The sequence below is a fragment of the Variovorax sp. W2I14 genome, from assembly GCF_050435205.1.
GTDB lineage: Bacteria > Pseudomonadota > Gammaproteobacteria > Burkholderiales > Burkholderiaceae_C > Variovorax > Variovorax paradoxus_C.
This window is the reverse complement of the sequence record NZ_JBNDJX010000001.1, coordinates 3,887,964-4,111,770: the sequence shown is the minus strand read 5'-3', so window position 1 is coordinate 4,111,770 and position 223,807 is coordinate 3,887,964. Positions and strand designations below refer to the sequence as shown.

The following is a 223,807-nucleotide window of genomic DNA, read 5'->3' as shown; positions in this document are numbered from 1 at the left end:
AGCCGATGAGAACGTCCGGGTCGTTCCGCTCGAACCAGTCGTTGAGCTTCTCGATGATGGCCTTGCGGGTCGGGCAATAGACGAGCGAGAAGTCCATGGGCTCACCCGGCTCATCTGGCTCGCTTGATTCACGCGGCGGTTCGCCCAGCATGAAGACGACGCGGTCCGGCAAACCATCCAGCGCAATGGAATAGAGCGCCTCGTGCTGGCTCGTCTCGATGTCCAGCGACACCACCTTCAGCACCGGCCGGTACTCGGGCGCGGGCTTGAGCCTGCAGTCGACGATGGCGGCGCCGTTTGACTGCCCGCCCTCCACCAGCACGCCGGCGGTGATGAAGCGCTCCATCAGGTAGCGGTCGTGCGGGCGCACATCGGCTTCGAGCAGGGGAATGCTCTGCGCTTGAAGGGCACGCGCCAGCCGACCGAGTTGGCGGAAGTGCTTTGCATAGATGCCGACGACGGCTTCCTGGTGGAAGGTCTTCAGCGCGAGTTCACGTATCTCCATGCCCGGCATGGTCGCGAGGTGCGCTTGCACCTCTGCCCTGTGCCGGGTCGCGACGAATGCGACGGAGGTCTGGGAGGGCAGGACCACTTTGATCGGCCCCGCATCGGTTGCGAGCCAGTACTCGATCTCCGTGCCCGTAGGCGCATCCCGCCAGTGGCGAGTGAGGATGAAGCCGTGGAGGTCGGTGGATGTCACGAGCGCTTTGAGAATCGGGGGCAGCGGGAGTCGGCTTGAACGCGACGGATTTTCGCGCGCTCACCGCCGCGTCACACCGTGGCGTCCCGATAGGCCCTGCTCGAGATGCCGATCGAGTTCTTGTCGAGATCCTTGGCATTGGCGAATGCATAGCCGTTGGCCTCATGCACCGCGCCGAACACCAGGCCCTGAAGGGCTGCCTCCGCGGCGAATGCCCTCACGTCCTTCACATGGAAGCTCAGCTTCACGCCCACCTGCCCGAGCTTCACCGACTTGGCCGCCTGATGAATCAGGATTCCCGCGCCGCCGCCCGGATGCGTCAATTCGATCAATCCTTCGACGACTTCGCCACTGGTCACGAACCCGAAATGCCGGGCGTAGAAGGCTGCGGATTTCTGCATGTCCCTGGCATAGAGGATGAGGGTTCCGAGTGGCGATTCCATGAGGGGTTTCGTTGTGAAGGGGCAGTGGGAGATTTTCCTTCCCCCACCGATTGCGCCCGGATTGTCGGGCCCTCTGCCGACCCGGGGCGAGAACTTCCGTAGCAGAAGCGCGCGCAACGCGTCGCCGCCCGGATTGGCAACCCATCGCGGCCTGGGGCCGTCATGGAACTGCCTTTTGCCCCCGCGAGACTTGGTCAGGGTTTTCCCGCATCCACGGGCCGACTCCCTCCAACAACTCGCATGAAGAACCAACCATGAAGACCTCGCAACTCGCCCTCGCCGCAGCATTCGCGGTGCTCGCCGTCACCACCACCGCCCAAGCCCAGCAATCCGGCGGCCGCAGCCGCGCGGAAGTCGAAGCCGAAGCCGTCGCCGCCGCCCACGCACCGAACCAGAACGTGACCCGCGGTTCGCGCGGCGCCGACCCCTTCGTTTCGTCCGCCGATCCTGAAGCCATGAGCAAGCAAGCCGTGGACACCGCCCGCGCACCGAACCAGAACGTGACCCGCGGCTCGCGCGGCGCCGACCCGTTCACCTCTCAGCGCGACCCGGCCCAGGTCTATCAGGAAGCCATGGCCACCGCCGCCGCTCCCGACCAGAACGTGACCAGCGGCTCGCGCGTGAACAGCAAGGTCATCTCGACGATGCAGAACCCGGTGGTGCAGTCGGCGCAAGGCAAGTAAGCAAGCAGGCCCGGTGGCGCGCCGTGCGTACGGGCGCCGCATGAACCTGCGTGTGAAGCGATGGAGTCACAAGCTCAGGGACTCCCGCAGAGAGCGCCAGCCGGCGGGCTGCGCGCTTGCATCGCTCGTGGAGCGGTGCGGAAGAAAAGGCTCAGTGCCTCAGGCGTAAGCCTTCGAAGATGAAAGCTTCTGCAGCATCGCCGTCTGCCGCACTTCCTCGGAATCGCGCAGGCTCTTGGCGGCGCGGGCCGCCACATAAGCCACGTACAGGGTTTCGATGGCCTTGGCCCAGTCGTGCGCCTTCTGGGAAATACCTTCGGGTTTGATCGCCGACCCGGTCACGGCATTGGTCGAAAGATCGTCGTCCGGACGCGCCGGAACATCGAACCCCACCTTGCGGAGGATGTTGGCTTTCTGAAGGATGGTGAGCATGCGGTTGCCTCTCTGATTTCTTCGCATTAGCAGATTAGTGCTACTCGGTGTCGGGCGCTATCAGCCGTATGACGTATGCGCCTGTCGTCCAACGCCGGGTTCCTTTTGCTGCTTTCAAGTTTCGTGCCATGAACGCGCCGGCCGGCCTTCCGGCGGCGAGCGTTCGTTCCATGGAGTGTCCCTTGCGCATGACCCGTAGATGGGTTGCCGGCCCCGCCGAACGATCAGGACTTACCCTGAATGAATGGCGGATTCAGGCGGCCGTGTCTTGCCACACCAGCGTGGCGGCGGTCAGGTCTTCGAGGGCGCTGCCCACGGCCTTGAACACGGTGCGTTCCGCATCACCAGTTCGGCTGCCGCGGCCCGCGCGCTCGCCGCGGCACAGCTCGGCGAGCGTGCCCTGCACCTCTTGCGCGCGCAGGGTGCCGGCCGCGATTGCATCGAGCAGGTCGCCCGATTTCTGCAGGGCCTCGTTCGTGTCGATGAAGGTGCGTGCGCCTGCGAAGCACTGCACATCGGCCTCGCGCATTGCGGGCGTGAAGCTGCCGATCAGGTCGAGGTGCGACCCCGGCGCGAGCCATTCGCCGCGCACCAGCGGCGCGGTGGCCAGCGTGGCGCAGCTGACGATGTCGGCGCTGCGGACAGCCGTTTCGAGATCGACCGCAGCCCGTGCGTTCCAGCCCTCGGCGCGCAGTTGCGTGGCCAGGGCCTCGGCGCCTTCGGGCCGGTGGTTCCACACCATCACTTCGTCGATGGGCCGCACGCTCGCATGCGCGGCCGGCAGCATGCGCGCGATGCGGCCGGTGCCCAGCACCAGCAGCCGCCGCGCATCGCTCCGCGCGAGGAACGAGGCGCCGAGCGCCGAAGCCGCGGCCGTGCGCCGCGCGGTGATCTCGTTGCCGTCCATCATCGCGAGCGGCACGCCGGTGCGCGCGTCGTACAGCACATAGGTCGCATGCAGGCCGGGCAGCCCGCGCGCGCTGTTGCCGGGGAAGATGTTGATGGTCTTGATGCCGAGAAACCCGGCGTCGCTCCACGCCGGCATGATGAGCACGGTGCCCTTGTCCGCACCTGCCGCAGTCTCGATGCTGTGCACATGACGCGGCGGCACCTGCGCCTCGGCAGCGAAGGCCGCGCGCAATGCGGGCACGAGCTTCTCGAAACCCAATGGCGCGCGGGTGGCGGCTTCGTCGAAGTGCTTCATGGCGTAGGTGAACGCAGCGAGGCGTCGAAGAAATCCGCCAGCGCCTGCTGGTAGGTGGTGCCGAAGCGCGGCGATGACATCGGCTCGAGGTGACCGGCGCCCGGCACTTCGATCAGCCGCTTGGGCTCGCGCGCATCGGCCAGGAGGCGCTGCGAATGCGCATGGGGAATCACGTGGTCGGCCGTGCCGTGGATCAGCAGCAGCGGAATCGGCGAGATGGCCGCGACGTACTTCGACGCCGCGTAGCCGTCGGTCACCAGCAGGCCCGCGCCCGAGAGCTTGTCGTTCGCGATCGACGAATACGAATAGAAAGTCGATTCGATGGCCGCGGCCTTCACGCCGGACCGGTTGCCCGAGCCGACGACCGCGATCGCGTTGGTGCCGCCCAGGCTCTGCCCGAAGACGAAGAGGCGCTGTGGATCGACATCGCCGCGCGAGCGCACGTAGTTCAGCGCGGCGCTCGAATCTTCGAACACGCCCTTGGGCTCCGGTTCGCCCTCGGACTCGCCGTAGCCGCGGTAGTCGAACACGAACACGTTGTAGTCCTGCTTGGGCAGCCACGCCACGAAGCGCCAGTGCGTCGACATGTTCTGCGCATTGCCGTGGAAATGAACCACTGTGCCCTTGGCTTCCTTCGGGTTCTTCTGCCGGCCCACGGCGGGAATGAACCAGCCAGTGAGGCGCGTGCCGTCGGCGCTCTGGAACTGCACGCTCTCGTAGCGCAGGCCGAGCGCATCGGGCGTTTCGTAGCGCACGCGGTCAGGGTAATAGAACATCGACTGCACGCAGCCGCCGAGGAGCAGCGGCACCGCGCACAGCGCGAGCTTCCACCAACGACGGATCGGCGCTGTGGTCATGGAGGGCTTCCGGCCCGGCGGTTTTCCGCGAGCATGTTGCAGAAGAGCGCGCCTTGCTCGATGGCATCGTCCAGCGCGATGTGCGTGTGCGGCAGCTTGTCGAACCAACGCTTGGGCATTGCGCGCTTGGTGCTGTCGCGGTAGTCGAGCTTGAGCATCGCCATCGCGAACGACTTGACGTCGAGCGCCGAATGGCTGAACGGGCTCTCGCCCGCAAAGCGCATCAGGTACCAATAGACGAACAGGAAGTCGAAGCCCGCCGGGTAGGCCACGAACACCGGCCGAGCGGGCAGGCCCTTGAGCCAGGTCACGTAGTTCTTCATGGCGCGCGCCGGGTCCTGCAGGTCGGTGCGGCAGGCGGCCCAGGCCTCGGGCTGGGTTTGCCACCACGCGGCGGTCTTGGGATCGGCCTCGGCGCCGGGCAGGGTTTCGAGGTTGGCGCTGAAGGTGGAGACGAGTTGCTTGTCGGCCGTGTAGGCGGCCGAGCCGAAGCTGAGCATCGAGTTCGGGCCGGGGATGGGGCCGTCGGATTCGACGTCGGTGCTGATGTAGAGCTCTGTCATGGATTCAATCGATGTCGAGGATGGAGCCGACCGAGCGCTGGAGTTCTTCGACAAGATCGGGGTCCATGTATTTGTATTCATCGGGGATGTCGAGCACATGGATCGGCTTGCCTTCCAGCATCCGCGTGAACTCGGCCACGAGCCGCGACTTGTGCTTTTCTTCCATCACGAGGATCACGTCGGCCCATTCGATGTCGTCGAAGGAGACCCTGTGTCGCGCATTCGGGCTGGTGCCGGCCGAGCGCGCAGCGATCTGTGGATGCCGGCGCCAGAGTTGTTCCGCCGTGGGGCTGCGCCATTGGTTGCGGCTGCAGATGAAGAGGACGTTGCGCGCAGGGATGGTCATCGGCGCGGAGGATAGCTCAGGCCTCCGCGAGGCGACTCCATTCGATGCCGTGCTTCGCCAGGTACTTGCGGAGGCGGTCCGCATCGTTCACCACGCTGCGTTGTTCGCGTGATGCCTGGAAGAGCTGGCGCCCCGCATCTGACAAGCTGCGCGCCTGCCTGCACACCCGCACCACCGCTTCGAGCTGCAGCCGGTCGAACAGATCGAGCGCAGCCACTCGCTCTTCGCCCAGCAACGCATCCAGATCCACATCGCCACTGACCGTCGCCGCCGGCCCGCCGCGCTTCCACAACCACCGCAACCGCGCAATCTCAGCCTCGACCAGCGCCACCGGAATGCGCCCACCATCCGCCAGCGTCGCGAGCCGCGTCACGCTCGCCGACAGGTCGCGGAAGTTCCCGCTCCAGATCGCCTCGCCGCTCTGCGCAAAGCGCAGGTACGCCGCTCGCGCTTCGGCGTTGAAGCGCACCACGCGATGGTTCTCGGCCGCGTGAATGGCCAGCAGGTGATCGACATTCGGCTCGATGTCTTCGGGCCGTTGCGCGAGGCCGGGGAGGTCATACGTCCAGAGGTTGATCCGCGCGAACAGGTCTTCGCGGAACCGTCCTTCGGCCACATCGCTGCGCAGGTCGCGGTTGGTGCCGGCGATCAGCTGGAAGTCGCTCTCCACTTCCTTGTCCGCCCCCACGGGGAAGAAGCGCTTCTCTTCGATGGCCTTCAACAGCATGGCCTGCTCGTCGGGTCCGAGCTCGCCGATCTCGTCGAGGAACAGCGCACCCTGGTTCGCAGTGCGCAGCAGGCCGGGGCGATCGCTCGCGGCGCCGGTGAACGATCCCTTCTTGTGGCCGAACAAGGTGGAAGCCGCGCCGTCGCCGCGGAGCGTGGCGCAGTTCACCTCGACGAACGGCCCGGTCATCTGGTGCCGTGCCTGCTTCAGCTCGAACATGCGCCGCGCGAGGAACGACTTGCCCGCGCCGGTCGGCCCGACCAGCAAGATCGGCGCGCGCGAACGCACGGCCACGCGCTCGATCTCGTCGATCAGCGCGTTGAAGCGTGCGTTGCGCGTGGCGATGCCGCTCTTGAGGAATGCGACCGCGTCGCGCTGCTCCGCATCGAAGCGCCGCGCGATCACGTCGTAGCGCGAGAGGTCCAGGTCGATCAGCGTGCACTTGCCGGCCTCGCCCTCGCGCTGCTTCTTCGGCGGCGAGGTCTGCGCAAGCACGCCCGGCACCACGCGAGATTCCGACAGCAGGAACATGCAGATCTGCGCGACGTGCGTGCCGGTGGTGATGTGCGTCCAGTACTGCTCGCGCTCTGTGTCGAAGGGATAGGCGCGTGCCCAGTCGTAAAGGCGCGTGTAGACCTCGCCGAAGTCCCATGGGTCTTCGAGGTCGAGCGGCACGAGGTTGACGGTGGTCTCGGGCGACACGCTGGCGATGTCGGCCTTCACCACCTCCGCCAGCGCCTTGTGGCGCAGCGTGTAGAGCAGCTCCATGCGCGCGACGACCATGTCCTCGTGCTGCGCGAGCGAGACGGTGGGACGCCACTTGTTCCAGCGGCCCGCGCCCTGGCCGGCATCGAGCTGGGTGCCTAGGAAGCCGATGACGACGATAGGTTTCTTCATTGAATTGGATAAAAGGCTATCCAAAATTATAAGAAAACTATATTCAAACCAAGAAAAATCTTGTCGATTGAGGCCATTGATTCGAAAAAATGCTAATCGAATCAATAACTTGAGAGATTTCTCCAGAAAGCTAGTCTGTGTTGGCACACCCGTTGCAATAAGGATCACACATTCAAGAAACGAACGAACAAAAAGAACCCCACAAGGAGAAGTCACATGGCCAACCTTCAACTCTTCCAGACCCAGCGCAGCGCGCTGCTGCCTTCGGCCAATGCGCTCAACGAGGCGGGTGGCGTGGCTTACGCGCTGTCGCCCAAGCACCTGCTGGCGCAACTCGCCGCGACCGGTTGCCTGAACAACACCTTCTACGCACAAGCGCAGGACCAACTCGACGCCGTGCTGGCCCTGGCCCGCGAAGTCGATCCGGTGTTCGTCGCCAGGACGGCCGTGTACGCACGCCGCGCCGGCCACATGAAGGACATGCCCGCGCTGTTGGCCGCGACGCTGGCGGTGCGCGACGTGTCGCTGCTCGCCAAGGTGTTTGGCCGCGTGGTGGACAACGGCAAGATGCTGCGCAACTTCGTGCAGATGCTGCGTTCGGGTGCCGTGGGCCGCAAGTCGCTCGGTACGCGTCCGAAGAAGCTCGTGCAGCAATGGCTGCTCGAAGCGTCCGAGGCGCAACTGCTGAACGCCTCGGTGGGCAACACGCCTTCGCTGGCCGACGTGGTGAAGATGGTCCACCCCAAGCCCGCCGAAGCATGGCGCGCCGCGTGGTTCGCATGGCTGATCGATCGTCCGTATGCGCTGGAGGCGCTGCCTCCGGTGACGCAGGCTTTCGAACGCTTCAAGCGCGATCGTTCGCTCGAGGTGCCTGATGTGCCGTTCCAGATGCTGACCGCGCTGGAGCTGGACGCCCAGGCCTGGGCGCAGATCGCCCAACGTGGATCGTGGCAGATGGTGCGTCAGAACCTGAACACCTTTGCGCGTCACGGCGTGTTCGAACTGCCTGGCCTTGCCGACGCAGTGGCCGCCAAGCTGCGTGACCCGCAGGCCGTGGCCAAGGCGCGTGTGCTGCCGTACCAGCTGATGGCGGCCTTCAACGCCACCGGCGCCGAGGTGCCGCATGTGGTGAAGGAAGCGCTGCAGGACGCGATGGAACTCGCGCTGGCCAATGTGCCGGTGTTCGAGGGCCGCGTGGTGGTGTGCCCCGACGTGTCGGGCTCGATGAGCTCGCCGGTGACGGGTCACCGCGGTACGGCGACCACTTCGGTGCGTTGCATCGACGTGGCTGCGCTGGTCGCTGCCGCCGTGCTCCGCCGCAATGCGGATGCGCGTGTGCTGCCCTTCGAGACGAAGGTGGTGTCGCTCCAGCTGAATCCGCGTGATTCGGTGATGACCAACGCGGCCAAGCTGGCGGCGGTGGGCGGTGGCGGTACCTCGTGCAGCGCGCCGCTGGCATTGCTGAACAAGGAGAAGGCCAAGGCCGATCTGGTGGTGCTGGTGTCGGACAACGAATCGTGGGCCGACCGTGCACGTGGCCGTGGCACTGCAACGATGCAGGAATGGGCGGCGTTCAAGGAGCGCAACCCGAAGGCGCGGCTGGTGTGCATCGACATCCAGCCCTATGCGACCACCCAGGCGCAGGAGCGCGACGATGTGCTGAACATCGGCGGCTTCAGCGACGAAGTGTTCAAGCTGCTGGCGGTGTATGCCGCGGGTGGCCTGGGCGCCGACCACTGGGTGGGTGTGATCGAAGAGACTTCGATCTGAAAGAAATGTGAGAGGGTGTCGTGGGCTTCGGCCTGCGGCACCCGATCCGAAAAAGAAATTGAACGTCGTCGTTCGGCGAATGCAGATGCGAGTACATCCAACCATGTTTCTCCTCGCATCGATTGTTGGTCGCCGAACGGGGATGAAAGTTGTTGTGCGAATGCAGGCAGGACTACATCTGGTTTGACCAGGATTCGAATCCCGGCGCCGGTTCTCCGGCGTGGTCTACGTCTTGCCATCCTGGTCGCACTGTTTTTTGCAGCGAATGCTGACGGAACTACAGCCTCCAACGCTCGTGGTCGCGGGTTCGAATCCCGTCGGTCGAAAGACCGTAGCTCAGTGGTAGAGCACGAACGTTTCGTCGAATTTTGTCGCTGCTTTTTTGTATGGTCAGGGAGGTTGGTGTTTCCCTTGCGAATGTTGATGGAACTACAGGTGTCGCGGGTTCGAATCCCGTCCGCTTCCGAAAAAGGGACGCGGTAGCTCAGCAGGTAGAGCGGTTTCATCTCCTTCTTGTCGCATGGAAAACGCTTTGATGTTTGTGAGGTGAATGCAGGCGGGTTTACAGGTAAGAGCGTCATGGTCCTGGCCATGAAGGTCCCGGGTTCAATCCTCGGTCTGCTTCGGCAGGTAGCTCAGTAAACAACCCGTCGCTCCTCGTCACCTCTTTTTTGCTTTGGGCCGCCGTGTCCGCCAGTCAGTCAGTCAGTCAGATAAAGAACAGAGAGAGAAAAATGGAACAGAACTACAAACTGCATGAAGTAGCCAACGGCGTCCCCGTGAAGATGTGGACGAACGGCGTGCCCGTGGAAGACGAGGCGCAAAAGCAGCTCGAGAACGCCGCGCGCCTGCCCATCGTGTTCAAGCACATCGCGGCCATGCCCGACGTGCACTACGGCATCGGCGCGACCGTGGGTTCGGTGATCCCGACCTTCAAGGCCATCATCCCCGCCGCCGTCGGCGTGGACATCGGCTGCGGAATGATGGCCTGCAAGACCACGCTCAACGCGCGCGACCTGCCCGACAACCTGGGCCCGCTGCGTTCGGCGATCGAGAAGGCCGTGCCGCACGGATCGAACCCCAAGCGCATGGGCCGCGACAAGGGCTCGTGGGAAACGCCGCCCGATGAAACCGACGCCGCCTGGGCCACGCTGGTGGAAGAGTTCGACCTGATCTGCGAGGACTACCCGCGCATCAAGAACACGAACAACCACAAGCACCTGGGAACGCTGGGTACCGGCAACCACTTCATCGAGGTGTGCCTTGATGAAGCGGGCGCCGTGTGGTTCATGCTGCACTCGGGTTCGCGTGGCGTGGGTAACGCCATCGGCACGCACTTCATCGAACTTGCGAAGAAGGATGCCGAGCTGCATCAGCGCAACCTGCCCGACCAGGACCTGGCGTACTTCGAGGAAGGCGCCCAGTACTTCGGTGACTACGTGCGCGCGGTGGGCTGGGCCCAGAAGTTCGCGCGTGCGAATCGCGAAGTGATGATGCAGCGCGTGGTCGCGGCCGCGCGCAAGGTGATCACCAAGCCTTTCGAGGCGCATGTGGAAGCGGTGAACTGCCACCACAACTACGTGAGCCGCGAGACGCACTTCGGCGAAGACGTGCTCGTGACCCGCAAGGGCGCCGTGAGCGCGAAGGCCGGTGAACTCGGGATCATCCCCGGCAGCATGGGAGCCAAGAGCTACATCGTGCGCGGAAAGGGAAACCCCGAGAGCTTCATGAGCTGCAGCCACGGCGCCGGTCGAAAGATGAGCCGTACGAAGGCGAAGAAGCTCTTCACCGTCGCCGACCAGATCGCCGCGACCGAAGGGGTGGAATGCCGCAAGGACGCCGATGTGATCGACGAGATTCCGATGGCCTACAAGGACATCGACGCGGTAATGGAGGCGCAGAAGGACCTGGTAGAGGTGGTTTACACGCTCAAGCAGGTGGTTTGCGTGAAAGGTTAGACAACGGCCGTTGGCGTGTGCCTCGGCCGGTAGTTGGAGAAACAAGGCCATGAAAAGCAACAAGCAACGCCGCGCCGAGATCAAGGCGCATCGCCTCGGACGCGCTGCGCGCCGCGAGGCGCAGATGCGTGCGCCCGACCGGTCGCGCGATCTGCTCCTGCGCTCGACCGGCATGGAGCCGGCCGATCTCGGCGTGCTGGGTCTCTACAACAACACGTACGGGCCGTTGCCCGGTCACTACCTCGACCGCGCCTTCTCCTGCCGCGATTGCGGTGCAGAGGAAGTCTGGACTGCCAAGCAGCAGAAGTGGTGGCACGAGATCGTTCATGGAAGCATCGAGAGCCGCGCGGTGCGCTGCCTCGCGTGCAGGCGTGCACGCCGTGCGGCGCTGGCTCCATCTCGCGAAGGCGAGGGAGCGAATCGGCTCGGCGAAATGTCCGAGCGGCTGCGCGGTCTTGCCGGTTCAGCACCGACAGAGGCATCGCGTGCCGAGGTGGATGCCGCTCTGGAAAGCAAGTGGTGGAGCCTGCGCGTGCTGGCCATTGCTGCGCTGGGTCGCTGGGGTACGGCCGCCGACATCGCGCGCCTGTGCGCTTTCGTCGATGCCCCCCGGTCTCGGTGGGATCTCTGGCGGATCGAAGGTGCTGGCGCGGCGGTGAAGGCGTTGGAGGGATGCTTGCGTCATCCAGAGGACGATGGTTGGGCGATCGAGGTTTGCCTGAGCGGCCACGGAGGTCCGTGGAGCTGGCGAGAGTTCTTCAGCGAGATCCCGGCCAATCGGATAGCAGCGTGCGCCAAGGAAGAGTTCGCGCGCCGCGACGGCGATGCGGATCGCCTGCTGCGTCTCCTGGCGCTGATGCACTGCATCGGCCGGGCGCCACCGCCCACGCAGATGGGCATCGTGCGTGCGCATGCGTCCAAGGATGTGCGGCTGTGGACGCGGCACTTCCCGTCGGAGGTGGCATGAGCACGTCTTCGCATTGGGAAGTGCCGCTTTCGTCGCACGAGGAGGCCGAGGTGGCCGCATTGCGCGAGACGCTGCAGAGCGTCGGCTCGGGCTTCGAGTTCGCTGTATATGGTGTCGCTGCCGATGTCGACAACGTCGGCGAAGCGCACCATCGTGCAGCCCTGCGTCTCTTGTGCGATGACATCGCCGCGTTCGCCGAGCGCTACCGGCAGAGCGTGATCGCGCGCGATCCTTCGCTTGCTGCAAAGCTGACCACGAGCCTTGCGTTCGATGTCGACGCCGCACGCGCCACGCCGCTCGATGCGTCGGCGGTGATCGCCGCCGAAAGCTTCGCGCCGATGCACCGCGTCGTGTACACACGCGATCTCGCAGAGGTCTCGTGGTTCGAATGGTTCTGCCAAGCCTTTGGCGATCCGCCGTACACGCTGCATGTTGCCGATGAAGCCGAGCGGGCCTCACTGTTCCCGCGCTTCTGCCGATGCACGGGGCTGCTGCCAGGCGAGGACATCGTCGTACTCGATTGGGTCGGCGACCCGGAGCGCGAACCCGAACGCAGCTCCTGGAGCGATTACTTCGACGACGGCAAGGAGTGGTGGGGCATCTGGTGCTTTACCGTGTGGAATCCGCGCCGACGCACCTTGGCCGTCGCGATAGCGAGCCAGACAGACTGACCGATTGACTGACCGACTGACCGACTGACCGACTGACAAAACGACAAACAACAACGAGATTTCGAATCATGCAGAAAGAAGAACAAAAGGAATTCCTCCGCTCCGCCCACCCCATCGACCCCGCCATGCGCGAGGAGATCATGGCCAACCTGCGCGACATCGAAGCGCGCCACGACGTCACCGTCCTCTTCGCCTGCGAATCCGGCAGCCGCGGCTGGGGCTTCGCTTCGCCCGACAGCGACTACGACGTGCGCTTCATCTACGTGAACCGTCTGCCGTGGTATCTCACGGTGACGCCGCGGCGCGACGTGATCGAAGTGCCGATCAGCGGCGACCTCGACATCAACGGCTGGGACCTGCGCAAGGCGCTGGGCCTGATGCGCGAGTCGAACCCGACGCTGCTGGAGTGGCTGCGCTCCCCCATCGTGTACCGCGACGACGCGGTGGCGATGCTGCGTTTTCGCGCGCTTTCGGAGGCGGTGTTTTCGAACGCGCGCGCGTGGCATCACTACAGCTCGATGGCGAAGAAGAACTTCCGCGAGCACCTGCAGGCCGACGAGGTGCGCTACAAGAAATACCTCTACGTGCTGCGCCCGCTGCTGGCCGCGCGTTGGATACGCACGCAGCCCGGCGTGCCGCCGATGCGCTTCGCCGATCTGGCGCAGCACACGCTCGACGCGGTGCGCGATGCTGCGCTGATCGACGAGATCAACGCGCTGCTCGAAGTGAAGATGCGCGCCGGCGAAGCCGCGACCAGCCCGCGCTGGCCCGGCATCCATGCGTTCATCGAAGCCGAGCTCGCGGCCAATGCCGCGGAGCCGATCACGCCGCTGCCGCAGGCCGAAGAGGCAGGGCTCGATGCGTTTCTTTGCGAGACGGTGTTGCGCTTCGATGCGCCCGCGCCGTCCATCGCACAGGAAGGAGGCCGCGCATGATCGAACTCGACGGTTCCCAAGGCGAGGGCGGCGGCCAGATCCTGCGCACCAGCCTCGCGCTGTCGGTGGTGACAGGTCAGCCGCTCGCCATCGAGAAGATCCGCGCGGGCCGCGCCAAGCCCGGCCTGATGCGCCAGCACCTTGCGTGCGTGAAAGCTGCGGCCGAGATCAGCGGCGCGCAGGTCGAAGGCGCGGAGCTCGGTTCGCAATCGCTGCGCTTCGTGCCCGGCCCGGTGCGCGCGGGCGACTACCGCTTTGCGATCGCCAGCGCAGGCAGCTGCATGCTGGTGTTGCAGACCGTGCTGCCACCGCTGCTGTTGGCTGGCGCGCCGAGCACGGTGCATCTGAGCGGTGGCACGCACAACCCGATGGCGCCGCCGTTCCATTTTCTGGAGCGCGCCTTCGCGCCGCTGGTGCGGCGTCTCGGTGCCGACTTGCAACTGACACTGCGCCGCTGCGGTTTTTATCCGGCGGGTGGCGGCGAGGTCGAGGCGACCATCGTGCCCGCTGCGGGCGCGCTGCAGCCCTTCGACCTGATGGCGCGCGGCGCGCAGCAGTCGAGCTACGCGGAATGCCTGGCGCCGGGTCTGCCGCGCCATGTGCCGACGCGCGAGCTCGACACGCTGGGTGGCGCGATGGGCTGGTCCGGCGAGCAACTGCGCTTCGGTACCGCGCGGCAGAACGAAGGCCCGGGCAATGCGTTGATCGCCACGCTGGCCTATGAAAACGTCACCGAGGTGTTCACGGCATTCGGCGAGAAGACACTCAGCGCCGAGCAGGTGGCGCATGGCCTGGTGAAGGAACTTCGTTCGTTCCAGAAGAGCGAAGCGGCCGTCGGCCCGCACCTGGCCGACCAGCTCGCGTTGCTGCTGGCGTTGGCGGCGTGGCAGAGCCGCAAGCCCGCCGCATTCACCTGCAGCGAGGTGACGGAGCACACGCGCACCAACTGCGCGGTGATCGAGCGCTTCCTGCCGGTGCGCTTCGCGATCACCGAGAGCCGCGCGGCCTCGACGGTGCAGGTCTCACCGGCCTGATGGAAAAGGAAGACGTCCGCTCGCTCAGGCGAGCGGCGTCGCGTTGGCGTACAGGCGCAGCAGCATCGCGCGAAGCATCTTCACCTCGGCCGCGCTGAAGTCCGAAGTCGCCACCGCTTCGTAGTGCTGCGCGAGCGGGATCAGCTCGCAGGTCAGCGCCAGGCCGCGTTCGGTCAATGCAATACGCACGGCGCGCTTGTCGTTGTCGCATTTCTCGCGCGCCATCAATTCATGTTCCACCAGCCGGTCGACGATGCGCGAGAGCGCCGACAGGTCGGTGGAAGCGTGCGTTGCCAGTTCCGACAACGTCTGCCGCGGCGTGTGCTGCAGCGATGCGCACACGCGCCATTCGCTCAGGCTGAGCCCGTAGGGCTTCAGCGCCTTCGCAAAGGCATTGCCCATGCGGGCCCCGGCGCGCGCCAGCAGGAACGGGATGGCCTTTTCGAGGTCGTGATCTTGTGGAAGGGTTTTCATCTAGACGTGCTTGATTATTCAAGTATATAGTCCGCCGCAATTGCTTGAATAATCAAGCAAAAACGGAGGCGATCATGAATCTGGAACCCACGCGCCGAGGCGCCATCGCGGCGATGCTTTCTATTCTCTCGGTGGCACCGTTGGCCCATGCGCAGGGCGCGGCCGTCAAGTGGCCGACGCAGGCCGTGCGCTTTGTCGTGCCGTTCCCCGCAGGGTCGGCGCCCGACGTGCTGATCCGCCACGTGGGCGCCAAGCTCGGCGAGAAGTGGGGCCAGGGCGTGATCGTCGACAACAAGCCCGGCGGCAGCGGCGTGATCGGCATGAACGCGATCCTCGCGGCGCACAGTGACGGCTACACCTTCGGGTTCGTGCAGGGCTCGGCCATTTCCGTCGCGCCGAGCACGATCAAGGGCGTGACCTACGACTTCAACCGCGACTTCGTGCCGGTCACGCTCGCGGCCGTCGCGCCCTTCATGCTCGCCGTGCCGGCGAACTCTCCCTACAAGACGCTGGCCGACTTCATCGCCGCCGCGCGTGCCAGGCCGCAGGGCATCGAGGTGGCCGACAACGGTCGCGGCACCGCACCGCACTTGGCCTCCGCGCTGCTCGGCTTGCAATCCGGCGCGCAGTTCCTCGAAGTGCACTACCCCGGTGGCGCGCAGGCTATGCAAGCGACGCTCGGAGGGCAGACCCAGATGATGGTCGAGACCTACAACGTGGTTGCGGGCAATGTGCAGGGCGGCCGCATGCGCGTGCTGGCCAGCATGGGCGACCGCGTCGAGGCCGGGCTCGAATCGTTCCCGCTCGCGAGCAAGACGGTGCCCGGCGCGGTGGCGCACGGCTGGTTCGCGGTGATCGCGAAGAAGGGCGTCGACCCGCTGGTGCTCGCCAAGCTCAACAAGGACATGAACGAGGCGCTGCTGCTGCCCGACGTGATCGCCAAGTCGCGCGAGCTCGGAACCTACCCGCGCCCCGGCACCCCCGAACAACTGGCGCGCTACATCGCCGACGACCGCAAGACCTGGCAGGACGTGCTGGACAAGCTCAACATCAAACCGGAGTGATTTGCCCATGACCCATATGGCCCCCATGAAAAACAAGATCGCCCTCGAAGAGCATTTCGCGATCGACCTCACGATCGCCGACTCGCAGGTCTACGCCCGCCCCGAGGTGTGGCAGGGACTCAAGAGCAACCTGCTCGATTTCGAGCAGCAGCGCCTCGCGCAGATGGACGAGTGGGGCACCGAGTTCTCGATCCTCTCGCTCAACTCGCCGGCGGTGCAGGGCATTCCCGATGCGAAGCGCGCCATCGAAGTGGCGCAGCGCGCCAACGACGTGCTGGCCGAGCAGATCAAGCGTCACCCCACGCGCTTCGGCGGATTCGCCGCATTGCCGATGCAGGACCCCGAAGCCGCCGCGCGCGAGCTGGAGCGCTGCGTGAACCAGCTGGGCTTTCACGGCTTCCTGGTCAACGGCTTCTCGCAGGTTGGCGACGAGAACACGGTCGTCTACTACGACGACGCGCGCTTCAACGATTTCTGGACCGCCGCCGCCGCGCTGAAGAAGCCGTTCTACATGCACCCGCGCGATCCGCTGCTGGCGCGCGAACCGATCTACGACGGCGCGCACTGGCTCACCGGCCCGACCTGGGCCTTCGCGATGGAGACGGCCATCCATGCGCTGCGCCTCATGTCCAGCGGCATGTTCGACCGCCATCCGGCGCTGCAGATGATCCTCGGTCATTTCGGCGAAGGCATTCCATTCAACATCTGGCGCGTCGACCACATCCTGCGCAAGGGCCGCCGCGGCATGCCCTGCGACAAGGAGATCGGGGACTATCTGCGCAGCAACGTGCACATCACCACCAGCGGCAACTTCCGCACACCGACGCTGCTCTCGACGATGCTTGAGGTGGGCTCGGACCGCATCATGTACTCGGTCGACTACCCGTTCGAGAAGCACGAGGATGCGGCCCGCTGGTTCGACACCTGCGAGATCAGCGAGAACGATCGCCAGAAGATCGGCCGCGACAACGCCCGCAAGCTCTTTGGCTTGAAGTGACATGAGCACCGTGAAAGACACCCGCCCCGTGCTCGTGGCCGGCGGCGGCATCGGCGGCCTCGCCGCGGCGCTGGCGTTGGTGCGCGAGGGCTATCGCGTGAAGGTGATCGAGCAGGCTGGGCAGATCGGCGAGATCGGCGCGGGCATCCAGCTGAGCCCCAACGCGTTCGCGGCCTGCGATGCGCTCGGCGTGGGCGAGCACCTGCGCGCCAAGGCGGTCTACACCGAAGAGATGGTGATGTTCGACGCCATCGATGCGAAGCGCGTGGCGAGCATTTCTCTCTCGGACCAATTCCGCGCGCGCTTCGGCAATCCGTATGCGGTGATCCACCGCGCCGACATCCACGGCGCGCTGCTCGAAGGCGTGAAGGCGACCACCGATGGCATCGAGTTCCTCACCTCGACCAAGGTCGTGCACATCGAGCAGGACGACCACGGCGTGACGCTCATCGACGCAGCGGGCGGCCGCCACGAAGGCCAGGCCGTGATCGGCTGCGACGGCGTGCGCTCGGCGGTGCGACAACAGTACGTGGGCGACGGCATCCGCGTGTCGGGCCACGTCGTGTTTCGTGCGGTGGTCGACACGGCCGAGTTTCCCGAGGCGCTGCGTTTCACCGCGCCCTGCATCTGGGTCGGGCCCAACTGCCACCTGGTGCACTACCCGCTCAAGGGCGGCGACAAGTTCAACATCGCCGTTACCTTCCACAGCGACCAGCCCGAGGAATGGGGCTCGATGGACGGCGATCCGGCCGAGGTGCGGCGCTACTTTCGCCCGACCTGCGAACAGGTACAGCAACTGCTGCGCATTCCGAAAGCATGGAAGCGCTACTCGACCGCCGACCGGAACCCCATCGAGCAATGGACCTTCGGCCGCGCGACGCTGCTGGGCGATGCCGCGCACCCGATGGTGCAGTACCTCGCGCAGGGCGCCTGCACCGCTTGCGAAGACGCGGTGACGCTGGGCCTCGCGCTGCGCCGCGAAGGTGGCGACTGGCCACGCGCGCTCGCGCTGTACGAGCGTTCGCGTGTCGCACGCACCGCGCGTGTGGTGCTGTCGGCGCGTGAGATGGGGCGCATCTATCACGCCAAGGGCGTTGAACGGTTGGTGCGCAACAGCATGTGGAACGGTCGCCCTCAAGAGCGCTTCTACGACGCGCTCGAATGGCTCTATGGCTGGACGGCTGCCACCTGCCTCGACGAGGCGGCGGTGTGAAGGCGTTCCTCGCCGTGCCGGCGCTGCTGTCTTGCGTGATGGTTCTCTGCATGGGGCGATTGAAATTCACGGGTGCTATCGCGCGCCCAGGAGAAACGACATGACGACAACTTCCTTCCGGGGCTGGACCCTGACCGCCCGCGCGCTGATGGCCGCGATCTTCCTGGTCGCGGGCGTGCGCAAGCTCATGACCTACGGCGCGACGCTCGGCTACTTCGCGAAGCTCGGCATTCCGTTCGGCGACGTGGTGCTGCCGCTGACCATCGCGCTGGAGATCGGCGGCGGCCTGTTGCTGATCGCCGGCTGGCGCCTGCAATGGGTGGCCAGCGCGCTGGCTCTCTTCACGCTGGCCACGGCCTTCACGGCGCATGCGTTCTGGTCCGCCGATGCGGCGCAGTTCTCGGGGCAGCTCAACAACTTCCTGAAGAACGTGGCGATGGCCGGCGGCTTCCTGCTGCTGATCGTGAATGCCACCAGCGGCGAACGGAAGACCGCGGGCACCTGAACCCCGGACGGGTGGAAAACTCCTTTCCACGCGCATGGTTGAACGGCCCGCAAGGCGGGTAGACACTCGCCCGCACCTCCTCAGGAAAGATCGAGCGATGCCTGTCCAATCCTTCGTCTACAACAGCGCGCCCCAGCGCGTGGTCTTCGGCGCGGGTTCGCTGCAGCACCTGGCGCGCGAGATCGATGCGCTCGGCGCTCGGCGCGCGCTGGTGCTCTCCACGCCCGAGCAGCGCCCGCAGGCCGAACGCATCGCCGACATGCTGGGCGCGCATGCGGCCGGCGTGTTCGACCGGGCCGTGATGCACGTGCCCATCGAGACCGCGCGCGAAGCACGGGAGGTGGCCCAGCGCCTGGGCGCCGACTGCGCCGTGGCCATCGGCGGCGGCTCGACCACCGGCCTCGGCAAAGCCATCGCGCTCGACTCAGGCCTGCCGATTCTCGCGATACCGACCACGTACGCGGGCTCCGAGATGACGCCGATCTACGGCATCACCGAAGCCGGCATGAAGAAGACCGGCAAGGACTTCAAGGTGCTGCCGCGCACCGTGATCTACGACCCCGAACTCTCGCTGACCCTGCCCGTGGGCATGAGCGTGACGAGCGGCATCAATGCCATTGCGCATGCGGCCGAAGGGCTCTACGCCACCGATGCGAACCCGATCATGGATCTGATGGCGCAAGAGGGCATCGCCGCGCTGGGCCGTGCGTTGCCCGCGATCCGCGCCTTTGCAGAGGACGCGGCCGCGCGCAGCGATGCGCTCTACGGCGCCTGGCTTTGCGGCACCGTGCTCGGCAACGTCGGCATGGCGCTGCACCACAAGCTGTGCCATACGCTCGGCGGCAGCTTCAACCTGCCGCACGCCGAGACGCACACCATCGTGCTGCCGCATGCGCTGGCCTACAACGCCGCGGCGGCGCCCGAAGCCATGGCGCGTATAGCGAAGGCGCTCGGCGGAAGCAACGCGGCGCAGGCGGTGTTCGATCTTGCGCACGACAACGGCGCGCCGGTCGCGTTGCGCGACATCGGCTTGAAGGAATCCGACCTCGATGTGGCCTGCGCACACGCGTTGCAGAACCAGTATCCCAATCCGCGCCCGCTTGAGCGCGATGCGATTCGTGCCTTGCTGCAGAACGCGTGGGAAGGTGCGCGGCCCTGAGCCGGGCCGCAGGCAAGTTTTTGATTACAGGCCGGCCTGGCGGCTGAACGACACGGCGGGCTTTCTGTAGGCCGAAGGCACCTGGTCGCGGTAGAAGGCACGCTTGTCCAGGCTTTGCAGAGGGTCGTGCGCGGTGGCAACAGCTTCCTCGCGAACGCTGCTGCGGTCGCGCGTCGAGTTGGAGGTTGCCACGCCTTCGGCGGCAGCGTCCGAATAGATGTTGCCGCTGCGCGCGGCCGCCACGGCTTCGGTCTGCACATCGGCGCGGGCGGCGGCCGAGGTGGCAGCGTGCACGCCCTCGTAGGTTTCGGCGTGTGCGGCACCCGCTGCGCCCAGCAGGGCGAATGCGGCGGCGGAAAGAGCGATGAGTTGCTTGGTGTTCATGATGAAAGTCCCTTCGGATGAATGCTGTGTGGACGGCGGACATTCGTCGTTGCCACGGGATGCAGTGTGAAACCGCATCGTGGTTCGCGCTGTGCGTTTGCGCACCGCTTTCGTCAACTACGCGGGAAGAACTTCGGTCTGCGGATACAGCACTTGAAGCGGCTCGGAGCGGCCTCGCACGGTGAGCGTTTCGCACGCGCCCAGCGTGTCCGCGATGCCGGCCTGCTGCGCCGCGAACAGCGAGACGACGAGGCGCGATGCGGCCGTCTTCGAATGGTCCTGCAGGCGGCTCGCGGTGTTCACCACTTCGCCGATGGCGGTGAAGGTGGTGGTCTCCAGGTAGCCGACTTCACCGACCGCCGCACGCCCCGCATGCAGGCCCATGCCGAACGCGAGGCGCTGGCCGAACTGCGCCTCGAAACCCTCGCTCCATGCGTCCATGCGCTGGGCGATGAGCGTCGTCGCGCGCAGCGCCTGCCTGCATGCGGTGGGCAGGTCGCAGTCGAGGCCGAAGATCGCCATCACGCTGTCACCGATGAACTGGTTGGGCACGCCGCCGCTCTCGCGCACGGCCGCGCCGACAGTGGCGAAGTAGCGGTCGAGCACATAGGCGAGGTCGAACGGCCACTGCCGCTCCGAGAGACCCGACCAGCGGCGCAGGTCGACGAAGAGGATCGCCACGTCGCGCTCGCGCCCGAAGCTGCCGACCGGCGCGGGCCGACCTTCGTTGGGCAGCGGTGCAAAGAGCGGCGTGACCTCGATGTCGCCTTGCGGGCGCAACTGGCAGGCCAGGCGCACGTCGGCCGGCGCACGCACGCGCTCGAGCGTGCGTTGTTCGTCGCGGCCCGGCTCGCCGATGTGTTCGGGCGCGCCGACCACGCGCACGCGGCAGGTGGAGCAGCGCGCGCGGCCGCCGCAGATCGACACATGCGCGATGCCGTGCGAACGGCTCGCCTCCAGCACGCTCCAGCCGCGCGGCACCTGCACCGTGCGGTCGGGGTAGCGCAGCGCGATGGACGGCTCGCGCGACAGTCGCCCGAACCAGTTGCGTCCCCAGCGCGCCGAGAGCAACGCGAGCAGCGCCAGCGCATAGAGCCATTTGAGGTCGCGGTCCGCCGCGGCGATCGCCTGGCCTTGTGCGGGTGTCGGCACCGGCACGGTCGGCACGCCGGTCCACTGGAACTCGCGGCCGATGGAGACGAAGCCCATTGCCGCCGTGAGCGGCAGCACCACCGCAAAGGCCAGCAGCAGGTACGAGAAGCGCCGGTAGGTCGGCTTCGCCCGCAGCGCGAAATGCAGGCCGAGGCAGCCGTGCGTCCAGGCCGCGGCCATCATCCCGAGCTGCGCGGCCGCGCCCTGCCAGCTCCACAGGCCCCAGACCACGCGAACGTAGGAGCCATTGACGCCGTAAGCCTCGTAGGCACCGCGTATGGCTGTCAGGTGGGTGGCGATGAGCAGAGGCAGCGCAAAGCCCAGCAGCACGCGCAGTGCTTCCAGCGGCGGCATGCGCAAGGTGCGCCGCTCCCACAGCGCGACCACAGCCAGCGCCAGATGCGTGAAGGCGGCACCGTACAGCAGCACCGTGCCCGGCAGGCTGTGCCAGAACGCCTGTGCTACCCGCAGCACGCTCTCGGCAAGGCTGAAGGAATAGATGCCCAGCGAATGGTTCAGCAGGTGAACCGTCACATAGCCCATCAGCACCAGCCCGCTCGCCCAACGAAGATTGCGCCGTGTCGGCGGTCTCAGCGAAAAAGGGGAATGGGGAGTGGGGGGGGAACGTCTGTCCATGAACGGGTTCGAAGCGGCACCCGAGCATAATGCGCGCGCCTCAGACGCCTCGATCGACCGGCATGGCCACAACCGAACCACCCACCCCCCGCTCCAGCTTCGCGCTGCGCCAGATTGCGCTGCTCGAAGGCCTCTCCGACCAGCGCCTGGACCTGCTCGCCCAGCAGTGCCTGTGGCACAGCGTGGAAGCCGGCAAGCCGCTGCTCCTGCGCGCCGAGCAGCAGGGGGAGGTGTTCCTGCTGGTCTCGGGCCGGGTGCGGGTGACGACCTATTCGGCCAACGGCCGGCAGGTGACCTTCCGCGATGCCGAAGCCGGCCAGTACTTCGGCGACATCGCCGCCATCGACGGCGGCCCGCGTTCCGCCGACGTGGTGACGCTCGAGCCCAGCGTGGTCGCCAGCCTCGACCGCTCCGCCTTCATGGCCCTGCTGCGCGACGAGCCACTGGTGGCCGAGCGTGTGATGCAGCGGCTGGCGTCACTCGTGCGCCAGCTCTCCGAACGCGTGATCGACCTGAGCACGCTCGGTGTGCAGAACCGGCTGCATGCCGAGCTGCTGCGCCTTGCGCGCACCGCAGGCGTCGAAGGCAACGAGGCCCGGCTGGACCCGGCCCCCAAGCATGCGGCGCTGGCCAGCCAGATCAGCACGAACCGCGAGCAGGTCACGCGCGAGCTCAATGTGCTGGTGCGCAGCGGCGTGCTGCGCAAGGACGGCAAGGCGCTGCTGGTGGCCGACGCCGCCCGCCTGGAGTCGATGGTCTCGCAGGTGCGCGGCGACTGAGGACGAGTTTCCGGATCAGTTCCAGCGGCCGTTCGTTCCACCGACGCTGAAGCGGCCCGCGCCCAGCAGCACCACGGTCAGCGCGCCGAACAGATACAGGCCCTGCAGTTCCAGCGCCCAGCCGCCTTGCTTGGTGAGTGCGAACAGGTCGGCCATGTGCACGAGGCCGAGGGCCACGATCATGTTGATGACGATCACGCCGGCGGCGGCGCGGGTCCAGAAGCCGGCCAGCAGCAGCAGCGGCGCGACGATTTCACCGACATACACGAGGTAGGCGATGCTGCCCGGAAGGCCCGCCTTGGCCAGCATGCCGCCGATGAAGCCGACGCCGGCCGAGAGCTTGAAGATGCCATGCAGCAGCACGAGCACGCCGATGGTCACGCGCAGCAGCAGCTTGCCGGCATCGTCCAGCGCGGCGGGAGAGGGCGATGAGAGCGACGACGATGCGAGCGGCGCACGCGAGGTGTTGGCGGTTGTGGTCACGGCAGATCCTTGGAGCTTGAAAAGGAAGGGTCCGCCACGGAGTGCGGCGGTTGTGGCTCCAGTGTGCGGATCTGCCGGAAGGCGGGATGTGCGTAAACGCACATCTTTGGGTGAAAGGCGCCAACCGCATCGACCGCTCGCACTGAGGGCCACAACCGTTCGGGCTGAGCTTGTCGAAGCCTTGCGCGGCGCTTCGACAGGCTCAGCCCGAACGGATGGCTGTTTTCGAGCGCAACGAACCGTCAGTGGGTGCCGAAGTGGCTGGTCCACTTCCGCTCGTAATCCATCTTCTGGAAGTGAGCGGCCATGAAATCGATGAAGCTGCGTACCTTCGCCGACAGGTGCTTGCGGCTCGGGTAGGCCAGGTTGATCGTCAGGTGCGGCAGGTCCCAGTCGTCCAGCGTGGGCACGAGGCGGCCGGCCACGATGTCCTCATAGACGATGTAGGTCGGCTGCACCAGGATGCCCATGCCGTCGAGCGCGGCGGCGCGCAGCACCTGGCCGTCGTTCGATTCGAGCAGGCCGGCGATCGACACCGTGTGCGTCTCGCCCTTGCGCGTGAAGCGCAGCTCGTTGGGGTTGTTGGCGTGCGTGTAGATCAGGAGCTTGTGTTGCTTCAGGTCGTCCAGCGTCTTCGGAAAACCGTGCTGCGCGAAGTAGCGCGGCGAGGCCGCGAGGATGCGCCGCGTCTCGCCCAGCCGGCGGATCGTCACGTTCGAATCGGGCTCGTATTCGCGCGTGCGGATCGCCACGTCGATGTTGTTGTCGATCAGGTCGAAATAGCGGTTGGCCGCTTCCACATGCACCGTCACGCCCGGGTAGCGCTGCGTGTATTCGCGCAAGAGCGGCGCGATGTGGTGGATCGAGAACGAGAGCGAGGCCGTGATGCGCAGCACGCCGGTCGGGTTGAGCGCCGTGGCGTTCACCGTCGATTCGGCATCGGCCAGGTCGGCCAGGATGGTCTTGGCGCGCACGCAGAATTCGCGGCCGGTGTCGGTGAGGTAGAGGCGCCGCGTGTTGCGCTCCACCAGCCGCGCGCCGAGCCGGGCTTCGAGTGCACTCAGGTGCCGGCTCGCGGCGGCGTTCGAGAGGCCCAGCGCCTCGGCCGCTCGGCTCAGGCTGCCGGCATCGGCGATCTGCACGAGCAGGGCGATTTCGGTCCAGCGGTCCATGGCGGTGTGTGTCTCCGGGGGGCTTGGCTTGGAGTGGCTGGCTCCGGCTGTTGCCTTGCCGAGCCACCGAGCCGGTGATTCTAGGAGGCCGCCCGATGCGCCGCGATGGCCGCAACGCGCGCAAAAAAAGAGGGACCGTTGCCGGTCCCTCCTTGCTTCATGCCGCCCGGTTCGGCGCGGCGGCTGGATCAGCCCAGCAGGCCGTGCAGGATGTTCGTCACCGGCGACACCGCGTGATCGACCAGGCTGGTGATCGGGGTCACGACCTCGGTCACCAGTGGGGTGACCGCTTGCCCGACACCTTCGACCACGGTGGTCACGGGCGCGAGCGCCGAGCCTGCGCCGGCCAGGATGTCGGTCACGGGCGCCGTGGCACCGGACGCCGCGTGCGTCACGCTGGCTGCGACCGGCTCGATGGCATCGGTGAGCGAGGAGACCGGCTCCAGGATGTTGGCCGCCGGGCCGTCGCCGCCCAGCAGGCCGCCGAGCAGGTTGCCCACGAGGCCGTCCTGGCCGAGGACGCTGCCGAGCAGACCGCCGTCGCCGCCCAACAGGCCACCGACGATGCCGTCTTCGCCGAGCACGCCGCCGAGGAGACCGCCGTCGCCGCCGAGCAGGCCGCCGACGATGCCGTCTTCGCCGAGCACGCCGCCGAGGAGACCACCTTCGCCGCCGAGCAGGCCACCGACGATGCCGTCTTCGCCGAGCACGCCGCCGAGCAGACCGCCGTCGCCGCCGAGCAGGCCGCCGACGATGCCGTCTTCGCCGAGCACGCCGCCGAGGAGACCACCTTCGCCGCCGAGCAGGCCACCGACGATGCCGTCTTCGCCGAGCACGCCGCCGAGGAGACCGCCTTCACCGCCGAGCAGGCCGCCGACGATGCCGTCTTCGCCGAGCACGCCGCCGAGGAGACCGCCGTCGCCGCCAAGCAGGCCACCGACGATGCCGTTTTCGCCGATTACGACGCCGAGGAGACCGCCTTCGCCGCCGAGCAGGCCACCGACGATGCCGTCTTCGCCGAGCACGCCGCCGAGGAGACCGCCGTCGCCGCCAAGCAGGCCACCGACGATGCCGTCTTCGCCGAGTACGCCGCCGAGGAGACCACCTTCACCTCCGAGCAATCCGCCCAAGAGGCCGTCGTCGCCCAATACGCCGCCGAGCAAGCCGCCGTCGCCGCCGAGGACGCCACCCAAGAGGCCGTCGTCACCGAGGAGGCCGCCAAGGAGGCCGCCCTCGCCACCGAGCACGCCGCCCAGGAGACCACCGTCGCCACCGAGCAGCTCGCCGACTACGCCGTCGGGTCCGAGCAGACCGTCGACGATTCCACCTTCGCCGAGCAGACCGCCGGAGAGGCCTTCGCTGCCCAGGAGGCCGGCAAGCGCGCCGTCTCCGCCGAGCAAGCCGCCAACGAGTCCTTCGTCGCCAAGCAGGCCGCCTACGAGGCCGTCGTCGCCGAGCAAACCACCGAGGAGGCCGCCATCGCCGCCGAGCAGGCCGCCCAGCAGGCCGTCGTCACCCAGCACGCCACCGAGGAGACCGCCTTCACCGCCGAGCAAGCCGCCCAGCAGGCCGTCGTCACCGAGCACGCCGCCGAGGAGCCCGCCTTCGCCGCCGAGCAATCCGCCCAGCAGACCGTCGTCACCGAGGACCCCGCCGAGGAGGCCGTCGTCACCGAGCAACCCGCCCAACAAGCCTTCATCGCCCAGCAGGCCGTCCAGCAAACCGTCGTCGCCCAGCAGGCCTTCCAGCACCTGGCCGACCACGCCGTCGTCGCCGATCAAACCGTCCACCAGGCCGTCGATGCCGAGGCCGGTGGTCACGCCGCCGAGCAGGCCTTCGCTGCCAAGCACGTTCTCCAGGATGTTGCCGAGCGCATCGGTCAGGTAGTCGACCTGGCCGATCAGCGAGTCGATGAGCGCATCCGTCAGGCCGTTGCCCAGCAGGCCGTCGACCACGGGGGTCAGTACGCCGCCGAGGTCCACGAGCACGTTCTCGACCGTGTCGTCCACCGGATCGAATTCGTTCGGATCGTTGGCCGTGAACTCGTTGCCCGCGATCGGCGAGAGCACGTCGTCCACCAGGTCGGTCAGGCCGTCGACGGTGGGCATCAGCGATCCCAGCGTGCCGGACGAACTGGAAACGGCCCGGCCCGCGCCGCTGTTGCCGCCCAGGCCGAGGAGGTCGTCCAGGGCCCCGATCAGATGGCCGGCGGCGCCGTCGCCCGGGTCGAGCAGGTGGTCGGCGTCTGCATCTGCGTCGGCATCTGCATCTGCATCTGCATCGGCATCTGCATCGGCATCGGCATCGGCATCGGCATCGGCGTCCGCGTCCGCGTCAGTATCTGCGTCGGCATCAGCATCCGCATCCGCATCTGCATCAGCGTCTGCATCTCCGTCCGCATCCGCGTCGGCATCTGCATCCGCATCGGCGTCCGCGTCGCCTTCGCCAATGCCCGGAGCGAGGAAGGAAACACCGCCGCCGCCGTCGCCACCGCCGCTCAAGGCGGCGCCGAGGGCAACTGCGCCCAGCGCGCCGAGCGCGAATTCGCCCAGCCCGATGCCGCTGCCGCCCGCGGCCTTCTTGGTCACGGCCACGGCGGCGGCGTCCGCATCGCTGTCGGCCGGCGTGACTTCCAGGTTGCCGGCAGCCACATCGACATTCACCTGTTCCAGGCCGCCAGGCAGCTTGGTCGAGCCGATGGTGGCGTCGGTGCCACCTTCGAAAACGCCCGAAAGCGGCGCCTTGTTGGCGGTCGAGCCGGGGAACAGCACGTTGGCATGGCCGCCATCGGGAACGATCACGCGGTCGCCGGCCATCAGGCTCTGGCTGCCGTCGACCGGAATCCGCACGCCGTCGCGCACGACCACCGTGCCGGGCGTGGCGTTGGACAGCGAGCCCAGGCTCACAGGCCCGGTGGGCGCCGCCGTCGTCGCGGCCGCACCCATGGGCGCGATCGGCGTGACGCTGGCCTGGGCGAGGACCACGGGGGCCGCACCGTTGTCGGCAGCAGCTGCCGGAATCGAGCCGATGGGGGCTTGGGTGGTTGTGATCATGGCGACCTCCTCGAGGAATAAGGAGGCACAAAGCGCAACATGCGTGCCGCCGTCGCGCCAGGTCGGTGCCGGGTCGCCGAAAGCGAGCTATCCCGTTGATTGCAAAGAGTTTTTTCGCGCTGCCTAGTGCGAAGTCCGCAAAGGAAAGTGTGCTGCTTTCGCGCTTCGTTACGTAACGCGAAACACTTTTCGAACGGAACGCCGGCCGCGTTCTGGCGCCGGGATCTGTTCGCTGGAGCAGGGAGGCCGCGCAAGCCTTGTCGGCTAGCGTCCGGTGGACGGCACACCGGCCAGCAAACCAGTCAGCGCTGTCTGCCGTGGAAGGGCGCGGTCTGGTTCGGTATTCCCGATGGACAGAACAGAGAGCCGCTGCATTTTTCGGGGCGGCTGCAGCCGGTCGATCGTGATCGCGTCGTCCTCTCGGCACGCGCCGAAGACGGCTTCGTGCTACGGACGCCGCAGAACTTCGGAATCTACGGCGTTGTGATCGATGAGGCTTGGCTGTGCACCAAGCTCGAGCACCTCGGTCTGCCGCCGCACTTGCCGCTGGCGCGGCAAGGGGCCGCGTCCGCCCATGCTGCGTTCCTGGCGCCACACCTGCACGTGGCGCTGTGCCAGACCATCGAGTCGATGCTATCGCTCGGTGCAAGTGGCGAGGCCACCAGGGGTTGGGGCCGGGCCACACTGTGCGGCCTGACGGATCAGCTCATGGCCTTGCTTGGAGGTACGAGCCACGATCAAGGCTTTGCCGCGCACTTGCAAAGCAGCCAGCGCCGGCTTGCATCGGTTATGACCGCGCGCGCGCTCGTCGCGCATCCACTCAACCATGCCATGTCGCTCGAGGACCTGTGCGAGCAGCTTCATCTGACGCCGCGCACGCTGCTGAATCATTTTCAGAACGCTGTCGGCGAATCGCCCGTCAAATTCCTGCGGGCCGTACGGCTCAATGCATGCCGTCGGGTGCTTCGCGCATGCGATTCGACGGTGCAGGACATCGCCGCGCAATGGGGCTTCTTCCACATGGGCCGCTTCTCCCACGAATACAAATCGATGTTCGGGGAACTGCCGTCGCAGACGCGGCGGGCGCACACGAGCCCATGACACCGAATCTGGGGAATGACGCGGCCTTGGGCACGTCGTGCTTCCGAGTCTCGGAATTTCAAGAGCGTTTCACCTGCTCCAACGCGCCCGGCGCTGTCCATGCATGGCAGGAGGGCGAACCCGGTGCGCTCGCCTTCTTGGAGATCACCAAATCTGCGACCTTTGAATAGGCAACCCAGCCCGCCATCTCCAACGGCGGACTGGATTTGCAGAAGCGAATCGCCCTTCCAAGTTGAAACGCCATTTGAACTGGCCAGCAGACTTGTGCGCGAAAAAATCGCCTCACAAGTGTCACCAGCCGCGATGCACACTGACTATCTGCATTCAGCAAACGGGGAAATCAGCGTATCGGTTGATTCGTGCGGTATGAATTCTCATATCGAGCGCATGTATCTGTGTTCGATCGAAAGCTCGGACGCCCTTGATGGAATGCATCCATTGATGCGGCGAACAGCCCATCGACCGGGCCGTCGCTGCATCGGCAGACGAATCACTGCCTCATCAGTGCCTCCGCGACCGCGTGGAAAGCCGGCAGCGTGAGCGGATCGTTCCCCGCGCTCGCCGCCACCGGGTGCGCGGCGTAGCGCACGATCACCATCTCCGCCTTCGGATCGACGTAGATGCTCTGGCCGTGGATGCCGCGCGCCATGTACGCGCCGTGCGGATTGTTCGACACCCACCACATGTTGCGATACGACCAGCCCGGCAGCAGCGCATAGCCGGCCTTGGCGAACTTGGCGGGGTCGCCGCCGCGCTGGATGTCTTCGACCACCGCCTTCGGAATCACCTGCTGCCCATTGGGCACGCGACCGCCATTGCGCATCGTCTCGCCGAAGCGGCCGAAGTCGCGCAGCACCGCGTTCAACCCAGCGCCGGCCGACTCGGTGCCGATGCGATCGACCATGAAATACGCGTCCTGCTCGGCGCCGATGCGGCGCCAGATCCGCTCGCTCAACAGGTCGGCCAGCGGCTGATTGCTCACGCGGCGCAGGATCCATGCGAGCACCTCGGTATTCACCGTCTTGTAGGAGAAGGTGTCATCGTGCGCGCCTTCCTTCTTCAGCGTCGCGAGGAATTCGTAGAACGATTTCGGGCCCGTGTAGTTCGGGCCTGGGCCCATCATGCCGCCGGCGCGCGCGTAGTCCCAGATTTCGGCCTTCGGATCGCCGTACCTTTCGGAGTAGCGCACGCCCACTGTCATGTCCATCACCTGGCGCACGGTGGCGTCGCCATAGGCCGTGTCCTTGAGCTCTGGCAGGTACTTGGTGACCTGTGCCGACGGGTCGAACTTGCCCTCTTCCGCGAGCATCGCCGCGACTGTGCCAACAAGGGACTTGGTCACCGACATCGCGATGTGCGGGCGCTCGGGCGTGAGCGCGCCGAAGTACTTCTCGTAGACCACCTTGCCGCGGTGCATCACGAGGATGCCGTCGGTGTAGGTGCGCGGGATCATCTGCGCGAAGGTCACTGTCTCTTCGCTGCCCAGAGGCTTGAAGGTGACAGCCTCGATGTCGTTGCGCGGCGCCGAAGGCAAGGAGCTCGCCGCACCGCTGCCGCGCCACACGTTGGCGGTCGGCACAAGCTCACGGATATGGGAGAAGCTCCAGCGCGCGCGCGGATACGCCACGCTGGTCTGGTCGTCGAACGTGATCTGCCTGTCTGGCGGGGGTGGAAAGCCCTTCATCCAGCCGAGCGCGTCGACCGATGTGGCTGCCGGATCGGGCAGCGCCGCGGGTGCCGGCGTCTGGGCGCTGGCGATGTTCACAGCAAGCACAGTGCAGGCGATTGCAAGCGCCGTACGTACATAGTTGGTCATGATGTTTTTTCTGGGGGGTTAACTACAGCCGCCAAGACGCGCAGCACGGCGTTCGGCGGGATGTTCTGGGGGGAGCGCTTTTTCGAATCGGCAGAGCCAGGCGCCGAATCGGTTCCGACGGCGCGGGGGATTCGCCTTCGGGTTGGACCATCCGCCGAGCGGGTCTGCGGATCGGCCGATGCGAGGCCGAGATCGATTTCGCGCGCGCGGAAGCTCTTGAATTGACCGTGGTGTTCATTCCATCCTTCGACAATCGTCACCCTTGCGAAGGCGCGTTTTTTCTTGAGTTTTCGGATGACGGTTGGGATCGTGCAGCGCGCATACAGGACAGATGTCCCGTGCTTTCAACCCAAGAAGCACGGGGCTGCCCCTGTCGCTCAAGCAGACCACTCGCCAAGGCGAACGGTGCGCTTCGGCATGGCTATTTCCGCAACCTGCCAGGACATCAGCTCAGGGCGTCGTTGTGATCCTGGCTTCTGCAAGCGTGGCGTTGTAGTGCAGGGTCGCCGGCCATGGTGCCCATGCAGTGCCGAGTTCGGGCGTGTTCGGATCGCCGTTGCGCATGAAGGCACCGATGCTGGCCATCATTGCTTTCGAAAGCGCAATCCGGCCTTGACGGTTGGCTGTGCTGTTGGTGACGTTGGAGAAAACTGAAGGCCCGAAGTTGCCGAACATGAAGCCCAGGTCGAATCCATGTGCGGCGCCATACACATCGTTCCACGGCGAGGGCTCCTGCGCCCAGTCGAAGCGGTAGTGCCAGACGCTGTTCGGCTGCTGGCGCTTCAGCGTGTCGAGCAAGTTCACGCGGCTGGGATCACCCCCGATTTTCGTCACATACGCGGTCTTCGCATTGAAGCCGGTGTCAGGCGCGGTGACCGGCAGGTAAGACGGGTCGATGATGTCGGCCACCGTCAGTTGCGCGAGCTCGTCGGGCCTGAAGCTCCTCATCATCGAGAAAAGCCCTGCGTTGTTGATGATGAAGCCCGGCTTCGCGCCCTTTGGCAGGGTTGCGAGCAGCGACGCGAAGGACTTGCCCTCGTCACGTGTGAAGCCCAGCAGCAGAGGCACCTTGTTGTAGTTGCCGATGCCGATTTCATGGATGGGGTCGACCGGCAGCACCTTGCCGTCGGGAATCAGCCCCGCGCTGTTGAGGCCGGCGGCTGCAACGATGGTCATCAGCTTGTTCGCGTCATGCCCGCGCAAATATTCGGCGATCTGGGCAGGCGTCTGGGTGGCAATGTAGTCCGCAGCAGTGGCTTTGGATGCTTTCCTGTCGGCCACCACCAATGATTCCAAGATGTTCTGGCCCTGTTTGAGCGCGTCCGATTCGGAGCCCAGCGTGGGCAGTCCGCCGGTCAGATTGCGCTGAAGTGAAATTCCGGCGCTGATCGGCAGCGCCTTGTGAAACAGGCCCTTGGCCATCGGCGACGCGAGCAATGCAAGCAAATTGCAGCCGCCAGCCGAATGACCTGACAGCGTGACGTTGCCCGGATTGCCACCGAAGACGGCGATGTTCTTCTGTATGTAGTGCAGCGCCGCCATGTTGTCGAGCATGGTGAAGTTGCCGGAATCGTCGCCTGCGGTGCTGCCGGTGCGCAACTGCGGCATGGCCAGGAGGCCCAGCATGCCCAGGCGGTAGTTGGCGGTGACGACGATCGCATTGGTGGTCTTCGCAAGTTTGGCGCCGTCGTATACCGGGTCGGCCGTATAGCCGGCTACGTTGCTGCCGCCATACAGGAACAACAACACCGGCAGGTTCTCTTCGGTGCTGGCGGGACGCCAGATGTTGAGTGTCAGGCAGTCTTCGCTGCCGACCGGCGTGCCCAGCGAGGTGCCGATGGTCTCATCGTAGGTGTTGTTGGCGCCGGGGCCGTAGATAGTGCCGATCTGCAGGCAGGCATTGCCGAACCTGTCGGCCTTGCGAATGTCGTCCCATGCAGCGGGTTCGACCGGTGCGCGCCAGCGCAGTTTGCCCACGGGTGCCTGCGCGAATGGCACGCCCTTCCAGAAGTAGCTGCCGGAATTGGCGCTGTCGTCGACGCCTTCGAGCTTGCCGGCCGAGGTCTGGCGAACCATGGAACCGTCCGCAGGCGGCGATGGCGGCGATGGTGTCGACGACGGTGGCTCGGCGACTGCCGGGGAAAGGGGAATGAAACCAGCCTCCGACGAACCCCCACCGCAGGCCGGCAGGGCCATGCAGGCCGTTACGGCCAGGATTGCTGCGATCGCCCTTGCTGCCCTTGTTCCCATTTCCTGGCTTTCAGCCGTTCTCGCACCCTGCATATTTTTCCTCTAGGATTGATCGAATTGCCTCCATGGGTTCTGGCGTTTATGGCCAGCCCGATATACCTGGAAAAGTCTAGGGACAGGATTCGCATTGCTGCTATCACAAGAGAGCCAAACCGGTGACTTTAGGGACGTAAATTTCTTGTGATCAAAAGAAGACGTACAGAGAAGACGCCTAGTTTTTTCATTGAAAAAATGCTCCGCTTAATCTCGAGAGAGAGATGGGTTGAGTACGTCCAAGGACGCTCGGGTGTACGTGATTTCTGGCCAGTTGATTGCGCATGGTTTGTCCGGAACCATTGACTCCTGGCGATGGATTTGTCGCTGGGGCCACAAGGTGGTCGGCCGATGGCCGATGGCCGATGGTGACTTTCTCGCGCCGGCTCAGCTGGTCGAGGGATGCAGTAGGTCGATACTGAACTTGGAGGGCGCGGACTTGGTGCCAACAACCGATGCGCTCACGGGGGGCGTGCCGCTCACAGTACCGAACGCGTTGCGCGAGACCTTGCCGAGCGGCACTGTCAGGTTCTGGCTATTGGGCGAGATCGAGCAAGGTGCGTCGACGATGTCGCCAGTGAAAGTAATGGTGCCGTCGGCGGCGAACGCGCCTTACGACAACATGCCGGCCACGGCCAGCGATGCGAATTTGAGGATCGAGATTTTTTTCATGACATTCCCTGAGAATTGATTACCAGCTTTTTACCGCGCCCATGCGCAGCGGAGCCAAGTCTGGCGAGCCAAAAAATAGAAATGAAATCCTCCAAATGTTTGTTAAATATTAAAAATATTCCAATATGCTGTACCGTGAGAAAGTTCCAGTCTGATGATTAATGCTTTCAAGCTTGAAGTTGAATTAAAACCTTCGAGGCATCGCTAAAATTCAGGCTCGTGCAATTGATTGAATGTTGAATTTTCCGAATGCCAATCGGATTTCTGCGTCATCGGATCAATGGTTTTCGAAAATTCTTCACTTCGCGCATGGTCGTGAACGCGAAAGACGCTAACCTTGCCGAAGCCAGCAAAAACAGGAGATCAAAATGGAGCAACTGGACGCCTTTGCCATATTTGCTAAGGTCGGCGAACTCGGCTCCATGTCGGCGTCGGCGCGCGCTCTGGGACTGCCCAAGGTCAAGGTGAGCCGCACGATTGCTCGCCTGGAATCGATCTATAACGTCAAGCTCGTCGAGCGGACCACGCGCAGCGTCACGCTGACGGAGGTCGGCCGGCTGTTCCACGCACGCTGCCTGCGAATACGAGAAGAGGCGCAGGAGGCGCACAACGAAGTTGCCGCATACCGAGGCGAACCGGCGGGCACGCTGACGATCGGCTGCCCCAGCAACGTCTCGCGTACCTTGCTGTCCCCCTACATCCATGAGTTTCTTGATCGCTACCCGAGGATCAACGTCCGCGTGAAGGTCGGTGAGCGCCTTCTTCCCGAGCCCAACAATCTCGATGTCGTGCTTCATGGGGGCTGGTTGCTGGACTCCCGGCTCACCATGCGCAAGATCGCGGAAGTAAAAATGGTGCTCGTTGCCAGCAAGGAATACGTCCTGGCGCGCGGGCTTCCAATGTCGCCCGATTCCATGGATGGGCATCCCGTCATCGCGAACTTCTTTGCGGATGGGACGGGCAGCGTCGAAACCGGCAGCCTTCCAGCCTATGTGCCGACATTGAAGGTGTTCCGGGGGAGCGAGCAGTTTCAATTGCCCGTCTGGGACAGGTTCACCACGACGGATCATCTCCAGATGATGGATCTCGTCAAACGCGGTCACGCCATCGCGGCCATTCCTGTCGTCAATGTTCTGGATGACCTCCGGTCCGGAAGACTGGTGCGGGTTCTGCCTGGATACCAGATCCACAACCAGCCCACGCTCTACGCCCTCTACACCTCGCGTGCTGCGATCGTGCCCAAGTTGCGGGTTTTCCTGGAGTTCATCGCCTCTGCGGCCGAGCGTGAGTTGCAGGGGCAGTCGCTCGCGGAATTCGAAGGTCCGTCGAGCTAGTAGATTCTTTCTTCGGGAATGCCCGCGCCGTGCGGAGCCGCGCGGGACGACACGACGCCCCTGTCGCCAAAGAGGCAGCGGAGCAATGGCTCTCCCTGAACAATCCGGCCTCCGGCGCATGGCTTGTGCTCGCCCGCTGGTGATGCGCCCGCTTTCGACATTTCCGGCCCGCGAGAGCGTCCGGATCGGACGATAGCAGGCATCGATCGAAAGCCTGCCGCAGCTTTCGATCGATGCCGCGTTCTTCGCACAGGCGGCATCGCATGGATGTGGCCTTCCGTCCCGCGTACCGCCAAGCACGACGGCGCATTGCGTAGCTGCAGCCCAAAAGCCCTCGCGCCCGCGTGCCGGTTTTTCGAGCCCGTGAACAGTAAATTTCTCACGATAAGACGTTCCGATTACGGAACGCCGCGTTCCGGTTCGCCGGTCTAGTCCGCTCCGAGCGGATTGGAAACAATCGCTCCCACCAAAAATGATCTGAACGATTTCCTCCGCGCCAAATGGCTGTGTTGCCCGGGAGCAGGGCAAAACAGAAATCGACGCAGAAATCGATCTGCATCTTTTCTTTCGATCAATCGCTATTCATGTGCTTTTTTGGTCGGAAGAAATAAATCCGTCAGTGGCCCAAAATCCCCGGCACGAATTTGTGCAGGCCGTGCGCTTGCTTGGCTTTTGTATTTTGTTGCGACTTCAAAGCAAGAGCCTCGTGCAATGAAGGACAGTGGCCGCGGCAATGGCGGATTTATCAATTCATTTCAGGCACGTCATTTTTTTTCTGTATTTTTTGGATTGAATTCAGGTGAACAAGTCATATAAGAGTGTTTGGAATGAATCTCTGGGTGCTTGGGTTGCGGTAAGCGAGCTCGAAAAGAGCAGGGGCAAGGCAAGCCGCAGCGGCAATGCCGGGACGGCTTTTCGAATCAGCCTGCTGGCGGCTTCGGTGGCGCTTGGCTTTGGCTGGCACGCTCCGGCAGCCGCCCTGGCATGCACCAGCGGCAGTGCGATCGAGACTTGCATGGGAACCTCAGGGTTTGGTCTAACGCTCGTTGCGAATGGGGATGGAAACGGCAGAAACGAGCCACTCACCTTGCGTGGTGGTGGCGATACGGGATTGGCGGGGGTTAGAGATTATTTCGTCGGCAGTGCTGACATCGCCAATGCTGCGAACGTCATGCTGGGTGACGCGCGCTACACAAATTCGACCACGACGATCCTCGCCAGTCACTTCCAGGTGGGCGACAGCACGACGAGCGCTTCCGGTACCAATAGTGCTGCGATCGGAATCGGTGCCAAAGCCATCAATCTCAACACCGTCGCCATCGGCTCTGAAGCCAACGCAAGTGGTTCTGGAGCTCTGGCCTTTGGATGGAACTCAAAGGCGAGCCAGCAGAATGGTGTCGCCATCGGCACTGGTGCCAACGCGAGCGGTATCGGGGCTCTGGCTTTCGGCTGGGACGCCGCCGCGGCCTATGACGGCAGCGTCGCCATTGGCAAGAGCAGCCGGACCGGTGCCAAGGCACCCACGGGCGCGGGCTTCCTCACCGGCGCGGCCGCTCCCGTATCGGAAGTTTCGGTCGGCTCGTCTAGCCTGCAGCGTCGCATCACGAACGTGGCCGACGGTGCCGACCCTCAGGATGCAGTGACTGTCGTTCAATTGAGGACCGGACTGAGCACCGCGACGAGCAGCATCGGCAGCTTGTCGACTTCGACCTGGTCGGGTTTGAGCACGGCCACCAGCGGCATCTCCAGCCTGTCCACCGGCCTGAGCACCACGAACAGCAGTCTGGGTGCGCTGAGCTCGTCGGTGGGTTCGATTTACGACAAGGGCACGAAATATTTCCACGCCAACAGCACGGGCGCGGACAGCCAGGCGATCGGTGCCGATAGCGTGGCGATCGGAGTCGCTGCCAATGCCACGGGTCAGGATTCGCTGGCGATGGGCGCCAGAGCGAAAGCGTCTGACCTGGGTTCCATCGGCATAGGCGCCGATGCCAACGCAAGCGGCTTGACGGCTATGGCGCTTGGGTGGAACACCAAGGCGGCCGGCCAGAATGCGACAGCCATTGGTCCCTCTGCCAATGCGAGTGGCTTCGGGACTGTTGCTCTCGGGGTGGGTGCAGAGGCGAGTCAACAGCGCGCTGCCGCCCTCGGTGTTGACGCCAATGCGAGCGCCACTGGGGCCCTTGCTCTCGGACCGAATTCAAGGGCGAGTCAACTGAACGCCGTCGCCATCGGCGCTGAAGCCAACGCAAGTGGTTCTGGAGCTCTGGCCTTTGGATGGAACTCACAGGCGAGCCAGCAGAATGGTGTCGCCATCGGCACTGGTGCCAACGCAAGCGGCTTGACGGCTGTGGCGCTTGGGTGGAACACCAAGGCGGCCGGCCAGAATGCGACAGCCATTGGTCCCTCTGCCAATGCGAGTGGCTTGGGGACTGTTGCTCTCGGGGTGGGTGCAAAGGCGAGTCAACAGCACGCTGCCGCCCTCGGTGTTGACGCCAATGCGAGCGCCACTGGGGCCCTTGCTCTCGGACCGAATTCAAGGGCGAGTCAACTGAACGCCGTCGCCATCGGCGCTGAAGCCAACGCAAGTGGTTATGGAGCTCTGGCCTTTGGATGGAACTCACAGGCGAGCCAGCAGAATGCGACAGCCATTGGTCCCTCTGCCAATGCGAGTGGCTATGGAGCTCTGGCTCTTGGGCTGTCGTCAAAGGCGAGCCAGCAGAATGGTGTCGCCATCGGCACTGGTGCCGACGCGAGCGGTATCGGGGCTCTGGCTTTCGGCTGGGACGCCGTCGCGACCTATGAAGGCAGCGTCGCCATTGGCAAGAGCAGCCGGACCGGTGCCAAGGCACCCACGGGCGCGGGCTTCCTCACCGGCGCGGCCGCTCCTGTATCGGAAGTTTCGGTCGGCTCGTCTAGCCTGCAGCGTCGCATCACGAACGTGGCCGACGGTGCCGGCCCTCAGGATGCAGTGACCGTTGTTCAATTGAGTACCGGGTTGAGCACCGTCACGAGCAGCATCGGCAGCCTGTCGACTTCGACCTGGTCGGGTTTGAGCACGGCCACCAGCGGCATCTCCAGGCTGTCCACCGGCCTGAGCACCACGAACAGCAGTCTGGGTGCGCTGAGCTCGTCGGTGGGTTCGATTTACGACAAGGGCGCGAAATATTTCCACGCCAACAGCACGGGCGCGGACAGCCAGGCGATCGGTGCCGATAGCGTGGCGATGGGACAAGCCGCTGTCGCGGCCGGTGCCAACAGCGTGGCGCTCGGAGTCGCCGCGAATGCTTTTGGAGCTTCAAGTGCCGCTATCGGCTCGGGGGCCAATGCCACTGGATCGAGCGCCTTGGCCATGGGCACCGATGCGGCGGCCCGTGGTATGTATGACGTAGCTGTCGGCTACGGGTCGGCCGCTCAAGGAGGCAAGGTCGGTGACCAGATTCAAGCCCCGGCCACAGCTCTTGGTGCCGGTTCCACGGCGTCTGGCACAGGCGCGACGGCTGTCGGTACCAGAGCGCTTGCACAAGGCAACAGGGCCCTCGCAATCGGGGCCAACGCACTCGCTATCGCTGACTACTCGATTTCCATCGGCCACGGGACCGTGGTCGGTACAGCGCACAGCGTGGCGCTGGGCGATGGAGCCTCGACCGCTGCAGCGACTAAAGTTCCCGAAGCAACGGTGGGAGACATCACCTACGGCAATTTCGCGGGTGCGGCCCCTCTCGGCGTCGTCAGCGTTGGCAAGAAGGATGCCGAACGCCAGATCTCCAACGTGGCTGCAGGCCGCGTTACGGCCACATCGACCGATGCGATCAACGGCAGCCAGCTGTTTTCGGGGTTGAGCACCACCAGCAGCGGGATCGGCAGCCTGTCGACTGCGACATCGTCCGGCTTGAGCACGGCCACCAGCGGTATCTCCAGCCTGTCCACCGGCCTTAGTACGACCAACAGCAGCGTCACCAGTCTGTCGACCTCGACGTCGTCGGGTCTGAGCACGGCGACGAGCAGCATCGGCAGCCTGTCGACTTCGACATCGTCCGGCTTGAGCACGGCCACCAGTGGTATCTCCAGCCTGTCCACCGGCCTGAGCTCGACCAACAGCAGTGTCAGCAGCCTGTCGACCTCGACGTCGTCGGGTCTGAGCACGGCCGCCAGTGGTATCTCCAGCCTGTCCACCGGCCTGAGCACGACGAACAGCAGCGTCAGCAGCCTGTCGACTTCGACGTCGTCGGGTCTGAGCACGGCCACCAGTGGTATCTCCAGCCTGTCGACCTCGACTTCGAGTGGCTTGAGCACCGCCGCGAGCAGCATCGATAGCCTGTCGACTTCGACCTCGTCGGGTTTGAGCACTGCGGCCAGCGGCATCTCCAGCCTGTCCACCGGCCTGAGCACGACCAACAGCAGCGTCACCAGTCTGTCGACTTCGACGTCGTCGGGTCTGAGCACGGCGACGAGCAGCATCGGCAGCCTGTCGACTTCGACATCGTCAGGTTTGAGCACGGCCACCAGCAGTATCTCGAGCCTGTCCACCGGCCTGAGTACGACCAACAGCAGTGTCACCAGTCTGTCGACTTCGACGTCGTCGGGGCTGAGCACGGCCACCAGTGGTATCTCCAGCCTGTCGACCTCGACTTCGAGTGGCTTGAGCACCGCCACGAGCAGCATCGATAGCCTGTCGACGTCGACATCGTCCGGCTTGAGCACAGCGACCAGCGGTATCTCCAGCCTGTCCACCGGCCTGAGCACGACGAACAGCAGCGTCAGCAGTCTGTCGACTTCGACGTCGTCGGGTCTGAGCACGGCGACGAGCAGCATCGGCAGCCTGTCGACTTCGACATCGTCAGGTTTGAGCACGGCCACCAGCGGTATCTCGAGCCTGTCCACCGGCCTGAGTACGACCAACAGCAGTGTCACCAGTCTGTCGACCTCGACGTCGTCGGGTTTGAGCACCGCAACGAGCAGCATCGGCAGCCTGTCGACTTCGACGTCGTCGGGTCTGAGCACCGCAACGAGCAGCATCGGCAGCCTGTCGACTTCGACGTCGTCGGGTCTGAGCACGGCCACCAGTGGTATCTCCAGCCTGTCCACCGGCCTGAGCACGACGAACAGCAGCGTCAGCAGTCTGTCGACTTCGACGTCGTCGGGGCTGAGCACGGCCACCAGTGGTATCTCCAGCCTGTCGACCTCGACTTCGAGTGGCTTGAGCACCGCCACGAGCAGCATCGATAGCCTGTCGACTTCGACCTCGTCGGGCTTGAGCACAGCGACCAGCAGTATCTCCAGCCTGTCGACTTCGACTTCTTCGGGTCTGAGTACTGCCACCAGCGGCATCTCCAGCCTGTCCACCGGCCTGAGCACGACCAACAGCAGCGTCACCAGTCTGTCGACCTCGACGTCGTCGGGTCTGAGCACGGCGACGAGCAGCATCGGCAGCCTGTCGACTTCGACATCGTCAGGTTTGAGCACGGCCACCAGCGGTATCTCGAGCCTGTCCACCGGCCTGAGTACGACCAACAGCAGTGTCACCAGTCTGTCGACCTCGACGTCGTCGGGTTTGAGCACCGCAACGAGCAGCATCGGCAGCCTGTCGACTTCGACATCGTCCGGCTTGAGCACCGCCACGAGCAGCATCGATAGCCTGTCGACGTCGACCTCGTCGGGTTTGAGCACGGCGACCAGCAGTATCTCCAGTCTGTCGACTTCGACTTCTTCGGGTCTGAGTACTGCCGCCAGCGGTATCTCCAGCCTGTCCACCGGCCTGAGCACGACGAACAGCAGTGTCAGCAGCCTGTCGACCTCCACGTCTTCGGGCTTGAGCACGGCCACCAGTGGTATCTCGAGCCTTTCCACCGGGCTGAGCACGACCAACAGCAGCGTTAGCAGTCTGTCGACCTCGACGTCTTCCGGTCTGAGCACCGCAACGAGCAGTATCGACAGCCTGTCGACTTCGACCTCGTCAGGTTTGAGCACGGCCACCAGCGGTATCTCCAGCCTGTCCACTGGCCTGAGCACGACCAACAGCAGCGTCAGCAGTCTGTCGACCTCGACCTCGTCGGGTTTGAGCACGGCTACCAGCGGTATCTCCAGCCTGTCCACCGGCCTGAGCACGACCAACAGCAGCGTCACCAGTCTGTCGACCTCGACGTCGTCGGGTTTGAGCACAGCCACCAGCGGTATCTCCAGTCTGTCGACTTCGACTTCTTCGGGTCTGAGCACTGCGACCAGTGGTATCTCCAGTCTGTCCACCGGCCTGAGCACGACGAACAGCAATGTCGGTAGTCTGTCGACCTCGACGTCTTCTGGCCTGAGCACCGCGACGAGCAGCATCGATAGCCTGTCGACTTCGACCTCATCGGGTTTGAGCACTGCGACCAGCGGTATCTCCAGCCTGTCCACCGGCCTGAACACGACCAACAGCAGTGTCAGCAGTCTCTCGACCTCGACTTCTTCGGGTCTGAGCACAGCGACCAGCGGTATCTCCAGCCTGTCCACCGGCCTGAGTACGACGAACAGCAGTGTCAGCAGTCTGTCGACCTCCACGTCGTCGGGTTTGAGCACCGCAACGAGCAGTATCGACAGCCTGTCGACTTCGACCTCGTCGGGTCTGAGCACAGCCACCAGCGGTATCTCGAGCCTGTCCACCGGCCTGAGTTCGACCAACAGCAGCGTCAGCAGTCTGTCGACCTCGACGTCTTCTGGTCTGAGCACGGCCACCAGTGGAATTTCGAGCCTGTCTACCGGCCTGAGCACTGCAACCAGCGGCATCTCCAGCCTGTCCACCGGCCTGAGCACGACCAACAGCAGCGTCACCAGTCTGTCGACCTCCACGTCGTCGGGTCTGAGCACGGCGACCGGCGCTATCTCGAGCCTGTCTACCGGCTTGAGCACGACGAACAGCAGCGTTTCCACCTTGTCGACTGGCCTGAGCACAACCAACACCTACGTGAGCAGCCTGTCCACGGGCTTGAGCTCCACCGCCAGCAGCGTCAGCAGCCTTTCCTCGGGCGTCTCGAACAGTGTCCAGTACGACGACGCGAGCCGTACCAAGATCACGCTGGGCGGTGTCGGGGCAACCTCTCCGGTCATCCTCACGAACGTCGCCGCAGGCGTAAATCCCACGGATGCGGTGAACTTGGGTCAGCTGACTTCGTTGTCCACCACTGTTTTCGAACGCATTGCCAGCCTGTCGACTTCCACTTCGACGGGGCTGAGCACGATCACCAGCAATATCGGCAGCCTGTCCACGGGTGCGAGCACGACGGCCGGCAGCATCGGCAGCCTGTCGACGAGCCTGAGCACGACGGCTGGTGATGTCGGAAGCCTGTCCACGGGTGCGAGCACGACGGCCAGCAATATCGGCAGCCTGTCGACGGGCCTGAGCACGACGACCAGCTTCATCAGCAGCTTGTCGACCGGCCTGGGTACTGCGGGCGGCCAGGGCGCCGTGGCGATCGGCCAGCAGTCGGTGGCTAGCGGCACTCACTCCGTCGCTGCCGGCAGCGGCGCGAAGGCAACCGCGGATGGCGCAGTGGCGATGGGCGCCGGTGCCCAGGCCACCGGTGCGAACGCCATCGCCATGGGGACGGGCGCACTCGCCACCGACTCGTCGCAGGCCATCGGAGCCAACGCCCTCGCCGGCAGCGGCGGTGTGGCATTGGGCCAAGGCGCGGATGCGGGCGGCACGCCGCAGAGCCAGGCGCAGAACGTCTCCAAGGGGACGGCCATCGGCTTCGGTGCGCTGGTGACGCAAAGCGGCGGCGTCGCGCTGGGCTCCGGCTCGGTGGCATCGACAGCCGCGGGTGCGATCGGCTACATCCCGGTCAGCGCGAATGCGCAGCAGGAAGCGTCTATCAGGGCCACGACCAGCACGCAGGCCGCGGTGTCGGTGGGCGATGCAGCCAACGGGCAATTCCGCCAGATCACCGGTGTGGCGGCGGGTTCGGCCGACAGCGATGCGACCAACGTCGCACAGCTGAGAGCCGTCTCGAGCGCAGCCAGGGCCAGCGGCGTTCAGTACGCGACCAACCCCGACGGCTCGGTCAACTACAACCAGGTCACGCTGGGCAATGACCAGGCGGCCGACGGCACCCGGATCTCCAACGTGGCGCCGGGCATCGCACCGACCGATGCGGTCAACCTGGGGCAATTGGGCGCGGTGCAGAACCAACTCCAGGGGCAGATCGCCAGCACACAGCGCATCGCGTATTCGGGTGTGGCCATGGCCACCGCCATGAGCACGCTGCCGCAGGCCACGACGCCAGGCAAGAACCTGATGTCGGTCGGCGTGGGCAACTACGCAGGCTACAGCGCCGTCGCGATTGGCTACTCGGCGCGCTCGAAAGACGGCAAGTGGATCTACAAGATCAACGGCGGCTACAGCAGCACCAGGTTCACCCTCGGCGTGGGTGTCGGCTACGAGTTCGATTGATGACGCGTGCGATCACGGCTCGCGACGCTCGCCCGTCGTTCCGGACCTTCCGCCATGCTCGAAGCTGCGCTTCGAGCATGGCGCAGCGAATGCCGCATGGGCCAGGCAACAGATGTTGGCCCATGGCTGGCAAGAAACCGAAGGACAGCGGATATGAAGAACACATCGTTCATTGCCATCGTGGATGAAGCCAGTGCATGCGCAGCGGCTCTATTGAACAGATTGAGCCTGATGGGACATCAGGCAGCCTTGTTCACGAATGTCTCCGAGGTTCTGACGGCGCTCGGCAACGGACAGCGGTTCGATGCGTTGTTGTTGGCGACCCATGACGAGAAGGCGCGTACAAGCCTTGGCGCTGCGTGCGGGGTGCTGCGTATGCCGGCGCTTCTCCTGAATTCGCAAGGGCGCTGGGAGGCGTGGCTGCCGGAGAGCGGGTTCCCTTCGGAGGGCTGCTTCAGCACCTCTCCCAAGTTGGTAACCACCACCTACGCATCACTGGACCTCCAGATCGGTGTACTTCTTCACCAGAAAGCAAGGCTTCCGATAGAAGGAACTGATTTTCACGACGAGGCGCTCGTCTTTGGAGATTACAGCTTCATGACCGACAACCGCACGGTCATGCATGAGGAGAAAGCCGTCGCTCTCCAGCCCCGCCAGTTCGCGTTTGCGAAGGCACTGTTCCAGAACACGGGCAAGGTGCTCGCGCGAGACTGGCTGTGGCGCACGCTGTGGATAGGCACCCATGCACGCGAAGGCGCCAGGGCACTGGACGTCTGTGCCGCAAACCTGCGTCGGCGCTTGAGCCTCAGGCATGAAAACGGATATGTGCTGCGCGCCATTTACGGGAGGGGCTATCAACTCTTGAACGTCGCCGGCTTTTCCGAAACACGGAAGGACGAACCACGGGGCGATGCCGATCAGGATGCGCTGGCGGCGCTGGCGCCTCCGCCACGCAGCGATCCGGCGCTCGACGCGGCAGCAAGCGATGCAGCAACGGGATTGCCCGGGCCAGACTGAAAAATGATCGAACAACTGCTCAGGGAAAAAGGGAGCTCGATGGTTCGATGCCTCTTTGCACGGCTTCTTCGGAGGCCTCGCGGCGACCACCATGCAGCACGCTGCTGCCGCGTCGCAGGCAGCGGACGCGGGCCCCGAGGATCTGCATCCGCAATGCAACCGCAATCCTTCGGCAGGCCGACGCTGACCAGATCGGTGAATTGTGGGATTCGGGCTCTGGCGTGCTGAAGAGCCACATCGGGAAAGCCGCCTTCATCGAGGCCACCCGAAAGGCGACGCTGCGGATGGGAGCGGTGGCGAGCCGCGAATGGTCGAGCGTCACGCGCCTCAATTACGAAGGAAACAACGCTGCCGGCCTTCCTGCGGGCCGCTACGCCAATGTGGCGTGGCTCACTCGCCTGAGCAGCGGCAAGACTGTCTCCGAAAGGATCAGCTTCGCACGCGAGAACAACAGCTGGCAGTTCGCCGGATATGCCATAGCGCGCGAGGGTGCGGATGCACCCGCGGCGGAAGCACCGTCTTCCCCAGCACCGACCGCCGAAACGGCCGAGGTGGAGGCCGCCGTGCGCGCCTGGGCTGCGGCCTGGTCGGCCCGGGACATGGATCGGTACCTCGCGGCCTACGCGCCGGAGTTCGGGCCTGCCGGGGGTCAAAGCCGCAAGAGCTGGGAAGAGGGACGCCGCGCACGCATTGCCGGCAAGGTAAGCATCAGCGTCACCGTCGAAAACCTGGTGATCCGCACAGTGGGCCAGACTGCGAGCGCTCGGTTCCGGCAGACCTACCTGGGCGACGGTTTGCGGGACGTGAGCCGCAAGACGCTGGAGCTGCAGCGTTCGGGCAACCAGTGGCTGATTCGCAAGGAAAGCACCGGCGGCTGACAAAGAAAGGCCCCGGCCGTGGCGGCCTGACACCGGGTGGTTCGGCGCCAGAGGTCCGCTACCCTGCCTCCGCGTCCGCCTCCATGGCCAAGGCCTTCTTCATCGATCGGGTCCTGTAGGTGCCTCTGACGATGAGGCGCACGATGTCTGGATGGGCTTGAAACTCGTGAGCTATTGCACTCAAAGGCGTCCCCGCACGTGCCGCAACGCGAATTTTCAGCAGTCTCTCTGGCGTCAGTCGCGGAATGCGGGCAGGCCCGGGTGCGGGAATCTTGGGCGGTAGACCGGGCAATGGCCGATTCAATACAACGTGCAAAGCACGCGCAATCCTGGTGTCATAGACACCCCGGACCACCATGCTCAGGGTATGACGAGACATGCCGGTCAGCTCGCTCCACCGTGGCCAGAGCTCGGCGATGGTGGCACCGCTGTCGTAGCGCTTCATCGCATCCTGCATGGCTTCGTATCGGCGCGCAAATCTGTCTCTGCGCCTGGCGCGATCTGCGGCGAGCATTGCGACCCTTGCTGCTGCAGGAGAGGCTGAGTCGGTCGGGGCGTTGGAAGTCTTCGGCATACGTTGCACCGAAAAAATTCAGAAGAACGGCAGTACCGGAGAAGACGCCGGGCGAGTAGTCATGGGCCTGCTTTTATCAAGAAGCTTGTCGACCTGATGGGCTGCATGCCGCTGCGAGCCACGCGAGGTCCTTGGCGCAAGGACGCGTGGCGCGGGGGGCGGCAGGCAGCCGTTGTCATATGGTCTTGGTCGCCAGCACGACCGGGTTGGCCGGAACACCCTCCCAAGCCATCGGCGTGCTCAGGAGCTCGATCTTCGACAGGCCGCCGTTGTCGGCGGGCACGTTGACCGCCCAACTGATGAAGCTGCTGGTTGACAGGGGGTCTGAAGCGGCCGGCAATTCGGCGCCTCGCGGCTGGTTCAATGGCCTGAAGGCGCGCTGCAACGCGACATGACGCACCGTGCCGTTGGAATAGGTCGCACGCACGGTGTAGTCGCAACCGTAATTGCGGCAGTACCAGGGATAGGTGCCGGTGTCCGGGACGATGTCGGCTCTGCCCGCGGCCGTGCTGGGATCGATGGTCCGAAGCAGGTTGCCGGTGTACGTCAAAGGCGGATAGATGAGCGAGCTTTTCGGTGCCGCGTTGTTGAGCGAGATCACGATGGTGTGCACCGGCACGTTCCTGGCGACGGGCAGCCCCATGTCCAGCGAGCGCATTCCATTCGACTCGGTGACAGGCACCACTTCCACCCAACGCAGCGTTGCAGTGTTCCACCGCTTGTACCCGCTCGAAAAAGCGGCATCGCTGAAGATCGCTCCATCCGGTTTGTAGTTGAGGCCGGGGGGACTTCCCTCGAAGTAGCGCTGCATCCGCCCGGTGCTGAAATCCGAGAACATCGTGTAGCGATAGCCGGATGCCTCGTCGCCAGCGCCGCTTTGCATCGGATCCTGCTTGACGCACCGATCAGTGGCATCTATTCGGCGAAGGTAGGAGACAGCGTTGCCGCCTGCATCCTTGCCGCTGAAGACTGTCTCGGTCCTGCAGCCTGCATAGGTTCTTGCCGAAGTCGGAAGATAAGGCGCCAGGAACTGCTGCCTTATTTGATCGTAGCCCCAGGTCGAGCCCAGCAGGCTGCCGGCAATGTACGGATAAAGACCGCGTTCATATTGATCGCCTTGGTGCGCAAGCCCCAAGGCGTGGCCTTGCTCATGGATGAAGAGGCCTTCATAGCGGAAATCGCCCAGACTCGCGCCTCCGCCGACGGTGCCGACGCCGCCTTGGGGATCGTAGTACTTGCCCGCGCTGTCGAGCATCATCAGGGGCGCATAGAACTGGTCGGGTCCCGGGCCGTCACCTCCGGCATTCCGGATCAATGTCAGCAGGATGAGGAGGGTGTCCATCACGGCATAGCCGTCCTGTTGCTGGTCCGCGTTGTTCACGTAATAGGAGGCCTGGACCGTGTTGCTCCTGTCCGCCCGCGGCCCGATCAGGACCTGCAGCCACTCTGCGCGCAGCGCAGGGTGCGCCTGGGCTTCCAGCCTCCCGACGGGCAACTTGGCAAAAGTTTCCGACAGGGCATCCGCTGGCGGCAGGCCGATCTGCGAGAGCGGATAGGTGTTCGCGTCCGTCGCACCGAAAAGGTAGAACGGCAAGATGCGCAGCACGACTTTCGTATCTGCACCAACCTTGATCGCGATCGCTGCGCCGGGATCGAACGCCGCGGTCGGGCTTGCCACGCGCAATTGCAGGCCCGTACGCATCCACGCCGCGGGAATCGCCGCACTGTAGGTGTCCGAGGCATAAGCCTCGCCTCCCGATTCGGTTGCCGGCAGCGCGGAAGGCGCGGCCATCGCCACGACACCCAGGCTGATGCCGTCCTGGAGCCCCTCCAGCCCGACGGGGCCGGAGGGCGGCGTTTCAAAGCGCACGAGTGCGAGCGCCGATCGGCCACCCACGGCATGCAGTTCCTCGCGAGCGCTCTTTGCCGCCATGCTCGATCCTTGAGGCGGGATGACATGAGTCTGGGCGAGTTCGAATTTTGCGACGACCGGAACGAAGGATGTGGGCGGCTCCCCAGGTCCTGGAGGAGGTGCTGGAGGAGGCGCTGTGGGTGGATTCACCGGCGCGGGTGAATCCGGGCTGTCAGGCGCTGGCGTAGGCAAGGGCCAGAACGCAGGAGCGTTGTTTCCCCCTCCGCAGGACGTCAGCAACATCGCAACGGCCAGCCCCAATGGGCCAAGTGCTTTTTTCATTGTTCAACTCCTCTTCTCGATCAACTTCGACATATCTACGCGCTTGCCTGCAAACGATCAAAGGGCTTACCGGTGATCGCGGCTCCGCCGCCATGGCATTTCTTCAAATCCCGGGTCGCCTCGTGTCCGCGTTCCAACCTGCCTCTGCGGCTGGTGTCCTCTGGCTCACGGAAGTGAAGGACGGCTGTTGCTCATGAGTCAACTTGTCTTGGTAACGCCTCGCGGGAAACATGAAACTCGGCATGAGGTTCCCAATTTTCTGGATTTCCTTGAAGGCACGGATTACATCATCGACTTGAGGCGAGGGATCACTATAAACAGGGAGTTTCGTTCGAGTTATGCGCAGCGGCGGTTCGTTTTTTGAATGGTTTTTCAAACTCATTAACAACTTATCAATGAAGCATCTTTTGAAAACAAAGTGCAAGTAGGGCGTTCGGCTTAGTTGTGAAGTGGTCGGACGAGGGGATGTCATGACCAAGGGAGCCCGTTCGATCAGGTACTTCTTTTCAAGGGATAAGCCGACAAGAAATGAATGGAAAAGAACGCACGCTCCTAGCTAGCCGGACTGCGCCCGTAGATGCGGGTAGGCGATCCCGCCTTCTCCTGCTGAGAGGCCGTCCGACGAACTGATTCGGACCGATGGAGATGGAAGGGCGCAACGTGCTTGACCTCAATCCCGCACGCTGTTTCCCGGTCCAGCTGTTGATTCCGGGGACAAGCACCTGGTTTCCCGGAGTCATCGGTTCGGCGGTGAAAGCCTTTGGGCCCCGATCGTTCCGCTGGGCGGAAAAATCATTTGCGCGGCAGCGCTTTCGGGTGCGTGATCGCGGGCCTATAGTCCTTGGCACCGCCTCAAGGCGGGCACGACGGACACGGCCACGGCCGACCATGGAGACAGCCACGATGCGCAACCTCAACCAAGACAACATCACCCAGGCCGTGCTCGCGCGCCTGGCCGATACGCCCGATCCGCGGCTGCACGAAATCCTGACCAGCCTCGTGCAGCACCTGCACGCCTTCGCGCGCGAGGTGAAGCTCACCGAAGCCGAATGGTTCCAGGGCATCCAGTACCTCACGGCCACCGGCCAGATGTGCGACGACAAGCGCCAGGAGTTCATCCTGCTGTCGGACGTGCTGGGCCTCTCGATGCTCACCATCGCGATGAACAACGGCAAGCCGGCCGGCTGCACCGAGGCCACGGTGTTCGGGCCGTTCTATGTCGAAGGCGCGCCCGAGTACGAGCACGGCGACGACGTGGCCAACGGCGCCGCGGGCGTGCCCTGCGACGTGTACGCCACGGTGCGGGGGCTCGACGGAGAGCCGGTGGCCGGCGCGGTCGTCGATGTGTGGCAGGCCGACGAGGGCGGCCACTACGACGTGCAGCACGACGGGCTCGACCATGCCGAGAACCGCGGCCGCCTGCGCACCGGACCCGACGGCGCGCTGCATTTCAGGAGCGTGCTGGCCGAGGCCTATCCGATTCCGGTCGACGGCCCCGTGGGCGACCTGCTGCGCGCGACAAAACGCCATCCCTGGCGGCCCGCGCATCTGCATTTCAAGATCGAGGCGCCCGGTTATGAAAACCTCATCACGCATGTGTTCCGCGAAGGCGACCAGTGGCTCGATTCGGACGCGGTGTTCGCGGTGCGCCAGTCGCTGGTCGCGCCGTGGAAGCAGCAGGCCGACGGCCGCTGGCGCCTGGATTTCGACTTCGTGCTGAATCCTCTGAAGCAAGCCCAGGCCGCCTGAGGAAGCGAAGAGCTACGGCGCGCGCGCCCGAGACCATCCTGCTACGCTCGCCGAGCCTGCCGCCGGTGCAGGCTTTTTTCTGCGCTCGTCGCTTGCGCTCTTCACACCCATGGACTTTCCCCTCATCACCGATCCGCATTTCTATGCGGTCGCCATCCCGGCCGTGCTGCTGCTGGGCATCAGCAAGAGCGGCTTCGGCGCGGGCTTCGGCTCGCTCGCGGTGCCCTTGATGGCGCTTGCGGTCACGGTGCCGCAGGCCGCGGCGATCCTCATGCCGCTGTTGCTGCTGATGGACGTGCTGGGAATCGCCGCGTTCCGGCGCGACTTCGATCGATCGCTGCTCAAGTTCCTGATTCCGTTCGGGCTCGTCGGCACGGTGGTCGGCACGCTGCTGTTCCGCGTGCTGTCGGCGCACACGGTGGCGGGCATCGTCGGCGTGTTCACGCTGCTGTTCCTGGCGCAGCGGCTGGTGTTTCCGCCCAAGCCCGCCGATCCGCTGCCCTCGCGCGGCGTGGGCGCGGCGCTCACCGTGGTGTCGGGCTTCACGAGCTTCATCGCCCACGCGGGCGGGCCGCCGATCAATGCCTACGTGATTCCGCTCCGGCTCAAGCCGGTGGTGTTCACGGCCACGATGGCGTACTTCTTCTTCGTGGTGAATCTCAGCAAGTGGATTCCCTACGCGTGGCTCGGCCTCATCGACTTGCGCACGCTGGCCACCTCGGTGGCGCTGATGCCGCTCGCGCCGCTCGGCGTGTGGGTGGGCATCCGCATCGCCAGGCGCATCGACGCGACGTGGTTCTATCGCTTCGTGTATCTGGGGATGTTGTTGACGGGCCTCAAGCTCGTCTACGACGGATTCTTCGCCTGAGGCCGGCCGGGGGCGAGTCAGAGTTCCACGATGGATTTGAAGCCGCCGAAGATCATCCGCTTCGCATCGAACGGCATGGTCTTCGGGTCCATGGCCGCGATGCGCGGATCGGCCATCACCTTCTTGTTCACCGTGTCGCGGTGCTTGCGCGACTTGTAGACGATCCACGAGAAGGCCACGGTCTCGTCGGCCTTGAGCTTCACGCTCTGCGGAAACGAAGTGAGCTTGCCGGGCTTCACGTCGTCGGCGATGCACTCCACGTATTCGAGCGCGCCGTATTCCATCCAGACCTTGCCGGCCTTGCGTGCGAGCTTGCGATACGCCTCGACGTTCTGGGTGGGAATGGCAACGATGAAACCGTCTACATAGCGAGCCATGGGAGATCTCCTGAAAGAAAGATAGAAACGTTGGAGGAAAAACAGCGGCGGCTGCATGGTGTCGTGCGCATCTTCATCGTCACGACGCCGATTCGCTCGCCGCTCCGCGGGGTGACGCTGCCTCTTCGTTGTTCTGCATTTGCGCCGGCGGTGCGGTGCGAAGCAGCAAGGCCCCGATCAAACCCGCCAGTGCCGCGAACACGGCGCCGACGAGAAATGCAAGGTTGTAGCCACCGGTGAGCGCGAGCGGCAACTGCGCGCCGGCGGCTGCCATGGACCCGGTGCGCGCCGCGGCAGCGCTGGCCAGCACGGCCAGGCCCAGCGCGCCGCCCATCATGAAGGCGGTGTTGACCACGCCCGAGGCGAGGCCCGAATCGGCGGGATCGACTTCGCTCATGGCCGCGAGCAGCACCGGGTTGAAGGCCATGCCCGCGCCGAGACCCAGCAGCATCATCCCGGGCAGCACGTCGACCACGAAGCTGCCGTTGACCGGTGCGCGCGCAAAGAGCGCGAGCCCGATGGCCGCGAGCCACAACCCGATGGCGAGCGGCTTGCGGATGCCGAAGCGCATCACCAGCTTGGCCGAGAGCCCCAGCGAGAACACCGCCATGATGATGTTGGCCGGCAGGAACGCGAGGCCGATCTGCATCGGCGTGTAGTTCAGCACCAGCTGCATGTAGAGCGCCGAGATGAAGAACCACGCGAACATCGCCGCCGCCCAGAGCACGCCCACCACATTGGCGACCGACACGCTGCGAAGGCGAAAGAGCCCGAGCGGCATCAGCGGATGCTCGACGCGCGCTTCGATGGCAATGAAGATGGCCAGCAGCACCACCGCCGCACCGAGCAGGCCCAGCGTCTGCGTGGAGCCCCAGCCGGCCTCGTTGCCGTTGACCACGCCGTACACCGCGAGCATGAGCGACAGCGTGACGGTGACCGCGCCGGCCACGTCGAGCTTCTCGCCATGCGCCTGGCCGCGCGCATTGGGCAGCAGCGCCACGCAGAGCGCATACACCGCCACGCCGATCGGCAGGTTCACGAGAAAGATCCAGTGCCAGCTCAGCGAACTCGTGAGCAGCCCGCCCAGCAGCACGCCGATGCTGCCGCCGCCCGCACACACGAAGCCATAGACGCCCATCGCCTTCGCGCGGTCGGCCGGTTCGGTGAAGAGATTCATGATCAGCGAGAGCGAGACGGCCGAGACCACCGCACCGCCCAGCCCCTGCACCGCACGCGCGGCGACCAGCAGCACCTGCGAGTTGGCAATGCCGCAGGCCAGCGAGGCGACGGTGAAGAGCACGAGGCCGATCAGAAAGAGCTTGCGGTGGCCGTACAGGTCGCCGAGCCTGCCGCCCAGCAGCAGGAAGCCGCCGAAGGTCAGCATGTAGGCATTCACCACCCACACGAGCGAGGTCTCGGTGAAGCCGAGGTCGGTGCGGATCGAGGGCAATGCCACGTTCACGATCGTGGTGTCGAGCACGATCATCAGGACGCCGAGGCAGAGCACCATCAATGCGAGCCAGCGCTTCCGGTTGTCGAGTGTGTCGGTCATGGAATGGATTCCTGAAAAGGCCGCCGAGGCGGCGTTGCGTTTTTTAAACCAGCGGCTTGCCGCCGTTGATGAGCCAGGGCGTTCCGAAGCGGTCGGTCACCATGCCGAAGCCTTCGACCCAGAAGGTCTTCTCGAAGGGCATGGACACGGTGCCGCCTTCGGCGAAGGCATCGAACACGCGGCGCGCTTCGGCGACGGTGTCCAGCGTCAGCGCAACGCCGAAGCCCTTCATGCCTTCGTAGGTCTGGCCGGGCATGGTGTCGGAAGCCATGAGCATGCCTTCGCCATAGGCGAGGGAGGCATGCATGATCCGCTTCTTGACGTCGGCGGGCATCTGCTCGGTGTCGGGCGCTTCGCCGATGGTCATCATCATCTGGATGGTGCCGCCGAGCGTCTTTTCGTAGAAGCGCATGGCTTCCTGTGCGTTGCCGTCGAAGGTGAGGTAGGCGTGGATGGGAGACATGAGATTTCCTTGGAGGTGGTTACTTTTCGGTGGCCGTCTTGAGGTTGGCAAGGCCGGTTTCGAAGTCCTTGCCGATCATCTGGTCCATGTTGAAGAAGAGGCCCATGAGCTTGGCGATGTAGGGACTCGGGCCGTGCATGGCCCAGGTGACCTCTGTGGCGTCGCCCTGCGGCGCGAGCGTGAACTCGGCGATGTTGTGGCCTTCGAAGGGCTTGATGAAGTCGAGCTTGATCGCGACCTTCGATGAAGGCGTTGACTCGGCGATTTCCATCTTGCCCGCGCCGGCCTTGTCGTTGCCCTCCCAGGCGTAGGTGGCGCCCTGTCCGGCCGGCGCGCCGCCGAACGTGCGCTTCATGGCCGGGTCCAGCTTCTCGTAGGGCGACCATTCGCCCCAGCGGTGGAAGTCGTTGATCAGCGGAAAGATCTTCTCGGCCGGCGCGGCGATGCGCGCCGTGCGCTCCACGCGAAAGGTGTCGGGCCGGGTGGCCGCGTAGATGAGCACGATTGCGATCACAGCGAGGATGGCGAGAACGATTTTCTTGAACATGAAGGGACTCCAGAGCGGGGCGGGAAGCGGGCGGCAACGGGTTACTTGGCGGCGTCCACCACCAGCATCCAGGCCACGCTGAAGCGGTCGGCCAGCATGCCGAAGCTGCTGGTGAAGAAGGTCTGCGTGAGTGGCTGCATGACGTGGCCGCCATCGGCCAGCGCATCGAACCACTTGCGCGCATCGGCATCGGTGGATGCGGTGATCGACAGCATGATTCCCTTGAACTCCGCCTTGCCGGAGCACTGGCCGTCGGAGAGCATGAGCTCGGTTTCGCCGACGCGAAGCACCGAATGCATCACCTTGTCGGGGCCGGGGGCGGCGCCTGCGCAACTGGCGTCGGTGTTGCCTTCGAACGCGTCGGCCGGCGCGTCGCTGTAGCGCATGAGCTGGACGACTTCGGCGCCGAGCGCCTTCTTGTAGAAAGCGATCGCTTCATCGCAACGGCCTTCGAAGGACAGGTAAGACTGGACTTTCATGGCATTTCCTTTGGGCTGATAAAGGTTTCAAGAATGCGCAGCGGCTCCTGCGCGAATACGATGGAACTACTTTGTGTACACCGTCCACAAAGAATAGCAGGGATAATGGACAGTGTCCACATGGAAATCGAAATGAAGCTGAACAACGTCCCCGAAAGCCTGCCGCCCGCCCGCAGCACTTACCGCCACGGCGATCTGCGCCGTGCGCTGCTCGAGGCGGGCGTGGAACTGGCGCGCGACGGCGGGCCCGATGCCGTGGTGCTGCGCGAGGCCACGCGCCGTGTGGGCGTGGTGCCGAATGCGGCGTACCGGCATTTCGGCAGCCGGCAGGAATTGCTGCTGGCGGTGCGCGGCGAAGCGCTCTCGGCTGCTGCCAAGGCGATGGAGTCCGAACTGGCCGTGCTGCATTTCGACCAGCCGCCCGCCGATTTCGCCCGCGCGCAGGTGCGCGCCATCGGCACGGCCTACCTGCGGTTCGCGCAGGCCGAGCCGGGTCTCTTCCGCACGGCGTTCGTGGTGACCGAGGAGGGCGAGGGCGAAGTGGGGCCCACGGCCGCGGGAGCGAGCGGCATGGGGCCGTTTCAGTTACTGGGTTCCGCGATCGACCGGCTGGTGGACGCCGGCGTGCTCGATCCGGTGCGCCGCCCGAATGCGGAATTTCTCGCGTGGTCGGCGGTGCACGGGCTGGCGCTGCTCATCATTCACGGGCCGCTCCGCACACTCGATGCGGAGACCACGCAGGCGCTGGGACAGCGGCTGATCGACATGGTGGAGCGGGGGCTCTAGCGGTCGCCCCCGATTTCACGCCAAGTCGAGCTCAGGAAACCGTTCACGCTGAGCCTGTCGAAGCGCCGCGCAAGGCTTCGACATGCTCAGCCCGAACGGTTTTTCTCAGAGATAGATCTTCTGCAGCAGCTTGATTAGCGTCTCGCGCTCGCGCGCCGTGAGCTGGGCGCTGGCGTCGGCCTCCAACTGCACCACCGTCTGCTCGGCGTCCCGCACCAGCGCTTCCCCGGCCGAGGTGAGGTGCAGCCCGACCGCGCGGCCGTCGTGCGGATGCGGCCGGCGCTCGATGAGCCCCCGGCTGTCCAGCGTGGCCACCAGGCTCACGAGATTGGGCGGCAGGATCTCGAGCGTGTTGCACAGCTGCCGCGAGGTGGCGCCCGGGTTGTGCGCCAGCAGCGAGAGCACCGAGAAATCGATCTGCTTGAGCCCGTAGGGCGCCATGCGCTCCGAAAACACGCTGCTGATGATCAGCCAGGCGCGGCGGGCGTTGTAGCCGACCAGGGTTTCGAGCACGCGGGCATCGAGCCGGTCCGAACGGCCCGATGCGGAGGCAGCGGGCTCGTTCTTCGTGGAGGTTTTCTTGGCGGGTGCAGGCATGGCCCCGAGCGTAACCGGCCGAGGCGGCGCCGGGAATCTACCGCGCGACACCTTCCGCTGCTGCTGCTGCGTGCGAAAGGCCGATGCCCTCGCAGGCGCGCTTGACGATGCCCAGCCGCATCTCGAACTCGGGCAGCACCCAGCGGCGAAAAGCCGCAGCCGCTCGCGCTCTGCCGGCGTCTTCGGTGCTGCCGGTAGCCTCGATGCGCGCCCAGGCCCAGGCCATCATCGTGAGCATCACCACCCGCAGGTAATCGTCGGCCACTTCGTACGGCAGCACGGGGTTCGCATGCGCGGACATTGCGATGGTGGTGCCGAGATACCGCAGTTGCGCGAGCCGGCGCTGCACATCGGCGTCGGCCTCGCGCGAGGCGTCGAGCGTGTCGCGCAGTTCGAGCAGCACGGCCGACATCGCGGTGCCGCCGTCCGGCAGCACCTTGCGCACCAGGAGGTCGATGGCCTGGATCTCGTTGGTGCCCTCGTAGATCATCGTCACGCGCGCATCGCGCACGATCTGCTCGACGCCCCACTCGCGCACATAGCCGTGGCCGCCGAACACCTGCAGGCATTCGCTCGCGCCGTGAAAGGCCTGGTGCGTGCAGGCGGCCTTGAGCACCGGTGTGACCAGCGAGCACCAGCGCTGCGCGCGCTCGCGGGCCTTGGGGTCGGCGTCGTGCGCGGCCACATCGAGCATCAGCGCGCTGCGGTAGGCCAGCGTGCGCGCGCCGTCGATCCAGGCGCGCTGCGTGTCGAGGATGCGGCGGATGGCCGGGTGCTCGGCGATCAGGTCGGCCGGCTCCGCGCCGCGGCTTGCTGGCACGGCGCCGGGTGCGCGCATCTGGCGGCGCTCGGCCGCGTAGGTGTCAGCCTTCTGCCAGGCGGCGTCGAGCAGGCCGATGCCTTGCAGCGCTACATGCAGTCGCGCCGAATTCATCATCACGAACATCGCGGCGAGACCACGACTGGGTTCGCCGACCAGCCAGCCGGTGGCATCGTCGAAGCGCATCGAGCAGGTCGGGCTGCCATGCAGGCCCATCTTTTCCTCGATGCGCTCGCAGTGCACCGCGTTGCGCGCGCCATCGGGCAGCAGCTTGGGCACGAGCACCAGCGACAGACCCTTCGGCCCGGCCGGCGCATCCGGCAACCGGCACAGCACCAGATGCACGATGTTCGGCGTCAGGTCGTGCTCCCCGCCCGAAATGAAAATCTTGCTGCCACTCACCCGCAAGCTGCCATCGGCCTGCGGCACGGCGCGCGTACGCACCTGGCCGAGATCGCTGCCCGCGTGCGATTCGGTCAGGCACATGGTGGCGAGCCATTCGCCGGTCGCGATCTTCTGCAGGTAGCTGCTCTTCAGTTCGTCGCTGCCATGGTGCTTGATGCAAGCGTAGGCACCGTGCAGCAAGCCCGGCGCCATCGTGAGGCCGTGGTTCGCGGCGCTGAGCCATTCGTAGAGCACGGCTTCGAGCACCGAGGGCAGGCCCTGGCCGCCGTCTTCCGTCGCGGCGGAGAGCGCGGGCCAGCCACCATCGACGAAGGCTTGGTACGCGCCGCGAAATCCCGGCGGCGAAATGACTTCGCCTTTGTCGAAGCGGCAGCCGACTTCATCGCCTTCGCGGTTGATCGGCGCCACCACCTCGCCGACGAAGCGCGCGGCCTCCTCGAGCACCTGCGATTGCAGCGCATCATCGACTTCGGCGAAGGGCGCGAGCGCCTGCAGCCGCGCAGGCGCATCGAGCACCGCATTCAGGAGAAAGCGAACGTCTTCGGGGCGAGGCCGGTAATCCATCGGCTGCTTCAGGACTCGGCGGTGAAGCCGATCTTCTTGACCAGCGGACCCCAGCGTTCGTACTCCGCCTGCAGCGACTTCTTCATCTCCTCGGGCGAGGAGCCGTGCGCGATCAGCCCGACCGACAGCAGGCCATCGGCCACGGCCTTGTCCTTGAGCGCGGCCTGGATCGCGGTGCTCGCGGCGTTGACGATGGGTGCGGGCGTCTTCGCCGGCGCGAAGAAGCCGAACCATTCGTCGGCCACGATCTCCGGGAAGCCCTGTTCGGTGAAGGTCGGCACATCGGGCAGGTAGGCCGGGCGTTGCGCGCCCGAGGTGGCGAGCACGCGCAGCTTGCCGGCTTTGGCGAAGGGCAGGCAGTCGCCCGCCGGCGTCACGCACGAGGCGATCTGGCCGCCCACCACATCGTTGATGCCGGGCAGCGAGCCGCGGTAGGGCACGTGGCGCAGGTCGGCGCCGGTGCTCAGGCCGAGCAGCGCGCCCAGGAAGTGCGGCGTGGAGCCCGCGCCCGGCGAGCCGTAGCTGGCCTGGCCGGGGTTGGCCTTGGCCCAGGCGATGTAGTCCTTCAGCGTCTTCACGCTGGCCGGCACCATCGGGCCGACGGCCAGGCCGTGCGTCATCACGGCGCCGATGGAAATCGGCGCGAAGTCCGGGATCGCGTAGGCCAGCTTGGTGTAGATGTGCGGATAGATCGACAGCGCCGAGGCCTGTGCGAGGCACAGCACCGAGCCGTCGGCCGGCGAGGTCTTGAGCGTGTCGAGCGCGATGCGTCCACCCGCGCCGGGCTTGTTCTCGACCACCGGGTTCGTCTGGGTAAAGGGCGTGTTGCCCACCTTGTCGGCCACGCGGCGCGCCACGCTGTCGCCGGCGCTTCCGGCCGGGAAGCCGTAGTAGATCTTCACCTGCTGCTGCACCAGTTGGGCGAGTGCGGCGAGGGGGTGCAGGGCGCCGATGGCGGCGGTGCCGCCGAGCATGTTCACGAACTGGCGTCGGGTGGTCATGGTCTTGTCTCCTGGTTTTGCTGCTGGGGCTGGAATCAGCGCGGCGCCATGCGCAGGGCGCCATCGAGGCGAATCACTTCGCCGTTGAGGTGTCCGTTCGTCACGATGTGGCAGGCCAGTTCGGCGAATTCCGAAGGCTTGCCCAGGCGCGGCGGGAACGGGATCGATGCGGCCAGCGAGTGCTGCACGGCTTCGGGCAGCTCCAGCAGCAGCGGCGTGGCGAAGAGTCCTGGCGCCACGGTGCACACGCGGATGGCGTGCTGCGCGAGGTCGCGCGCCATCGGCAGCGTCATGCCGACGAGGCCGCCTTTCGAGGCGCTGTAGGCCTGCTGGCCGACCTGCCCGTCGAAGGCGGCGACGGAGGCGGTGAAGAGCATCACGCCCTTCTCGCCGTTGTCGAGCGCTTCGAGCTTGGCGCAGCGTGCCGCGAAGAGGCGCGCCATGTTGTAGCCGCCGATGAGGTTGATGTTGACCACGCGCACGAAGTCTTCGAGCGGTGCCGGGTTGCCGTCCTTGCCGACGATGCGCTTGGCGCTGCCGATGCCGGCGACGTTCATCAGGATGCGCGCGGGGCCATGCGCCGCGGCAGCCTTGTCGAGCGCGGCGGTGACGCTGTCGGTGTCGGTGATGTCGCAGGCGCAGGCGATGCCGCCGATTTCCGCGGCGACCTTTTCTGCGAGCTCGGCGTTTCGGTCCAGCACGGCGACCTTCGCGCCCAGTCGTGCCAGTTCGCGTGCGGTGGCTTCGCCGAGGCCCGATGCGCCGCCGGTGACGAGGGCGGCTTGTCCTTCGATCTTCATGTGTGTTGTCTCCTGGAAGAAATTAGCGGGGCGTCAGCGTGAAGGGCAGCGTGCCCGCATGCATCGCGTCGGCAAGCGCGGCGCGGTGCTTGAGCACGGCGCGCTGGTTGATCGAGCCCTTGTCGGTCACCTCGCCCTTGTCGATGGAGGGCGGCTCGGCCATCAGGTGCAGCCGCGCGATGCGGTTGGCGCTGCCGGTGCCCATCGCAGCCAGATCGTTCGCCATCTGCTGGAAGTGCGCCTGCACGGGGGCGCTTTCGAGCACCTGCTGCATCGTGGCGTCGGCAGCCAGCCCGGCGAGCTGCCGCACCTTCTGCGTCGGGAAGATCAGCGCGCCGACTTCCTTCAGGTTGATGCCGGTCAGCACCGCGTCCTGCACGTAGGGTGCGCCGGCCGCGATGATCCTCGCGCGCAGCGGACCCACGCTCACGAAGGTGCCGGTGGCGAGCTTGAAGTCTTCGGCGATGCGGCCGTCGAAGCGCAGGCCGCGGTGGATGTTCTCGTCGTCGATCCACTTCACCGCGTCGCCGGTCGAGAAGAAGCCTTCTTCGTCGAAAGCCTCGGCCGTGGCATCGGGCGCGCGCCAGTAGCCCGGCGTGATATTGGGTCCGCGGTAGCGCACCTCGGTCTTGCCGTCGACCTCGATCAGCTTGATCTCGATGCCGGCCGCGGGCAAGCCGATGTCACCCGACTTCACTTCGGGCCCGGTGACGTAGAGCGCGAAGGGGCCCGACTCGGTCATGCCGAGGCCCGTGCCCATCACGATGCGCTCGCCGACCTCGGCCTCCTGCGTCTTGTGCAGGCTGTCCCAGATCGGTTGCGACAGCGCCGCGCCCGAGTAGAAGAACATCTTCACGCGCGACAACAGGTTGCGGCGCAGCACCGCGTCGGTTTCCATCGCGTTCGCGATCGCCTCGAAGCCGGTCGGCACATTGAAGTAGATGGTGGGCGCGATCTCGCGCAGGTTGCGCAGCGTCTCGGCCATGCCCGCGGGCGTGGGCTTGCCATCGTCGATGTAGAGCGTGCCGCCGTTGTCCAGCACGATGCCCACGTTGTGGTTGCCGCCGAAGGTGTGGTTCCAGGGCAGCCAGTCGACCAGCACCGGCGGCTCGTCGCCCAGCGCGGGAATCGACTGGCGCAGCTGCTGCTGGTTGGCGCACCACATGCGGTGCGTGTTGATCACCGCCTTGGGCATCTTGGTCGAGCCCGAGGTGAAGAGGAACTTGGTGATGGTGTCGGGTCCGGTCGCGCGCATCGCGGCGTCGATGGCGGGCGTGGCCGGCGTGGACGCGAGCATGTCGAAGCGCGTGGTGGCGCGGCCCGGGATCTGGCCGCTGGCGAGCACGACCTCGGTGCCGGCCGGCACCGCCGCTTCGATGGCGCGGCCGTAGCGTTCGGCATCGGCGGCGAACACCAGGCCCGGCGTGAGCGTGTCCAGCACGTGGCGCAGCTTCTCGAAGTCCTGGCTCACCAGCGAATAGGGCGGCGACACGGGGCAATAAGGAACGCCCGCGTAGAGGCAGCCGAGCGCGAGCAGCGCGTGCTCGATGCCGTTCTCGCTGAGGATCGCAACCGGGCGGTCGGCGTCCAGGCCGCGGTCGAGCAATGCCTGTCCGATGCTGCGCGCTTCCTGAAGAGCTTGCACGTAGGACACGCGCAGCCAGTCGCCGGTGCTGCCGTCGGCCAGTCGCTCGCGGCGGGCGATGAAGGTGCGGTCGGGTGCGTGTTCGGCCCAGTGCGCGAGGCGGTCGGTCATGCGCTCGCGGTAGGCCTCGAGCTGTGTCTCGGCTTGCAGGTACTGCGTGCCCGGCGCGCCGTCGCGCAGCACCGCGCGGGTCACGCCGAAAGCGAGCGGGCGATAGCGGATGGCGGTCATCCCTTGCTCACTTTCGCGGCACGGCCTTCGAGGAAGTCGCGCACGCGCTCCTTCGCTTCGGGCGCGGCCTGCACGATGCCGGACATCAACGCCTCGGTGAAGAAGCCGTGGTCGGCCGACTGTTCGGCGATGCGCGGCAGCGCGTGCATCAGCGCGTAGTTGGTGAGCGGCGCATTGGTGGCGATGCGCTTGGCGAGTTCGAAGGCCTTGTCGAATGCCGTGCCTTCGTCGACCAGGTACTGCGCGAAGTTGGCGCGCTCGCCGTCTTCGGCGTTGTAGACGCGGCCGGTCATCATCATGTCGGTCATGCGGGCCACGCCGATCAGCTTGGGGATGCGCACCGAGCCGCCGCCGCCCACGAAGATGCCGCGCGAGCCTTCGGGCAGCGCGTAGAAGGTGGAGCGGTCGGCCACGCGGATGTGGCAGGCGCTTGCCAGTTCGAGGCCGCCGCCGACCACCGCGCCGTGCAGCGCCGCGACCACCGGCACCGGGCCGTGCTGGATGAGGTCGAGCGCGGCGTGCCACAGGCGCGAGTGCTGCATGCCCTGGCCGGCGTCGCGCTCTTTCAGTTCAGAGAGGTCGAGGCCGGCGCAGAAGTGCGGGCCCTCGCCATCGAGCACCGCGGCGCGCACGCTGGAGGGCAATTGCTCGAAGGTGTCGCGCAACGCGAGGATCAGGCCGTCCGACAGCGCATTGCGCTTGGCGCCGCGCGCGAGGCGAACGATGGCGACGTCGTCGCGAATGTCGAGTTGGAGGTCGGGATTGGTCATGATCGGGTTTGAGTGTGAATCGAATTATGGTTATGATAAATAATCAACTCAAGGCATTTGAATGCCTCGGATCCTAGGGATTTACCCGCATCGGAGACAACGACATGGACCACCGGAACCTGATCGCCATCGACATCCACACCCACGCCGAAGTGAGCTGCTGGAATCCGTTCGACAACTACGGCGAGGAGTACGACCGCGCCGCCGACAAGTACTTCGGCTCCAGCGGCCGCCCGACCATCGCCGAGAGCGTGGCGTACTACCGTGAAAGAAAGATCGGGCTGGTGATGTTCATGGTCGATGCCGAGTCGAACATGGGCCGCCGCCGCATCCCGAACGAAGAGATCGCGGAGCACGCAAAAAACAACAGCGACATGATGATTGCCTTCGGCAGCGTCGATCCGCACAAGGGAAAGATGGGCGCGCGCGAGGCCCGCCGGCTCATCGAGGAGCACGGCGTGAAGGGCTTCAAGTTCCATCCGACGGTGCAGGGCTACCACCCCTACGACAGGATGGCCTGGCCGATCTACGAGGTGATTGCCGAGTACGGCCTGCCGGCCATCTTCCACACCGGCCACAGCGGCATCGGCTCGGGCATGCGCTGCGGCGGCGGATTGCGGCTGGAGTACAGCAACCCGATGCACCTGGACGACGTGGCCATCGACTTCCCCGACATGCAGATCGTCATGGCCCACCCCAGCTTCCCCTGGCAGGACGAGGCACTGAGCGTGGCGACGCACAAGCCCAACGTGTGGATCGATCTCTCGGGCTGGAGCCCGAAGTACTTTCCGAAGCAGCTCGTGCAGTACGCGAACACGCTGCTGAAGGACCGCATCCTGTTCGGCAGCGACTACCCGCTGATCACGCCCGACCGCTGGATGAAGGACTTCGAAACAGCCGGGTTCAAGCCGGAGGTGATGCCGGGGATATTGAAGGGCAACGCCGTCCGGCTGCTGAAACTCGAAGGCTGACGACAGGAGGGCGGGCTACGAATCCGCCTCTTCCTTTTCGTCGATCCGGTCCCAATCGCGCCCCGAGCGGCGCTGCCGCTCCTCGCGCTCGCGCGCCATCTGCTCCTCGAACTGCTGGCGGCCCGCCTTGTTGGCCGCGATCAGCTTGGCCCGGTCCTTGTAGTGTGGATAGATCTCGTCGCTGAGCTTGATGTTCCGGCGGCGAAACCGCATCGTCGACTCACGTGCCTCGTGCGCCGGCCAGCCCAGCGCCTCGAGCGTGGCGCGGGCGCTGCGCAGCGACGACTCGAACACCTCGCGCTCCACGTCCGTCACGCCACGGTCGCGCAGCTGGAACAGGTGCGTCACGTTGCGGGCCCGCGCAATGATCCGGGCCTGCGGAAAGTTCTCCTTCACGAGGTCGACGATTTCCAGCGATTGCTCGATGTCGTCCACCGCCACCACGATGGCCTTGGCCGATCCCGCGCCGGCGGTGCGCAGCAGGTCGAGCCGCGTCGCGTCGCCGTAGAACACCCGAAAGCCGAACTGGCGCAGGCCCTCGACGGTGTCGGCGTCGTGGTCCAGCACCGTCACGCGCAGGCCCTGCGACATCAGCATGCGCCCGACGATCTGGCCGTAGCGGCCGAAGCCGCAGATCAGCACCTTGGCGTCCTGCTGCTCGGAAATTTCCTCCAGCTGCGGGCCGGTGTTGCGGCTGTAGCGCGGCAGCACGAACTTGTCGAGCAGCACCAGGAGAAGCGGCGACAGCAGCATCGACAGCGCCACCGCGCCAATCAGGAGCGATGTGATCTCGGGTGGCAGCACGTCCGGCCCCGCTGCCTGGAACACCACGAACGCGAACTCGCCGCCCTGCGCGAGCAGCAGCGTGAACACCGGACGCTCCTGGTAGGCCAGGCTCATCGCCTTGGCGAGCGCGTAGATCACGACCAGCTTGATGGCCATGAAGCCGAACACCAGCGCGGCCATCACCCAGGGGCTCGCGATCAGCACGCCGAAGTTGATCGACATGCCCACCGCGATGAAGAACAGGCCGAGCAGCAATCCCTTGAAGGGCTCGATGTCGGTCTCCAGCTCGCGCCGGTATTCGCTCTCGGCCAGCAGCACGCCGGCGAGGAAGGCGCCGAGCGCCATCGACAGGCCCACCAGCTGCATCAACGCCGCGATGGCCACCACGAGCAGCAGCGCCGCGGCGGTGAAGATCTCGGGCGTGTTGCTGCGGGCGATCCAGCGCAGGAGGGGGCGCAGCAAGAGGCGGCCGCCGAGGATGATGCCGGCGATCACGCCGACGATCTTCAGCGCCTCCAGTGCGCGGTCCAGCCCGCTGAGCGAATGCTCGGCGGCGGATGCACCGGCCAGCAGCGGCAGCAGCGCGAGGATCGGGATGGCCGCCACGTCCTGGAACAGAAGGATCGAGAAGCCGGCCTGGCCGCTCGGCGTTTTCAGCAGGTTGCGTTCGCCGAACACCTGCAGCGCGATGGCGGTGGAAGAGAGCGCGAGGCCCAGCGATGCCACCAGCGACACACGCCATTCAGCCCCGAGCGCGCAGCCCACGGCGAACAGCACCGCGGCGCAGCTCAGCACCTGCGCCGCACCCCAGCCGAAGATGGGCCGGCGCAGGTTCCACAGGCGCTTGGGTTCGAGTTCGAGGCCCACGAGGAACAGCATCAGCACCACGCCGAACTCGGCGAAATGCAGCACGTCTTCGACGCTGGACACGAGGCCCAGCCCCCACGGGCCGATCGCGATGCCGGCCACGAGGTAGCCGATGATCGAGCCGAGCCCGAGGAACTTCGACAGCGGCACCACCAGCACGGCGGCGCCCAGGTAGATCAGGCTGCTGGTCAGCCAGGCGGGTGCGTGTTCCATGCTCAGGCCGTGCCTTCCCGGTTGCCGTTGTTGTCGCTGTTCCGGGCTTCGTTGGCGGCGGGTATGGAGGCGATGCTTCGCGTCATCGCGGAGTGGAAGGTGCTGGACACCACCTGGCCCATGTCGTCCGATTCGGCCGGGCGGTCGGCTTCGGGCACGGGGCAGGCGATGCAGGCGTCGATCTCCTCGATCTCGGGCCAGTCGGGGTAGCTGCCGAGCCGCTGGGCGTAGGTTTCGACATGCGCTGTCACCTCGGCCTCGTCGGCGCTGCGCGCGCCGTAGAAGATGAGCGGCGGCAAGAAGCGCATGCCGCAGAGCGCGGCGGTCTGCTCATAGGGCGGCAGGAAGGCGTCGAAGAAATATCGGTGGTAGTTCTGGGGGTGGTAGCTGGCCTCGGGGCTGCCGGTGGTCGCGACCAGCCAGAAGTCCTTGCCCTGCAGCGCGGTGCCGCCGGGGCCGTAGGCCCAGCCGTAGCTGAGCACGTCGTCGACCCAGAGCTTCTGCAGCGCCGGCATCGAATACCACTGGATCGGGTGCACCAGCACGACGAGGCGGGCCTTCGCGAGCCGGGCCTGCTCGGCCTCGACGTCGATGGCGAAGTCGGGGTAGCTGCCGTAGAGGTCGCAGACCTCCACCCCTGGCACTGCGCGTGCGGCGGCGAGCATGCGGCGGTTGACGCGCGAATCGCGCCAGTGCGGATGGGCCGCGATCACGTAGATGCCGCCGGATTCGTCGGCGGGGTTTCCCGGGGATGTTGTTGTCGTCATGCCGCGAACATAGCGCAACCGGAGGCGATTCACCGCCCCCAAAAGGGCGAGGCACTACGATGCGGCCCTGTTCCAGCTCTGGAGGAGATTCCCATGCCGGTGGTTCTGGTCGCCAATCCCAAGGGTGGCGTTGGCAAGTCGACGATCGCGACGAACATCGCGGGTTACTTTGCGAGCCGCGGCCATGCCGTGATGCTGGGCGACGTGGATCGCCAGCAGTCCTCGCGGCTGTGGCTGGGCCTGCGCCCGCCGATGGCCCGGCCGATTTCCACCTGGGAAGCCTCCGGCGACAGCACCGTGGTGCGCCCGCCGCGCGGCACCACGCACGCGGTGCTCGACACGCCCGCCGGCCTGCACGGCTGGCGCTTCAAGGAAGTGCTGGCGCTGGCCGACCGCGTGATCGTGCCGCTGCAGCCGAGCATCTTCGACATCTACGCGACGCGCGATTTCCTCGATCGATTGATGGAACAGCGCCGCGCCGAGAAAACCAAGATCGGCCTCGTGGGCATGCGCGTGAACGCCCGCACCCTGGCGGCCGACCGGCTGAACGAATTCATCGCCGGACTCGGCGTGCCCGTGCTGGGCGAGCTGCGCGACACGCAGAACTATGTGCAGCTCGCAGCGCGCGGGCTCACGCTGTTCGACATCGCACCGGGCCGCGTGCAGCGCGACCTCGAACAGTGGCAGCCGATCTGTGAATGGCTCGAAGCCTGAGGTCAAGGCACCCGGTTTTTTCCTGACCCCGGTTGTCGCGATGCCGACAGCCGCGCCCAACCCCTTGGCACCAGAATGCCCCGCATGACCAAAAAGACATTCCAGACCCTTCAGGATCTCTCCGCCTGCGTCGGCCAGGAAGTCGCCGTGAGCGACTGGATCACCATCACGCAGGAGCAGGTCAACCAGTTCGCCGAGGCGACGGGCGACCACCAGTGGATCCACGTCGACATCGAGCGCGCCAAGGCCGGCCCCTTCGGCGCGCCGATTGCCCACGGCTTCCTGACGCTGTCGCTGCTGCCGAAATTCTTCGAGGCGGCGATCGATGTGGTCGAGTCGCGCATGGGCGTGAACTACGGCATGAACCGGGTGCGCTTCATGTCGCCGGTGCCGGTGGGCAAGCGGCTGCGGGCGCGCATGAAGCTGCTGAGTTCGGAGCCGATTGCCGACGATGGTTTCCAGATGACCTGGGAAACCACCATCGAGCTCGAAGGCGCCGCCAAGCCGGCGTGCGTGGCCGAGTCGGTGGCGCGCCGCTACCGCTGAAATAGCGGCTCGTTGCTTACATCCGGCGGTCGGTCACTTCGCCGTAGGTGGCGGCGCCTTGCCGGGTGATGCCGAGTGCGCTGGCGCGGACTGCTGCGCGGTCGGTGTTACCGTTGGTCTGCTGGGCCACGCCGGTGCCGCCGTTGCCGATCTTCAGCGGCTGGCGAGCCTGGGCCTGCACTTCGGCGCGCGACAGCGTCGACTGGAAGGGCGCCGGCGGCAGCGGGTTCTGTTCACCCTGGAAGGCCTGGGCGCCGGTGCTGAGGGCGAGCGTGGCGAAGGTCGCGAGGGCAATCGACTTGGCATTCATGATGGAACTCCTTGAGGCAAAGCGTTGAGGGACTCGATGCCGGAGCGAGATGCAGTGACTGCTGCTTTTCGCGCCGGCATGTCATCCATACGCTCCGCCGTTCCGACCGGATGCGCCCTTGCTTCCTGAAGGGTCAGTTGAATCCGTTTTGCCGCCAGGCTTCGAACACCGTCACCGCCACTGCATTCGAGAGGTTCAGGCTGCGCTGCCCTTCGCGCATCGGCAGCCGCAGGCGCTGCGGTTCGGCAAAGCCGTCGCGCACCGCGGGCGGCAGGCCGCTGGTTTCGGAGCCGAACACCAGCCAGTCGCCCGGCTGGAAGCGCACGTCGTGCACGGCGCGCATGCCTCGGGTGGTGAGGGCGAACATGCGGTCGGCGGCGGGGCTTTCCGCATCGATCAGCGCTTGCCAGTCGGCGTGGCGCTTCACCTCGGCGTACTCGTGATAGTCGAGCCCGGCGCGGCGCAGCAGGCGGTCGTCCATCGAAAAGCCGAGCGGCTCGACCAGGTGCAGCGTGCAGCCGGTGTTGGCGGCGAGCCGGATCACGTTGCCGGTGTTCGGCGGAATTTCGGGGTGGACCAGGACGATATGGAACATCCGGCGATTGTCGGCGGGCTTGCGCGGAAGGCGGTCAGCGCGGCGGGTCGGTGCGGGCCAGCACCACCGCGGTGATGTGGGCGGCGCCGGACAGCCGGAGCGTTTCGGCGGCGGCGAACAGCGAGGCGCCGCTGGTCATCACGTCGTCGACCAGCACGATGCGTTTTTCCCGCAGCCGGTCCGCGCGCAACGGCTCCACGGCGAAGGCGCCGCGCAGGTTGCGCAGGCGCTCGGCGCGCGAAAGGCCGCTCTGCGCGGGGGTTTCGCGGGTGCGCAGCAACAGCGTCGCGTCGGTCTTGGCCGGCGCCATGCGGCGCGCGAGTTCGAGCGATTGGTTGAAGCCTCGCTCACGCAGGCGGCCGGGCGCGAGCGGCATCGGCAGGACGATGTCGCACTGCTCCAACGCCGGTTCCACCCAGGGCGCACTGCGCAGCAGGGTCGCGAACGGGCCGGCCCAGCCGGCGTCGCCGCGGAACTTGAACCGGGCAATGGCATCGGGCCAGGGCCATGCGTAGGTGCAGGCGGCGAGGCAGGCATCCAGCGGCGGCGGGTGCAGCACGCAGTCGCCGCAGCGCGCCACGCCTTCGGGCACCGGCAGGGCACAGCTGCCACAGCGCATGGCCGGCGGCGCGAAGCGCGAGACGCAGGCGTCGCACACCGGTTGAGAAGGCCAGGCGCGGCAGACCTCGCACTGGCTGGGCAGCCGCGCGAGCAGGGAGGTGAAAGGCCTCAGGGCCCGGTGGCTGAACATGGTCTCAATATACTCACGGCCCCATGGCCACCGACCCCGCAAGAAGACCGCCGACCATCGACCCCACGGCGGCCGCACGCTGGCGTCGGCTCGCGCCCGCCGATGGCTCGCCTTGGTTGCATGAGGAAATCGGCCGGCGCATGGAAGACCGGCTGCAATGGATCAAGGCCCAGCCCCGCACCTGGGCCGACTGGGCGCCGCTCAGAGGCGGCCTCGAGGCGCATGAACTTGTGGCCCGCCGCTACCGCGATGCCGCTTCCTATGTGATCGAACCCGAGCCAGCCCTCGCCGCCAAGACAGGCGAGGCGCTGGCCGCGCCCTGGTGGAGCGCGCGCCGCTGGCAGGGCGGCAAGGCCCGCTTCGATGCGCCGCCCGAAGACGGTGTCGACCTGCTCTGGGCCAACATGTCGCTGCACATGGCGGCCGACCCCGAGGCGCTGATCTCGCAGTGGCACAAGCTGGTCGCGACCGACGGCTTCCTGATGTTCTCGTGCCTCGGCCCTGACACCGTGCGAGAGCTGCGCGCGCTGCATGCCCGGCTTGGCTGGCCTGCTGCCGGCCACGAATACACCGACATGCACGACTGGGGCGACATGCTGGTGCACGCCGGCTTCGCCGAGCCGGTGATGGACATGGAGCGCATCGTGCTGACCTGGGCCACGCCCGAGGCGGCGCTGGCCGAACTGCGCACGTTGGGCCGCAACCTGCACCCGGGGCGTTTCCCGGCGCTGCGCGGCAAGGCCTGGCACAAGGCGCTGAAGGGCGCGCTGCCCGAACTGGCGCCGGCCGAGGGCGGCAACGGCCACATCGCGCTGACCTTCGAGGTCATCTACGGCCATGCCTTCAAGCCGACGCCGCGCGTGTCGCTGTCGGCCGAAAGCGCGGTGTCGCTGCGCGAAATGCGCTCCATGCTGCAACGAGGTCGACCCGGCGCGTGATTGCCTAGTAGTAGTGACCCGTAGGCGTCCCACAGGGCCTGCGAGCGCCGGTATCTACCCGCTACAATCCGCCGTTGCGTGAAACTCGCGGGTATTGTCCCGCGATCGAGGGGCTGTCGGATCCCGTTTGTACGAGGGCGTACGAGGGGTTTGGCGACCGTCGACGCACCGATTTGCTGAACTCGCCCGTGTCGAATTCCGTGTTTCGTTTTGCCACCGTTTCAGGCCAGAGCATCCACTGGTTCCTGAAGCGAAATTGCTCGGTGACCCCGAGCCAGCTGGGCTGGCTCTACGCGTCGCTGTGCGTGGTATCGCTCGGTATCGGCACGGTGTTCTGGCTGCACGGTGCGCCGCTGGTTCTGCCATTCGCCTGGCTCGAACTCGCCGCGGTGGGTTTCGCATTCATGCTGTACGCGCGGCATGCGACCGATGGAGAGCGGATCGCATTGCAGGGCGGCCGGCTGGTCGTGGAGCTCGAGGACGGTGGGCACTACGAACGCACGGAATTTCTTCCGCACCAGGTGCGGATCGAACCGCAGACCAGCGATCGCTCGCTGATCGAGGTCTCGGGGCAGGGGCAATCAGTCAGGGTGGGGCGCTATGTACGCCCGGAGTTGCGTGCAGCACTGGCGCGCGAGATTCGCATGGCGTTGCGTGGCGCTTGAAGCGGCTTGCGCAGCGCTGCACGGTTGGGTTTGTCGAAAAAATTGAAGAAACGTGAACACGATGAAGAGCATTTGGCGCAACAAGTACAGGCCGGCGAATCTGTTGCTGGCGGCCGGCGCGGCTTTCAGCAGCGCGGCGCACGCAGTCAACGATCTGCCCGGCGGCCCTTCGGTTCGCCAGTTGAATCTTCCGGTCGGTGTGACCAAGATCGCGCAGGAGCAGCATCTGCTCCACACGATCATGATGATTCTGTGCACGGTCATCTTCGTCGCCGTGTTCGCGGTCATGTTCTATTCGATCTGGAAGCACCGCAAGTCGGTGGGCCACAAGGCCGCCAACTTCCATGAATCGGTGGTGGTCGAGGTCATCTGGACCATCGTGCCCTTCCTCATCGTGATCGTGATGGCGCTGCCCGCCACCAAGGTGCTGGTGGCCCAGAAGGACACCACCAATGCCGACCTCACCATCAAGACCACGGGCTACCAGTGGAAGTGGGGCTACGACTACCTGAACGGCGAAGGCGAGGGCCTGGCCTTCATCTCCACGCTCGACAGCTCGCAGCGCGCGATGTCCGATGCAGGCGCCAAGGGTGCGATGCCCGACGACTACCTGCTCAAGGTCGACAACCCGCTGGTGGTGCCGGTCAACAAGAAGGTCCGCATCATCACCACCGCCAACGACGTGATCCACGCGTTCGCCGTGCCGCAGCTGGGCGTGAAGCAGGACGCGATTCCCGGCTTCGTGCGCGACACCTGGTTCCGCGCCGAGGCCGTGGGTGACTACTACGGCCAGTGCCAGGAACTGTGCGGCAAGGAACACGCGTACATGCCGATTCACGTGAAGGTGGTCTCGTCGGCCGACTACACGACCTGGGTCGCGGCCAAGCGCAAGGAAGCCGCCGCCAAGCTCGACGACCCCGACCAAGGTCTGGGCGCTGCCCGAGATGCTGGTGCGCGGCGAGAAGGTCTACGCCGCCAACTGCGCAGCCTGCCACCAGGCCAACGGCAAGGGCGCGGGCCCGATCAAGCCGCTGGACGGCTCCGCCAAGGTGGTTGCCGCCGATCACAAGGTGCAGCTGGAAGTGCTGCTCAACGGCCAGAACAACGGTGCGATGCCTTCCTGGAAACAGCTGAGCGACACCGACCTCGCGGCCGTGGCCACCTACACCAAGAACAGCTGGTCGAACAAGACGGGCCAGCTGGTGCAGCCGGCCGAAGTGCTGGCCCTGCGCGGCAAGTGACACGCCAGCAGCAGCGCCCCGCGAAGAAGAAATTGCAAGGAACAACGAAATGAGTGCAGTCCTCGACCCCCACGGTCACGCCCACGGCGACCACGCACACGACGGCCACGACGAGCATCACGCGGCACCCACCGGCTGGCGCCGCTGGGTCTTCGCGACCAACCACAAGGACATCGGCACGCTCTACCTGCTGTTCAGCTTCACGATGCTGATGGTGGGCGGCATCCTGGCCCTGCTGATCCGCGCCGAGCTGTTCCAGCCTGGCCTGCAACTGGTGAACCCCGAGCTCTTCAACCAGTTCACCACCATGCACGGCCTGATCATGGTGTTCGGCGCCATCATGCCGGCCTTCGTGGGCTTCGCGAACTGGATGATCCCGCTGCAGGTGGGCGCCTCCGACATGGCGTTCGCGCGCATGAACAACTTCAGCTTCTGGCTGCTGATTCCCGCGGCGCTGATGCTGGTGGGTTCGTTCTTCATGCCAGGCGGCGCACCCGCTGCGGGCTGGACGCTTTACGCGCCCCTCACGCTGCAGATGGGCCCCTCGATGGACGCCGGCATCTTCGCGATGCACATCATGGGCGCCTCGTCGATCATGGGCTCGATCAACATCATCGTGACCATCCTCAACATGCGCGCCCCCGGCATGACGCTGATGAAGATGCCGATGTTCTGCTGGACCTGGCTCATCACCGCCTACCTGCTGATCGCCGTGATGCCGGTGCTCGCAGGCGCCATCACGATGACGCTGACCGACCGCCACTTCGGCACCAGTTTCTTCAACCCCGCCGGCGGCGGCGACCCGGTGATGTACCAGCACATCTTCTGGTTCTTCGGCCACCCCGAGGTCTACATCATGATCTTGCCGGCCTTCGGGATCATCAGCCAGGTGGTGCCGGCCTTCGCCCGCAAGAAGCTCTTCGGCTACGCCTCGATGGTGTACGCCACCTCGTCGATCGCCATCCTGTCGTTCATCGTGTGGGCACACCACATGTTCACGACCGGCATGCCGCTCACCGGCCAGCTGTTCTTCATGTACGCGACCATGCTGATCGCGGTGCCCACGGCCGTGAAGATCTTCAACTGGATCGCCACGATGTGGCAGGGCTCGATGACCTTCGAGACGCCCATGCTCTTCGCGGTCGGCTTCATCTTCGTGTTCACGATGGGCGGCTTCACCGGCCTGATCCTCGCGGTCGCACCGATCGACACGCAGTTGCAGGACACGTATTACGTGGTGGCCCACTTCCACTACGTGCTGGTGGCCGGCTCGCTGTTCGCCATGTTCTCGGGCTTCTACTACTGGGTGCCCAAGTGGACCGGCGTGATGTACAACGAAACGCGCGGCAAGGTGCACTTCTGGTGGTCGCTGATCTCGTTCAACGTGACCTTCTTCCCGATGCACTTCCTGGGCCTCGCGGGCATGCCGCGTCGCTATGCCGACTACCCGATGCAGTTCGCCGATTTCAACGCGCTCGCGTCGGTCGGTGCCTTCTTCTTCGGTTTCGCCCAGCTGTACTTCTTCCTGTTCGTCGTGCTGCCGACCATGCGCGGCAAGGGCGAGAAGGCTTCGCAGAAGCCGTGGGAAGCGGCTGAAGGCCTCGAGTGGGAAGTGCCGTCGCCGGCCCCGTTCCACACCTTCGAGAACCCGCCCAAGCTCGATCCGACCGCCACCAAGGTGATCGGCTGATCGACCGCACGAAATGACGACGCCTGAGCAAAGAAGGAACAACCGCCGCATGGGGCTCACGCTGGCCTCCATCGCGGTGATCTTCTTCATCGGCTTCATCGTGCGCATGGTCTTCTTCAGCGGTCGCTGACCGCTGGCCAACGAACCGGAGCAGCACGCATGAGTCTCGGCCAACGCATCCGCCGCGCCAATGTCCGCATGGTGGGCAAGCTCGCCGTCGTGACCTGCGGCATGTTCGCCTTCGGCTATGCGCTGGTGCCCATGTACCGCGCGATCTGCGAGATGACCGGCATCAACATCCTCGCGCTCTCCGAGCTCGAGGTGCCGGGCGGCGCGAGTGGCGGCAAGAACGTGCGCGTGCCAGACAACACACAGGTCGACATGACCCGCACGATCAAGGTCGAGTTCGACTCCAACGTGCGTGGCGGCCTCTGGGACTTCAAGCCCGCCGAGCGGACCATCGAGGTGCACCCGGGCCAGCTCAACACGGTGATGTACGAGTTCCAGAACGTGCAGAACCGCCGCATGGCCGCGCAGGCGATTCCGAGCTACGCGCCGCAGCAGGCCGCGCCTTACTTCAACAAGCTCGAGTGCTTCTGCTTCAACCAGTACACGCTCGATCCGGGCGAGAAGAAGCAGTGGCCGGTCGCGTTCGTGATCGACCCGAAGATCTCCAAGGACGTGAAGACCATCACGCTGTCGTACACCTTCTTCGAGGTGGGCGGCAAGACGCCGGCAGCGCCGGTGGCCGCAGTCACAAGCACCGCCAATGAGCCGCGCTCGTGATGACCGTTCCGCCATCGAACAAGCCGAAGGCCACGCTGTGGGACACGGTGAAGGCGGTGGGCTGGTCGTTCTTCGGCGTTCGCAAGAACAGCGCCTACCAGGAAGACCTGGGCAAGCTGAATCCGTTGCACATCATCGCGGTGGCATTCATCGCGGTGATCGTCTTCGTCGTCGGGCTGGTGGTGCTGGTGCGGTATGTGGTTGCCACGGCCTGACGAACCCCACGACAAACAAGAATCCATTGAATCGAGAGAAGAAAGAAAGCCAGGAGCTGATATGAGTTCAACCACCCACGGCACCACGCCCTACTACTTCGTGCCCGGACCCTCGGCCTATCCGGTCATGGCCGCGACCGGTCTGTTCTTCGTGATCCTCGGTGCGGCGCAATGGATCAATGGCCACGAGTGGGGCGCCTGGTCGCTCGCGGCCGGCATGGTCGGCTGGCTCGCCACGCTCTTCGTGTGGTTCCGTGCGGCCATCGGCGAAAGCGAGAGCGGGCAGTACGGCCACAAGATCGACCTCTCGTTCCGCTGGAGCATGAGCTGGTTCATCTTCTCGGAAGTGATGTTCTTCGGTGCCTTCTTCACCGCGCTGTGGTGGGCACGCACCCATGCGCTGCCGACGCTCGGCAGCCTGGACAACGCGATCCTCTGGCCCGACTTCAAGGCCGTCTGGCCGAGCGTGGCCGCCGGTGCGACCGCTTCGCCGGCCGACATCGTCGAGCCGTTCCAGACCGTGGGTCCGTTCTGGCTCCCCACCATCAACACCGCGCTGCTGCTCAGCTCGGGCGTGACGCTCACCATCGCCCACCACGCGCTGCGTGCCGGCCATCGTGCGCAAACCATCCGCTTCATGTGGCTCACCGTGCTGCTGGGCATCGTCTTCCTGGGCGTGCAGGGCTACGAGTACCACCACCTGTACACCGAGCTGAACCTGAAGCTCAGCTCGGGCACCTACGGCTCGACCTTCTTCATGCTGACCGGCTTCCACGGCCTGCACGTGTTCATCGGCATGCTGATGCTGCTGTTCATCACGCTGCGCTTGCAGAAGGGCCACTTCACGCCCGAGCGCCACTTCGGCTTCGAGGGGGCTGCCTGGTATTGGCACTTCGTTGACGTGGTGTGGCTGGGTCTCTACATGCTGGTTTACTGGCTTTGAGCGAAGAGCCTCGCGTCATTCCAGAAAAAAGGCGCCGCAAGGCGCCTTTTTCATGGTTCTCCTGGAACGAGCACCATCTACTTGCCGAGCGGGAGCCCGGTGGGCTGGATGTAGCCGAATTTCCAGGCGAGCAGCATGCAGAGGAACAAAAACACCGACAGGCCGATCCGAAAGGTGAGGGCGCGCGCCATGCCGCCACTCTTGGCGCGCCCGTTGCGCCCGTCCTTCAGCATGAAGTACAGCGCAAATCCGAGGCTCGCGAAGATCCCCAGGAACACCAGGGTGACGAAATATTTCATGACCCGCATTATCGGCCGCACGCCCCGTCCTCTCCAGTGATCCCTGAACCCCTGAACGCCGAAGCACCGCGACGCCGCGGCCGTTTCTGGCTCGTCACCATCGCGGCCATCCTGACGCTGGCCGCCACCGTCTCGCTGGGCCGCTGGCAACTCTCGCGGGCCGCGCAGAAAGAGGCGCTGCAGGCCAGCATCGATGCCGAAAAGCAGAAGCCCGCGCTCGACCAGGCCGCGTTCCTCGCGCTGCCGCAGGCGAGCGATGCGCTGCACCGCCCGGTGCGCCTGCGCGGCCTCTGGCTCACGCCGCAGACGGTCTACCTGGACAACCGCCAGATGCACGGCGTGCCCGGCTTCTATGTACTGACGCCGTTCGCGCTCGAAGGCACCGAGCAGACGGTGATGATCCAGCGCGGCTGGGTGCAGCGCAATTTCGTCGACCGCACGAAGCTCGGGGCGGTCGAAACGCCGGCCGGCATCGTCGAGGTCACGGGCCTGATCGAGCCGCCGCCGAGCCATCTGCTCGAGCTGGGCACATCGTCGACAGCGGCCGCCCCGGCACCCGCCTCGGCGGCTTCCGCGCCCGTGCCGCCACCGGCCGCCGAGGGGTCTTCGGCCATCCGGCAAAATCTCGACCTGGAGGCGTTCCGTGCCGAAACCAAGCTGCCGCTGCGCACTGACGTGTCGCTGCAGCAGACCGGCCCGGCCTCCGAGGGCCTGCAGCGGGACTGGCCGGCCCCGGCATTGGGGCTGGAGAGGCACTACGGTTACGCATTCCAGTGGTTCGGCCTTTCGGCCCTCGTCGTCATCCTCTATGTCTGGTTCCAATTCATCACCCCCTTCCGCCGCTCGCGGCGCCGCGCACGCGATGAGCGCCGCCTCTGACGAGCCGCTGGGCCTGACGGTGCACTCGATGCCGTCGCCCAACCAGGCGCTCGACGGCGCCGAGGGCCGGCGCACGGTCGTCGGGCGCTGGAAGATGATCGCGGTGCTGCTGATGTGCGCCGCACCCGTCATCGCGTCGTACTTCACCTATTACGTGATCCGCCCCGAGGGCCGCAGCGTCTACGGCGAGCTGATCAACCCGCAGCGCGAATTGCCCCGGCTGACCGCCACCGACCGCAACGGCGCGCCGGTCGACGTCGCCACGCTCAAGGGACAGTGGCTGCTGGTGGCGGTGGCGGATGCGGCCTGCGATGCGCTGTGCGAACAGCAGCTCTACCTGCAGCGGCAGCTTCGTGAGAGCCTGGGCCGCGAGAAGGACCGCATGGACCGCGTCTGGCTCGTGAGCGATGCGGCGCCGATCCCCGAGCGCCTGAACAATGGCCTGCATGGCGCGACGGTGCTGCGCGTGCCGGCCGACCAGTTGGCCAAGTGGCTTGCGCCCGTGTCGGGCCACTCCCTCGCCGAGCACCTCTATGTTGTCGACCCGATGGGCAACTGGATGATGCGTTTCCCCGCGCGCATGGATGCCGCCGGCGCGAGCCGCGCCAAGCGCGACATCGATCGCCTGCTGCGCGCCTCGTCCTCGTGGGACGAACCCGGCCGCTGATTTGCCCATGACCGACACGAGCTCCCTGTACGACCTCGCACCGATCGCCTGGCTGATGGCGGCCGGCGTGCTGATCGCGCTCGGGCCGCTCGTCTGGGTGTGGCGCCGCAACGCGGGGCATGGCCCGGCGCGGCGGCTGCATGCGCTGACGGTGCTCACGCTGTTCCTCACCTTCGACCTCACGCTGTTCGGTGCCTTCACGCGCCTGACCGATTCGGGCCTCGGCTGTCCCGACTGGCCCGGTTGCTACGGCAACGCCAGCCCGGTCGGCGCGCGGCACGAGATCGCGATGGCGCAGTCGGCCCAGCCAACGGGGCCGGTGACGCACAGCAAGGCGTGGGTGGAGATGGTCCATCGCTATCTGGCGACCGGTGTGGGCGTGCTGATCCTCACGCTGGCCGGTGCGACGTGGATCGTGCGGCGCCGCCAATTCCGAAAGCCGGTCGAGCCGGGCGACGGCGACCACGCCACGCTCAGTGCGTGGTGGCCGGCAGCGACATTGGTCTGGGTCTGCCTGCAAGGTGCTTTCGGTGCAATGACCGTCACCTGGAAACTCTTCCCCGCGATCGTCACGCTGCATTTGCTCGGTGCGATCGCCCTGCTCGCGCTGCTGTGCATCCAGGCGGTCCGTTATCGGCAGGTTGCCGCAGACCGTTTGCCGACCCCGGTGTCGCCGGCCCTGCGTAACGGCCTGATCGCGACCACCGTCTTGCTCGTCCTGCAGATCGCGCTCGGCGGTTGGGTCAGCACCAACTACGCGGTGCTCGCCTGCACCCAGTTCCCGACTTGCCAGGGCAGTTGGTGGCCGCCGATGAATTTCGCGCAGGGGTTCGAGATCTGGCGCCACCTCGGCGTGACCGGCGACGGCCAGCCGCTCGATTTCTCGGCGCTCACCGCCATCCACTACGCGCACCGGTTGATGGCGTACGCCGTCTTCGTCGCACTCGGCGTGCTCGCCTGGCGCCTGCGCCGCATCGACGCGCTGCGCCCGCAGGCCCATTGGCTGGCGGGCCTCGCTTTGCTCCAACTCGCCACGGGTCTCGGCAACGTGCTGCTCGGCTGGCCGCTGGCCGCCGCCGTGCTTCACACCGGTGGTGCCGCAGCGCTCGCCGTGGTGCTGACTTGGGCCCTGTGCGAGAGCCGCCGCGAAGCCGTCGAAACCGCCACAACGCGTGCCGACGACAATGCACGCGGTACGTCCACGACCCCCACCTCGAAGAAAGCCCCCGCGTGAGCACCCCGATCCCCGTTCAGCACACCAGCACCGCGAACGTGCTGCGCCAGTTCTACGCGCTGACCAAGCCGCGCGTGGTGCAGCTGATCGTGTTCTGCGCGCTGATCGGCATGGTGCTCGCCGTGCCCGGCTTGCCCTCGTGGTTCGACGTGCAGCGCGCCGTGCTCGCCTGCATCGGCATCTGGCTGGTGGCCGGCGCGGCGGCGGCGTTCAACTGCCTGGTCGAGAAGGGCATCGACGCCAAGATGAAGCGCACGGCGTGGCGTCCCACGGCACGCGGGCAGCTCAGCGACCTGCAGGCGCTGGTGTTCTCGGCGCTCCTGTGCGCGGCGGGTTCGGCGCTGCTGTGGTTCACCGTCAACCCGCTCACCATGTGGCTCACCTTCGCCACCTTCGTCGGCTATGCGGTGATCTACACCGTGATCCTCAAGCCGCTGACGCCGCAGAACATCGTGATCGGCGGTGCCTCGGGCGCGATGCCACCAGTGCTGGGCTGGGCCGCCATGACCGGCGACGTGGGTCCGGAGGCGCTGATCCTCTTTCTCATCATCTTCCTGTGGACGCCGCCCCACTTCTGGGCGCTCGCGCTCTACCGTGTCGAGGACTATCGCAAGGCGGGCCTCCCGATGCTGCCGGTCACGCACGGCAACGAGTTCACGCGGCTGCAGGTGCTGCTCTACACCTTCATTCTTTTCGCGGCCTGCCTCATGCCCTTCATCTACGGCATGAGCGGCTGGCTGTACCTGGCGGTCGCCGTGGCCGTGAGCATCGGTTTCACGGGCTATGCGTTCGCGCTCTGGCGCAACTACTCGGACACGCTCGCGCGCAAGACCTTCCGCTTTTCGCTGATCCATTTGAGCGTGCTGTTCCTGGCGCTGCTCGTCGATCACTACCTCCATTGAATCGAACACTCCTCGTCCCATGAACAAGCGCAACGCTCTCCAACTGATCGCCGGCAGCATGGCCGTGGCGGCACTGGGCGTGGGGCTTTCGGCCTGCAGCGAGACCAAGCAGAGCTTCAATGCGGTCGACATCACCGGTGCCGACTACGCCAAGGACTTCTCGCTGAAGGACGCCGACGGCAAGGTCCGCACCATGGCCGACTTCAAGGGCAAGGCGGTCGTGCTGTTCTTCGGCTACGCGCAATGCCCCGACGTCTGCCCCACCACGATGACCGAGATGGCGCAGGTCAAGCAGCAACTGGGCAAGGACGGCGACAAGTTGCAGGTGCTGTTCGTCACCGTCGACCCGGCGCGCGACACGCCCGAGGTGATGAAGGCCTACATGGGCGCATTCGATCCGAACTTCGTCGCGCTGATCCCGACGCCCGACGAGCTCGTCGCGACCGCCAAGGACTTCAAGGTCTACTACAAGAAGGTCGACGGCAAGACGCCCACCAGCTACTCGATGGACCACTCGGCCGCGAGCTTCATCTACGACCCGCAGGGCCGGCTGCGTCTCTACGCGCGCTATGGTGCGGGCGTGCCGTCGATGGTGTCGGACCTGAAGACGCTGCTGGGTTCCTGAGGAGGACCGGCCCGTGGACGCTGTAGCCGTCGTCACGTCGGTCGATCACCTGAAGACGCGCAAAGGCGCCTTTCGCATCGCGCTCATTCCGCCCGAGGTACTGCGCGCTCTCAACGACGGACTGCTCGAGACCGTCAACCTCAACGAATTCCTGGCGCTTGAACTGCCGCAGTTGGCGCGCAGCGTGGCAGGGCACGTCGGGCTCGATGCAACAAGCGAACGTCTGGTGGACACCATTGCCATGCTCGGCGCCTTCAAACCGATGCAGCGCCATACGCACATTGCCCGTGCGCTCTACGACCTGACGGCGCTTCACGCCGAGCGCGATGCCGTCGCACACCGGTTGGCCACGCACGCGAGCGACGTGGCGCGCTGCTGGGCCGCGCAGTGGGTCGCGCTTTCCGGATTGCCTTTGCCGGCGCAACTCGAAGCGGTGCGCCGCTTCGCCGCCGACTCGCATTTCGGCGTGCGCGAGATCGCCTGGATGGCGGTGCGGGACGCGGTCATCGTCTCGCTGGAGGAAGCGCTTGCGCTGCTGCAGCCGTGGGTGTTCGACGCCGATCCGAACATCCGCCGTTTCGCCAGCGAACTCACGCGTCCGCGCGGCGTGTGGTGCGCGCAAATCGAGGCGCTCAAGGCGGAACCTTGGCGCGCATTGCCGCTGATCGAGCCGCTGCGGGCGGATGGCAGCCGCTACGTGCAGAACTCGGTCGCGAATTGGCTCAACGATGCGAGCAAGACGCAAGGGGAATGGGTCGACAAGTTGTGCAAACGATGGGTCGCGGAATCGGACACCGATGCGACGCGCTACATCGCGAAACGGGCGCTGCGGACGCTCTCCAAAGGCCCATGAAAAAGCCCGGCATTGCCGGGCTTTTTGCTGAAAGAGGGCGGCGGCTTACGCGTAGTCCGCCAGTGCCTTCTTCATCTTCTTCATCGCCGCGACTTCGATCTGGCGGATGCGCTCGGCGCTCACGCCGTACACCGCAGCCAGGTCGTGCAGCGTCATGCCGCCCGAGCCGTCGTCGTTGACCTTGAGCCACCGCTCTTCGACGATGCGGCGGCTGCGGTCGTCCAGCGCTTCGAGCGCGGTGGCGATGCCGTCGCTCGACAGGCGGTCGCGCTGCTGCGATTCGAGCAGAGCGGTCGGCTCCTGTGTGGCGTCGGCCAGGTAGACGATCGGGCCGAAGGCTTCGTCGCCGTCGTCCGACGGACCCGGATCGAGCAGCACGTCGCCGCCCGACAGGCGGGTTTCCATCTCGAGCACTTCCTCGGGCTTGACGTTGAGCCGGGTCGCCATCTGCGACACCTCGTCGGGGCTCAGCGTTTCGCGGTGCGTGCCGTTGTCGGACGCGGCCGAGTCGGCCTTGAAGCCCTGCTTCATCGAGCGCAGGTTGAAGAACAGCTTGCGCTGGGCCTTGGTCGTCGCGACCTTGACCATGCGCCAGTTCTTCAGGATGTACTCGTGAATCTCGGCCTTGATCCAGTGCATGGCGTAGCTCACCAGCCGCACACCTTGGTCAGGGTCGAAGCGCTTCACGGCCTTCATCAGGCCGACATTGCCTTCCTGGATCAGGTCGCCGTGCGGCAGCCCGTAGCCCAGGTATTGGCGGGAAATGGAAACCACGAGGCGCAGGTGCGACAGGATCAGCGCGCCGGCGGCGTCAAGGTCGTTCTGGTCGCGCAGCTTGCGAGCGAAGCCCTGCTCTTCTTCGAGCGTGAGCAGCGGCAGGCGGTTCGCGGCCGAAATATAAGCATCCAGGTTGCCCAGCGGGGGGACCATCGACCATGGATTGGCGACGGCCAGCTGGTTGGCAGAGACTCCAGACAGCGTTGTCATCAGGGGAAACTCCTTTGTATTGGCCATATTAGCACTCGGTTAGAGGGAGTGCTAAACCAAGGGTTCCCTTGAGTTTTTATCGCGTTGATAGGCAAAAGCTACTACCAACGAATCCCCATCTTCAGGAACAGCTTCGACAAAACGAACAGCGGGCCGACCCAGAGATATTGGATGTCTTCAAAGAACGAAGGTTTCTTGCCTTCGATCTTGTGGCCCACGAACTGGAATATCCAGGCCATAACAAAGATTGCGGCTGAAATCGGCAAAACAAGCCCGCCCATCGCATGCACCAGCGCCAGGGCCAGCGCGGTGAGCACCAGCATCGTTACCAGGAAGGCCGCTGAGCGCAGCAACGCGTAATAGACGAGGCTCGCAGCCACGAAAACATAGGCCACCCATGGGTGAACCGCGAAAAGCAGCCCGACGATGCTCAGCATGATGGCCGGGATGGCGATGTAGTGGATCAGCTCGTTGGTCGGATTGCGGTGGCTTTCCTCGTAGTGCGCGAGCAGCCGGTCGACCTTGCGGTCGCTCGATGCCAGCGGGGCGGCAGCGGTGTGCATCATGGTGAGTCTCCTGAAGAAGCGCCGTTCGATGCGGCGAGAGTTCGATGGTGCCCACGGCACTCGCGGATGGCAAGTGCGGGCAAGCGCTGCGAATGCTACTGAAAAAGTAGCAATTCCGGCCCAGTGGGCGCACCGCGCCATGACTTAGGGCACTGTCGCGGGCCCTTTGCCCCGCTAAGATCAAACGCGTGACTCCCTTCGATTCTTCTTCCACGCCTCCGCCAGAGACAGCGGGGGCGGGTCTTCCGGTTCGCGCACCGACTGCGATCCTGGTCGTGGACGACCACGATCTGCTCCGCCTGGGGGTCTGTGCGCTGGTGCAGGCCCAAGCCAGCTCTTCGGGCGGGCGCATCGAGGTCTTCGAGGCCGGCAACGTCACCGACGCCCTCGCGCTGTACGAAGCCCATCAATCCGCCATCGGCCTCGTGCTGCTCGACCTGGCGCTGCCCGACACCCACGGACTGAGCGGCCTGGCGGAATTTCGGCTGCGCTTTCCGGCGGCGCGCATCGTGGTGCTGTCCGGCACCGGCAACAGCACGCTGGCGCAGGGCGTGCTCGCACTGGGTGCCAGCGCTTTCCTCCCCAAGTCGGCCGACTTGAAAGAGGTGGTGAGCTTCATCCGCGCCTGCGGCCTCTTGGACCCCGATGCCGCCGACAACCCGCCGCCCACCGTTCCGAAGGCGCTCACCGGCTATGCCGAGTTCGCCCACGCCAGCGCATGGCAGGAGCTCACGCCGCGCCAGATGCAGGTGCTGCAGTGGGTGCTCGAGGGCAAGGCCAACAAGGAAATCGCCCAGCTCGCCAACCTGAGCGAGGGCACGGTGAAGAACCACGTCTCGACCATCCTGCTGCTGTTCGGCATGCGCTCGCGCGCCCAGTTGATCAGCACGCTGCATTGACGAGCTTCTGAGCTTGCCGGCCGTGGCGTCCAGCGACCCGTCCGCCGACCACACCCTCGGCCAGCGGGTGCTGCGCGAGCACGTCGCTTCTGTCTACGACACCTACATCGTCTCGACGCTGACCCACATGGCTTTCGTGGTGGTGTTCGGCTGCATCATCTATTCGCAGCTGCGCAACCTGAGCCTGTTGTTCTGGATCGGCGGCCTGGTGATTGCCGACATCTACGTCTTCTTCACGCCGCGCTGGACCCCGCTGCGCCCTGCGCGGGAAAGCGCGTACTGGGCGCGCAAGATCTCCCGCATGGTCACGCTGGTCAGCATGATCACGGCGGTGGTGCCCTGGCTCATCGTGCCCTACGACAACCTGCCGATGACCTCGCTGCTGATGGCGGTGATCGTGGGCAGCTGCGCGCGCGCGGCGCAATCGCTCTGGCCGCTGAAGTCGGCGCTGTTCGGCTACACGCTCCCCATGTCGCTGGGCCTGATCACCGCGTTGGCATGGCAGGGCGACGGCCTCCATCTCTTTCTGGCGGCGGCCGGCGCGGCCTACCTGCTGCTGACGCTGCGCGCGGGCATCGGCCAGCACAGGCTCCTGACCGAGTCGCTCATGCTGCGCTTCGAGAACGAGGCTCTGGCCGCGCGCCTGGGCGAGCAGATCGCCGCCACCGAGCGCGCCAGCGAAGAGAAAACCCGCTTCCTCGGCACCGCCAGCCACGACCTGCGCCAGCCGCTGCACGCCATTGCGCTTTTTGGCGCCGCGCTCGAGAACGAGCTGCGCGACCGCCCCGAGGGTCGCAATGCCGAGCGCCTGATGCGCGCGGTGAATGCGCTCGGCGCCTCGCTGGACACCATGCTCGACGTCTCGCGGCTCGATGCGGGCGTGATCACGCCGGTGCCGCAGCCGGTGCAGCTGGACGCGCTCTTCCTGCCGCTCAACCACACCTTCTCGGCGCGCGCCGAGCAGAAGCAGCTGCAATTGCGGGTGCGTGCCAGCGGCCTGTGGGTGCACAGCGATCCGCAACTGCTGCACCGCATGCTGTCCAACCTGATGGACAACGCGCTCAAGTACACGGCCCACGGCGGCGTGACGGTGATGGCGCGCGAGCGCGGCGATTCGGTGTGGGTCGAGGTGCGCGACACCGGCATCGGCATCGCGCCCGAGCAGTCGGGCCGCATCTTCGAAGAGTTCTATCAGATCAACAATCCGGGCCGCGACCGCTCCCGGGGCCTGGGCATCGGGCTGTCGATCGTGCAGCGGCTGTCGCGGCTGCTCGGCCATCCGGTGCAGATGCATTCGCGTCCGGGGCGCGGCACGCACTTTCGCGTCGTGCTGCCGCTCGCCCGTGCGCAGGCCAGCGGGCTGCAGCCGGCCTTTCCCTCCGAGACGGGAGACCTGGCGCAGGCGCCGCAACGCAGGATCGCGCCGCCGCTGCCGGGGCGCGTGCTGCTGCTGGACGACGAACTCGAGATCCGCGAGGCCATGGTGGGCCTGCTGCGCTCGCACGCGGTCGATGCGCACGCCGTGGCCGACGAGGCCGGCGCTGCCGCCGCCCTGCAAAAGGCGCACGGCGAAGGGCGCCCGTTCGATCTGCTGCTGTGCGACTACCGCCTGGCCGATGGCGTCGACGGCCTCGATGCCGGCCTGCGCCTCTGCCAGGGGCCGAGCGAGGGCCGTGCCGAAATCCCGCTGCTGCTGATCACCGGCGAGACCTCGCCCGCCCGCCTGCAGCGTGTGCGGGAGTCGCAGGTGCCGGTGCTGTTCAAGCCCGTCGTGGCGGCTGCGTTGCTCCAGGCAATGGCCGAGCTTGCCGGGTCGAAGGTGGCGACCCGGCCCTCAATGGTCGATGCCTGAACACATTGGTAGTAATTGCAATCCGATCGCCGAAGTAAGGATCGAATGGCATGACTTTCGGCACTGGTGAGCATTCGCTCCGCCGAATATCTTCACTGCATTCCGACGCCGCCCAGGGGGCCGTACGGCACAAGAACCAGGGGGAAGGGAGAGAAGAAGAAAAGTGAAGAGCGGCCCCGGCGCAAGCGGGGGCCGCTTTTTTTTATTCCCGGATCGGCCCGAAGTCAGCCCAGAAGTGCCTGCGCGAATTCGCGCGCGTTGAAGGTCTCCAGGTCCTCGAGCTTCTCCCCCACGCCGATGAAGTAAACCGGGATCGGCCGTTCGCGCGCAATGGCGCACAGCACGCCGCCCTTGGCCGTGCCGTCGAGCTTGGTCACGATCAGGCCGGTGAGGCCCAGCGTCTCGTCGAATGCTTTCACCTGCGCGAGCGCGTTCTGCCCGGTGTTGCCGTCGATCACCAGCAGCACTTCATGCGGCGCGCTGGCGTCGGCCTTGGTGACCACGCGCTTGATCTTCTTGAGCTCGTCCATCAGGTGCAGCTGCGTCGGCAGGCGTCCGGCGGTGTCGACCAGCACCACGTCCTTGCCGCGCGCCTTGCCGGCGTTCACCGCGTCGAAGCTCACGGCCGAGGGGTCGCCACCCTCGTTGCTCACGATCTCGACCGTGTTGCGGTCGGCCCAGACCAGCAGTTGCTCGCGCGCCGCCGCCCGGAAGGTGTCGGCCGCCGCCAGCAGCACCGAGGCGCCTTCGGTGGCGAGGTGCTTGGTGAGCTTGCCGATGGAGGTCGTCTTGCCCGCGCCGTTGACGCCGGCCACCATGATCACGGTGGGCGTGAACTGGCCGATGAACAGCGGTTTCTCGAGCGGGCGCAGCAGATCGGCGATGGCTTCGGCCAGCAGCACTTTGACCTGCGCCGCATCGGTGGCCATCTGGCGCTTGACGCGGACCTTCAGGTCGTCGAGCAGGTATTCGGTGGCCTTGACGCCGGTGTCGGCCATCAGCAGGGCGGATTCGAGCTCTTCATACAGCGCGTCGTCGATCTGCGCGTTGACGAACACCGCCTGGATGCCGGTTCCCGTTTTGCGCAGGCCCGTCTTGAGCTTGTCGAACCAGCCCTTGCGCTCGGTCGCGACAGCGGTTGTCGCGACGGGCGCAGGGGCCGGAGCGGGCGCGGGTGGCGGAGGCGGTGGAACGAAGACGGGCGCGGGTGCTGGCGCCGGAGAGGGTGCCGGCACGACTGGGGCCGGCACTGGTGTGGGCGCCACAACGGGGGCCGGGGCGGGCGAGACAACCGGTGCAGGTGCCGCGACAGGTGTGGGCGCTGGCGCTGGCGGGGGCACGGGTGCCGGAGCTGGCACCGGCGCAGGCGTCACAGGGGCTTCTTCGGCCGCCGGCTTCGCGCCGAACCAGCTCGAAGGCGAGAACACCGAGCGTGCGGGCGCGGGCTCCAGGGCAGGGGCCGGCGCGGCCGGCGGTGTGGGCGCCGGCGTGTCGGGGGTTTCGGCAGGCGGTTTTTTCTTGAAGAAACTGAACATCAGGAGCTTTTTACAATCCGACCCATTCTATGAAACACCTCTCGCCACGCAGTGCTGCGTCTGGTGCGGTGCTGGCGGTGGCGCTGATGGCGTCCGGGGCCATGCCTGCGCTGGCCCAGTCCACACCGGCCCCCGTTGCATCTTCCGCCGCCACCGCGGCCGCACCGGGTCCCCAGCAATTCACCCTCGCGAACGGCATGACGCTGATCGTCCAGCCCGACCGGCGCGCGCCGACCGCGGTGCAGATGGTCTGGGTCCGCGTCGGCTCGATGGACGAGGTCGACGGCACCTCCGGCGTGGCACATGCGCTCGAACACATGATGTTCAAGGGCACGAAGGACATCAAGCCCGGCGAGTTCTCGCGCCGCGTGGCGCAGCTCGGCGGCCAGGAAAACGCCTTCACCACGCGCGACTACACCGGCTACTACCAGCAGATCCCGGTCGGCAGCCTCGAGCAGGTGATGAAGCTCGAATCCGACCGCTTCGCCAACAACCAGTGGCCCGACGACGAGTTCAAGCGCGAGATCGAGGTCGTCAAGGAAGAGCGGCGCCTGCGCACCGAAGACCAGCCCCGCGCGTTGCTCGGCGAACAGCAGAACGCCGCCGTCTTCATCGCCTCGCCCTACCACCGTCCGGTGGTCGGATGGATGAGCGACCTGGACGCGATGACGCCCGACGACGCGCGCGAATTCCACAAGCGCTGGTACGTGCCCGCGAACGCGGTGCTCGTGGTGGCCGGCGACGTGGACGTCGCCAAGGTCCGCGCGCTCGCCGAGAAGTACTACGGCGTCATCCCGGCGCGTGCCGTGCCCACGCGCAAGCCGCGCGTCGAGCCGGTGCAGCGCGGCATCCGCCGCCTTGAATTCAAGGCGCCCGCCGAGCAGGCGTACGTGTCGCTCGCCTACCGCGTGCCGCAACTGGCGAACATCGACGACACGAACAGCGATTCGTGGGCGCTCGTGGTGCTCTCGGCCGTGCTCGATGGCTACGCCGGTGCGCGCCTGGACCGCTCGCTCACCCAGGGCCCCGACCGCGTGGCCGATTCCGCCGGTGCCTATTCGGGCTTCATCGGCCGCGGCCCGCAGCTCTTCGTGCTCGACGGCGTGCCTGCCCACGGCAAGAGCGCCGAAGTGGTCGAAGCCGCGCTGCGCGCCCAGATTGCGCGCATCGCCAAGGACGGCGTGGGCGAGGCCGAACTGGCCCGCGTCAAGACCCAGTGGGTTGCGAGCGAAACCTACAAGCGCGACTCGGTGATGGCGCAGGCGCGCGAACTCGGCAGCAACTGGGTCCAGGGCCTGCCGCTCGACGCGAGCGAACGCATCGTCGCCCGGCTGCAGGCCGTCACCGCCGCCCAGGTGCAGGCCGTGGCCGCCAAGTACTTCGGCGACGACCAGCTCACGGTGGCCACGCTGCGTCCCTTGCCGCTCGAAGCCAAACCCCGCGGTCGCGGCTTCGCGGCACCCGCGGGCGAGATGCGCTGAAAGACCGGAACACATGATGACTCTCAAGAAACTGGCGCTGCGCGCCGTGTTTGCCGGCACTGCCGTTCTCGGCCTCGGTCTTGGCACTGCGCAGGCCGTGCTCCCCATCCAGCACTGGACGCTCGCTAACGGCGCCAAGATCTACCTCGTGGCGACCAACGCGCTGCCGATCGTCGATGTGCAGGTCGACTTCGACGCCGGCAGCCGGCGCGATCCGGCACCGCAGGCGGGACTGGCCAGCGTGACCTCGGCGATGGTCGAGAAGGGCGTGCGCGCAGGCAAGAACGGCGAGCCCGCGCTCGACCAGAACGCCCTCGGCGAAGCCTGGGCCGACCTGGGCGCGAGCTTCGACGTGAGCGCGGGCACCGACCGCATGAGCTATTCGCTGCGTACGCTCTCCGACCCGGCGCTGCTCGGCAAGGCCGTGGCGCTGGCCTCGCGCGAGATCGGCGAGCCGTCGTTTCCCGACGACGTGTGGCTGCGCGAGCGGGAACGCATCAACGCTTCCATCAGGGAGTCCAACACCAAGCCCGCGACCATCGCCGGCCGCGCGTTCGCACAGGCCGTCTATGGCGTGCATCCGTACGGGCAAGAGGTCACCGAGGAAACGTTGGCGCGCATCGACACCGCCGCCATGCGCCAGCGCTACCAGCAGCTCATCGTGCCGTGCCGCGCCAAGCTCAGCATCGTGGGCGCGGTCACGCGTGCCGAGGCGGAATCGGTGGCGACCACGTTGCTGTCGCGCCTGCCAGCCACCGACAGTTGTGCGCCGCTGCCCGCGATCGCACCGGTGGCCGCACTGACCGGCCCGAAGGACGAGCGCATCCCGTTCGATTCGGCCCAGGCCCACGTCTTCATCGGCCAGCCCGGCTACCCGCGCAAGGACCCCGACCACTTCGCGCTCACCCTCGGCAACTACGTGTTGGGCGGCGGCGGTTTCGTCTCGCGCCTGACCAACGAGGTGCGCGAGAAGCGCGGCCTCACCTACAGCATCTACAGCGGCTTCGCGCCGGGGCTCGATGCGGGCGCGTTCCGCGTCGGTTTCCAGACCCGGCCCGACCAGGCCGAAGAGGCAGTGAAGATGTCGCGCGAAGTGCTGGCGAAGTTCGTGGCCGAAGGCCCGACCGAGAGCGAGCTCAAGGCCGCGAAGGACAACCTGATCGGCGGCTTCCCGCTGCTGCTGGACAGCAACCGCAAGCTCATCGGCAACGTCGCCAACATCGCCTGGCACGACCTGCCGCTGGACTATCTCGATACCTGGACCACGCGCATGAACGCGGTCACGGCGGCCGATATCAAGGCGGCGTTTGCACGCAAGCTGCAGCCGCAGCGGATGGTGACAGTGGTGGTCGGCGGAAAGTAACCGTCAGGCCAGCGCGTGCGGACCGCCGGTGGCGGCCGCACGCACCGTTGCGCCGAGCCGCTTGAGCAACTGCGGCGCGGCGCGCGCCTGCTGCCAATAGAGCGGTACCGGCAGCGTCGAACCCGGCACCAATTCCACCAGCGCGCCCTCGCGCATCGCATCGGCCACCATGCTGGCCGGATGCATGCCCCAGCCCATCCCCGCGCATGCGGCCTCGACGAACGCGTGTGCCGATGGAATCCAATGCCGCGGCGTCTCGACGTTGCGGTGGCAGACGCGGCGCACCCATCGCGCCTGCAAACGGTCCTTGCGGTCGAACACCAGGCTCGGCGCGCTTGCCAGTGTTCGGGCGCCCACGCCCTTGGCGAAATGCCGCTTCACGAACTCGGGGCTCGCGGCGGCCACGTAGTGCATCGTGCCCAGCGCCTCGCTGTTGCAGCCGGCCACCGGCTCGGCCAGCGCGGTCACCGCCGCGAGCACGGCGCCGCTGCGCAAGCGCTCGGCCGTGTGGTCCTGGTCATCGACCGAGAGATCGAGCAGCGCGGCTTCTTCCTGCGTGGCGAAGGCCGCGGCCGCGGCCATGAACCAGGTCGCCAGGCTGTCGGCGTTGACGGCCACGCGCACCGTGACGCGTTCGTGCGCCTCGCCGCCCATCCCGAGCGCGGGAAGGGCGTCGCGCAATTCGTGCTCCAGCATGCCCACGCGCTCCACATGCCGGCACAACTGCAGGCCCGCTTCCGTGGCGACACAGGGCTGGCCGCGCACCAGCAGCGCCCCGCCGATGCGCTCTTCGAGCAGCTTCACGCGCTGCGAGACGGCCGAGGGCGTGACGTTCAACGCGCGCGCGGCGCGCTCGAAGCTGCCTTCGCGCACGACGGCGGCCAAGGCGTTGAGGGCGGCGTAGTCGAGCATCGTTGTGGATTAAGTAAAATTGAATTGAAGTTAGAAGGTTTAGTTTGAATTAATCCGCGGTGCGCGGCAAGCTAGCACCATGTCTGCCGAACTCGCCACCCCTGCTTTCCTCAACGGGCTCTTCATGAGCCTGGTGCTCATCGTCGCCATCGGCGCCCAGAACGCCTATGTGCTGCGCCAGGGATTGCGGCGCGAGCATGTGAGCGCCGTGGTGCTGTTCTGCGCGGCCAGCGACGCGGTGTTGATCGGCGCTGGCGTGGCCGGCATGGCGCAAGCGCTGAAGGGCCGGCCGATGCTGGCGACGGTGCTCGCGGGGCTCGGCGCGGCGTTCCTGTGTGCCTACGGCTTGCGCGCACTGTGGCGTTCGCGCCAGCCCGGCGCCCTGCAGGCGTCGGCGCAGGGCGTGTCGCTTTCGCGCGCGGCCGTGGTGGCGCAGGCGGCGGGCTTCACGCTGCTGAATCCGCATGTCTACCTGGACACCGTGCTGCTCGTGGGCAGCGCGGGTGCGCAGTACGCGGGCTCGCTCAAGGTCTGGTTCGTCGCGGGCGCCGCGATGGCGAGCGCCCTGTGGTTCACCGCGCTCGGCTTCGGCGCGCGGCTGCTCGCGCCTGTGTTCGCGCGTCCGCGCGCGTGGCAGATGCTGGATGCGCTGATCGGCGGCACCATGCTCGTGCTGGCCGCGATGCTGGCGCGGCGTGCGTTGACGGGCGCCTGACCGGCCGGCCGCCGATGCCGCGGCGTTAAGCTCGCCGCATGCCCCAAAAGAAAGCCACCGCAGCCCCTCGTCCACCCGCAGCCAAGCGCCCCGCGCGCCCTGTGCGACCCAACGAGGTCCGCATCATCGGCGGCCGATGGAAACGCACCCGCCTCGCGGTGGCCGACAAGCCCGGCCTGCGCCCCACGCCCGACCGCGTGCGCGAGACGCTCTTCAACTGGCTCGCAAGCCTGGCCGGCGCGGGTGGCGGCGAACTGCCGGGTTGGCATTGCGTTGACGCCTTCGCGGGCACCGGCGCACTGGGCCTGGAAGCCGCATCGCGCGGTGCCGCCAACGTGCTGCTGTGCGAGCAGGACGCTGGGCTGATCACGCAACTGCAGGCCGCGAAGGCCAAGCTGTCGGCCGAGGCCGTGCGCATAGAGCGCGGCAACGGCGTCACGGCGCTCGAGCGCACGACGGCGGGCAGCCTGCACGCCGTCTTCCTCGACCCGCCCTTCGAAAGCATCGCGCTCTACGAACCGGCCTTGCGCGCCGCAGCCCGCACGCTGCGCCCCGGCGGCGTCGTTTATCTCGAAGCCCCGCGCCAATGGAACGACGAGGAACTGACAGCCGTCGGCCTCGCAAGCTTTCGTTACCTGAAAGCCGGCGCGGTGCATGCCCACCTGTTGCGGCTGGCCTCGGAGGGGACTGCATAATCCGCCGAACAAGCCGCACCGGCTGCATGAGGAAGAAGCAACCATGGCCAGCAACGTCATCGCGGTTTATCCGGGCACATTCGATCCCATCACCCTCGGCCACGAGGACGTGGTGCGGCGTGCAACCCAACTCTTCTCCAAGGTGATCGTCGCCGTCGCGGCGGGCCATCACAAGAAGGCGCTGTTCACCCTGCAGGAACGCATGGACATGGCGCGCGAAGCCGTCAAGCCCTACAGCGACCAGGTCACCGTCGAGAGCTTCTCGGGTCTTTTGCGCGACTTCGTGGTGGCGCGCGGCGGCAAGGCCATGGTGCGGGGCCTTCGCGCCGTGACCGACTTCGACTACGAGTTCCAGCTCGCCGGCATGAACCGCTCGCTGATGCCCGATGTCGAGACCGTGTTCCTCACGCCCAGCGACAAGTACCAGTTCATCTCCAGCACCTTCGTGCGCGAGATCGCCATGCTCGGCGGCGAGGTCAACAAGTTCGTCTCGCCGAATGTCGAGCACATGCTGGCCGCCAAGGTGCGCAGCCTCGGCCGTGAATAAGCCGCGATGAGCGGCTTGCCGCCACCCCGCCTGCATCTGCTCGGGGATGCAGCGCTCCTGTGCGAGTTGCCGGCACCGGCCACGCTGGTTCAGCAGCAGCGCATCTGGGCGCTGGCTGCCGAGGCCCGCGAATGGCCCGGCGTCGGCGAAGTGCTGCCGGGCATGAACAACCTCACGCTGACCTTCGACCCGACCGCGATCGAGCTCGATGCGCTCACCGCGCAGGTGCTCGAAGCCTGGCCGAAGCTTTCCGCCAAGGCCGTCGAAGGCCGGTTGGTCGAGATCCCCGTGGCCTATGGCGGCGAACACGGCCCCGACCTCGGCGACGTAGCGGCCCACACCGGCTTCACGCCCGCGGAAGTCGTGCGGCGCCACAGCGCGGGCGAGTACGTGGTGTACCTGCTCGGTTTCCTGCCAGGTTTCGCCTTCATGGGCGGCCTCCCACCCGAACTCGCCACGCCTCGCCGCGCGGAGCCGCGCACCGCCGTGCCCGCGCGCTCGGTCGGCATCGGCGGCGAGCAGACCGGCATCTACCCACTGGTGTCGCCGGGCGGCTGGCAGCTCATCGGCCGCACGTCGCTCGAGATGTTCGACCCGACCGCCGCGTCGCCCACCCTGATGCGCCCGGGCGACCGCGTGCGCTTCGTCGTCGAGAGCGTGCAGACATGATCGTCGTCCAGAAGCCCGGCCTGCTGGCGTCGGTGCAAGACCTCGGACGGCACGGCCACCGCCAGTTGGGCATCTGTCCCGGCGGCGCGCTCGACGTGCTGGCGCTCACGCTCGCGAACCGGCTGGTCGGCAACGTGGATGGCGCCGCGGGCCTCGAACTCACGATGGGCGGCTGCGAAGTGCGCTTCGAAACCGACACGCGCATCGCGCTTGCCGGCGACGACTTCGGCGCGCTGCTCGACGGCCTGCCGCTCTGGCCCTGCTGGAGCGTGCCGGTGGCCGCGGGCCAGGTGCTCAAGCTCTCGGGTGCCAATGCAGCCGGCGCTAAGAAGGCGGGCCTGCGCAGCTGGCTCGCCATCGCGGGCGGCATCGATGTGGTGCCCGTGCTCGGCTCGCGCAGCACCGACCTCAAGGCCGGCTTCGGCGGCCACGAAGGCCGCGCGCTGCGCAAGGGCGACAAGCTGCGGCTGGGCGCATCGCGGCTCGATGCCGCGCAGCGCGCGCGCAAGCCCTTCGGCCTGCGCGGGCCCGACTGGGGTCCCGAAGAAGCCGATGGCGCCATCGCCCTGCGCGTGCTGCCCGGTCCCGAATTCGAACAATTCACGCTCGCCGCGCGCGAGGTGCTGTGGGGCGAACGCTGGCGCATCACCTCGCAGAGCAACCGCATGGGCAGTCGGCTCGCCGGCACCGAACTCAAGCGCAAGCGTGCGGGCGACATGCTTTCGTCGGGCGTGATTCCCGGCACGATCCAGGTGCCGCCCTCGGGCCAGCCGATCATCCTGATGGGCGATGCGCAGACGACGGGCGGCTATCCGCGCATCGGCGTGGTGATCCGCGCCGACCTCTGGAAGCTCGCGCAGGCGCCGCTCAACGGCAAGCTGCGTTTGGTGCAGGTCGACATCGCGGAGGCGCTCGCCGCCTGGGCCGGCCAGCAGCGCTACCTCGCACAGGTGGCACAAGGGCTTGCCGTGGCAGGCTGGCCAGGCACGGCATAGACTGTGCGAGCACCCGCCAGCGGGCCGCGCCGGTGCCGGCCCGCTGAAGAAGAAGGAACCTTCCCCATGCACATCGACCTCAATGCCGACCTCGGCGAAGGCGCAGGCAGCGACGAAGCACTGCTCGCCCTCGTGAGCTCCGCCAACATCGCCTGCGGCTGGCACGCGGGCGACGCCAAGACCATGCGCCAGTGCGTGCGCTGGGCCATCGAACATGGCGTGGCCATCGGCGCGCATCCGAGCTTTCCCGACCGCGAGAACTTCGGCCGCAGCACCATGCATCTGCCGCCCGACGAGATCGTCTCCAATGTGCTCTACCAGGTCGGCGCGCTCGCCGCGATCGTCAAGGCCGAGGGCGGCCAGCTTGCGCATGTGAAGGCGCATGGCCAGCTCTACAACCAGGCGGTGAAGGAGCCCGAGCTCGCCGATGCGCTCTGCGAGGCGGTGCGCCGCTTCGACCCCACGCTCAAGTTCTTCGGCCTCGCCGGCAGCAACATGATCGACGCCGCGCGCCGCGCCGGCCTCACGCCTGTCGAGGAAGTGTTCGCCGACCGCGGCTACATGCCCGACGGCAGCCTCGTGCCGCGCAGCCAGCCCGGCGCGCTGATCGAAAGCGAAGAGCAGTCGATCGCGCAGACCCTCGCGTTCGTGCGCGACCACCGGGTGACCGCCATCGATGGCAGCACGGTCGCAGTCAACGCGCAGACCGTGTGCCTGCACGGCGACGGCGCGCACGCGCTGGCGTTTGCGCGCCGCATTCGCGAGCGGCTGCAGGCAGAGGGCATCGCGGTTCGCGCGATGGCTTGAACAGCATGAGCAAGACCGAAGCGAAACGCACGAGCGTGCTGCTGACCGGCTTCGACCCGTTCGACCGCGAAGCGATCAACCCGTCATGGGAGGCCGTGCGCGCACTCGACGGCGCGAAGATCGGCCGCGCCACGGTGCATGCCCGCCAGATGCCGTGCGTCTTCGGCGATGCCCTTGAAGCGCTGGCGAATGCCATGGACGAACTGAAGCCGCAACTGGTGCTCTGCGTCGGCCAGGCCGGCGGACGCTCGGAGATCACGCCCGAGCGCATCGCGATCAACATCGACGACGGGCGCATCGCAGACAACGCGGGCCATCAGCCGATCGACCTGCCGGTGGTGCCGGGCGCGCTGGCTGCGTATTTCTCGACGTTGCCGATCAAGGCCATCGTGCGCGACCTGCGCGCGGCCGGCATTCCGTCTTCGGTGTCGAACAGCGCGGGCACCTTCGTCTGCAATCACATCTTCTACGGGCTGATGCACCGCATCGCGACGCATCCGGTATCCGGTTTGCCGGGCGTGCGCGGTGGCTTCATCCACATTCCGTACCTGCCCGAGCAGGCAGCGCGCTTTCCGGGTGCGCCGAGCATGTCGCTCGCCATGATGACCGAGGCGCTGCGCATCGCGGTCGCCACCGCGCTCGCGGTGAAGCAGGACGTGGCCGAGACCGGCGGCCAACTGCACTGAGCCTCTTCAGGCCGACGGGAAGGTCTCCGCGAGCCAGGCGTTCAACGCCGCATTGACGAAGCCGGGCTTCTCCATCGTCAGCATGTGGCCGCACTGCGGCACCCACACCATCTCGGCCTGCGGCAGAAGCGCCGCCATTTCTCGGGTGTGCTCGGGCGGGGCGAGCTTGTCGTCGTCGCCGCACATCAGCAGCACCGGAGCGCGCAGCGAGGCCAGGTGCTGGCGCGCGTCAGGGCGCCGCATCACCGCGCGGTTCTGGGCGATGAGCTGGGCGGTGCCGGCATCCAGAACGATGTCGAGGTAGCGCTGCACCAGCACCGGGTCATTTGCTTGCGTCGGGTGGAAGGCGAAATAGACATTTGCCTCGATCACGTCGCGCGCCTCGCCGCGCTCGAACAGTTCGATGGCGGCTTCGCGCAGCGTGAACATCTCGGGCGTCTCGGGCCGCGCGCTCGTGCCCAGCAGTGCGAGCCCGGCGATGCGTTCGGGCGCTTGGCGGGCCGCTTCCATCGCGACCATGCCACCCATGGAAGCACCGCAGAGCACCAGCGGCCCCGCGTGCTCGCGCAGCACGGCGGCGGCCATGGCTTCGATGGTGGCGTTGCGCGTCTGGACGTCGCTCACGCGGGCGTCGAAGGCGGGGGAAAGGGCAGGCCGCTGGGCCTCCCAGAGGCGCTCGTCGCAAGCGAGGCCGGGCAGTAGAACGAGGTGAGGCATGGAGGGATTCTGCGCGATCGAGGCAAGCGGCGTAACGGCATAGGTCGCGGCATAGGACACGGCATAGGCTTCATGGCCAGCAGCCATTGCGGGTCTTGATCGACATACTTTCCGGCGCTGCGTGACGCACCCGCGCGCGCATTCGCGCTTCAAGTCGAGGACAACAAATGAACCTGGTTCAACGCGTGCAGGACATCCTGCTCAAGCCCAAGGCCACCTGGCCCGTGATCGATGCGGAGCCGGCCGATGCCGCTTCGCTCTACAAGAACTACGTGATGATCCTCGCGCTGATTCCAGCGGTGGCGAGCTTCATCGGCCTCTCGGTCGTCGGCCTCGGCATGTTCGGCGTCAACTTCCGCGTGCCGATCGTCGCGGGGCTCGCCAACATGGTCGTGGGCTACGTGCTGTCGCTGGTGATGGTGTTCGTGCTCGCGCTCATCATCGATGCGATGGCACCGACCTTCGAAGGCACCAAGAGCCAGATCAGCGCGCTCAAGCTGTCGGCCTATGCAAGCACGGCCGGCTTCATCGGCGGCATCTTCAGCCTGCTGCCTTCGCTGTCGGTGCTGGGCGCAGTAGCGGCGCTCTACGGCATCTACCTGATCTACCTGGGCCTGCCGGTGCTGATGAAGTGCCCGCCCGACAAGGCCATCGCGTACACCGCGGTGGTGGTGATCTGCGCCATCGTCGGCGGCTTCGTCATCGCGTGGGTGCTCGCGCTGCTCACGCCGTCGCCCGCGCGCGTCGGCATGGGCACGGGCATGGGTTTCGTGGTCGAGGCGGTGGCGGCCGTGCAACAGCTCGCCACCACAAAGGCCTGAGCGTCACGCGCCCGGTGGAAAATGGGCGGCAATGCCAACGCCCAAACCCGACACCACCACCGACATCATCCTGATCCGTCACGGCGAAACCGCCTGGAACCGCGAGCTGCGCTTCCAGGGGCATGCGGATGTGCCGCTGAACGACATCGGCCATGAACAGGCGCGCCGCATCGGTCTGCGCCTGGCGAGCGAGACGGCGCAGCACCTGATCAGCAGTGACCTCATGCGTGCCCAGCAGACGGCGGCGCCGGCGGCGCTGCAGCTGTCGCTGCCGGTGGTCACTTCGGCGGGGTTGCGGGAGCAGTACTTCGGCATCGTCGAGGGCATGCGCTCCGACGAGATCCAGAGCCTGCACCCGCGCGCGTGGGAAGAATGGCTGGAGTTCCGCGAAGACCACGCGATGCCCGAAGGCGAGACGGCACGCGAGTTCCACGCGCGCATCGTCGCGGCGCTCGGCACCATCGCCACCGCCCACAAGGGGCAGCACCTGATCGTCGTCACCCACGGCGGCGTGCTCGACATGGTGTGGCGCACCGCCAAGGGGCTGAGCCTCAGCGGGCCGCGCCGGAGCGACATTCCCAATGCGGGCTTCAACCGCATCCGCATCGCCGACCCGGCCGCGCCGGATGCGATCGAGATCGTCGAGTGGGCCGACACCCGCCACCTCGCCGACCTGCCGCCGCAGCCGACCTACGACCAGACGCGGCACTTGAAGGACAAGGGCTAAGCGCCCGCGCGCTCAGGCGATTCCTGCGGCGAGTTGCCCGAGGCCGAGGCGCGCATAGACGGCCCCCGCCTGCCGCTGCAGCCGCAGTGATTCGGGCTGGCTGTTGAGCTGCTGCTGCAGGATGCCTTGCGCCGCAGCGAGCGTCGATTCGCTGCCCGTGCGCACCAGCGCATCGAGGTACACCTGCTCGAAGAGGTCGCGCTGCGCGTGGCTGCCGCCGATCTCGATCATGCGCGGCAGCGCGACGCCCAGCCCTTCGATGGCGCCTGCGAAATCGCCACGCGCATGGGCCACGAGCCCGTTCGCGGCAGGCACGCAGACGCGCTGCCATGCGGCGCGCGTCGAAGGCGGTGCGTCGGGCGCGAAGGCCTCGATGTTGTGCAGCAACGCATCGGCCTCGGGGCGTCCAGCGCGTGCGAGTCCGTAGAGGTATTGCAGGTCGAGAAAGGGCAGCACATGGTCAGCCTGCCGTTGCAGCAGGTAGCCGGCGACGTCGTTCCAGCGCGCACCCACGTCGATGCCCGCGAGTTCGAGGCGCGCGAGCAGCGACACGGCGCCGATCTGGTCCTGCGAGTAGTCCTTCACCACGCCCCACGCGTGCTCGTCGTACACAGCGAGCGCCTCGGCATCGCGGCCCAGGTCGATGAGGAAGAGCGCCACGTGCCACCAGTTGTGCGTGACCATGAAGGAATTGAGCCCGATCCAGGTGTCGCTCACGCTTTCCATGAACGCGAGTCCTTCGGCAAGCCGGCCTTCGGTGAGCATCACGTGCGCGAGCGCGTGGTGCGCCCACGGCTCCTTGCGACACATGGCGATGGCCAGGCGCGCGCTGGCCTCGGCCTCGCGCATCAGGTGGCACTGCTCATAGCCGAAAGCCGCCATGCCGTGCACATAAGGCACGTCGGCGGCCGAGGGCAGAACCGCGAGCGCGAGCCGCAGCATGCCGGGGCAGTCACCGGTGTTGAAACAGTGGTACTGGCCCAGCTTGACCGACACGAGATCGCGCGGATGTTCGCGCGCCTGCTCCGCGTGCAGTGCGATGGCGCGGGCGATGTCGCCATCGGCCCACGCCTCGACGGCCGCGATGTAGCGCTGCTCGCGCGGCGTGGCGCGCGCGGCGCCGGCACGGGCCTTCGCGAGATACGGCCTTGCATTCGCCACGGCATCGCGCGATTCGGCAAAGAGGTGCAGCGTCGCGCAGTACGCCTGCACGATGGGGCTCGCATCGGTATCGGCCAATGCGATGAGGTTGACGGCGCGCGACTCGGTCGAGATGAAGCCCATGACGAAGTCGTCGACCAGCGCGAGGCTGGCGGGGTCGTCCAGGGTGAGCGGATTGCCGAGGCTGTCGGCGGCGTGCGGGTTTCCGGAGGGCATGGCGGCATGGTGCCATGCCCCCGTGGATGGTTCAAACCCCGGCCTGCTGGTGGCGGTACTCCTGGGTCTTTCCGCCATAGCCATAGGCCGCGCCGCGCGCATCGATCACGTGGATGTACGAGACCTCGTGCAGGTTCGGCCGGATCTTCGCCATGGCCGCATGCACCTCGCGCAGGTAGCGCGCCTTTTCGGCCTTGGTGTTGGTCTCGTCGGTGACGCTGATGTCCAGGTGAAAGGCCGACTTGCCCAGCGACGCCAGCGTCTGGCCACCGATGAACCAGGTGTCGGCGGCGATGTACTGCACCGTGATGGCAATCACCGGCAACTGCTTGCCGAGCACGCTTTGCGTGAGTTCGGCGACGGTATCGACGGTCTTGCGGGTGAGGGCGGCATCGGGTTCGCCGGAGAGGTGGACAACGATGTGGGGCATGGTGGACTCCTGTGGAATGAATGAACGATGGGGTGATTGTGGGATTCCGATGGTCATCGGAAAAGCGGGAAGATATGATGGATTCCATCGGTTAAACGGATGGATAGCGCCATGCAGTCCTTCGACCTCGAACAACTTCGCACCCTCGCCGCGGTGATCGACGCGGGCAGCCTCACGGCTGCCGCGCCCCGCGTGTTCCTCTCGCAGTCGTCCGTGAGCGAGCAGATGCGCAAGCTCGAGGAGCGCGCGGGCCAGTCGCTGCTCACGCGCAGCAAGGCAGGGGTCGCGCCCACCGAGGCGGGCACGCGGCTGCTGGCGTACGCGCGGCGCATCCTCGCGCTCAGCGACGAGGCGTTTCGCGACCTGCACGGCGAAACGCTGCAAGGCGAGCTGCGGCTGGCGGTGACCGACTACTTCCGTCCCGGCGATCTCACGCAGTTGCTCGGCCGTCTGGGCGAAAGCTATCCGCAGGTGCGGCTGAACGTGAGCATCCTGAAGAGCGATGCGCTGCGGGCCGCCTATGCACACGGCGACTTCGATGTGGGCTTGGCGATGGACATCGCGGGTGCGTCGTCGTCTTCAGCTTCGGCGCAGGCCGCGAAGGGTTCCCTGGTCCGGCGCGAATCGCTCGCCTGGCTGGGCGCCATCGGCCTGCGGGTGGCGCGGGGCGAGCCGGTGCGGCTGCTGGCGCTGCCGGACACCTGCTCGCTGCACCAGTTCACCGTGGCGCTGCTCCGGCGGCGGCGCGTGCCGTATGTGCTCGCGCATGTGGCGTCGGGCGTGGCGGGGTTGCAGTCGGCGGTGGCTGCGGGGCTGGGCGTCGCGTGCCTGAACGAATCGGCTGTCTGCGAAGGCGTGACCCGGCTGGCGCCGCCGCACGGCCTGCCCGCATTGCCCAAGGTCGCGTTCCAGCTTCTGCCCGGTCGCCGGGGCGAGACGGCGTTCGTGACCCGCGCCCGCGAGATGCTGGCCACCCATCTGGTGTGAAGCCAGAGCCAAACGGGGGTGGCGCGGGATTTGCGTCGCTCCCGCCATGGACGCGCCACAACCCACCAACTTGCCGGATTTGCTGCGCCATTCCCGCTTCGATGACGCTCAGGCCATCTTTTCGGGCACCTTGTTCGTCGCGATCGCCATGATGCTGTTCGGCCAGGCGGGCCTGCTCACGGGCGGCACCGCGGGCGTCGCCTTCCTGCTGCACTACGCCACCGGTGTGAGCTTCGGCAAGCTGTTCTTCCTGGTGAACCTGCCGTTCTACTGGTTCGCCTGGCGCCACATGGGGCGCGCCTTCACCCTCAAGACCTTCTCGGCGATCGTGCTGCTCTCGGTGATGACCGACTGGGCGCCGCGCTATCTGTCGATCGATTCACTGCACCCGGCGTTTGCCGCGGTGCTCGGCGGCCTGCTGTTGGGAACCGGTTGCCTGTTCCTCGCACGCCATCGCGCCAGCCTCGGCGGCGCGACGGTGCTGACGCTGTACCTGCAGGAAAAGCGCGGCTGGCCGGCCGGCAAGGTGCAGATCGGCATCGACTGCACGGTGGTGCTGCTCGCACTGTTCGTGATTCCGCCGCAGCGCGTGGGATGGTCGGTGCTGGCTGCGGTCGTGATGGGGCTCTTCTTGTGGATCAACCACAAGCCGGGGCGCTACGCGGCGACTTGAGTTCGGGGGAGCGTGCGCAGGCCACCGGGTACTCCCCTCCGCGAATGTCCCCCGCCTTCGGCTCCTCCTTTATTTCGCTGCGTGGAGCACCCGATGCCCTGCGCACTTGGGCACGCTGCTGGTGTTTCGCTGATCAACGACTGCTCTGAAAACGAGCACGCCGATGGGGTGCCTTGCGCAGCGAAATAAAGGAGGAGCGAAGCGGGGGACATTCGCGGAGCAAGGTACCCCGTCGGCGTGATCGCCGCCCTGAACGACCCGCCCTCTAGCGTTCAGGCGCCACAGGCCAAGGCCGTTGCGTCTCGCGAATCTGCTCGAACGCGCGCGACACGCGCAACACGCCGAGATCATCGAACCGGTGCCCCGCGATCTGCAGACCTATCGGCAATCCGCTCGCCGCATACCCGCAGTTCACCGACGACGCCGGCTGCTCAGACATGTTGAACGGCACCGTGAAGCCGATGTGCTCCAGCGGCCGCAGCGGATCGTTGGTCGGCGAAGGCGCTTCGGCCGCCGCAGGCATGTTCGGCGACACGGGCGAGATCACGTAGTCGAAGCGCGCGCAGGCCTGCACCGCCGCCACGCGCGTCGCATGGAACTGGCTGAAGCTGCGGAACACATGCTCGCCGCTGAACTCGGCCGCGCTCTCGGCCCACTCGCGGATGTAGGGCAGCACCTTGGCGCGCTGGTCGGCGCGCAGGGCCTTCATGTCCACCAGCGAGCGCATGCGCCACAGGTGGTCCATGCCGTCGAGCATGGCCTGCGACATGAAGGGCTGCATCGGTTCGACGATGGCGCCGGCTTTCTCGAACAGGCGCGCGGCGTGTTCGACCGCCGTCTGGATCTCCGGCTCGACCGCGAGGCCGCAGCCCGCGTCGAGCAGCAGCCCGATGCGCAGGCCCCGCAGATGGTCGGGCGACACGTCGAACGCGGCCCAGTCGATGTCTTGCGCCGGCAGGCTCATGCTGTCGCGCGCGTCGGGCCTGGAGAGCGCCTGCATCATCAGCGCTGCATCGCCGACGGTGCGGGTCATCGGCCCCGCGGCGCGGCCCATGTAGGGCGGATCGATCGGAATGCGGCCCAGGCTCGGCTTGAGCGTGAAGATGCCGCACCAGCTTGCGGGCAACCGCAGCGATCCGCCGATGTCGGTGCCCAAATGCAGCGGGCCGTAGCCTGCCGCAGTGGCGGCGCCCGCACCGGCGCTGGAGCCGCCCGGCGTCTTGCCGAGGTCCCACGGGTTGCGTGCCAGCTTGTGGAAGCTCGAGAGGCCCGAGGACAACATGCCGTAGTCCGGCATGGTCGTCTTGCTCACGATCACCGCGCCGGCTTCCTTCAGGCGCGCGGCCGGCGGTGCGTCGGAAGTTGTGGGCTTCAGGTCGACGGCAGCCGTGCCGGCGGGCATCGGGTCGCCGCGCGTGGCGATGTTTTCCTTGATGGTGGCCGGCACGCCGTCGAGCGGACCGAGCGCATCGCCGCGCTGCCAGCGCGCTTCCGACGCGCGCGCCTGTTCGAGCGCGGCCTCTGGGCGGAAGAGCCAGGTCGCCTGCAGGTGCGGCTCCCAGTGCTCGATGTGCGCGATCACGGCCTGCGTCACCTCGACCGGCGACAGGCGCTTGTCGCGGTAGGCGGCCGAGAGTTCCTGCGCGGAGAGTTCGTTCAAAGGAGCGGAGGAAGACACGTCTTTCTTAGCCCCAAGAAAGCGCCGACAGGTCGTTCACGAAGATCGGATTTTCTTTCCAAAGACCCTTCACGTTCTTCTTGGCGATCGTCGGGAACTGCGGCTGGTACAGGAAACCGTTGGCCGCGTCGGTGGCCAGCATCTTCTGCGCGTCGCCCAGGAGCTTGTTGCGCTCGGCGGCGTTGGGGGTGGACTTGATCTTGTCGAACAGCGTGTTGAAGGCCTTCGACTGGTAGCCCCAGTAGTAGTCCGACTTGGCGTAGTTGCCCAGGTCGAAGGGCTCGACGTGCGAAATGATCGACAGGTCGTAGTCCTTGTTGCCGTAGGTGCCGCTGAGCCACTGCGCCCACTCGACGTTCTGCACCTTCACCACGATGCCGATCTTGGCGAGCTGGGCCACGATCACTTCGCCGCCCTGTCGCGCGTAGGGCGGGGGCGGCAGCGTCATCTTGAGCTCGAGCGGCGTCTTCACGCCGGCCTCGGCGAGCAGCTTCTTGGCCTTCTCGATGTCGAAGGGGTTGACGCCCGTGGTGTCGACGAAGCCTGCCGCGCCCGGCACGTAATGGCTGCCGATCGGCACGCCCAGGCCATCGGCCGCGCCTTCGATCACGGCCTTGCGGTCGATCGCCGCGAGGATGGCGCGGCGCACGCGCACGTCGTCCAGTGGCTTCTTCTGGTTGTTGATCGACAGGATGGTCTTGGCGCGCGAACCGGCCAGGATCACCTGGAACTGCGGGTTCATCTTGAACTGCGGCACCACCCGCGTGCCGATGCGGGTGAACACGTCGACGTCGCCCGCCATCAGCGCGGCCGCCTGCGCGGCGGTGTCGGCGATGAAGCGGAAGGTCACCTTGTTGATCTTGGCGGTGGCGGGGCTGCGGAAGCCATCCCACTTGCTCAGCGTGAGCGACGAGCCCTTGGCCCACGCATCCAGCTTGTAGGGGCCGGTGCCGACGGGCTTGGTGGCGTTGGCGTCGGCGCTCTTGGGCTCGACGATCACCGCCGTGGCCTGGCCCAGAACGAAGGGCAGGTCGGGATCGATTTCCTTGTTGATGACCACCACGGTGTAGTCGTCCACCACCTGCGTCGCGAGGTTGGCGAAGGTGCGCTTGTCCTTGTTGGTGCTCTTCTCGCCGCCCGCGCGGTCGAACGAGAACTTGACGGTGGCCGCGTTGAAGGGTTCGCCGTTCTGGAACTTCACGCCGCGCTTGAGCTTGAAGGTGTAGGTCTTGAGATCAGGCGAGATCTCCCAGCTCTCGGCGAGCAATGGCGTGACGCTGCCGTCGGCGTTGATCTTGGTGAGCGTCTCCAGGATGTTGTACTGCACGATCTCGGCGATCGCGGCGGCGGCGCCGGCCGTCGGATCGAGGCCCGGCGGTTCGAGCGCCATGCCGATCACGATGGCGTCCTTCCGCCCTTGGGCCATGCCGGCCAGCGGGGTGGCCAGCGCGACAGTGGCGCCGGCGGTGGTGAGGAGGGTGCGACGGTTCAACATAGGTGGGTATCTCCGGAAAACGGCCAGGGTCGAATGACTGCTTCGGCGCCGACCGTGCCCCGAAGGGAGGCGCGGCGCCACGAAAGACAAGGCACGCAGCACGAAAGATGCCACGTGCGCAGCGGATCATTCTCTCGCAGCGAGTGGCCCGGCGCCTTGCTCCCGGAGCGGTTTTTCCTCGGGACGTACCCGGATGCCGGGGCCTGGCGCAGACCCTTCACCCAACCGTCTCGCTAGGCCCAGTACAGCGCGGCGATGTCGTTCACGAAGATCGGCGTGTCCTTCCAGAGACCGCGCAAGTTGCGCCCCGCCACGGTGATGAACTGCGGCTGGAACAGGAACACGTTGGCCGCGTCCTCGGCCAACACGCGCTGCGCATCGCCGAGGTAGCGCGCCCGGTCGGCCGCGCGCGGCGCATTGCGCGCCTTGTCGAAGGCCTCGTTGAACTTGGTCGACTGATAGCCCCAGTAGTACTCGGGCTTGGTGTAGTTCACGAGGTCGAAGGGCTCGACGTGCAGGATCAGCGAGAGGTCGTAGTTCTTGTTGCCATAGGTGCCGCTCATCCACTGCGCCCACTCGACGTTCTGGATCTTCGCGACGATGCCCACCTTGGCAAGCTGCGCGGCAATGAGTTCGCCGCCCTGCCGCGCATAGGGCGGGGGCGGCAGCACGAGCTCCAGTTCGAGCGGCGTCTTCACGCCAGCTTCGGCCAGGAGCCTCTTCGCCTTCTCCACGTCGTAGGCGTTGATGCCCGTGGTGTCGACGTAGCCCGGCGCGCCCGGCACGTAGTGGCTGCCGATGGGGACGCCGCGTCCGTCCATCGCAGCCTCGATCACCGCCTTGCGGTCGATGGCCGCTGAGATGGCGCGGCGCACGCGCACGTCGTCCAGGGGCTTGCGCTTGTTGTTGATGGCCAGGATGGCTTTTCCGCGCGAGGCGTTGAACACCACCTGGAAGCGCTTGTCGTTCTGGAACTGCGCAAGGCTGCGCGACACCGAGGCATGCGGGAACAGATCGACGTCGCCCGAGAGCAGGGCGGTGGTCTGCGCGGCCGGCTCGGAGATGAAGCGGAAGCTCACCTTGCGGATCTGCACGGCATCGGCGAGGCGCCAGCCGTCCCACTTGGCCAGCACGATGGCCGAGCCCTTGGCCCAGTTGTCGAGCCGATAGGGGCCGGTGCCGATGGGCTTGGTGGCGTTGGTCTCCACCGTCCTGGGCTCCACCACGATGGCTGACGCCTGGCCGAGCAGGAACAAGAGGTCGGGTTCGATCTCCTTGTTGATCAGCACCACGGTGTGCTCGTCGAGCACCTGCGTCGCGATGTTGGCGAAGGTGCGCTTGTCCTTGTTGGTGCTGTTGGCCGCGGCCGCGCGGTCGAACGAGAACTTCACGCTCTGCGCATTGAAGGGCTCGCCGTTCTGGAACTTCACGCCGCGCTTGAGCTTGAAGGTGTAGGTCTTGAGGTCGGGCGAGACTTCCCAGCTCTCGGCGAGCAGCGGCGTGACGCCGCCGTCGGAGTTGATTTTGGTGAGCGTCTCGAAGACGTTGTAGAGCACCACTTCTGAGATTTCGGCGCCGGCCTTGGCGGTGGGGTCGAGGCCGGTGGGCTCGAGCGTGAGGCCGATCACCAGCGTGTCTTTCTTCTTTTGCGCGAAGGCGTCGAGCGGCAGTGCGAGCGGTGCCAGGGCGGCGGCGCTGGTGGCGAGCAGGGAGCGTCGGTTGAGCATGAGGCGGTGTCCTTGGTGTCCTCGGGAAAGGGCAAGCATCATCCGCGAGACGAGGGCGTTCGCGCAACCAGATGCTTATGACCCACTCATCCTACGAAGGGCGGGCGACGCTTCGGTGTCAAGCCGCGAGCAGCGTGCCGCCGGTGGGCGTGCGTGGCACCGCGTCGAGCAGCGTGCGCGTATACGGATGCTGCGCGTTGCGGAACAGCTCGCCGGGCGGACCCTGCTCGACGATCAGGCCCTTCCACACCACGCACACGTCGTCGCACAGGTGGTTGACCACCGCGAGGTCGTGGCTGATGAGCAGATAGCTCACGCCGAACTGCTGCTGCAGGTCCTGCATGAGGTTAAGCACCTGTGCCTGCACCGACACGTCGAGCGCGCTGACGGGCTCGTCGGCAACGATGAGCTTGGGCCGCGTGATGAGCGCGCGTGCGATGGCGATGCGCTGGCGCTGTCCGCCCGAGAACTCGTGCGGGTACTTGTCCATGTCGGTCGTGCGCAGGCCGACTGCGGCGAGCGATTCGGCGGCGCGTTCGCGCTGTTCTTTTCGCGACGCCTCGGCCAATGCTTCGAGCGGTTCCGCAACGATGCGCGCAACTGTCTGGCGCGGATCGAGCGAACCGTAGGGATCTTGAAAGACCATCTGGAAATCGCGTCGCGCATTGCGCAGTTCGCTTTTGGGCAGCGTGTGCAGATCGCGCCCGAGCAGCTTCACGCTGCCCGAGGTCGGCGTGTCGAGCGCCATCACGAGGCGCGCGATGGTCGACTTGCCCGAGCCCGATTCACCGACGATGCCGACGCTGCGGCCTGCCTCGACCTTGAAGCTCACGCCGTTGAGTGCCTTGACGGTGGGAGGTGGTCCGAAGAGTTTTTCGCGCGGCAGGTCGTAGTGCCGCACGAGGTCGGTCACTTCCAGCAGCGGCGAGGCGAGGGTGGATTCACTCATGGTGCAACTACGGTCTCCGCCGCGATGTCGTCCAACCGGATGCATCGCGACGCATGGTTGTGCAGCAGCATCACCGGCGGCGGCCGCGTGATATGGCAGGCATCGATGGTGTAGCCGCAGCGCCCGGCGAACGGGCAACCCTTCGGCAGGTCGACCAGTTCGGGCACGCTGCCGCGGATGGTGGCCAGGCGCACGCCGCGCGGTGCACCGAGCGCCGGGCGGGCTGCGAACAGGCCCTGCGTGTAGGGATGCGCGCGGCGCGCGAACACGGCCTCGGTCGGGCCGCTCTCGACCACGCTGCCGCCGTACATCACCAGCATCTTCGAGACGGTCTGCGCGATCACGCCGAGGTCGTGCGAGATCAGGATCAGCGCCATGCCGCGCTCTTCAACCAGACTCTGGATGAGTTCGAGGATCTGCTTCTGGATCGTGACGTCGAGTGCGGTGGTGGGCTCGTCGGCGATCAAGAGGTCAGGACCGCAGGCCAGCGCCATCGCGATGCCGATGCGCTGGCGCTGTCCACCGGAGAACTGGTGCGGATACGCGTCGAGCCGCGAAGCCGCATCGGGAATGCCCACGCGCTCGAGCAGCGCCAGCACTTCCTTGCGCGTCTCGGCCTTCGAAAGACCGCGGTGCAGTCGCAGCGGCTCGCCGACCTGGCGCACGATGGTGTGCACCGGGTTCAACGCCGTCATCGGCTCCTGGAAGATCATGCCGATGCGGTTGCCGCGGATCTGGCACATGTCCTTTTCGTTGCGGCCGACGAGCTCGGTGTCGTCGAAGCGGATGCTGCCGGTGACCTTGGCGTTCGATGGCAGCAGGCCCATGAGCGACATCACGGTGATCGACTTGCCGCAGCCCGATTCGCCGACGATGCCCAGCGTTTCGCCGCGCTCCAGCGTGAAGTCGATGCCGCGCACGGCCTCGGCGGGGCCGCGCTGCGTCTGCAGTTCGATGTGCAGGTCCTTGACTTGGAGAAGGGGCATGTCGCTTACCTTGCTCTCGCCAGGCGAGGGTCCAACAGATCGCGCAGGCCGTCGCCGAGCAGGTTGAGGCCCAGCACCGCCATCGCGATGGCCATGCCGGGAAACACGGCCAGCAGCGGCGACTGGAACATCATCGTCTGGGCTTCGCTCAGCATGCGGCCCCATGAAGGCTGCGGCGGTTGCGTGCCGAGGCCGAGGTAGGAGAGGGCAGCTTCGGCGAGGATCGCGATGGCGAAGCGGATGGTGATCTGCACGATCAGCACCGCCGAGATGTTTGGCAGCACATGCTGCATCGTGATGGAGAACGAGCCCTTGCCGCAGGCGCGCGCGGCGGCGATGTACTCGCGCGACCAGATCGCGTTGGCCGAGGCGCGCGTGATGCGCGCGAAAGTCGGGATGTTGTAGATGCCGATCGCGACGATGGCGTTGACGATGCCGGCGCCGAACACGGCCGTCATCATGATCGCCGACAGGATCGCTGGGAACGCGAGCGAGAAGTCGGTGAGCCGCATGATGGCTTCCTCGACCCAGCCGCGCTTCGCGGCGGCGAGCAGTCCCAGCGCCGTGCCAACCACAAGGCCGATGCCGACCGCGATCACGCCCACCAGGATGGACGCGCGCGCACCCACCAGCAGCAGCGAGGCCACGTCGCGGCCGTAGGTGTCGGTGCCCAGCCAGTGCGAGCCGGTGGGGGGCTTGAGCTTGTTGGCCATGTCCATCTCGTAGGGCGACCAGGGCGTCCAGACGAGCGAGAGGGCGGCAGCCAGCAGGAGCAGCAGCGTGAGCACGCCGCCGATGACGAAGCTGCGGTGATGCAGCGCGCGGCGCCAGAAGCCCGGCACCTTGAGCGCGGCGGCGCTGGGAGCGACGACGGTGCTCATATGTCGCTCGCCTTGATGCGCGGATCGATCACGGCATAGAGCACATCGACCACGAAGTTGACGATGACCACGAGCGCCGCGAGCAGCATCACGCAGTTGCGCACCACGATCAGGTCGCGGTTGCTGATGGCCTGGAAGATGAGGCGGCCGAGACCCGGCAGGTAGAACACGTTCTCCACCACGATGGTGCCGGCGAGAAGCTCGGAAAACTGCATGCCCATCACCGTGATGACCGGGATCATCGCGTTGCGCAGCACATGGGTCCACAGCACCATGCGCTGCGACACGCCCTTGGCGCGCGCGGTGCGAACGAAATCTTCGCGCATCACTTCGAGCACGGCCGAGCGCGTGATGCGCGCCAGGATCGCGGCCTGCACCACCGCCAGCGACAGCGCCGGCAGCAGCAGCGACTTGAGGCCCGCGAAGATGCCTTCGCCCCAGCCCTCGAAGCCGCCGGCCGAGAACCACTGCAGCTGCACCGAGAACACCAGGATCAGCATGATCGCGAACCAGAAATTCGGGATCGCGATGCCGACCTGCGCCAGGCCCATCAAGCCCACGTCGCCGAGCTTGTTGTGGCGCGCAGCGGCGGTCACGCCCACCAGCAGCGCGATGACCACGGTGAAGGCCATCGCCAGCAACGCGAGCGGCACGGTGAGGGCGAGGCGTTCGAGGATGAGGTCGAGCACCGGCGAGCTGTAGGCGTAGCTGTCGCCGAGGTTGCCGGTGAGGAGGCCGCCGATCCAGTGCCAGTAGCGGGTCCACGCGGGCTGGTCGAGGCCCAGCTTGGTGGCCAGCGCCGCGACGGCGTCGGGCGATGCGTCGGGGCCCATGAGCATCTGCGCGGCGTTGCCGGGCAGGATCTCCAGAACGAGGAAGACGATGACCGAAGCGCCGATCAACGTGCCGATCAACGTGGCGAGGCGCTTGAATAGAAACAGGCTCATGGGGCGGGGCGCAGCATAACTGACTAGTGCAACAAGTGTGCCGTGAATGTGGCCTTTGTCATTCACGGGCGGGGGCCCTGGCGGGTCCGCCGATAATCAGGGGATGGCCCTCATGATCACCGACGAATGCATCAACTGCGATGTCTGCGAGCCCGAGTGCCCGAACGATGCGATCTACATGGGCGCGGAGTACTACGAGATCGATCCGCACAAGTGCACCGAATGCGTCGGCCACTTCGATGAGCCGCAGTGCGTGCAGATCTGCCCGGTGGCGTGCATTCCCCTGAACCCCGAGCATGTGGAAAGCCGCGAGACGCTGATGCAGAAATACCAGCGCCTCACGGCCATCAAGGTGACGGCGGTTACTTCACCGCCTTCTTCTTCAACCGGCGTCTGAGTCGCGGGACTTCCGCTTCTTTTTCTTCGCCGGAGCATCGCCGGCCGGTTTGCCGCTCGATCCGCCGCTGCTGAAACTCATGGTCGATTTGCGCGGGTCGCCCGCCGCCTTGGTGGCGCGCTCGCGGGCTTGCTGCTCGGACAGGGCCATGCGCCGTTCGGCCATCTCGGCGCTTCTGGCCTCCCGCGCCGCCTGGCGATCGCGGTCGTAGGCCGCTTTCTCCAGAGACAGGCGGGAGCGCTCCAGGTTGTCGGCCTGTGCACCGTTGCTCTTGGCGCCGGCTTCGGCTGCCCTGCGGTCCGCATCGCTGCGGTGATCGTCGACCTTCACCGTCTTGCCGCCTTCGCAGGGGCGGTCCGAGTAGGTGCTGCCGCATCGCCAGGTCTTTGCGGAAACCTGGGCGGCCACGCTGCTGGAATAGGCGCAGGCTGCTATTAAAAATACAGCCAACCCGAATTTCCCGACCCTTTTTTCTCTTCTTTTTCTCGTCTTCATTTTTATTTCTCTCTCCCTCCTGCGCTCCGGTTGCCGGCTAGGTGGCGGCAGGCGTGCCCCCGTCGCCGGGCTCCCGCCGCGGCGGTTTGGGCCGGGGCGGTTTGCTCGTGTGGATGAGCATGGTCGCTTTCTCCATCTCGCCGGCCACGAGCGCGGGCGCGGCATGCAGCGTGCGGATGATGGTGTCGTCGATCAGCTCACGCTGTTCCTTCAGTGGCTTCTTGAGCACCCAGTTGACGACCTCCGACTTCACGCCGGGATGCCCGATGCCCAGGCGCAGCCGCCAGTAGTCGCCGGTACCCAGTTGCGCGTGGATGTCGCGCAGGCCGTTGTGGCCGGCGTGGCTGCCGCCGAACTTGAGCTTGGCCTGGCCGGGCACCACGTCGAGTTCGTCGTGCACGACGAGGATTTCTTCCGGCGCGATCTTGAAGAATCGTGCGAGCGCAGCCACCGACTTGCCCGAGAGGTTCATGAAGGTCTGCGGCTCCAGCAGCCAGACGCTCTGGCCGCCGATGTTGGCGCGCGCCGCGAGGCCGTGGTAGCCGCGCTCGGGCACGAGGTTGAGTTTCCAGTCGCGCGCGAGGGCGTCGATCCACCAGAAGCCCGCGTTGTGGCGCGTGGCTTCGTACTCAGGGCCCGGGTTTCCGAGGCCGACGAACAGCTTGATCATGGCGGGAATTATCTCGCCGCCCCCAAAGCAAAAGGCCCGCACGAGGCGGGCCTTTTGCAGGGGACGGGAAGAATTGCTTACTTCTTCGCGGCGGGCTTGGCCGTCTTGGCGGCAGCCTTGCCACCGGCAGCGGGTGCGGCGCCTTCAGCAGCTGCGCCTTCGGCGGCAGGTGCCGGCTCTTCGGCGACCAGCGGCGGCACGGCCGACACGATGACGGGGTTCTGCTTGCCGTGGCTCACGTACTTCACGCCCTTGGGCAGCTTGATGTCGTTGACGTGCAGCGTGGCGTTCTTCGTGAGACCGGAGAGGTCCACTTCGATGAACTCGGGCAGGTCGGACGGCAGGCAGCTGATTTCCAGCTCGGTGATCACGTGGTTCACCAGGTTGTGCGCGGTCTTGACGGCTTCGGACTCTTCTTCACCCTTGAAGTGGAGCGGCACCTTCATGTGCAGGCGGGTCTTGGCATCGACGCGCTGGAAGTCGATGTGTTGCACCAGCTGGCGGAACGGGTGGTACTGCACGTCGCGCAGCAGCACTTTGCTGGTGGCGCCGCCGAGTTCCATTTCCAGGATCGACGAGTGGAAGGCTTCCTTCTTCAGGGCATGCCACAGCGCGTTGTGATCGATTTCGATCAGTTGCGGCTGCAGGCCTTCACCACCGTAGACGATACCGGGCGTCTTGCCCGAAATGCGGAGACGGCGGCTCGCACCCGTGCCCTGCTTGGCGCGCTCAAAAGCGACGAATTTCATAACTAGCTCCTGTGAGAGTCCACCGCGACCAGTGCGACTCCGATTCAAAAAGGCTTCTTCGAAAAAAGAAGCCCGCTCTTTGGTTCTCAGGTCAGAACAGGTTGTCCTGGTCCGAGAACAAACTCATCACCGACTCGCCCTTGGCAATGCGCTGGATCGTCTCGGCGATCAGCGGTGCCACGGAGAGCTGGCGGATCTTTCCGCATGCGAGGGCCGCATCGGAAAGGGGAATGGTGTTGGTCACGACCACTTCGTCGAGGGCCGTGCCCTTGGTGATGCGCTCGATGGCCGGGCCCGAGAAGATCGGGTGCGTGCAGTAGGCGTAGACGCTCTTGGCGCCGCGCTCTTTCAGCACTTCGGCCGCTTTGACCAGCGTGCCGGCCGTGTCGATCATGTCGTCCATGATCACGCAGTTGCGGCCGTCGATCTCGCCGATCACGTTCATGACTTCGCTGACGTTGGCCTTCGGACGGCGCTTGTCGATGATGGCGAGGTCGCAGTTCAGTTGCTTGGCCAGTGCACGGGCACGAACCACGCCGCCGACGTCCGGCGAGACCACGATCAGGTCTTCGTAGTTCTTGGCGCGCAGGTCGCCCAGCAGAACCGGCGAGGCGTAGATGTTGTCGACCGGGATGTCGAAGAAACCCTGGATCTGGTCTGCGTGCAGGTCCATCGTGAGCACGCGCTCGACGCCGACGGTCTCCAGCAGGTTGGCCACGACCTTGGCCGAGATCGGCACGCGGCTTGAACGCGGGCGGCGGTCCTGGCGCGCATAGCCGAAGTAGGGAATCACGGCGCTGATCCGCTCGGCCGATGCGCGCTTGAGCGCGTCGACCATGATCAGCAGTTCCATCAGGTTTTCGTTGGTCGGTGCGCAGGTCGACTGCACCACGAACACGTCGCGTGCGCGGACGTTCTGATTGATCTCGACGGTGACTTCGCCATCGGAGAAGCGACCGACGCGTGCGGCGCCCAGCGAAGTGCCGAGGTTGTGCGCGATTTCTGCGGCGAGGCCAGGATTGGCGTTGCCGGTGAAAACCATGAAATCAGGGTGATTAGCCTGCATGAGCGCGTCCCGGCAGTGCGAAATTGGCTTGGAGGAAGCCGCCAAAAGGTTTTGAGTCGTGGCGGCCCGTGGGCTGCCGATTATTGCAGTGGGTGTGCTGCAGAAGAAACACTGCGGCCATCAGGCCGCAGTTTTCAAAAAGCACTGCGGCGGGTTAGACCGCAGTTTCAATAGATTTGGCAGGGGAGAAAGGATTCGAACCTTTGCATGCTGGAATCAAAATCCAGTGCCTTAACCAGCTTGGCGACTCCCCTACACGGGTCGATGGTTTGCACCATCAACCGATATATGTCGCGTCGGACCGCAAAAGCGATTCGACCATTTCAGGTTGCCCAACCTACCAGAGGATGAACAGCCAGATTGCTGCATTGACGAACCTGCCAGCCCGCGGGGGCTTCGACCAGTTCCGCTTCATGCGGCCCTTGCGGCAATTTTGCGAACACCGAACTTCCGGAGCCGGTCATCCGGGCCTTCAATCCTTGGGCGCCGAGCCATTCGATGGCATCGGTGACCGCGGGGCAAAGTCGCTGGGCAACCGGCTGCAGGTCGTTGTGGCCGAAGTCGAAAACCTGGTTGCCTAGGTTCTTGGCTTCAAGCTGTTCGCTATCTGCAGCAAAGCCCGAGATTATAGCAACAGGAGTTGAGCGTTCAAGGTCATCTGCAGAAAAAATTAAGCGGGTATCCAAACCTTCGGTGGGCTTGACCACGGCGAAGCGTGCCGGCGGCAGCGTGACGGGCGTGATTTCCTCGCCGATTCCCTCGACCCATGCGTGGTGTCCACCAAGGAAGAAGGGCACGTCTGCGCCCAATTTCAGTCCGATCTGTGCGAGCCGTGACAAGGGCAGGTTCAGGTTCCACAGGCGGTTGAGCGCCAGCAGGCAAGTGGCCGCATCCGAAGACCCTCCGCCCATCCCCGCCTGAGCCGGCACATGCTTCGCCACGCCAATGTGTACGCCCTGGCCGGGCGCGGCATGCATTTGCAGCGCACGGGCAGCACGCAGGATCAGGTCGTCGGCGGGCAGTTCCGTCGTGAGGTCTTCGCGGGTCAGTTGGCCGTCGCGCCGCAGCTCGACGTGCAGCGTGTCGCACCAGTCGATCAGCATGAAGACCGACTGCAGCAGGTGGTAGCCGTCGTCGCGCCGGCCGGTGATGTGCAGGAACAGGTTGAGCTTGGCCGGTGCGGGAAGGTCGTAGAAGGCCTTCATGACCGTTCGAACACGATGCGCAGGTCCGCCCGAGGGCTCGGGGATTCGCGCGTGGCCTGCAGGCGCCCGTTCGCGAGTTGGCCCAGATCCGGACGCCAGCCGGGCACGCTTTCATTACGTCCCGCCAGCCAGCCGAACAGCGCGCCGACCGGGATCGCCGCGCCGGTGGCGGCTTCGATCAGCGCATCGACGGATTCATAGCGGCGGGTGTCGCTGCCGTTCTTCAGCAGGGCCTCGCCCGGCGACCAGTGCAACTGCGCCAGCGTGTTGCCGATCGGCGTCGTCAGCGTGAGTTCGCCGGTATCGGCCGAGCCGCGCAGTTCGAAGAGCGCGGAAAAGGTCTGGACGGGCTCGCTGTCGATGCGCAGCGACATCCGGCCGCTCCAGCTGTCCGCGCCGCGCGGTGCCGAGGAGCCGCCCGTCAACTGGGCGCAGCCTGCTATCAAAAGAAGAGTCGCCCCGCCCGTCGCCAGAAAACCGCGGCGACCGGCCTGCAGCTCGGAGGCGAGCATGGTCACGGCTTGACGCGCAGGCGCTTCAGCGTTTCCTGCAGGGTTTCATTCTCGGCATCGCTGAGCAGCGCTTCCTTCCAGATCGTCACTGCGCGATCTTTCTGGCCGATGCTCCACAGCACTTCACCGAAGTGCGCGCCGATCTCGGGATCGGGCCGGGTCTTGTAGGCAGCCTCGAGGATGCGGATCGCCTCGGCCGTGTTGCCGAGCCGGAATTCGACCCAGCCCAGGCTGTCGGCGATGAACGGGTCTTCCGGCGCCAGTTGCACCGCCTTCTGGATCAGCGTGCGGGCCTCGTCCAGTCGGATCTTGCGATCGGCGAACGAGTAGCCGAGTGCGTTGTAGGCATTCTGGCTTTCGGGCTTCAGCTGGATCAGCCGGCGAAGCAGCCGCTCCATGTCGTCCAGCCGGTTCAGCTTCTCGGCCACCATGGCCTGGTCGTAGACCAGGTCGCCGTCGTCGGGCGCAGCCGCGGAAGCCTGGGCCAGCATGTCGTAGGCGGCCTGGTATTGCTTGGCGTCGCGCAGCAACTGCACTTCGGCAAGGAATTTCTGCTTCTTGTCGTCGGCCGTGCGCTCGGGCAGGGCGCGGATGATTTCGCGTGCCTGCGGCAGCTTGCCCTGGCGCGCCAACAGGCCCGCGCGACGGGTCTGGGCGATGGTCAGGTCCTCAGTGCTGTCGATGCGCGAGAGCCAGCGCTCCGCACCCGCAAGGTCCTTGCGCCGTTCCGCCAGTTGCGACAGAGCAAGGTAGGCCTGCGTCACGCCGCGTTTGCGATCGGCCGCGTCGGTGTCCTTGTTGCTCTGGCTGGAGGAGAGGTCGATGTAGCGCTTGAGCGATGTTTCCGCCGCGCCGTCCTGCCTGGCCTGCATCTGCAGGCTGCCGAGCAGCAACCAGGGCTCCGCCAGTTCGGGGCGCGCCGTGGTGAGTGCCTGCAGCTGCGTCTGGGCGTCGTTGTAGCGACGGTTCTCGACCAGCACGCGCGCATACGCGATGCGCAGGTCGGGCGTGGCCTTGGTGTTGCTTGCGAGATAGCGCGTCACGATCGGCTCGGCCAGCGGCTGGCTGGGATCGATCAGTTCAAGCGCCAATGCTGGAGGGGCGTCGGAGGCCGGATCGACTTCCTGGCCCTTGCGCGCAGCCTCCAGGGCGCCGGAGTTGTCTCCGGCATTGAGGCGCAGCCGCCCCACGGTGGCCCAGGCCAGGCCGCCGGTGGTCGGGCTCTTGAGCTCGTCGACCAGTGCCCGCTCGACCACCGAGGCGGCCAGTTTCTTGTCGGAGGCGCGCGAGTAGTTGCGTGCGATCACCGCCATCAGGAGCGGGCGCTCGATCTGCGAGGTGGCCGCCACTTCGGCGCGCAGGGGCTCGACCGTTTCGCCGATGCGGTTGAGCGCAATCAGGATCTGCAATTCGATGCGCCGCGCATCGCGCGACGTGGGCAGCGCCTCTTGCCAAGCGCGGGCTGCAGCCAGCGCGGCATCGCCCGAACGCGATTGCAGCGCGATCTCGACTGCCCGCTGGAACAGCTTGCCGTCCCGCAGCCGGCGTGCCGCGTCGAGCACCAGCGCATAGCCGGAGCCGGGGTCGCCGGAACGGGCGGTCATCTCGCCCATCAGGATTTCGTAGAACAGGTCGGCGGTCAGCGCCGAGGGTTGCGCGGCAGGCTCGCTGGCGGGCTTCGGGGCTGTGACCCGGGGCCGGACCGCCGGCCTCGGCGGTGCGTTCCGCTCGATGATGGGCGCCGGGCTGTTGGGGGCGGCGGGATCGGAGGTTTGCGCATGCACCGCGCAAGCCAACAACACGAGAGATGCGGCCGCCGCAAGGCGGTGTCGGCGGGGCGATGGAATCATCGAATCATGATAATCGAGGCTTTTGAACGAGCGTCGCGTGGGGCTTCGTCTTCGCCGGAGTTTTACTTTCATGCCTGAGTTACCCGAAGTCGAAGTCACCCGCCGCGGTTTTGCCGATCGCATCGCAGGCGCGCGCATCGAATCCGTGCGCATCGGAAAACCATTGCGATGGGCGCTGATGGTCGTGCCCGAAGCGCTGATTGGCCGGCATGTGCGCGAGGTGCGGCGGCGCGGCAAGTACCTGCTGATCGACCTGGACCAGGGCCTGCTGCTGTTGCACCTGGGCATGTCGGGCAGCCTGCGCTTCGATACCGCGTTGCCGCCGCTCGGCACGCACGATCACTTCGATCTCGTTACCGACCGCGGCACTTTGCGCCTCAACGATCCGCGTCGCTTCGGCGCCGTGGTCTACGTCGACGACGAGGCTGCGCCCTGGGCCATCAAGCTGCTCGGCGGGCTGGGCATGGAGCCGCTGGGCGATGCCTTCGACCTCGATGCCTTCCATGCAGGCCTTCGCAAGCGCAAGACGGCGGTCAAGCAGGTGCTGCTGGCGGGCGACGTGGTGGTGGGGGTCGGCAACATCTATGCGTCCGAAGCGCTGTTCCAGGCCGGCATCCGCCCGACGCTGTCGGCGGCGCGCATCAGCCGGCCGCGGGCCGCCAGGCTTCATGCGGCGGTGCGCGAAATCCTGGCCAGGGCGGTGGAAAAGGGCGGCAGCACGCTGCGCGACTTCTCCAACGTGGACGGCCAGAACGGTTATTTCCAGCTCGAAGCCACCGTTTATGGCCGCGCCGGCGAGCCATGTCGGGTCTGCGCAACGCCGATCAAGCAGCTCCGCCAGGGGCAGCGCTCCACTTATTTTTGTCCTAATTGTCAAAAGTAGCGCGTCGCGCCTGCGATTGAATTCCCATAAACGGGCGCTGCCCGGTTTGCGATGCTATATTTGTAAGCTCTTTCTTACATATTTCCCTTGAGCCGCTCTTTCAACCAACAACTCGATCAGCACGGTGCGTGGCGGAGCAATTTCGCCCATCGGCTGCAGTGGCTGTCCCGCTGGCTGACCGAGAACGAGCTGCTCGACCAAGCCGTGGCCGAGCGCCTCCGGGGCCTCGAACAGCAGATCCGCACCAGCAAGGTGATGGTCGCGTTCGTGGCCGAGTTCTCACGCGGCAAGTCGGAGTTGATCAATGCGATCTTCTTTGCCGACTACGGGCGCCGCATCATGCCCGCGAGCGCGGGGCGGACCACGATGTGCCCGACCGAACTGGGCTACGACCCGGCGATCGCGCCCAAGCTGCGGCTGCTGCCGATCGAAACCCGCCTGGAGCCGCATTCGCTGACCCATTGGCGCGAGAAGTCGACCCGCTGGACCGAGATCCCGATCGAGGTGGGCAACGCCGAGCAACTGGCCCAGGCCATGGGCAAGGTGGCCGAAGTGCGCTGGGTGAGCAAGGACGAGGCCCGCGCACTGGGCTTCTGGAACCCCGAGACGCCCGACGACAACCCGGTGCAGGACGCCGAAGGCCGCGTCGAAATCCCGCGCTGGCGCCACGCCGTGCTCAACATGCCGCACCCCTTGCTGGAGCAGGGGCTGGTGATTCTCGACACCCCGGGCCTGAACGCGATCGGCGCCGAGCCCGAACTGACGGTGAGCCTGATCCCGCAGGCGCACGCCGTGGTTTTCATCCTGGGCGCTGAAACAGGCGTGACCCGCTCCGACCTGTCGATCTGGCGCGAACACCTCATCACCGAGGACGAGGGCGGCGACACGCGCTTCGTGGTGCTCAACAAGATCGACACGATGTGGGACTCGCTGAGCACCCACGCGCAGATCGAGGCGCAGATCGAGCGCCAGCGCGACAGCGCGGCCCGGCTGCTGGAAGTGCCTCTCGCTCAGGTGCTGCCGGTGTCCGCCCAAAAGGGCCTGCAAGCCAAGATCCAGCACGACCCACGGCTGCTCGAAGCCAGCCGTCTGCCGGCGCTCGAAGCCCTGCTGGGCGAAGGCGTGCTCGGCAAGCGCGAGACCATGCTGCGCCTGGCCGTGGATGCCGGCATGACCGCGCTGCGCACCGAGGCAGAACGCATCCTGAAGGTGCGCCAGCGCGATTTGTCCGAGCAGGCGCTCGAATTGCAGGGCCTTCGCGGCAAGAACGTCTCGGTGATCCGTCACATGCGCTCGCGCATCGACCAGGAGCACGCCGAGTTCGAGGGCAGCAATACCCGCATCCTGGCGTTGCGCTCGGTGCAGGGCAAGCTGCTGCGCGAGGTGTATGCCGTGCTCGGGCGCACCGCGCTCAAGGCCGACATGGTGCGGCTGTCGGCCGCGCTCAAGCGCCCCGGCATCAAGCTCAACGTACGCAAGGTGTACGGCGAGACCTTCGATTCGCTGCGCAACAACCTGCGCGAAGTGCAGGCGACGACGGCCGAGATCCAGTCGATGCTGCACGCTACCTTCCGCCAGCTCAATGCCGAACAGGGCTTCACCCTGCAGGCGCCCGCTGAACCCGACCTCACCGGCTTCGAGCAGGAGTTGAGCCAGATCGAACGCAGCCACATCCATTACCTGGGCGTGGGCAACCTGCTGAAGCTCGCGCAGGCCGATTTCTGCGACAAGTTGGTCCGTGCGCTGGCCAGCCGCCTGCGACTGGTCAACGAGGCCGCGATGACCGAGGTGGAGCGCTGGAGCAAGGGCGCCAGTGCGCAGATCGATGCGCAGCTCAAGGAGCGCCGCCGCAATTTCAGCAAGCGTATCGAGGCAATCGAGCGCATCCAGAATGCCGCCGGCAACCTCGACGAACGGCTGCTCGAACTGGCCGCGCAGGAAACCAATTTGGCCGAACTGCACGCCCGCTTGCGTGAATTCACATCGCTGATCACGCAGCAAGGCAAGTCGCAGGCTGCTGCAGCAACGCCGCCCTTCAGCGAGTTGCGTGCGGCCTGAGCGTTCCGCCCCCGCGGCGGCAGCCGGTTCGCAGATGCCACCGGACTTCGCCAAGCAGATCGTCAGCTGGCAGCGCAGCCACGGACGCAGCGAGCTGCCGTGGCAAAACACGCGCGATCCCTACCGTGTCTGGCTGTCGGAGGTGATGCTGCAGCAGACGCAGGTCACGACAGTGCTCGGCTACTTCGCGCGCTTTCTCGAACGCTTCCCCGATGTGAAGGCCCTGGCCGCAGGCACTGAGGACGAAGTGTTCGGCCTGTGGAGCGGCCTGGGCTACTACAGCCGCGCGCGCAACATGCATCGCTGCGCGCAGGAGGTGGTCGAGCGATTCGGCGGCGAGTTTCCGCGTACCGCGGCGGAGCTCGTGACCTTGCCCGGCATCGGCCGCTCCACCTCGGCGGCGATCGCGGCGTTCTGCTTCGGCGAGCGCGTGGCGATCCTCGATGGCAATGTGAAGCGCGTGCTGACGCGGGTGCTCGGTTTCGGCGGCGACATGTCTTCGTCCGCGCAGGAGCGTGCGCTGTGGGACCTGGCAACGCAACTCCTTCCGCCCGCCGAAGAGCGCGAGGCGATCGCGAGCTACACGCAAGGTGTGATGGACCTCGGCGCCACCGTCTGCCTGCCGCGCAAGCCCAGTTGCATGATCTGCCCGGTCAACAAGATTTGCGTGGGCCTGCATGAAGGCGCGCCGGAGCGCTATCCCGTCAAGACCCGCAAGCTCAAGCGCAGCGCTCAGTCGCTCTGGGTGTTGCTGGCGCGTGATGCGGAGGGGCGCGTCTGGCTGGAAAAGCGACCATCGAAGGGCATCTGGGCCGGACTTCATTGCCTGCCGGTGTTCGACAGCCGCGACGACTTGCTTGCTGTGCTGCCATCGGCCGCACAGCGTGGCGCGCAAGACCTCCCGCCCTTCGTCCATGTGCTGACCCACAAGGACCTGCACATGCACCCGGTGCTGCTGGAAGGCGCGCAGCCGCTGGGTGAGGTTGCGCGTTGGGTCGAAGCGGAAGAATGGGCTCGCCTGGGACTGCCCGCGCCGGTGCGCAAGCTGCTGGAGAGCCTTGGCGCCGTCTAGGGCTTAGTTCGCGTCGAGCTCGCGGTGCCGCATGAGCGCACCCCAGCGGGCGCCGAAGGTGTGCGCCAGCTGCTCGACAAGAAACACCGAGCGGTGCTGCCCGCCCGTGCAGCCGATGGCCACCGTGACATAGCTGCGATGGTCGCGCGCCAGCGCATCGATCCAGTGCGAAAGAAATTGCTCGATGTCGTCGTACATGCGCGCCACGTCGTCATGCTCGCGCAGCCACTCGATCACCGGCGTGTCGCGGCCTGTGAGCTGGCGCAGCGCTGGCACGTAGTGCGGGTTGGGCAGCATGCGCACGTCGAACACGTAATCCGCATCGAGCGGCACGCCGCGCTTGAAGGCGAACGATTCGAACACCAGCGTGAGCGCGTTCTGCGGCGCGGAGATCAGCGCCTTGATGTAGCTCTGCAGTTGCGCGGGGCGGATGAGGCTGGTGTCGATCACGTCGGCACCGTCGCGCAGGTCGGCCAGCAGTTCGCGTTCGAGTTCGATGGCCTGCACCAGAACGCGGTGCTGTTCAGGGACGTCGGTGCGGCTTTCCTGGCGCGAGAGCGGGTGGCGCCGGCGAGTTTCCGAATAGCGGCGCAGCAGCGCGTCGGTGGTTGCGTCGAGGAACAGCGAGCGAAGCGACACGCCGTCGCGGCGCAGCGCTTCGAGTTGCTGCGGAACGATCGGCAGCGACACGCCGCTGCGCACATCCATCGCGATGGCCACGCGCGTGGCCTGCTGCTCATGCTGCAGCGCGATGAACGAGGTGAGGAGTTCGGGCGGCAGGTTGTCGACGCAGTAGTAACCGGCGTCTTCCAGCGCATGCAGCGCCACGGACTTGCCCGAGCCCGACATGCCGGTGATGAGCACCAGGTCGAGGTTCATGGCGTGGCCGCCGAGGTCGTATGCCCGAGCATCTCGCGGGCGTGCGCAAGCGAGGTCTGCGAGACTTTCTCGCCGCCGAGCATGCGGGCGATTTCCTTGGCGCGGTCGCCGTCGTCGAGCCGCGACACGCCGCTCTCGGTGCGCGGACCGTCCTTGCCGGCACCCGCCGTCTGGCGCTTGGCCACGACGAGGTGATGGTCGGCGCAGGCGGCCACTTGCGGCAGGTGGGTCACGGCCAGCACCTGGCGGTCGCGGCCGAGTTGCTTCATGAGGCGGCCGACGGTTTCGGCGACCGCACCGCCGACGCCGGCATCGACCTCGTCGAAGATCAGCGTCTGCGCGGCGCCGAGTTGGCTGGTCGTCACGGCAATCGCCAGCGCGATGCGAGAGAGCTCGCCGCCCGAAGCCACCTTGCCGATGGGGCGCGGGGTGCTGCCGGTGTGGCCGGCCACGAGGAAGGCGATGTCTTCGAGGCCCGCGCGGCTGGGTTGCGCCAGCGGCTGCAGCTCGACCTCGAAGCGCCCGCCCTGCATGCCGAGGCCCTGCATCGCTTGGGTGACGGCTTGAGCCAAGCGCGGTGCGGCTTGCTTGCGGGCCTTGCCGAGCGCCTTGGCTTCTTTCAGGTAGGCCTGCTGCGCGTTCTGCTCGGCACGCTCCAGGCCGTCGAGATCGCTTTGCGCATCGAGCGCCTGCAATTCTGCTTGCCAGCCGGCCAGCAGCGCGGGCAACTCGCTCGGCGTGCGCTTGTAACGGCGCGCGAGCGACATCCAGAGGCCCATGCGTTCGTCCAGTTCGGCCAGGCTTTGCGGATCGGCCTCCGCGTCGCGCAGGTAGCCGTGCAGCGTGTGGGCTGCGTCCGAAGCCTGCGCCACGCAGGAGGCCAGCACCTCGCCCAGCGCGCGGAATTCGGGCTCGATGTGCTCGCAGTTCTGCAGCAGCGTGGCCGCGCGCGTGAGCGCGGAGAGGGCGCCGTTGTCGTCGTCTTCGAGCGACTGGCTCGCGCCCTGCGCCGCGTCGATCAGCGCCTGGGCGTTGGAGATGCGCGAGTGGTTGGTCGAGAGCTCTTCCCACTCGTCGGCGCCGGGTGCGAGCTTGGCGACCTCGGAGATCTGCCACTGCAGCCGCTCGCGTTCGCGCTGCAGCGAGTCTTGCGCCGAGCGCGCATGTTCGAGGGCGGAGAGGGCCTGGCGCCAGCCTTGCCACGCGGCGTCGAGCGCGTCGGTGCGCACGCCCGCGTAGGCGTCGAGCAGGCCGCGCACAGCCTCGGGGCGCGTGAGGCTTTGCCAGGCGTGCTGGCCGTGGATGTCGAGCAGGCGGTCGCCGAGTTCGCGCAGTTGCGTGGCGGTGGCCGGGCTGCCGTTGATCCAGCCGCGGCTGCGGCCCTGCAGGTCGACGGTGCGGCGCAGCAGCAGCGCGTCGCCGGCCTCGAAGCCGCCTTCGTCGAGCCAGCTGTCCAAGGCTGGATCGGCGTCGAATTCGGCGCTCACGTCGAGGCGCTCGGCACCTTCGCGCACGGCACCGGCATCGGCCCGGTTGCCCAGCGCCAGCTGCAGCGCGTCTATCAATATGGATTTGCCCGCGCCGGTTTCGCCGGTCAACACCGTGAAGCCGCCGGACAGGTCGAGTTCGAGTGATCGCACGATCACGAAGTCGCGCAGTGCGATGCGTCGCAGCGCCATGTCAGGAGCCCCCTTCGTTCCAATGAAGTTTCTTGCGCAACGTGTCGAAATAGCTCCAGCCCCGCGGGTGCAGAAAGCGCACCCTGAAGTCGGAGCGGCGCACCACCACGCGATCGCCGATCGCGAGCGAGGCCAGTGACTGCATGTCGAAATTGGCGCTGGCGTCGCGCCCGCCGACCAGCTCGATCACGATCTCGTCGGCGTCGGGCAGCAGCACCGGGCGGTTCGAGAGCGTGTGCGGCGCGATCGGCACCAGCACCCATCCCGGCACCGCCGGATGAAGCAAGGGCCCGCCGGCCGACAGCGCATAGGCGGTCGATCCGGTGGGCGTGGCGATGATCAGGCCGTCGGCGCGTTGGTTGGCCACGAAATGGCGGCCCACCGACACGCGCAGCTCGACCATGCCCGAGGTGGCGCCGCGATTGACCACCACGTCGTTCATGGCGAGCGCATCGAACACCGAGACGCCGTCGCGCATGACCTGCGCGTGCATCAGGCTGCGGTGGTCTTCCTCGTATTCGCCGGCCAGCATCGGAATGAGGGTGGCCTGGAAGTTGTCGAGCGGGATGTCGGTGATGAAGCCGAGCCGTCCGCGGTTGATGCCGATCAGCGGAATGCCGTAGCTGGCGAGCTGCCGGCCGATGCCCAGCATGGTGCCGTCGCCGCCGACCACGAGGCCGAGGTCGCAGCGCTGGCCGATTTCCTCGACCGCCAGGGCTTCGTAGCGTGGATGCGCGGGTGCGTCGGCATCCACCTCATCGCAGGTCGAACGCTCGACGAAGACCTTGCAACCCTGCGATTCCAGGAAGGTGCCGATGGTCTCCATGACGCCGTCGCGCGCATCCGCCTGCGCTCTGGCGCCGGAAGCCTGGTATTTGCCGATCAGGGCGACGTGACGGAAGCGGGAGGTCATATCTCACAAATTACAACACTAAAATCTTGCAATGCTGGACGACCGTGCCAAGTTGCTGCTCAAGACGCTCGTCGAGCGCTACATCGCCGACGGGCAACCCGTCGGGTCACGCACGTTGTCGCGTTCCTCGGGGCTGGATCTGTCGCCCGCGACCATCCGCAACGTCATGTCCGACCTCGAGGCGCTGGGGCTGATTGCCAGCCCGCATACCTCGGCCGGCCGCATCCCGACCCATCGCGGCTACCGGTTGTTCGTGGACACCATGCTGACTGCGCAGCGCGAGCAGATGAGCACCCCGAGCCTCGCGCCCGACCAGCCGCAGAAGGTGATCGCCAACGCGGCGAACATCCTGTCGAACCTATCGCAGTTCGTGGGCGTCGTGATGGCGCCGCGCCGTGCGTCGGTGTTCAAGCAGATCGAATTCCTGCGGCTGTCCGAGAACCGGCTGCTCGTGATCATCGTCTCGCCGGATGGCGATGTGCAGAACCGGGTGATCTTTCCAGAGGCCGACTATTCGCAGTCGCAGTTGGTCGAGGCCTCCAACTACATCAACGCGCACTACGCGGGTCTCACGATCGAACAGGTGCGCGATCGCCTGCAGTCCGAGGTCGAGAAGCTGCGCGGCGAAATTGCCGCGCTCATGCAGGCGGCGGTCCAGGTGAGCTCCGAAGTGCTGACCGAGGCGCAGGAAGACGACGTCGTGATCTCCGGCGAACGCAACCTGCTCGCTGTGACTGACTTCTCCAGCGACATGGGGCAGTTGCGCCGCGCGTTCGAGCTCTTCGAGCAGAAAGCGCAGTTGATGCGCCTGCTCGACGTGTCGAGCAAGGCCGAAGGCGTGCGCATCTTCATCGGCGGTGAAAGTCAGGTGGTGCCGTTCGAGGAGCTCTCCATCGTCAGCGCCAACTATGAGGTCGACGGCCAGGTGGTGGGCACGCTGGGCGTGATCGGACCGACGCGCATGCCCTACGAGCGGATGATCCAGATCGTCGACATCACGTCGCGGCTGGTGAGCAATGCGCTGAGCCATCGCAAGTAGGCTGCGGCGGCGAATAGAATCGTGGCCCAGTGGGCCGTTAGCTCAGTTGGTTAGAGCAGCGGACTCATAATCCGTTGGTCGATGGTTCAAGCCCATCACGGCCTACCAACATGCTTTTTCAACTTTCGATCATGCAAGTCCAGAAGGTCAAAAAACGCATGCTATAATTGCAAGCTGTGCGGCTGTAGCTCAGTTGGATAGAGTACTTGGCTACGAACCAAGGGGTCGTGGGTTCAATTCCTGCCAGCCGCACCACTCTCTTGATGGCCTAGAAGGTTTACCTTCTAGGCCATTTTCTTTTGGGTGGCGTGAATCACAGAAAAGCCGCCGATCAAACGGCTGCTGCCGTCTTGCCGTGCGGGACGCTAAAGTCCCGTTCAAGTCAAAACGGATCAGGGCGACCATGAACATTCGAACGGCGCGATGCGCATGCCAACTGCTGTTGCTGCTTTCGGCGGCAGATTCGGCGTTCGCGGGAACCATCGCATGTGTGCCGAGCCCGAGCAACGCGGCTGGCGCCTTCAACTGGATTCGCAGGATATCGATCGACGAGCACTCACGCACCGTCAACATGGACATCGTGCGCTCCAGAACGAAGGACACGGAAACCATGGGCAAGATGCGCGCCGAGCTGGTGAGCATGGACGGCACGTCCTCCGGCGAGCCTGTCTATCTCTTCAATGCCATCCCTGCTGCCGGGGAAGAGGTCACGAGCCTCTTCAAGTTGTTCAAGTCCGGCGAATGGCAATTGGCGAGGGCAGGGGTGGTCTTCGTCAACAAAGTGCCCGCCTTGCGAAGTGTCGAGCCGAACTTGACCTTCGACTGCAAACGCTCGGATCTGGGCTGATGCGACACGGATCACTCGTATTTCCTGATCAGTAAAAAGGTTCTTCGTTGAACAAGGCATTCACCAAGGAAACCGACAACGACGCGGATGACGACGGCGCCGACGGCGCTGCGCCTCCACTGCCGGCCGGCACCAAGAACTACATCACGCCATCGGGCTATGCGCGCCTGCGCGACGAGTTGCTTCAACTGATGGACGAGGAGCGCCCGAAGGTCGTCGAGGCTGTGCATTGGGCCGCCAAGAACGGCGACCGCTCGGAAAACGGCGACTATCTCTACGGCAAGAAGCGCCTGCGCGAGATCGACCGGCGCATTCGTTTTCTCACCAAGCGTCTCGAGATCGCGGAAGTCACGGACCCGTCGGTGCACCACGGCAGTGATCAGATCTTCTTCGGTGCCACAGTTCGCTACGTCGACGAGACGGGCGAGGACGAGCGCACCATCACCATTCTCGGCATCGACGAGGCGGACAGCGCGCAGTCGCAAGTCAGCTGGATCTCCCCGATCGCGCGGGCCTTGCTCAAGTCACGCGAAGGCGACGTGGTGAAGCTCGTGACCCCGGGCGGGGCGCATGAGGTGGAGATCCTGTCGGTGAGCTACCCGGCACCGCGCCTGGCAGCAGGCTGACGCGCCGAGCCGCCTGCTGTTCTTCAGGGCGCTGGAACCGTTCGCGCCGCGGTCAGCACAGAGGCGGTTCGTCGGGCGGCGCGCAGCACGGCATCGAGATGCGCCCGATCGCGCACCGCGATCACGAAGCGAAGGTCTGTCGAGTCCTGCGGCGTCTCATCGGCCATTTCCACATGCGTGATGTCCGCTTCCGCGTCCGCCAATGTGGCGGCTACGCGCGCCAGCACGCCCTTGTCGTTGCGCACGGTGATCACGACGCCGGTTTCGAACGCACGCGTTGGCTCGTCCGCCCATTCGACCGCGAAGAACCGCTCGCTGTCCTTGTGACGCAGCCGTTGACCGACGCCGCAATCCTCGGTGTGCACCACGAGGCCTTCGCCATGTCCAAGGTACCCGACGATCTGGTCGCCCGGAATGGGGCGGCAGCACAGCGCAAAGCGCACCGACGAATTTTCACTGCCGTCGAGCGTGACCGCGCCCTGCGATACGGCTTCGTGCGGGATGAGGCGCTCACGACTCAGCAACAGGGCGTCGGGGCGTTCGCCCAACTCGGCCAGCAGCGCCATGAGCCGCTTGGCGACGATGCTCGCGATGCGTTTGCCGAGGCCGATGTCGGTCAGCAATTCCGAGCGGGTGCGGTTGCCGGTGAAGCGAAGCAGCTTTTCCCATAGGGCTTGGTGCTCGTCGTCCTCTTCGGGCAGCTTGCCGAGACCTTCGGCGCGCAGCGCCTGTGCGAGCAGCTTTTCGCCGAGGCCTTCGGATTCGGCATGTGCCAGCGTCTTCAGGTAATGGCGGATCTTGGAGCGCGCCCGGCCGGTCCGGACGAAGCCGAGCCAGGCGGGATTTGGGGTCGACACAGGCGCCGTGATCACCTCGACCACGTCGCCGTTCTTGAGTTCGGTGCGCAGCGGCACCTGGTCGCCGTTGATGCGAGCGGCCGAGGTGTGGTCGCCGATGTTGCTGTGGATGGCGTAGGCGAAGTCGACCACCGTCGCGCCGCGCGGCAGCGCCATGATCTGGCTCTTCGGCGTGAAGACGTAGACGGCGTCGGGGAAGAGGTCGACCTTGACGTGGTCCCAGAACTCGGCGGCGTCGCGCGTCTCGTCCTGGATGTCGAGCAGCGACTGCAGCCACTTGGTGCCCAGCCGGTCGTTGCTCGCCCCGTTCGGCTCGGCAGCCTTGTAGAGCCAGTGCGCGGCCACGCCGGATTCGGCGACGACGTGCATCGCTTCGGTACGCAGCTGGAACTCGACGCTTACGCCGGCTGGACCGACCAGCGTGGTGTGCAGCGACTGGTAGCCGTTGAGCTTGGCGATCGCGATGTGGTCCTTGAACTTGCCGGGCAGCGGCTTGTACATCTGGTGAAGGATGCCGAGGCCCGTGTAGCAAGCGATGACGTTCGGCACGATCAGGCGGAAGCCGTAGATGTCGGTCACCTGGGCAAAGCTCAGGTGCTTTTCTTCCATCTTGCGGTAGATGGAATAGAGCGTTTTCTCGCGCCCGGCGATCCGCAGCGTCATGCCGGCGGCAGAGAAAGCGGTCTCGACTTCTTTCTGCACCTTCTGAATCAAGTCCCGTCGTCGCCCGCGCGCCTTGGCCACCGCCTTGGACAGCGTGGCGTAACGCCACGGCTTGAGGTGCCGGAACGACAACTCCTGCAGTTCGCGGTAGGTCTGATTCAGCCCGAGGCGGTGCGCGATGGGCGCGTAGATCTCGAGCGTTTCGCGCGAGATGCGGGCCCATTTTTCACGTGGCGCGTCGGCCAGCGTGCGCATGTTGTGCGTGCGGTCCGCCAGCTTGACAAGGATGACGCGCACGTCGCGCGCCATGGCCAGCAACATCTTGCGGAAAGACTCGGCCTGGTTCTCTTCGCGCGTGTTGAACTGCAGCTTGTCGAGTTTGGTGAGCCCGTCGACCAGTTCGGCGACCGGGGCGCCGAAGCGCTCGATCAGCTCGGGCTTGGTGACTCCGCAGTCTTCGATGGCGTCATGCAGCAGTGCGGCCATCAGCGCCTGGGCATCGAGCTTCCACTCGGCGCATTGCGCGGCCACGGCGATGGGGTGGGTGATGTACGGCTCGCCGCTGTTGCGCAGTTGACCCAGATGGGCCTCGTCGGCGAAGCGGTAGGCGCGGCGTACCAGCTCGGTGTCTTCGGTACCCAGGTAGTCGAGGCGCGCGGTCAATGCGGCAAAGCTTGCGGCGGCAGCATTCAGCGCCGCCGGACTCGGCTTCGGCGTGCCCGATGGGGCATGGGACTGATGTTTGGCGACCGCGCTCATGGCTACCACTTTAGCGTGACCGTTCCATGGGCGCGTCCAGACATAAAAAAAGCACCGCTTTGCGGTGCCTTTTCGTTGCAGGGCTGCGTCAGATCAGCCCGGCACCTTCTTGAGCATTTCGATGCCGATCTTGCCTTCGGCGATCTCGCGCAGGGCGGTCACGGCGGGCTTGTTCTTGCTCTCGATCTTGGGCGCGTGGCCTTGGCTCAGCATGCGCGCACGGTACGTGGCGGCCAGGACGAGCTGGAAGCGGTTCGGAATCTGAACCAGACAATCTTCGACGGTGATGCGGGCCATGATGGGTATCTTTCGGTCGGTGAGCAGGAGATCAGGGAATGTTCAGTGCGGCAAAGGTGTCGGCACGTGCGCGGCGCTGTGCGGAATACCGGAGCCGTTGAGCGTGGACAATCGCCTTGAGATCAAAAAGCGCCCGCTCAAATAACTCGTTGATTATAACGAAGTCGAATTCCCCGGCCCGGGCCATCTCTTCTGCGGCGTTTTTCAGCCGCAATTCGATGACCGAGGCGCTGTCCTCGCCGCGTCGCTCGAGCCTGGAGCGAAGTTCTTCCCAACTGGGCGGCAGGATGAAGATCATCACCGCGTTGGCGAAGGTCTTGCGGATCTGCAAGGCGCCCTGGAAGTCGATCTCGAGGATCACGTCGGCCCCTTGGGCGATCCGCTCCTCGATGGCCTTCTTGGAGGTGCCGTACCGGTGGCCGTGCACATGGGCCCATTCCACGAAACCGTCGGCCGCGATCAGGGCGTCGAATTCGGGAGGCGAGGCAAAAAAGTACTCGCGGCCGTGCTTTTCCTGCCCGCGCGGCGGCCGCGTGGTGTGCGACACCGACGGCTGAACCGCCGAGTCGAGCTCCATGAGCGCCTTGACCAGGCTCGATTTGCCGGCCCCGCTGGGCGCGGCGACCACGAAGATGTTGCCGGGGTAGTCCATTCTTTCGCTCGTCGTCGTCATTCGATGTTCTGGACTTGTTCGCGCATCTGCTCGATCAGGACCTTCATGTCCACGCCGATGCGCGTGAGTTCCAGGGCTGCCGACTTGGAGCCCAGGGTGTTGGCCTCGCGGTGCAGTTCCTGGATCAGGAAGTCCAGGCGCTTGCCGATCTCGCCGCCCTTCTTGAGCAGCCGCTCGATTTCGTCGAGGTGCGAGTTCAGCCGGGTGAGCTCTTCCGCCACATCGATGCGGATGGCAAAGGCAGTGGCCTCGGTCAGCGCGCGGTCTTGAGCGGCTTCGGGCAGCGTGCCGCCCGTGCCGGCGGTCAGGCCCATGGCCTCTTGCCAGCGCTCAAGGAAGCGGTTGCGCTGCTGCTCGACCAACTGGGGCACCAGTGGACCAGCCTGCTGCACCAGAACGCGCAATTGGGCCAGGTGCGCCTCGAGCATCTTGGCGAGCCGGGCGCCTTCGCGCTGGCGGGCCGACATCAGCGCTTCGAGCGCCTTGCCGGCCACGTCGAGCAGGTCGGGGCCCCAGTCGCCGCGGGTGGCGCCGTCGCCGCCAGCAAGGCGGATCACGTCGGCCACGCTCAGTTCGCGCGCTCCTGGGAGCCAGGCCTTGATGCCGTCCTGCACCCCGTTGAGCCGCTGGAGCAGCTTGACGGAAGGCTCGACGACGCCCGCCTGGGCAGTGTTCTCTATCGCTGCGCGAACCTCGACCTTGCCGCGCTTGAGCTTGCCCGTGAGCAACTCGCGCAGCGCCGTCTCATGCTGGCGCAATTCCTCCGGCAACTTGAAGGTGAGGTCGAGAAAAGCGGCTGTTGACCGAGCGGATTTCTACCCCGAGCCGGCCTGCGGCGGAAGGCCGTGCATCGGCTTCGGAGTGGCTGCCTGCGGACCCGTTCTGGCCGCTGGCGTAGCCGGTCATGCTGTAAACTGGCATTGCGCCTCACTGTGGTTTTTGCTTGCATGCACCGAGGCGTCGGTACAGCGTTCGCTTGCCGCACCATCGCCTTCGGGCGAAACTCCCGGATTATGTCAAAGGTCAAGCCTTCGCCCCTGTTGCCCGATACGGTCATTGGCGGTTACCGCGTTGTTCGCCGGCTTTCCGCAGGTGGTTTTGGCGTCGTCTACCTCGCCATCGACCCCAGCGGGCAGCAGGTGGCCATCAAGGAATATCTGCCGTCTTCGCTGGCCACCCGCGGGCCCGGCGAGCTGCATCCGCAGGTGCCGCCCGAAAAACTGTCCCTCTACCGGCTGGGGCTCAAGAGCTTCTTCGAAGAAGGCCGCTCGCTCGCGCAGATCTCGCATGCCTCGGTCGTCAGCGTGCTCAATTTCTTCCGCGAGAACGAGACCGTCTACATGGTCATGAACTACCTGGAGGGCGCGACCCTGCAGGACTTCGTGGTCACCGCGCGCGACCTGAAGCGCCAGAAGGTGTTCCGCGAATCGACCATCCGCTCGCTCTTCGACGAGATCCTGCGCGGCCTGCGCATCGTGCACCAGTACAAGATGCTGCACCTGGACATCAAGCCGGCCAACATCTTCGTCACCGACGACGACCGCGCCGTGCTGATCGACTTCGGCGCCGCGCGCGAAGTGCTCAGCAAGGAAGGCATCTTCATCCGCCCCATGTACACGCCGGGCTTCGCCGCCCCCGAGATGTACCGGCGCGATTCGTCGATGGGTCCCTGGACCGACATCTATGCCATCGGCGCCTGCATCTACGCCTGCATGCAGGGCTACCCGCCCAACGATGCACCCAAGCGCATCGAGAAGGACCGCCTGAGCCTGTCGCTGTCGCGCCTTCGCGGGCGTGTACTCCGACAACCTCATCGAGGTGGTCGAGTGGTGCATGTCGCTCGATCCGCTCTCGCGCCCCCAGTCGGTCTTTGCGCTGCAAAAGGAATTGAGCCGCGAGGGCGAGCGCCGCTACACCAAGCTCACCGTCGGCGAGAAGGTGCGGCTGTCGTTCGACAACATCCGCTCCTTCGACAAGAAGAGTCTGCCCCGGGCTGCGGCCCCCACAACGCGCCCCGCATGACGCCATGAAATTCTCTGTCTTCCAGGTCAGCCGCAAGGGCGGGCGTCTCAAGAACGAAGACCGCATGGGCTATTGCTACACGCGGGAGTCGGGGCTGTTCGTGCTGGCCGACGGCATGGGCGGCCACCCCGAAGGCGAAGTGGCGGCCCAGCTGGCCCTGCAGACCATCGCCGCGCTCTACCAGCGCGAGGCGCGGCCGACCGTGAAAGACGTGAAGGGTTTCCTCGCCGAATCGGCCATGGCCGCGCACCAGCAGATCATGCGGTACGCGAGCCACAAGGCGATGCTCGACACGCCCCGCACCACCGTCGTCGCGGCCGTGCTGCAAGGCACGAGCGCCACCTGGATGCACTGCGGCGATTCGCGCCTCTACGTCGTACGCGACGGCCGCCTGCTGACCCGCACGCGCGACCATTCGCACGCCGAGCGCCCCAAGCCCCATGGTTCGGACATGCCGGTCAACAGGAACCTGCTGCTGACCTGCCTCGGTTCCCCGACCACGCCGCTGTTCGACATCTCGCCGCCGCTGCAGCTGCAGCGCGGCGACCGCATCATGCTGTGCTCCGACGGCGTGTGGGGCGTGCTCGACGATGCGCTCATCGTCCACACGCTTTCCTCCGGCAAGCCCGTGTCCGATGCAGCCCCCGACCTCGCCGAGATGGCGCTGCGCAAGGGCGGCGCGCACAGCGACAACGTGACCCTCATCGCGCTCGAGTGGGAGATGTCCGAGACGCCCGGCGAAGACCGCGGCATTTCCACCGAAACCATCGACGACGGCGTGTTCGCCTCGACCATCCAGGCCGGCATGCCCTCGGACGGCGAGATCGAGGACATGGACGAAGACGCCATCGAGCGCTCCATCGCCGAGATCAACGAAGCCATCCGCCGTTCGGCTGCACGCAAGACCTGAGTTCCGGGTCGCGCGCCTTTCCCTTTTTTCCTTTTCGAGCTTCCAACAATGACTGCTTTCACCCGAAGCGGCGGCCGTGCCGCCGACCAGCTGCGCCCCGTTCGCATCACCCGCGGTTTCACCATCCACGCCGAGGGCTCGGTGCTCATCGAGTTCGGCCAGACCCGCGTGCTCTGCACCGCCTCGGTCGAAGAGCGCGTGCCCCCGCACAAGAAGGGCAGCGGCGAAGGCTGGGTGACGGCCGAATACGGCATGCTGCCGCGCGCCACCCACACCCGCAGCAGCCGCGAGGCCGCCAAGGGCAAGCAGACCGGCCGCACGCAGGAAATCCAGCGCCTCATCGGCCGCTCGATGCGCGCCGTGTTCGACCTTGCCGCCTTGGGCGAGCGCACCATCCACCTCGACTGCGACGTGCTGCAGGCCGATGGCGGCACTCGCACCGCGGCCATCACCGGTGCCTTCGTCGCCGCGCAGGACGCGGTCAACAAGCTGATCGCCGCTGGCACCCTGGCCGCATCGCCGATCAAGGGCCACGTGGCCGCCATCTCGGTGGGCATCGTCGGCGGCACGCCGCTGCTGGACCTCGAATACACCGAAGACTCGAGCTGCGACACCGACATGAACGTCGTCATGACCGGCGCCGGCCACTTCGTCGAAGTGCAGGGCACGGCCGAAGGCGTGGCGTTTACGCGGGAAGAAATGAACCTCCTGCTCGGCCTGGCCGAAAAGGGCATCGGCGAACTCGTCACCCTGCAGAAGCAGGCATTGCAGTCGAACTGAAATCCTCCCAGCTACTGACGTCCGCCAGCCGGGCGTCACAGCCACTTTGATCGATCCATGAAACTGGTCCTGGCCTCCAACAACCAAGGCAAGCTCGCCGAACTCCAGCAACTGTTCGCGGCGTTGTCCGTCACTCTCGTGCCGCAGTCGGCGCTGGGCGTGGGCGAGGCTGAAGAACCCTTCCGCACCTTCGTCGAAAACGCGCTCACCAAGGCGCGCCACGCGAGCGCCGCGACTGGCCTGCCGGCCATCGCCGACGACGCGGGTCTCTGCGTCGATGCCTTCGGCGGCCTGCCGGGCGTCGACACCGCGTACTACGCCACGCAATTCGGCTACGCCAAGGGCGATGCCAACAACGTGAAGGCGCTGCTGGAACAGCTCGACGGCGTCGTCAATCGTCGCGCCGCGCTCGTCAGCACGCTGGTCGCGCTGCGCAGCCATGACGATCCCGAGCCGCTCATCGCCGTCGGCCGCGTGGTCGGCGAGATCGCGCTGGCGCCCATCGGCGACAACGGCTTCGGCTTCGATCCGGTGATGTTCCTGCCCGCCTTCGGCAAGACCTTTGCGCAGCTCACGCCCGAGGTCAAGAACGCCAACAGCCACCGCGGCCGCGCGGCAGAGGCGATGCTCGCGTTGATGCGCGAGCGCTGGCTGTAGGCGAGACATGGCCACCGTTTTCCCGATTAAACCGGCGCAGCCCACCGGCGCGCCGCAAGCCAACGACGTGCTGCATTGGATGCGGCCCGGCCCGCTGCAGCTCTCGGCGCTGCCGCCGCTGTCGCTCTACATCCACCTGCCGTGGTGCCTGCGCAAATGCCCGTACTGCGACTTCAACTCGCACGAGTGGCGCGCGACTAGCGCAGCCGATGCGGAGGGAATTCCCGAGGCGGCGTACATCGATGCGCTCGTGGCCGATCTCGATGCTGCATTGCCGCTGATCTGGGGCCGCACCGTCCACACCATCTTCATCGGCGGCGGCACGCCCAGCCTCTTCTCGCCCCAGGCCATCGACCGCCTGCTCGGCGACGTGCGCGCGCGCCTGAAGCTCGCGCCCGATTGCGAGATCACGCTCGAGGCGAACCCCGGCACCTTCGAGCGCAACCGCTTCCGCGCGTACCGCTCGGCGGGCGTCACGCGCCTGTCGGTGGGCGTGCAGAGCTTCAACGACGAGCACCTGACCGCGCTGGGCCGCGTGCACGACCGCGCCCAGGCCATCGCCGCGGTGGAGGAGGCCGCGAGCGCCTTCGACACCTTCAATCTCGACCTGATGTATGCGCTCCCCGGCCAGACGCTCGAGCACCTCGAGGCCGACCTGTCGCAAGCGCTGGCGCTCGCGCCGCCGCACATTTCGGTCTATCACCTCACCATCGAGCCCAACACCTGGTTCGCGAAGTTTCCACCGACGCTGCCCGAGGACGACATCGCCTACGCGATGCTCGACCGCATCACCGAGCGGACCGGCGAGCAGGGCATGTCGCGCTACGAGGTGTCGGCCTATGCGCGCGAAGGGCACCAGTGCGCGCACAACCTCAACTACTGGCAGTTCGGCGATTACCTGGGCATTGGCGCCGGCGCGCACAGCAAGCTGAGCTTTGCGCACCGCATCGTGCGGCAGGTGCGCTATCGCGAACCGCGGCTGTACATGGAGAACGCGCGCGCGGGCGCGGCCGTGTCGCAGAGCGACGAGGTGTCGCTGGCCGATTTGCCGTTCGAGTTCATGCTCAATGCGCTGCGATTGAAGGCGGGGTTCACGCTGCCGCAGTTCAGCGAACGCACCGGGCTTGCGATGACGTCGATCCAGCGCGGGCTTGAAGAGGCGGAGCGCAAGGGGCTCGTGGCGCGCGACCTGTTTCGCGTGTGGCCAACCGAGCGCGGGCTGGACTTTCTGAGCGATCTGCAGACGCTGTTCTTGCCGGATGGAGATTGAGGCATCGCCGTCGGCATAAAATCCGCGGTTCCGGAGAGTTGGGTGAGTGGTTTAAACCAGCAGTCTTGAAAACTGCCGACGAGAAATCGTCCGTGAGTTCGAATCTCACACTCTCCGCCAGATTCAATCCCTGGCAGTTTTTGAAAGTCCCGCGCAGCCCTTGCGACGGGACTTTTTCATTGGGGGAACTGTCCTTATGAGGCTAGCGCGATCTGCCCCGGACCGTCCCTAACCAAGCGCCAAACATGGCATCAGTCATGGTATTTTCTAGCCGATACCATGACCCTTACTGCTAAAGCTGTTGACGCCACCAAACCCCGCGAAAAGGCCTACAAACTTGCCGACGCGCACGGCCTGTACTTATTCGTCTCCCCTACTGGCGCGAAGAGCTGGCGAGCGAACTACACCGCTGGTGGAAAGCAAAAGACAAAGACCTACGGGCTCTATCCTGCAGTGAGCCTAGCTGACGCCCGAAAGGCGCATGCGTCTGCTCGTGACGGGCTACCGGCTGCGGCTGCAGCGCCGACCTTTGAGGCGGTGGCGCGCGATTGGCTAAAAGCGAAGCTGCCGACCCTTTCCAATGGGAAGCATCAGATTCAGGTGGAGAACACCTTGGAGCGCTATGCATTCCCCGCGCTCGGGTCGCGGCCTATCAATGCAATACCGCGTGCTGAGTTGGTCACCGTGGTGCGGGCTGCGCAGGCTGGCGGGAAGATCGAAACCGGCCACCGGGTGGCGAGTCGCATCTCCGCGGTCTTCGACTTTGCACAAGACACGGGAATACTGCAGCAGCATGGCGCGGCCGGGCTTACGCGCGTGCTCATCGCGCGAAAAACGAAGAAGCCGATGGCGAGCATTCCGGCAGAAGAAGCCGGGGAGTTGATGCGTGCCATTGGCGGCTATGAGGACTCGGTGACTCGGCTTGGCCTACAGCTTCTAGCTCACACTTTCGTTCGGGTCGGCGAGCTGCGGGGCATGCTGTGGGGAGAGCTGAAGGAAAAGGGGGCCGTGTGGGTTGTGCCCGAGGTTCGCATGAAGATGCGCATTCCGCATGTGGTACCCCTGTCGCGGCAGGCACAAGCAATCCTTGCGACGCTGCGCAAGATGAGCGGGGACGGCCTGCTCGTGCTGGATTCGCCGATTCGTCCCGGCCATCCACTCTCTGAAAATACTTTCCTGTTTGCCTTGTACCGGCTGGGCTATCGTGGTCGCATGACGGCACACGGCTTTCGGGCGTTGGCATCGACGGTGTTAAATGAGCAATCGGGTTTTCCGCATGATGTGATCGAGCGGCAGCTCGCGCACAAGGAGACCGATTCAGTCCGCGCGGCATACAACCGCGCGGAATATCTCACGCAGCGGCGCGAGCTAATGCAATGGTGGTCGGATTGGCTAGAAGCGGCTGCCTTAAATAAGCTGTCGAGCGCAATTAGTCGAAAACTCTAAGGAACTTCGCCCGTGCCAATTCCCAACGAAATGCAGCAAAGTATGGCTGCGGCGTACCGCTCGAATAACTTGCTCTACAAGGAATATGCAAACTTGGTGAGCGGGTTGGTCGGGACATTTCTCGAATCACGGGGTATATCCATTCACTCAGTTGTGTTTCGATCAAAAACCCCCGAGAGCTTGGTCGAAAAAATTGCTCGGCCCGAAAAAACATACACCTCACTGAAGATATTACAGATTTGGCTGGAGTTCGGATTACTACGTATTTTGCAGATGATGTAGACCGGGTGGCGGAAACTTTGCAGTCTGAATTTGAAATAGATCAACGTTCATCGATTGATAAAAGACAGTACTCAGATCCGGATAGGTTTGGTTATCAATCTCTTCATTATGTTCTGAGCTTGCAACCAAAGCGTGCCGAGCTCGCGGAATATGCAAAGTACAGAAATTTGAAATGCGAAGTGCAGGTGCGCTCAATACTTCAGCATGCATGGGCTGAAATTGAGCATGATCTTGGGTATAAGTCAACCGGCGGCGTGCCTTTCTCACTTAGGAGGAGATTTGCCAGGATCGCCGGACTTTTTGAGCTGGCGGATGACGAGTTTCAGGCCATCAGAGATTCCCTTAAAGGGTATGAAAAATCTCTGCCGGAAAAGATAAGAGTTTCTCCTGCTTCGGTTGATCTTGACCTTCTTTCATTGAAAACTCTTTTCAGTTTGCCCTCAACTTTGACGGGGTTGGATGATGCCGTGGTTCGAGGGGCCGGCGCCACGCTCGTAAACAGTGGGCACCTCGCGCTCGACTCGTTCGTGGAGCGATTGCAAGATCTGGAAATCAAATCGATCGAACAGTTAGAGAGAGTTGCTGTTGCTGAAATGGCGAACGTCGAGGCATTTTCGAGATATTGGGTAAAAGCCCCTTTGGGTACGGTACTTCCCGGGATCGGATTGTTTTATTTGATCTATGTGTTGTATTGGCGGAGCAAAGACAGGCAAAAGATAATGCATTATTTGAACAAGCATGCAGTTGGAGGTTCGGTTGCTGATCGGAAGGGAATGGCAGATCGGATCTTGAATTTCCAGCCAGCGAAAAATTAAAACCACGAAAATTTGCAGCAACCGGCTTCGATTTTCGCGGCTACCTACATTGAGATGTTTTTTACAAAGTCTCGAAGATCAGCGACTCGCCAGCGAGTCACGCCCGCAATTTTTACCGGCTGGGGTAACTGTTTGAGTTTGACCTTATTCCAAAAAGTCGAGCGTCCAAGCGAAAGCATTTTTGCGGCTTCTAAAGCGGGGATGAGAAGTTTTTGCTCGTTTTGAGATTCGGTCTTCATTGCGGAAGTTGCGGTTTTGGAATTTAGGCATTGGCCATCGGCCGCGACTGCGGGTGCCGCCGTGCCAGTGAAATGGGGGCGCGAGTTGCTGCGACTCACGCGGCTCTCCGCAAGCCGAGCTTCGCTGCGAGGTTGAGGGCGAATTGAGGCGTCAGCATGTTTCGGGCTCCATGCTGAAGGTCATTCGGTCCCGATCAAGGCCGAGTTCGCGAGCAATGAAGTGCGACAGCACTTCGACCTGAAGCTGCCGCGCGTCGTGGGCGTTGGTGACTATCGCCTCGGGGTTGAAGCGACTTCCGTCGGTTGCACTGATGTGATCGCCTTCCAGGGCGCCGTCGTGTCCTGGGCGGATGACTTGCCAGAGCACGGCACCAGCCATGCGCAGCGCGTGGGCCTCGTTGTCGAAACGCACATCGGTGACCACGAAGCGGGTTTCGCCATCGCGGCGGTAATCGGCGAGTCGCTTGATGAGCTGCGAGGTCCAATAGCGCGGCGACTGCGCTCGACGGTACTCGGTACCCCACCATTGCAGGATCTGCCGTGGGCTGCGCGGCTCGTCGAGCCATTGGTCGCTGAGTGGTGTCCGGTGGTCGGGTGCAGCGGCACTCAGGGCCAAGATCACGGCCGCGAGGAAATCGTGTGGTGCGCGGCGCATGCGGAGCGCGACGGTCGGAACGTTCTTTAGATGAGGGTTGCTGAGGTCGGAAAGCGAGAGATTGAATGCATTGGCGACCTCGCCGCGCAGCGCGTCGGCGAAGGCGAGTTTGCGAAAGCGCGCATGTGCGACGAGCAAGTCGGCTGTGGTGTCCTTGCCGACGCCGGCGTGACCGGTGAGCGCGATGAGATGGTGAAGGGCGGGCCGCTTCACAGGCGGTGAATTGGTGTTCATGTGTCCGGGTCGTAGGGATGGGCTACTCGGTTTGAGCGGCAGCAGGGGTGCGTGCGGGCAGCAGCTCGCACGAAGAGATGGCGGCGTGCGTTTCCGGCGACATGGCACCGGGCATCGCGCGCGGATTGCTGAGCACCAGGCGCAGCGCATCGCCGGCCTTGAGGTCTCTGTGCTGCGCACGCCAAGTCGCGGCGGCCGGGCCAACCCAGCGCGTCACGTAGACCTCGACCGCGCGCGGCCCTTGGTTGTCGATGAGGCGCATCTTCAAAACGAACTCGCCCTGATCGGACGTGTGTTCGCTCACGGCAGGACGCCCAGGCCGGTCCTTGCCGACGAAGAAGACACCGGTTGTGGTGGTCGTCATGGTGTGCTCCAGCCGTAGACGCACATCGCGGCCAGCACGATGAGCAGGACGATGAAGACCGCGAGCACGGCAGCGGTCGCGAGGAGGCCCGGAGCGGGCGCGACAGGCGATGTCCTCATGAGGCCAACGCCGGTTTCTTGGAACGAGGTCGAGCGCATGGCCGGCCTTTCAGAAGGGGCAGCGCAGGGCAGGGCGCCCGCGCGTGGTCAGGACGATTTCGAGCGCAATGTCGATCACCTCTTCGTCAGAGGCGCCGTGTCGGCTCGCGAGCAGTGCCGCGCTCATGGCGTTGCGTTTGCAGAAGGGCGAACCCGGGCGATGCTCGTAGTGGTAGCCGCCGCACCGGCACAGGCGATGACCGGTTTCGCGCAGGTGCTGCGTGAACAGGCCATGGCTGCGCCGCCGCGTGCGGCACTCGGGGCAGCGGAAAAGGAAGGCCATCAAGCAGCGCTCCCCGCAGCCCTCAGGGCGTCAGTGCGCGCGCGTTCGAAGGCTTCGATTTCCTCCGACAGCGAGGGGTGCTCGCTCGACAGGAAGCCGACCACGTAGTGCCAGTTCAGATGCCCGCATTCCTTGCCCGATTTCATCGCGCGAATGAGGGCCTGAGCTGCGGTCGTGCGCCGCACTCGCGCCGTCTTCATGCGTCGCCTCGCGCGGAGAGGTTGAGCGCGTCAATCTCCCCGTTGAGGGCACGCGCACGCTCGGTGAACGCGACAGCCATTGGGTGCGCCGGTGCGTCTTCGGTGTAGGCCTCGACGGTCGCGTCGGAGATGCCGGGCAGGCTGATGCTGCCGAGCTTCAGCGCCTTGTCGGCGAGCGGCACACCCATGGCCTGCCACGTCGAGACGCCCACGGCGGGGCAGCGGTAGAACGCTTGGCGGCGGCGGCCAGTCGTGCGAATCCAGATGTCCACGCGCGCCGAGCGGGTCGCGGCGTAGCCCGGCGCTACGCGGCTGCTCGTGGCGTGGTGAGCTTGAACGCGGGCCACGTCTTCAGCCCTCGATGCGGGTCGCGTCGATCACCGGGCAACCGGTGACTTGCTGCGCGATGTCGAGGGCCTGTTCGGCGTTAGCCGCGAGGAACTGCACGTACGGCGCCGCGCCGGTCTCGGACGGGTTCAAGTGGCCGAGCGAGTCTCGGGGCGTGTACGTGCAGCGGTAGCGTCGGCTATGTGCCTCTGTGGGCGAGACGCGCGGGAGACGTCCTGTAGCTCTTGCCGAGTGGGTCTTTCCAGAATGGTCCATGTCCATCTCCAAGTTGGGATGGATGAATTCTCACGAACGTGACTTCTTGTGTCAACACGAACGTGACAAATTATTCTGTTCGTGACTTCCGGCAGTTATCGCGGGTTGATCGACAGGGTGGGGAGCGGCGACGGCCCGCTAGGCGCCTCGGAACATGTGCTCGCGATGAAAGCCCATGAAGGCCTCGTGCTTTGGCGCGAGCTTGATCTTCATGTCAGGAGTGATCCCGAGCTTGTATGGTTGAGTAAGCAGCACTGAAAAAACAATCCCCCCGTCCTTGGAAAAGGTCACCAATCCGCCATCGAACGCCCGGTCCAGATTTGGGGTGAGTAGAAGGCCATTGAAAGGATCTAGCCGCTCTGCGTTCGTGCACGCGCGCCAGGGCTTGATATGTGAGGCCAGCAGAACACGCGTGTCGGTGTAGCCCGTCACTGAGCAAGATTTCCAGTAAGTCACCACCCGTTGTCGGAAGGTGCCCTGACCGATCCTGCATTTCACCAAGTCTGTCCGCTCCGTCCGAGTCAGCGAGGAGTCTTCGAGAATTTGCTCAATATCAGCTTCTACATCGCTTGCGAAGCTATCGCCGAGGTATTCGCCGAACTTGACGAGTGCACTGCTGTACATGTGGTGGCCCCGTGCGTTTCGCTCTTGAAATACGGACAGACCTCGAACCAGCGCGTCAACCCGGTCGAACGCGACTTTGCTTGTAAGCGCAGCGAGGGGGGTCGATGTCAGGCCGGCTTCGGTGGCCCACGTTGAAAGAGCGCCCTCGATGGCGCCGACATATTTACTCGCGGATGAAGGACTCAGGCCGCGATGCCGCAGCCACGCGTAAAAATTCATAGGGGTTTGGCGGTAGCGAGGTCGCTGAGGAAGGTGAAACGCAGAGGCGGGTCAGCCGAGTCAAAGGCGCAGCCCGTGCTCGCATTCGCGCCGGCGTTTGGTTAGCCCTCTTCCCACTTCCCAATCACCGTGCCGAGGGTACGAAAGGCTTCCCGGATTGGCTCATGCGACGGGTTAAGGGGCTGCAACCATTGGCGGCCATCTTCGTTTTTGTAGACCTTGAACGTCACCTCGTTCTCGCCTTCCAATTTCGCAACGATGCGGTCGCCATTGAGAGGCGACCGCTTCTCCGGATCCACAAATATCAAGCACCCCTCGGGGTAGGTGCGAGTATTGCCGTGGGGCGCGGTCATGCTGTCGCCCTTGACGCGCAACACGTACGTGCTTGTGCTGTGTGGCGAGGGGCATGCAAGCCATTGCTCGGCGTCGCCAGGCTGCAGTGGGTCGCTGGCTTCGTCCCAGTACCCTGCGCGGATCCACGAAATTAGTGGCACCAGGCCACGGACCTCTGGGCCTTCTTCGACATTCGGGTCGTTGGCCCATACCCCTTTCCCCGATTCAAGCCACGAACTCGATGCGCGCAATGCGCGCGCCATCGAGTTCAACTCGCGGGGCTTTCCCCGCAAGCCTGATTCGAGATTGCCGATGGTGCTCGTTGAGACGCCGGCCGCGGTCGCGAGCTGTTGCTGCGTCATGCCTCGCTGTTGACGTGCCCATTTGATTCGTTCGCCGATGGTATTCACGTTTGTGATTAAGCCGGCGACTTGCATCACGTTGGTGTCAAATGCATAATCACGAACGTGACAAATTGGAGCGAGCATGGAGCCATTGCCTGAGGGGATCATTGCGTTGAATGAGGCCGTCGCGATTGCGGGGGGCGAGCGCCGCCTAGCGCAGCGCGTAGGCGCATCGCACAGCGGCCCGTACATGTGGCGGAAAAGAATGCGGGTGCCCGCTGAATACTGCCCCGGCATCGAGCGTGAGACCGGCGTGCAGTGCGAGCGGCTGAGAAGCGACGTTCCCTGGGGCGTTCTGCGTCAAACCGGGGCCACGCCGGACGTGAGAAGGCCGCGGCATGCCTAACCGCTCCCGACCAAGCTCGAAGCGGCACGTTGTGCCGCTCAATACTTTCCTGTCGCTCACGAAAGCCATCCCGACGACGGCCGTAGCACGTCTACGGCGGGCGCAAGCACGCGCTCGCACAGTTGCGCCATCGCTGCGCGCTGACGCAGTGCAGCCAGCTCTTGGGCGCCTGCGCTTGCCGTCGTTATCTCGATCCACGCCGCAATGCTCTCCCGGTTCAGGTCTGGTTCGACCTCCAGCAGTAGCACGAGCTGCTGCAGGAATTGCTCGATGGCGTCGATGCGCTCCGCCAGCGTCGGAGCAGGACTCGCGTCTGCGTGTGTATTTGCGAGGCATTGGCTGTTTTTCTCTGAGGTCTGCATGAGAACGAATATCTCAATTGACGAGGCGCACGGCTATGGCGCCGATGAACCCGTGCCCGCCATCCGGCGCGGCCACGATGCCGCGGTAGCGGCCTATGACACCGCGCACGGCTACGAGGGCGGCATCTCGGCCCTTGCCAAGCGCATGGGCCAGAACGCCAACACGTTGACCCACAAGGTCAATCTGCAGAACACGACCCATCACCTCACGCTGCGCGACTCCATCGAGATGCAGTGGCAGAGCCGGGACTACCGCGTTCTGCACGCCATGGCCGACGAGCTGGGGCATGTCTGCATCCGCTCGACACCGGCGCATTCCGAGGGCGACCCACTCGACACCTTGATGCGGCTGCAGATGGAGTTCGCCGACTACGTGCAAGCGCTCGGCGAGGCATTGACCCGCCGCGCTGGTGGTGTGTCGCGCAACCAGATGCGCAAGGCTGAGCATCACGCAGCCGAGACGGTCGCCAGCGTGGGGCATGCGCTGGCGATGGTGCGCGGCCTGATGCGGGAGGAACCGAAGGCATGAGCACGGCGGTTCGACCTGGGCGGGGAGGGCGCGCGACCCCATGAGCATCAAAGTCATGTCGATGGTCTTTGACCGCTATCCATCGGGCGGCATGGAGCGGTTGCTCGCGCTTGCGATGGCCGACCATGCCAGCGACGACGGCCGGCGCATTTGGCCCTCGGTGGACGAACTGGCCCGCAAGACCATGCAGAGCCGCAGCAGCGTGCAGCGGCAGATCCGCCGGATGATCGCCATCGGATGGTTGATTCAGGTCCGCTCCGCGACCGGGCGGCCGGGCATCACCAACGAGTACCGCATCTGTCCCGAATGGATCGAAGGCGGCGAAGTGCCAACACCAAAGAGGGGTGTCAATTTGACACCCCTCGACGATGAATCCCCAGCTGAAGTTATCCACACGGGTGTCAATCTGACACCCGTCCCAAGACCCGAGAGGGGTGTCACCACAGCCGCGAGGGGTGTCACCAGAGACGAGAGGGGTGTCACAGCTATGACACCCGAATCTTCAGAACCATCATTGAACCAATCCCCCCTACCCCCCGGCGGGGGGGCGAGCGGGTTCGATGAGCTTTTTGCGATTTACCCGAACCACGACAACCGGGCGAAGGCAGAACGCCGTTACCGCCGACTTGCGCCCAACGCCGCGCTGCAGCAGACGATGCGCTCGGCCATCGAGGCCCAAAGGCTTGGCAAAAGGTGGACCAAGGACGATGGCGAGTTCGTGCCCGAGTTCGCGACCTGGCTACGTAACGAGCGGTGGCGCGACGAGCCTCGTGCGACTGGCGCCAATGCCGGCACCAGCGCAAACACCAGCGACGACGCATGGCGGGAAACGCGCAGCGGCATCGATGCCAAGGCGCGTGCCCTCGGCCTCACCGCTTGGGACGAAGCGGCCTTCTCGGTGGGCCGCGGCGAGAACTACATGGCGTTCACCGCACGGGTGAAGCGTGCCGCAGAGAAGGCAGGGGAGGCCGTATGCGCGTGACTGTGGGCTTCAATGGCAGCGGCCTCGCGAGCGTGCAGTCGCAGCTCGCCAAGCTGTCGGGGCAACAGGCCAAGCAGGCCTATGCCGATGGCCTGAGCGATGGCGGCTTCCGTGCGCGGCGGGAGTGGCAGCGCGAGATGCGCGAACAGTTCGACCGACCCACCGCCTACATTCTCCGAAGCGTGTCCGTGCGCAAGGCCACGCCCGAGCGGCTGAGCGTGGAGATCGAGCCGACCTACTTCGGCGGCAAGGGCGTGGACCCGCAGAAGATCCTACAGGCGCAAGAGTTCGGCGGCGCACGTCGAGACAAGCGCAGCGAGGCAGCGCTGCGCCGCATCGGCATCCTGCCTGCTGGCTATCAGACGGCCATCCCTGCCACGTCATTCCCTGGCAGCGACGACGGGCGAGGCAACGTGCGCGGCGGCTTCCTCGTGCGCCTGCTGTCGTACTTCCAGGCGATGGGAGAGCAGGGCTACAAGGCCAACATGACGGACAAGCGCAAGGCCCGTCTGCACAAGGGCACCAAGGACCGCGAGGGCGTGCGCTTCTTCATTGCGTACGGTCGCCTGCGCAGTGGCCCGACCCAGCACCTCGCGCCCGGCATCTGGGCAGCAACAGGCCAAGACGGCTTCATCGTGCGACCCGTGCTGATGTTCGTGCGTGATGGCACCTACGAATCGCGGATCAACCGCGAGCGCGTGGCAGAACGTGCCGACCTTGAGCCCTACATCGAGCGGCGCATCCGCTACCGCATCCGAAAGATGGTGGGCGAATGAGCTTCAACGCACCGTCACGCCTGCTGTCCCATGCGATTCATCGCTTCTGCCCGGATGCGGCTCAGGCCGCTTTGCACGATGTCGTATTTGACGCCTTCGGCCCCTCGCGCATGGCTCGCCCACTTGCGCGCGCTGAAGTACCTGTCGGCCGCGGCCTCGATCTTGTTGAGCCGGTCGTTGATGTAGTTCGAGGACCCGCGCATGCGTGCGCACAGGCTGCGCACCTGAGCAATACCCGAGGGATTCACGCCCGGGCTGTGCCCATTCATCAATGCGGCGAGTTCATCGCACAGAGAGAGAACCCGCTGCCACTCGGAGCTGTCCATGTCTACGCCTACATCCGTTGAGATTGTGGAGGTGATCTTTGTGAGCACGTCGCGCGGCGATGGCACGTCCTCCAATCCATTGCGATCCGTGTATCAGTACTGGTCGAAGGACGGGCGATTGCTCGCTGACACCGACGCGCTGTTTCATTGCCCTGAGTCGGCATCGTACATGGCGGCCGAGCGCCTTATGCAACTGCGGCAAGCGGGGGCGTCCGACGCAACCGAAGCGGGGGAGGTCGCATCCGATGCCGCATAAGAAATCGGATGGTGAACGCTCGCGCGCGATGCCCCGTCGAGGTGCGGCGACGAGGGGCACGGGTCCTTCCGCAGAGGTATGCGTTACGGGTAATTCGAACCCCGACTTCGGACTGTTCGGCGGAGTCGCCAAGGGGGTTAAGTGAAGGCCATCGAAGCGATGCGGCAGGCGATTTCTCAAGCCGAGTTCGGCGCGTGGGTCGGCATCAGCGAAGCGCGCGTGAGCCAGCTCATGGCCGAGGGCGTGCTCACGCGCGGCGAGACCGGCCACGAATGGCTGATTGCCTACTGCGAACGGATGCGCGATATCGCCGCCGGCCGCGCGTCCTCGGAGACGGGCGGTCTCGACCTTGTGCAAGAGCGCGCGGCGCTCGCGCGCGAGCAGCGCCTCGGGATCGCGATCAAGAATGCCGTCGCCCGCGGCGAGTACGCGCCGATCACGCTCCTGGCCGAAGTGCTCGCGACCGCGAGCCAAGCCGTCTCCGAGCGCTTCGAGCAACTGCCCGGCCTGATGCGCAAGGTGTGCCCCGAGCTGCCCGACACCGCGCGCGACAAGCTGATGTCGGCCTTCGCCGATGCGCGCAACCAATGGGTGCGCTTGACGAGTCGCCTTGTCGCCAAGGCCATCGTCCAGGTTGAGAGCGATGGCGACGATGACTACGGCGACGACGAAGAAGAGGACGTGTCGGAATGAGCTTGGCGCCCACCGAAACGCAACGCGCCATTGTCCAGGCCGTGAGGTTGGGCCTCGTGCCACTCAAGATGGAGCGGCCGCAGCCGCTGAGCACCTGGGCCGAAGACAATTTCTACTTGTCGCCCGAGGCCAGCCACACGCAGGGCGAATGGAAGGCCTACCCGTTCCAGAAGGGCTGGATGGATGCCTTCAGCAATGACGACATCGAAGAGGTGACGGTGCGCAAGGCCAAGCGTGTCGGCTACACGAAGACGCTGCTGGCCTTCATCGCCTACAACGCAGCGCACCGCCGGCGCAAGCAGGCGCTGTGGATGCCCACCGACGACGACCGCGACAGCTTCGTGAAGTCGGAAGTCGAGCCGATGCTGCGCGACGTGGACGCCTTGAAGGCGGTCATCGTGCCGGGCAAGGAAGACACGATGAAGCTCAAGAGCTTCTTTGGCTCCGTGCTGCATCTGCTCGGTGGCAAAGCCGCGCGTGCCTACCGCCGTATCACGGTGGCGGTCGCGGTGCTCGACGAAGCCTCGGCTTTCGACCAGAAGATCGAGAAGTCGTCGGACCCGATCACGCTCGCGCGCGGCCGGCTCGAAGGCGCGCCGTTCCCGAAGCTAGTCGCCGGCAGCACCGTGCGCATCAAGGACTTCGACCACATCGAGACGCGCGAGAAGAACGCCGATGCGCGCATGCGCTATCACATCGTCTGCCCGCACTGCGATGCCGAGCACCCGCTCATTTGGGGCAGCAAGAAGGTGCGGCACGGCTTCAAGTGGGACGGCCACGACTACAACACGGTGCGGCATGTCTGCCCGCATTGCCACGAGTCGATCACGCAAGCCGACTACCTGCGCATCTGGGACACCCGGGCGATGTGGGTCAGCGAGTGCGGCCGGTATCGCTACGACCACGATCTGCACGTCTGGACCGATGCGCAAGGCGTCGTCATCCGCGCGCCGCGACATGTGGCCTTCGTCGAGATGTGGAGCGGCTACAGCCCGCAGCGCGCATGGTCCGACATCGTGCGCGAATTCCTCGAAGCCACGATCAAGGCCAAGGCAGGGGACACGGCGCCGCTCGAAGGCTTCGTGAACGAGACCCTTGCGCAGTATTGGGAGGCCGTGGTCGAGCGCGCCGACGAGCACGCGCTCTCGCGTCGGGCCGAAGGCTACCGCCGCTTCACCGTGCCGTATGGCGGCCTCGTGCTGGTCACCGGCGTGGACGTGCAAGACAACCGCTTCGAACTGGTGACCTGGGCCATTGGTCGCGGCGAGGAAATGTGGTGCATCGATTACAGCGTGATCTATGCGAACCCGGCCGACGAGCGCGATTGGTCGCACCTCGATGCCTACCGCAAGACGATCTTCCAGCACGACAGCGGGCAGGCGATGAAGATCGAAGCGATGGCCGTGGACACCGGCGGTCACTTCACGCACCAGGCCTACAACTACTGCCGTCAGCGCGAGCGCGAACGGGTCTTCGCGGTGCGCGGCGATCCGCAGCCGAGCAAGATGGTCAAGAGCAAAGCCACCGTTCAAGACGTGAACTGGGGCGGCAAGATCATCAAGCGCGGCGTTCGCCTTTGGTATGTCGGCACCGACACGGCGAAGGATCTGATGTATGGGCGGCTGTGCGTAGAGAAGAGGGGCGCCGGCTTCGTCCACTTCAGCAAGGATCTGCCGCCCGAGTTCTACACGCAGTTGACCTCCGAGGCACGCGTGCCGCAGCGCGTGGCCGGGGGCGAGGCCTATCGCTGGATGAAGTCGCCCGGTGCGCGCAATGAAGCGTTGGACTGCACCATCTACGCGATCTTCTGCACGCACATGCTCGGGCTGCACCTGTACACCGGAAAGATGTGGGAGCGGCTGGAGTCCATCGTGCAGCCGCCGAACGGCGATCTGTTCGGCGGTGGGCAGCAGGAAGAGGCGGCGCCCCCAGATGTTTCACGCGAAACGCAGTCGCCCGAGAGCGGGTCGGCGAATGTTCCACGCGAAACGCAATCAGGCGAGCAGCCCTCCAAGCACGCAAGCGCCGAGCCGAGCGCGACGGCTTCAAGCCCGCCAGCGCCGGCCCCCGCACCGCCACCGCCGGCGCTGCCGCCCGTCGCACCTCCTAAGCCGGCGCCGCCGCGCCGCACCGTTCAACGTCCCTCCCGTCAATCCTTCCCCGCTAGATCATGGTGAACAAGAGCAATCCAAACGACATCGTTCTCGACATCCTCGGCCGAATTCAAGAGGCGGTCGCCGAGGCCAAAGGCGAACTAACGCCCGAGGTCGTGAAGAGCGTGGAGGCCGGCATCCGCGCGGACTGGGGCGGCGACCGGGTGAAGATCGCGAAGCGAACGGGCGAGGGACACAGCAGCCGGAACAGTCGCATCTACCGGGACTACCTGGCGGGGGAGCGCGTCAAGCTGCTGTCGCGTCGATACGAGCTTTCCGAGCGTCAGGTTCTGCGCATCATCAGAACCCCGAGCAGGTGACATCCTGGGCCTCCTCGATGTCACCTGAGCGCATCGATAGTTCGGTCAACACTGACCAAAGGTCCGACCGTGGCTATCGACACTTCCAACACCGAACCCATCTCCATCATTCCGGGCGATACCGTCAAATGGGCACGACGGCTCGCTGACTATCCGGCCTCTGCCGGTTGGGCATTGAGCTATGAACTGCTCAACGCGATGCATCGCTACGAGATTCACGCGAGCGCTGACGGCGATTCGTTTCGCGTCGTAGTCGCCGCACAAACCACGCAGGCCTATGCGCCTGGCTCCTACGACTGGCGAGCGCGTGTGACGAATGCCGATGAGGTTTACACGGTCGCCACCGGCCGGCTGACTGTCGCGCCATCGTTCGGCGCCGCGGGCGATGTCCGCTCCCATGCGCGGCGCACGCTTGATGCCATCGAGGCGGTGCTCGAAGGCCGGGCCACCAGCGCGACGGCCGAATACGAAATCAACGGCCGGCGCCTGAAGTACATCCCGCTCAACGAGCTGCACGCGATGCGCACGAAGTATCAGCGGGAGGTGGCGGCGGAAGAGGGCAAGAGCGGGCCGCGGGGCGTGTCGGGCCGCATCATGGTGAGGTTCGGCGCATGAAGGCGCCCGCATTCCTTCGCAATCTCTTTCGTGGCAAGTCCATCGCGAAGAAGACGCAGGTTCGGCGCTTTCAGGCTGCGCGCATCGACCGTCTCTCGGCCGACTGGATCGCGACCTATTCGAGCATCAACGAAGAGCTGCGCGGCGACCTCGACCGGCTTCGCGCGCGCGGGCGGGAGCTGCGCAACAACAACGACTATGCGCGCAAGTTCTGCGGCATGGTCGAGACCAACATGGTGGGGCCGGCCGGCTTCGTCATGCAGGCGCGCGTCGAGAACGCGCCGGGCAAGGCCGACAAGCTCGCGAACGATGCCATCGAAGCGGCGTTCGTGCGTTGGCAGGCTGTGTGCGATGTCACCGGCCGGCAGTCGCTGCGCGACATGTGCGAGACGCTGGTCGGTGGCCTGCCGAGCGACGGCGAGTTTCTAGTGCGGCTGGTGCGCGGCCCCGACGCGCGCAACGAATTCAACTTCGCGCTGCAGCTCATCGACGTAGACCGGATCGATACCACGTTCAACGGCGTGGAGCATTCGACGGGTAACACCGTCATCATGGGCGTGGAAGTGGACGCCTATCGGCGTACGGTTGCGGTACACATCTTCGAGGCGCATCCGAATGATGGCCCGCGCACGTCGCGCCAGCGCGTGCGCCTGGCGGCTGAAGACATCATCCACGGGTTCAAGGTCGAGCGCGCCGAGCAGGTGCGCGGCATCCCGTGGATGGCGCCGGGCATGTTGAGCCTGCATCACCTGGGCGGCTTCATGCTGGCCGCGGTGCTGGCCGCCGAGCACGGTGCGAATCACTTCGGCTTCTTCACGCAGAACCAAGATGCGGCGCCGGGCACATTGCCTATTGGCGAGCGCGACGATGACGGCGACGCGATCACGACGAGTCAGCCCGGCGTCTACGACACGTTGCCACCTGGCTACGACTTCAAGCCGCACGAGAGCAAGTATCCGAACGAGGTCTTCGGTCCGTTCGTGAAGACCGCGCTGCAGCGCGTGGCTAGTGGTTGGCGTGTGTCGTATCACGCGCTCGCGAATGACCTCGAAGGCGTCAACTTCTCCAGCATCCGCAGCGGCACGCTCGACGAGCGCGACCGGTGGTCGTCGGATCAACAGTGGTTCATCGACATCCTGCTCAAGCGCGTGCGCGCCGAGTGGATGGTGATGTCCATGCTGTCGAATGCCATCACGATGCCAAACGGGAGCCCGCTGCCCGCGGCCAAGATCACGAAGTTCGCCCCGCACGATTGGCTCGGCCGTCGTTGGGAATGGGTGGACCCGCTCAAGGACATGAACGCTCGTATCGCTGGTGTGGGGGCCGGGCTGGTTGCCCCTCAGGATCTGAGCGCGCAAATGGGCCGCGACTTCTACGACACGATGGTGAAGATCAAGGAAGCGCAAGACCTCGCGCAACAGCTCGGAATCGTATTGCCCGCATATGCCGCGAAGGGTGCAAGTCCCCACGCAGCTCCTGCTTCGAAAAACGAGGCTGGTCGCGAACCGCTGGATGATGCTGAAGACTAGATTCAACGCACCTGTGAACTGCGCACTTACGACCTGGCTCGCTGGTCGGTCCTGATGTTGGCTCTCCCTCCGGCATAGCGGTCCGCATCGGGCGTCAACGCATCCATGTACGTCCTCCAAAGATCCCGTTCATGCGTCAGTAGTGCCGTCATCAACGGGGCCAAACCTGTGTAGCAGCGGTCGCCGCTTTGACGCAGATTTTCAATTGCCAGACGCTGTACGGCTGATGCAGCGGAAGTAGCCGCCCTTGCGGCTGCTCGCATTTGTGCCAGACGCTCAAGTTTGCTTGGTGTCATCGAGCGCATTGGAGCAAATGGGTAGCGATTGAGACATCCTGTTTTGCCCGACTGTGCGCAAGAGTTCGCCTACATCGCGTTGTGTGGAGACGACGCCGGGCGAGCATTAAGTAGCGACATGGTGACATCGCGGGCCTCCAAAATGTCAGTGCATCGCCGTTGCAATAGCGGCATGACTTCAAGTCTTCCTCAAGCTCTTCGCGAGCATCTGCCCACCGGTCAACTCAAGCGCGCTTTCGTTGTGGAGCGTGCCTCCATCGACGAAGAAGCGCGCACCGTGAAGCTCGCCTTTGCGAGCGAGACGCCCGTCAATCGCGGCTGGTTCATCGAGGTGTTGGACCTCAGTCGCAAGTCAATGCGCACCGGCCGCCTCATGGCCGGCGCGAACCTCCTTTGTGACCACGACACACGAGATGTTGTCGCGGTCGTCGAGTCTGTGGAAATCGGTTCGGACAAGGTAGCCCGTGCCGTGGTGCGCTTCGGTCGAAGCGTGCGCGCAGAGGAAGTCTTCCGAGACGTGATCGACGGCATCCGCGTCAACGTTTCGGTGGGCTACATCATCCACGAAGCCATTCTGGAAGGCACGAAGGACGGTTCTGACACCTACCGCGTGACCGACTGGGAGCCCTTCGAGTTGTCTCTGGTCAGCGTGCCGGCGGACGCGACTGTCGGTGTCGGCCGCAGTCTCCCCGCCGAGCTGCCGGCCGTTCCTTCCCTTCCTTCCATTTCCCCATCTTCTACGGAGAACCGCGCCATGACGACGCCTGCAACCACGCCCGCCGCTACCCCGGCACCCATCATCGAAGTTCCCGCGCAGCGCAACCACGCCAGCGAGATCAGCAAGATCGCATCGGCCATGCCTGGCGGTGCCGAGCTGGCGATGCGTTCGATTCAAGCCGGCCACACGGTCGAGCAATTCCAGGCCGAGGCCCTTCGCTCGCTCGCATCCAAGCCCGTGCCCACGGCCGACATCGGCCTGACGCCGAAGGAAACGCGCCGCTTCAGCATGGTGCGCGCACTTCATGCGCTCGCGAACCCGGGCGATGTCGCTGCCCGCAATGCCGCGGCCTTCGAATTCGAATGCTCGGCTGCGACTTCGCAAAAACTCGGCAAGGCCTCGCGCGGCATCCTGATTCCGTTCGATGTGCAAAAGCGCGACATGGTTGTCGGCACCCCCACTGCCGGCGGCAACCTCGTGGCCACCGACCTGATGTCGGGCGACTTCATCACCATCCTGCGCGATGCAATGGTGCTTAACACCTTGGGCGTTCGCTTCCTGTCGGGCCTGGTGGGCAACATCGCGATTCCGAAACAAACCGGCTCGGGTAGCGCCTACTGGGTGGCGGAGGGTCAACCGCCGGACGAAAGCAGCGCTGCCATCGGTCAGGTGGCGATGTCGCCGAAAACGGTCGGTGCCTTCACCGACATCAGCCGCAAGCTGCTGCTGCAGTCGAGCATCGATGTGGAGAGCTTCGTGTCGGCCGACTTGGCAATGGTGCTGGGCCTGGCGATCCAGCGCGCGGCCATCGCTGGCGGCAGTGTCGCGAACGAGCCAAGCGGCATCCTCGCGAAGATTGCGGCAAGCGTGATCGGTGGCGCCAACGGCGGCGCGCGCCGACCTGGGACAGCGTGGTCGATCTGGAAACGGCTGTGTCGGTCGCGAATGCCGATGTGGGCACGCTGGCCTACCTCACCAACGCCAAAGTGCGCGGCAAGCTCAAGAAGACCTTTGTCGATGGTCCCGGCACCGGCGAGCGCGTATGGCAGAAGGGCAGCGAGCCGTTGAACGGCTACCGCGCTGCCGTCACCAACGCTGTGCCGTCCAACATCGCTAAGGGCACTGGCACCGACCTGTCGGCGCTCATCTTTGGCAACTTCGCCGACCTCGTGATCGGCATGTGGGGCGGCCTCGACCTGATGGTCGATCCGTACACGCACAGCACCACGGGCACGGTGCGCGTCACCGCACTGCAAGACGTGGATGTCGGCGTGCGCAACGTCGAGAGCTTCGCCACGATGGAAGACGCGCAGACCGCGTAAGCCCATGTTCGCCGAAGACCTGTCTGTTTTCTTCAGCGACTTCGCGGTGAACGCCTCGTTCACCGTCGAAGGCGTGCAGAAGACCGCGCGCGTCCTCTTCGATCACCCGTATGCGGCGCCATTTGGCGTGCAGGTCGATGCGGATGCGCCGGCGTGCCAAGGCGCGACGGCGGATCTCGTCGGCCTGCAGCGCGATGACGCGATCACCGTAGACGGGCGAGCGTTCGAAGTGGTGCGCGCCGAGGCGGACGGCACCGGCGTGACCAACCTCGTTCTGCGGAGCGTCTGACATGTTCCTGCTCGAAATCAACATCGCTGAGCGCTTGCGCGAGTCCCTGCCTGCTTGGGAAGTCTTGGGCTTCTCCACGGGCAAAGGCAATCGCGATGCCGCGGCGCTGGTGTCCGTCATGTTCGCCGCCGGTGCCCTGGCGGATGTGAAGGAAGGCGCTGTAGCGCTTGCGCCTGGCTGGAGCGTCCTGCTGTCGGTCAAGCGAGGGCCGGCTGCGGCGGCACTGCTCGACACCGCAATCGCAAAGGTCGTCGAGCGGCTTCACAACTGGGTGCCGGGCGAGGCGGGCGGGCGCAAGTGGGGCGCGCTGAAGTTGGCGCGCTTCTCGCCGCCCGAGTTCGCAGACGGCGGGCTCATCGGCATCGAACTTCTCTTCTCCACGACGGGCCGTTACTTCGGCCAAGAGTGAAACCAATCAACGGAGCCACCATGGCAAACATCTACGAAAAGAGTCAATACATCATCCCGCGCGGTCGCGTCTTCTTCGACGTGCTCGACGCTGCCGACCAGCTCACGGGCGAGCGCCACCTCGGCAACTGCCCCACCGTCACGCTCAACATCGCGACGGAGAAGGCGCCTCACTACAGCGCCGAATCTGGGCCGGGCGTCAAGGACGCGAATCGCGTCGTGCGCATCGATCGCACCGGAAAGATCACCTGCGACAACATGAGTGTGGACAACCGCGCGATGTTCATCTCGGGCGAAAAGTCCACCGTCTCTCAAGCGACCGGCGCTGTGGCCGCGGAAGAGATCACCGTGATTCCCGGCCTCTTCTATCAGTTGGGCCGCACCGATGCGAATCCTGCGGGAGCGCGCAAGGTCACGCAGGTAGTGGTCACGCCCGATGCTGGCGGCGAGCCCTTCGTGCTGGGCGATGACTACACCGTGGACGCCGCGCTCGGCCGTCTGCAGATCCTCGCCGGCGGCGCCATCGAAGCCGGAAAGATCAAGGTCGCCTATTCGAAGCCGGCCACCACCTGGCTGCGCATCAAGTCCGGCGAAACGATCGATCTGCGCGGCGCGCTGCGTGTTCTGTCGAACGTGGCCGAAGGCGAGCAGAGCGATACCTATTGCCCGCTCGTGACGCTCTCGCCCACCGGCGATATATCGCTCATTACCAGCGATGACGCCTATGTGCAGATGGAGTTCGACATCGAGGTGCTGACGCCGCCGAACGGCGCCGCGATCTTCGTCGATGGCCGTCCACTGGAGGTCTAACCCCGCACCTCGCTGCCGCTCTCGCTGAGCGGCGGCGACGCCTGGCGCTTCCCTAGAGGCGCCAACCGTCGCCGTACCAGTTCCCGTTCGCCACTCTCTCAAAGGTTCCCCAGTGGGCTTCAAGCCGATTCAGATCGTTATCAATGCCAAGGACGATGCGTCCAAGGTATTCGACAAGCTGCAGACACGCCTTGCCGCGTTTGTGGCCGTCGTGCTCGGCTACTTCGGCATTCAAGCGTTCGCCGGCTGGATCAAGGGCGGTGCGGACTTCGAGCAGGCACTGTCCCGCGTGCAAGCCGCCACCGGCGCGACCGCATCCGAGATGCGCGCGCTGCGCAAGGCGGCGCAGGAAGCTGCGGCGGATGCGCGCTACGGCTTCACCGAACTGGAGGCCGCCGGCGCGCTGGAGAACCTGGCTAAAGCCGGCCTCGGCGTGCGCGACGCCATCGCCACGCTGCCCGCCGCAATGCAGCTCGCTCGCGCTGGCGATATTGAACTGGCAACCTCGGCCGAGTTCCTGACGAAGATCGTTAATGGGCTGGGCCTGGCCTTCACGGACTCGGGCCGCGTGGCCGACGTGCTCGCCAAGGGCGCGAACGCCACGAACACCAGCGTTACGGGGCTGGCGCAGGCGCTGAGCTATGCGGCGCCGCTCGCGAACACGCTCGGGCTGGGTCTCGAAAGCACGGTCGCGATCATTGGCAAGTTCGCCGACGCCGGTATCGATGCGAGTCGCGCCGGCACGGCGTTGAACAGCATCCTCGCGCAGTTCTCGGACCCGGCCAGCAAATTCCGCACGGAGCTGGCTGCGGCCGGGATCACGACGGGCAACTTCGAGAAGATGCTGCACGAGCTGGCTGCGGCCGGCCCGGCGGGGCAGCGGGCCATTGCGGCCGTGGGTCAGGAAGCCGGCCCGGCACTGCGCGCGCTGCTGAATCAGGGTGTCGACAAACTCGATGAGCTGAAGAAGGCGCTGCAGGGCGCGACGGGCAGCGCCGCGGAGACGGCCGCCATCATGCAGTCGAATCTCAATGGCGCACTCAATGGGCTGCGCACCGCATGGGATTCGACGGTCAACGCGCTGACGACACCCATCCTGCCGGTGCTGAAAGAGGGCGTCGAGCAACTATCTGGCGCGCTGCGTGCTGCGGTCGCCGATGGCTCGGTGGGGCGCTTCGGGGCTGCGCTGGCGTCGGCCTTTCAGAACGGCATCAAGTGGGTGCAGGCGTTCGTAGCGAGCGTCGATGTGCCTGCGCTGGTTGCGAAGGCGCAGGCACTGGCCGACCGCGTGGGCGCGCTGCTCGACAGCTTCGGGCAGAAGGCGCAGACCACGGGAAGCATCGTTCAGACGGTGTGGGGCGTCATGTCGGCCGGCGCGAACATGGTCATCGCGGCCATCTTCAAGATTGCCGAGACCATGGCGAATGTGGTCAGTGCGGTGCAGTCCGGGCTTGCCACCATCATCTCCGGCCTGGCGAAGATCACGTTCGGCGACCTCTCGGCAGCGTTCAAGGCGGCGGCCGAAGAGGTGCGCATCTCGGCCGAGGCCACCGGTGCGGTGGCGGATGCGTTCGGCGAGAAGGCCAGCGAGGCTTTCGACCGTGCGGCCGAGGGCGCCGAGCAGGCGCGCGCCGGATGGGCCGGCCTGACCGACAGCGCCGCAGAGACGACGGCGGCGGCCACGAGCAGCGCCGCGGCGTTCACCAACATGGCGGCCGAAATGAAGGCGGCCGGTGACAGTGCGCAGGAAGCCGGCCAGAAGGCCGCCAGCGCGGCCGAAACGCAGCGGGCAAAGGCGGAGGAGGTCCGAGAGTCGGTCAAGCGCCTGCACGCCGAATACGACCAAGCCATCGCGACCGGCAATCTTGAACTGGCGGTGCAGAAGCTCGACGAGCTGAAGAAGGCTAATCTCGCCGCCGCCGATGCGGCCGGGGCCAACAAGCGGGCGCAGGCCGAAGCCGCGGCCGAGCTGGCCGCAGCCTTCACGCGCGCAGGCATCGAGACGAAGGAGCAGCTTGAGACCACGGCGAAGACTGCGCTGCGCGACTTCGAACTGATTCGCGACAGCGGCAAGGCGACCGCCATCGGCCTGGGCGAAGCATGGAAGCGCGCCGCAGAGGCGGCCATCGCTGCCGGCAATGGCGTAGCCCCCGGCTGGGTGGAGGCGCAGGCCGCGATGCGCGGCTTCGAGGTCGTTCTCGACAGCGCGGGCCGCTCCACCCTCAGGCTGCGCGATGCGCAGAACGACGCAATGCAGTCGGCCCACGGCTTGGCCGGCGCGCTGCGCGAGGTCACGAACGCACGCGAGCGCGACATCGAAACGCGTGAGAAGGCCAACGCGCTCAAAGAGCGCGAGAACGCGCTCGAAAACAAGCGCCTCGGCCGCGACGCGAGCGGCTTCTCGACCGACAAGGACGGAAAGACCGTCAATGCCGGAAGCGACCTCGGCACTCTGACCGGCATCGCCGCTTTCCTGAAGGCTGCAGGCGTGGCCGACGAGAAGAGGGCGCGTGCCATCGCAATGGAGTTCGCCGACGCGAAGGGTGACATCCCGTTCTTCAACAACCCCGGACAGAAGAAGTACGGCGGGGACGGCGGCACGCTGAGCATGGCGCTGCTGAAGGCTGCCGAGAAGGAAACGTTCTTCGGCAAGGGGCAGACGCCGACCACGATCCCAGTGCCCGAATCGAATCGCACCGTAAACCTGCATCTCAACCTCAACGGCCGGGACTACGGCACGGTCAACACCGATGCCGCCGGCGCCGATGCCATCGAGGGGCTGCTGGCGCAGCTCGGCGCCGCGGCCGGCACGTCTTCCAACCGCCCGAGCCGATAGACATGGTCACTTCAAAGTTTCACACGCTCGCCGGCCTGCAGATCCCGCGCGGCATGGTTTGGTCCGACGAGTTCGGCTGGACCCGCGTCGAGAAGAGTCTCGAGTATTCGCTCACGGGCGCAGCGTTGATCGATGCCGGCGTTCGCCTGGCCGGCCGTCCGATCACCTTGCAGGGCGAGGTCGAGGCCGGATGGATTCAGCGCGGCGCGCTCACCGCACTGCAGACCCTGGCCGATGCGGATGCCACCGGCGAGCACTCCCTCGTGCTGGCCGATGGCCGCATCTTCTCCGTGCAGTTCGCCCCCGGGCTTGCCGTCGAGGGCAAGCCGCTCGCGCGCCCCGAGCTGCCCGTCGAGGACTACCCCTACATCGCCACCGTGCGGCTCATCACTGTTTGACCATGACCATTCTCGAATCCGATATCAAGATCGTTGCCACGCAAGTGATGGACGACGTAGACAACGGGGGCGGCGCACCGACCTCGAAGGTCATCGAAGACGGCAAGAGCAATTCCATCTTCAAAGACATCTCGGCCGTGGATCGCGCGCAGGGCGACGTGTCGATCATGAAGATTGCGGCGGTCATCCAGACCATGAACACCGACACGGCGCTCGGGGGTGTCGTCATCATCTCGCGCCCGCCGGCCGACCCGAAGGTGAGCGCGACGCTTTTCGCGACCGGCGACTTCTTCGACCGCCGCGCGAGCATCCAGAACCGGATCGAGGCCTACACCTCGCCGGGCGAAGAGTTCAATGGTTACCTGCTGTCGAACCATGTGCAGGGGCAGCGTTCGCTTCAGATCTTCCAGCGACCCGGCGCGACACCGCCGAACACGAACGGCACGCTGCAGATCAGCGGCGGCGGGAAGACGGAATACGTTCGCGTGGCGGATGTGTCCGTGGAACAGCGCACGTACAGCTACAACGCGGGAAATTCCTTCGTTGACTATCAGGCGCAGGTTTGCATTTGCGAGCTGGTGGACGGGCTGAAGAACGACTACGCGGGCACGCCGGCAAGCCGTCTCTTCGAACGCACGCCAACCTCGGCGGCCATCAGCAAGATGTTGGTCGCGAACGCCTCGCGGTTCTACGGCATCTCCAAGCTCGCGCAGAACGTCACGACGGGCGACCTGTCGGCCGTTGTCGATCGGATCGACACGCAGCTCGTGCCGAGCGCGACGACAGAAATCCCCATCGTGGACACCAGCGCAGCGGGTTCGGCGACTTCCATCGTCGCCTCCGGTTCGGGCACGGTGTCGCTCACCACCGGCGTGGCATTCGGCCCGAACTCGATCATCGTCTTCGGCAATCCCGCCTATCCGGGCTCGCTGTCCGTCTCGACCTCGGCCGGCACGCTGACCGACGACGGCGGTCGGCTCAAGCTCGGCGCGTTGACCATCGGCAGCGTGAACTACGCCGGCGGGTCCATGACCTTCGCCAGCGACGCGCCAGCCATCGCCGGAAACAAGACCATCACTTTCCGGCCGGCGGGTGCGCCCATCGAGCTGGCTGATTCGGCATCCATCGTGGTGACCGTCGAGAGCCGGCGCATCAACTACCCGTTGACCATCCTCCCGCCGCCGGCACCTGGCTCGTTGCGCGTGGCATACCGCGCCGGTGGCAATTGGTACGAGCTGGCCGACGACGGCGGCGGCCGGCTCTCGGGCAGCAGCTCCAGCATCGGCAGCGGCACGGTGGACTATGCAACCGGCACCACGTTGCCGACGCTCGGCTCGCTGCCCGACGTGGGAAGCGAGGTCATCTACACCTGGGCTGCGAAGGTCAACTACAAGGACCGCAGCGGCACGCTCACGGCGGCGCTGTCGATCATGCTCGCACTCGACAACCAGGCGGCGGAATCCGGCTCGGTGTCGGTGGACTGGAACGACGGAACCGCCCGCCATGCCAGCGACAACGGCAGCGGCGCGCTCACGGGCGACGCCACCGGCCCGGTGTCGTATGCGAGCAGCACCATCGAGGTGAGGCCCAAGGTGCTGCCGGCCTCTGCGGTCGCCTTCACCGTGGGCTACAGCCACGGCGAGCCATCCTCGAAGGCCTTCCCGGCACCCGCCCGAAACGGCGATGGCTCGATCACGCTCAATCTCGGGAAGACCAACATCGCGCCGCGCTCGCTCGCGCTCGATTGGAACCTTATCCTGCAGTCCACCGGCGGCGTGCCGGCCGATCAGTGGGTGCCGCAGAATTTCGCGGCCACCAAGACGGTGACCGATGACGGCGCGGGCAATCTCAGAGACGGCCTCGGTGTGGTCTTCGGATCGCTCGACTACGCCGCCGGCGTGGCGACCCTGTTCCCCGAGGCCGTCGTCACGGTGGCCGTGCCGCAATGGTCCGTGAATCAGCTCGGCATTCTCGGCACCGTGTTGTCGCCGAACTTGCCCGGCGCCTACCGGAACACACTCACCGGCTACAGCTATGTCGCGTTGCCTGCGTCGCTGCCTACCGACGCAACGGCGCTCGTGTCGGCGAATTTCCGGGTGGTGGGTGCCGGCACGACGAAGAGTCAGGTCTTCAATCAGCCGAAGCTCTCCATCAAGCTGCTGCCCAACTTCAGCGAGGCGGCGGTGCCGGGCACCGTGAATTTCACGCTCGGCGGGAAGACCTACTTCGACCGCGCCGGAAGCCTCTACACCGACCTCGATCCGTCGAACGGTTCGGCGACGCTGGCCGGCACTTACGACTACGCGACGAACCTCGCATCGCTCAACACCTGGCCGGCGTCGGCGTCGAGCACGGTCGTGGTGAACAGCCTGCTCACGAGCCTCGACGGTCAGCCCGTCGAGTACGTCGTGTTTCGCACGCCCGTGGCCCCGGTCCTGCCGGGCTCGCTGCAGCTCCTGGCGACCAAGCTCAACGGCGGCACGGTCAACGTGACGGCCGACGCCTCGGGCTTCATCAACGGCACGAACGTGCATGGCACTTTCGACGCGGCGACCGGCGTCGGCAAGGTGCGCTTCGGCGACTGGGTGACGGCCGCAGGCAACGAAGGCGCGATCTGGTATTCGCCCGATGCGGTGGGCAGTGACGGCAAGATCTGGAAGCCGGTCCCGGTGTTTGCCAGCACCATCCGCTACAACGCGGTCGCCTTCACCACGTTGCCCGTGGATGCCACGCTGTTGGGTCTTGATCCGGTGCGCTTGCCGGCGGACGGCCGCGTGCCGATCTTTCGCAAGGGCGAACTCGCCGTAATCCACAACACCAAGCGCCTGCCTGCTGCGGTCGTGGCGAATGGGCAGACGCTCAACGCGGGGCGCGTGCGGTTGTCGCGCGTGCGGATCGTTGGCGCCGACGGCCTGACCATCGAGGGCGGCTACACGCGCAACCTCGACGCTGGAACGGTCACGTTCACCGACGTGTCGGGCTATGCGCAGCCGGTCGTCTTCGAGCACCGCATCGAGGACATGCTCACGGTTTCCGATGTGGGCATCGATGGCCGCCTCGCTTTCGCAGGCCGGGTGTCGCACGACTATCCCGCCGCCGACAGCTACGTCAGCAGCGGCCTTCGCATGGGCGACGTGAAAGCGCGCGTGTCGCTGCTGTTCGATCAGCAAACGTGGAGCGGCGCTTGGTCGGACAGCCTCATCGGCAACGCCGCCGACCCGACGTTCAACGACATCGACTATCCGATCACCGTCACGAACAAGGGCGCGGTCACGGAGCGCTGGCGCATCCAGATCAACAGCAGCGGCACGGCCTACAACTTGATCGGCGAGCACGTCGGCCAGATCGTCACCGGTCAGAGCATGACGGCCGACTGCTCGCCGCTCGGCCCGTCGGGCGTGCCCTACATGACGATTCCCGCGGCGGGCTTTGGCTCGGGCGGCTGGCCTGCCGGCTCGCTCATCCGCTTCAACACCATCGCCGCGACGTTTCCCTTCGTGCCCATCCGCACGGTGCAGATGGGCGCCGAGACCGTGCTCGATGACAGCTTCGAAATTCTGGTCCTGATTGGCGTGGACCGCCCCTAACGAAAGAGCAAGAGAAAGAACATGACTTCAGTTGTCGACACCAGCGTCAAGTATTTCAGCAGCCAGATGTCGGGTGCCCCTGTGCTGTCCGGCACAGCAGGCTCCATCATTGCGCTGTTGGATGCGTGCCTGAAGGACGGCTTCGACATCAAGACGCTTGCCTCGCTCACCGTGGCGGGCGGCGTGGCGACGGCGACCTATACGGGTTCGCACTCTGCAGTGGTCGAGAGCGTCGTGCAAATTGCTGGGGTGACGGGCGAGCTCGATGTGCTCAACGGCGAGCAGAAGATCACGGCCAAGCCTGGCGCGGGGTCGGTGCGGTTTGCTACCTCGGCGCCCGATGGGACGGCCGCGGGCACGGTCACGATGAAGATGGCGCCGCTCGGCTGGCTGAAGCCCTTCAGCGGCCCCAATCTCGGCGCGTACAAAAGCGGCGACCCCGCGAGCACAGGAATGTTTCTGCGCGTGGACGACACCAACGCCGCGACAACGCGCGTCGTCGGCTACGAGTCCATGACCGACATCTCCAGCGGCGTGGGGGCATTCCCGCGCAACGAAGTGGTGGTCAATGGCGGGGCCTGGGGCAAGTCGCCCGTTGCCAATTCGAACCCAGTGGGATGGGTGCTGATCGGCGACGGCCGGATGTTCTATTTGCACATCTCTGCCTACATGGGCAGCGCCGTGGGAACCTATGACCGCTACACCGTGGGCGCGGTGCGCGGGTTCGGCGACATGATCGCGCTCAAGCCTTCGGGGGACGCCTTCGCCTGCGCACTCTCGGCGTTCTTCAACGACCCGGCCCCTCAATGGCTGAGCTATCCCCAGTACAGCACCTTCGACAACGCCTCCCAGAGTGTCTACACGGCGCGCAACCACTCGGGGCTGGGCACGGCCTATGCGATGGCCTCCTACCCCTACACCGGGCAGCCCTCCACCGTGTCGGGGATGGATGGCACTTTCGGGGCGTTCCCGAGCCGGATCGACGGCAAGCTGCGGCTGTCTCCGCGCTACTTGCGTTCGTTCGATACCTTGCAGCCTGAGCCACGCTGCGAAGTGCCGGGTTTGCTCACCATCCCGCAGAACTTCGTCTACGGCCAGATCAGCCACCGCGACATCGTGCCGGCGACGGGCGAATATGCAGGGCGCAAGCTCTTGGCTCTGACAGTCGGGAACGGCTACAGCAGTGATCCGACCACATCCAATAACACGGGCGTGACGTTGATCGACATCACCGGGCCGTGGCGATGAGCTTCGTTGTCGATTTCGGGAGCCTGCGCTTCACCATTGACGTGGCCGACTCGGCCGCGCCGGGATTGCGCTATGCCGCTTGGGCGCAGGCGCTGGGGGTGTCCGAGACACAGACCCTGCAGGCGTTGGAGGGCGAAGACAACTCCTTTGCGGTGACGCTGGGCGCCTCGCCCTACGCGGGTGGTTCGACAACAGCCATGTTTTCGAGCGAGGGTGGTTTCGCACCCTACAAGGTGGCGCCAGTCAGTACCGTCAGTACGAGCTACATCCTGCAGACCGTCAGTCGGATGTTCGGGTTCGCGAGCCGACCTGATGCACTGCTCACGTTTCACCCGAATACCGATTGCCGTTCGGTGGGTGTGCTGTTTCAGCGCGCCGGTGCGGTGTCGATCTTCAAAGGGCGAATCAAGAATCTGAGCACCGAAACCTATCGTCTGGATTTCGCGCTGCGCGTCGATGCTGCCGGTTGGGAGCTGGTGGTGCAGCCGCTGGATCTTCCGCAGCCCGTCAAGCTGCTGGCTAATAGGTTCTCGCTGGTCGAGTTGTACTCGGTGGATGTGGCCGTGGGTACGAGTCAGGCCTTCACCTTCACGCCCTCGGACATTGTTCCCGCGCCCTTGCAGACCGCAGCGCGCCGGTTGGTCCATGTCGCAAGTCTCGGCGCGACGCCGCCCTATGCGGGCACCCGAAGCCGCCCTGTCGTGCTGGGGCGCAAGGACTACCTGACGGGCGTGCTAGGGCAGGGCAATGGCCGTCTGCGCGGCAAGACCGTCGAGTATTTCAATCCCACGAACAAGCCCTACCGCTGCCGCGTGCGATTGGTCCGGGATGTGGATGGCCTGCAGGTCCGCGAGCTGTGGACCGCTGCAGATGGCAGCTACGACTTCCAATGGATCGACGAGCTGCAGAGCTATTCCGTGTGGGCGCTGTACCTCGACCACGCGAAGCGCGCCGTTGTTTCGGACGGCCTGACCCTTGCGAATGGCAAGGTGGAGCTGATGCCATGAACGTGCTCGCCATCAACGCGATGTTGGGCGGGCCTGGCCTTGTGGCCTACCTCGGTGCGGGCGCGCGCTTTCTGGTGTGCGGCGGTGTGCAACCGGCGGAGGGCGGAAACATTGCCACCCTGTTGGCCGCTGCGGTGCTGGCCCTGCCGGCCGGCGCGGTGGCGGGCGGCAAGCTCACGCTCGCGCAAGCGGACATTGCGGGCGACCTGGCGCTCGCGACCGGGATCGCGACGTGGGGTCGCGTCGAGTTGGCTGATGGCACATGGGTGGCCGACTTCAGCATGAGCGGCCCGTCTGGATCAGGGCAGATCAAGCTCGTGGTGCAGAACCCGCCCGAAGGCGACCCGGAGGCAAAGCTCTATCAGGGCGGAACCTTCTTCATCGGTGAGGTCGTCATCGGTGGCTGAAGACCTCGTTTTCAGGAAGCTGCCGCTCGACGGGCCACCGAACGTTCTCGTTTTCGGAGAGCCGGATGAACCCGTGAGCAGCGGGGCCTACGCGCTGGGCAGGATCGCGCTGCCGGTGTTCATGGTGTTCGGCGTTGCCGTGGCCACGATGCCGCCTCTTGCGACGGCCGTCGGCAACGTTCCTCTGCCTGCCTTCATGACGCGCGGAACTGCGACGTACACCAGCGCGGTATCGCGCCCCCTCACGAGCACGATATCGGCGAGCTGGCAAGTGGCTGCGCAGATCGAGGGCGGGATCGCAGTGAAGCACCAAGGCGCAGCGCGCGCGCTGGTCGGGCGGATCGACGCCTGGCAGAAGGCCGAGCCGTTGGCCGCTGGCGTCTCGCCTGCATGGCAAGACGTGCTTCGCGCACGCGCCAGCGTCGCGGTGCGCCATCAGGTTGCAAGTGAGTTGGCGTCCGAGGTGGGGCTGCGCTATCAGTCGGTCGTGCGGGCGCGAGCTGGTGTTGCCGCTCGCTGGCAGGAAGCGGTTCGCCTGGCGACGGCGCCGCTCGGCGCGCGCCATCAGGAAGCCGAGCGGATGCGCCGCGGCTTGCATGTGCGCTGGCAAGACGCGGTGCGCGCACAGGCGCGTCACGCAGAGGGCTTCGGTGCCGCGGCGCAGCTCGACGTCGGTCGGTTTTCGAAGTGGCAGGCAGCCATGCATCCGCTGCCGGGCCGGGCGGTGGTCGTGCCGCCGACCTTGGACCCTTGCTATGAGCCATCGACAACGCTCGTCTTCAGCAAACCGCAGAAGTACAGCACCACGCTCATTTTCGTTTGCGAGCGGCATGGGCCGCCACCTGGCACCGGCGCAACCGTCGTCGTGCCAATCTTGGAGGCCTACACCGTGCAGAACAGTATCAGCCTCGTGCGCCTAGACAGTGGCGAGGTTCTTGAGGCGTTGGCCTTTTCGATGAGTCTCGATGCGGACTCGTGGACATGGCGATGGAGCGCGACGCTGCCGGGCGCGGCGTGGCCTGTCATTCGGCGCGGCATCCATGCGGCGCCCGTTGACATCCTGGCGACCGTCAACGGGGTGCCGTATCGCCTGAGCGCGACCGACTGCAACCGCGACCGTCGCTTCGGGCAGTCGCGAGTGCAGGTGCAAGGCAAGGGCCGCGGGGCGCTGCTCGACGATCCCTATTCGCTGAAGCTCAACCATGCGTCGCCGACGCTGCGCAGTGTCGAGCAGTTGCTCAACCTTGCGTTGACCTACAACGGGGTGAGCATCGGATGGGGCATCGACTTCGGTCTGACGGATTGGGCGGTGCCTGGCGGGACGTGGGCCTTTCAGGGGAGCCACATCGGCGCAGTGCTCGACATCGCAAGCGCCGCGGGCGCCATCGTGCAGCCGCACGCGACCGAGCCGACGCTGCGCGTGCTGCCGCGCTATCCCGCAGCGCCGTGGCACTGGGACACGCTGACGCCTGATTTCGTGCTGCCGTCCGCCGCTGTCGCCGTTGAGGGCATCCAGCCACTGACGAAGCCGGACTACAACCGCATCTTCGTGGCCGGCACCAACGGCGCCGGCGTGCTCGGGCAGGTGACCCGCAGCGGCACGGCCGGTGACCTCGTGGCGCAGATGGTGACCCATCCGCTCATCACGCACAGCGATGCGGTGGCGCAGCGCGGCCTCTCGGTGCTCTCGGACACCGGCGCGCAGGCAAACGTCAGCCTGCGGCTTCAGGTGCTGCCCGAAACGGGCGTCATCCAGCCGGGGGCATTGGTTCGCTACGAAGACGGCGCCGAGACGCATCTCGGGCTCGTGCGCAGCACCTCGGTGGACTGGCAGCGGCCAGTGCTTCGCCAGTCGATCACGCTCGAAACGCATGTGGAGGCCTGAGCGTGGCAACGAACGTCTATTCCGCTTTCCTTGCGCTGCTGCCGAGCTATCCGCTGCAGATCGCAACCATCACGGCCATCGATGGCGAGGTGGCTCTTCTTGAGCTGCCCGGCGGTGGTGTGCTCACGGCGCGCGGTGTCGGCGCGGTGGGCGATCAGGTCTTTGTGCGCGATGGCGTGATCGAGGCGACGACGCCCGAGATGCCGTTCGTGCAGGTCGAAATCTAAGAGAAAGAGTAGAGGCACCTCATGGACATGGGCGACATCGCCGGCAATCCGATCGCGCAGCTTGCGGCGCTGATTCTTTCCGTTGCCGGCGGCTACAGGGTATGGCGCGCACAGCAGCCGACCGAAGCAAAGGAGCGCGCCGACAGCGAGGGGCAGATCGCCGCACTCGCGACCTGGCAGGCATTGCTTGAAGGCGAGCGCGCCGCGCGTGTGAAGGCCGAGGAGCGCGCCGACAAGTTCGCGGCCGAGCGCAACCAAGCGATGCAAGAGCTGTGGGAGATGAAGGGCCAGCTCAAGGTCATGAACGAAACGCTCACCGCGCAGACCCTCGAACTGGGCTCGCTGCGCGACCTCGTTCGCCAACTGAAGGACCAACGAAATGCACAGTGAATCGCACATCGACGCCGACCGTGCGCCGAACGAAGAGCAGCCGCGCATGCGTGTGCCGCGCCAGTGGCGCCGCCTCTTCGAGACCGTGGGCGTCGTCGGGAGCCTGTTCCTCGGTGGCTTCGGCTCGGGCTATTTCTGGGCTACGCGCAATGCCGAGGTGCAGATGGCGCGCCAGCGCGAAGACCACCTCGCGGAAATCGATCGACTGCGCGAGGCATTCGGCAACGGCCTCAAGTCCCTAGCCGGCCGCGTGAACCAGGCGGCCGGCACCGCGGCGAGTGCTGCGCAGACAGCGGGTGAAGCCGCGAGCACTGCGCAGACCGCCGCACAGACCGCCAACCAGGCCGCGAAGACCGCGGCAAAGGAGTTCAAGAAACCATGATCGACACACAGACCCTTATCGACTGCACCGGCGCCACGCGCGCCAACGCCGAGCGCTACGTGCTGCACCTGGCGGACGGCATGAACCGCTTTGGCATCCATTCCGATAGCGCGGTGGCCGCGTTCCTCGGGCAGCTCGTGATCGAGTCCGAAACGTTGGAGAAGGTCGAAGAAGGCCTCAACTACAAGACGCCAGCGCGCTTGCGCGAGATCTTCCCGAGCATGTTCGTGCAGGGCGGGTATCGGGCTGAGGACTACGTGCGCAACCCGCAAGGGCTGAGCATGCTGCGCTACAAGGGCTTCCATGGCCGCGGCCTGATTCAGTTGACCTGGGAAGACGCATACATCGCCGCTGGGCGGGCAATGGGTGTGAACTACCGCGCCAACCCCGAGCTGCTGCTGCAGCCGCAGCATGCGGCGATGTCCGCGTGCTGGTTCTTTGCCGACTTTAAGGACTGTCTGCCCGCGGCCGAGCGTGGCGATGTCTACGACATCACCGGTCGCGTGAACGGCCCGAAGCGGCTCAAGCTGGCCGAGCGCAAGGCGGCTACCGCGCGCGCGTACAAGGTGCTGAGCAAATGAGCTTGCTGCAAGCCTTGTTGGTGGCGCTGGGGCTGAGCGTGGCGGGCAATGCTGCGCTCGGATGGGCGTGGGTTAGTGCGCGCGAGAAGGCTGCGACGACGGTCCTCGAGCGCGACAGCGCGCGGTCGGCGGCGTCGGCCTGCAGCGACGCGACCGAAGACCTCCGCGACTTGGCCGACAAGCGCGGCGCCGAAGCGAAGAAGGCGCAGGCCGCGGCACGCAGTGCGGCGACTGAGCGACAGCAAACGGCGAACACGATTTTGAGCACGCCGGCGGCCGTGCCGGGCAACGCCTGTGCGAGCGCGCAGGTGCGCGTCGATGCGTGGCTGAGGGGTAGGGAGCAGCCATGAGGCGTTACACGTTCCTGACGGCCCTCGTAGGCCTTGCCGGCTCGCTCTCTGCGTGCGGGGTGGCTCCGATTCAGACGGTGAAGGTGCCGGTTCCGGTGGAATGCAGGGTGGAGACGCCTGCGCGGCCGGCGATGCCGACCGAATCGCTTTCGCCTGGCGTGGATCTCGACCGATTCAGCGCATCGGCACTCGCTGAGATTGAGTTGCGCGAAGGCTACGAAGGCGAGCTACGGGCCGCGCTCGCCGAGTGCGTCAAGCCCATCAACGCCGAGAGCCTTGTGTCGAGGCGAAGGGGCGGCCGATAGCCGGCTCTTCCGTGGCGACAGGAATGCACCACCAAACCTGCCGCCAATACTCTCTGTAGCCGTGTTGCTGTTGGCCTTCGATGCGTAGGCCGCCGCGCTTGATCTTCTTTACCCGCGCGTAGTCCACGAAGGCGACTACCTCGGTCGGGTCTGTCCTGCTTCGGTACAGGTGCGCTTCCTCGTGTGGGTAGCTCCGGCCCGCATCCCCGAAGCACAGCCAGCCGCGAACGGGGTGGGCTTTCACCTCGCCTTCAGGGAGCAGTTCGCCGGACTGGTAGAGGATGTAAACGTCACATAACACTGTATGAATATACAGTAATATGTGCGCATGGAAAACGTGCCCGCATCCCTCTGGATTGCCGCCTGCGCGCACCGGTTGCAGCAGCAATGGCATACCGTTGATCCTCTCCAACTGGAGGAAGTCGCCCACGATCTTTGGCGCGACGAACGTCTTCGAGCGCTGCCGCCAGATCAAGCTGCCGTGGATTGGCTCAGGCCGATCACGGACGAGTAAAGAAGGTGTTCCGGCCTGCAAGTAAGGGGGCTAGACATTGATTCAATAATTCGACTATTATTGAATCATGGAAGAAAAGAACGTCATTCAAGCCTTAGCCGCACTCGCCCAGCCTGTGCGTCTGCAGGTCTTTCGTGCGCTGGTAGTCGCGGGGCCTGCCGGGCTCACGCCAAGCGTGCTTGCCGAACGGCTGAGCGTGCCATCGACCAGCCTCTCGTTCCACCTGAAAGAGCTGACGCACGCCAACCTGGTAAGTCAAGAGCGTGACGGCCGAAACCTGATCTACCGCGCGGTGTTCGAGCAGATGAATGCGCTGCTCGGCTACCTGACGGAGAACTGCTGTCAAGGCGAGGCGTGCCTCACCGACAGCGCCACTGCCTGTGAATGCTGAAGGAGAAACCCATGAAGCGCTTCCACGTCCACCTGCATGTCGATGACCTCACAAAGAGCATCGCCTTCTACTCAAACCTGTTTGATTCGGCGCCAACGCGCGTGGAATCAGACTATGCGAAATGGATGCTCGACGATCCGCGCGTCAACTTCGCGATATCGACAGTTGGGCACGCAAAGGGCATCGACCACCTCGGCTTTCAAGCAGAAAGTTCGGACGAGTTGATCGAGCTGAAGCGCCGCGCCGACGCGGCCGACCGCACTGTGTTCGATGAAGGCGCGACGACTTGCTGCTACGCGAAAAGCGAAAAGCACTGGGTCACCGATCCTCAAGGTATCGCTTGGGAACACTACCAAACCTTCGAGGACAACCAGAGCTTCGGACAGCGGCGTGACCTGGTCAGTCAGCAGGTGCAAGGTTGGTGCGAGAAAGCCGCTGATCGCGTCGGCCTCACCAAGAGCAGGAACGCCTGCTGCTGACGGCTGCGCCATGTCCCAAGAAACTGCCGCTACGCCACCGGAGTCGGTGCTCAAGTCCCTCTTTGTGCGTGCTGAAGCTGAGTCGCTCGCATCCGTGCGAACGCTGCTTCGGGAGGCCGGCCTGCCCGAATCCGATCTGCAGGAACAGCACATGGAGGCCTTCTTCGTGAGCCGCGCCGGCGACGAAGGAATCCTTGCCTGTGTCGGTTTGGAGCGCTTCGGTGAAGCCGCCTTGCTTCGCTCTCTCGCGGTTCGCGCCGATGCACGCAGTCATGGTGTGGGCGACAAGGCTCTGCAAACCATGGAAGCCTTCGCCGTGTCGAAAGGCGTGAATCGACTGTGCATCCTCACCACCACGGCAGAGCCATTCTTCGAGGCCCGAGGCTTCGAGCGCTGCGACCGCACGGCGCTGCCGGCGTCCGTGCAGGCGAGCAGCGAATTCAAGAGCCTGTGTCCGGCCTCGGCTGTCTGCATGTTCAAAGAGATCACCCCGACTTCCCCCACCGAGAAACATCGTCATGGCTGATAAGACCTATAACGTGCTCTTCATCTGCACCGGCAACTCCGCTCGCTCCATCCTGGCCGAGGGTTTGCTCAACCACTTGGGCAAAGGGCGATTCAAGGCGTACTCCGCTGGCAGTCATCCTGTCGGCAAGGTCAACGCCCACGCATTGCTCACTTTGGACAAGATGCACCTCCCGGCCACCGGCTATCGCAGTAAGAACTGGGACGAGTTCGCGAAGCCCGATGCGCCGGCGATGGATTTCGTCCTCACCGTCTGCGACAAGGCCGCGGGTGAGATGTGCCCGGTGTGGCCGGGCCAGCCGATGACCGCTCATTGGGGCGTGGCTGATCCTGCAACCTTCGCAGGATCGGAAGAGGCAGCCGAGCGTCAGTTCATGGATACGGCGCTCACGCTCAAGCGTCGGATCGAACTGATGCTGGCTCTACCTCTGGCGCGGCTCGATTCAATGGCGATCCAGCGCGAGATCCGCGACATCGGCAAGGTTCAGAAGGCTGCGCAATGACGCTCAACGTACTCATTCTCTGCACCCACAACTCGGCCCGCAGCGTGCTGGCCGAGGGCATGCTCAACCACTGGGCACAGAAGCTCGGCAAGGACGTGAAGGCATTCAGCGCCGGCAGTGCACCGAGTGGAAGAATCAATCCGTTCGCCATCGACGTGCTGCAAGCCGCTGGCGTGAACACTGAAGGCTTTCGGAGCAAGAGCTGGGACGAGTTCTCCACGCCGGCTATGCAGGTGGTCATCACCGTCTGTGACAGCGCGGCGCAGGAGACTTGCCCCTACTGGCCGGGTACTCGCGTCAAGGTTCATTGGGGTTATCCGGACCCGTCGAACACCGAGGGCGGCGAGGCCGCCAAGCGGCAGGCCTTCGAGCTGACCCGACAGGCGATTTCCTACCGCATGTTGCAGTTGCTCGCGTTGGACAACCCAGAGGCGATGAGCGACGCCGAGCTGCAAGAGCGGTTGCGACACATTTCTGTGAGCTGATCCATGAGCGCAGTCATTGATAGCCCGCGTGCCAACGCGGCCCCCATGAGCGTTTTCGAACGCTACCTGACGGTATGGGTGTTCTTGTGCATCGTCGTCGGTATCGCACTGGGGCAATTGTTCCCGGCGGCATTTCAGGCCGTAGGCCGCTTGGAGATCGCGAAGGTCAACATCCCCGTGGGCGTGCTGATATGGGTGATGATCATCCCGATGTTGCTGCGAGTCGATTTCGCAGCCCTTGCGCAGGTGAAAAATCATTGGCGCGGCATCGGGGTAACTTTGTTCATCAACTGGGCAGTAAAGCCGTTCTCCATGGCCTTCCTGGCGTGGCTTTTCGTGCGTCAGGTCTTCGCCGGCTCACTGCCGGCCGACCAGCTCGACAGCTATGTCGCCGGCTTGGTCTTGCTGGCCGCGGCGCCCTGCACGGCAATGGTCTTCGTCTGGAGTCGACTGACTGGTGGCGATCCAGTCTTCACGCTGTCGCAGGTAGCATTGAACGACGCCATCATGGTGTTCGCCTTTGCTCCCATCGTCGGCCTGTTGCTGGGCCTGTCGGCCATCACGGTGCCGTGGGACACGCTCATCACATCGGTGGCGCTCTACATCGTCCTGCCGGTGATCTTTGCGCAAGTGCTGCGAAAGCAATTGCTGAAGAGCGGACCTGCCGCTTTTGAACGAGCGATGCATCGCATTGGGCCTTGGTCGATTGCCGCGCTGCTGCTGACGCTCGTGCTCCTGTTCGCGTTCCAGGGCGAAGCCATCATCAAGCAGCCGCTGGTGATAGCGATGCTTGCGGTGCCGATCCTGATACAGGTGGTGCTCAACTCCGGCCTTGCCTACTGGCTCAACCGAAAGCTCGGTGAGAAGCACAACATTGCGTGTCCTTCCGCGTTGATCGGCGCTTCTAACTTCTTCGAGCTGGCGGTGGCCGCCGCCATCAGCCTCTTCGGCTTCCACTCGGGCGCGGCGCTCGCTACGGTGGTCGGCGTGCTGATCGAGGTGCCGATCATGTTGGCCGTGGTCAAGGTCGTGAATTCGTCGCGAGGTTGGTATGAGTCGTGAGTCTCCGACCATCAACCGGTACAGCGGGCGGCGCGCGAGCGCGAAGGCGCTTTCAAAGCAGTTCAACCTGCGAAGCATCTGAGCGAGGCCGGAACCGAAGTGCAAGGTAGAACCACGACAACGGTGATTCTGGGTGTGACTCAGACATTAGCTTGGGCCTCGTCTTACTACCTGCCAGCGATGCTGGCCGCTCCCATTGCGCGTGATTTGGCGATCACCACCCCAACGGTGTTTGCGGCCTTTTCATTTGCATTGGTGGTCTCTGCGTTTTTGGGGCCGTATGCAGGTCGCATGATCGATCGTTGGGGTGGTCGCCCTGTCTTGATGACCACGAATGTTGTTTTTGCAGCTGGCCTTGTGCTGCTCGGGATTGCCGACAGCATGGCCGGGCTCTTCGTGGCATGGGCGGTGCTGGGTGTCGGGATGGGGAGTGGCCTCTACGAAGCCGCGTTTGCAGGATTGGTGCGTCTGTACGGGCGAGACTCCCGCGGCGCGATCACTGGTATCACGCTGTTTGCTGGCTTCGCGAGCACGGTTGGATGGCCGCTTTCGACCCTTCTTGAAGCGAATGTCGGGTGGAGGGGAGCGTGTTTCGGTTGGGCGGTGCTACACATCGCAATCGCACTTCCTTTGAACTGGCTGTTGCCGTCCGTCGAAGGGCAAATCCCCACTGCAACGCAGAACGCCGAAATTCAACAATCCACGCCGACGGATGGACGCGGCCGTTGGGTCGCCTCGTTGATGCTTGCAACTGTGTTCGCCGTCACTTGGTTCATCAGCACTGCCATGGCGGCCCATCTACCTCAATTGTTGGTGGCCGCTGGTGCCACGCTTGGAGCGGCCGTTGCGATGGGCGCTCTTATTGGCCCTGCGCAAGTGGGAGCGCGAATTCTCGAGTTCAGTGTTCTAAGGCAGGTGCATCCGCTGCTATCCGCGCGCCTGGCAGCGCTAATGCATCCGCTGGGGGCTGCGATCCTCGCGCTACTCGGGGCACCCTTGGCCGCAGCTTTCGTGGTCCTTCATGGTGCGGGAAACGGCGTGCTGACGATTGCGAAGGGCACATTGCCGCTGGTGCTTTTTGGGCCAGACGGTTACGGGCATCGGCAAGGATGGCTGATGGTTCCGGCGCGCATTGCGCAGGCCCTGGCGCCTTGGCTTTTCGGCATCTCTATTGAACGATGGGGAATCGGCGCGCTTTGGGTATCCGGCGGCCTTGGCATCATTGCATTCGCGGCGCTGATGATCCTACGGACCGGGGAGGCGCCGGAAGATCGTCATGCGGTAGAACACGGGTGAGAAGTCATGCCGCCCGAGCAGGAGATAGAGTTCTCTTGTTTGTGGCATCGGGCATGGTATCTGAAGCGTAAATGATTGATTCGAAAGAGCTTTTCGCTTCCACACTCTCCGCCAGAATCAATCCCTGGCAGTTTTTGAAAGTCCCGCGCAGCCCTTGCGACGGGACTTTTTCATTGGAGGCAAGTCCTCCGCGCCGGACAGCAGCCGATGCCCGCTCAACCTCGCGCTCGGCCTACCGCCATTCCACCGGGAAGCCGCTTCGCAGCGTACGCGCCCGATGCGCTTCGGTGGTCGTGCGGCACCACCAGCACGTCGCTCGCGCAGTCCCGTAGCACGCTCTCCGCCACGCTCCCGAAAAAGAAGTCGATGGCTGCCGATGAGGGGTGCTTGCTGAGGGCAAGCAAGGAATGAGGAGTCAAGGCGATGTGCTTTCAGAACGGCTTGCGCCGTGCCATGCAGGGCGCTGGCGACGACACCGCGTGCGCGGTGCAAATGGGAGGTGGCGAGACGAGGGGAGAGGGCCGCGGCACGGCCCAGCTACTTCTGGTAGTCCCCTGCGGCCTCGGGCTGGAACAGGACGGTGGCGACTTCGGCCGCGCAATCGGCGCCATTCGGCGTGTGCCACCTCGCGATGTCTCCGACCCTCAGGCCCAGAAGGCTGCTTCCCACCGGCGAAAGCACGGAGATGAAGCCGGCCGCGGGTTCCGCATCCTTGGGAAAGCAGACGGTCAGCGTCTGGCGTCGGCCGGTGTGCACATCGACGAGTTCTGCGCGCGAATTCATCGTCACGACGTTGCATGGCACGGCGCGCGAACTCATCACCTCCGCGCTTGCAAGCAGGTCGGCCAGATGGGCTGGAAGAAGGGCGCGCCCGGGCAGCAGTTTGCTCAGGCGGGCGAAGTCAAGGTCGGTGAGCGTGCGCTCGCCGTGGATCGTTGCATGCATTGGACGCACTCCATCGATGCGGGCGCCGTCCCGGACCGAGGGACGGCGGCCGCTGCCGCGCAAGAGCTGGTGCCCGGCGGTGGATGGTTGCGCTGAAAGAGGAGAGGAGCGGACCGCCGGGCTTAGGAATGTGCTGGCGTCAGCTGACGCCGCGCGCGCTTGGCGACTGCACGCGCAAAGGTCGCTGCGAGAAGCAGCGCGGCCAGTGCGGCATGGGTGCAAACGAGGGCGGTGGTCATGCGGAGAGTCTAGGCCGCGATCGCCGCCGTGCTGCCAATGGCCTCACGCTTCTTGCCAGATTGAGGCCCCGGTGCACCGGAGTCCTGAACCTGTGATCGCAGCGTTGCCGCCGCGGTCATTCGTCAATACGTGCTCGGCATGCACACTCAGGTCTGCACGATCGCAGTACCGATGTCGGCACCAGCATGCCTCGAAAATCCTTGAGCATCGCCGCCATTGCCCCCGGTACTCCTTGCTCAGCACCAACTCGTCTCTTCCATACCCATGAGTTGCCTTCCTGGTCTGGACCTGCTTCGCGCCATCCGCGGCGCCATCGTTTGAAGGCCATGCGGATCAACGGCCAGCCGTGCATGCCTGCCAAGAGGTGAATCTGGCATCTCAGAACGCATAGCACTCGGCGTCACTGGCAATTGCTTCGAAAAATGCGCGGCTGAATCCCATTTTTCATGGCTATCGGAAAGCAGACGTTTCAGCAAACAATCGGCGCGCAAGGTTCCCGAATGACACATGGGGTCCGCATCGCTCGCAAGAGCCGAATCTCTTGCGAGCGATGCCGGGCATGGATGCGAACGCCACTCCCCAAGGATTGGCGAAGCAGCAACGGCGTGTGATCGACATCGAAATTCAAACCGCCGTTGGCGTCGTACCCCCATGCTCCCTTTTCCCGCGCGGCTGCCGCGTGCCGCAATGATTCCCCCTGGTGCTCGGCCATTCGATCCGAGACGAATCTCCTGCCAGTGAAAGGCCTCGGCGCACGGGGCGCGCTCCGGTTCCGATTGCTCCTTCAGGCCGCGTGCCTGGGCCTGCTTGCGGCCGGCGCGGTCGGCACGGCCTGTGCGCAGAACGCGATCAAGGCGGTCGCAAGCGCCATGCAACAGGGTGCGGAAGTGATCCAGATCGACCTGGCACGACCGCTCGCCGCACCGCCCGGCAGTTTTTCGGTCGCGAGCCCCGCGCGCATCGCACTGGACTTCGTTGGCGCCACCAACGATGTCGGACGCGCAGCGATCGAAGTGAATCAACCCAACCTGCGCTCGATCAACGTGGTGCAGGCCGGCGAGCGCAGCCGGGTGGTGTTGAACCTGCGGCAGCCGGTGCCGTACACGGCAGAGCTGCAAGGCAATTCGGTGCGGGTCACGCTTCAGGCGGTTGCCGTTGCCGAGCCACGGATGGTGGAGACGCCCGGGCCAACCGATGTCGCGGCAGCGCCCGTTGTTCGCAGCAGTCCGATCACGCTCAATTTCTCCAACGCCGACATCGAGGCCGTAGCCCGCACCATGGCGGTGGTCACCGGGCGCAACGTGGTGGTCGATCCGCGCGTGAAGGGCACGATGGACCTCGTGACCGACCGCCCCGTGCAGCCGGCTGCTGCCTTCAACCAGTTCGCCGCGGCGCTGCGGCTGCAGGGCTTTGCGGTGGTGGAGACCGATGGCCTCTACAAGGTGGTGCTCGAATCCAATGCCAAGCTGCAGAGCGTTGCCGTGAACACCTCCATCGGCGCCGTGCCTTCGTCGGCCAGCAACCAGGTCGTCACCCAGATATTCAGGCTCAACCACGAGTCGCCCAACGCCCTGCTGCCGGTGCTGCGCCCGCTGATTCCGCCGAACAACACCATCAACGTGAACCCGGGCAACAACTCGCTCGTGATCACCGACTACGCCGACAACATGCGCCGGCTCGCGCGCATCATCGCGGCGCTCGATGTGCCGAATGCCTCCGATGTCGAGGTCATCCAGCTCAAGCACTCGATCGCCACCGACCTCATTCCGCTGGTGCAGCGGCTCATCGATGGCGGTGCATCGGGCGCGCCGAACGTCAGCGAAGCACCGGGCGGCGCCGACGCGTCGTTCCGCACCACGCTGCTGGCCGATGCGCGCAGCAACTCGGTGCTCATGCGCGCAGCCAATCCGGCGCGCGCGCAGCTCGTGCGCACGCTGATCGAGAAACTCGACCGCCCGCCCGCGGAGAGCAGCAATGGCGTGGCCGGCAACATCTACGTGGTCTATCTGAAGAACGCCGATGCGGTGCGCCTCGCGGCCACGCTGCGCGCCGCGATGGCGGCGAACCGGCCATCGGGCACCACGGGCGCGGGTGCGGCCGACGGCAGCAGTGCCGTGCCGCAGCAGGCCATGCAGAACAGCACGGGCGGCCAAAGCGGCTCGCCGGCGGCCAACGCACCGCTCAACAACGCCAATCAGCCCTCCACCGGCGGACAGATCCAGGCCGACCCGTCGACCAACTCGCTGATCATCACGGCCCCCGAGCCGCAGTACCGCCAGATGCGCGCGGTGATCGACAAGCTCGACGGCCGCCGCGCGCAGGTGATGATCGAAGCGCTGATCGTCGAGGTCAGCGCCAACAAGGCGGCGAACTTCGGCGTCCAGTGGCAGAGCGCGCTGGGCAACAACGCGGTCATCGGCACCAACTCCAGCCTCAACAGGAACAACATCCTGGCCCTGACGCAGGCCTTGGCCACCCGCAACGCCGCGGGTCTGGCCTCCTCGATCCAGCCGGGGCTGAACCTGGGCATTGCGGGCAAGATTGGCGGCCAGTACATCCTGGGTGCCATCGCCAACTTCTTCAACAGCGATGGCGATGCCAACGTGCTCTCCACGCCCAACCTGCTGACGCTGGACAACGAAGAGGCCAAGATCATCATCGGCCAGAACGTGCCCTTTCCCACCGGCTCGTACGCGAGCACCTCGGGCTCGGTGGGCGTGAACCCGTTCACCACCGTGGAGCGCAAGGACGTGGGCCTCACCCTGCGCGTGCGCCCGACGATCAACGAGAACGGCACGGTGCGCATGACGATCTTCCAGGAGACCTCCACCGTCGACCAGAACTCGCTGGCCAACCCCAACGGCCCGACCACCAACAAGCGCTCGATCGAATCGAGCGTGCTGGTGGAAGACGGCGGACTGGTGATGCTGGGCGGGCTGCTGTCGGACACCTACAACAACAACATCGAGAAGATCCCGCTGGCCGGCGACATCCCGGTGCTGGGCAACCTGTTCAAGAACGAGAACCGCACGCGCAACAAGAGCAACCTCATGATGTTCCTGCGCCCGGCGGTGATGCGCGACGGCGCCTCGACCGAGGCCTTCGCCTACGACCGCTACGACGAGATCCGCGGCCAGCAGCTGCAGGTGCAGCCCAACACCGACAACGTGATGCTGCGCGGCGTGAACGCCGCCCCGGTGTTGCCCGAAGCGGCGCTGCAACGCTCGAACAACCGCGGCAACGGCAGCACCCGCATGGAGGGCACGCAGCTGATTCCGCCGCCGCAGCCTTTGGCCGACACGCGCAAGCTCGCACCGAGCCCCCTGCGCGGCGCGCTGCCGCCGACGGCCGACCCGGTCAGTGCACGGGAAATGCCATAGGAGGGTCGATGCGCCATCCATCGCGCATCGGGTTCGCTACGGCTTGGAAACGAACAGCCCCAGTTCGGCGAGATCCGTGAGGGTGCCGTCGCCGTTGTTGGCTGTGATGTTGAGCCGGTAGTAGCGATAGGCGGCCGGATTCGCGATCGTGTAGGTCTTCAGCCCCAGGCGGATGTCGAACGCCTGGTCGTTTTGCGTGTCGAGCGTGGTCCAGGTGGTGCCGTCGTTGGAGGCTTGGAACTGCCAGTCCTTCGGATCGCGCGGGACCGGGTTGGTGGTGCTGGTGACCGAATAGCGCTGGACGCGCTCCGGATGGCCGAGGTCGTACTGCAGCCAGCCGGCCGTGCCCACGTAGAGCCATTGCGACAGCGAGTTCCGGTCGAAGGCGCGTTTTGCCTGGGTCGCATTGCCCGCGCTGTCGGTTGCGGTGCCGCCGGTGGCCACGTTCACCATCGTACGGACCGGCGTGGCGCTGTCCATGGGAGAACGGCCGCTCGTTCCGGCGGAGTTGCTCGCCGTGACGGTGTAGTAGTAGGTGGTGCCATTGGTCACGGACGTGTCCGTGTAGCTGCTGCCGGTGACGCCCGATGCGATGGCCTCGTAGGGCCCGCCGCTGAACTCGGAACGGCCGACCGTGTAGCCGGTGGCCCCGAAGGACGCCTGCCAGCGCAGCGGGACGGCGCCGTCGCCCGGCGAGGCCAGCAGCATGGCGGGCGCTGCCGGGATGACGGCCGGCGCACCACCGTCGCCGCCGGTGATCTGGACATTGCTGAAGACGCTGTTGTTCAGCTTGCTTGTGACCGACGAGACCACCATCCCGACATAGATCGTGTCGGGAACGGGAGCGACGATGCGGCCGACATCGGTAGCGGCCCAATTGGTGCCATCGGGAGAAACGTAGCCGGTGATGATGTTCCCGATGCGCTCGAGCTTCACCCAGTGAGTGGGCCCGGCGCTCACACCCTTGTTCGCGTAGTTCGCGCCGCCATACACCGCCAGTTTCGTCATGTTCTGCACGACTTCACTCTTGTAGTTCATCGCCATCCAGGCGCGCGGAGCGCCTGGTTCCAGGCTTGTGCGCATCATCACGCCCGCCACTGCGGACGGGTGGGTGTTCTCGAGCGACTCGACTTTCGCGATGATGGTGCTGTTGCCGGTGAGGGCCTTGTAGACGAAGTGGGAACTGTCGAGTGCGTCCCAGATACCCCAGCCTGCCCCAGCCACGTTCCATTTGCCGTCGGCGTAGGTGGCCGAGCCGGCCGGGCTGGCGCCTCCGATGTCGACACTGCTGAATCCCAATGTGATCGAGGTCGCCGAAGGAATGGGCAGTGCCGGCGGCGGCGTCGCCCTGGAGGTGTCGGCCTCCCTGAGGAACATGAAGCTGCCGCCGTCCACCGGCATCCGCAGGCGCCTCTGCGCGATGAAGGGTGCCTGGAGACCCTTGCGCAGGACGTAGGCGTTGTAGATCTGGGTCAGCGCCACGGCCCCGCCATTGGCGCCGTCCCAGCCGTGCCCGGTGACGTCGGTGAGGTAGTAGCGATCGGTGGTGCCGAAAGGAAGCGCTGTCGTGGGCACGCGCTCGTTCACCCGCGCGAAATATTCACCCGCGGCCAGCAGGCGGTTGTCAAGATCGGAATAGATGTCAATGCCTTGGCTCCAGAGCGCCTCGGCGAGCACGGTCAGTGACTTGAGCTGTCCATAGGCGTGCCCCTGATCGCGGAGGTAGTCGCCAAGCATGCCGATGTCGTTGGAATTTCTCAGCCCGATGTGGGCGAGCGTGCGCGTTTGGTAGACGACCCTGTCCAATGTCTCGATGTCGTCGTTGTAGATCGCCATCAGCCCCAGCGCGGCGACGGACAGTGCGCCCTTGTTGGCGGCGCCGAACATGCTTTCGCCATAGGGGTTCGCCGCCGGCATCAGCACGTCCTTGAAGTACTTCTTGACGGTCGCCGTGTCGGCCTCCTTCCAGCCCGGCCAGGTGGTGCGCAGGATTTCCGCTCCGCCCACGAACTGCAGCGCGTAGTCGCCCAGGTCGAGCATCGACTCGCGGCCCGAGAACTCCGTGTGGGTGTTGGCCCACCCCAGCAGGAACTTGCTCGCGTTCTCCGCGTATCGCTCGTCACGGGTGAAGTACCACATCAGCGAGAGGTTCGAGATCGCGACCATGTCGTTGCGCCAGGCCCAGAGGTTCTCGTCGGGGGCGCGGCTCACTTTCGCGAACGGGCCATACCCTCCGTAGCTGAGCCTGGACTGGGGACTGCCCGCCACTTGCGCGAAGCCGGACGTCCATGGCTCCCTGCCCTGGTCGATGTATGTCTTGAGCGTCGCGAGATCCGAGAGGCTGACCCCAACGCCCGGGTGCTTGATGACGCGGGCCACCGGGGTGCTGTCTCCCGGGGCAGCGGGGACTTCGGGGGTGCCTCCTGTGGCGGCGGGAGTCTCCGGCGTGCCTCCCGCGACAGCGGGGACTTCCGGGGTGGTCCCCGCGACAGCAGGGACCGTGGCGGCTGCCTGGAAACTCCCCGAATCTCCGCCCCCGCAACCCGGGAGCACGACCGCGATCAGCACGAGCAACGCAGCAGCAAATCTGGTTCTGTCAAACATGGGAACCTTCTTGGTCAATGAACGGAAAAGTCGCGGAAACCACTGCCTTGGTTGCCGCCACCTCTACTGCCACAGCCAGAAAGGAGCACCGAACACATCAGGGCGAGAACCCATCCTCGAGGAAACATCATCATGGGAGAAATTCTTTTACGGTTGAAGAAACCAGCCGGCGCACACGTCGCGTACTTCGCATGCAGGAATTGCTGTCGTGGTGCATGGCCAGCGGCGTGCCGCAGGCCGGGCCCGGATCCACTCGCCGGCCGCGCCATGAGGCGCACGATTCATGCCTCGGTTACCTGCCGGGAAGAACACGTCAATCGAGCCGGAATGTGACGCGGAGCGTCGCTTCGGATTCACCGTGCGACAAGTTATGGCCAGCTCTTAAGTGACGTCCGACAAAAATGGAAGTACCGGCGCATCAGGCCAAACCTGAACTAACACTTGCGCCTGACAAGACACTCCATTCCTGATGCGGCGATCGACGGATTAGAGCAGCCGAGAGCTCGTCCCTTGCTTTTCGACTGCATCGAAAATCGAGATGCACTCACTCATTTTTCAGGGGAATGGCGTTGCCCTCTCACGCCGTGCGCACAGCCTCTGAACGGCATGCACCGGAGGCCGGCGCTCAATCCTGGCTTGCGGCGCCAAACCGCAGCCAGAGAGAGCGTTGGAGCAAAGGAATTCAATCCGGCCTGGCTTCTGTCCATTGCGCCCCTTCGGTTCCGCCTTCTCCAAAACCAATGCTCGTTCGGCGCGGACTCTTGTTGACCATGAGGCGTACGACATCGCCGCGAGCGTAGTGACCTGATGGGTCATAAGCGGCTTTGGCAACAGCGATGTTGGCGAGGTCGATCTCCGCGTAGAGCAGGCCTTCCTGGTCCTGAGGCATGTGTGCCACCAGAGGCTGTCCGTCCGGGCCGAAGATCATCGAGTAGCCGCCACCAGGCTTGCCTCCGTCGGCATTGAGCAGCTCCGCTCGCTCGGGGGTATCGCACAACACGTCGAACATGTCTTGCCCGGTGACGGCGCAGGAATGAAGCACGTAGCAGCCCCCTTCGAGCGCGTAGATCTGGCTGGCGGCCAGGTTGACCTCGTGCCCGAGGGCAAAGGCCTTGCCGCGGTACAGCGTGAACGACGGCCAGGACGCGACGTGCACTTGCTCGTGCATCGAGTACATCGCGTACTTGGAAAGCGGTTGGATGTGCTCCGCGCAACACAACGCACCCAGCCGGCCGACGCTGCTGTCGGCGACCTGGAAGTCCGATCCATCGCCCTCGCCGAACAACGTGCGCTCGACGTGCGTAGGTTTCAGCTTTCGGCGCTTGAACACCATCTCGCCCTTGTCGCTGATGAGCGCCTGGCTGATGTACAGGGAGCCACCTTCGATCTCGGAAAAACCGATCACGACATTGATGTCCGATGCCTTGGCGGCGGCAGCGATTGCAGCCAGCTCGGGCCCGTTCGCCCTTAACGAATTCGCGTGATATCTGGAGACGAACCGCATCCCCCATGCAGGCGTGCCGAGCCACAGCCACCACGGGTAGCCCGGAATGAAGACCTCGGGAAAGGCCACGAGCTTGGCGCCGTTCGCACCCGCTTCGGCGATCAAGCCGATGGCTTTTTCCGTGGACGCCTTCGCGTCGAGAAAGACCGGGAAAGCCTGGACGACGGCGACCTTGAATGTTGTTTCGGACATCTGGATTTCCTTGACCGGAAGTGAACTGAAGTAAGGGGAGACGAGGTCAGCGGCGAGGCATGTCGCGCCGCACGCCAAAAGGATCGATGGCCCATCGCCGGGTGACGAGGCTCCAGGCGCCGCCAGGGGCGAACACCATGGTGGCGATGGCCAGCGAGCCGAGGCCGATGAAGTACCAGGAGCCGTAGCTGGCGAAAGACTCGCGCAAGAGAAAGTAGAGGATCGTTCCCAGGATCGGGCCTTCCAGTGTTCCGATACCGCCCAGGACTGCAATGAAGATGGCTGCAGCGGACCAGTTCAACGAGAAGCTCGCATCCGGCGTCACCTGCAGCGTGTTCATGTAGGCCACGGCTCCCGCGAGCCCCGTGATGGATCCCGCGATGACCCAGAGCGCAAGCTTGGCTCGCTGGATCGAAACGCCGGATGCGGCCGCCGCGGCCTCCGAATCCCTCACGCTCATCAGCGCCAGGCCCAGCTTGCCCCTGAGCATCAGGCGGGCGACAAAGAGTGCGCCAACGCCAGTGACCAGCGCCGACCAATAGACACCCGCGTTGCGTGTCCAGCGATCGAAGCTTGCGAGTGCCTCGAGCGGCATGCCGCCGCCGGCTCCGAGCCATTCGCTGTTGAGCGTCAGGATTCGCAGCATCTCCGCGAGCACCCACGTTCCCACCGCAAAGTGGGCGCCGCTGAGCCGGAACATCGGCAGTGCGCTCAGCAGTGCGAAAAGCGCGGTCGCCGCCGCTGCCAGCGGCAGCATCAACCACGGGTTGATTCCCAGCCTGTTGGAAAGGGCGAACAAAGCGTAGGCCCCCACGCCGACGAACATCTGGTGCCCCACGACGATGAGCCCGCCGTAGCCTGCGAGCAGATTCCAGGCAAGGGCCATCGCAAAGACGGTGAAGATTTCTACAAGGAGACGCTGCGTTGCGAAGCTCGTGAACCACGGCGCCAAAGCCAAGGCACCCACCACGACGAGCAAGGCGACGCCAACTACCGCACGCCGCGCTTTACCGGACCGTGCCCCGTCCATCCATGCGACCGAGTTCATCGGGAACCCTTTCCAAAAAGCCCTTGTGGACGCGCCAGCAGCGCAATCAAGAAGACCAGGTGTCCAAAGAAGGGGCCAAGGCCCGACGACACCTTGGCACCAAGAAGCTGCGCCACGCCGATGATCAAGCCACCAACGAACGTGCCCCAGACATTGCCGAGGCCGCCGAGCACGACGGCCTCGAACGAGTAAAGAAGCCGCTCAGGGCCCGCCGTCGGGGAAAACGGCGTCCTGATGCCGTACATCACAGAGGCCAGCGCGATCACGGCGAGGACAAAGCCGGTGACCAGCGCGAAGAAGTTGCGGTCATTGACGCCAACGAGACGCGCGGTGCCGGGATCGTCCGCCACGGCACGCGCCTGCCGACCCAGATGCGAGTGACCTATCAGCCAACTGGTGCCCGCAAAGATGGCTACGCTGATCAATGTCGAGGCGAGCGGCAGCAGGCCTATCGACACGCCACCCAGATCGAAGCCCCGCAAGGCAAACTCGCCGGCCTGGAGACTGCGCGTATCGGCCGTATAGACCTCCTGCAGGACGTTCTGCACGACGATCGAGAGGCCGAACGTCAGCAGCAGCGGCGAAAGCGCGCCCCTGCCGACCACGCGGTTGAGCAACACCCGTTGCAGCACATAGCCGATGACGAACATCATGGGAACCACGGCGAGCAACGAGAGAAACGGACCGACGCCCAAGAGCTGCATCGCGGTGCTGCACAAATAAGCCCCCAGGACGATCAGATCGCCGTGCGCGATGTTGATCATCTTCATGACGCCGAGGCTCAGGCTGAGGCCCAGTCCGAAAAGGGCGTAGAGCGCACCGAGCATCAGCCCACCTGCGATGGTCTCGATAAATGCTTGCATGTCAGATTCCAAAGTAGGCTTGGGCAACTTGCGCATGGTCCGCGTGCTCGGACGTTCCTTCCAGCACCACGCGCCCCTTCTGGATGCAATAGAAGCGATCGGATTCGGAAAGCGCGCGCTTGACGTTCTGCTCCACCAGCACGACGGCCAGGCCATCGCTTCGGGCCCGTCCCAGGAGTTCGTAAACCTCGTTGACGGCAACCGGAGAGAGGCCCAGCGAGATCTCGTCGCACAGCAGATAGCCGGGGTTGCAGACCAGCGCGCGCGAGAGCGCCACGAGTTGCTGCTGACCACCCGACAAGGCTGTCGCCGGGCGGTGCTGAAACGCTTCCATCACCGGAAACTCCTTCATCAGGCGCTCGATGGTCCATGGCCCCTTGCGTCCGTTGCGCATGGCCAACTGAAGGTTTTCGCGAACCGTCAGGCTGGGAAACAACCGTCGGCCTTCCGGCACCAGTGCGATGCCGCGATCGAGCTGCTTGCGCTCCGGGTCGCCGCCCACGGGCCGGCCGTCGAGCAGAACCCCGTCGGGGCGTGCGCGGACCGAGCCGACGATCGAACGAAGCAGCGTCGATTTGCCCGCACCGTTCGATCCGATCAAGGACACTGTCTCTCCCGGCTTGACCTCGAAGGTGAGACCGAACAACGCCTGGAAGAGGCCGTAGTACGCATCGAGCCGTTCAGTGCGCAGCACGGTCCACCTCCTCGCCGATGTCGGAGCCCAGGTATGTGTCCCGCACGGTCTGGTCGTCCATGACCGACCGGGGATCGCCATCGCAGATGACGGCACCGCTTGCAAGCACCACAAGACGATCCGCCGCCGAAACCAGGGCGTGCACCAGATGCTCGATCCACAGAACGGTGACACCGCTCTGATGAATCGTGACGATCAGCTGCAGCAGCTGCTGCATCTCGCCGTCGGTCAGCCCTCCGGCCACCTCGTCGAGCAGCAACAGGCGTGGCTGCGTGGCGATCGCACGCGCAAGCTCGAGGCGTTTTCTCTGAAGCAGCGTGAGCGTGCCTGCCAGCTTGTTCGCCACGGGAGCGAGGCCGCAGCGTTCGATCGCGTCCACCGCCAATGCCTGTGCGGCACTCCCGTTCCCGCTGCTGCCGAAGGTCGCGGCGACCAACGCGTTTTCGTAGGCCGTCATGCCTTCGAACGGCTGCGGAATCTGGAAGGTGCGCCCGATGCCCGCGCGGCACCGCTGCGCCGCGTCCAGCGTGGTGACGTCCAGGCCGTCGAGAAGCACGCTGCCGCTGTCGCAGCGCGTGCTTCCGGAAATGAGCCCGAACATGGTGCTCTTGCCTGCGCCGTTGGGACCGATCACGCCGATGAATTCGCCCTCCGCGACGGAAAGCGAGAGCTTCGGGATGACGACCATGTCGCCGTAGCGCTTGGTCGCGTCGCGCAGTTCAAGCAGCATGGCAGTTCCTCAGGCGAGCTTCAGGAGTTCGAACTTGCGCTGCACGGGAATCTCCGGCGCCGTCCTGTTGTTCGTGATGAAGAGCTCCGGCTTGCCTGCGGCGTTCACTCGCCATTGCCCCCCGACGACGCGTATCTTGGAGACGTTCTTGATGCCGCTCGATGCGAAGTCGAGCTTGCCGATGATGGTGTCGTGTTTCATCACGCGCACGGCGTTGGCCACCTTGACCGGGTCCTTGGGGTCGCCGCTGGCCCTGAGCACCTGGATTCCTGCTTCGAACAGCGCGTGAACGACACCCAATGGCTGCGTCCACTCGCGCTTCGTAGCGGCGGTATAGGCATCGGCAAACTGCCTGGCCGTCTGGCCGGTGAGGCTCGACTTGAACGGGTAGGCAGGCGTCCACCAGATCTCGGTCGACATGCCGTCGGCACGCGGACCGAGTGCAGCGACCCCGCCGGGGAAGAGCAAGGCCTTGGCCACGGTCGCGACCTTCGGCTTGAAATTCATCTGCGCGGACTGCTTGACGAACGAAGCCCACTCGGGCGGATTGAACAGGCCGGTGACGATCTCTACGTTGTCTTTCTTGAAGGCCTGGATGTAGGAGGAAAAGTCGTCGGCACCGGCGGGGAACCGGCCGATGTCCACGATCTTGTAGCCGGCCTTGGCGAAGGCCCCGGGCATGCCGAGCTTCATGTCGCCCATGGCATTGCCCGGCACGTCGTTGCTGAAGACCGATCCGACGACCTTGTTCGACGGCACGCCGGACCAGATGTCCAGGTACACGTCGGCGATGTCTTCAAGGCCCCAGAAGAAGTGGAAGACGCTCTTGAAGCCCTTGGCCGGATCGCCCTTCAGCGGGAACAGCCACGCCTGCCACGGACCTACCGTCGAGATGCAGGGAACGCCGTTGAGCTCGCATTGCTGCGATGCGTTGGGACCGATCGACACCTGCGCCAGCATGAGGTCGATGTTCTCCTTGTTGATGAGTTCGGCCGCCAGGTTGGACTGCCGGTCCGGGCTGCTCTGGTCGTCGCGCGCCAGGATCTCGACCTTGTATTTCTTGCCGCCGACGGTCAGCCCGTCCGCAAGCGACTTGCGCACCTGATCGAGGATGAAGTCATCGGCCTCGGCGAACGGCGAGAAGGGACCCGTCTTCGGGCTGATGTAGCCGATCTTGATCGTGTCCTTGTCGGCCGCCCAAGCCGAACTGGCCTGGCCAAGGGCCGCTACCGCGCCGAGCGCCGCCGCGCCGCGAAGCAATTGGCGGCGGTTGCCAGCAAGGCCTGTGTCGCCGGCGTTCGGCATGTGAGTCGATGTCTTCAAGGTGCGCTCCGTTGCGGTTACAGCCCTCCGCGAAGGCCTGCCCAACTTTCCTTTTTTCCGGCACGCGCGACTTTGTTGGCCCGGCCGGAAAAGTTGACTGGAACGGCCCTTCGCAGGGGCTGCAGATGCGCTCCGCCGAGGAGTGACCTAGGGTTTTCTTGGCATCAACCTTGCATGATTTCAATCAGACTCCGGACATCCGGATCAATGCACCAGGCCTGCGTTGCCCGGGCACCGAGCAAGTGCAACGTCAGCCCCAGGCGGGCCGCCATGTCCACCTCAACTGCCACCTCGATCCTCGCTTCCACTGCCGACTTCGATCACCACGACAAATTCGGCTATTGGCAGGACGTCGTGTGCCGTGCATTGGTCGATCTCGAGTGCAGGCCGATGGACGGAATGGCCTTCGAGGCGTCCGTCAGGGGATCGCATCTCGAAGGGTTGAGCGTTGCCCAGATCGAAGCTTCAGCGCACCGCGTCGCCCGCCGGCCTTCGGCCATATCGCGTTCCGGAGAAGAGTCGCTGATCTTCAACTTCGTGCTCTCGGGCACAGCCTTGGCGGAGCAGGACGGAAGAAGCGTTGTGTTGAGGGCCGGCGATGGCGCCGTCTGCGACGCTCAGCGTCCTTATTCGCTCAGATTCGACGACGCGTTCAAGCTCATCACGATCAAGCTTGCGCGATCGGCCATCGCACACCGGGCCGCGAGCATTCATCGCATCACAGCGAGAAGCCTGGCGGAATCGAGCCAGATGTGCCCGATCCTCTTCGGGTACCTGGTCAGCTTCAACAAGCAGGCCTCGCTTCTCGAACCGGCCGCGTCGGAAAAGGTGGTCAGGAACTTCACCGAACTGCTGGCTGCCGCCCTGGACGAGGTCATCCTGGCTTCACCACTTCCGCTCTCGGAATACCGGGCCACCGCATTGATGCGCGTGAGGGATTTCGTGGAGCGCCATCTCGACGTGTGCGAACTTGGCACATCGATGGTGAGCACTGCGCTGAATCTGTCGCCGCGCTATATCAACAAGTTGTTCGAAGCCGAGAACACTTCCTTGACGCGGTATATCTGGCGCCGGCGTCTGGAACGTGCAGCATCCGATCTGCAGGATCCGACGCGCGCCGGTCTCGGTATCTCCGCGATCGCGATGGCACACGGCTTCAACGATCTGAGCCACTTCAGCCGGGCATTCCGGCAACGGTTCGACCTGTCGCCCCGCGCGTACCGCGCAAGCGGCGCCGCCTCGACCGCCTGAGGCCTCAACGCCCGCCCAGCGAGCCGGGCAGATCGCGCACTGTTGTCGCGCCGAGCAGGGTCATGCTGCGGACAAGTTCGTCGGCCAGGATTTTCAGGACGGCTGCCGCGCCCTGTTGCCCGCCCACCGCCAAGCCGTAAAGCGTGGGCCGGCCCACGAACACAGCCGTCGCACCCAGGGCCAAGGCCTTTGCGACGTCGCCACCACGACGAATTCCGCCGTCCATGAACACGGGGAGGCGTCCGTCGACGGCACGCACGACACGCGGCAGCGCCGAGATCGCCGAAGGAGATGCATCGTTCTGGCGACCACCATGGTTCGACACGATCAGGCCGTCGATGCCGTGGTCGAGCGCCATGCGTGCGTCGTCCGCATGGAGCACACCCTTGAGAAGGAGAGGCCCCTTCCACAGTCCACGAAGCCACGCCAGGGATTCCCAGACGAGCGACCGGTCCATGGCGCGGGCCAGCAACGCTGCCTGCATGCTGGTCGAACCCGCGCCGCTTCCGGACGGCGTCAGATTGGCGAAGTTCGGTGCGCCCCGCCGGGCCATCCGGAGCGACCAACTGGGGTGACTCACCAGGTCCCAGGCCAGGCGGGGCGTGGGCCGGAACGGCATGCGGAATCCGTTGCGCAGGTCGCGCTCGCGGTTGCCGCTGACGGGAACGTCCACGGTCAGCACCAGCGCCTGGTAATCGTCCTTCTGGGCACGCTCGACGATCTGGCTCGCCATCTCGCGGTGCATGACGTACAGCTGCATCCACTGCATGCCGCCCGGAGCGGCTGCGCGCACATCCTCCAGGCGCATGTTGGAGGCGGTCGACAGTGAAAAAGGAATGCCTGCAGCGGCGGCCGCGCCCGCCAGCAGGCGGTCGCCCTTGGGCCGAACCAGGCCGTTGAGCCCGGTAGGCGCAATGCCGAAAGGCAATGCCCATTTCCGGCCGAAGACCTCGACCGACGTATCGACCTGCGTGGTGTCGCGCAACACGCGCGGCGTGAGTTCGATCGACGACAGATCGCCTGCGTTTCGCCGCATGCAATGTCCATCGTCGGCAGATCCTTCGATGTAGTCATAGACGAATCGCGGCAGCACCGAGCGGGCTCGGCGCCGATAGTCTTCGATGTTCAACAGCATGAGAGTTACCCAAGGGTCCAGTGAGCGTGTCTTGTATCGATGCGGCGTCAGGCGTTGGCGCGCATTTCCGCGAGGCGCACGAGCGACAGCAATGTCTCCGTGACAGGCAGTTTGATGCGCAGGCGATCGGCTGCTGCCACGACCGCGCCGTTGATGCTCTCGACCTCGGTGCGGCGGCCTGCCAGGATGTCCTGCAGCATGGATGGCTTGTGGCCGATGTGTTGCGCGATGGCGCTCGCCACGTTGGCTTGGCATCTGGCAGGGTCCACGTCGATGCCCATCCGCAATGCGACGGACAGCACTTCCGTGACGACGTCGTTTGCAAGGCGACTGCCGTCGGGTACCTTGCCGAGTTCATCGACCGTGCATCCGGATACAGCGCAGATGCTGTTCAGTGCGGCGTTGAACGCGACCTTCTCCCAGATCGCCGCCCACACGGTGCCGTCCGAGGTGCAATCGAGCCCGGCTCTCGTGAGCATTTCGGACACTTGGGCAACGAAGGGTCGATCGATTCCATCGGACGCCATGAGCCGCACGACGCCCTTGCCGTGCGAATGCACGTGGCCGGGGCCGACCATGTCCGCCGGCCACGTGGTGACACCGATCAGGATGCGCTCCGGTGACGCGAACCCGGCGATCTTCTCGACATTGCCCAAGCCGTTCTGCAGCGACAGCACATGCACGCCCGGTCCGATCAGATGCCGCACCCCCGACAGGGCCGCACTGGTGTGCAGCGTCTTGGTGAACACCAGGAGCAGATCAGGAAGATCGGCGGCTTCTTCCGGCCTTAGAGCCTTGAGCGCCGTGACCTGCCGGTCTCCGCTGTCGGTGGCCAGCCGAAGCCCCTTGGCGCGGATGGCTCCGATGTGCGCGTCGTTCACGTCGATCAGCGTGACTTCGTTGCCTGATTCGGCGAGCAAGCCACCGAACAGGGACCCCATGGCGCCTGCGCCGACGATCGAGATTTTCACGATGGCTTCATCTGTGAGGTGGTTGGCGGTGGCAACACACCGAGCAAGGTTTCCATGGACATCCCGATCCCGACCAGCTTGCGGTCGCTGCCAAGGGGCCCATCGATCGCCAATCCGACCGGCAGACCCGCGGGGGTCAGACCTGCCGGCAAGGTAATGCCGGGGATCCCGGTCGTGCTGCCAGGGTCGGTGTTGCGGATCGTGGTGCCGAACGTGTCGACGAGCGCGCCGCCATTGACCGAAATCTTCGAAGATCCGTTCACCGGATCGATCACGGGAGCCGGCACGATCGTGGTCGGGAAAATCATTCCATCCAACCGGTTGTCCGCGAAATAGCGGGCATAGAGCGCTTGCATGCGCGGGCGATGGATCCTGATTGCAGCGTCGTATTCGGCGCCGGCGGCATCGCTCAGCACGGCGCCCATGGCGCCCTTGACATCGGGACTTGCGACTTTGGCGCCGACGTCTGCCAGCGTGATTCCTTTTGCGCCGGTTGCGGCAAGGTACTTCGGGATGTCTTCGTGCGCTTCATGCAAAGCAATCGGGAACGCCGCCTTGCTGTTGAGCTCGGCCAGACCCACCGTGTCGACATCGACCAGGACGATGCCGGCCGAGAGCAATCGCGCCTTCGCGCGCTCCATGACTGCGGCCACCTGCAGGTCCATGCCCGACCAGAAGCTTGCCGGGACACCCAGACGCAAGCCAGACAGAGGCACCGGTGTCGCAACGGGCGACCCGCTCATGACGGCGTCGAGCAGCGCGACGTCTTGCATCGTCCGGGCTATCGGCCCGATCGTGTCGCGCGTGTGGCTGATCGGGAGAACACCGGTACCGTCGTAGCGCCGGTCCGGACCCCCGTTTCCTACCGAAGGACGCAGGCCGGCCAGTCCACAGAACGATGCCGGGATTCGCACCGAGCCACCGGTGTCGGTGCCCAGGCCGGCCGGCGCGATCCGCGCGGCGACCGCGGCTCCCGTGCCACCTGAAGAGCCGCCAGGTACGCGCGCGGTGTCGTAGGGGTTGCGCGCAATGCCCGCGAACGCGGAGAGGTTCGTGTTGGTGGCGCCGAATGCAAGCTCGTGCATGTTCGCCTTGCCGAGCACGATGACGCCCGCATCCAGGAGCTTCTGGAGGGTCGGTGCATTGGCGGTGGGGCGAAGCTCGCGCAGCGCGAGTGTTCCCCCCGTGGTCGGCAGGTCGCTTGTGTTGATGTTGTCCTTGACCACGATCGGCAAGCCCGCCAGCGGCGGCAGCTTCTCGCCACGGGCGCGCTTGGCATCCACGGCCTTCGCCGCCGCGAGGGCCCCGGCCTTGTTCAGCGTGATGAGGCTGTTGAGATGGGAGAACTCTTCGGCTTGGGCAACAAGCGTTGTCACATACGCCTCGGCTGAAAGTCGACCGGTGCTGATGGCCTCCACCGCCTGCGACGCTGTCAAACCAAGTTGATCGGCCTTGGACAGACCGCCGAGCGATGTGGAAGCGCAACCACTCATAACGCCGCCCAGCAACGAGGAGGCTGTGACGGCGCTGGAAACTTTCAGAAAGCCTCGACGTGAAGATTCAATGGACATGGGACACCTATGGAAGTTGATGGACGGAAACCTGGAAGTACTCACGAGCGCTCGGCATTGCCTGGCGCTCAGGGTGTGCAGCGCCAACGATTGGCTGCCGCCGAAAAGCCAGCGTTCCGGGAGAGGTGCTCTCCGGGGCCTTCCCCGACCTTCGATTGCTTCCGCCTCTTGATGGCGGTCGTGCACGAATCAGTCGACGGGTTCGTCGAAGGGCAGCCCGACGTAGTTCTCCGCCAAGGCGGTCGATGCAGCGCGCGAGCCCGTGACGTAGTCGAGTTCCGCGATCTGCACCTTGTGCTGGAAGTCATCGGCACCCGGGAAGCGATGCAGCATCGAGGTCATCCACCAGGAGAAGCGCTGTGCCTTCCAGATGCGTCGCAGCGCGGTGTCGCTGTAGCGTTCGAGAAGGTCTTCCCGGCCTGACTTGTAGAACTCCGCGAAAGCACGAGCAAGAACCCGCACGTCGGCTACCGCCAGGTTCAACCCTTTTGCGCCCGTTGGAGGGACCACATGCGCGGCATCCCCCGCCAGGAAAAGACGGCCGTACTGCATCGGCTCGGTCACGAAGCTGCGCATCCCGACAACGGTCTTGCTGAAGATCTCTCCTTCCATGGGAGCCCAGCCGTCGCGAGTTGCCAGGCGCGCGCGGAGCTCGCTCCAGATGCGGTCGTCCGACCAGTTCTCGATCTTGTCCGTCGGCTCGCATTGAAGGTACATGCGCTGCACTTCGGGCGAACGGGTGCTGACGAGCGCAAAGCCGCGGTCGCTCAGTGCGTAGATCAGCTCGTCGGACGAGGGCGGCGCCTTGCAGAGGATGCCAAGCCAGCCGAACGGATAGAGGCGCTCGAAGCCCTTCAACACGCCTTGTGGAATCGAGGGCCGGCTGACGCCTTGCGTGCCGTCGCAGCCGGCAACGAAATCGGCCTCTATGGTTTGCAGTTCGCCACCGGGCTGCCGAGAGCGAACGCTCGGCGACGTGGATTCCAGTCCATGCAGGCTCACATCCGAGACTTCGAACCGGATGTCGCCGCCCGAAGCCAGGCGCGCTTCCACCAGATCCTTGATGACCTCGTGCTGTGCGTAGACCATCACGGCCTTGCCGCCGGTCAGCTCCGGAAAATCGATGCGGCGATCAATGCCGTCGAAACGCAGGATCGTTCCTTCATGCCGAAAGCCCTCGCGTTCCATGCGAGCGCCCACACCGATCTGTTTCATGAGATCGACGGTGCCCTGCTCCAGCACGCCCGCGCGGATCGTGGCCTCGATCGCCTCGCGGCTGCGCGTCTCCAGGACGATCGACTCGATGCCCTGGAGGTGGAGGATGTGGGAGAGCATTAGCCCTGCAGGGCCTGCTCCGATGATTGCGACTTGCGTTTTCATGACCTGGGCCTTCAGTCGAGGCGGATCTGGTTCTTGCGGATCACCGCGCCCCATCGGTCGCGCTCCGCACGCACGTAAGAAGTCATCTGCTCCGGCGTACCCGGCAATGCTTCGAGCGACAACGTTTCCAGCCGCGCCTTCACCGGCGTGGAGGCGAGCGCGGCCTGCAGCGTTTTGCTGAGGGCGGCGATGGTCTCGGGCGGGGTTCCCTTGGGAACGACCAGGCCCTGCCAGGCAGACGCATCGAAACCGGTCAGCCCCTGCTCGGAGAGCGTCGGAATGTCGGGGAAGTTCTTCAGGCGGTCCTTGCTGGCCACGCCAAGCGCCTTGAGCTTGCCCGACATCACGTACTGCTGGACCGTGGCGCTGTCCATGAGCGCGAAGGGAACCTGGCCGCCCACGAGGTCGATGACCGCCGGTGCGCCGCCGCGATAGGCCACATGCTGCAGCGCGAGACCGGTGCGTTCCTTGAACAGCTCAGCGGCCAGGTGCTGGGGACTGCCGGCACCCGCCGATGCGAAGTTCGCACCGTTCGGGTTGGCTTTGGCCCACGCGATGAACTCTTTCAGGTTGTTGGCCGGGTTGCTCGGATGAACGACAAGCAAGAGCGGAAAGCGTGCAAGCATGCCGACCGGCATGAAGTCCCTCTCCGCGTCGTAGGGCAGCTTGGCGAACAGCGCGGGATTGGCCGCCAGCGTGGCGAAGTCGGCGGTGAACATGATGTTCCCGTAGTCCCTGGATTTCGCAACGTAGTCAGCGGCGATGTTGGTTGCGGCGCCAGGCTTGTTGTTAACGATGATCGTGCGCTTCAACGACTTGCCCATCTCCTCGGCAATCGTTCGTGCCACGGTGTCGGAGCCGCCGCCAGCGGCATAGCCGACAACCCATTCGATCGGCTTTTGATCTTGTGCAAGTGCGACGAAAGGCGCGGCGCCCAGGCCGATCAGGGTGCAGGCGAGAAGCCGGCGGCTCATTGAGCAAAACTTCATTTCTTGTCTCCAGTTTTAAAAAATCGGGATGCAGCGGCTCGTTCACCTCGGCGCATCGCCGAAGTGACATGGCGTCCGACAAGGACGCTTGTGCGTTTGTGCGTTGCCTAGAAGGGGTATTGGCGCGGCGTGGTCTGCACGGTCAGCCAACGCAGTTCGGTGAAGGCGTCCACGCCGGCCTTTCCGCCGAAGCGGCCGATACCGCTGCCCTTGACGCCACCGAACGGCATCTGTGCTTCGTCGTGGACCGTGGGTCCATTCACATGGCAGATGCCTGACTCGATGCGCCCTGCCACCTGAATGGCTCGCGCCACATCCCGACCGAACACCGCGGCCGCAAGGCCGTACTCGTTGTCGTTGGCGCAGGCAATGGCCGCTTCGACACCTCTGACGCGAACGATGCCTTTCACGGGGCCAAAAGCTTCCTCCCGGAAGATGCGCATTTCCGACGTGACGTGATCGAGCAGCGTCGCGGGCATCAGCGTGTCTTTCGCCCTTCCGCCGGTGACGAGCGTGGCGCCCTTGGAAAGCGCATCGTCGATCAGCGCGTTGCAGCGGTTGACCGTGCCCATGTCCACCACCGAACCAAGCACGACGGGTCCCAGCCGCGGGTCACCCAGCGGAAGACTCGCGGCCCTTGCACCGAGCTTGGCGACGAATTCATCGGCGATGCTTTCGTCGACCACGACGCGTTCGGTCGACATGCAGATCTGCCCGGAATTGGCGAATGCACCGAACACCGCTGCGTTGACGGCGGCGTCGACGTCGGCATCGTCCAGGATGACCAGGGGGGCCTTGCCGCCGAGTTCGAGCACAACGGGCTTGAGGTACTTGGCACAGGTGGCGGCGATGAGCTTGCCGACGTGGGTCGAACCCGTGAAATTGACGCGTCGGACGGCAGGGTGCGCCACCATCGCTTCGACGACCGCAGCGGCGTCGGCAGGCGCGTTGGTCACGAAGTTCACCACGCCCTTGGGGAAGCCGGCCTCTTGCAGCGCCTCGACGATCAGCCCATGCGTGGCTGGGCAGATTTCGCTGCCCTTGAGAACGACGGTATTGCCGCAAGCCAGGGGCGTCGCGATGGCACGCACGGCCAGGATCACGGGCGCGTTCCAGGGCGCAATGCCCAGAACGACGCCGGCCGGCTGCCGCACGGCCATCGCCAGATTGCCCGGTACGTCCGAAGGGATGACTTCGCCGCTGATCTGGGTCGTGAGCGACGCGGCCTCCAGCAGCATGCCTGCCGCCAGGTGGACGTTGAAGCCTGCCCAGATTGCCGATGCGCCCGTCTCGGCCGCGACGACTGCGGCGAAGGCCTCTGCCTTGGCTTCCAGCGCGTGCGAAGCCTTCATGAGCAGCGCGCGGCGTTCGCCGGGCCCGGTGGTCGACCAGGTCTTGAAGGCCTCGGCCGCGGCATCCACTGCGGCAACGGCGTCTTCCGTCGTGGCGGCGGGTGCGGTCGTTGCCACGCTGCCGTCCAGGGGGTTGCGCCGCTCAAAGGTTGCGCCGTTGCGAGCGTTCGTGGGCTCGCCATTGATCAACATCGAAATCTTCATCGGCTTGTCTCCGTAGGGTGGTTTGAAAGAATGCGTCGGCCGTTGGAACCGGAGCGATTGGCTGGGGTCAGGCGACCCGGACCTCCACGACGCATGGCGTGTCACTGGACAAGCCCTGGTCGAGTGCCTTGCGCAGATCGGCCGGATCGGTCACGCGCAATGCCGCGCATCCCATCCCTTTGGCCAGCGACTGGAAGTCGAGGTCGGGGAGTTCGGTGCCCTGCACGACATCGGTGGGCGAAAAGCCAAATACCGGTGCGAAGTCCTGGAGTGCGGCGTAGCGCCGGTTGTTCAGGATCACGAAGGTGATCGGCAGCTTGTTCTGCGCCGCGCTCCAAAGCGCCTGGATGGAGTACATGCTGGATCCGTCACCGATCAGGCAGATGACCCGGCTTCCCGGTTTGCCCAAGGCAACGCCCACGGACGCGGGCATGCCGTAGCCAAGGCCGCCGCTGTCCATCGTGTAGAAGGTTTCGCTGCGCGTGAAGGGCAGACAGGCCTGCATCACCGGCCTTGCGCTCGGCGCCTCTTCGACCACAATGTCTTCCGGCCTTCTTGCTTCGGCGAGCGTCTGGAGCACATAGGCCACCGACATCAAAGGCGTCGGCTCTGCGCGCGGCGCGGCCTTTCTCGCGAGGGGAAGCGGACGGGTCTTCTTCGGCGGCAGGGCCAGCAGGTCGAGCACGCCCAACCGGATGCTGCCGACTGCCGAGATGCCGACAGGCGCCCAGGCGGCCGTATCGGGATCCTCGGTCAACTGGCAGAGGGCTGCGCCGGCAGGCACATGGGGTCCCGCGCCTTCGACGTGATAAGCGAAGGCCGGCGCGCCGATGGCCAGGATGAGATCGTGGCCGTCGAGTAATTCGACGATCCGCTCGCGCATTGCCGGAAGGAAGCCGGCGAACAAGCGATGGTCTTCCGGAAAGCTGCAGCGCCCGGACATCGGAGCGACCCACACGCGTGCGTTGTGGGCCTCTGCCAGTGCGACGACTTCGTTCCACGCGCCGTCCCGGTCGGCTGCAGCGCCCACCACGAATGCCGGGCGCTCGCTTGCTTCCAGCGCGGCCGAAATCCGGGCAATCAGTTCGGGCTCCGCACGCATTCGGGTGCTCACGACCCGGGTCGGAACCAACTCTGCGCGTTGGTCCCAGTCGTCGACGGGCACCGAAACCAGGACCGGACCGCAAGGCGGCATCATGGCCAGGTAGTAGGCCCGGGCGATCGCAAGCGGCACGTCTTCTGCACGGGCGGGCTCGATGCTCCATTTGACATAGGGCTTCGGCAGTTCGGTCGCCTGGGCCGAAGACAGGAACGGGTCGAAGGGAAGGATCGAACGCGCCTGCTGCCCGGCCGTGATCACCATGGGCGTGCGGTTCTTGTAGGCGGTGAAGATGTTGCCCATGGCGTTGCCCACGCCGGCCGCCGAGTGAAGGTTCACGAACGCAGCGTTTCGAGTCGCCTGCGCGTAGCCGTCTGCCATGCCGACCACGCAGGCTTCCTGCAGACCGAGGATGTAGCGGAAGTCGCTCGGGAAGTCGCGGAACATCGGAAGCTCGGTCGACCCCGGATTCGCGAACACGGAGGTCATCCCCAAGCGGCGCATCAAGTCGAACACGGCCTCGCGGACGGTGATGGTGTTTGTTGCGGGCGGCGTGGCCTTTGCGACGACGGCGTGCGGTACGGGTGCGGTCATTTCGTGCTCTCCTGCTGTGCACCGCGAACTCGCAATGCTGTCTCGATGGCGGGAGTGTGAAACCGCACACCCATCTTGAAAATTGCCTTTTCGAGAGAAAGTCATTACCGTTGTGCATGACTTTCGATCTGCAACAGCTCGTCGCTTTCAACGCCATCGTGTCGTCGGGCAGCCTTGGGCGAGCGGCCGATGCGCTGAACATCACTCAGCCTGCGCTGAGCCGCACGATTCGCAGATTGGAGGAGCAAGCCGGTGCACCGCTGTTCGAGCGCCATTCGAAGGGGATGCAGCTCACCGATGTGGGCCGCGCGCTGCAGCCGCATGCACTGCTGCTGCAGCGTGAATCGGAGCACGCGAGCGAGAACATCAAGGCCATGCTCGGGCTGGCGAAGGGCACCATCCGCGTCGGTGCAGTCGGGAGCATCGCTTGCCTTGTGCTTCCCTTGGCCATCGGCCGGACTTGCAAGAAGTGGCCGAACCTTCAGGTTCAGATCATCGAAGGCGTGTGGGATCGGCTGGCGGACGCGCTCGTCTCGCACGAGATCGACCTGGCGCTCGGGGTCGACACCGAGGACACGGGCGAGATCGTCGCCGTCAAGGACTGCCGATGGGAAGACACCAGCTACGTCGTCGCGGGCCGCCACCACCCCCTGCGCAAGAAACCGAAGCTGAAGCTGTCAGACACGCTGGCCGAGCGCTGGGCGATCCTTCCAAAGGGAACCGGACCCTTCGAGCACATGAAGAGCGTGTTTGCGCGGCAGAACCTTGCGCTGCCCAACGTGGTCGTCGAGACCCGTTCGGTGATGGCGCTCAAGAGCTTGATCGGCCACTCGGGTTTTCTTGGGTGGATGCCGGCACCGATGTACGACGCGGAGCGAAAGGCCGGGCTGATCGATGCCTTGAACATCCCCGGCGCAAGCGACAAGAGAATCCTGACGGCTTTCAGGAGGCGGGCGGGCATGCTGCCGGAGCCCTCGACCAAGCTTCTCGAGGAGCTTCGTAGGCTGACATCGGCATGATGAAGCGTCATCAACACGCAGTGCGAACACTCGCACAAACGCCAAAGGCGATGCCGACTGCCGCTGTCTTCGACCCGCCGCCACTATCGGCTGCGCTCTTCTTCTTCTTCTTCTTCTTCTTCGTGGCGGGGCGCATCAGCTGGATTCTTGAGGGCTTATCTCGCGTCGCTCAAGTTCTGAAGGAATACCGCCGCGATCATGGCGGCCGCTCGAGCGTCTTCGGCGATGTCCTCCAGGCGCAATCGAGACCCGTTTTCCCGGCGAAGTTCGATCGTGTATCGCAGAACAAGATCTCGGTCGGTCCTGAAAGAAGGGCTGCTTTCCAATAGCCAGTGATTCACTTCCGAGCGAGATGCGAGACAGAACAATGCACTTACCGGACAGGCCGCGCGATATTCTTCGCCTGTCTGAAAGTGCAGGTTGAATCGACAAGGGATCGTGTCGTGATCTGACGGGCGTGACGACCAGGCGGCTTCATAGTCGGTCGATACACCCACTGACCGGCCTTGCGGTCTCGAGTTGCTTATCTGCATGGAAGTGATCTGGATGCGTTTTGACGCAATGAAACACAATGCATAAGAACCTGACTATAAATTTCGAAGGCGGCACCCGGGTTGGGCATTGCGTTGTTTCTCAATGCACTTGTGATGCAGGACACACATCCGGGTGGTTGCGGTGACGCCTGTCGGGAAATTCGAAGAACGGATGAGACTTCTTGAAATTGGGCTTCCGACGATCCGGGCTTGCGCATCTAACCAGAGGCTGTTCGATGTCGATTCGTTGGATGGCAGTTGCGATCTGAGGTCTCGCAAGTTGCATGGAAGGCCTGATCCTCTCGCGTTGAACTGCTTCGACGCTGACGCCTTGTCCTAGGCATCGTCGGGCAGCGTGGAGGGAGGCGCATTTCTGGGATCCATTCGAAGATATACAGCGTGATCGTCTTTCCACAGCAAGCCACGTAGCTCCAGGCTGCGCATGGTCTTATTGACGATTTCGCGCGAAAGTGCTGCGTACGAGGCAATCACTTCCTGCGAGATTCTCTTGTCGTAGCCTCCTTGGCGAGCCGGTGCCAAAGAGGTGAGTTCATGAAGAACGCGGGTGATCAGCGGTTCCGACGAAAGTGACGAGACGCGGTGCAGATGGAGGCGAAGGTTCGAGATGCGGTTGGTGATGAGTGCGAGAAATTCGAAGGCCACCGAGGGATGTCTTCTGCAAATTTCCCAGATGTCCTCCGCCGGAATGAAATAGACGGAAGCGGGCAAGGCTGCGACGAGCGCCGCAGTGGTGTGCGGTCCCGCGTCGCTCGTCTCGAGGGCCAGGCAGAAATCTCCTTCGCGAATGAAGTCGGTTGTGACATCGTCGTCCACCACCACCCGAAGCAGGCCGGCGGCTACCAGACAGATCTGCCCAGTCCGCTCACCCCTTACGGCGACGGTTTCGCCACGCCGATATGTTTTTCGTTCGCTGCGGCTTATCAGTAGCTCTCGTTCGGACGCCGGAAGGTCTTTGAGGAGGCTGTGTAGATACATGAGGGTTAAAAAATCGTTGCGGAACGCGTGCTTGATCAGCTGCCAGGGGTTCCAAGGGCATCGCCGGCTGGAACTGCGGATGTGGTGTCTGCACGGATTGCTCGTGAGTGCGCAAGGCGATCTGTCATCGGGATGCGCTCGCCGCGGGAGGCCGCAGGCGCTTTGAATGAGAGATCGATCGGCGTTGATGGCGAGCCGGCAGTTCATGGCACTTGCAGCCGCAGCAGCAGCGCCGAGGCCGCGCACACGATCAGGAACGGAATGCTGATGCGGTGGAACTCGCGCAGCCCGTTCGGCAGCTTGGCGAGCCGCAGTGCGATCAGGTTGGCGAGCGATCCCAGCACGCAGCCGAAGCCACCCACGCTCACCCCGGCCGCCAGCGCGGGCAGGTCGCGCACGTGGCCGTCCAGCAGGATGGCGGCCGGCACGTTGCTGATGAACTGCGAAGTGACGATGGCCGCGAGGTAGGCGCGCCATCCCTCGGTGATCGGCCAGTGGCCCAGCAGCGCGGTGATGGCGGGCAGCTCGGCGAGTTGGCGCAGGTCCACGAACATCAACGCGATGATCGCGAGCAATGCCCAGTCGATGCCGCGCAGCACGCGCGGATACGTCACCAGGAACACACCGAACACCACGCCAAGGCCCGCCAGCAGCCAGTCCCGGTCGAGCGCGATCACGAAGCCGATGAACAGCACGCCCGCCAGCGCCAGCAGGCGCGGCTGCACCGGTGCCGCCTCGGCCGCGGGCTTGAGCGCGATGGGCGTGCGCGGCACCAGCAGCCACACGGCCACGAAGAGCCAGAACAGCATCACCGCCACCGTCGGCCCCATCATCCCCATGAAGGCGAAGAAGCTCTCGCCCGAGCGATGCCAGAGATAGAGGTTCTGCGGATTGCCGATCGGCGTGAGGGCGGAGCCCGCATTCACCGCCAGCGCCTCCAGCACCACGAGCCGCGCGAGCGGCAGGTGCGCCTGATTGGCGAGCACGCGCGTCAGCGGCACCAGGAGGAACAGGCTCACGTCGTTGGTCACCAGCGCCGAGAGCAAAGCCGCGCTCGCGGTCAGCAGCATTGCGAGGCTGCGCTGGTTGTGGGTGCGCGCGAGCAGGCGCTGCGCGGCCGCCTGCAGCATGCCGCTCTTCTCCACGCCCTGCGTGATGGCCAGCAGCCCGGCGAGCGCGCCCACCGTCTGCCAGTCGACCAGTTGCAGCCAGTCCATCGGCGCGCGCGGGCGCAGGAACGCAAACAGCACCGCGACCGCGACCAGCACCCACAAAAGGCCGTTGCCGCCGCCCTGTTCTTCGGACGGCGCCGTTTCGCTGCCGGCAGGAGCGAATGAAGAGGAAGGCATTGATGCCGGCGCGGTGTCCTTGGTCATGGCACCACAGCGTTCAATGCACCGGCCGATGCCGCGCCCGCCACCGCATGGCGGCGGTCGCGCGTCTCCGGCATCGCGAATGCGAACAGCATGAGCGCACAGGCCGCAATGCCAGCCAGCAGCACGAAGGCCGTGCCGTAGCCCGCCATGTGCGCAACCGTACCGCCCACGAGATTGCTCAGCGCCGCGCCCAGCCCCACGCAGGCTGCGCCGATGCCCAGCGCGAAATTGAAGTGGCCGCTGCCGCGGGTAAGGTCGCCGATCATCAGCGTCAGCATCACGCCGAAGATGCCCGCGCCCAGGCCGTCGAGCACCTGTAGCGACAGAAGCGCGGTCGGGCTGTCGGCCAGCAGGTACAGCAGCCCGCGCACCGGCAGCACAGCGAAACCCACCAGGAAGATCGGCTTGCGCGCCAGCCGCGGCGCCCAGCGCCCGACCGCCAGTGCGATCGGAATGGTGACCAGCTGCGTGACGATGACACCGCCCGACAGCCACAGCGCGGACGACGTGCCGGCCTGCGTGCCCACCTTCTGCGCCACGAGCGTGAGCATCGCCGCGTTGGCCAGATGGAAGAGGAAGGCGCAGCCCAGCAGCACCATGAGGCGGTGGTCGTACCAGCGGCCGGGAGAGGGCGCCAAGACGACCGCCGTGTCGGCATCCACACCGGCATCGGTGTCGGCACCGCGCGCCAGCCGCTGATCGACGTCGCGGTTGCGGATCAGCATCGCCGCGGCCATGGTCGGCAGCGCCATCGTCACCGCATAGAAAAACATCGCATGCGGACCGAACGCATGACCGACCCAGCCGGTGCCCAGCGCCCACAGCACCGTGCCGGCCGCGGTGATCGCGGCATTGCGCCCGATCCGCGCGTCCAGCCCGGCGCGGCCCACCATGCCCAGGCTGGTGGCCGCGATGGCGGGCGCCACCAGCGTGCCCGCCGCGCCGATGAGCGACTGGCCCGCCAGGATCACGCCATAGCCCGGCCAGTTCGCCATGGCCACGAGGCATGCCGCGATGAGCGCGATGGCGCCCGCGATCCAGCGCGGCTTGTGTCGCACGCTGTCGATCAGCGCGCCGGCGGGCGCCTGCACCACGAGTCCCACCAGCGCCGAGACGAACATCACGGTGCCGATGCGCTGCGGGTCCCACGCCAGCGTGCCGGCCATGAAAACGATCAGGAAAGGTCCGACGCCGCCCTGTATGTCCGGTGCGAAGAAGGCCAGCGCGTCGAGGGCGCGCAGGCTGCGGCGCGACGGTGCAGGGGCAGCGGTGTGCATGGTGGAGCGGTCCGGCGGATCAGGAGGCCGGCAGCGGGGGCGGCGGCGCCATCAGCGGCGTGGGCGGCGCAGGCGGCACGCGCGACGCGAGGCCGGCACCCCTCGGGCCCCGCGGTGCGCCGGGACCGCGCGGTCCGGGCTCCAGCCCCGGTCCGCTGAACACGTCGTGCAGCGAGTCCGCGGTCTGGCCGAGGCTGCTGGCTTCGAGCGCCGTGCCCTGTGCGCCGCGCGTTCCCCAGCCGCGCGCCTGGAACTGCGCGCCCGGTTGCAGCTGCGCGCCGTACATCGCGCCGATGTGCGGCGGAAAGCGAACGATGGTCTTGTCCGCAAGCACCACGCCGTGTACGTCGCCGCGGTCGGTGTACAGCAGGCGCTCGATGCGTCCGCCCGCCGACATGGCGCTCAGTGCGCCTGGCTCGCGCAGGGCCGGGGCCATGCCGGGCGCCGGCGGCTGGTCGGTCAGGCTGCGGCCGTTGGCGACCAGCGCCTGCATGCGCATCACCGGCACGTCGAGCGCACGCCAGCCGCTGACCTGCACCGTGTCGCCAGGCTTGAGCATCTGCATTGCCGCTGCCGAGAGGTGAGGCGGAAAAGCGACTTGCGTGCCGTCGGCCAGCAGCAGGCCGTCGGCGTCGCCGTTCGGGTTGAGGAGCCATTGCTGCACAGGGCCGGTGGCCACCGTGCCGGCCTGGGGTGCGCCGATGGACGCGGCACCGCGAACGCCGGGCGGCGCTGGAGGCAGCGGCCCGTCCGGCGGTGGCGGCACCTGGGCGAAGGCGAGGGTGGTGCTGCCCGCCAGCAAGCAGGCAGTGGCGAAGAAAGTGAGGCGGGATGTCATGGACGGCTCCTTGGTGATGGATGTCCAAAGACATCTCACACAACGTGCCAGCGCATGAATCCTTTGATATCAACGACTTGCGCGCGCCCGCCCCTGCGCGGCTGGATGATCCCGGGACGGCGGGTGTCCGGTTTGCGGACACGTCGTGGCGCACGAACAGGGGTCAGTCGAGCCCGTACTGCGTCAGCTTGCGATACAGCAACTGCCGGTGAATGCCCAGGCGCCGCGCCGCCTCCGCGCGGTTGCCCTGTGCCTGTGCGAGGGCGCGGGCGAGCATGAGGCGCTCGAGCTTCTCGACAGCGGCGGGCAGTTCGCCGTCGAGCCAGTCCGCGGGCGGCGCGTCGGCGGCTTCGTCGCGTGGCGCGGCACCGAGTGCAATGGCAAGGTCGGCACCGCCGATCACGCGGTGCCGCACCAGCGCATGGCAGCGCTCCATCACATTGCGTAACTCGCGCACGTTGCCCGGCCACGCATGGCTCAGCAGCCGCTGCGCCGCATCGGCCGACAGCGCCTTCGGCGGTTCGCCGCCGTCGGGCGCGGCGGCGCGGCGCAGGAAGTGCTCCGCCAGCGGAATGATGTCGGCCAGCCGCTCGCGCAGCGGCGGCATGCGGATCGACAGCACGTCGAGCCGGTACAGCAGGTCTTCCCGGAAGTGCCCCTCGCGCACGGCGGCCGACAGGTCGCGGTGGGTGGCGGCGATCACCCGCACATCGACCTTCACCGTCCGGTGGCTGCCCAGCGGCGTGACCTCGCCCTCCTGCAGCGTGCGCAGGATCTTGGCCTGCACATCCAGGGCCATGTCGCCGATCTCGTCGAGCAGCAGCACGCCGCCGTCGGCCGCGCGAAAGCATCCCGGGCGCTCGCCCGTGGCACCCGTGAACGCGCCGCGCACATGGCCGAAGAGTTCGCTTTCGAGCAACTCCTTCGGAATGGCCGAGCAGTTGACGGCCACGAAGGGCCGGTCGGCGCGTGCCGAGTGGCGGTGCAGCGCGCGCGCCACCATTTCCTTGCCGGTGCCCGTTTCGCCGAGTACCAGCACCGGCATCGAATTCGCGGCGGCCAGGCCGATGCGCTTGTGCACCTCGCGCATCGCGTGGCTCGGGCCGATCAGGTCGCCGTCGTCGTCGCCATCGGCCGCACCGGAAGGCGAGACCGCCGTGCTTTGCTGCAGTGCGCGTTCCAGCACCTCGCGCACCGCGTCGCGGCTGATCGGCTTGGCCAGGTGGTCGAAGGCGCCCAGGCGCATCGCCTCGATGGTGTTGCCGGCGCTCGAGAACGCGGTGAGCACGATCACCGGCGGCAGCCGCGCCAGCCGCGCCTGCAGGGCGGCGAGCGTTTGCAGCCCGTCCATGCCGGGCATGCGGTGGTCGAGGAACACGGCGTCGAAGCGTTCGCGCGAGGCTGTCTCGACGCCCTCGGCGCCGCTCGCGACCGCGACCGTCTCGTGGCCGAGGCCCTGCAGCGTCTCGGCCAGCGTGTCGCGAAAGGCGTGGTCGTCGTCGACGATCAGGAGATGCGCCATGGAAGCTCCAGTTCGAAGCGGGTGCCCGGTGTGAGCGGCACGTGATGCAACTCGCCGCCGTGCGCCAGTGCCACCTCGCGTGCCAGCGCCAGACCCAGGCCGGTGCCGTCGGCGCGGCCGGTGGCGAAAGGCTCGAAGAGGCTCGCCCGCAGCGGCGCGGGCACGCCGGGGCCGTCGTCGTCCACGCGGATGGCCAGCGTGCGCGCTTCGCGCAGCGAGGCCGAGAGCACCACATGGCCGCCGCGCGGCGCATGGCGAACCGCGTTGTCGAGCAGGTTGTCGACCGCGCGCGCGAGGTGGACCGGATCGAACGAGGCGCTGGCGGGCATGTCGTGCTGCAGCGTGACCTGCACGCCTGCCGCGTCCGCCTTGGACGCCACGGCAGAGATCCGCTCCTCGAGCCAGTGATGCAGCACCACGTCTACCGGCGCGAGCGTCAGCGGCTGCACCAGCGCCAGCAGGCTGCGCACCAAGCCGTCGAGCCGGTCGATCTGGCCGACGATGACCTGCAGCGCGGCGCCCTGGCGTTCGGGGTCGGCGGCCAGCGCGTTTTCGGCCCTCAGCCGCATGGTGGCGATGGGATTGCGGATCTCGTGCGCGATGCCGCCCGTCATGCGCCCGAGCGCCGCCAGCCGCTGGTCGCGGCCGCGCTGCTGAGCGGCGGTGCGCAGATGCGCCTGGGCCTCTTCGAAGCGCAGGCGGTAGCGGTTGAAGCCGTCCACGATGCGATCGAGCTCGCGCACGCCGGTGCGCGGCAGCTCGGGCATGGCGCTGCCGTCGGCATCGGCCTCGGCCAGCCGGTTTTCCAGGCGTTGCACATGGCGCAGGCCCCGCAGCAGGATGAACCCGAGCCACAGGCCCGAGGCCAGCACCAGCAACAGCAGCACGCCCAGGCCGGCGCGCAGGCTGCCTTGCGCGGCGAGCGCGCCGCCGTTGGTGCGCGTCATGGTCCAGGCGGCCAGGTCGTGGCCCGGCGCGGCCAGCGGGCAGGCCGAGACGATGAGCGCTTCGCGGCTGCCGCGCACCACGTCGGTCTGCGGCTGCTGCGTGCGTGCGGCGAGCTGCGCCATCTCGACGATGAGCGGCTGCTCGGCCGCGGGCACGTCGCGCTTGACGCCGCTGCCTTCATACGTGGGGTAGGCGTAGGCCAGGTGGCCGCCGGCGCCCTGCCACACGCCGCCTTCGACGTGCGGCGTCTCGATCAGCACCAGTTGCAGCAGCACCTGGAGCAGGTCGACCTGGGGCTGGACGGGCGCGGGTGCGGCGGTCGACTTCGCGTAGCGCGCCGCGATGGCCCGGCACGACTGTTCGGTCGCGCCGCGCCCCGCCGCCACCTGCGCGCCCGCGCTGCTGCGGTACAGGGTGAGCATCACCACGGCCAGTGCGATGCACATGCCGAACAGCAGCACCCAGAAGAAGATCAGTTGAGCGCGCAGCGATTTCATGGGGCGCGATTCTGCCCGTGGCGTTTGGCGCCTTCGTGGATGAAGCGCCGTGCCGGCGCCATGAGGCAGGTGCGGCGACTGCCTCGTCACGCAGCGGGAACCGGAGGTTCATCGCCTCCAGTTGTGAGCTGGGACACATTCAAGAAACAAAAGTGAATGCGAAAGCCTACTGAAATCCGTAGTATCAATTTGTTTGTTGGTTGCCTGCGGAGTTCGCGGCGTGGAGGTCCTTGGAGCCAGCTTTCATCGACAACACGGGCAGCAGGGGCTCGCTGCGAGGATGTTCCGCCGATCGGCTGTACTGCCTGTCTGGAGGGCAGTGCGACGGCGCCCTTCTGAATTCGGATCTCGTGCAGGCAGAACCCTCCGTCGATTGCGCATGTGCCTCTCTCGACCGTTTCGGCCTCAACAGATGTGCGGGTGCGAGGGGCAGGAGGGTACTCCCGCGTCTGATCGCGCCGCGAGCTCCGTTCGCCCAATTGGGCGGGCGGAGAACCATCAACTGAAGTTCGCGTTCTCCAGCTGTGAAGAATTCTTCCATTGAGGATCCTATGTCCGCTCTCCCGCAGATCGCCGATGTGCCCCTTCGGGCGGCCATGCCGGCCGTGCCGGCCCAGGCACCAAAGAATTGCTCCTTGCGGAAGGTCGCGCAGCCTCGACCCCGCGCGCCCATCCGGAGAGCTTGCGCCTTCGTTCTTATAGAGAATCTTCCGCAACTCGCCGAAGCATATGACCTGGACTTCGCGAGCCGCGTGAGTCGCGAAATCAGGCAGCGCCTTTGCGCTCGCTTCTCGACGTCGGTCAAAGCCGACCTTGCGTGTCTACGCGATGACTGCTTCTTGTTGTGGAGCAATGATTTCTTCATGAAAGACGATTGCTCCGCGCCCGAGCAGTCCACCAGTGAGCAGCTTGAATCACTGCTTTCGGCCCTCGGGAGTGAGCCCATATGTGCCCGAGGGTTCACGGCGCTGGCGCGATTGCATGTGAACTGGATCGATGTGCAAGCGCCGGACCAGATGGGCGATTCGGAGAGAGAGCTCACGCTGTGGACCGCCCAGCCCTTCCCCGATCTCCATGAAAAACCCACCGATGGTTGGCGGCAACGCTATCGCGCCGACATGGATGTGGCCGTACGGCTGAGTGAAGCACTGCATGCCGGGCGTCTCACATTCGCATGGCGACCCGTCGTCAACGCCTACGCGTCGGCATCGATGCTTTACCGGGAAGCACGCCCGGAGGTCTTGCCTTGCCCAGGTCAGCAGACATCGCTCGCACCGGAGGTGTTCCTGCCGTGCTTGCAGCGCCTCGGCCTGACTCGCGCGTTCGACAGGCTGGTGGTACGCGAGGTCATCGACGCATTGCGGCATCAGCCCTTGGCCAAGCTCGGGGTGAGTCTCTTCGCGCAAAGCGCGCGGATCGATCACTGGTGGGGATCCGTCCTGGCAACTTTGAAGTCTTCCCCCGAACTGGCATCCCGTCTGACCGTGGAGATTTCCGACTCGATGGCGTTCTCGAGTCTGCAGCCCGTACGAGACTTCTGCGCCAGGCTCCGGTCGCTTGGCTGCCGGATCGCCATCAAGGATTTCGGTGCCGGACGCGGCAACCTTGCCGCAGCTCAAGCCTGCCGTCCTGACATCATCAAACTCGATGCATCGTTCGTTCGTCGGGCACGGGAGAGCGAATGGGGCGGCGAGTGTCTGCGTGACATGCTGACGCTCTGCGGCCACCTGGCAGCGTACGTCGTCGTTGACGGGGTCGAACGCGAAGATGACCTGGGCGTCGCACTCGACGCCGGTGTGCAATGGGTCCAGGGCTATCACATGCGCGGTACCGAAGGCCCCGCAAGACCCGCTGCGCCACTGAATTCGATGCAGCGCAGCCTGGCATGACCACATCGCTGGACCTGCACATGGGCTTGCTTCGGCTGCGTGCGGAACCGAGCAATCTGCAGCGCATGTTCGATGAGGTTCCGAGCGCCAGCGGCGTCGCGCGGCAAGGCGACGGATGACACTCGTTGTGCGCGCTGCGTGGGAAGCTATCGTCCGGAACGTCGAAGGAGTAGATGGTCGACGGCCTCGATCCCTCGGAACGAGGTCGACGGCCATCTGCATCTTCATTTGCGCCAGATCAGCAGACGAGCGTGTCATCGCGACAGCCGCCCTCACGGTGATCCGGGCCCACAACTGCGATGCCGCGGCGCATCGACCGAAATGAAGTGCCGATCGATCCAGGCCTGGCTTCACCAGAGAGCGCGGAGCGGTGATGTTGTATTCGATGCGCTGCAAGCGCTTGGCGGTGAGCAGGCGCAAGCGGCCGAGCAATCCGGCAGTCGAGCCGTATCCCTCTTCTGTCATGTATCTGCACCCACTTCTTAGCAGCTTGAGTACAACAGACCGGACGGCATTGATCCAGCGCAGTGAGTTTCGGTCTTACCGGCGCAATGACCTGGTGCTTGAGTCCGACGAATGGACGGATCGCATGTACTGCGTCACCGGCGGGTTGCTGCGGGTCGTGGCACGCGGCAGTGCCGGCAACGCTGACGTCACGACCGACTTCATCCGGCGGGGAGACATTTTCCACGGCCCTTTGCTCAGCGAAGACGGCTATCAAGCCGCGTCTACGCTCATCGCCGCGCTGCCTTCGTCGGTGTACCTTGTCCCGGTAGCAGCGGTGCGCGAGCTTTGCGCGAAGCATCCCGAAATGGCGCTCGGCCTGGTCGATCTCACGCTGCGGCGCACGGGCCTGCTGCGCAGGCAACTGCGACGCGTCTCTTCGCTGTCCGCGGAGGCATTGGTTGGCCGTGTGCTTCATGAGTTGACCCAGCTTGCACCTGTCGGTTCAGGCGGGTACGACAAGCGCATCACGCAGGCGGTGATTGCCTCCTACTCCGGGCTCTCGCGTGAAGTGGTCAACAAGACCATGCGCGATATGGAAAGTCGCGGCCTCGTCCGACGGGACGGGGAGGGCATTCATGTGCCACCCGATTTCGCGTCGACGGACGTTGGCAACTTGCCGTCCGCAAAGAACGAACCGTCCAACGGCGATTCGCGATAGCGGGTGCCTCGCCTTGTGCGGCTTCGTGTGAATCGGGCGACCGAGATGCCTCTTCGCTTGCAGTGATGACCTCATGTGTCGTTGCGTATTCAATGAATCGATCTCCGATGAATAGTGATGCTCGTCACTTCCGATGCGCGATATCCGCCTGACCTCAAACAGACGAAAGCAAAATCTTTTTTCGGAGATTGCGCACGTGCGCGCCCTTCCGTAAATCCGGTACCGGATCAATTCATTCCTGTTAGCCGATTCCAACAAAGAACCAATGCCTCTCATGCTTCACCTGTTTTTCCGTTGCGGGTGTGATGCTAGGAAGCTGACGCGCATACATCGAAAGATGTGGATGCGTCTGCTGCCCGGAATGCGCTTCTATCTCTGTGCCAGCTGCCGAAGATCTCAACTTCTTTTCAGGCGCCTCGCCGACAGGGCACGTGTGATTCGGGCTGACGCCAATGCGCCTCGAGGGAACTGATATGGCCGGCGACTTCGAAGTCGATGCGATTGCGATGGACCGCGGCTTCTCAGAACGCTTGAAAAATCTCGTGGCTGCCGAAGGCAGAGGATGCAAAGCTGAACTGGCACGTCATTGCGGCGTTACACGGCCTGCGATTACGCATTGGCTCTCGGGGCGGAACAAGGGCGTCGAAGCGACTTGCCTGTTTGCCATTGCGGATTACTTCAATGTCGATCCCCGCTGGCTGGCCGTGGGCACGGGCTCCGAATGGCCCGTTCCTCCGATGGAACGGAAAGTACATCCCCCTATCGGTGAGGTGCTGTCCAAGATCGAGGAAGTAGCTTCTCGGTGCAGACACATAACCCATGAGGAACGCGTCGGAATCTATATGTGGCTGACCGGCGAAAGCTGCTGCTGCGCTTCATCTTCGGAATCCGCTTGAGTCCCTGAGGACCGGGCTTTCGGAAGGTGGACCGTTCGTGCAGGCGCGTGGAAAAAATCGGCTCAGCTGAGCTTCAAGGACTTATCGAGTTCGACTGAGTAGATCGTCTCTGTCGCCACCGATGGTGGATTACTTGGAAACCTGAAGCAAACCAACTTCCTGGAAGAGCTCATGTCGCCCGGCCTGGGATCAGGGATCGCGGGAATTCAACTTCCAAGCGCCGCAACCAGCACGTCGGCCAACCCACGCCCGGCCTCGCCATCCTCATCAAGGCGCGGGTTGTAGATGGTGATCTCGAGCCCGACCGCCTTGCCGCTCGCCAAGGCAATCCTTAGCGCGGTCCCCAGTTCGTCCCACGACAACCCGTCCGGCACGCGGAAATCGACGGCCGGCATGAGCGCGTCGTCCAGGCAATCGGCGTCCAGGTGGATGAAGAAGCCATCCAGCCCTTCTCGCGTCAGGTGGTCGATCGCCTTGCGCGCGGAGGCCTCGACGCCCATCGCGCGTACGGCGGGGAGGTCGATCGCCTTGAGCTCTTTGGGAAGCGGCTGGCTTCCGTACTCCTGCTGATCCTTGTGATCGCGATACGCGAACGCGACAGCGTCTTCGGGGCGGACCAGAGGACCGCGACCTTCGATGTCGGTCACGAGCGACGGGCCGCAGCCGGTGACGAGCGCAAGGTCCATCGATGCGCCCTCGCCATTGGGTTCCGCTTCGGGCTGGAAGAAATCGGCGTTGCCGTCGATGAAGAACAGGCCGTAGCGGCCGCGCCGTCGCAACGCGAGCATCGAGCCCAGCACGATGGTGCAGTCGCCGCCCAGCACGATCGGGAATTCGCGCGCGTCGAGCACCGCTTCCATCGCGTCGGCGAGTCGGGGTGACCATGCCGCAATGGCACTGGCATTCAGGATGCCGGTGTCGGGGTCGGGCACGGGGTTCCTCGGCGGCACTGCCAGCCGCCCGGCGCGTCGTGCATGGATGCGCTCTGCAAGACCGAGCTCCAGGAGCCGGTCGGGCAAGCGCTCCACGCCGTCCGTTGCCAAGCCCAGCGTGGAAGGGGCTTCGAGAATTGCATAGGGAAGTGTCGGCATGGCGCCTCCGTAAGCGACTGCTTTTTGCGGAGAAGGTCACTGTCTCGATGCTGTGACCTCTAGTCCGCGGACGAACGCCCATGCTAGTCGGCATCGCAATTCGGCCGCAACCCTGGAGCGCCATCGTCGGCGCGTGCACCGCCAGAAAAAACGGCAGCGGGTGCCCGACATCTTTCTCACGCGACTTCGCTGGCCTCCGACCACAGCTTGTTGAAAAAGGACTCCCGCGTCCTCTCGAAGACAAGCCTCGAATGCAGTCCGATGGCCGATTCGATCTGCGTCGTCTTGCCGAAGTCGGTACTGGAAACCCAGACCGTGTCCGGCGCCACGAGCACCGCCTTGGCATTGGTGTTGCGATGCAGGGCGATGCGTACATCGGGGAAGCGGCGCTTGAGCATGCTCGCCTCCTTGTGCGCATCGGCGTTGGCAATGATGAAGATGTCCCGTGGGCGCTTTCCCAATATCTGCGAGATGTAGTCCGGCTCCGGAAGTGAGCCGGTCATGATCAGGATGGGCCCGACGATGCGCGCGATGTGGGAGAGGCGCCTGCTCCAGCTGTTGGCGCTGATGGACATCTTCGCGTCTTCACAGGAGAACGCGAATCCAGAACTATCGTCACTGAAAACCATGGGTGTTGCTTCGGCTCCTTGTCCTTGAATGGCCTGCTTTCTCCAATCCGCCGCGTGTCTTCAGACGACGGACACAGCAGCACTGGCAGCAGATGCAGCAGACCTGCCGCCGCCCGGAAACACCGGCGGCGTCTTGACGATCGAGGTCAGCGCGGGATCGGCCGCGCGCAGCGCAGCCAGGTCGGGCCGCGGGCGGCGCAGTTGCGCATGGGCCGAGAAGGCTTCTTCCATTGCCCGCGCCGCGCCCAGCACCTGGTGGTCGGCCCTAAAGCCGCCCACGATCTGCAGGCCGAACGGCATGCCGGCGTGGTCGAGCCCGCAGGGCAGTGAAATGGCCGGGTGCGTCGTCAGCGTGACCACATAGGTGAGCGCGAGCCAGCGGTAGTAGTTGGCTTGCTGCTCGCCATTGATGTGGCCGGCGTACAGCTGCGTCCATGGAAAGGGCGACACCGGCGTGGTGGGCGACAGCACCAGGTCGTAGTCGGCGAAGGTCGCCTGAAAACGCTTGATGAGCCGCGTCTGCTCGGCCTGCGCCCAGGCGCTGTCGAGCAGGCTCATGCGCGCGCCCATCTCGTAGTTCGCGCGCGGGTTGGGCCCCAGGCTGTCGGGGTCGCGTTCGTAGGCCGTCTGCATGCCAGCCACGAAGGCTTCCGCGCGCAGCACGTCGAAGCAGCGGTGCGCCTCGCCCATGTCGAAATCGACCTTGTCGCAGCGGCGAAAGAGGTGCTGCATGGCGCTGATCTTTTGCCGGAAGGTGGCGCGGATGCCGTCGTCCACGGCGCAGGTGCCGAAGTCTTCGGTCCACGCGACGCGCAGGCCGGCGAGGTCGACCTGCGCGGGCGCGAGGAAGGACATCGGATCGAGCGGATAGCTCAGCGGATCGCCCGCATGCATGCCGGCGGAGGCGGCCATCTGCAGGCACGCGTCTTCCACGGTACGGCCCATGGGCCCGACGACCGAGATGGGCGTCCAGCCCAGGGGCTTGCGCACGCTGGGCACGATGCCCGGCGAGGGCCGGAAACCCACCACGCCGCACTTGGCCGCCGGAATGCGGAGCGACCCGCCGGTGTCGGAGCCGGTGCACACCGGCAGCATGTCGCAGGCCAGCGCGGCCGCCGAGCCGCCGGAGGAGCCGCCGGCATTGAGGTTGGGATTGAAGGGGTTGCCCGTGGCGCCCCACACGTCGTTTCGCGAGTTGGCGCCCGCGCCCATCTCGGGCACGTTGGTCTTGCCCGCCACGATGGCGCCCGCGCGGCGCAGGCGCGCCACCAGTTCGATGTCCTCCGTGGGCACGTGGTCGCGGTAGATGGGCGAACCCCAGGTTGTCAACAGGCCTTCGGTGGGCTCGAGGTCCTTGACGCCCAGCGGCAGGCCGTGCAGCAGGCCGAGCGTGTCGCCGCGCATCACGGCGCTTTCCGCCGCCGCGGCTTCGGTGCGCGCGCGCTCGAAACAGGTGGCGGTCACCGCGTTGACGAACGGGTTCACGCGCTCGATCCGCGCGATGCACGCTTCCAGCAGATCGACGGGCGAGATGACTTTGCTGCCGATGAGCCGGCGCAGTTCGACGGCGGATTTCTCGACGAGCTCCGAGCCGGCGGTTGGGGATGTGTTGTTCAGGTTCATCAGTCGGCGGTGATGTTCGCGCGCGCCGCAACGGCGCGCATCAGGGGCAGTTCCCGGTTGATGAGTTCGCTCGACGCAGCGGCGTCGCTGAAGGCCGGCTCCAGCCCCTGGCCCATGAGCTTGGCGCGCGTGTCGGGGTCGGCAATGGTCGCGGCCAGCGCCTTCTCGAGCTTGGCCTTCACATCGGCGGGCAGGCCTTTCGGGGCTGCCAGGAGCAGCCATGAATCCATGTCGACGCCGGGATAGCCGCTCTCGGCGAACGTCGGCACATCGGGCAGCAGCGCCGAGCGCTTTGCCGTGGTCAGCGCAATGGCCTTGATCTTGCCGTTCTTGAGTTGCGGGATCGCGGCACTCACCGTGTCGATGCTGAACGGAATCTGGCCGCCCATCAGGTCGGTCATCGCGGGGGCGCTGCCCTTGTAGGGCACGTGCGTCATCTTCAGGCCCGTCGCATGCAGCATGGTCTCGCCGGCGAACTGCGCGGTGGTGCCGGTGCCGTAGGAGCCGTACGCATACTTGCCCGGCGACGCCTTCACGTAGTCCACGAACTGCTTGACCGTCTGCACCGGCACCTCGCTGTTCGCCAGCAGGATCAGCGCGACGCGCCCCGCAATGCCGATCGGCTCGAAGCTCTTCACCGGGTCGTAGGGCAGGTTGGGGCGGATCGCCGGGTTGACGGTGAATGTGGAGCCCGAACTGAGCAGCAGCGTGTAGCCATCGGGCGCGGCCTTCGACACATAGCTGGCCCCAACCACCGTGCCGGCACCCGCGCGGTTCTCGATGACGACGGGCTGCCCGAGTTCCTTGCCAAGGCGCTGCGCGATCACCCGTCCGTTGACGTCTGTCGCACCACCCGGCGGAAAGGGAATGACCAGCGTGACCGGGTGCGTGGGAAACCCTGCGGCGGTGGCCAGTGCGGCCAGCGGCAGGGCGCCTAGGCCGAGGCCGCACAGCAGTGCCATGCGGGTCATGAACGGGAGATGCTTCATCGTGAACTCCTGGAGATTTCGGCGGGTATTCAGGGGCGGTCGGATTGATCCTAGGAGCGTCATGCGGGTGTCACAAGCGCAATGTTTAGAATTCTTCGTTGCCGAATCGGCAATCGACGCCACCTGCCTGGCCCTGTGCCCGAGGAGAGATTCATGCAGCTTCGTGCCTTGCAAGAGACCGCCGTGCGCTACTTTCTCGAGGTCGTGAAAACCGGCTCGGTGAAGGAGGCCGCACTCAAGCTCAACGTGGCGCCCTCGGCGGTGAGCCGGCAGGTGGCGCGGCTGGAACGCGAACTGGACACCCTGCTCTTCGAGCGCCATGCGCGCGGCATGGAGCCCAATGCCGCGGGCGAGTTGCTGGCGGCGCATGCCAAGCGGGCGCAGCAGGAGATCGAGCGGGTCGCGAACGACATTGCCAGCCTGCGCGGCCTGCGCAGCGGGCATGTGCGCGTGGCGAGCACCGAGGGCTTTGCCTTCGACTTCATTCCCACGCTGATCGCGCACTTCCGCCGCAAGCACGAGGGCATCCGGTTTCACCTGGAGGTCTGCTCGCTCGCCGATATTTCCAGGCGGGTGCGCGACGGCGAAGCCGACGTGGGCGTCACCCTGAGCGCCGTGCCGGAAGCCGGCATCGAGATCGAACTGCGGCACCCGAGTCCTGTGCTGGCCTTGATGGCAAGGGGCCATCCGCTGGCCGCGCAGCGGCAGCTGTCGCTGCGCCAGGTGGTGGCGTATCCGCTGGGATTGCCGCAGGAAGACAGCTCGATCCGCCGCTTGCTCGACGCCAGCTGTACGCGGCAAGGCCTGCGCTATGCACAGGCCATGTCGAGCAACCATGCGAATGCGTTGCTGAGCTTTGCGGCGGCCGGTGGCGGCATCGCGTTCTATGGCGCGCTGTCGATACGCACCTTGCTGCAGAGCAAGGCGCTGGTGGCCATCCCTTTGAAAGACCGCGAGATGAACGAGCGGCACCTGCAGATCGAGACCATGGCGGGCCGCTCGCTGCCCGATGCCTCAAAGGCCTTCGTGCGGTACCTGGTGGAGGCGGTCGAGGCCAGCGGGTGATGCCCGCGCGGCCTTGAACCGAGACAAGAGAGCCGGCCGCGCCGAATGTCAGGTCAACCGGCCTTGCGCGCCGTCAGCCATTGCGCCGGCGCGAGCGCCCCCGCCACCACGCGCACTTCGCCGATATTGCCGAAGAAGCCATCGGCGCGCTTACCCTCCCACGAGCCGCCGCCCACCACCCACTGCGAAGTGGCCGAGAGCGTGGCAAGCCCCGGAGCGGCTGCGGCGTTGCGCAACACCGGCGCGCCTTCGACGTACATCGTGGTGTCGTGCGACACCGGATCGTTCACGATCGCGATGTGCACCCAGCTGTCTGCCATCACCTCGCCCGACCAGTTGGTCTTGAACGTGTGGGGAGCGCCCGGACTCGGCACCGGCACCACTTCCCACTGCACCTCGCGCAAGCTCGAGATGGCGAACAGCATCGGCGGTGATTCGACGTCATCCTCTTTCGGAAAGCCCGCGAGATCGCCGCGTTGACCATCGCGGGTCATGATGTTCATCCATGCCTGTTTGTCGCTGGTCCAGCTCTTGTCGATCTTGACGAAGGCCTCGATGGTGTAGCCGCTCTCCAGCGTCTGCGCATTGATCGGCGCCGCCGCGTCGGTCAGGAAGTAGCTCAGGCGCGGCGTGTTCTTGTTGGTGTTGAGAAAGCGCACCGAACCCGGCGCGGCCGAGAGGTGGTGGCGGTCGTCGGTCCACACGATGTCGCCATCCGCCGCGCCCAGCACGCCACCCTGGTTCAGCGCATCGCGATGCAGCGGGTTGGTCCCCGTGACGTCCGCGATCACGGTGCCCGGCAGCACCGGCTGGTTGACCACGCCGCCGAAGAAGCGCCAATGCGCCAGCGTGTTCGCCACCTTCGGATAGTCGTCCGGGCCCGTGGCGGGGCGCTGCGCCACCGTAGCCGGGTCCGTGTAATTGGCGAGAATCATCGCGCGCGCCTGGTCGACCAGCGAGCTGTCGATGGTGGCGCTGCCCGTGCCGAAGCTCTTGTTGAAGCCGGCGAAGCGCTGCGCGAAATCCATGTCGATGACGAAGGCCTCGTTGGGCGTGGTGAGCACGGCCTGGTCGAAGCTGTTGAGCGTGGCGGCCGGCTTCTGCGGCACCCACGGCGAGAACGACAGCACCTTGATCTGCTTGTTCGTCAGGTCGAACTCATAGAGGCGCATGAGGCCGTTGCCGCCCTGGTAGGCCATCTGGTAGTCCACCACCATCTCCTCGACCTTGTGGCCGAAGTCGTTGGTCTTCGTGAGGTGCGCGGCGCCGTGGTGATGGCCGTTGAGCGTCATGAAGATCTGGTCGTTGCCGCGGATGAGCTTCTCCCAGATCATCTTGCCGTACTCGGTCTCCAGCAGGCTGGTGCCGTCGGCATCGATGTTGAGCAACTGGTGGTTCACCAGGATCACGGGCAGCGTCGGATTCTTCGCGATCACCTGGCGGGCCCAGGCGATGCCCGCGTCGGAGATGCGCCACGACAGCGACAGCACCATGAACTTCTGGCCCTGCGCCTCGAACACGTGGTACTCGTGGAAGCCGCTCGCATCGCGCGCACCGAAGGTGGCCTGCTTCTTCGCACGCTCGGCGCCGAACCACTGCAGATACGGCTCCTTGGCAGGATCGCGGCCGGCATCGGTGCCGTCGGTGGGGTTGAGGGCGTAGTCGACATCCCACAGCACGTCATGGTTGCCGGCGAGCACGCTGTAGGGCAGCTTCGCGTCTTCGAGCACCTTCATGGCGGCATCGGCCACCTTCCACTGATCGGGCTTGCCGACCTGGTCGACCACGTCGCCCAGGTGAATGGTGAAGGGGATGTTCAGGGCTTTCGCGTTGGCCGCGATCCATTTCGTCTGCGCCGCGAAGGGCGCGCTGCCGAAGCGCTTGTCGTACTGGTCGCTCTCGTCGGTCGTGGCGTAGCGGGCATAGAACTGCGTGTCGGGCATCACGGCCAGCGCGAAGCTGGAGATCTTTGCCGCGGCCGGCGGCGCGGTGGCGGGCGCCGGAGGTGCGGGTGCAGGCGCGGGGACCGGCAAGGGCCCGAGCACAGGCAGGCCTGCGCTGCCACCGCTACCGCCCCCACCGCACGCCGCCAGCAAGGCGCTGCTGCCACCGACGGTCAAGAGAGACGCACCGAGCTTGAGCACATGACGGCGCGGGGACGCGTGCAATTCCAGGTTGGGTTCGGTGTTCGACGCAGCGGGTGCGGCAATGCGCGGCGCGCGAGGGCCGCGCGAATTGTTGGAAGCAGACATGGAAGTAGGGCCAGACGTTGCGAAGCGCGCAAGCGTAGAAAGCGTCGATGACGTTTCCGTGTAGGACCGATGACAGGTTGCTGGCCGCCCGCTGCTTCGGAGGTTTGGCCGATCGATCCGGTGCAATGGCGAAGCTTTGAAGACGTCGACTTTTCGACGCTGGCCTTGGCGTTCCATTCGACCGTCGTCCCCTCTGATGCGAGCGCTCCACGGACCCGGTAAGAAGTCACCGCCGGTGCGCAACGAGGTAGCTGAAGGGCGGACGTCGTTTCATCGATTGCATGGATAAGTGAGAGGCTTGATCTCATTCTTCAATGCAATGAAGAAAGCACCCTGCGAAGGGGCCGATTTCCATCGCGGCGAGAGGGGTGCGGGTGGCGAAAGACGATGATGAATTAGGTCAACGATCTATCGCAAACATATAAAAGCACGACAGCTCCTCCTGGCGCTGGAACAGGAGAGATCGTGCGACTTAATGTTTCCCAGCTTCCTTTCGAGACCGCCTTGAGCGGCTCCTTTCTCGGCGCCGGCCATGCGCGCGCTGTCCAGATCGATGACGAGATCGATCCCCTGCGCATCCTGCTCATCGACCACCAGTCGACCCAGTGCAGATCGTTCAGCGAGGGGTTGGAGAGCAACGGGTTTGCCATCGACATCGCGACCGGCGACAACGCCACCGCGAACGCGGCGCTCGCGGAAGACTACGCGCTCATCCTCCTGAATTCGATGCGAACCGGACATGCAGGATTCAGTGCCGTCCAGGCGATCCGGCGCAAGACCGATGCGCCGCTTCTGGTCTTGACCGAACGCGACAGCGTTGCCGCCCGCATCGCAGGCCTGGAACTGGGCGCGAGCGACTACCTGGTCAAGCCCTTCTCGCTCTCCGACCTGCTCGGCCGTGTCACGGCGTTGGCCCGTCGCCCGCGCGTGGTGCGCCAGCCGGTGCTGCGCCTGGGCGATCTGGAACTCGACGAGCGCACCACGAGGTGCACCCGCGAGGGCGTGGAGCTCGATCTGACCCGGATGGAATTTGCGCTGCTGCTGGTGCTGCTTCGCAGCCAGGGCGAAGTGCTCTCCCGGCAGCAGCTCTCGCAGCGCGTGTGGAACAGGGAATTCGACGGCAAGAACAACGCCGTCGATGTGGCCGTGCTGCGCCTGCGCAGCAAGCTCGACGCACCGTTCGAGAAGAGACTGTTGCATTCCGTGCGGGGCGAGGGGTATGTGCTTGAAGAGCGTCCCGGCGCTTGATCGCGCATGTCGCGCGTTGCTCGAATTTTTCGAGAGCGCCAGCTTTCAGCCAGTCTTGAATGCAATGAATGAGTGAGCGGAAAAACCTGTTCATCGCGCTGTATGACAGCGATGGCGTGCGCAGTGCCGCGCTCGAGCGCCGGCTGAATTCGATGGGCCACCATGCCGTCGTATTCACCCATGAGGACAACCTGCTGGAATTTCTGGAAGAGCACCAACGCTTCGATCTGCTTCTGGCGCCTTTGCAGAACGGCCTTCCCAGAAGGGTTCTTTCCGGCGGCAGTCATGCGCAGGGAATGCCCGCGCTGCTTCTTGTCGAGGGAACGCAGTGGAGGGATCTGCTGCTTCGCAATGAAGACGCCGAGGCGGTCGATGCCATCGAGTTCGACGCCTTGCGAACGACCAACGACGAATTGGAGTGGCGCATTCGCTCGCTGCTCGCGCGAGCGAAGGGAACTTCGGGGCGATCGGCCCGGGTTCCGGAACTCGCCTGGGGCGATTACCGGTTCGTCGTGCACCACCGCATCGTTCTGCATCGGGGGCGCGAGATCTTTCTCCAGCCGCGCCAGTTCGACTTCGCGCTGGAACTGTTCCGCAACATGGACCGCGTGGTGACGCGCGACTGGCTCTGGAACGCGCTGTGGAGGCCCACGACCCGCCGCAGCTCGCGGGGCTTCGATGTCTGCGCCACCAACGTGCGGCGGAAGCTCGCGCTGCACGAAAAGAACGGCTTCGTGCTGAAGGCCGTGTACGGGCAGGGCTATCTGCTGTCGAAGTGCGTTGACGTGCACGACGAGGTTCGCGAGTCCGGCTCCTGAAGACCGTGCCCTTCACTCCATGCGTATCGATGCGCATCGCTGCGCATCGCTGCGCATCGACGTGCAGCAAGCGCCTCAGCGCGGACCGCGCTCGTCCATGCGCTCCAGCAGTTCGGAGAGCAGCGCGCGTTCCGCGAGGCTCATGGGCGCCGGTCGTCCGGTGTCCATGCTGGCTGCGACCGCTTCGGTCTTGTGCACGAGTTCGCGGCCCTTGCGGGTGAGATGGATGCAACCGGACTCGCTGTCCGCTGCATCGAGATCGCGGCGCAGAAGGCCGCGCGCTTCGAGCCGATCGGCGCTGAAATCCAGGCGGGGCATCGAGATGCCGAGTGCCTTGGCCAGCGAGGCGGGCGTGACCTCCTGGCCGGCATTCACCAGCACCAGCATCAGCAGCGAGTATTCGATGGTGGCCGGCTGAAGCGGGCTCTTCGGCGGTCCGGCCTGGCTGCGAAATCGGAATTCGCTCGGCATGGTTTGAAGAGGAAGCGGGGATGCAGCAGATTGCATGGGTTCTCCAGGTCAGCGCCCGACGGCGCCGTCATCCCCTTTTTTATTCACGAGGCCGGTTGTTGACCTAATTCATCAGTTCGCGCCGAGGGGAACGCTGCTTCCCTGCTTCTCTGCCTTGGCGCAAGCGGCGTTTGTTCATGCCGTATTCATCTTTCGCTCAGCACCGGTTAATGCGTGCTTCATGCCGGGTGCATCTGGCGCTGATGCAATCGAGTTCTCGGTTCAGGTATCTCCTGTATCGATGGGAGGTATCGAGGAGAACGGCTTTGCGTATACAGGCCGTGCTCCTATATTTGCCACCCGATTGCATTAACCCGATTACTCCAACCACTCCAAACGGAATTGAAAATGAAGAAGTTCACGCAAGTCGCCATCGCCAGCCTTTTGATCGGGGGCGCAGTCCTGCCGGCCGCAGCCAGGCAGAAGCACATCGACCACAGCATCACCGAGACCGAAGTCCTGGTGGCTCAGAAGGCCTGGTGCAAGGCGTTGGTCGACATCAGCGCCGCGAACGCAAGCGGTGGCCAGGAAGCGGCCAAGGCGCTCGCCGAGAAGGTCATCGACAGCGCGTATGCCTACCAGTCGGGCGCGGTGCTGTTCAAGCCCACGCTGGCAGCGTCGCCGCAGACCTTCCGCACCGCCCGCGATGGCGCACTGGCGTACTTCGTCGGCGGCAACCCGGCGTTTCCGAACGACACGGGCTTTGCGCTGAAGGGCTGGACCAAGTGCGAGATCGAGAACAGCGCGGTGCTCATCCACCGCGACACGGCCAGCACGATGGGCAATGTGCTGTTCACCGGCCCCGACGGCAAGGTCACCACAGTCGACAAGACCTGGAGCTTCGTGAAGGACGATGCGGGCAAGCTGCGCATCGTCGTGCACCACTCGTCGCTGCCGTACGCCAGCCGCTGATCGGCGCGGTCAACCGGGCAGGTTCTGGTCCGGTTCGGTATCCATGCGCACAACGGCTTCGTGCATCAGCCCGCGCAGCCAGATCAGGCCCGGGTCCCGGCTGCGGTGCTTGTGCCATTGCTGCATCTGCTGCATGCGGGGCATCGGCATCGATGTCGGCAGCGGAAACAGCGTGAGCGGCAGCGACTTGCGCAGGAGGCGGGCGAGCCTGACATGCATGGTGGCAATGCGATCGGTGCCCACCACAAGGTACGGAGCGCCCGCGAAGCTGAAGGTCGTGGCCTCGATGCGCTTTGCCTTGAGGTACCGCTGCTTGAACCAGCTGTCCAGGGTCGGCTTGTCCATCGCCGGAGGCTGTACCGCGACATGGCCGGCGGCGCCGTATTGCTGGAGCGTCAGTTCGCCGGACCGCGCGAAGCGGCTGCGGTTGCACACCACGCAGCAAAAATCTTCCTCGAACAGCAGCTCGGTGGGATGGTCCGGCAAGGCATAGGTGCGAGGAATCACCATGAGGTCGGCATCGCCGCTCTCCAGCGCGCGCTGGGGCCGGTCCAGCAACGGAATCAGGTCGAAGCGCACGGAGCGGGATTGCCTTGCGGCCAGCGCGAGTACGTGCGGCATCAGGGCGATCACCGTGTAGTCGGAGACGATCAGCTGGAACTTGCGGTCCGACGCCGAGGGGTCGAACGCCGGCGGCGTTGCGATGGCGGTGTCCACGCGCATGAGGACATCGCGCACGGCTTCCTTCAGCACCTCGGCCCGGCTGGTGAGTTCGAGCTTGCGGCCCACGGCGACCAGCAACTCGTCGCCGAAATAAGTCCGCAGCCGCGCGAGCGCGCTGCTCATTGCAGGCTGGCTCAGGTGCAGCTGTTTCGCTGCCCGGCTGATGCTGCGTTCCCGCAGGAGCGCATCGAGGGCCACCAGCAGGTTCAGGTCCAGATTTTGAAATCGCATGATCGTTCTTTCTCCTCCTCCTCGCGCATCGGACGATGCCGGCCGCCGGGCGGTGCGTTCAGGCCGTCGGGCCCTGGTCGGGTTCGGCATCCATGCGCAGGACGGCTTCGTGCAGCAGCCCGCGCACCCAGATCAGCCCGGGATCACGGGTGCGGTGCCTGTGCCATTGCTGCACCTGCTCCAGGTGGGGCGTCGGTGTCGGCAGCGCAAACAGCGTGACCGGCAGCGACTTCCGCGCGAGTTGCGCGAGCCTGGCATGCATGATGGCAATGCGTTCGGTGCCCATCACAAGATAGGGCGCGCTCACGAAGCTGAAGGTCGTGACTTCGATGTGCCTTGCCTTGACGTAGCGTTCCTTGAACCAGTTCTCCAGGCTCGGCCTGTCCATGGCCGGAGGCTGCACCGCGACATGGCCGGCTGCTTCGTATTGCTCGAGTGTCAGCTCGCCGGCCCGCGCAAAGCGGCTGTCGCTGCACACCACGCAGCAGACTTCTTCCTGATAGAGCGTCTCGGTGGGATGGTCCGGCAAGGCATAGGGGCGCGAGATGACCATGAGGTCCGCATCGCCGCTCTCCAGGGCGCGCTGCGGCCGGCCCGGTACCGGGATCAGGTCGAAGCGCACGGCGCGGGATTGCTTCTCGGCCAGCGCGAGCAAGTGAGGTATGAGCGTGGCCGCGGTGTAGTCGGAGACGGCGAGCTGGAACTTGCGGTCCGACTCCGACGGATCGAACTCCGGCGCGGTGGCAATGCTGGTGTCCACACGCATGAGGACGTCGCGCACGGCCTCCTTCAGCACCTCGGCCCGGCTGGTGAGTTCGAGCTTGCGACCTACGGAAATCAGCAGGTCGTCGTCGAAATAAGCCCGCAGCCGCGCCAGCGCACTGCTCATCGCGGACTGGCTCAGGTGCATGTGTTCCGCTGCCCTGCTGATGCTGCGCTCCCGCAAAAGTGCATCCAGCGCCACCAGCAGATTCAGGTCCAGCTTTTGAAATCGCATGGTTTTTCTCCTAGTGGATCGATACACCTTGCCCGTTATGCGGGTTTGGCTGCACGACGTCTCCAAATCGATTCTGGTGTATCTCCAGAATCGATACGAGGTATCGATCGAAACAATTTTGCGTATGCATCCCGGCCTCCTATGCTTCGCCACTTTGTTGCATTACCGTTTGTTTCACATTTTCTCGCATGCTGTCTTTCCCTCAGGTCGCTCTCTTCGCGAATCGATGGTCGACATAGCAGGCGGTACCGGCTCTTCTGAACCAGAGCCCCTGTTTCCCGGCTGAGGCCGGCGCGCGCCCCGGTTGCGCTCGCTCCGATGGCCGCTGCGTCGTGCGATACCGCCGGCGCCTGGAAGCCATCCGGAAATCATTTCATTGCACAACGAAGAACAACAAGTGATCGCCAGCCCCATGCATTTCGAAGGCAACAGATGCCCAGGTTGAGGCTTGGCCTGTTCAGGTTGCCGGCCGTCGAAATCGTCGTCGTCCAGACGATCGTTCGGCTGTCCGCGCAGAACGGCTCGTTCCCGTGGAAGCTGGTCGACGAGCCGCCGTTCGACGCATTGCTCGTCGATGGCACCCTGATCGAAGACCATCTGGCGGAGGTCGAACAGATGGCGCCCGCGGTGCTGACCGTGACGCGCCTGC

General features: G+C 65.4%; 220 protein-coding genes, 4 tRNA genes and 4 pseudogenes (2 of these 228 only partly in view). 119 read left to right on the top strand and 109 right to left on the bottom strand.

Annotation, left to right across the window (positions count from 1 at the left end; all coding sequences use genetic code 11):
• Together QF040_RS19385 and QF040_RS19380 are read right to left on the bottom strand one after the other, a co-directional pair.
• Positions 1 to 700 carry the 5' portion of a DNA polymerase II gene (locus tag QF040_RS19385; protein ID WP_429612413.1) on the bottom strand. The gene continues 1,691 nt to the left of window position 1, outside the view, so only the first 700 of its 2,391 coding nucleotides appear in the window; its start codon is at positions 698 to 700; the stop codon falls past the left edge of the window.
• Positions 701 to 771: 71 nt separating this feature from the next.
• Entirely contained in the window at positions 772 to 1,143 is a 372-nt protein-coding gene (locus QF040_RS19380; protein WP_429612412.1) for a VOC family protein, read from the bottom strand.
• Between the two features lie 254 nt (positions 1,144 to 1,397).
• On the opposite strand from QF040_RS19380, the gene QF040_RS19375 reads away from it, so the two are divergent.
• The gene (locus tag QF040_RS19375; protein ID WP_429612411.1) at positions 1,398 to 1,826 is read left to right on the top strand and encodes a hypothetical protein; all 429 of its coding nucleotides are present in this window, start codon (positions 1,398 to 1,400) and stop codon (positions 1,824 to 1,826) included.
• Positions 1,827 to 1,985: 159 nt separating this feature from the next.
• Here the strand turns inward: QF040_RS19375 and QF040_RS19370 are convergent, their stop codons facing one another.
• The 6 genes from QF040_RS19370 to rtcR all read right to left on the bottom strand — a co-directional run bounded on the left by QF040_RS19370 (position 1,986) and on the right by rtcR (position 6,852).
• Complete coding sequence (locus QF040_RS19370; protein WP_429612410.1) at positions 1,986 to 2,258, bottom strand: hypothetical protein; 273 nt, start codon at positions 2,256 to 2,258, stop codon at positions 1,986 to 1,988.
• Positions 2,259 to 2,511: 253 nt separating this feature from the next.
• Positions 2,512 to 3,462 carry an ornithine cyclodeaminase family protein gene (locus QF040_RS19365; protein WP_429612409.1) on the bottom strand — a complete coding sequence of 317 codons (951 nt, stop codon included), beginning with the start codon at positions 3,460 to 3,462 and terminating at the stop codon, positions 2,512 to 2,514.
• On the bottom strand, positions 3,459 to 4,319 hold the full coding sequence (locus QF040_RS19360; protein ID WP_429612408.1) for an alpha/beta hydrolase: 861 nt from the start codon (positions 4,317 to 4,319) through the stop codon (positions 3,459 to 3,461). Before QF040_RS19360 ends, QF040_RS19365 begins: the two co-directional genes overlap by 4 nt.
• Complete coding sequence (locus QF040_RS19355) at positions 4,316 to 4,882, bottom strand: exonuclease (protein WP_429612407.1); 567 nt, start codon at positions 4,880 to 4,882, stop codon at positions 4,316 to 4,318. The genes QF040_RS19360 and QF040_RS19355 overlap by 4 nt, the downstream gene beginning before the upstream one ends.
• Before the next feature lie 4 nt (positions 4,883 to 4,886).
• Positions 4,887 to 5,228: a low molecular weight protein tyrosine phosphatase family protein gene (locus QF040_RS19350; RefSeq protein ID WP_429612406.1), complete on the bottom strand. Its 342-nt coding sequence runs from the start codon at positions 5,226 to 5,228 to the stop codon at positions 4,887 to 4,889.
• Positions 5,229 to 5,244: 16 nt separating this feature from the next.
• Complete coding sequence (rtcR, locus tag QF040_RS19345; protein WP_429612405.1) at positions 5,245 to 6,852, bottom strand: RNA repair transcriptional activator RtcR; 1,608 nt, start codon at positions 6,850 to 6,852, stop codon at positions 5,245 to 5,247.
• Between the two features lie 216 nt (positions 6,853 to 7,068).
• Here rtcR and QF040_RS19340 point away from each other — a divergent pair, with 216 nt between their 5' ends.
• The 6 genes from QF040_RS19340 to rtcA all read left to right on the top strand — a co-directional run bounded on the left by QF040_RS19340 (position 7,069) and on the right by rtcA (position 14,187).
• Positions 7,069 to 8,622: a vWA domain-containing protein gene (locus QF040_RS19340; RefSeq protein ID WP_429612404.1), complete on the top strand. Its 1,554-nt coding sequence runs from the start codon at positions 7,069 to 7,071 to the stop codon at positions 8,620 to 8,622.
• Between the two features lie 734 nt (positions 8,623 to 9,356).
• A complete protein-coding gene (locus QF040_RS19335; RefSeq protein WP_429612403.1) occupies positions 9,357 to 10,580 on the top strand; it encodes an RtcB family protein in 1,224 nt (407 codons plus the stop codon).
• 49 nt (positions 10,581 to 10,629) lie between these two features.
• Entirely contained in the window at positions 10,630 to 11,547 is a 918-nt protein-coding gene (locus QF040_RS19330; RefSeq protein WP_429612402.1) for a zinc-ribbon domain containing protein, read from the top strand.
• Positions 11,544 to 12,218 carry a hypothetical protein gene (locus QF040_RS19325; protein ID WP_429612401.1) on the top strand — a complete coding sequence of 225 codons (675 nt, stop codon included), beginning with the start codon at positions 11,544 to 11,546 and terminating at the stop codon, positions 12,216 to 12,218. Before QF040_RS19330 ends, QF040_RS19325 begins: the two co-directional genes overlap by 4 nt.
• Before the next feature lie 68 nt (positions 12,219 to 12,286).
• Positions 12,287 to 13,153, top strand: coding sequence for a nucleotidyltransferase domain-containing protein (locus tag QF040_RS19320; protein WP_429612400.1), 867 nt, complete (start codon positions 12,287 to 12,289; stop codon positions 13,151 to 13,153).
• Positions 13,150 to 14,187, top strand: a complete 1,038-nt coding sequence (rtcA, locus tag QF040_RS19315; protein ID WP_429612399.1) for an RNA 3'-terminal phosphate cyclase — start codon at positions 13,150 to 13,152, stop codon at positions 14,185 to 14,187. The genes QF040_RS19320 and rtcA overlap by 4 nt, the downstream gene beginning before the upstream one ends.
• 24 nt (positions 14,188 to 14,211) lie before the next feature.
• Here rtcA and QF040_RS19310 read toward each other — a convergent pair whose 3' ends face one another.
• Positions 14,212 to 14,661 (bottom strand): MarR family winged helix-turn-helix transcriptional regulator, encoded by a 450-nt coding sequence (locus QF040_RS19310; RefSeq protein ID WP_306882706.1) that lies wholly within the window; start codon positions 14,659 to 14,661, stop codon positions 14,212 to 14,214.
• A 74-nt stretch (positions 14,662 to 14,735) separates the two neighbouring features.
• Here QF040_RS19310 and QF040_RS19305 point away from each other — a divergent pair, with 74 nt between their 5' ends.
• From QF040_RS19305 to QF040_RS19285, 5 genes are all read left to right on the top strand, one after another.
• Entirely contained in the window at positions 14,736 to 15,725 is a 990-nt protein-coding gene (locus QF040_RS19305; RefSeq protein WP_429612398.1) for a Bug family tripartite tricarboxylate transporter substrate binding protein, read from the top strand.
• A gap of 25 nt (positions 15,726 to 15,750) precedes the next feature.
• Positions 15,751 to 16,722, top strand: coding sequence for an amidohydrolase family protein (locus QF040_RS19300; RefSeq protein ID WP_429612397.1), 972 nt, complete (start codon positions 15,751 to 15,753; stop codon positions 16,720 to 16,722).
• A 1-nt stretch (position 16,723) separates the two neighbouring features.
• Positions 16,724 to 17,935: a 3-hydroxybenzoate 6-monooxygenase gene (locus QF040_RS19295; RefSeq protein ID WP_429612396.1), complete on the top strand. Its 1,212-nt coding sequence runs from the start codon at positions 16,724 to 16,726 to the stop codon at positions 17,933 to 17,935.
• A gap of 100 nt (positions 17,936 to 18,035) precedes the next feature.
• Positions 18,036 to 18,440 carry a DoxX family protein gene (locus QF040_RS19290; RefSeq protein WP_429612395.1) on the top strand — a complete coding sequence of 135 codons (405 nt, stop codon included), beginning with the start codon at positions 18,036 to 18,038 and terminating at the stop codon, positions 18,438 to 18,440.
• A 97-nt stretch (positions 18,441 to 18,537) separates the two neighbouring features.
• Positions 18,538 to 19,599 carry a maleylacetate reductase gene (locus tag QF040_RS19285; RefSeq protein WP_429612394.1) on the top strand — a complete coding sequence of 354 codons (1,062 nt, stop codon included), beginning with the start codon at positions 18,538 to 18,540 and terminating at the stop codon, positions 19,597 to 19,599.
• Between the two features lie 24 nt (positions 19,600 to 19,623).
• Here QF040_RS19285 and QF040_RS19280 read toward each other — a convergent pair whose 3' ends face one another.
• Both QF040_RS19280 and QF040_RS19275 read right to left on the bottom strand, forming a co-directional pair.
• Positions 19,624 to 19,983 (bottom strand): alpha/beta hydrolase, encoded by a 360-nt coding sequence (locus QF040_RS19280; protein WP_429612393.1) that lies wholly within the window; start codon positions 19,981 to 19,983, stop codon positions 19,624 to 19,626.
• A gap of 117 nt (positions 19,984 to 20,100) precedes the next feature.
• Positions 20,101 to 21,771 (bottom strand): adenylate/guanylate cyclase domain-containing protein, encoded by a 1,671-nt coding sequence (locus tag QF040_RS19275; RefSeq protein ID WP_429612392.1) that lies wholly within the window; start codon positions 21,769 to 21,771, stop codon positions 20,101 to 20,103.
• Between the two features lie 62 nt (positions 21,772 to 21,833).
• Between QF040_RS19275 and QF040_RS19270 the strand changes: the two genes are divergently transcribed.
• Positions 21,834 to 22,550 carry a Crp/Fnr family transcriptional regulator gene (locus QF040_RS19270; protein WP_373424239.1) on the top strand — a complete coding sequence of 239 codons (717 nt, stop codon included), beginning with the start codon at positions 21,834 to 21,836 and terminating at the stop codon, positions 22,548 to 22,550.
• Between the two features lie 15 nt (positions 22,551 to 22,565).
• Here the strand turns inward: QF040_RS19270 and QF040_RS19265 are convergent, their stop codons facing one another.
• From QF040_RS19265 to QF040_RS19255, 3 genes are all read right to left on the bottom strand, one after another.
• On the bottom strand, positions 22,566 to 23,033 hold the full coding sequence (locus QF040_RS19265; protein ID WP_013543461.1) for a DoxX family protein: 468 nt from the start codon (positions 23,031 to 23,033) through the stop codon (positions 22,566 to 22,568).
• A 242-nt stretch (positions 23,034 to 23,275) separates the two neighbouring features.
• Positions 23,276 to 24,205, bottom strand: a complete 930-nt coding sequence (locus QF040_RS19260) for a LysR family transcriptional regulator (protein WP_307645289.1) — start codon at positions 24,203 to 24,205, stop codon at positions 23,276 to 23,278.
• A 188-nt stretch (positions 24,206 to 24,393) separates the two neighbouring features.
• Positions 24,394 to 27,258, bottom strand: a complete 2,865-nt coding sequence (locus QF040_RS19255; RefSeq protein WP_429612391.1) for a hypothetical protein — start codon at positions 27,256 to 27,258, stop codon at positions 24,394 to 24,396.
• A 147-nt stretch (positions 27,259 to 27,405) separates the two neighbouring features.
• Between QF040_RS19255 and QF040_RS19250 the strand changes: the two genes are divergently transcribed.
• Positions 27,406 to 28,359 carry a helix-turn-helix domain-containing protein gene (locus QF040_RS19250; RefSeq protein WP_429612390.1) on the top strand — a complete coding sequence of 318 codons (954 nt, stop codon included), beginning with the start codon at positions 27,406 to 27,408 and terminating at the stop codon, positions 28,357 to 28,359.
• Positions 28,360 to 28,849: 490 nt separating this feature from the next.
• Here the strand turns inward: QF040_RS19250 and QF040_RS19245 are convergent, their stop codons facing one another.
• The 3 genes from QF040_RS19245 to QF040_RS19235 form a co-directional block, all read right to left on the bottom strand.
• On the bottom strand, positions 28,850 to 30,175 hold the full coding sequence (locus QF040_RS19245; RefSeq protein ID WP_429612389.1) for a serine hydrolase domain-containing protein: 1,326 nt from the start codon (positions 30,173 to 30,175) through the stop codon (positions 28,850 to 28,852).
• Positions 30,172 to 30,435, bottom strand: coding sequence for a hypothetical protein (locus QF040_RS19240; RefSeq protein ID WP_429612388.1), 264 nt, complete (start codon positions 30,433 to 30,435; stop codon positions 30,172 to 30,174). Before QF040_RS19240 ends, QF040_RS19245 begins: the two co-directional genes overlap by 4 nt.
• Positions 30,436 to 30,625: 190 nt before the next feature.
• On the bottom strand, positions 30,626 to 32,251 hold the full coding sequence (locus QF040_RS19235; RefSeq protein ID WP_429612387.1) for a carboxylesterase/lipase family protein: 1,626 nt from the start codon (positions 32,249 to 32,251) through the stop codon (positions 30,626 to 30,628).
• A 436-nt stretch (positions 32,252 to 32,687) separates the two neighbouring features.
• Here QF040_RS19235 and QF040_RS19230 point away from each other — a divergent pair, with 436 nt between their 5' ends.
• From QF040_RS19230 to QF040_RS19220, 3 genes and pseudogenes are all read left to right on the top strand, one after another.
• Positions 32,688 to 33,149 (top strand): hypothetical protein, encoded by a 462-nt coding sequence (locus QF040_RS19230; protein WP_429612386.1) that lies wholly within the window; start codon positions 32,688 to 32,690, stop codon positions 33,147 to 33,149.
• Positions 33,150 to 33,498: 349 nt separating this feature from the next.
• On the top strand, positions 33,499 to 34,464 hold the full coding sequence (locus QF040_RS19225; protein ID WP_429612385.1) for a LysR substrate-binding domain-containing protein: 966 nt from the start codon (positions 33,499 to 33,501) through the stop codon (positions 34,462 to 34,464).
• Positions 34,465 to 35,263: 799 nt separating this feature from the next.
• Positions 35,264 to 38,296, top strand: a pseudogene (locus QF040_RS19220) (ESPR-type extended signal peptide-containing protein); the annotation flags it as partial.
• A gap of 3,107 nt (positions 38,297 to 41,403) precedes the next feature.
• On the opposite strand, the gene QF040_RS19215 reads toward QF040_RS19220, so the two are convergent.
• Together QF040_RS19215 and QF040_RS19210 are read right to left on the bottom strand one after the other, a co-directional pair.
• Positions 41,404 to 41,550 carry a hypothetical protein gene (locus tag QF040_RS19215; RefSeq protein WP_429612384.1) on the bottom strand — a complete coding sequence of 49 codons (147 nt, stop codon included), beginning with the start codon at positions 41,548 to 41,550 and terminating at the stop codon, positions 41,404 to 41,406.
• Positions 41,551 to 41,601: 51 nt separating this feature from the next.
• Positions 41,602 to 41,943: a hypothetical protein gene (locus tag QF040_RS19210; protein ID WP_429612383.1), complete on the bottom strand. Its 342-nt coding sequence runs from the start codon at positions 41,941 to 41,943 to the stop codon at positions 41,602 to 41,604.
• On the opposite strand from QF040_RS19210, the gene QF040_RS19205 reads away from it, so the two are divergent.
• The 3 genes from QF040_RS19205 to QF040_RS19195 all read left to right on the top strand — a co-directional run bounded on the left by QF040_RS19205 (position 41,870) and on the right by QF040_RS19195 (position 44,787).
• Complete coding sequence (locus QF040_RS19205; protein WP_429614675.1) at positions 41,870 to 42,892, top strand: YadA family autotransporter adhesin; 1,023 nt, start codon at positions 41,870 to 41,872, stop codon at positions 42,890 to 42,892. The genes QF040_RS19210 and QF040_RS19205 overlap by 74 nt on opposite strands.
• Before the next feature lie 153 nt (positions 42,893 to 43,045).
• Complete coding sequence (locus QF040_RS19200; protein ID WP_429612382.1) at positions 43,046 to 43,909, top strand: winged helix-turn-helix domain-containing protein; 864 nt, start codon at positions 43,046 to 43,048, stop codon at positions 43,907 to 43,909.
• Between the two features lie 47 nt (positions 43,910 to 43,956).
• On the top strand, positions 43,957 to 44,787 hold the full coding sequence (locus QF040_RS19195; protein WP_429612381.1) for a DUF4019 domain-containing protein: 831 nt from the start codon (positions 43,957 to 43,959) through the stop codon (positions 44,785 to 44,787).
• A 58-nt stretch (positions 44,788 to 44,845) separates the two neighbouring features.
• Here the strand turns inward: QF040_RS19195 and QF040_RS19190 are convergent, their stop codons facing one another.
• Complete coding sequence (locus tag QF040_RS19190) at positions 44,846 to 45,232, bottom strand: hypothetical protein (RefSeq protein ID WP_429612380.1); 387 nt, start codon at positions 45,230 to 45,232, stop codon at positions 44,846 to 44,848.
• Positions 45,233 to 45,536: 304 nt separating this feature from the next.
• Positions 45,537 to 47,294 carry a M66 family metalloprotease gene (locus tag QF040_RS19185; RefSeq protein ID WP_429612379.1) on the bottom strand — a complete coding sequence of 586 codons (1,758 nt, stop codon included), beginning with the start codon at positions 47,292 to 47,294 and terminating at the stop codon, positions 45,537 to 45,539.
• A gap of 1,164 nt (positions 47,295 to 48,458) precedes the next feature.
• Here QF040_RS19185 and QF040_RS19180 point away from each other — a divergent pair.
• Both QF040_RS19180 and QF040_RS19175 read left to right on the top strand, forming a co-directional pair.
• Positions 48,459 to 49,304 carry an intradiol ring-cleavage dioxygenase gene (locus QF040_RS19180; RefSeq protein ID WP_306882718.1) on the top strand — a complete coding sequence of 282 codons (846 nt, stop codon included), beginning with the start codon at positions 48,459 to 48,461 and terminating at the stop codon, positions 49,302 to 49,304.
• Positions 49,305 to 49,413: 109 nt separating this feature from the next.
• Positions 49,414 to 50,172 carry a sulfite exporter TauE/SafE family protein gene (locus QF040_RS19175; protein WP_429612378.1) on the top strand — a complete coding sequence of 253 codons (759 nt, stop codon included), beginning with the start codon at positions 49,414 to 49,416 and terminating at the stop codon, positions 50,170 to 50,172.
• Positions 50,173 to 50,189: 17 nt separating this feature from the next.
• Here QF040_RS19175 and QF040_RS19170 read toward each other — a convergent pair whose 3' ends face one another.
• From QF040_RS19170 to QF040_RS19150, 5 genes are all read right to left on the bottom strand, one after another.
• Positions 50,190 to 50,549: a DUF1428 domain-containing protein gene (locus QF040_RS19170; protein WP_013543443.1), complete on the bottom strand. Its 360-nt coding sequence runs from the start codon at positions 50,547 to 50,549 to the stop codon at positions 50,190 to 50,192.
• Between the two features lie 79 nt (positions 50,550 to 50,628).
• The gene (locus tag QF040_RS19165; protein ID WP_429612377.1) at positions 50,629 to 52,101 is read right to left on the bottom strand and encodes a DHA2 family efflux MFS transporter permease subunit; all 1,473 of its coding nucleotides are present in this window, start codon (positions 52,099 to 52,101) and stop codon (positions 50,629 to 50,631) included.
• A gap of 43 nt (positions 52,102 to 52,144) precedes the next feature.
• On the bottom strand, positions 52,145 to 52,564 hold the full coding sequence (locus QF040_RS19160) for a VOC family protein (RefSeq protein WP_429612376.1): 420 nt from the start codon (positions 52,562 to 52,564) through the stop codon (positions 52,145 to 52,147).
• 19 nt (positions 52,565 to 52,583) lie between these two features.
• Positions 52,584 to 53,111 (bottom strand): SRPBCC family protein, encoded by a 528-nt coding sequence (locus tag QF040_RS19155; RefSeq protein WP_429612375.1) that lies wholly within the window; start codon positions 53,109 to 53,111, stop codon positions 52,584 to 52,586.
• Between the two features lie 41 nt (positions 53,112 to 53,152).
• Positions 53,153 to 53,590 (bottom strand): VOC family protein, encoded by a 438-nt coding sequence (locus QF040_RS19150; protein ID WP_429612374.1) that lies wholly within the window; start codon positions 53,588 to 53,590, stop codon positions 53,153 to 53,155.
• A 132-nt stretch (positions 53,591 to 53,722) separates the two neighbouring features.
• Here QF040_RS19150 and QF040_RS19145 point away from each other — a divergent pair, with 132 nt between their 5' ends.
• Positions 53,723 to 54,376: a TetR/AcrR family transcriptional regulator gene (locus tag QF040_RS19145; protein ID WP_307597585.1), complete on the top strand. Its 654-nt coding sequence runs from the start codon at positions 53,723 to 53,725 to the stop codon at positions 54,374 to 54,376.
• Positions 54,377 to 54,481: 105 nt separating this feature from the next.
• Here the strand turns inward: QF040_RS19145 and QF040_RS19140 are convergent, their stop codons facing one another.
• Genes QF040_RS19140 through QF040_RS19115 form a run of 6 tightly spaced genes read right to left on the bottom strand, consistent with a single transcriptional unit; the run spans position 54,482 to position 61,209 of the window.
• Entirely contained in the window at positions 54,482 to 54,973 is a 492-nt protein-coding gene (locus tag QF040_RS19140) for a MarR family winged helix-turn-helix transcriptional regulator (protein WP_429612373.1), read from the bottom strand.
• 37 nt (positions 54,974 to 55,010) lie between these two features.
• Positions 55,011 to 56,762 (bottom strand): acyl-CoA dehydrogenase family protein, encoded by a 1,752-nt coding sequence (locus QF040_RS19135; protein WP_429612372.1) that lies wholly within the window; start codon positions 56,760 to 56,762, stop codon positions 55,011 to 55,013.
• Between the two features lie 8 nt (positions 56,763 to 56,770).
• Positions 56,771 to 57,763: a Bug family tripartite tricarboxylate transporter substrate binding protein gene (locus QF040_RS19130; RefSeq protein ID WP_429612371.1), complete on the bottom strand. Its 993-nt coding sequence runs from the start codon at positions 57,761 to 57,763 to the stop codon at positions 56,771 to 56,773.
• 35 nt (positions 57,764 to 57,798) lie between these two features.
• Positions 57,799 to 58,563 (bottom strand): SDR family NAD(P)-dependent oxidoreductase, encoded by a 765-nt coding sequence (locus tag QF040_RS19125; RefSeq protein ID WP_306882725.1) that lies wholly within the window; start codon positions 58,561 to 58,563, stop codon positions 57,799 to 57,801.
• A 22-nt stretch (positions 58,564 to 58,585) separates the two neighbouring features.
• Complete coding sequence (locus QF040_RS19120; RefSeq protein ID WP_429612370.1) at positions 58,586 to 60,439, bottom strand: feruloyl-CoA synthase; 1,854 nt, start codon at positions 60,437 to 60,439, stop codon at positions 58,586 to 58,588.
• On the bottom strand, positions 60,436 to 61,209 hold the full coding sequence (locus QF040_RS19115) for a crotonase/enoyl-CoA hydratase family protein (protein WP_307501961.1): 774 nt from the start codon (positions 61,207 to 61,209) through the stop codon (positions 60,436 to 60,438). The genes QF040_RS19120 and QF040_RS19115 overlap by 4 nt, the downstream gene beginning before the upstream one ends.
• Positions 61,210 to 61,313: 104 nt before the next feature.
• Here QF040_RS19115 and QF040_RS19110 point away from each other — a divergent pair, with 104 nt between their 5' ends.
• Complete coding sequence (locus QF040_RS19110) at positions 61,314 to 62,180, top strand: amidohydrolase family protein (protein WP_429612369.1); 867 nt, start codon at positions 61,314 to 61,316, stop codon at positions 62,178 to 62,180.
• Positions 62,181 to 62,195: 15 nt separating this feature from the next.
• On the opposite strand, the gene kefC is transcribed toward QF040_RS19110, so the two are convergent.
• Both kefC and QF040_RS19100 read right to left on the bottom strand, forming a co-directional pair.
• On the bottom strand, positions 62,196 to 64,046 hold the full coding sequence (gene kefC / locus QF040_RS19105) for a glutathione-regulated potassium-efflux system protein KefC (RefSeq protein WP_429612368.1): 1,851 nt from the start codon (positions 64,044 to 64,046) through the stop codon (positions 62,196 to 62,198).
• A 2-nt stretch (positions 64,047 to 64,048) separates the two neighbouring features.
• A complete protein-coding gene (locus tag QF040_RS19100; RefSeq protein ID WP_429612367.1) occupies positions 64,049 to 64,813 on the bottom strand; it encodes an NAD(P)H-dependent oxidoreductase in 765 nt (254 codons plus the stop codon).
• 93 nt (positions 64,814 to 64,906) lie between these two features.
• Here QF040_RS19100 and QF040_RS19095 point away from each other — a divergent pair, with 93 nt between their 5' ends.
• Entirely contained in the window at positions 64,907 to 65,527 is a 621-nt protein-coding gene (locus QF040_RS19095; protein WP_307645276.1) for a ParA family protein, read from the top strand.
• A 75-nt stretch (positions 65,528 to 65,602) separates the two neighbouring features.
• Complete coding sequence (locus QF040_RS19090; protein WP_307597599.1) at positions 65,603 to 66,073, top strand: MaoC family dehydratase; 471 nt, start codon at positions 65,603 to 65,605, stop codon at positions 66,071 to 66,073.
• A 16-nt stretch (positions 66,074 to 66,089) separates the two neighbouring features.
• On the opposite strand, the gene QF040_RS19085 is transcribed toward QF040_RS19090, so the two are convergent.
• The 3 genes from QF040_RS19085 to QF040_RS19075 form a co-directional block, all read right to left on the bottom strand.
• Entirely contained in the window at positions 66,090 to 66,383 is a 294-nt protein-coding gene (locus QF040_RS19085; protein ID WP_013543427.1) for a hypothetical protein, read from the bottom strand.
• Between the two features lie 133 nt (positions 66,384 to 66,516).
• The gene (trmL, locus tag QF040_RS19080) at positions 66,517 to 66,978 is read right to left on the bottom strand and encodes a tRNA (uridine(34)/cytosine(34)/5-carboxymethylaminomethyluridine(34)-2'-O)-methyltransferase TrmL (RefSeq protein WP_429612366.1); all 462 of its coding nucleotides are present in this window, start codon (positions 66,976 to 66,978) and stop codon (positions 66,517 to 66,519) included.
• A 34-nt stretch (positions 66,979 to 67,012) separates the two neighbouring features.
• Positions 67,013 to 67,729, bottom strand: coding sequence for a ComF family protein (locus tag QF040_RS19075; protein ID WP_429612365.1), 717 nt, complete (start codon positions 67,727 to 67,729; stop codon positions 67,013 to 67,015).
• A gap of 23 nt (positions 67,730 to 67,752) precedes the next feature.
• Between QF040_RS19075 and QF040_RS19070 the strand changes: the two genes are divergently transcribed.
• The 8 genes and pseudogenes from QF040_RS19070 (at position 67,753) to QF040_RS19035 (ending at position 74,207) form a co-directional block, all read left to right on the top strand.
• Positions 67,753 to 68,667 (top strand): biotin synthase, encoded by a 915-nt coding sequence (locus QF040_RS19070; RefSeq protein WP_429612364.1) that lies wholly within the window; start codon positions 67,753 to 67,755, stop codon positions 68,665 to 68,667.
• Positions 68,668 to 68,855: 188 nt separating this feature from the next.
• Positions 68,856 to 69,332: a DUF2244 domain-containing protein gene (locus QF040_RS19065; RefSeq protein WP_307597605.1), complete on the top strand. Its 477-nt coding sequence runs from the start codon at positions 68,856 to 68,858 to the stop codon at positions 69,330 to 69,332.
• Between the two features lie 61 nt (positions 69,333 to 69,393).
• Positions 69,394 to 70,573, top strand: a pseudogene (gene coxB / locus QF040_RS19060) (cytochrome c oxidase subunit II).
• 49 nt (positions 70,574 to 70,622) lie between these two features.
• Positions 70,623 to 72,263, top strand: coding sequence for a cytochrome c oxidase subunit I (ctaD, locus tag QF040_RS19055; protein WP_429612363.1), 1,641 nt, complete (start codon positions 70,623 to 70,625; stop codon positions 72,261 to 72,263).
• A 13-nt stretch (positions 72,264 to 72,276) separates the two neighbouring features.
• Positions 72,277 to 72,393, top strand: a complete 117-nt coding sequence (locus QF040_RS19050) for a cytochrome oxidase small assembly protein (protein WP_013543420.1) — start codon at positions 72,277 to 72,279, stop codon at positions 72,391 to 72,393.
• A 29-nt stretch (positions 72,394 to 72,422) separates the two neighbouring features.
• On the top strand, positions 72,423 to 73,049 hold the full coding sequence (locus QF040_RS19045) for a cytochrome c oxidase assembly protein (protein WP_198784941.1): 627 nt from the start codon (positions 72,423 to 72,425) through the stop codon (positions 73,047 to 73,049).
• Positions 73,049 to 73,264, top strand: a complete 216-nt coding sequence (locus QF040_RS19040; protein WP_429612362.1) for a DUF2970 domain-containing protein — start codon at positions 73,049 to 73,051, stop codon at positions 73,262 to 73,264. Before QF040_RS19045 ends, QF040_RS19040 begins: the two co-directional genes overlap by 1 nt.
• 61 nt (positions 73,265 to 73,325) lie before the next feature.
• The gene (locus QF040_RS19035; protein ID WP_306882738.1) at positions 73,326 to 74,207 is read left to right on the top strand and encodes a cytochrome c oxidase subunit 3; all 882 of its coding nucleotides are present in this window, start codon (positions 73,326 to 73,328) and stop codon (positions 74,205 to 74,207) included.
• Positions 74,208 to 74,284: 77 nt separating this feature from the next.
• On the opposite strand, the gene QF040_RS19030 is transcribed toward QF040_RS19035, so the two are convergent.
• Positions 74,285 to 74,515: a twin transmembrane helix small protein gene (locus tag QF040_RS19030; protein WP_429614674.1), complete on the bottom strand. Its 231-nt coding sequence runs from the start codon at positions 74,513 to 74,515 to the stop codon at positions 74,285 to 74,287.
• Positions 74,516 to 74,542: 27 nt separating this feature from the next.
• Here QF040_RS19030 and QF040_RS19025 point away from each other — a divergent pair, with 27 nt between their 5' ends.
• From QF040_RS19025 to QF040_RS19000, 6 genes are read left to right on the top strand one after another with little or no spacing between them, the layout of a single operon-like run.
• The gene (locus tag QF040_RS19025; protein ID WP_429612361.1) at positions 74,543 to 75,385 is read left to right on the top strand and encodes an SURF1 family protein; all 843 of its coding nucleotides are present in this window, start codon (positions 74,543 to 74,545) and stop codon (positions 75,383 to 75,385) included.
• On the top strand, positions 75,369 to 76,052 hold the full coding sequence (locus QF040_RS19020; protein ID WP_429612360.1) for a hypothetical protein: 684 nt from the start codon (positions 75,369 to 75,371) through the stop codon (positions 76,050 to 76,052). Before QF040_RS19025 ends, QF040_RS19020 begins: the two co-directional genes overlap by 17 nt.
• A 7-nt stretch (positions 76,053 to 76,059) precedes the next feature.
• Positions 76,060 to 77,286 (top strand): COX15/CtaA family protein, encoded by a 1,227-nt coding sequence (locus tag QF040_RS19015; RefSeq protein ID WP_429612359.1) that lies wholly within the window; start codon positions 76,060 to 76,062, stop codon positions 77,284 to 77,286.
• Positions 77,283 to 78,188 (top strand): heme o synthase, encoded by a 906-nt coding sequence (gene cyoE / locus QF040_RS19010; RefSeq protein WP_306882742.1) that lies wholly within the window; start codon positions 77,283 to 77,285, stop codon positions 78,186 to 78,188. The genes QF040_RS19015 and cyoE overlap by 4 nt, the downstream gene beginning before the upstream one ends.
• Positions 78,189 to 78,207: 19 nt before the next feature.
• Positions 78,208 to 78,813 (top strand): SCO family protein, encoded by a 606-nt coding sequence (locus QF040_RS19005; RefSeq protein ID WP_429612358.1) that lies wholly within the window; start codon positions 78,208 to 78,210, stop codon positions 78,811 to 78,813.
• A gap of 13 nt (positions 78,814 to 78,826) precedes the next feature.
• Entirely contained in the window at positions 78,827 to 79,666 is an 840-nt protein-coding gene (locus QF040_RS19000; RefSeq protein WP_429612357.1) for a DNA alkylation repair protein, read from the top strand.
• Positions 79,667 to 79,711: 45 nt separating this feature from the next.
• Here QF040_RS19000 and rpoH read toward each other — a convergent pair whose 3' ends face one another.
• Both rpoH and QF040_RS18990 read right to left on the bottom strand, forming a co-directional pair.
• Complete coding sequence (gene rpoH, locus QF040_RS18995) at positions 79,712 to 80,653, bottom strand: RNA polymerase sigma factor RpoH (protein WP_429612356.1); 942 nt, start codon at positions 80,651 to 80,653, stop codon at positions 79,712 to 79,714.
• Between the two features lie 101 nt (positions 80,654 to 80,754).
• On the bottom strand, positions 80,755 to 81,219 hold the full coding sequence (locus QF040_RS18990; protein WP_429612355.1) for a DUF962 domain-containing protein: 465 nt from the start codon (positions 81,217 to 81,219) through the stop codon (positions 80,755 to 80,757).
• 188 nt (positions 81,220 to 81,407) lie between these two features.
• Here QF040_RS18990 and QF040_RS18985 point away from each other — a divergent pair, with 188 nt between their 5' ends.
• Together QF040_RS18985 and QF040_RS18980 are read left to right on the top strand one after the other, a co-directional pair.
• The gene (locus QF040_RS18985; protein ID WP_307645263.1) at positions 81,408 to 82,118 is read left to right on the top strand and encodes a response regulator transcription factor; all 711 of its coding nucleotides are present in this window, start codon (positions 81,408 to 81,410) and stop codon (positions 82,116 to 82,118) included.
• Between the two features lie 22 nt (positions 82,119 to 82,140).
• Positions 82,141 to 83,970, top strand: a complete 1,830-nt coding sequence (locus QF040_RS18980) for an ATP-binding response regulator (RefSeq protein WP_429612354.1) — start codon at positions 82,141 to 82,143, stop codon at positions 83,968 to 83,970.
• 224 nt (positions 83,971 to 84,194) lie between these two features.
• On the opposite strand, the gene ftsY is transcribed toward QF040_RS18980, so the two are convergent.
• A complete protein-coding gene (gene ftsY / locus QF040_RS18975) occupies positions 84,195 to 85,505 on the bottom strand; it encodes a signal recognition particle-docking protein FtsY (protein ID WP_429612353.1) in 1,311 nt (436 codons plus the stop codon).
• Positions 85,506 to 85,534: 29 nt separating this feature from the next.
• On the opposite strand from ftsY, the gene QF040_RS18970 reads away from it, so the two are divergent.
• Both QF040_RS18970 and QF040_RS18965 read left to right on the top strand, forming a co-directional pair.
• Positions 85,535 to 86,986, top strand: a complete 1,452-nt coding sequence (locus tag QF040_RS18970; protein ID WP_429612352.1) for a M16 family metallopeptidase — start codon at positions 85,535 to 85,537, stop codon at positions 86,984 to 86,986.
• Between the two features lie 13 nt (positions 86,987 to 86,999).
• Positions 87,000 to 88,349 carry a M16 family metallopeptidase gene (locus QF040_RS18965; RefSeq protein ID WP_429612351.1) on the top strand — a complete coding sequence of 450 codons (1,350 nt, stop codon included), beginning with the start codon at positions 87,000 to 87,002 and terminating at the stop codon, positions 88,347 to 88,349.
• Positions 88,350 to 88,352: 3 nt separating this feature from the next.
• Here QF040_RS18965 and QF040_RS18960 read toward each other — a convergent pair whose 3' ends face one another.
• On the bottom strand, positions 88,353 to 89,261 hold the full coding sequence (locus QF040_RS18960) for a LysR family transcriptional regulator ArgP (RefSeq protein WP_429612350.1): 909 nt from the start codon (positions 89,259 to 89,261) through the stop codon (positions 88,353 to 88,355).
• 79 nt (positions 89,262 to 89,340) lie between these two features.
• Here QF040_RS18960 and QF040_RS18955 point away from each other — a divergent pair, with 79 nt between their 5' ends.
• From QF040_RS18955 to pcp, 7 genes are all read left to right on the top strand, one after another.
• Entirely contained in the window at positions 89,341 to 89,976 is a 636-nt protein-coding gene (locus QF040_RS18955; protein ID WP_429612349.1) for a LysE/ArgO family amino acid transporter, read from the top strand.
• 38 nt (positions 89,977 to 90,014) lie between these two features.
• Entirely contained in the window at positions 90,015 to 90,671 is a 657-nt protein-coding gene (locus tag QF040_RS18950) for an RsmD family RNA methyltransferase (RefSeq protein WP_429612348.1), read from the top strand.
• A gap of 43 nt (positions 90,672 to 90,714) precedes the next feature.
• Positions 90,715 to 91,218, top strand: coding sequence for a pantetheine-phosphate adenylyltransferase (coaD, locus tag QF040_RS18945; protein ID WP_042582798.1), 504 nt, complete (start codon positions 90,715 to 90,717; stop codon positions 91,216 to 91,218).
• Between the two features lie 6 nt (positions 91,219 to 91,224).
• Positions 91,225 to 91,887, top strand: a complete 663-nt coding sequence (gene pxpB, locus QF040_RS18940; protein ID WP_429612347.1) for a 5-oxoprolinase subunit PxpB — start codon at positions 91,225 to 91,227, stop codon at positions 91,885 to 91,887.
• Positions 91,884 to 92,882: a biotin-dependent carboxyltransferase family protein gene (locus QF040_RS18935; protein WP_429612346.1), complete on the top strand. Its 999-nt coding sequence runs from the start codon at positions 91,884 to 91,886 to the stop codon at positions 92,880 to 92,882. Before pxpB ends, QF040_RS18935 begins: the two co-directional genes overlap by 4 nt.
• Positions 92,883 to 92,948: 66 nt before the next feature.
• Complete coding sequence (gene pxpA, locus QF040_RS18930; protein ID WP_429612345.1) at positions 92,949 to 93,689, top strand: 5-oxoprolinase subunit PxpA; 741 nt, start codon at positions 92,949 to 92,951, stop codon at positions 93,687 to 93,689.
• Between the two features lie 5 nt (positions 93,690 to 93,694).
• Positions 93,695 to 94,375: a pyroglutamyl-peptidase I gene (gene pcp / locus QF040_RS18925; RefSeq protein ID WP_429612344.1), complete on the top strand. Its 681-nt coding sequence runs from the start codon at positions 93,695 to 93,697 to the stop codon at positions 94,373 to 94,375.
• A gap of 6 nt (positions 94,376 to 94,381) precedes the next feature.
• Here the strand turns inward: pcp and QF040_RS18920 are convergent, their stop codons facing one another.
• Complete coding sequence (locus tag QF040_RS18920) at positions 94,382 to 95,092, bottom strand: alpha/beta fold hydrolase (RefSeq protein ID WP_429612343.1); 711 nt, start codon at positions 95,090 to 95,092, stop codon at positions 94,382 to 94,384.
• A gap of 167 nt (positions 95,093 to 95,259) precedes the next feature.
• Here QF040_RS18920 and QF040_RS18915 point away from each other — a divergent pair, with 167 nt between their 5' ends.
• Complete coding sequence (locus tag QF040_RS18915; protein ID WP_429612342.1) at positions 95,260 to 95,913, top strand: Yip1 family protein; 654 nt, start codon at positions 95,260 to 95,262, stop codon at positions 95,911 to 95,913.
• A 31-nt stretch (positions 95,914 to 95,944) separates the two neighbouring features.
• On the top strand, positions 95,945 to 96,640 hold the full coding sequence (locus tag QF040_RS18910) for a histidine phosphatase family protein (protein ID WP_429612341.1): 696 nt from the start codon (positions 95,945 to 95,947) through the stop codon (positions 96,638 to 96,640).
• A 12-nt stretch (positions 96,641 to 96,652) separates the two neighbouring features.
• Here QF040_RS18910 and QF040_RS18905 read toward each other — a convergent pair whose 3' ends face one another.
• Both QF040_RS18905 and QF040_RS18900 read right to left on the bottom strand, forming a co-directional pair.
• Complete coding sequence (locus QF040_RS18905) at positions 96,653 to 98,017, bottom strand: tetratricopeptide repeat protein (protein ID WP_429612340.1); 1,365 nt, start codon at positions 98,015 to 98,017, stop codon at positions 96,653 to 96,655.
• A gap of 31 nt (positions 98,018 to 98,048) precedes the next feature.
• Complete coding sequence (locus tag QF040_RS18900; protein ID WP_429612339.1) at positions 98,049 to 98,447, bottom strand: tautomerase family protein; 399 nt, start codon at positions 98,445 to 98,447, stop codon at positions 98,049 to 98,051.
• Between the two features lie 111 nt (positions 98,448 to 98,558).
• Here QF040_RS18900 and QF040_RS18895 point away from each other — a divergent pair, with 111 nt between their 5' ends.
• Both QF040_RS18895 and QF040_RS18890 read left to right on the top strand, forming a co-directional pair.
• Positions 98,559 to 99,434, top strand: a complete 876-nt coding sequence (locus QF040_RS18895) for a LysR family transcriptional regulator (RefSeq protein ID WP_429612338.1) — start codon at positions 98,559 to 98,561, stop codon at positions 99,432 to 99,434.
• 46 nt (positions 99,435 to 99,480) lie between these two features.
• A complete protein-coding gene (locus QF040_RS18890; protein ID WP_013543378.1) occupies positions 99,481 to 100,107 on the top strand; it encodes a YitT family protein in 627 nt (208 codons plus the stop codon).
• 265 nt (positions 100,108 to 100,372) lie between these two features.
• Here the strand turns inward: QF040_RS18890 and QF040_RS18885 are convergent, their stop codons facing one another.
• The 7 genes from QF040_RS18885 to QF040_RS18855 form a co-directional block, all read right to left on the bottom strand.
• Complete coding sequence (locus QF040_RS18885; protein ID WP_429612337.1) at positions 100,373 to 101,767, bottom strand: amidase; 1,395 nt, start codon at positions 101,765 to 101,767, stop codon at positions 100,373 to 100,375.
• A gap of 25 nt (positions 101,768 to 101,792) precedes the next feature.
• Positions 101,793 to 103,280: an ABC transporter substrate-binding protein gene (locus QF040_RS18880; RefSeq protein WP_429612336.1), complete on the bottom strand. Its 1,488-nt coding sequence runs from the start codon at positions 103,278 to 103,280 to the stop codon at positions 101,793 to 101,795.
• A gap of 233 nt (positions 103,281 to 103,513) precedes the next feature.
• A complete protein-coding gene (locus tag QF040_RS18875) occupies positions 103,514 to 105,007 on the bottom strand; it encodes an ABC transporter substrate-binding protein (protein ID WP_429612335.1) in 1,494 nt (497 codons plus the stop codon).
• Between the two features lie 118 nt (positions 105,008 to 105,125).
• A complete protein-coding gene (locus QF040_RS18870) occupies positions 105,126 to 105,956 on the bottom strand; it encodes an ATP-binding cassette domain-containing protein (RefSeq protein WP_429612334.1) in 831 nt (276 codons plus the stop codon).
• The gene (locus QF040_RS18865; protein ID WP_429612333.1) at positions 105,953 to 106,942 is read right to left on the bottom strand and encodes an ABC transporter ATP-binding protein; all 990 of its coding nucleotides are present in this window, start codon (positions 106,940 to 106,942) and stop codon (positions 105,953 to 105,955) included. Before QF040_RS18865 ends, QF040_RS18870 begins: the two co-directional genes overlap by 4 nt.
• A 5-nt stretch (positions 106,943 to 106,947) precedes the next feature.
• Complete coding sequence (locus tag QF040_RS18860; RefSeq protein WP_307597632.1) at positions 106,948 to 107,823, bottom strand: ABC transporter permease; 876 nt, start codon at positions 107,821 to 107,823, stop codon at positions 106,948 to 106,950.
• A complete protein-coding gene (locus QF040_RS18855; protein ID WP_307597633.1) occupies positions 107,820 to 108,770 on the bottom strand; it encodes an ABC transporter permease in 951 nt (316 codons plus the stop codon). The genes QF040_RS18860 and QF040_RS18855 overlap by 4 nt, the downstream gene beginning before the upstream one ends.
• 103 nt (positions 108,771 to 108,873) lie before the next feature.
• On the opposite strand from QF040_RS18855, the gene QF040_RS18850 reads away from it, so the two are divergent.
• Entirely contained in the window at positions 108,874 to 109,167 is a 294-nt protein-coding gene (locus QF040_RS18850) for a YfhL family 4Fe-4S dicluster ferredoxin (protein WP_429612332.1), read from the top strand.
• Here the strand turns inward: QF040_RS18850 and QF040_RS18845 are convergent.
• From QF040_RS18845 to QF040_RS18810, 8 genes are all read right to left on the bottom strand, one after another.
• A complete protein-coding gene (locus QF040_RS18845; RefSeq protein WP_429612331.1) occupies positions 109,153 to 109,575 on the bottom strand; it encodes a hypothetical protein in 423 nt (140 codons plus the stop codon). The genes QF040_RS18850 and QF040_RS18845 overlap by 15 nt on opposite strands.
• 124 nt (positions 109,576 to 109,699) lie before the next feature.
• Positions 109,700 to 110,332, bottom strand: coding sequence for an aminoacyl-tRNA hydrolase (gene pth / locus QF040_RS18840; RefSeq protein ID WP_429612330.1), 633 nt, complete (start codon positions 110,330 to 110,332; stop codon positions 109,700 to 109,702).
• 77 nt (positions 110,333 to 110,409) lie between these two features.
• Positions 110,410 to 111,081 (bottom strand): 50S ribosomal protein L25/general stress protein Ctc, encoded by a 672-nt coding sequence (locus QF040_RS18835; protein WP_306881602.1) that lies wholly within the window; start codon positions 111,079 to 111,081, stop codon positions 110,410 to 110,412.
• Positions 111,082 to 111,172: 91 nt separating this feature from the next.
• Entirely contained in the window at positions 111,173 to 112,147 is a 975-nt protein-coding gene (locus QF040_RS18830) for a ribose-phosphate pyrophosphokinase (RefSeq protein ID WP_013543366.1), read from the bottom strand.
• Between the two features lie 177 nt (positions 112,148 to 112,324).
• A tRNA-Gln gene (locus QF040_RS18825) sits at positions 112,325 to 112,401 on the bottom strand.
• A 69-nt stretch (positions 112,402 to 112,470) separates the two neighbouring features.
• The gene (gene ispE / locus QF040_RS18820; RefSeq protein ID WP_429612329.1) at positions 112,471 to 113,352 is read right to left on the bottom strand and encodes a 4-(cytidine 5'-diphospho)-2-C-methyl-D-erythritol kinase; all 882 of its coding nucleotides are present in this window, start codon (positions 113,350 to 113,352) and stop codon (positions 112,471 to 112,473) included.
• On the bottom strand, positions 113,349 to 113,864 hold the full coding sequence (locus QF040_RS18815; RefSeq protein WP_429612328.1) for a lipoprotein insertase outer membrane protein LolB: 516 nt from the start codon (positions 113,862 to 113,864) through the stop codon (positions 113,349 to 113,351). The genes ispE and QF040_RS18815 overlap by 4 nt, the downstream gene beginning before the upstream one ends.
• A 2-nt stretch (positions 113,865 to 113,866) precedes the next feature.
• Positions 113,867 to 115,714, bottom strand: a complete 1,848-nt coding sequence (locus QF040_RS18810) for a tetratricopeptide repeat protein (protein ID WP_429612327.1) — start codon at positions 115,712 to 115,714, stop codon at positions 113,867 to 113,869.
• A 70-nt stretch (positions 115,715 to 115,784) separates the two neighbouring features.
• On the opposite strand from QF040_RS18810, the gene mutM reads away from it, so the two are divergent.
• The 3 genes from mutM to mutY all read left to right on the top strand — a co-directional run bounded on the left by mutM (position 115,785) and on the right by mutY (position 119,727).
• The gene (mutM, locus tag QF040_RS18805; RefSeq protein WP_429612326.1) at positions 115,785 to 116,597 is read left to right on the top strand and encodes a bifunctional DNA-formamidopyrimidine glycosylase/DNA-(apurinic or apyrimidinic site) lyase; all 813 of its coding nucleotides are present in this window, start codon (positions 115,785 to 115,787) and stop codon (positions 116,595 to 116,597) included.
• Between the two features lie 87 nt (positions 116,598 to 116,684).
• The gene (locus tag QF040_RS18800; RefSeq protein ID WP_429612325.1) at positions 116,685 to 118,655 is read left to right on the top strand and encodes a dynamin family protein; all 1,971 of its coding nucleotides are present in this window, start codon (positions 116,685 to 116,687) and stop codon (positions 118,653 to 118,655) included.
• Positions 118,656 to 118,689: 34 nt separating this feature from the next.
• On the top strand, positions 118,690 to 119,727 hold the full coding sequence (gene mutY / locus QF040_RS18795) for an A/G-specific adenine glycosylase (protein WP_429612324.1): 1,038 nt from the start codon (positions 118,690 to 118,692) through the stop codon (positions 119,725 to 119,727).
• A gap of 3 nt (positions 119,728 to 119,730) precedes the next feature.
• Here the strand turns inward: mutY and rapZ are convergent, their stop codons facing one another.
• The 3 genes from rapZ to QF040_RS18780 are packed head-to-tail and all read right to left on the bottom strand — an operon-like array spanning position 119,731 to position 123,198.
• A complete protein-coding gene (gene rapZ / locus QF040_RS18790; protein WP_429612323.1) occupies positions 119,731 to 120,606 on the bottom strand; it encodes an RNase adapter RapZ in 876 nt (291 codons plus the stop codon).
• Positions 120,603 to 122,285, bottom strand: a complete 1,683-nt coding sequence (gene recN / locus QF040_RS18785) for a DNA repair protein RecN (protein ID WP_429612322.1) — start codon at positions 122,283 to 122,285, stop codon at positions 120,603 to 120,605. The genes rapZ and recN overlap by 4 nt, the downstream gene beginning before the upstream one ends.
• A 1-nt stretch (position 122,286) precedes the next feature.
• Positions 122,287 to 123,198, bottom strand: a complete 912-nt coding sequence (locus QF040_RS18780) for an NAD kinase (RefSeq protein WP_429612321.1) — start codon at positions 123,196 to 123,198, stop codon at positions 122,287 to 122,289.
• A 31-nt stretch (positions 123,199 to 123,229) separates the two neighbouring features.
• On the opposite strand from QF040_RS18780, the gene hrcA reads away from it, so the two are divergent.
• The 5 genes from hrcA (at position 123,230) to greB (ending at position 125,710) form a co-directional block, all read left to right on the top strand.
• The gene (gene hrcA, locus QF040_RS18775; RefSeq protein WP_013543356.1) at positions 123,230 to 124,237 is read left to right on the top strand and encodes a heat-inducible transcriptional repressor HrcA; all 1,008 of its coding nucleotides are present in this window, start codon (positions 123,230 to 123,232) and stop codon (positions 124,235 to 124,237) included.
• A gap of 31 nt (positions 124,238 to 124,268) precedes the next feature.
• Positions 124,269 to 124,345: transfer RNA gene (locus tag QF040_RS18770), tRNA-Ile, on the top strand.
• A 70-nt stretch (positions 124,346 to 124,415) separates the two neighbouring features.
• Positions 124,416 to 124,492, top strand: a tRNA-Arg gene (locus QF040_RS18765).
• 148 nt (positions 124,493 to 124,640) lie between these two features.
• A complete protein-coding gene (locus QF040_RS18760; RefSeq protein ID WP_429612320.1) occupies positions 124,641 to 125,084 on the top strand; it encodes a hypothetical protein in 444 nt (147 codons plus the stop codon).
• 47 nt (positions 125,085 to 125,131) lie between these two features.
• Positions 125,132 to 125,710 (top strand): transcription elongation factor GreB, encoded by a 579-nt coding sequence (gene greB, locus QF040_RS18755; RefSeq protein ID WP_429612319.1) that lies wholly within the window; start codon positions 125,132 to 125,134, stop codon positions 125,708 to 125,710.
• A gap of 23 nt (positions 125,711 to 125,733) precedes the next feature.
• Here greB and QF040_RS18750 read toward each other — a convergent pair whose 3' ends face one another.
• The 4 genes and pseudogenes from QF040_RS18750 to QF040_RS18735 all read right to left on the bottom strand — a co-directional run bounded on the left by QF040_RS18750 (position 125,734) and on the right by QF040_RS18735 (position 129,880).
• Positions 125,734 to 127,989, bottom strand: a complete 2,256-nt coding sequence (locus QF040_RS18750) for a RelA/SpoT family protein (protein WP_429612318.1) — start codon at positions 127,987 to 127,989, stop codon at positions 125,734 to 125,736.
• 93 nt (positions 127,990 to 128,082) lie between these two features.
• Positions 128,083 to 128,286, bottom strand: a complete 204-nt coding sequence (gene rpoZ, locus QF040_RS18745; protein WP_013543330.1) for a DNA-directed RNA polymerase subunit omega — start codon at positions 128,284 to 128,286, stop codon at positions 128,083 to 128,085.
• 31 nt (positions 128,287 to 128,317) lie between these two features.
• The gene (gene gmk / locus QF040_RS18740) at positions 128,318 to 128,938 is read right to left on the bottom strand and encodes a guanylate kinase (RefSeq protein ID WP_013543329.1); all 621 of its coding nucleotides are present in this window, start codon (positions 128,936 to 128,938) and stop codon (positions 128,318 to 128,320) included.
• Between the two features lie 17 nt (positions 128,939 to 128,955).
• Positions 128,956 to 129,880, bottom strand: a pseudogene (locus tag QF040_RS18735) (YicC/YloC family endoribonuclease).
• A 92-nt stretch (positions 129,881 to 129,972) separates the two neighbouring features.
• On the opposite strand from QF040_RS18735, the pseudogene QF040_RS18730 reads away from it, so the two are divergent.
• The 8 genes and pseudogenes from QF040_RS18730 to QF040_RS18695 all read left to right on the top strand — a co-directional run bounded on the left by QF040_RS18730 (position 129,973) and on the right by QF040_RS18695 (position 137,141).
• Positions 129,973 to 130,981 (top strand): annotated as a pseudogene (locus QF040_RS18730) (serine/threonine protein kinase).
• Positions 130,982 to 130,985: 4 nt separating this feature from the next.
• Positions 130,986 to 131,891: a PP2C family protein-serine/threonine phosphatase gene (locus tag QF040_RS18725; RefSeq protein ID WP_429612317.1), complete on the top strand. Its 906-nt coding sequence runs from the start codon at positions 130,986 to 130,988 to the stop codon at positions 131,889 to 131,891.
• A gap of 48 nt (positions 131,892 to 131,939) precedes the next feature.
• On the top strand, positions 131,940 to 132,671 hold the full coding sequence (rph, locus tag QF040_RS18720; RefSeq protein WP_306881614.1) for a ribonuclease PH: 732 nt from the start codon (positions 131,940 to 131,942) through the stop codon (positions 132,669 to 132,671).
• A 57-nt stretch (positions 132,672 to 132,728) separates the two neighbouring features.
• Positions 132,729 to 133,328 (top strand): RdgB/HAM1 family non-canonical purine NTP pyrophosphatase, encoded by a 600-nt coding sequence (gene rdgB / locus QF040_RS18715; protein WP_429612316.1) that lies wholly within the window; start codon positions 132,729 to 132,731, stop codon positions 133,326 to 133,328.
• A 7-nt stretch (positions 133,329 to 133,335) separates the two neighbouring features.
• Entirely contained in the window at positions 133,336 to 134,598 is a 1,263-nt protein-coding gene (hemW, locus tag QF040_RS18710; protein WP_307684319.1) for a radical SAM family heme chaperone HemW, read from the top strand.
• A 32-nt stretch (positions 134,599 to 134,630) separates the two neighbouring features.
• A tRNA-Ser gene (locus QF040_RS18705) sits at positions 134,631 to 134,718 on the top strand.
• A gap of 159 nt (positions 134,719 to 134,877) precedes the next feature.
• Complete coding sequence (locus QF040_RS18700) at positions 134,878 to 136,044, top strand: tyrosine-type recombinase/integrase (protein ID WP_429612315.1); 1,167 nt, start codon at positions 134,878 to 134,880, stop codon at positions 136,042 to 136,044.
• Positions 136,045 to 136,127: 83 nt separating this feature from the next.
• Positions 136,128 to 137,141 (top strand): GTP pyrophosphokinase, encoded by a 1,014-nt coding sequence (locus QF040_RS18695; RefSeq protein WP_429614673.1) that lies wholly within the window; start codon positions 136,128 to 136,130, stop codon positions 137,139 to 137,141.
• Between the two features lie 44 nt (positions 137,142 to 137,185).
• Here the strand turns inward: QF040_RS18695 and QF040_RS18690 are convergent, their stop codons facing one another.
• The 10 genes from QF040_RS18690 to QF040_RS18645 form a co-directional block, all read right to left on the bottom strand.
• Positions 137,186 to 137,380 (bottom strand): helix-turn-helix transcriptional regulator, encoded by a 195-nt coding sequence (locus QF040_RS18690; RefSeq protein WP_429612314.1) that lies wholly within the window; start codon positions 137,378 to 137,380, stop codon positions 137,186 to 137,188.
• 151 nt (positions 137,381 to 137,531) lie between these two features.
• Positions 137,532 to 138,269 carry a hypothetical protein gene (locus tag QF040_RS18685; RefSeq protein WP_429612313.1) on the bottom strand — a complete coding sequence of 246 codons (738 nt, stop codon included), beginning with the start codon at positions 138,267 to 138,269 and terminating at the stop codon, positions 137,532 to 137,534.
• Between the two features lie 22 nt (positions 138,270 to 138,291).
• Positions 138,292 to 138,633: a hypothetical protein gene (locus tag QF040_RS18680; RefSeq protein ID WP_429612312.1), complete on the bottom strand. Its 342-nt coding sequence runs from the start codon at positions 138,631 to 138,633 to the stop codon at positions 138,292 to 138,294.
• Complete coding sequence (locus tag QF040_RS18675) at positions 138,630 to 138,752, bottom strand: hypothetical protein (RefSeq protein WP_429612311.1); 123 nt, start codon at positions 138,750 to 138,752, stop codon at positions 138,630 to 138,632. Before QF040_RS18675 ends, QF040_RS18680 begins: the two co-directional genes overlap by 4 nt.
• Before the next feature lie 49 nt (positions 138,753 to 138,801).
• Positions 138,802 to 139,074, bottom strand: coding sequence for a hypothetical protein (locus tag QF040_RS18670; protein ID WP_429612310.1), 273 nt, complete (start codon positions 139,072 to 139,074; stop codon positions 138,802 to 138,804).
• A complete protein-coding gene (locus QF040_RS18665) occupies positions 139,074 to 139,274 on the bottom strand; it encodes a hypothetical protein (RefSeq protein WP_429612309.1) in 201 nt (66 codons plus the stop codon). The genes QF040_RS18670 and QF040_RS18665 overlap by 1 nt, the downstream gene beginning before the upstream one ends.
• Positions 139,271 to 139,621 (bottom strand): hypothetical protein, encoded by a 351-nt coding sequence (locus tag QF040_RS18660; RefSeq protein WP_429612308.1) that lies wholly within the window; start codon positions 139,619 to 139,621, stop codon positions 139,271 to 139,273. Before QF040_RS18660 ends, QF040_RS18665 begins: the two co-directional genes overlap by 4 nt.
• A gap of 4 nt (positions 139,622 to 139,625) precedes the next feature.
• A complete protein-coding gene (locus tag QF040_RS18655) occupies positions 139,626 to 139,754 on the bottom strand; it encodes a hypothetical protein (RefSeq protein ID WP_429612307.1) in 129 nt (42 codons plus the stop codon).
• Between the two features lie 261 nt (positions 139,755 to 140,015).
• The gene (locus tag QF040_RS18650; RefSeq protein WP_429612306.1) at positions 140,016 to 140,720 is read right to left on the bottom strand and encodes an HNH endonuclease; all 705 of its coding nucleotides are present in this window, start codon (positions 140,718 to 140,720) and stop codon (positions 140,016 to 140,018) included.
• A gap of 101 nt (positions 140,721 to 140,821) precedes the next feature.
• Entirely contained in the window at positions 140,822 to 141,541 is a 720-nt protein-coding gene (locus QF040_RS18645) for a LexA family protein (protein ID WP_429612305.1), read from the bottom strand.
• Here QF040_RS18645 and QF040_RS18640 point away from each other — a divergent pair.
• The gene (locus tag QF040_RS18640; protein WP_429612304.1) at positions 141,540 to 141,803 is read left to right on the top strand and encodes a transcriptional regulator; all 264 of its coding nucleotides are present in this window, start codon (positions 141,540 to 141,542) and stop codon (positions 141,801 to 141,803) included. The genes QF040_RS18645 and QF040_RS18640 overlap by 2 nt on opposite strands.
• Positions 141,804 to 141,859: 56 nt before the next feature.
• Here QF040_RS18640 and QF040_RS18635 read toward each other — a convergent pair whose 3' ends face one another.
• Positions 141,860 to 142,165, bottom strand: coding sequence for a hypothetical protein (locus QF040_RS18635; protein WP_429612303.1), 306 nt, complete (start codon positions 142,163 to 142,165; stop codon positions 141,860 to 141,862).
• On the opposite strand from QF040_RS18635, the gene QF040_RS18630 reads away from it, so the two are divergent.
• Genes QF040_RS18630 through QF040_RS18620 form a run of 3 tightly spaced genes read left to right on the top strand, consistent with a single transcriptional unit; the run spans position 142,164 to position 144,452 of the window.
• Positions 142,164 to 142,694, top strand: a complete 531-nt coding sequence (locus tag QF040_RS18630) for a phage regulatory CII family protein (RefSeq protein WP_429612302.1) — start codon at positions 142,164 to 142,166, stop codon at positions 142,692 to 142,694. The two genes, QF040_RS18635 and QF040_RS18630, sit on opposite strands and share 2 nt — an antisense overlap.
• A gap of 40 nt (positions 142,695 to 142,734) precedes the next feature.
• Positions 142,735 to 143,676, top strand: a complete 942-nt coding sequence (locus QF040_RS18625) for a helix-turn-helix domain-containing protein (protein WP_429612301.1) — start codon at positions 142,735 to 142,737, stop codon at positions 143,674 to 143,676.
• Positions 143,667 to 144,452 (top strand): hypothetical protein, encoded by a 786-nt coding sequence (locus tag QF040_RS18620; protein WP_429612300.1) that lies wholly within the window; start codon positions 143,667 to 143,669, stop codon positions 144,450 to 144,452. The genes QF040_RS18625 and QF040_RS18620 overlap by 10 nt, the downstream gene beginning before the upstream one ends.
• Positions 144,453 to 144,466: 14 nt before the next feature.
• On the opposite strand, the gene QF040_RS18615 is transcribed toward QF040_RS18620, so the two are convergent.
• The gene (locus QF040_RS18615) at positions 144,467 to 144,778 is read right to left on the bottom strand and encodes a hypothetical protein (RefSeq protein ID WP_429612299.1); all 312 of its coding nucleotides are present in this window, start codon (positions 144,776 to 144,778) and stop codon (positions 144,467 to 144,469) included.
• Between QF040_RS18615 and QF040_RS18610 the strand changes: the two genes are divergently transcribed.
• From QF040_RS18610 to QF040_RS18500, 23 genes are all read left to right on the top strand, one after another.
• Positions 144,777 to 145,034 carry a hypothetical protein gene (locus QF040_RS18610; protein ID WP_429612298.1) on the top strand — a complete coding sequence of 86 codons (258 nt, stop codon included), beginning with the start codon at positions 144,777 to 144,779 and terminating at the stop codon, positions 145,032 to 145,034. The two genes, QF040_RS18615 and QF040_RS18610, sit on opposite strands and share 2 nt — an antisense overlap.
• Before the next feature lie 141 nt (positions 145,035 to 145,175).
• Positions 145,176 to 145,727: a hypothetical protein gene (locus QF040_RS18605; RefSeq protein ID WP_429612297.1), complete on the top strand. Its 552-nt coding sequence runs from the start codon at positions 145,176 to 145,178 to the stop codon at positions 145,725 to 145,727.
• Positions 145,724 to 147,904 carry a phage terminase large subunit family protein gene (locus tag QF040_RS18600; protein WP_429612296.1) on the top strand — a complete coding sequence of 727 codons (2,181 nt, stop codon included), beginning with the start codon at positions 145,724 to 145,726 and terminating at the stop codon, positions 147,902 to 147,904. Before QF040_RS18605 ends, QF040_RS18600 begins: the two co-directional genes overlap by 4 nt.
• Positions 147,898 to 148,200, top strand: coding sequence for a Mor transcription activator family protein (locus tag QF040_RS18595; RefSeq protein WP_429612295.1), 303 nt, complete (start codon positions 147,898 to 147,900; stop codon positions 148,198 to 148,200). The genes QF040_RS18600 and QF040_RS18595 overlap by 7 nt, the downstream gene beginning before the upstream one ends.
• A 69-nt stretch (positions 148,201 to 148,269) precedes the next feature.
• Positions 148,270 to 148,815, top strand: a complete 546-nt coding sequence (locus QF040_RS18590; RefSeq protein WP_429612294.1) for a hypothetical protein — start codon at positions 148,270 to 148,272, stop codon at positions 148,813 to 148,815.
• Positions 148,812 to 150,344 (top strand): phage portal protein, encoded by a 1,533-nt coding sequence (locus QF040_RS18585; RefSeq protein ID WP_429612293.1) that lies wholly within the window; start codon positions 148,812 to 148,814, stop codon positions 150,342 to 150,344. Before QF040_RS18590 ends, QF040_RS18585 begins: the two co-directional genes overlap by 4 nt.
• A 414-nt stretch (positions 150,345 to 150,758) precedes the next feature.
• The gene (locus QF040_RS18580; protein WP_429612292.1) at positions 150,759 to 152,426 is read left to right on the top strand and encodes a phage major capsid protein; all 1,668 of its coding nucleotides are present in this window, start codon (positions 150,759 to 150,761) and stop codon (positions 152,424 to 152,426) included.
• Positions 152,312 to 152,680 (top strand): phage major capsid protein, encoded by a 369-nt coding sequence (locus QF040_RS18575; RefSeq protein WP_429612291.1) that lies wholly within the window; start codon positions 152,312 to 152,314, stop codon positions 152,678 to 152,680. Before QF040_RS18580 ends, QF040_RS18575 begins: the two co-directional genes overlap by 115 nt.
• A 4-nt stretch (positions 152,681 to 152,684) precedes the next feature.
• Positions 152,685 to 152,969 carry a head-tail joining protein gene (locus QF040_RS18570; protein ID WP_429612290.1) on the top strand — a complete coding sequence of 95 codons (285 nt, stop codon included), beginning with the start codon at positions 152,685 to 152,687 and terminating at the stop codon, positions 152,967 to 152,969.
• 1 nt (position 152,970) lies between these two features.
• Positions 152,971 to 153,378 (top strand): hypothetical protein, encoded by a 408-nt coding sequence (locus QF040_RS18565; protein ID WP_429612289.1) that lies wholly within the window; start codon positions 152,971 to 152,973, stop codon positions 153,376 to 153,378.
• A gap of 20 nt (positions 153,379 to 153,398) precedes the next feature.
• On the top strand, positions 153,399 to 154,187 hold the full coding sequence (locus QF040_RS18560; protein ID WP_429612288.1) for a hypothetical protein: 789 nt from the start codon (positions 153,399 to 153,401) through the stop codon (positions 154,185 to 154,187).
• 112 nt (positions 154,188 to 154,299) lie between these two features.
• A complete protein-coding gene (locus QF040_RS18555; RefSeq protein WP_429612287.1) occupies positions 154,300 to 157,023 on the top strand; it encodes a phage tail tape measure protein in 2,724 nt (907 codons plus the stop codon).
• Positions 157,024 to 157,025: 2 nt separating this feature from the next.
• Entirely contained in the window at positions 157,026 to 157,421 is a 396-nt protein-coding gene (locus QF040_RS18550) for a hypothetical protein (protein WP_429612286.1), read from the top strand.
• A gap of 2 nt (positions 157,422 to 157,423) precedes the next feature.
• A complete protein-coding gene (locus QF040_RS18545; protein WP_429612285.1) occupies positions 157,424 to 161,008 on the top strand; it encodes a hypothetical protein in 3,585 nt (1,194 codons plus the stop codon).
• Between the two features lie 21 nt (positions 161,009 to 161,029).
• Positions 161,030 to 162,256: a hypothetical protein gene (locus QF040_RS18540; RefSeq protein WP_429612284.1), complete on the top strand. Its 1,227-nt coding sequence runs from the start codon at positions 161,030 to 161,032 to the stop codon at positions 162,254 to 162,256.
• Complete coding sequence (locus tag QF040_RS18535) at positions 162,253 to 163,263, top strand: hypothetical protein (protein ID WP_429612283.1); 1,011 nt, start codon at positions 162,253 to 162,255, stop codon at positions 163,261 to 163,263. The genes QF040_RS18540 and QF040_RS18535 overlap by 4 nt, the downstream gene beginning before the upstream one ends.
• Complete coding sequence (locus QF040_RS18530; RefSeq protein ID WP_429612282.1) at positions 163,260 to 163,670, top strand: hypothetical protein; 411 nt, start codon at positions 163,260 to 163,262, stop codon at positions 163,668 to 163,670. Before QF040_RS18535 ends, QF040_RS18530 begins: the two co-directional genes overlap by 4 nt.
• Positions 163,663 to 165,555 (top strand): hypothetical protein, encoded by a 1,893-nt coding sequence (locus QF040_RS18525; RefSeq protein ID WP_429612281.1) that lies wholly within the window; start codon positions 163,663 to 163,665, stop codon positions 165,553 to 165,555. Before QF040_RS18530 ends, QF040_RS18525 begins: the two co-directional genes overlap by 8 nt.
• A gap of 2 nt (positions 165,556 to 165,557) precedes the next feature.
• Entirely contained in the window at positions 165,558 to 165,782 is a 225-nt protein-coding gene (locus QF040_RS18520; RefSeq protein ID WP_429612280.1) for a hypothetical protein, read from the top strand.
• 21 nt (positions 165,783 to 165,803) lie between these two features.
• Positions 165,804 to 166,172, top strand: coding sequence for a hypothetical protein (locus QF040_RS18515; RefSeq protein WP_307508827.1), 369 nt, complete (start codon positions 165,804 to 165,806; stop codon positions 166,170 to 166,172).
• The gene (locus tag QF040_RS18510; RefSeq protein WP_429612279.1) at positions 166,162 to 166,554 is read left to right on the top strand and encodes a hypothetical protein; all 393 of its coding nucleotides are present in this window, start codon (positions 166,162 to 166,164) and stop codon (positions 166,552 to 166,554) included. The genes QF040_RS18515 and QF040_RS18510 overlap by 11 nt, the downstream gene beginning before the upstream one ends.
• Positions 166,551 to 167,135: a glycoside hydrolase family 19 protein gene (locus tag QF040_RS18505; RefSeq protein ID WP_429612278.1), complete on the top strand. Its 585-nt coding sequence runs from the start codon at positions 166,551 to 166,553 to the stop codon at positions 167,133 to 167,135. Before QF040_RS18510 ends, QF040_RS18505 begins: the two co-directional genes overlap by 4 nt.
• Positions 167,132 to 167,485, top strand: a complete 354-nt coding sequence (locus QF040_RS18500) for a hypothetical protein (protein WP_429612277.1) — start codon at positions 167,132 to 167,134, stop codon at positions 167,483 to 167,485. The genes QF040_RS18505 and QF040_RS18500 overlap by 4 nt, the downstream gene beginning before the upstream one ends.
• 261 nt (positions 167,486 to 167,746) lie before the next feature.
• On the opposite strand, the gene QF040_RS18495 is transcribed toward QF040_RS18500, so the two are convergent.
• Positions 167,747 to 168,184, bottom strand: a complete 438-nt coding sequence (locus QF040_RS18495; protein ID WP_429612276.1) for a hypothetical protein — start codon at positions 168,182 to 168,184, stop codon at positions 167,747 to 167,749.
• Positions 168,185 to 168,371: 187 nt separating this feature from the next.
• Here QF040_RS18495 and QF040_RS18490 point away from each other — a divergent pair, with 187 nt between their 5' ends.
• The 7 genes from QF040_RS18490 to QF040_RS18460 all read left to right on the top strand — a co-directional run bounded on the left by QF040_RS18490 (position 168,372) and on the right by QF040_RS18460 (position 173,045).
• Positions 168,372 to 168,695: an ArsR/SmtB family transcription factor gene (locus QF040_RS18490; protein ID WP_429612275.1), complete on the top strand. Its 324-nt coding sequence runs from the start codon at positions 168,372 to 168,374 to the stop codon at positions 168,693 to 168,695.
• An 11-nt stretch (positions 168,696 to 168,706) separates the two neighbouring features.
• Positions 168,707 to 169,174, top strand: a complete 468-nt coding sequence (locus QF040_RS18485; protein ID WP_429612274.1) for an ArsI/CadI family heavy metal resistance metalloenzyme — start codon at positions 168,707 to 168,709, stop codon at positions 169,172 to 169,174.
• Positions 169,175 to 169,184: 10 nt separating this feature from the next.
• A complete protein-coding gene (arsN2, locus tag QF040_RS18480) occupies positions 169,185 to 169,700 on the top strand; it encodes an arsenic resistance N-acetyltransferase ArsN2 (RefSeq protein WP_429612273.1) in 516 nt (171 codons plus the stop codon).
• Positions 169,693 to 170,202 carry an arsenate reductase ArsC gene (locus QF040_RS18475; RefSeq protein WP_429612272.1) on the top strand — a complete coding sequence of 170 codons (510 nt, stop codon included), beginning with the start codon at positions 169,693 to 169,695 and terminating at the stop codon, positions 170,200 to 170,202. The genes arsN2 and QF040_RS18475 overlap by 8 nt, the downstream gene beginning before the upstream one ends.
• Entirely contained in the window at positions 170,199 to 170,687 is a 489-nt protein-coding gene (locus QF040_RS18470; protein ID WP_429612271.1) for an arsenate reductase ArsC, read from the top strand. Before QF040_RS18475 ends, QF040_RS18470 begins: the two co-directional genes overlap by 4 nt.
• A gap of 3 nt (positions 170,688 to 170,690) precedes the next feature.
• A complete protein-coding gene (gene arsB / locus QF040_RS18465; RefSeq protein WP_429612270.1) occupies positions 170,691 to 171,749 on the top strand; it encodes an ACR3 family arsenite efflux transporter in 1,059 nt (352 codons plus the stop codon).
• A 99-nt stretch (positions 171,750 to 171,848) separates the two neighbouring features.
• The gene (locus QF040_RS18460; protein ID WP_429612269.1) at positions 171,849 to 173,045 is read left to right on the top strand and encodes an MFS transporter; all 1,197 of its coding nucleotides are present in this window, start codon (positions 171,849 to 171,851) and stop codon (positions 173,043 to 173,045) included.
• Positions 173,046 to 173,582: 537 nt separating this feature from the next.
• Here the strand turns inward: QF040_RS18460 and QF040_RS18455 are convergent.
• Positions 173,583 to 173,990 (bottom strand): GreA/GreB family elongation factor, encoded by a 408-nt coding sequence (locus tag QF040_RS18455; protein ID WP_429612268.1) that lies wholly within the window; start codon positions 173,988 to 173,990, stop codon positions 173,583 to 173,585.
• Positions 173,991 to 175,006: 1,016 nt separating this feature from the next.
• Here QF040_RS18455 and gspD point away from each other — a divergent pair.
• A complete protein-coding gene (gene gspD / locus QF040_RS18450) occupies positions 175,007 to 177,610 on the top strand; it encodes a type II secretion system secretin GspD (RefSeq protein WP_429612267.1) in 2,604 nt (867 codons plus the stop codon).
• A gap of 36 nt (positions 177,611 to 177,646) precedes the next feature.
• Here gspD and QF040_RS18445 read toward each other — a convergent pair whose 3' ends face one another.
• From QF040_RS18445 to QF040_RS18415, 7 genes are all read right to left on the bottom strand, one after another.
• Entirely contained in the window at positions 177,647 to 179,989 is a 2,343-nt protein-coding gene (locus QF040_RS18445; RefSeq protein WP_429612266.1) for a discoidin domain-containing protein, read from the bottom strand.
• A gap of 907 nt (positions 179,990 to 180,896) precedes the next feature.
• Positions 180,897 to 181,910, bottom strand: a complete 1,014-nt coding sequence (locus QF040_RS18440) for a nitrilase (RefSeq protein WP_429612265.1) — start codon at positions 181,908 to 181,910, stop codon at positions 180,897 to 180,899.
• Positions 181,911 to 181,956: 46 nt separating this feature from the next.
• Positions 181,957 to 182,958 (bottom strand): branched-chain amino acid ABC transporter permease, encoded by a 1,002-nt coding sequence (locus tag QF040_RS18435; protein ID WP_429612264.1) that lies wholly within the window; start codon positions 182,956 to 182,958, stop codon positions 181,957 to 181,959.
• Positions 182,955 to 183,821, bottom strand: a complete 867-nt coding sequence (locus tag QF040_RS18430) for a branched-chain amino acid ABC transporter permease (RefSeq protein ID WP_429612263.1) — start codon at positions 183,819 to 183,821, stop codon at positions 182,955 to 182,957. The genes QF040_RS18435 and QF040_RS18430 overlap by 4 nt, the downstream gene beginning before the upstream one ends.
• Position 183,822: 1 nt before the next feature.
• Complete coding sequence (locus QF040_RS18425; protein ID WP_429612262.1) at positions 183,823 to 184,515, bottom strand: ABC transporter ATP-binding protein; 693 nt, start codon at positions 184,513 to 184,515, stop codon at positions 183,823 to 183,825.
• Positions 184,502 to 185,245: an ABC transporter ATP-binding protein gene (locus QF040_RS18420; protein WP_429612261.1), complete on the bottom strand. Its 744-nt coding sequence runs from the start codon at positions 185,243 to 185,245 to the stop codon at positions 184,502 to 184,504. The genes QF040_RS18425 and QF040_RS18420 overlap by 14 nt, the downstream gene beginning before the upstream one ends.
• Positions 185,246 to 185,254: 9 nt before the next feature.
• On the bottom strand, positions 185,255 to 186,568 hold the full coding sequence (locus tag QF040_RS18415; protein ID WP_429612260.1) for an ABC transporter substrate-binding protein: 1,314 nt from the start codon (positions 186,566 to 186,568) through the stop codon (positions 185,255 to 185,257).
• A gap of 270 nt (positions 186,569 to 186,838) precedes the next feature.
• Between QF040_RS18415 and QF040_RS18410 the strand changes: the two genes are divergently transcribed.
• On the top strand, positions 186,839 to 187,819 hold the full coding sequence (locus QF040_RS18410) for a helix-turn-helix domain-containing protein (RefSeq protein ID WP_429612259.1): 981 nt from the start codon (positions 186,839 to 186,841) through the stop codon (positions 187,817 to 187,819).
• A gap of 4 nt (positions 187,820 to 187,823) precedes the next feature.
• On the opposite strand, the gene QF040_RS18405 is transcribed toward QF040_RS18410, so the two are convergent.
• From QF040_RS18405 to mdlC, 7 genes are all read right to left on the bottom strand, one after another.
• Complete coding sequence (locus QF040_RS18405; RefSeq protein WP_429612258.1) at positions 187,824 to 188,954, bottom strand: alpha-hydroxy acid oxidase; 1,131 nt, start codon at positions 188,952 to 188,954, stop codon at positions 187,824 to 187,826.
• A gap of 47 nt (positions 188,955 to 189,001) precedes the next feature.
• Entirely contained in the window at positions 189,002 to 189,925 is a 924-nt protein-coding gene (locus QF040_RS18400) for a ketopantoate reductase family protein (protein ID WP_429612257.1), read from the bottom strand.
• Positions 189,922 to 191,418, bottom strand: a complete 1,497-nt coding sequence (gene iaaH, locus QF040_RS18395; RefSeq protein ID WP_429614672.1) for an indoleacetamide hydrolase — start codon at positions 191,416 to 191,418, stop codon at positions 189,922 to 189,924. Before iaaH ends, QF040_RS18400 begins: the two co-directional genes overlap by 4 nt.
• A gap of 267 nt (positions 191,419 to 191,685) precedes the next feature.
• Positions 191,686 to 192,876, bottom strand: a complete 1,191-nt coding sequence (pobA, locus tag QF040_RS18390) for a 4-hydroxybenzoate 3-monooxygenase (RefSeq protein ID WP_429614671.1) — start codon at positions 192,874 to 192,876, stop codon at positions 191,686 to 191,688.
• Positions 192,877 to 192,887: 11 nt separating this feature from the next.
• The gene (locus QF040_RS18385; RefSeq protein WP_429612256.1) at positions 192,888 to 193,850 is read right to left on the bottom strand and encodes a Bug family tripartite tricarboxylate transporter substrate binding protein; all 963 of its coding nucleotides are present in this window, start codon (positions 193,848 to 193,850) and stop codon (positions 192,888 to 192,890) included.
• Between the two features lie 122 nt (positions 193,851 to 193,972).
• A complete protein-coding gene (locus QF040_RS18380; RefSeq protein WP_429614670.1) occupies positions 193,973 to 195,421 on the bottom strand; it encodes an aldehyde dehydrogenase in 1,449 nt (482 codons plus the stop codon).
• Positions 195,422 to 195,488: 67 nt separating this feature from the next.
• Positions 195,489 to 197,114, bottom strand: coding sequence for a benzoylformate decarboxylase (mdlC, locus tag QF040_RS18375; protein WP_429612255.1), 1,626 nt, complete (start codon positions 197,112 to 197,114; stop codon positions 195,489 to 195,491).
• A 116-nt stretch (positions 197,115 to 197,230) separates the two neighbouring features.
• On the opposite strand from mdlC, the gene QF040_RS18370 reads away from it, so the two are divergent.
• Entirely contained in the window at positions 197,231 to 198,133 is a 903-nt protein-coding gene (locus tag QF040_RS18370; RefSeq protein ID WP_429612254.1) for a LysR family transcriptional regulator, read from the top strand.
• Positions 198,130 to 198,462 carry a hypothetical protein gene (locus QF040_RS18365; protein ID WP_429612253.1) on the top strand — a complete coding sequence of 111 codons (333 nt, stop codon included), beginning with the start codon at positions 198,130 to 198,132 and terminating at the stop codon, positions 198,460 to 198,462. Before QF040_RS18370 ends, QF040_RS18365 begins: the two co-directional genes overlap by 4 nt.
• Before the next feature lie 540 nt (positions 198,463 to 199,002).
• Here QF040_RS18365 and QF040_RS18360 read toward each other — a convergent pair.
• The 6 genes from QF040_RS18360 to QF040_RS18335 form a co-directional block, all read right to left on the bottom strand.
• Complete coding sequence (locus tag QF040_RS18360) at positions 199,003 to 199,869, bottom strand: Crp/Fnr family transcriptional regulator (RefSeq protein ID WP_429612252.1); 867 nt, start codon at positions 199,867 to 199,869, stop codon at positions 199,003 to 199,005.
• The gene (locus QF040_RS18355) at positions 199,866 to 201,011 is read right to left on the bottom strand and encodes an SLC13 family permease (protein WP_429614669.1); all 1,146 of its coding nucleotides are present in this window, start codon (positions 201,009 to 201,011) and stop codon (positions 199,866 to 199,868) included. Before QF040_RS18355 ends, QF040_RS18360 begins: the two co-directional genes overlap by 4 nt.
• Positions 201,012 to 201,034: 23 nt before the next feature.
• Positions 201,035 to 202,315 carry an MFS transporter gene (locus QF040_RS18350; RefSeq protein WP_429612251.1) on the bottom strand — a complete coding sequence of 427 codons (1,281 nt, stop codon included), beginning with the start codon at positions 202,313 to 202,315 and terminating at the stop codon, positions 201,035 to 201,037.
• A gap of 19 nt (positions 202,316 to 202,334) precedes the next feature.
• A complete protein-coding gene (locus QF040_RS18345) occupies positions 202,335 to 203,153 on the bottom strand; it encodes a hypothetical protein (protein ID WP_429612250.1) in 819 nt (272 codons plus the stop codon).
• A 163-nt stretch (positions 203,154 to 203,316) separates the two neighbouring features.
• Entirely contained in the window at positions 203,317 to 204,675 is a 1,359-nt protein-coding gene (locus QF040_RS18340; protein ID WP_429612249.1) for a sigma-54-dependent transcriptional regulator, read from the bottom strand.
• Positions 204,660 to 206,120, bottom strand: coding sequence for a sensor histidine kinase (locus tag QF040_RS18335; RefSeq protein ID WP_429612248.1), 1,461 nt, complete (start codon positions 206,118 to 206,120; stop codon positions 204,660 to 204,662). The genes QF040_RS18340 and QF040_RS18335 overlap by 16 nt, the downstream gene beginning before the upstream one ends.
• A gap of 752 nt (positions 206,121 to 206,872) precedes the next feature.
• On the opposite strand from QF040_RS18335, the gene QF040_RS18330 reads away from it, so the two are divergent.
• From QF040_RS18330 to QF040_RS18315, 4 genes are all read left to right on the top strand, one after another.
• Entirely contained in the window at positions 206,873 to 208,009 is a 1,137-nt protein-coding gene (locus tag QF040_RS18330; RefSeq protein ID WP_429612247.1) for an EAL domain-containing protein, read from the top strand.
• Positions 208,006 to 208,128, top strand: a complete 123-nt coding sequence (locus QF040_RS18325; RefSeq protein WP_429612246.1) for a hypothetical protein — start codon at positions 208,006 to 208,008, stop codon at positions 208,126 to 208,128. Before QF040_RS18330 ends, QF040_RS18325 begins: the two co-directional genes overlap by 4 nt.
• Positions 208,129 to 208,382: 254 nt before the next feature.
• Complete coding sequence (locus QF040_RS18320; protein ID WP_429612245.1) at positions 208,383 to 209,174, top strand: Crp/Fnr family transcriptional regulator; 792 nt, start codon at positions 208,383 to 208,385, stop codon at positions 209,172 to 209,174.
• 473 nt (positions 209,175 to 209,647) lie between these two features.
• Entirely contained in the window at positions 209,648 to 210,070 is a 423-nt protein-coding gene (locus QF040_RS18315) for a helix-turn-helix domain-containing protein (RefSeq protein ID WP_429612244.1), read from the top strand.
• A 206-nt stretch (positions 210,071 to 210,276) separates the two neighbouring features.
• Here the strand turns inward: QF040_RS18315 and QF040_RS18310 are convergent, their stop codons facing one another.
• The 4 genes from QF040_RS18310 to QF040_RS18295 form a co-directional block, all read right to left on the bottom strand.
• Positions 210,277 to 211,161, bottom strand: coding sequence for an arginase family protein (locus tag QF040_RS18310; protein WP_429612243.1), 885 nt, complete (start codon positions 211,159 to 211,161; stop codon positions 210,277 to 210,279).
• 176 nt (positions 211,162 to 211,337) lie between these two features.
• Positions 211,338 to 211,790, bottom strand: coding sequence for a hypothetical protein (locus QF040_RS18305; RefSeq protein ID WP_429612242.1), 453 nt, complete (start codon positions 211,788 to 211,790; stop codon positions 211,338 to 211,340).
• A gap of 60 nt (positions 211,791 to 211,850) precedes the next feature.
• Positions 211,851 to 213,413: an amidase gene (locus QF040_RS18300; RefSeq protein WP_429612241.1), complete on the bottom strand. Its 1,563-nt coding sequence runs from the start codon at positions 213,411 to 213,413 to the stop codon at positions 211,851 to 211,853.
• On the bottom strand, positions 213,413 to 214,402 hold the full coding sequence (locus QF040_RS18295; RefSeq protein ID WP_429612240.1) for a Bug family tripartite tricarboxylate transporter substrate binding protein: 990 nt from the start codon (positions 214,400 to 214,402) through the stop codon (positions 213,413 to 213,415). Before QF040_RS18295 ends, QF040_RS18300 begins: the two co-directional genes overlap by 1 nt.
• Before the next feature lie 153 nt (positions 214,403 to 214,555).
• Here QF040_RS18295 and QF040_RS18290 point away from each other — a divergent pair, with 153 nt between their 5' ends.
• Entirely contained in the window at positions 214,556 to 215,467 is a 912-nt protein-coding gene (locus QF040_RS18290) for a LysR family transcriptional regulator (RefSeq protein ID WP_429612239.1), read from the top strand.
• A 53-nt stretch (positions 215,468 to 215,520) separates the two neighbouring features.
• On the opposite strand, the gene QF040_RS18285 is transcribed toward QF040_RS18290, so the two are convergent.
• Complete coding sequence (locus QF040_RS18285) at positions 215,521 to 217,719, bottom strand: LamG-like jellyroll fold domain-containing protein (protein WP_429612238.1); 2,199 nt, start codon at positions 217,717 to 217,719, stop codon at positions 215,521 to 215,523.
• A 504-nt stretch (positions 217,720 to 218,223) separates the two neighbouring features.
• Between QF040_RS18285 and QF040_RS18280 the strand changes: the two genes are divergently transcribed.
• Both QF040_RS18280 and QF040_RS18275 read left to right on the top strand, forming a co-directional pair.
• Positions 218,224 to 218,967, top strand: coding sequence for a winged helix-turn-helix domain-containing protein (locus QF040_RS18280; RefSeq protein ID WP_429612237.1), 744 nt, complete (start codon positions 218,224 to 218,226; stop codon positions 218,965 to 218,967).
• A gap of 68 nt (positions 218,968 to 219,035) precedes the next feature.
• A complete protein-coding gene (locus QF040_RS18275; RefSeq protein WP_429612236.1) occupies positions 219,036 to 219,785 on the top strand; it encodes a winged helix-turn-helix domain-containing protein in 750 nt (249 codons plus the stop codon).
• Positions 219,786 to 219,860: 75 nt separating this feature from the next.
• On the opposite strand, the gene QF040_RS18270 is transcribed toward QF040_RS18275, so the two are convergent.
• Positions 219,861 to 220,256 carry a MarR family winged helix-turn-helix transcriptional regulator gene (locus QF040_RS18270; RefSeq protein ID WP_429612235.1) on the bottom strand — a complete coding sequence of 132 codons (396 nt, stop codon included), beginning with the start codon at positions 220,254 to 220,256 and terminating at the stop codon, positions 219,861 to 219,863.
• 387 nt (positions 220,257 to 220,643) lie between these two features.
• Between QF040_RS18270 and QF040_RS18265 the strand changes: the two genes are divergently transcribed.
• Entirely contained in the window at positions 220,644 to 221,207 is a 564-nt protein-coding gene (locus QF040_RS18265; RefSeq protein WP_429612234.1) for a hypothetical protein, read from the top strand.
• Positions 221,208 to 221,216: 9 nt separating this feature from the next.
• Here QF040_RS18265 and QF040_RS18260 read toward each other — a convergent pair whose 3' ends face one another.
• Both QF040_RS18260 and QF040_RS18255 read right to left on the bottom strand, forming a co-directional pair.
• The gene (locus QF040_RS18260) at positions 221,217 to 222,161 is read right to left on the bottom strand and encodes a LysR family transcriptional regulator (protein ID WP_429612233.1); all 945 of its coding nucleotides are present in this window, start codon (positions 222,159 to 222,161) and stop codon (positions 221,217 to 221,219) included.
• A 58-nt stretch (positions 222,162 to 222,219) separates the two neighbouring features.
• Positions 222,220 to 223,158: a LysR family transcriptional regulator gene (locus QF040_RS18255; RefSeq protein ID WP_429612232.1), complete on the bottom strand. Its 939-nt coding sequence runs from the start codon at positions 223,156 to 223,158 to the stop codon at positions 222,220 to 222,222.
• Between the two features lie 441 nt (positions 223,159 to 223,599).
• Between QF040_RS18255 and QF040_RS18250 the strand changes: the two genes are divergently transcribed.
• Positions 223,600 to 223,807, top strand: the beginning of a protein-coding gene (locus tag QF040_RS18250) for a hypothetical protein (RefSeq protein ID WP_429612231.1). 389 nt of this gene lie beyond the right edge of the window; only the first 208 of its 597 coding nucleotides appear in the window; it begins with the start codon at positions 223,600 to 223,602; its stop codon lies beyond the right edge, outside the window.

Bases quoted from the DNA above. Each gene is read 5' to 3' on its own strand.
- QF040_RS18810 (WP_429612327.1), bottom strand. From the start codon at position 115,714: ATGATTCCATCGCCCCGCCGACACCGCCTTGCGGCGGCCGCATCTCTC.
- QF040_RS19285 (WP_429612394.1), top strand. From the start codon at position 18,538: ATGCCTGTCCAATCCTTCGTCTACAACAGCGCGCCCCAGCGCGTGGTC.
- ftsY (WP_429612353.1), bottom strand. From the start codon at position 85,505: ATGTTCAGTTTCTTCAAGAAAAAACCGCCTGCCGAAACCCCCGACACG.
- ctaD (WP_429612363.1), top strand. From the start codon at position 70,623: ATGAGTGCAGTCCTCGACCCCCACGGTCACGCCCACGGCGACCACGCA.
- QF040_RS19165 (WP_429612377.1), bottom strand. From the start codon at position 52,101: ATGACCGACACACTCGACAACCGGAAGCGCTGGCTCGCATTGATGGTG.
- QF040_RS18515 (WP_307508827.1), top strand. From the start codon at position 165,804: ATGGACATGGGCGACATCGCCGGCAATCCGATCGCGCAGCTTGCGGCG.
- QF040_RS18870 (WP_429612334.1), bottom strand. From the start codon at position 105,956: ATGAGTGAATCCACCCTCGCCTCGCCGCTGCTGGAAGTGACCGACCTC.
- QF040_RS18640 (WP_429612304.1), top strand. From the start codon at position 141,540: ATGGAGCCATTGCCTGAGGGGATCATTGCGTTGAATGAGGCCGTCGCG.
- QF040_RS19380 (WP_429612412.1), bottom strand. From the start codon at position 1,143: ATGGAATCGCCACTCGGAACCCTCATCCTCTATGCCAGGGACATGCAG.
- QF040_RS19170 (WP_013543443.1), bottom strand. From the start codon at position 50,549: ATGGCTCGCTATGTAGACGGTTTCATCGTTGCCATTCCCACCCAGAAC.
- QF040_RS18915 (WP_429612342.1), top strand. From the start codon at position 95,260: ATGAACCTGGTTCAACGCGTGCAGGACATCCTGCTCAAGCCCAAGGCC.
- arsB (WP_429612270.1), top strand. From the start codon at position 170,691: ATGAGCGCAGTCATTGATAGCCCGCGTGCCAACGCGGCCCCCATGAGC.
- QF040_RS19115 (WP_307501961.1), bottom strand. From the start codon at position 61,209: ATGACCAATCCCGACCTCCAACTCGACATTCGCGACGACGTCGCCATC.
- QF040_RS18470 (WP_429612271.1), top strand. From the start codon at position 170,199: ATGACGCTCAACGTACTCATTCTCTGCACCCACAACTCGGCCCGCAGC.
- QF040_RS18850 (WP_429612332.1), top strand. From the start codon at position 108,874: ATGGCCCTCATGATCACCGACGAATGCATCAACTGCGATGTCTGCGAG.
- rpoH (WP_429612356.1), bottom strand. From the start codon at position 80,653: ATGACAACGCTGTCTGGAGTCTCTGCCAACCAGCTGGCCGTCGCCAAT.
- QF040_RS19005 (WP_429612358.1), top strand. From the start codon at position 78,208: ATGAACAAGCGCAACGCTCTCCAACTGATCGCCGGCAGCATGGCCGTG.
- QF040_RS18880 (WP_429612336.1), bottom strand. From the start codon at position 103,280: ATGTTGAACCGTCGCACCCTCCTCACCACCGCCGGCGCCACTGTCGCG.
- QF040_RS19125 (WP_306882725.1), bottom strand. From the start codon at position 58,563: ATGAAGATCGAAGGACAAGCCGCCCTCGTCACCGGCGGCGCATCGGGC.
- QF040_RS18665 (WP_429612309.1), bottom strand. From the start codon at position 139,274: ATGAAGACGGCGCGAGTGCGGCGCACGACCGCAGCTCAGGCCCTCATT.
- QF040_RS19360 (WP_429612408.1), bottom strand. From the start codon at position 4,319: ATGACCACAGCGCCGATCCGTCGTTGGTGGAAGCTCGCGCTGTGCGCG.
- QF040_RS19035 (WP_306882738.1), top strand. From the start codon at position 73,326: ATGAGTTCAACCACCCACGGCACCACGCCCTACTACTTCGTGCCCGGA.
- QF040_RS18325 (WP_429612246.1), top strand. From the start codon at position 208,006: ATGACCACATCGCTGGACCTGCACATGGGCTTGCTTCGGCTGCGTGCG.
- QF040_RS18630 (WP_429612302.1), top strand. From the start codon at position 142,164: ATGAGAACGAATATCTCAATTGACGAGGCGCACGGCTATGGCGCCGAT.
- QF040_RS19300 (WP_429612397.1), top strand. From the start codon at position 15,751: ATGAAAAACAAGATCGCCCTCGAAGAGCATTTCGCGATCGACCTCACG.
- QF040_RS18405 (WP_429612258.1), bottom strand. From the start codon at position 188,954: ATGCTGTTGAACATCGAAGACTATCGGCGCCGAGCCCGCTCGGTGCTG.
- QF040_RS19050 (WP_013543420.1), top strand. From the start codon at position 72,277: ATGACGACGCCTGAGCAAAGAAGGAACAACCGCCGCATGGGGCTCACG.
- rpoZ (WP_013543330.1), bottom strand. From the start codon at position 128,286: ATGGCCCGCATCACCGTCGAAGATTGTCTGGTTCAGATTCCGAACCGC.
- mdlC (WP_429612255.1), bottom strand. From the start codon at position 197,114: ATGACCGCACCCGTACCGCACGCCGTCGTCGCAAAGGCCACGCCGCCC.
- QF040_RS18965 (WP_429612351.1), top strand. From the start codon at position 87,000: ATGATGACTCTCAAGAAACTGGCGCTGCGCGCCGTGTTTGCCGGCACT.
- ispE (WP_429612329.1), bottom strand. From the start codon at position 113,352: ATGAAGGCCTTCTACGACCTTCCCGCACCGGCCAAGCTCAACCTGTTC.
- QF040_RS18420 (WP_429612261.1), bottom strand. From the start codon at position 185,245: ATGCTGCTTGAACTGCGCGACGCGACCAAGCGCTACGGCGACATGGTC.
- QF040_RS18285 (WP_429612238.1), bottom strand. From the start codon at position 217,719: ATGTCTGCTTCCAACAATTCGCGCGGCCCTCGCGCGCCGCGCATTGCC.
- QF040_RS18530 (WP_429612282.1), top strand. From the start codon at position 163,260: ATGAACGTGCTCGCCATCAACGCGATGTTGGGCGGGCCTGGCCTTGTG.
- QF040_RS18580 (WP_429612292.1), top strand. From the start codon at position 150,759: ATGGTGACATCGCGGGCCTCCAAAATGTCAGTGCATCGCCGTTGCAAT.
- QF040_RS18645 (WP_429612305.1), bottom strand. From the start codon at position 141,541: ATGCTCGCTCCAATTTGTCACGTTCGTGATTATGCATTTGACACCAAC.
- QF040_RS18955 (WP_429612349.1), top strand. From the start codon at position 89,341: ATGTCTGCCGAACTCGCCACCCCTGCTTTCCTCAACGGGCTCTTCATG.
- QF040_RS18310 (WP_429612243.1), bottom strand. From the start codon at position 211,161: ATGCCGACACTTCCCTATGCAATTCTCGAAGCCCCTTCCACGCTGGGC.
- QF040_RS18685 (WP_429612313.1), bottom strand. From the start codon at position 138,269: ATGAACACCAATTCACCGCCTGTGAAGCGGCCCGCCCTTCACCATCTC.
- QF040_RS19260 (WP_307645289.1), bottom strand. From the start codon at position 24,205: ATGGACCGCTGGACCGAAATCGCCCTGCTCGTGCAGATCGCCGATGCC.
- arsN2 (WP_429612273.1), top strand. From the start codon at position 169,185: ATGTCCCAAGAAACTGCCGCTACGCCACCGGAGTCGGTGCTCAAGTCC.
- QF040_RS19020 (WP_429612360.1), top strand. From the start codon at position 75,369: ATGAGCGCCGCCTCTGACGAGCCGCTGGGCCTGACGGTGCACTCGATG.
- QF040_RS18670 (WP_429612310.1), bottom strand. From the start codon at position 139,074: ATGGCCTTCCTTTTCCGCTGCCCCGAGTGCCGCACGCGGCGGCGCAGC.
- QF040_RS18360 (WP_429612252.1), bottom strand. From the start codon at position 199,869: ATGAACTGCCGGCTCGCCATCAACGCCGATCGATCTCTCATTCAAAGC.
- rdgB (WP_429612316.1), top strand. From the start codon at position 132,729: ATGAAACTGGTCCTGGCCTCCAACAACCAAGGCAAGCTCGCCGAACTC.
- QF040_RS18365 (WP_429612253.1), top strand. From the start codon at position 198,130: ATGATGAAGCGTCATCAACACGCAGTGCGAACACTCGCACAAACGCCA.
- QF040_RS19290 (WP_429612395.1), top strand. From the start codon at position 18,036: ATGACGACAACTTCCTTCCGGGGCTGGACCCTGACCGCCCGCGCGCTG.
- QF040_RS19135 (WP_429612372.1), bottom strand. From the start codon at position 56,762: ATGGATTACCGGCCTCGCCCCGAAGACGTTCGCTTTCTCCTGAATGCG.
- QF040_RS18935 (WP_429612346.1), top strand. From the start codon at position 91,884: ATGATCGTCGTCCAGAAGCCCGGCCTGCTGGCGTCGGTGCAAGACCTC.
- trmL (WP_429612366.1), bottom strand. From the start codon at position 66,978: ATGTTCCATATCGTCCTGGTCCACCCCGAAATTCCGCCGAACACCGGC.
- QF040_RS19130 (WP_429612371.1), bottom strand. From the start codon at position 57,763: ATGACCACCCGACGCCAGTTCGTGAACATGCTCGGCGGCACCGCCGCC.
- QF040_RS19280 (WP_429612393.1), bottom strand. From the start codon at position 19,983: ATGAACACCAAGCAACTCATCGCTCTTTCCGCCGCCGCATTCGCCCTG.
- QF040_RS19305 (WP_429612398.1), top strand. From the start codon at position 14,736: ATGAATCTGGAACCCACGCGCCGAGGCGCCATCGCGGCGATGCTTTCT.
- QF040_RS18585 (WP_429612293.1), top strand. From the start codon at position 148,812: ATGAAGGCGCCCGCATTCCTTCGCAATCTCTTTCGTGGCAAGTCCATC.
- mutM (WP_429612326.1), top strand. From the start codon at position 115,785: ATGCCTGAGTTACCCGAAGTCGAAGTCACCCGCCGCGGTTTTGCCGAT.
- QF040_RS18780 (WP_429612321.1), bottom strand. From the start codon at position 123,198: ATGACCTCCCGCTTCCGTCACGTCGCCCTGATCGGCAAATACCAGGCT.
- QF040_RS19155 (WP_429612375.1), bottom strand. From the start codon at position 53,111: ATGTTCAAGAAAATCGTTCTCGCCATCCTCGCTGTGATCGCAATCGTG.
- QF040_RS18905 (WP_429612340.1), bottom strand. From the start codon at position 98,017: ATGCCCTCCGGAAACCCGCACGCCGCCGACAGCCTCGGCAATCCGCTC.
- QF040_RS18895 (WP_429612338.1), top strand. From the start codon at position 98,559: ATGCAGTCCTTCGACCTCGAACAACTTCGCACCCTCGCCGCGGTGATC.
- QF040_RS18700 (WP_429612315.1), top strand. From the start codon at position 134,878: ATGACCCTTACTGCTAAAGCTGTTGACGCCACCAAACCCCGCGAAAAG.
- hrcA (WP_013543356.1), top strand. From the start codon at position 123,230: ATGCTGGACGACCGTGCCAAGTTGCTGCTCAAGACGCTCGTCGAGCGC.
- QF040_RS18495 (WP_429612276.1), bottom strand. From the start codon at position 168,184: ATGCCATTGCTGCTGCAACCGGTGCGCGCAGGCGGCAATCCAGAGGGA.
- QF040_RS19120 (WP_429612370.1), bottom strand. From the start codon at position 60,439: ATGACCGCCATCCGCTATCGCCCGCTCGCTTTCGGCGTGACCCGCGCG.
- QF040_RS18315 (WP_429612244.1), top strand. From the start codon at position 209,648: ATGGCCGGCGACTTCGAAGTCGATGCGATTGCGATGGACCGCGGCTTC.
- QF040_RS18610 (WP_429612298.1), top strand. From the start codon at position 144,777: ATGTCTACGCCTACATCCGTTGAGATTGTGGAGGTGATCTTTGTGAGC.
- QF040_RS18275 (WP_429612236.1), top strand. From the start codon at position 219,036: ATGAGTGAGCGGAAAAACCTGTTCATCGCGCTGTATGACAGCGATGGC.
- QF040_RS18355 (WP_429614669.1), bottom strand. From the start codon at position 201,011: ATGCCTTCCTCTTCATTCGCTCCTGCCGGCAGCGAAACGGCGCCGTCC.
- QF040_RS19075 (WP_429612365.1), bottom strand. From the start codon at position 67,729: ATGTTCAGCCACCGGGCCCTGAGGCCTTTCACCTCCCTGCTCGCGCGG.
- pth (WP_429612330.1), bottom strand. From the start codon at position 110,332: ATGATCAAGCTGTTCGTCGGCCTCGGAAACCCGGGCCCTGAGTACGAA.
- QF040_RS19095 (WP_307645276.1), top strand. From the start codon at position 64,907: ATGCCGGTGGTTCTGGTCGCCAATCCCAAGGGTGGCGTTGGCAAGTCG.
- QF040_RS19195 (WP_429612381.1), top strand. From the start codon at position 43,957: ATGCCTCTTTGCACGGCTTCTTCGGAGGCCTCGCGGCGACCACCATGC.
- QF040_RS18485 (WP_429612274.1), top strand. From the start codon at position 168,707: ATGAAGCGCTTCCACGTCCACCTGCATGTCGATGACCTCACAAAGAGC.
- rtcA (WP_429612399.1), top strand. From the start codon at position 13,150: ATGATCGAACTCGACGGTTCCCAAGGCGAGGGCGGCGGCCAGATCCTG.
- QF040_RS18750 (WP_429612318.1), bottom strand. From the start codon at position 127,989: ATGAGCGCGGTCGCCAAACATCAGTCCCATGCCCCATCGGGCACGCCG.
- QF040_RS19375 (WP_429612411.1), top strand. From the start codon at position 1,398: ATGAAGACCTCGCAACTCGCCCTCGCCGCAGCATTCGCGGTGCTCGCC.
- QF040_RS18510 (WP_429612279.1), top strand. From the start codon at position 166,162: ATGCACAGTGAATCGCACATCGACGCCGACCGTGCGCCGAACGAAGAG.
- QF040_RS18385 (WP_429612256.1), bottom strand. From the start codon at position 193,850: ATGAGCCGCCGGCTTCTCGCCTGCACCCTGATCGGCCTGGGCGCCGCG.
- QF040_RS19015 (WP_429612359.1), top strand. From the start codon at position 76,060: ATGACCGACACGAGCTCCCTGTACGACCTCGCACCGATCGCCTGGCTG.
- QF040_RS18600 (WP_429612296.1), top strand. From the start codon at position 145,724: ATGAGCTTGGCGCCCACCGAAACGCAACGCGCCATTGTCCAGGCCGTG.
- QF040_RS18350 (WP_429612251.1), bottom strand. From the start codon at position 202,315: ATGCACACCGCTGCCCCTGCACCGTCGCGCCGCAGCCTGCGCGCCCTC.
- QF040_RS18625 (WP_429612301.1), top strand. From the start codon at position 142,735: ATGAGCATCAAAGTCATGTCGATGGTCTTTGACCGCTATCCATCGGGC.
- QF040_RS19235 (WP_429612387.1), bottom strand. From the start codon at position 32,251: ATGGTTCGCCAGACCTCGGCCGGCAAGCTCGAAGGCGTCGACGACAGC.
- QF040_RS19245 (WP_429612389.1), bottom strand. From the start codon at position 30,175: ATGACCAACTATGTACGTACGGCGCTTGCAATCGCCTGCACTGTGCTT.
- QF040_RS18815 (WP_429612328.1), bottom strand. From the start codon at position 113,864: ATGCTCGCCTCCGAGCTGCAGGCCGGTCGCCGCGGTTTTCTGGCGACG.
- QF040_RS18615 (WP_429612299.1), bottom strand. From the start codon at position 144,778: ATGGACAGCTCCGAGTGGCAGCGGGTTCTCTCTCTGTGCGATGAACTC.
- QF040_RS19175 (WP_429612378.1), top strand. From the start codon at position 49,414: ATGGACTTTCCCCTCATCACCGATCCGCATTTCTATGCGGTCGCCATC.
- QF040_RS18910 (WP_429612341.1), top strand. From the start codon at position 95,945: ATGCCAACGCCCAAACCCGACACCACCACCGACATCATCCTGATCCGT.
- QF040_RS18320 (WP_429612245.1), top strand. From the start codon at position 208,383: ATGTTGTATTCGATGCGCTGCAAGCGCTTGGCGGTGAGCAGGCGCAAG.
- iaaH (WP_429614672.1), bottom strand. From the start codon at position 191,418: ATGAGTGGTTGCGCTTCCACATCGCTCGGCGGTCTGTCCAAGGCCGAT.
- pxpA (WP_429612345.1), top strand. From the start codon at position 92,949: ATGCACATCGACCTCAATGCCGACCTCGGCGAAGGCGCAGGCAGCGAC.
- QF040_RS18990 (WP_429612355.1), bottom strand. From the start codon at position 81,219: ATGATGCACACCGCTGCCGCCCCGCTGGCATCGAGCGACCGCAAGGTC.
- QF040_RS18920 (WP_429612343.1), bottom strand. From the start codon at position 95,092: ATGCCTCACCTCGTTCTACTGCCCGGCCTCGCTTGCGACGAGCGCCTC.
- QF040_RS18830 (WP_013543366.1), bottom strand. From the start codon at position 112,147: ATGCAGGCTAATCACCCTGATTTCATGGTTTTCACCGGCAACGCCAAT.
- QF040_RS18890 (WP_013543378.1), top strand. From the start codon at position 99,481: ATGGACGCGCCACAACCCACCAACTTGCCGGATTTGCTGCGCCATTCC.
- QF040_RS18635 (WP_429612303.1), bottom strand. From the start codon at position 142,165: ATGCAGACCTCAGAGAAAAACAGCCAATGCCTCGCAAATACACACGCA.
- QF040_RS19255 (WP_429612391.1), bottom strand. From the start codon at position 27,258: ATGATCACAACCACCCAAGCCCCCATCGGCTCGATTCCGGCAGCTGCT.
- QF040_RS18570 (WP_429612290.1), top strand. From the start codon at position 152,685: ATGTTCGCCGAAGACCTGTCTGTTTTCTTCAGCGACTTCGCGGTGAAC.
- QF040_RS19365 (WP_429612409.1), bottom strand. From the start codon at position 3,462: ATGAAGCACTTCGACGAAGCCGCCACCCGCGCGCCATTGGGTTTCGAG.
- QF040_RS18290 (WP_429612239.1), top strand. From the start codon at position 214,556: ATGCAGCTTCGTGCCTTGCAAGAGACCGCCGTGCGCTACTTTCTCGAG.
- QF040_RS18680 (WP_429612312.1), bottom strand. From the start codon at position 138,633: ATGACGACCACCACAACCGGTGTCTTCTTCGTCGGCAAGGACCGGCCT.
- QF040_RS18560 (WP_429612288.1), top strand. From the start codon at position 153,399: ATGGCAAACATCTACGAAAAGAGTCAATACATCATCCCGCGCGGTCGC.
- QF040_RS18335 (WP_429612248.1), bottom strand. From the start codon at position 206,120: ATGAAATCGCTGCGCGCTCAACTGATCTTCTTCTGGGTGCTGCTGTTC.
- coaD (WP_042582798.1), top strand. From the start codon at position 90,715: ATGGCCAGCAACGTCATCGCGGTTTATCCGGGCACATTCGATCCCATC.
- kefC (WP_429612368.1), bottom strand. From the start codon at position 64,046: ATGGAACACGCACCCGCCTGGCTGACCAGCAGCCTGATCTACCTGGGC.
- QF040_RS18835 (WP_306881602.1), bottom strand. From the start codon at position 111,081: ATGAAATTCGTCGCTTTTGAGCGCGCCAAGCAGGGCACGGGTGCGAGC.
- rapZ (WP_429612323.1), bottom strand. From the start codon at position 120,606: ATGAACCTCGACCTGGTGCTCATCACCGGCATGTCGGGCTCGGGCAAG.
- QF040_RS19330 (WP_429612402.1), top strand. From the start codon at position 10,630: ATGAAAAGCAACAAGCAACGCCGCGCCGAGATCAAGGCGCATCGCCTC.
- QF040_RS19310 (WP_306882706.1), bottom strand. From the start codon at position 14,661: ATGAAAACCCTTCCACAAGATCACGACCTCGAAAAGGCCATCCCGTTC.
- QF040_RS19270 (WP_373424239.1), top strand. From the start codon at position 21,834: ATGGCCACAACCGAACCACCCACCCCCCGCTCCAGCTTCGCGCTGCGC.
- QF040_RS18565 (WP_429612289.1), top strand. From the start codon at position 152,971: ATGTTCCTGCTCGAAATCAACATCGCTGAGCGCTTGCGCGAGTCCCTG.
- QF040_RS18340 (WP_429612249.1), bottom strand. From the start codon at position 204,675: ATGGCGCATCTCCTGATCGTCGACGACGACCACGCCTTTCGCGACACG.
- QF040_RS19185 (WP_429612379.1), bottom strand. From the start codon at position 47,294: ATGGCGGCAAAGAGCGCTCGCGAGGAACTGCATGCCGTGGGTGGCCGA.
- QF040_RS19030 (WP_429614674.1), bottom strand. From the start codon at position 74,515: ATGCGGGTCATGAAATATTTCGTCACCCTGGTGTTCCTGGGGATCTTC.
- QF040_RS19350 (WP_429612406.1), bottom strand. From the start codon at position 5,228: ATGACCATCCCTGCGCGCAACGTCCTCTTCATCTGCAGCCGCAACCAA.
- QF040_RS18475 (WP_429612272.1), top strand. From the start codon at position 169,693: ATGGCTGATAAGACCTATAACGTGCTCTTCATCTGCACCGGCAACTCC.
- QF040_RS19040 (WP_429612362.1), top strand. From the start codon at position 73,049: ATGACCGTTCCGCCATCGAACAAGCCGAAGGCCACGCTGTGGGACACG.
- QF040_RS18305 (WP_429612242.1), bottom strand. From the start codon at position 211,790: ATGGTTTTCAGTGACGATAGTTCTGGATTCGCGTTCTCCTGTGAAGAC.
- QF040_RS19180 (WP_306882718.1), top strand. From the start codon at position 48,459: ATGCGCAACCTCAACCAAGACAACATCACCCAGGCCGTGCTCGCGCGC.
- QF040_RS19110 (WP_429612369.1), top strand. From the start codon at position 61,314: ATGGACCACCGGAACCTGATCGCCATCGACATCCACACCCACGCCGAA.
- QF040_RS18875 (WP_429612335.1), bottom strand. From the start codon at position 105,007: ATGCTCAACCGACGCTCCCTGCTCGCCACCAGCGCCGCCGCCCTGGCA.
- QF040_RS18595 (WP_429612295.1), top strand. From the start codon at position 147,898: ATGGTGAACAAGAGCAATCCAAACGACATCGTTCTCGACATCCTCGGC.
- QF040_RS19295 (WP_429612396.1), top strand. From the start codon at position 16,724: ATGAGCACCGTGAAAGACACCCGCCCCGTGCTCGTGGCCGGCGGCGGC.
- QF040_RS18500 (WP_429612277.1), top strand. From the start codon at position 167,132: ATGAGCTTGCTGCAAGCCTTGTTGGTGGCGCTGGGGCTGAGCGTGGCG.
- QF040_RS19190 (WP_429612380.1), bottom strand. From the start codon at position 45,232: ATGAAGCGCTACGACAGCGGTGCCACCATCGCCGAGCTCTGGCCACGG.
- QF040_RS19045 (WP_198784941.1), top strand. From the start codon at position 72,423: ATGAGTCTCGGCCAACGCATCCGCCGCGCCAATGTCCGCATGGTGGGC.
- QF040_RS19145 (WP_307597585.1), top strand. From the start codon at position 53,723: ATGAAGCTGAACAACGTCCCCGAAAGCCTGCCGCCCGCCCGCAGCACT.
- QF040_RS19225 (WP_429612385.1), top strand. From the start codon at position 33,499: ATGGAGCAACTGGACGCCTTTGCCATATTTGCTAAGGTCGGCGAACTC.
- QF040_RS18295 (WP_429612240.1), bottom strand. From the start codon at position 214,402: ATGAAGCATCTCCCGTTCATGACCCGCATGGCACTGCTGTGCGGCCTC.
- QF040_RS18725 (WP_429612317.1), top strand. From the start codon at position 130,986: ATGAAATTCTCTGTCTTCCAGGTCAGCCGCAAGGGCGGGCGTCTCAAG.
- QF040_RS18900 (WP_429612339.1), bottom strand. From the start codon at position 98,447: ATGCCCCACATCGTTGTCCACCTCTCCGGCGAACCCGATGCCGCCCTC.
- gmk (WP_013543329.1), bottom strand. From the start codon at position 128,938: ATGGACTACCCCGGCAACATCTTCGTGGTCGCCGCGCCCAGCGGGGCC.
- QF040_RS19370 (WP_429612410.1), bottom strand. From the start codon at position 2,258: ATGCTCACCATCCTTCAGAAAGCCAACATCCTCCGCAAGGTGGGGTTC.
- QF040_RS18545 (WP_429612285.1), top strand. From the start codon at position 157,424: ATGACCATTCTCGAATCCGATATCAAGATCGTTGCCACGCAAGTGATG.
- pcp (WP_429612344.1), top strand. From the start codon at position 93,695: ATGAGCAAGACCGAAGCGAAACGCACGAGCGTGCTGCTGACCGGCTTC.
- QF040_RS18690 (WP_429612314.1), bottom strand. From the start codon at position 137,380: ATGAAGACCGAATCTCAAAACGAGCAAAAACTTCTCATCCCCGCTTTA.
- QF040_RS18490 (WP_429612275.1), top strand. From the start codon at position 168,372: ATGGAAGAAAAGAACGTCATTCAAGCCTTAGCCGCACTCGCCCAGCCT.
- rph (WP_306881614.1), top strand. From the start codon at position 131,940: ATGACTGCTTTCACCCGAAGCGGCGGCCGTGCCGCCGACCAGCTGCGC.
- QF040_RS18540 (WP_429612284.1), top strand. From the start codon at position 161,030: ATGACTTCAGTTGTCGACACCAGCGTCAAGTATTTCAGCAGCCAGATG.
- QF040_RS18270 (WP_429612235.1), bottom strand. From the start codon at position 220,256: ATGCCGAGCGAATTCCGATTTCGCAGCCAGGCCGGACCGCCGAAGAGC.
- QF040_RS19215 (WP_429612384.1), bottom strand. From the start codon at position 41,550: ATGACCGGAGAGGTTGCCCCGACACCGCCCAGCGTGATCTTGGTACGG.
- QF040_RS18855 (WP_307597633.1), bottom strand. From the start codon at position 108,770: ATGAGCCTGTTTCTATTCAAGCGCCTCGCCACGTTGATCGGCACGTTG.
- QF040_RS19100 (WP_429612367.1), bottom strand. From the start codon at position 64,813: ATGACGACAACAACATCCCCGGGAAACCCCGCCGACGAATCCGGCGGC.
- QF040_RS18620 (WP_429612300.1), top strand. From the start codon at position 143,667: ATGCGCGTGACTGTGGGCTTCAATGGCAGCGGCCTCGCGAGCGTGCAG.
- QF040_RS18265 (WP_429612234.1), top strand. From the start codon at position 220,644: ATGAAGAAGTTCACGCAAGTCGCCATCGCCAGCCTTTTGATCGGGGGC.
- QF040_RS19085 (WP_013543427.1), bottom strand. From the start codon at position 66,383: ATGAATGCCAAGTCGATTGCCCTCGCGACCTTCGCCACGCTCGCCCTC.
- QF040_RS18370 (WP_429612254.1), top strand. From the start codon at position 197,231: ATGACTTTCGATCTGCAACAGCTCGTCGCTTTCAACGCCATCGTGTCG.
- QF040_RS18535 (WP_429612283.1), top strand. From the start codon at position 162,253: ATGAGCTTCGTTGTCGATTTCGGGAGCCTGCGCTTCACCATTGACGTG.
- QF040_RS18675 (WP_429612311.1), bottom strand. From the start codon at position 138,752: ATGAGGACATCGCCTGTCGCGCCCGCTCCGGGCCTCCTCGCGACCGCT.
- QF040_RS18410 (WP_429612259.1), top strand. From the start codon at position 186,839: ATGTCCACCTCAACTGCCACCTCGATCCTCGCTTCCACTGCCGACTTC.
- QF040_RS18505 (WP_429612278.1), top strand. From the start codon at position 166,551: ATGATCGACACACAGACCCTTATCGACTGCACCGGCGCCACGCGCGCC.
- QF040_RS18430 (WP_429612263.1), bottom strand. From the start codon at position 183,821: ATGCAAGCATTTATCGAGACCATCGCAGGTGGGCTGATGCTCGGTGCG.
- QF040_RS18860 (WP_307597632.1), bottom strand. From the start codon at position 107,823: ATGAGCACCGTCGTCGCTCCCAGCGCCGCCGCGCTCAAGGTGCCGGGC.
- QF040_RS19160 (WP_429612376.1), bottom strand. From the start codon at position 52,564: ATGTCTCCCATCCACGCCTACCTCACCTTCGACGGCAACGCACAGGAA.
- QF040_RS19150 (WP_429612374.1), bottom strand. From the start codon at position 53,590: ATGAAAGTCCAGTCTTACCTGTCCTTCGAAGGCCGTTGCGATGAAGCG.
- QF040_RS19275 (WP_429612392.1), bottom strand. From the start codon at position 21,771: ATGGACAGACGTTCCCCCCCCACTCCCCATTCCCCTTTTTCGCTGAGA.
- pxpB (WP_429612347.1), top strand. From the start codon at position 91,225: ATGAGCGGCTTGCCGCCACCCCGCCTGCATCTGCTCGGGGATGCAGCG.
- rtcR (WP_429612405.1), bottom strand. From the start codon at position 6,852: ATGAAGAAACCTATCGTCGTCATCGGCTTCCTAGGCACCCAGCTCGAT.
- QF040_RS18960 (WP_429612350.1), bottom strand. From the start codon at position 89,261: ATGCTCGACTACGCCGCCCTCAACGCCTTGGCCGCCGTCGTGCGCGAA.
- recN (WP_429612322.1), bottom strand. From the start codon at position 122,285: ATGGCGCTGCGACGCATCGCACTGCGCGACTTCGTGATCGTGCGATCA.
- QF040_RS18455 (WP_429612268.1), bottom strand. From the start codon at position 173,990: ATGCATGCAACGATCCACGGCGAGCGCACGCTCACCGACCTTGACTTC.
- QF040_RS18345 (WP_429612250.1), bottom strand. From the start codon at position 203,153: ATGACATCCCGCCTCACTTTCTTCGCCACTGCCTGCTTGCTGGCGGGC.
- QF040_RS19090 (WP_307597599.1), top strand. From the start codon at position 65,603: ATGCCCCGCATGACCAAAAAGACATTCCAGACCCTTCAGGATCTCTCC.
- QF040_RS19340 (WP_429612404.1), top strand. From the start codon at position 7,069: ATGGCCAACCTTCAACTCTTCCAGACCCAGCGCAGCGCGCTGCTGCCT.
- QF040_RS18865 (WP_429612333.1), bottom strand. From the start codon at position 106,942: ATGCCCCTTCTCCAAGTCAAGGACCTGCACATCGAACTGCAGACGCAG.
- QF040_RS19335 (WP_429612403.1), top strand. From the start codon at position 9,357: ATGGAACAGAACTACAAACTGCATGAAGTAGCCAACGGCGTCCCCGTG.
- mutY (WP_429612324.1), top strand. From the start codon at position 118,690: ATGCCACCGGACTTCGCCAAGCAGATCGTCAGCTGGCAGCGCAGCCAC.
- QF040_RS18760 (WP_429612320.1), top strand. From the start codon at position 124,641: ATGAACATTCGAACGGCGCGATGCGCATGCCAACTGCTGTTGCTGCTT.
- QF040_RS18970 (WP_429612352.1), top strand. From the start codon at position 85,535: ATGAAACACCTCTCGCCACGCAGTGCTGCGTCTGGTGCGGTGCTGGCG.
- QF040_RS18435 (WP_429612264.1), bottom strand. From the start codon at position 182,958: ATGAACTCGGTCGCATGGATGGACGGGGCACGGTCCGGTAAAGCGCGG.
- QF040_RS18255 (WP_429612232.1), bottom strand. From the start codon at position 223,158: ATGCGATTTCAAAAGCTGGACCTGAATCTGCTGGTGGCGCTGGATGCA.
- QF040_RS19320 (WP_429612400.1), top strand. From the start codon at position 12,287: ATGCAGAAAGAAGAACAAAAGGAATTCCTCCGCTCCGCCCACCCCATC.
- QF040_RS19355 (WP_429612407.1), bottom strand. From the start codon at position 4,882: ATGACAGAGCTCTACATCAGCACCGACGTCGAATCCGACGGCCCCATC.
- QF040_RS18440 (WP_429612265.1), bottom strand. From the start codon at position 181,910: ATGTCCGAAACAACATTCAAGGTCGCCGTCGTCCAGGCTTTCCCGGTC.
- QF040_RS19070 (WP_429612364.1), top strand. From the start codon at position 67,753: ATGGCCACCGACCCCGCAAGAAGACCGCCGACCATCGACCCCACGGCG.
- hemW (WP_307684319.1), top strand. From the start codon at position 133,336: ATGGCCACCGTTTTCCCGATTAAACCGGCGCAGCCCACCGGCGCGCCG.
- QF040_RS19200 (WP_429612382.1), top strand. From the start codon at position 43,046: ATGAAGAACACATCGTTCATTGCCATCGTGGATGAAGCCAGTGCATGC.
- QF040_RS18300 (WP_429612241.1), bottom strand. From the start codon at position 213,413: ATGAACCTGAACAACACATCCCCAACCGCCGGCTCGGAGCTCGTCGAG.
- QF040_RS19325 (WP_429612401.1), top strand. From the start codon at position 11,544: ATGAGCACGTCTTCGCATTGGGAAGTGCCGCTTTCGTCGCACGAGGAG.
- QF040_RS18380 (WP_429614670.1), bottom strand. From the start codon at position 195,421: ATGAAGATTTCGATGTTGATCAATGGCGAGCCCACGAACGCTCGCAAC.
- QF040_RS19140 (WP_429612373.1), bottom strand. From the start codon at position 54,973: ATGCCTGCACCCGCCAAGAAAACCTCCACGAAGAACGAGCCCGCTGCC.
- QF040_RS18650 (WP_429612306.1), bottom strand. From the start codon at position 140,720: ATGAATTTTTACGCGTGGCTGCGGCATCGCGGCCTGAGTCCTTCATCC.
- QF040_RS18260 (WP_429612233.1), bottom strand. From the start codon at position 222,161: ATGCGATTTCAAAATCTGGACCTGAACCTGCTGGTGGCCCTCGATGCG.
- QF040_RS18950 (WP_429612348.1), top strand. From the start codon at position 90,015: ATGCCCCAAAAGAAAGCCACCGCAGCCCCTCGTCCACCCGCAGCCAAG.
- QF040_RS18550 (WP_429612286.1), top strand. From the start codon at position 157,026: ATGGTCACTTCAAAGTTTCACACGCTCGCCGGCCTGCAGATCCCGCGC.
- pobA (WP_429614671.1), bottom strand. From the start codon at position 192,876: ATGAAAACGCAAGTCGCAATCATCGGAGCAGGCCCTGCAGGGCTAATG.